The sequence below is a fragment of the Jannaschia helgolandensis genome, from assembly GCF_900109285.1.
Taxonomy (GTDB): domain Bacteria; phylum Pseudomonadota; class Alphaproteobacteria; order Rhodobacterales; family Rhodobacteraceae; genus Jannaschia; species Jannaschia helgolandensis.
The window spans coordinates 1-226748 of record NZ_FNZQ01000005.1 but is presented as its reverse complement, the minus strand read 5'-3'; the positions used below and the strand labels follow the sequence as shown (position 1 = coordinate 226748).

Below are 226748 nucleotides of genomic sequence, written 5' to 3'. Positions count from 1 at the left end.
GAATCCGCGATGGCGCGAGAGTTGATGCTTCAAAGTCGCCAAAGCTTTCTGAGTTTGATGTATTTGCATGTGGAATAGCGGAAATCGGGACCAACAGTGCTTCGGCAAAGCTTTACGCCCAGACGCTACCGCGCTCTGTCTGGGAGGATACTTCGGCAGGTATAGACCTATCATCCATCAAGGGCCTGGTCGCTGTACACCGCCTCCGTGAAGTATCATGTCTTTACGGCTTTACCCGGTTCGAAGCGGCACCTACGAGCGCAGATGGCGATATCGAAGATATTCAGCTGGCTGTGCGCGGTGCGCCGATATCACGGCATGCCGATTGGCTTCCCGCCATTGAACAATTTGGGGAGGGACTCTTTGTTCACTTCGATGAGAAAGCAGTAGCCCCTTGGCTGCAGGAAACCGACGTCGCGGCGCGGCAAGGAAAGTTGATCAACGGCTATGAACACTGGCAGAGGCGTTTTTCCGGCGGTGCGCCGACTTATCCGGGAACGGCCTACACCCTTCTTCACAGTCTGTCACATGCACTGATGGCAGAAATCGCCTTGGACTGCGGATACCCTGCGAGTTCATTGAAGGAGCGGATCTACGCACTTTCAGACTCCCGCACCGGAACTGTCCCAGAAAGGTGCGGAGTCCTCATATATACCGCAACACCTGGCGCGCAGGGTACTCTGGGCGGTCTTGTTGCAGCTGGGTCTAGGTTCACGCGAATTCTCAAAGGTGCGCTAGATCGCCTGAAAGTCTGCTCGAATGACCCTGTTTGCGCAGACCACGAGCCTGACGGTCGGAGTGGCGACCGAGCTACCCACGGCGCGGCTTGTCACGGCTGCCTACTGATCGCTGAAACCAGCTGCGAGATGCGAAATCTCTTTCTCGACCGCAGCCTGCTAGTTCCGACGATGGGTGGGCATGGGGCAAATTTCTTTGACTGAAGTGATTGATAAGCTGTCCAAAATCCAACTTTGACGCAATTGTCGCTCGATCATGGCTGGCATGCACGTGCCTGGCCCCGCATGACAGCATAGTCGCCCATCATTTCGACGACGGCCGATCCGTCAGCCAGCAACGCCAATTCCTCGGCCGCCTGCGCCTGAAGCTCCCTGCTGTATTCAACGACCGGCGGGCATGCCCCCACGCCGCCGGTCTCAAAACCCACCGCCGCGCAACCGGTCAACCAGTTCGTCGCGATTGCGAGGACGACGAGCCGCCGCCTCCAGCATTCGGCGCTGGATTTCATTGGACGTCTCCCAGGTTTCAAGGCGTTCTGCGAGGCGACCGGAGCGCTCGCCGGATCGGCGGATCGACAGCAGGAACAGAAGGATGGCCAGCGCGATTGCACCGTAGCGAAGCGCGGCCCTCGCCCATGGATTGGCGGCGATCCCGCCGAGAGTGCTGGCGATCATCTCTGCCCCCTGTGCCAGTCATCAAGGCGAGCGTAGATCGTGACCGCGATCCCCCCGAGCGCCACGGCGATGAACACCCAGCGGAGAGTGTCGAGATATGGCACCAGCGGCAGAACTGCGGACTGAGTTTCCGCGAGGACGCTTTGCGCGACCTCGACCCCTGCTGCGCCCAACGTCGCGACACCGGCCGCTCCGCCACCTTTCATGGTGCGACTTTGCGCTAAGACCTCGCGCGCAGGCGGTACCTCCTCGGCGAAAGCAGTCGTGCGGACCGGGAACCGCTCGCCCCACTGACGCGCCGGGCCGAGGTCGACGTGCATGAACCCCGAGCGCGGATAGAAGCCAAACCCGAGGAACCCGACCGCGCGTGCCGCTGCCTCGAATGCCACGGGATCGTGGTTCGACATTGCGATGTCAAAGGCCGCGCCGTTCATATGCTTGGACCGCGTCGCGCCACCAACGGCGCGGTTGTGTTCCGGGCTGCGATACGCCGAGCGGACGATCAGCGGCTTGCCCAGCCGATCCCGCAATGCCTGCAGCTTGTCGAGTGCGGGTTCGTTGACAAGCAGCTTGCCGGTGCCGCGGCAGGCGATCTCAGCGGGCGAGAAGTTGGTCCAGCGCCAAGCGCTTTCCGGCACGTCGCGCCAATGGTCGTAAAAGGTCGTGGTCATGGTATCCTCCAGCAACGAAAAAACCCGCCACGTGGGCGGGTTCAGGTTGGTTTGTGAATTGTTGCGATGGGCAGCTACGGGCCGCCGCCGAAGATCTTGAGCTTGATCGCGATCCCGGCCAGCAGCGCCAACATCACACCGGTGGTGATCATGCGGACAGCGGTCTGCATTGCAGTGCGGCGCACAAGACGGATGCAGTCGAGCAAGGATCGTAGGTCGCGGATATCGAGCGCAGCCTCTTCACCATCGAGGCCGACATCGGCGAGCGCGCGTTTGGCGCCTTTCTCGGCAGCGCGTGCCAGAATGGCCTCGAACTCAGCGTCGGGCATGCGCACAAAGCCTTGATCGGATCGGGGTGGTGTCATTGGTCAATCCTCGCGCCGCTCAGCCGACCTTGCAGCCCCAAAAGGACGTGTGGTCGGCCGCGAAATATCCATCCTGAGCGCGGAAATACCCCTGCAGCTCGACGGTATCGCCTGCGGTCAGCGGCACCATGGTTTGCAGCCAGATCGCGGTGGCGAGCGACACGTGGGTGGCGGAGATTTCGCCGAAGGAGCCCCGGATTTCGGTTGCCCCGTTCAGTACGAGCCGCCCGCGCATCCGCGCTGAGGTGCTGGAATTGACTTTGTAGAGCAGCGTTGCGCCGAACAAATATGTCCCGTCGACCGGCGCGGTGAAGAGGCTGGTCCCAGCATCGAAAGCCCCCTGATCGTTATAGTCGGTGGTGTTGAGGCCGATCTTCGTCCAGGTCCCAACGCCCACGTAGTTGTCGTAGTTGGTGTACGCCTTGAAGCGTGGCAGCCGGGGCTGGTCGACGATACCATTGGTATTATCGACGCTCAGCCCGTCGAAGAAGGTGCTGCCGTCGGCGGACACAGCGAGCCGGAACTTGTCAGAGCCGAACAGCCCGACCAGTGCCTTCGTTACGAAGTTGGTCTGCAGCGTCAGGCCGAGATCGTCGCCCGCCGCCTCCTTGTTCATGGTGTAGAACAGATCGCCGGTGCCACCCTCGGCCACGGTCTTCGCCGTCCAGAGCGCGGCGTTCAGCTTGGCCGAGAATGGGTTTGAGGTGTCGGCAGTGGTACCCACGCCGACCAGTGCCATGTTCTGGAGCGCTTCCGGGGTCGAGCCGACCCAGCCCGCGCCATCGAAGACCAGCAGCAGCCCTTCGTCCTCGACCCATGCGCGCCAACCGGTCCGGGGTGGCAGGCGCAGCCAGACCCCATCAGTAAACAGAGCCACGCTCAGGTCCCAGCCCGCCCAGTCGCCACTGCCCCCGCTGGCCACGATGTAGCGGTCACCTTCGGCGGGGCTGCCGGGCGGGGCTGTCAGATCACGGTCGAGCACGGAAAGCTGCATGAGCCCGTCGAGCAGCCGCAGTGCCTCGTTGTGCGTGACATGCTTCTGGGCCTGCGCCGCCAGGATGTAAGGGAGCAGAAGGTTGGTCGTCGTATCAGACATGGGATGGCCTTCAGAATGTGAGCGTGACGGTTTTGGCCGCCCCTCGCCCGATCAGCGCGGAGAGCTGAAAGATGCGGATGTCGAGCGTGTCGCCGTGCGTGAGCAGCCCACCCCAGTCGGCGGTCTGCTGGGTGGCCGTGTAGATCGCGCTTGTTGTGGTCGCGCTAAGCACTCGTTTCACTGTGCTGCCATCGAGAATTTCGACTTCATAGGCTTCGACCTCCTCGACGAGCGGCACCTCGACCGAACCCCAGTTGTCGGCCGCAAGGGCCCGGGACCGCCGTATCCAGCGGATCGTCAGATCGCCCGGCGTGCGCGGTCTGCGCCATGGCCGCTCGACATGGACGACTGAGAACGGCTGCAGACCCACTCCAACAGGCGTGAAGGCTCGCGCCACATAGGTCTCGTCGCTGACAGACCGGCTTGCGGGACCGATGCGCCAGTTCCACGGCAGCCCGAGATCGGCCTCCGCGATGGGTAGTGACGCAAGGGCCTCGTCGAGCACTACCACCCGCGCGCCCGCCACAGCTGGATTGGCCATGGCCACTTCTGTTCCGCGCTGGCCACGCAGCAGTCGCGTCAGGCTATAGCGGCCTGGTGCGATCAGGTCTGCTTTGCCCGCTTGGACGATTTCCCAGAAACCTGACGCTGACTCAACGGCCAGCGCGTTGGCCCCGCCGAACAGCGTCAGATCGGTTACGCTTTCCAGCGTGCCCGAGAGCAGATCGATCACCAGCGCATTGCCGAGATCGAAGCGTGAGGTCGGACCCGCGAAGAAATCCGACACCAGCGTCCCGATCCGGGCACGGCCGCCAAATGTCGTCAGTAGCTCAAACCCGTCCGTCGACGGACTGCGGAAGGCGGCCATCACGCCCGGCCAGGGAACCGCATGGGCCGCGACAAACGGCCGATGCGCAGGCTGATCCTCGGTCAGCTGTGGCAGGTCCATCAGCACCGCATCCGGCGCGCCAAACACGACCGCCCGCGTCAGCGACGCCGCGCGGGGATCGCCGGGAGGCAGGTCGTAAGTCGCGCGGTCCTGGCGGACCGCTTCGATCCCGCGTACCTCGGCGTCCGCAATGGAGACCAACCGCAGCGGAATTTGCCTCCCGTCATGTTCCAGCGTCACGACGTCCGCCGGATCCAGCGCCAACCGTGACGGCGGCAGGCGAAACGCGGCTGTTTCCCGTCCGGTCCAGGCTTCCATCAATGCGCGGCGGCAACGGCGCTCGGCCTCCTCAGGCGGAACCGCCATGGGGAAGCTCTCCGAAGCGATCCGCGTCGTGTCGACGGTGATACGGCGCGCCTCGACGAGGGCCGCGTCGTAATCTTCGTCGGCGCGCGCGACCTGCCATTTAAGCGCCTGCGGCAGCTCGGTCTCTTGCGCGCGGGTCAGTTCCAGCAAGTCCCCTTCGCGGGCCGCGACAAGATCGTCGTGCGTCACACTGGCCGCTGCTGCGCGCCCCCGCATGACAAACCGGATCAAGCCTTCGGTCTCGACGGCGTCGAAGCCGAAATGCCGCGACAGTGTGGTAATTGAGGCGCGCGGGCTTTCCAGTGCACCAATCGCATAGCCCTCGACCGCGCCCCAGATGCCGGTGACGTCGATCCGGGTCTCCGGCATCACGGCACGCAGGCAGAGATGCCGGACGAGCGCGGCCAATGAGACCGCTCCCAGCCGCCCCGTCAGCCAGTGACCGAGCCGCCAGTTCGCGCCATCGGTCCAGACGTCTGTAAGTGCCGGAAAGAACGGATACGGCCGCGCGTCCCAGGTCCAGGCGGCGCATTCCGGCATATGCACCATGCGGCCGCCGTAGACAGAGGACAGCGGGTTGTTCGCTGGCTTGCCCCACCAGAGATAAGTGGCCTCCAGATACGCTCGCTGGATGGCATCGTCGCGCCAGCCCCGCGAGAAATGCGGCGTGAAGCTCTCGGACGACTTCGGGTCGAAGAAGACGTTCGGCTGGTTCGTGCCACGGTCGATGGCGGGACAGCCGAGCTCGGTGAACCAGATCGGCTTGGATTGCGGCACCCATGCCGTCGGCGTGCCGCTCTCTACTCCGCCCGGGCGGTCGTAATGCGGGTTCAACCACCAGGCGCGCAGATCCTTGTAACGGAAGACCCACGGCTTGGCGGCCGCGCCATCGGTGATCGGGGTCCGCACCTGCGCCGTACGGTCGGCGGCGCTGGCGTAGAACCAGTCGAATCCTTCGCCGCCCGCGATGTTCCCCTGCAGGTAGGCCCGGTCGTAGATCGCGGGCCAGCCCTCGGCCGCGTCGGCATGCTCGAACCCGTCGCGCCAGTCGGAGAGCGGCATGTAGTTGTCGATGCCGATAAAATCGATCTCCGGATCGGCCCAGAGCGGATCGAGGTGGAAGAACACATCGCCGCTGCCATCGCCCGGCTGGTGCCCGAAGTACTCCGACCAGTCGGCGGCGTAGCCGATTTTCGTCCCGGAACCGAGGATCGAGCGGACATCAGCGAGCAGATCACGATAAGCCTGCACCGCCGGATAGGTGGCCGCGCCCGAGCGGATCTTCGTCAGCCCCGGCATCTCTGTGCCGATCAGGAAAGCATCAACACCGCCCGCCGCCACGCAGAGATGGGCGTAGTGCAGTACCATCCGCCGCAGGCCCCAGTCGCCAGATGGCCCCGTCCACGAGACAGACTGGCCCGAGACATTGAAACTTGAGGGCGTTGCCGCGCCAAACAGCGCCGCGACCTGACTTTCGGCTGTCGCGCTCTTGTCTGCCGTCCCAGTATACCCCGCTGCCGGAGAACAGCTGATCCGGCCCCGCCAAGGGAACGCAGGCTGGCCAACTTCGGCAGCGTTGTCGGAATAAGGGTTTAGCAGCGTATTCCCGGGCGGGACGTCCATCAGGATGAAGGGATAGAAAGTCACGCGCAGCCCGCGTGCCTTCATCTCGTGAATTGCTTGCACCACCGCGAAATCGGCTGGCGTGCCGCCATAGACAGGACGATCCTCATCGTCGCGGCTGACCAGAAAGGCACTGGCTCGGCTGACGCCATTCACGGACCAAGCCGACGGCGTGGTCGATTTGGCTGTTACCTCGACCCCGGGCCGCACCTTGCAATTGCCTGCCCGCAGATCGTCGCCGAACCAGGCGACCACCAGTGACACGCTCTCGACCTTCGGAGCCATGGCCCGCAGCCGGTCCAGCGCCACCACCATATCGGCGGTGTCGGTCAGTGCGTTGAGGTTCTCGGGCTCGGAAGACCCGCCGCTGCCTTTCCGGATGCCCTGCGTGGCATAGGCGAACTCGCCCGAGGCCGGGATCATGGTCACAGCTTGTGTCAGTCCCTCCGCCGTGTCCGGATCGGCCAGAGGACGGAACACCTCGAAACTCAGCTGCGGGATGCGGTTGCCGTAATTCCCGAGCGGCAGATCCTCGAAGACGACATAAGCGGTACCTCGATAGGCGGGCGTGTTCGCCACGCCCATCTTCGCCGAAATGAACGGATCAGCCGTCTGGCTCTCATCGCCCGGATACCAGCGCCAGGTGATCCCGGCGGTATCCAGCAGTTTCCCATCGGCCCAGATACGGCCAATGCCGCTGATCGGACCCTCGCAGAGCGCGACCGCAAAGCTCGCATAGTAGAAGTATTCGGTGGTCTTGACCTTGCCGCCACCCCCGCCGCCCTTGCCCCCGCCTTGCGTGGTGGTCTTTGTCTCCTCGCGGAAATCCGTCGCCCAGATGATGTTGCCGCCGGCCCGCATGCGGCCATAGAGCCGCGGGATCACCGCTCCCTCGGTGGCCGAGGTGATGCGCAGATTGTCCATCCGCGCGCCTTCGATCCGCTGGGTCGGCGCGAGCGACGAGATGATCCAGCTGTCGACGACCGAGCCAATGGTGGAGCCGACAAAGCCCCCAATGGTGGCGGCACTGACGCCGAGGATCGCGCCGCCAATGCTGCCGCCAATGGCGGCACCTGCGGCACCGAGAACGAGGGTGGCCATGTCTGGGTCTCAGCGTTGGGGGAACAGGAAGGCGAAGGCGATGCGCCGCCGCCAGGACGGGGTGAGCAGTTCCTCGATCACGCCGAGCCGCTCGTAGGCATGGAGGAAGCGGTCGGGCCCGGTGAGGATCCCGACATGCTTGGCGATGGCGCGCGGCGTCATGCGGAAAAGAACCAGCGCGCCGGGACCGACCTCGGTGGGCGACACCTCGATCATCATATCGCGCGCGCCCTCGGCCAGAACCTCGCGCGGGCCGGTCTCGCCCCAGTCTCGGCTGTAGGGCGGGATCGGGAATGGCTCGGGACCGACGACCTCGCGCCAAACGCCCCGTGCCAGTCCGAGGCAATCGCAGCCGACACCGCGCAGGCTGGCCTGGTCGTGGTACGGCGTGCCCAGCCATGACCGCGCGATGGCGATGACGCGCTTCGGATCGGCGTTCACAGCACGGACCCTTCGTGGCCGCCGTCCTTCGTGGCGTAGCGGAGCACGGCATCCTGGCCGGGGATATGCGGGAAACCGCGAAAGTTGGAGGTGTTGGCGAACTTCGCCCCGCAGGTCTCGATCCGTTTGTCGCAGCCAGCACGGATGGTGAAGGCGTCACCCTCGGCGATCGCACGCACCGGCGCTTCGAGCAGGGTCAGCACAGCGATGCCATCCGTGACGTCCTGGCCCAGCACCTCGGTGCGCCGCCCCGCATTCGCGCCGCTGGTCCATTCGATGGTGCCGAAGGTGAACCACCCGGCGTCGAAGGCGCCGAGGCCCGAGGCCGTGAAGGCACGGTCGCGCAGAAGGTCGATCACCGCACCGGTGCCAATGAAGGCGGGGGCCTCCAGGTCGACGCCGCAACGCCCATCGCCGAGCGCGGCGTCGCAGGTCGCCTGGAAGGTCCGCCCGACCGTCTGGCCAAGCACATGGGCGAGCGAACGGACCTCGGCGACGAAAGCGAGCCGCCCGCGCCGGATCTGGCCGATGGCGCCGCGCCGCATCAGCACGCGCTGCCCCGTGTCGGCCCAGTTCACCCGCCAGACCTCGACCGCCGCGTTGTCCCAGCGGCCGTCCAGGATGTCGGTCTCGGTGATCCGGTCGGAGGTCAGCACGCCCTCGGCGTCCTGCGCATCGACCGACAGGTCCGATCCCGACCGCACCTCGGACGCTGTCAGCCCGCTCTCCGCCTCGAAATCAGTGCCGTCGAAGCTGAGCGTCCGATCGTGGTCGGTGAAGCCGAAACTCGCGCCGTCAGCCCGCGAAATCCGCCAGCACCAGGCGAGCGTTGTTGTCCCGTCGTCCAGATGCGCTTGCAGATCGGGATTGATGTTTTTCATCGGCGGAGTTCCAGCAAGGGTATGGAGGTGATCGAGCCCAGCCGCTCGAGATCAAGCGTCACGTCGAGCACGTCGGTGTCGAAGCGGACGGGTACGTCGAACTGGAAGCCCGCTGTGACGGCGATGCCAGCGCCCGGCGCGGCGCTGAAGGTGACGACGCCGGTCGTGGTGTCGACCGACCAGCCCGAGGGCTGCTCGACCCCACCAAGCGCGATGCGCACGGTTCCGGTCACTGGTTTAGCGATGGCGCGCGTCCAGGATTGCGCCCCGGAGGTGTAGCGCTTGACCAGCTGGAAGGCGGTCGTCGCGCCCTCGCCGGTGCCAATCGCCTGATCGTGCGGTGCTGGCGTTCCCGAGGGAAGGCAGGACTTGTGGTCACCCCAGTCCTTGAACCTAAAGCCATGCAGCCGACCGTTGCGGGCCTCGAAGAAGGCCACGACCGCCGCCAGATCGTCCGCGCGGCGGATGCCATAGGCGACATCGTAGCGGCGGCGGCTGTTCGCCCAGCTGGCGTTGCGTTCCTCATCCCCCGAGGCGAGCTCGACGATCTGGGTGCGGCGTTCCGGTCCGCCGCGCGCGCCCCGGCTGATATTGTCGGGGAACCGGACTTCGTGGAACGCCATCACATTCCCCTCCGACCGAGGGACACAGCGCGGGCGATGTCTGCCGCGACCTGCGTGCGGGACTGCCGGAAGCTCTCGGCGTCACGCGCCATGATGGTGACGTTGACGCCACCTCCGCCGTAGGCCTGCGCCTCGCGCCTCGACAGCACCCGCTCACCGCGCTGCAGGATTGCGGGCACTTCGTCATGGCGGAGGCCCGCCATGCCGCCGCCATGCATCCGGGGCGCGGCGGCGAAAGCCATGGCCGGGACCAAGCGTGAGGGCCCGGCCGATCCGACCATCCCGCCCGAATGCAGGACGTTGGCGAAGATCCCGCCCGCCCCGGAGAACACGCCCGAGAGTGCATTGGCGATCGGCCCCAGGATGAACCGCCGCGCCGCTAGCTTGGCGAGATCGGCCAGCAGTGAGGTGACCAGATCGCGGAAATCCAGCTTGCCGGTCCGCACGAACTGGCCAACTGCGTTCTCGGCAGACTGGAAGGCGCCGACAAGGCTCTGGCCGATATCGCCGCCGATCTCGCGCGCCTTGCTGGCGTAGTCCGACAGCGCCGCCGTGACCGCCTGCCAACCGGTGACGGCAGCCTCTGACGCGGGCTCCGCCGCAGCGGCGGCAGCTCCGGCCGCCGCGCCTGCACCTGTCGCGGCGCGCCCAGCATCGCCAAGCGCCGTCTCCAGCCGCTCGGCCGCACCGGTAGCCTCGGTCAGCGCATCGGCACTGGCCTCGTCGGTGCGGCGCACGGCATCGCGAAGCGCCTGCCAGCTTTCTAGCGGCGCACGCGCCCCTTCGGCCAGATCGCGCGCGGCCCCGCGATAGAGGTTCGCGGATTCGAGCGCCCTGTTCGCCGCCTCGGTCAGTCCTAGATCGGGCGCGGTCAGCGGATTGTCCTCGAAGGCCCGGTCGAACGCCGCCTGCGCCGCCGTCGTGGCGGCACTGGCCGCACCCTCGAAGCGGTTCTCGATCTCGCCGAGGTCGAGGTCGGGCACCAGCGAGATGCGCCGCTCGGAGCCGAGCGCTTCCAGCCCCTGGTTGATGCCACCGATGAAGCCGTTGATGCGCGAGACCACGCCGTTCAGCATCGCCTCGACGCCGTCGACCAGGCTGTTCGCCGCCTGGAACGCCAGATCGCCGATGGCGGCGGGCAGCAGGCCCCAGATCGCCTTGATCGCCTCGTAGGCGCCCTTGAACGTGTTCGCCGCCGTATTGCCGAAGGCCACCACGCTCTCGATGGCGCTCTGCATGCCCGAGGCCGCATCCGCCTTCAGGTCGAAGAACATCGCCGTGGCAGCGGCGCCCGCCGCAGTAGCGCCCATCCTGATCCTCTCCCAGACCTCGACGGCAAGATCCTTCAGGAGCGACATCGCCTCGCCGAAGCCGCCCGCACCGGACACGAGGCGGGTGAACTGGTAGACGAGCTCGCCCGCGCCGACGATCAGCGCCCCGATGCCGGTGCGGATCAGCGCGCCGCGCAGGAGGACCAGCGCCGTGGCGAGTCCGCGGACGGAGAGCGCGGCGGCGGCCATGCCAGCCACCCATCGGCCCGCGAGGAAAGCCGCGAAGGTGGCGGCATAGGTGGTCAGGCGGCCGATGTTGTCGAAGAGACCGCGGATCGCGATGCCGAGCGGGCCGGTGCGGCTGGCGACCGCGGCCATCGCGTTGGCGACGGCTTCCAGCGCAGGCGCCGCGGCAACGGCCAGCTGGTTGGACAGCCCGCGCCAGATCAGCCCAAGACGCGAGATGGCGTCGTTCGTGCGCTCGATCTGGTCGGCATCCTGCTCGGAGACCACGACACCGAATGCGAGCACGTCCTCCGTCGCCTGGCGCAGCGTCGCCGTGTCGATCCGCGACATGGCGATGGAGCCTTCCTCGCCGAAGAGCTGGCCTGCCACGGCAGCGCGCTCGGCGGCAGGCACGAAGCTCTCGATGGCGGCGTTGATCGCGCCCACGCGCTGATCCAGCGGCAGAGAGATCAGCTCGGTGGCCGACAGCCCGAGCCGGTCCAGCGCATCGGCGGCGGGGCCGGTCCCGGCCGCCGCCTGGCTGAGACGGCGCGTCAGATCTTTCGTCGCCTGCTCGATGCCGGACATCGACACGCCCGCCAGTTCGCCCGCGCGCTCCAGCGTCTGGATCGAGGCGACCGTGGTACCGAGGGACTGGGCGAGCTTCGCCTGCGCATCCACCGTCTGCAGGCCGGAGCGCACCATGGCCACTCCAGCGGCCGCTGCGGCTGCAACGGCGGCGGCCGCCGCAACCCGGACCCGGCGCGAGAAAGCCGCCAGCCGCGCGTTGGCCGCCTCCATCTCCCGGCTGAGCCGTCCGAAGCCGCGCGCGCCAGCCTCGCCCACGCCTTCCAGTTCGGCGCGCACCTGCCGTCCGCCCACGGCGGCGAGGCGGACGCTAACCCGTTTTTCCGCCATGGGAGTGATCCATCTGTTCGTTGAGTTTGGTGACCATCACCGCTTCGATGACGGGCAGCAGTTCGGCCATGGCGAGCGGGGGCACGCCAAGCGCGTCACCGAGCGCCAGCGCCGCCGACATGTCCCAGCCGATCACCGCACTGGGCAACACGCGCAGCTGCCCACCAAGGCGGCCGACAAGGTCCCAGACCTGCCAACCCTCTGGCGTTTCCGGACGGTTCAGCCGCGCCGGGCAGTCCGGGCAGGCTTGCGCGCAGGCTTCGCAGTATCGCTCGCCCCCGCCGAAGGACCATTCGGCGAGAGCGCGGAGACGTTTTTTTCCTGTTCCAGCAGCAAGCCCTTGGAGACGTAGGTCAGCTGGAACGCCTCGAAGATTGGCCAGACATCTAGCAGCGCGTCGATGGCCTCGGGGCTCGGGTCGATGGGATTGCCGTCGGCATCGCCGATGCCCTCCCACGCGAGCACCGCGCGGCGCGCCAGTGCCTTGGCGAAGGCGACCGCGCGCTCCTCGTCGGAAGCCTCCTCGGGCACCGCCTCGACGGCCGGGTCGCTGCGCGCCGCCACCATCAGCGCCGTGGTCAGGGGGCGGAGCTGCACCCGGACGCCGGGCGCGAGGTCGTGCCAGCGCGGCGCGTTGGTCAGGTCGAGCGTCAGCATTCTCAATACACCTCGATGTCATTGATCAGGGTTGCCGTGCACATCCGGCCGACGACGCTGTCGCGCGCCGCCTGCCAGTCGAAGGTGGCCTGCACGCCCTGCGGCCCGGCGATCTCGATGCGCGGGCGCGGCAGGTAGACGGCGTGCACGGTGAAGGTGAAGCTCTCGCCCGAGGGCAGGACGTAGGCGAATTCCATCTCGCAGGCTTCGCCGTTGATCGCCTGCGTCACCAGCGTCTGGTCGGCGAAGCGCACCTCGATCCGCCCGGTGAGCGCCGCGATGGACGGGTCCGCCCCGTCGATGCGGCCGTCGCTGCGGATGGTCTCGATCCGGTCGAGGTTGTTGGCATAGGTGATCTCGGCCGAGACCACATTGCCGAGGGCGGTGCCGTTGCGCGTTATAGACCCGTTGAAATGGCCGAACCGCTTCAGTTCCAGTTCGGCGGGTGTTCCGGCGCTCGTGGTCGTGCCCACCGTCTCGCCCTGCGCGACCAGCCGCGCGGTGGCAGTCAGCAGGCCCGAGCGCTGCATCTGCCAGGTGATCTGGTCGAGCACGCAGCCGGAATACATGGCGTAGCGCGGCACCTCCGGCATGCCGGTCTCGATCGACATGCTGGGCAGCGTCCAGGACCCGGACTGGAACTCGTGGCTGTAGGGGGCCTCGACGCCCGTGGTCGTGGGCGCGCCGAAGGCCGCCTTCAGCCAGAAGCCGAAAGCCTCGGCGTCGAGCGGCAAGACGACATCGCCATCGGCGGTCACCGCGTCCTTGATCGGCGCCAGTGGATCGCGGCCGTAGCCGAGCAGCTCCGAGTTCAGCAGCGGCTGCTCCGCGCCGAGCGAGGTGCTGGCGAAGGGCATGCGGGTGAAGCCGCTGGCGGGCGGCGTTCCGTAGGTCGTCTCGAACGCAAGCGCCATCAGCGCCCGCGCCCCCTGGGCTCGTGCCATGTTCGTCTCCTCGGGTTGTCGGAATCAGCCGAGCGGGTCGGCCGTGGAATAGTGCAGCACCACCGGAATGACGGCAGCCTTCAGGCTCGCCGCGCCCTCGACCGGCAGGTCCACAGGGCGCGGCGCTTCCGCCTCGACCCAGTCGCAGAGGCCGCCCAGCGTTCGGTCGGCGGCAAGCGCTGCGCCGATGCTGGCGGTAAGAGTGTCGAAGGCGGCGTCACGGTCGGAACCCTGCACGACCGCCTCGATCTCGGCCCGGTGCTGGTAGTGGTAGCGCAGGGGCGAGAGCGTGACCTCCGGCTCGCCCGGCTCGCCATCGCGCAGGATCAGCAGTCCCTCGGCCGGAACGCGCTCGGGCAGCACCTCGCCCCGCAGCGCGGTGGCGGGAAGCGCCGAGAGCCGCGCGTGCAGCGCGGCGAGGATGGTTTCGCGGGGGGTGGGCATCGGGCTCCGTTACTCTTGCTCAAGAATTGTTTCGCACCCTATGGTGAGCTTGATGTCGAAAGCGACCTACCGAGCCCCATCAGCGTCGCCGAATTTAGAAGAGAAGCCGATGAAATCAGAAGAATACCCAAAATTGTCGCGGCTGATGGAGAACGACGAACTCTGGCATCATGTAAAGGATTTTGACACTCTTCTTGATCGGTCGAAGGCTCGGCTTCCACTTGACGAGGGCGGAAACGAAACGGTTAAGGTCGCACACCTCCTACACGAACTAGCATATGCTCATTTTTTTTCGACGCTGGTTTTCCGCTTCAAAACACGGGAGATTGCGCGCGGAATTTTCGATGCGGAAACTCAGTGCAACCTTGTTGTTCTGTTCAATCTAGCGCGCGCGTTTATGGAGCACACAGCGTCGTTGGCGTTCCAGAATCAAGCCCTCGAGAAAGCTGTTTCCGACATCGAGACAAAGCAGGTTTTTGACCAGGTTGATCGCACTATTCGCAAACATCGCAAGATCGTAGACCGGTTGTATTATGGAGGAGAAAGTGGACCAAAGGATGCCAAGCGGCTTCACACAAACGACTTGCTCGAAGCGCTGGCCAAGGTAGATGAACGTGCAGCCAGTGACTATGCAACCCTGTGCGAGTTTGTACATCCGAACTACGGAAGCAACCTTCTAGTCTCAAGTGGCGAACTCTCATCCGGGTCCATAGGGATCCCATCAGAATCATTGACCAAGGAGTTGTCCTTGGCACGCGAAGCAATCGAGCGTTGCGCCGCACTCGACTGGAATCTGGTGGTCAGCGGCACTCGCCATCTCTCGAAGATCGACAACTGGATAACGATAGCTAGCGAAAACGGAGCAAAGCTATCGCAATTGTTTTCTGTCCGGGTGGGTCACTCGGGTGATGGAAAATCCAAAGATACGGCGATCTTCTTCAAAAAGGCACGCACCCACAACGAGGCAATACAGGCATTCTATAGATACCTTGAGCAGCAAGGCATTGAGCTTCATGAACGTCGCCTTGCTGGTGTCGAGGAAGGCTACATTTTTGATATAGTGCTGACGGACAGAGGTCCATTGTGGGTAAAATACCGGATGGGAGTATAGGCCTCGAAAGTGTACTTCGAGTCTACGTGGATAGCTTCCGATCTACCCAATTCGCCACGATCAGCCCCGGCACGCTGTCCAGCGCCCGGTCTGCATCCCGCGCGAGGTCCAGCCGCTTCGGCAACTTGACCTGCGGCACCAGCAGGAAGATCGGCGCGGTGACCTTTCCGCGCCCGGTCTTCGAGCGCGACACCACCGCCTGACCCTTCGTGTTCAGCCGCCCCTCCGCCACCAGCAGGCTCGGGCCCATCCGGCGATAGACGAAGCGCAGGCGCAGCCCGCGTCGGCGCTCCCATTCGCCGGGAGTGATCCGGCCGCCCCGCAGGGATTTGCCAGCTGCGGGCAGCGGGATCGCCAGCCAGAACCCATCTTTCGAGCGGATCAGCGGGCCGGTATCGTGCGCGCCGACGATGACCGGAGCCTTCGACCAGACCAGCGCCGCCGCGTCCAGGCTCTCGCCCGACCTCGGGAAGTTCTGGCTCCGGATCGAATTGGCGAGCCGTGTGCCGAGCCCCGCGCCGGTGATCTGCAATCGCCAAGCCGACTTCAACCCGGTCCCGGCCTCGCGCATGGCTGCGGTCACGGCGCGTTCCCCCGCCGCCACCTCGGCCGCCATCATCGCGACGATGTCGGGATCGATGTCGAGCTTCAGTTTCACGCGGGCCTCAGATCCACGGTCCAGACCAGCCGCTCGCGGTCGCGGACGGGCTCTCCCTGGATGAGGAAGGCGTCGCCATCGATCTCGATCCGGTCGCCGGGACGCGGGTTCGGCACCTCGGCGACGCGCAGGTCGATCCGGGTGGTTTCCGACCAGAGCCGCGCATCGCCGAAGTCGGTGACCGCGTCGGCGCGCCGGGCGACGGCGCGCACCAGAACGGGCGCGCCGCCGTCGGCGATATAGACCGCGTCCCGGCCGATGTTTGGATCGGCGAAGAGCGCGCTCATGGCGGCGGCGAAGGCGCTCATCAGAACGCCGCGTTCAGGCGCACCCGGCCGATGGTGTCGCCCGCGCCGCTCGCCACGGCCTCGACGGCCACGCCGATGAGCGTGTTGTCGGTCGCGACCGTCGTGCAGCGCTTGTTGGTGTCGTCCCAATAGACCTTGGCGCCGACGGTCCAGGCCTGCGAGCCGACCTTGGTGATGTCGAAGACGCCGACGAGCGCGGTCTCGACGGGCTCGCCGAGGGCGGCCGCTCCGGCGGCGATGCCGAAGATCGAGCCGACGAGCAGGCCATCGCCGGAGGCGACGGCATAGGGCGCGGTCAGGGTGATGGTGTTGCCGGGCTGGACGAAGTTTTTCATGACGGGGATCCTCGTGGAAAGACGAAGGGCGGCCCGTCAGGACCGCCCGTGTGTCAGGGTTCAGCATGGGGTGCGGGTTATGCGCCCGGGTTCTTGTAGAGGCCGCGCCAGTCGATGGCCTTGGCGCCGAAGTCGAGGCGGCACTTGATCTCGACGCCGTCGACATCGAAGCCGTTGCGGGTCTCGATGTAGGCGCCCTGCTGGCCCTCGAGATAAGCGTACTCGATGGTGTCGATCTGGTTCGGACTGGCCGCCAGATACCAGGCGGTCTCGCTCGCGGCGTCGAGGCGGGGCTCGCTGATCGGCGCGAGGGTGCGGATCGACTGCGGCACGACGCTGGACGTCGCGGCGGGCACGAGGTTCTGGGCGACCAGCTGCTCGGCCTTCAGCTCCAGCGAGGCGGGCACGATCAGGAAGGCGGGACGGACGTTCAGCACCGTCTTCTTGTCGAGGCCCGTCTGCTTGGCCATGGCGGCGCGGGCCGCGCCGACACTGCCGACATCGAGCGCCGCGCCGGTGCCCGCGAGGTTCTTGTGGGTGGTGTGGAAGAGCGCGTTGCCGTCGGCCATGGCCGGGTTGGCGGTGATGATGCCCCAGACCACGTCGCTCTCCAGCTGCGCGATCGAGTTGCCGTACATCGCAGGGATCCGGGTGAAGGCGTCGAGATCGTCGTTGATCAGCGTCTGGCGGGTGATCGCGACGACCCGGCCGTAGGTCTTGACCTTGTAGCTCTCCTTGCTCTCGCCGAGCGTGCCGCGCTTGAACTCGCCGCTCTCGCCGACCTCCAGCAGCTGGGGCGCTTCGCCGAGCTGGACACGGTGCATCGCCTTGAAGTCGGTGGCCAGCACCTGACGGCAGAACAGCATGAAGGTGCGGGGATAGGTCTCGTAGGCTTGCCGCAGGGTCTTGTTGGTCACGGCTGACAGGATTTCCGGGAAGTCGGAGGTGGAATGCAGCGCGCGCGTCGCCACCTCGTCGCGCGACAGGCCCCGCGTGTTGACCCCGGCATTGCCGAGGCTTTCGCGGGCGAGTTCCAGCAGGGTCATGCCGCGATACTGGCGGGCGGCGTCTTCCAGCTGGAACAGCGTCGGGCTGTAGCGGTGCAGCAGCGCGTTCGCCACCGCGTCGCGGCGGGTGATGCGCTCGTCCCGGCCGCCGAGCGGGACGGAGACATGGGGGAAGGTCCGGGTCTCGTCCGACTTCGCGGCGACCTGGTCGAGGATCAGGCGGCGGGATTCGTCGACGCTGACGCCGCGCTTGACCAGGTCCTCGGCGAAGCCGCGCTCGAGGTTCAGCCGCCCGGCCAGATCGTAGATGGTCGAGACGCGGTCGCGCTCGGCCTCGCGGGCGCGGGTGGCGACCGCTTCGGTGTCGGGCGCAGCGGGGGCATCCGTGTTTTGAAGCCTCGGCTGGGTGCGGGTTTCCACTGCGGCGACCTTCGGTTCGGGCGCAGCCGCTTTCGGCTCGGTCATGGGGGTGTCCTCGGTTTCGACCGGCGCGGTCGGCTGGGTGGTGGCGGGGGTTGCGGCGTCGCTCGCCGGGGTCTGGGTCTTGTCCGTCATCGGGGATGCTCCTTGCGGTGTGGGGGCGTCCCGGCGGTGAAGGACGCAATCGTGAAGGGGATGCTGGGCGCGGAAGCCCGCGGCGGGATCGGCGCCGACCGCGACGGCGGAGACCTCGAACGGGGTCCAGTCCACCGCCCGCCAGAGTTCGCGCGCGGCCTCGGGTTTCGAGACCTCGAAGCGGTGGACCTGGTAGCCGATGGAGACCGCCCGGATGTGCCCGGCCTGGATGTCGCGCCAGATCGGTTCGACATCGGCGCGCTCGCTGATCCGCACCAGCGCGATGCCGCGTCCGTTCTCGATCCGCGCCGAGCCCGGCACGACCGAGCCGATCACCGCGTCGAGCGTGTCGAGCTCGTGCACCTTCAGGAACGGCGCGCCCGCATTCAGCCGGTCGAGCCGGACATGGGCTGGATCGAGGCTCAGTTCCTCGTCATAGGGCTCGCCGAAGAAAGTGGCGCGGCGGACCCGCGCGCCTGCCGACCAGACCACCTCGACGGTGCGCGTGTCGGCATCGGCCGTGTTCGGCGCAAGCTCCGCCGACCGGCGCATGGCCGGCAGTTCGATCATCGTGTCCATGAAGGTCAGTCCTGTTGGTCGGCCTGCGCCGGGTCATTGTCCGCTTCGGCGGCCGGGTCGTCGGTGTCCTGTTCGTCGGCGGCTGGATCGGTCACCGGATCGCTGGCCCCGTCTTTGGATTGTGCGCTGCCGGTCTTGGTGACGCGGCGCGGATCGCTGTCGAGCACCAGCCCCAGCGCGTCGAGCTTGGCGTTGGTCGCGGCGATCTCGGCCAGCACGGCGTCGGGGTTGCGGCCCTGCCGGGCGATCACTTCGGCCAGCGTCATGGTGCCGGAGCGGATCGACAGCAGGTTCGCCATCGCGTCCTTCTGCGGATCGACCGCCTCGAACTTCGGCGGCGACCATTCGACCGGCACGCTCGGCGACGGGATCTGCCCCGCCGCCCATGCCGCTTCCGTGAACCACCGCCAGACCGGGGCGCAAAACATCGGGATGAAGAGCTGCCACTGCACGGCGTCGATCTGGCGGCGGAACTCCACGAGACCCGCCCGGATCGAGGAATAGTTGACCTGGCTGAGATCGCCGGTGAGCAGCTCGTAGGGCACCCGGAACCCGGCCGAGATGGTGTGCAGGCTCGCGCGCTTGTATTCACCGTATCCGCCGGTTGCCGATGGCTGGTTGAAGCGGATGTCCTTGCCGCCACGGGCATAGGCGATCAGCCCCGGCTCGAACTGCTCCACCCGGTTGCCGTCAGCATCGACCACGGAGGGCGCGATGCCCTGTTGCGCCTCGTCGTCGCCGAAGACGATGGCGGTGACGCAAGCCTCGGTCTTCTTGCGGACCAGTTCGGCCACCTCGTAGTCGTCGAGATCGCGCAAGCTGCGGATCACCGGCGCGCCCCAGGGAACGCCGCGCGCCTGCGTGCGCTGCTTCTCGTAGACATGGGCGATCTCGGTCGCCGGGACCGGGCGGCTCTGCAACCCGTTCTGCAAGGCGCCATAGGCGTCACCCGGGTGCTCGGTATGCAGCCAGTAGGCCCGACGCTTGCCCACCGGGTCGAACTCGATCCCCTGCACCAGCCGCCCCGCGCCGATGGCGCCGGATTTCGTGGCGTCGAGGAAGTCGGCCTCCAGCACCTGCAATTGCAGCGGGACCGGCAGGCCATCGCTCGCGCGCCGCAGGCGGCGGCGCACCAGCACCTCGCCCGCCTCGACCATCTCGCGGCAGATCAGCGTTTGCAGCCCGTAGAAGTCGAGCTGGCCGTCGGCGTCGCACTCCGCCGTCCAGCGTTCGAACAGCGCGTCGACCTTCCGGTCCAGCTTGTCGTCGCCGCTGGCGGCGCGCGGCATGATGCCCGCGCCGATGATGTTGTTGACCAGCACCGCCACGGCCTTGGCCGCATGCGGGTTGTTGCGCACCAGATCGCGCATCCGGTCGCGCAAGAGCGCCCCTGCCACGCCGATCTCGGTATCGGCCGAGGATCCCGGCGCGCGCCATCCCTCAGTCCGCCGCCCGCGCGCCGCGCCGTCATAGCCCCGCGTCAGGGTCTCGAAGGCCTGACGCGCCATCACGCGACGTGCGGCGATACGCGGCGCCACCGATGCGATGGCGTGATCGAACCACGTCGCCGACATCAGCGATCTCCGCGCGAGAAGCCCGCCAGCCCCGCGACTGGCAACGGCCGCGTGGTCCCCACGATGGCGCGCTCGATGGTGCGGATTCGGGCCAGCAGATCCTCGGCCGAGCCGTAGTCGACGGACTTGCCGTCGTAGCTGACCCGGGTCGTGCCGCTGGCGTATGCGCGGCGCAGCGCCGAGAGCTCGGTTTCCGTCCAGTCGGTCATCAGAACCATCCTCCACGCCGCCCGAGCCAGTCGGAGCGGCGCTTGCCCTGCGGGGCCTGTCCCGGCCGGTTGATCTGTCCGGCGGGATCGGTGTCGGTGGGGGCCGCCCCGAGCTGATCCTCGAGGTCGCGCCATTTCTCGTCGGGCCAGCGATCCGCGCCGGCGATCCAGGCGGCGGCGCGGGCGTAGACCCGGCAGTCCAGCGCCTCGTTGCGTTCACGCAGCTTCTGCCATTCCAGCCGGGCGAAGCCGCGCTTCGTGCGCACCGTCACCAGCTGCTCGGCCACGAACTGCTTCAGCCATTCGTTCTCGACCCAGTGCGGCAGATGCACCGAGCCGGGCGGGAATGCCGCCCCGTCGGCCAGCTCCTCCTCGGTCGGGCGCGCCAGCCGCAGGAAGCGGTAGGTCTCGGCCTTGAAGGTCGACACCGCCACGGTCCAGAGCCGCGCACCGCGCCGCAGGCGTTTGCCGCCCTCGGTCGCGTCCACGAAGGTCGGCCCCGACACCGGGCTCGAGCGGTTGAACCCCTCGACGCCCTTGACCGGCGCCACCTGCGCGAAGCCCTGCGCCCGCGACCAGGAATAGACCGCCGGGGCCTCGTAGCCGGTGTCGATGGCGAGCCGCGCGATCCTGAGATGCGCACCGCGTTCGTGCGGCCAGGTTCTATCCAGCAGCGCGGTCAGCTCCGACCATGCGTCGTGCCGGTCGGGCCCGCCCTCGATGACGACATGATCGACGAGCCAGGACTCAAGTCCGCGGCCCCAGGCCCAGACGTCGACCTCGATCCGGTCCTTCTGCACATCGGCCCCGGCCGTCAGGAACAGCCCGCCCGCAGGCACCATGCCGGACGTCCAGCGCTCGCGCCGGTCGTAGAGCCGCTGCCAGTCGGGGGCCTCCCCGGTCTCGACCCATGTCTCGCCGAGAATGGTATTGCGGAACGCCTTGATCGCTTCGTCCGAACCCTGCGCCGCGTCCCATGCCCGCACGATCCGCTCCCAGCTCAGCCAGCCGATCGGCGAGCAAAGCGCCGAGAGGTGATAGCCGACTGTCGTCGGATCGGCGGAGGTCGCCGTCGCGCGCCATTCGCCGCCCTCCAGCATCGCCGTCTTGTGGTGTTCCGCGATTGCCGCGTCGCAGCCCTCGCAATGGTATTCCGCCGTCTCCGGACGGCCCTTCTGCCAGCGCAGCCGGTCGAACTTCAGCCACTGCATCGCGCCGCAATGCGGACACGGCACGAAGAACCGACGCTGGTCGCTGGCCTCGTACTCGCGCTCGATGCGCGACAGTCCCCGGATGGTGGGCGTCGAGACAAGCAGCACCTTGCGCCGGTGCGCAAAGGTCAACGAGCGCGCCTCCGCCAGCGTGACCGGGTCGCCTTCCTCATCGGCAGAGGCCGGATAGGCGTCGACCTCGTCGAGGAAGATGTAGCGCGCCGGGGTGGAGCGCAGCCCGACCGCCGAGTTCGCGCCGGTCATGATCAGGATGCCGCCCGCGAACTCCTTGGACAGCATCGTGTTGCCCGCGTCGCGCGAGCGCGCGGGCTTCACCCGCTCGCGCAGCTCCGGGCTCTCGTCGATCAGCGGGTCGATCCGCTGGCGCGAGTTGCGCTTGGCCAGTTCTACGGTCGGCTGGACCGCCAGCATCGGGCCCGGGGCCTGGTGGATGGCGAACCCGATCCAGTTGTTGCCGGCCTCGGTCGCGCCGACCTGTGCGGCCTTCATGAAGACCACCCGCTGCGTGGGATCGCCGGGGCTCAGCCGGTCCATGATCTCGCGCATGTAGGGCGTGCGCACCGTGCGGTATCGCCCGGGTTCGGCCGAGGCGCGGCCCGAGAGCATCCGGTGGCGGTCCGCCCATTCCGAGACGGTCAGGTCCGGGTCGGGCCGCAACCCGTTGCCCCAGGCGCGCAGGATCTCGCCCGCGCCGTCGAAGTCCGTCAGGTCATTGCCGCTCTCACCGGAAGTCGGGCCGGACCTCGGCGAGTTCGTCGAGGTGGGCGCGTACATGTCTCTCCAGCACCTTCTGCATCGCGGCTGGCTCCACGGTGATCTGCTGGCCCGTCGCGTCGCGGCACGAGGCCGAGAGTTCGGCCGCCATCAGCGCCGCTGCGCGCGCGGGCCAGTTCACCCATGCGTCCCGTTCCTCCCGCGCCAGCCGGAACACCAGCGCCAGCGCGCGGGCCCGCTCGATCAACTCCCCCTTCAGCTTCTGGAGCCGGATGCGCCGCTCCTGAGCCTTCAGCACCTCGTTCGCGGTCTTCGCCTGCAGAAAGGTGGTGCCGCCGCCGACGGCGGGCACGGCCAGACCCTGTTCGCGCAGCGTGTCGCCGACGGCTGTCACTGCCGCCTCGGGGACAGGCTTCAGCTTCGGCGCTGGTGCCTTCCTCGTCTTCGACGGGTCCGTCGTCTCGGCCCGTCTGGCGTCGCTGGCGGCCGCGTTGATGCTGCCGTCGGGATAGAGCACCAGACGCTCGGCGGTCTTCGCCTTCTGGATCGCACCCCGCGACAGCCCGACATGCGCGGCGTATTGGCGCTCGCTCATGCCCTGCATCGACGGCTCCGATTATCATTCAGAATCATGTGCTTATCGAGTTGATAAGCGCGCCGTAGAGAGCGAACGTCACTCCAACAAAGCGATGCAACTCACCAAGGAGCCACCACGATGACCACCCGCGCACAAGACAACACGAAAGCCCTCGACGCCTTCATCGCCGCCAAGTCCGAGATCGACGCGATGCTGGAACGGCTCGCCGCCCTCAGCGCGGACCATTTCGAGACCAGCCCCGACGAGATCAACTGGGGCCATGTCGGCACCCTGAACCACTACAGCGCCAAGCTGCGCGAGATCACCGACATGGCCTTCGGCGAAGGCGAACACGCCGAGTAAGACGACCCGCTCCCGGTCCCGCCCGCCGACTGGCGGGCTTGGCCTCGTAGAAGGGCCCGCATTCCGCGCGCCCCGATACGGGAGACGACGATGACCAAGCTTTCCGACACCCAAGCCCTGATCCTGAGCGCCGCCGCACAGCGGCCCGAGCGCATTGCCCTGCCGCTGCCCGAGAGCCTGCGCGGCGGCGCCGCCGCCAAGGTGGTCGGCGCGATGCTCGCCAAGGGCTTCCTCGAGGAGGTCGACGCCAACCTGCGCAAGGGCGAGCCCATGTGGCGCGAGAGCGGGGACGGCCACGGCGTCACGCTGGTCGCCACCGACGCGGGCCTCGCCGCCATCGGCATCGAGCCCGAGGACGCGAACCCCGCACCTGCGGGCGCGACCGACGCACCGACCGAGCAGTCTGCGCCGGAGGCCGCCACCGGCACCGAGACCGCGCCCAAGGCGCACACACCGCGCGAGGGCACGAAACAGGCCACGCTGATCACCATGCTGCGCGCGCCGGACGGCGCGACCATCGAGGAGATCATGGCCGCGACGGGCTGGCAGTCGCACACGGTGCGCGGCGCGATGGCCGGGGCGCTGAAGAAGAAGCTCGGGCTCGAGGTGACCTCGGAGAAGGTCGAGGATCGGGGGCGCGTGTATAAACTCCCCGCCGCCTGACGCACTGGACCCCGACAAGCTGATGGCCGCCGTCCCTCCGGGGCGGCGGTCGATCATTTGGCGCTCCGCATCCGGATCGCCTCGAATAGTCGTCGCAGAGCGAACGACCGCGCGATGCTCACCACAGTGAAGACCGCGCCCATCTTCAGGTTCTGCGCCAGCGTCGTGTGCAGGCCGAAGATCGGAAAGATCAGGATCTGGGTGACTACCGCGACGCCGTAGCCGACGATCACGTTGGCAACGGACTCGACCAGCGACATGAGGCGGGATTGCTTCATGCCACCACCTCATCCATCGGCCAGCAGTTCAGCCGCGAGAGTTCGCAGCGCATGCGCCGCAACCAGTGGGACCACGCCGTTGCCACAGAGCCGAAGCCGGTCCACCCGGTGGGCCAGCCCATCAGCGCCTCGACGAACAGCGGGTTCAAGGTCCGGGGCGTGTCGCAGGTACCGCTCCCAGCCCTCGGCGTCACCAGGACCTGGCGGCCAAGCAGCCCGTTCACAGGCGTGTTCGCCAAGCTCGTGGCCCCGTCCTTGTGATCCCGCGCCGTCGGTGTCATCCACATCCCCGCCGAATGTGTCAGGTCGGCCGACCGGCGGTTCCCGGCGCTCGGCTTGCACCCATCGTTCGCCATCGGCGTCGGCCAGAGCGCGGCCGTCGTCGCGAGGTTCATGCCGTGCTGGCCTGCTGCCTGCGAGGGCGTCGGCTTCGTCTGCCGGTTCTCGTTGGCGCTCGCCCTCGGCGTCGGCCACAGCCGCAGCAATTCCGTCCGGTTTCCGCCACTCGACCGGGTGCCAGAGCAGGCGCGCGGGGTCGGCCAGGTCGTCACCCTCGCGGATGGCAAGGATGAACAGCCGCTCGCGCCGATGGGGCGCACCGACTTCCGCCGCCGTGAAGAGGCCTGCCGCAAGCTTGTAGCCCATGCCGACCAGTCCGCTGGCGACTTTGGGGAAGCCGAGGCGGAGATGATGGGCGACATTCTCAAGGAAGACGAAGGACGGCTCGATCTCGCCGATGATCCGGGCGACGTGCGGCCAGAGGTGGCGCGGGTCGTCCGCGCCCCGGCGCTTGCCCGCGACGGAGAACGGTTGGCACGGATAGCCCGCAGTGACGATGTCCACCGCGCCGCGCCACGGTCGGCCGTCAAAGGTGGCAACATCGTCCCAGACAACAGCCTGATCCAGGGACGCGTCTTCCATCCGCGCCACGAGAGTGGCTGCGGCGAAGGTCTCCCGTTCGACATGGCCCACAGTACGATATCCGGGGATGGCGATGGTAAGCCCGAGATCGAGCCCGCCCGCGCCAGAGCAGAGGGAGAGGCCGAACAGACATGCGTCTCCGGCTCCGGAAGCGCGTCCGGAGGAAGGTAAAGCCAGGTCATGCATGTCACGCGGCGGTCTTGCGCTTTCGCGCGGGTTCGGGGGCAGCGTCCGGGTCCGGCGCGTCGGCCGGGGCTTCGGCATCGTCGCCCAGCCGCTCGGTTCTCACTTGCGCAAATGTCCGGCCATCGCCGTCGAGGATTGCGTCGCGGCCGGTCTCGGCCTGCCAGCGCTCCACGGCGACATCGACATAGGCCGGGCTGATCTCCATCGCGAAGACGCGGCGGCCGTTGGCTTCGCCCGCCATGATCTGCGAGCCGGAGCCGGAGAACGGCTCGTAGCAGAGGCCGCCCCGCGCCACATGCTGGCGCATCGGGATCCCGAAGGCGTCGAGCGGTTTCGGCGTCGGGTGGTCGGGCCGCTCGTCCTTCGCGAAGGACGGCATCTCCCACGTCGAGGGCAACGTTTGCTCGGCGACCTTCGGCGGGCGGTTCGGGCGGCGCCAGCCCATGAAGCAGGGCTCGTGCTTCCACAGGTAATGCGACCGCGTCAGGACGCCGCGATCCTTCACCCAGATGATCTGCTGATGGACGAAGGCCCCGGCCTTTTCCCAGCAGGCCTCCAGCATCGCCTGGCGGCGCGAAGCATGCCAGCAGTACCAGGCCGCATCCTCGGCAATGGCCTCGGCCACGGCCGCAGCGATGAACCCGTCGTAGAGCTCCGCACCCTGCGAACTGTCGTCCCAGGTCGTGCCGTAGGACGCGGACCAGTCCTTGTTCCGCGTCGGGTGGTTCGATCCGTCGTAGTCGACGAGATACGGCGGGTCGGTCGCGAACAGGATCGCCCGCTCGCCATTCATCAGCCGGCGCACATCGGTCGCGCTGGTGCTGTCGCCGCAGAGCAGCCGGTGGTCGCCGAGGACCCACAGGTCACCGGTGCGCGACGCCGGATTGCGCGGCGGTTCGGGGATGGTCACCGGCGGCACGGAGCCCCCGGCGCCACCTTCTTCACCGTCCCCCTCCGGCACGAAGGCCAGCAGCTTGTCGAGCTCGCCGTCGGAGAAGCCGACCAGCGACAGGTCGAAATCCTCGGCCAGCAGATCGTTCAGTTCGGCCGACAGCAGCGCCTCGTCCCATGTGCCGAGCTCGGTCAGCTTGTTGTCCGCGATGCGGTACGCCCGCCGCTGCGCCTCGGTCAGATGCCCGAGCACGATCACCGGCGCTTCTGTCAGCCCCAGCTGCGTCGCCGCCAGAACCCGACCATGGCCCGCGATCAGTTCGCCGTCCTCGCCGACGAGGCAGGGCACGGTCCAGCCGAACTCGGCCATGCTCGCGGCGATCTTCGCCACCTGGTCCGCACCATGCGCCTTCGCGTTCTTCGCGTAGGGCTGGAGGCGCGACAGCGGCCACATCTCGATCGTGTCCGGAGCGAAGCTGAGCGTCATGGTGGGCAAGGTTCCTCGGTCGGGTGGATACCGGTGGCTTCCGGACTCCCGATGCCGGGCCGGACTCCAAGCGGGGTCCAGCGGCTACCAGCGGTGTCCGGTCGGAAGGTCAGCGTTCATTGGTGTTTGCGCAGGGCGCGAGTGGCTCTGGCTTCCGGGTGGCTTCCCAAAAATCCAGCCCTGTCGCTGGCGATGTCCCGCGCTTCGCCCGCCAGCATACGAATGTCGCCAAGAAGGAACCGCGAACTCGGCCGAGGGGGCTTGGCAGGGACGGACAGCGGCCCGAAAGGAAAGGATCAGCGCCTTTCCTTTTCCAACGGACCTGCCAACGAAAGGATGGTTTCGTTCGGGATCGCGCCGTGCGCGCCTCTCCCGAGCTTATCCCGAACCTAGCCCGCGAACCGGTTTTCTGTCCCGTCGAAAACTGTCCGCCGCACACCTTACCCTGTGGTGCGCACGGTTACGCGCCACCGGCAAGCTCGATCACCTTCCGCTTCGACAGGCTGCGATTGAACCGACGCCGGTTGAGCCTCAGCGAGATGACGCAGAGCCCGTAGAGCCAGTGCTGGTGGGCGGCCGAGCGCTGCAGACCGACCGTCCAGCAGATGGTCTTCCACCGCTCGCCATGGGCGCGCATCCAGACGATCTTGCCGTCGACTGGGTCGAGGCAGGCGGTCCAGGTCAGCGTCTCCTCCATCCGGCTGATCGCCTGCGGCGAGGGCAGCACGCGCATGGGCTTCGGCTCCTGGCCTACCTTGTCGGCGAAGGAGTGGACGATCTCGGGCCATGTGCTGAAGTAGCCCTGCCGTCGCGGCTCGGGCAGGCGCTTCAGCACGAGGGCCGCTTCGGCAAGACGGGCCTCGACGAGGGACGGGGTCCACTTATCCATGGCGCGCCTCCCTGTCGGACGGGCGCGGGCCGTAGAGCTTCTCGCCCAGCTGGCGGACCAGTTCACGCTCGGGCCAGGTGAGGCGGTCGTCATCGGCGGAGACCGCGAGGACGCCCTGTTCGTGCCAGCCCTCGCGCTTGACCTGCTCGGGATCCCGGCGCCGACCGCCGTAGCCGTGGGGATGCCATCTCATGCGACACCTCCCTTCGTCTCGATCGCCCAGAGCAGGATGGCGATGGCGTCGGCCTCGTTGTCGTCGGCGGGGCTGAATCCGCAGGCGCGGACGGCGGCGACCATCGCGGCCTTGTCGGCGTTGCCCTTGCCAGCGGCATGACGCTTGATCGTGCCGACCGGGACGCCCTCGTAGGGCACGCCGCGCAGCTCGGCCCATGCGGTCAGCGTGGCCATGAGCCCGCCGTAGATGTGGCTCGCGTCGGTGCCCGCATGGCGGCGGACTTCCTCGAACCAGATGGCGGCGACAGGACCGGAGAGCCGGTCGATCTCGGTCAACCAGTTGGTGAAGCGCAGATAGCGCATGCCGCCGCCGTCGAAGCGGCCGGGGCGCAGCGAGATGGTGCCGCTGGTGATCAGGCCGTCATGGCCGCGGATCGCCCAGCCGGTCGAGGTGCCGAGGTCGAGCGCGAGGATGCAGCGGTTGCGGGGCGTGTCGAGCGGCAGCGATTCAAACCTTGCGCCGTCGCAATTCGGGATCAGAGTCGGCTGAGCCATGATGGGTCTCCTTTGCCGGTGGCCTGTGGTGGTGGAAGACGACGGCGGTCTGGTGCTTGGCGGTACGGGGCCGCCGTCGTCGGATCGGGAAGCACAACAGACCGTCACGGCGGCGCGCGCGGCTGACCCGGACGTATGGGAGGAGTGGCCAACCCTGTGGGGTGGCCCTCCCATACGTAGTATGGGGGTTTGACACCTAACTGTTCCGAGGCGTTCAAGTGGCTGAAATCATTGCGGAATAAGACTGCATGAAGTCTTCGGGCATGAGTTAGGGACCTGACTCTTATTTGCCCGCAACCCGTTGATTTCGTTGAGTGCACAGTTGGCGCTGTCATATGAGTCAGGCCTCACTCATATGAGTGAGGTCGTCCTCCAGCCCCTCCGGGTAGACCCAGACGGCGGGGTTTTCGACCTGCAGGCAGAGCCCGGACTGGGGGCATTTGAAGTGGCTGGGCAGGACCGGACGGGCGGTTGTGGTGACCTCGCCGGTGTCCGGATCGACATGCTCGACGGGCGCGCCGAACTGCATGCCCTCGACGCAGAGATAGCCGAACCGCGACCGGGTGATGGGGAAACCGAACCCCGAGGGGTCGCGCAGGAACTTCACGAAGCCCTTGGTCGCCAGCACGCTGAGCCGCTCGCGGATCGTGTGCTTGCTGCCCAGACCGCCCCGGTTCTCGAAGGTCTCCGCGAACTGCATCGCGGTATAGAGGCGCTCGCTCGCCGCCTCATCCAGCAGCATGCCGAGGATGACATCGTGCTTGCGCAGCCGCTCGGCATCGAGTTTGGCGCCGACCTCCTTGCGCACCAGACGCTCGTTCAGCGGGTTCAGCTCGACCCATTCGCCCTTCACCTTGTCGATGAGCTTGCCTGGCAGCGCGGGGCCGTTCCGCAGTTCGATCTCCAGCCTGCGGACGCTGCTGTCCTCAGCAGGCCGGTGCATGAGCAGCCCCGAGGTGTAGAAGCCGCGCAGCGCGCTGGCGCCGGAGAGCGCGAGGAAGGGATCGTCCTTGACCTGATGCTTGCTGGCCTTGCGGGTGTGGTGGGCGAGGATGACGCCCGCGTCCGGATTGACCGCCTCGCGGAGAAGCTCCACCCGGTCCTTCAGGAAGAACATCATGGCGGTGTTGTCGTTCTCGCCGCCCCCTTCGGGGCCGCCATCGAAGAGGTTGCGGATCGGGTCGATGACGATGATGTCGGGCGGCACGTCGGAAAACGCGGCCCGGATCGCCTCGGCCACGCGGGCGACGCCCTCCGCGTCGAGCAGCAGCTTCAGCTTCGGCGTGGCGATGAAGGTGTCGCGCGCGGCTGCGATGACGGCGGCGGGCAGCGCGATCTGCTGCATGCGCTCGCGCAGATAGTGATACTGGATCTCGGCCTGCAGGTAGAACACGCGCAGCGGCCGGGGCGGCGTGAAGCCGAGGAACGGCACGCCCGCCGCCATGTGCACGAGCCAGGAGATCAGGAAGTCACTCTTGCCGACCTTGGGCGCGCCGCCCAGCACGAGAAGCCCGCCAGGTGTCAGCACGCGGGGTCCGATGATGTCCTCCGGCATCGGACTGGTGTCGTCGAGGAGCGCGCCGAGGCTGAATGTCGGCAGCGGGCTGGCCGGGGCACCCGCGTTGGCCGCGCGCAGGAGCGGCGGACCGTTGCGCTTCACATGCAGCTCCCAGAGCCGTTCGGACTCGGCCTGCAGCCGATCGAGCGGCCAGGATGGGCGCAGCATGGCGGCGTTGTAGCCGCAGATCGCCTCCCAGCTCGCGAAGGGATCGAGGCGGCCCTCGTGGACGAGGCGTACGTAGTGGCCGATGGCGGCGCTGGCCCCCTGGAAGCGGGACCAGTCGTCCACCGCGCCTTCGCGCACCGGCGTGGTGAGCACCGCGTCGATGCCGGGCTTCGATGCTGGTGTGGCAACGTCGCTGGCGAAGCCTACGCCTGGCAGCGGCGGCATCTCGGCGACCTTTTCGGCGAAATCCGCAAGGTCGACCTCGACGTCGCGATGCTCGCGGATCTGCACGAGACGTTGATGGCCGTGCTTGTGATAGACCGTGCCAGGCACCCGGATCGGCTGGTGCGCCGAGCGGAAATGCGTGTCGCCGCCGACCTTCACCGCGATCTCGCCCCGCAGGCGACAGAGGGTGACCAGGTCGTCGCCCTCGGCGGGCTCGGTCAGTTTCCACCAGACATGGAGCTTCGCGGCGCCCTCTGGCGTGCGCCCGCCGCTTTCGATGATCAGCGTCGGCGTTCCGATGTGGCGGGTGACATGGTCCAGCTTGGCCGGGATGTCGCCCGCGTCGAGATCGACGACGATGGCCTGCATCTGCAGCACGTCAGCGGCGCGGGCTTGGCCCTGTTCCTCGACCGTGCCGGGGATGACATAGACCGCCGCCCCCTCGCGGTTCGCCCACGCGGCGAAGGTCGCGAGTTTCCCCGGCGCGGTGTCGTCGGCGGGGATCCAGATGTTGTGCGGCTTGCCGTCCCGGCCCTGACCCTTGTCGACGAAGCCGCGGAGCGGGATCAGCCCCTCGCACCAGCTGAACACGGTGTCTAGGAAGATGGCGATCTGCTCGGGGTCGGGGTCGCAGCCGAATGGGTTCTCGGACGGCGGCCCATCGTTGAAGTCCATCCACGGGTTGAAATGCAGGATGCCGTCGTCGCTCATGCCGACAGCCTCCAGCAGCGCTCGGACCACGGGCAGAAACGGCACTCGAAGAAATCGGGCGAGGTGGCGATGCGCGGCAGCAACTCGCCCGCGTCGGTCGCCTGCAGGATCCGCACGCCTCGGTCAGACATGCGCTGCGCGAGCTCGGCGTCGAAGGGCACCAGCTCATGGTGAAGCTCGGCCGTGTCCTTGTTGATCGCGGTGAACACGGCGGGCGCGGCCGAGATGCCGGGGACCGTCCCTTCCATGTAGGCCTGATAGAGCGCGATCTGGGCGGCGTAGACCGGCTTCGACTTCGTGACGCCGTCCTTCACGCAGGCGCGCCAGTTCTTCGCGTTCATCGTCTTGCATTCCCAGAGAGCGGGAACGGCCAGCTCGAAGCCTTCGGGCCCCGCGGCGATGATGCCGTCGACATGACCGCGGATGCGCCCACCCGCGACGGAGAACCCGAACTGGCCGCCATCTGGCCGGTTGCCCTTGCGCGTGTAGAGGTCGAAGCCCGCGCCGCGCAGCCAGGCGACGGCCAGATCCTCGAGCGCATGGCCGATGGCGAAGATGCGCAGCGACTGGCCGCTGAAGTCCTGGCCCTCGTCCTTCGGCGTCGCCGTGAACTCGAACTGCAGCGCCAGCTCGCAGGCATGGCCGAGACGCGAGCCGCCGAGGTAGTCGCGGGGCGGCCGCGTCGCCTGATCGGCGGTCAGCGCCCGATCGACCGCGGCATTGACCCGCTCTGCGAAACTCGGCCGGTGATTGTAATCGAGGATCAAAACGGCACCTCCGGCGTCTGCGCCCGGGCGATGTCGGACATGGCCTCGCGGAAGCCCTCGACGGCCTCCTCGATCAGTGCGCGCACCTGCGCCTCGGTCAGATCCGCGAGCGGTGTGGCCCAGCCGATCTCGTCCATCAGCAGCGCCACGCGCTTCATGGTGGCGGTGATCGCGGCGCGCTCTTCCTCGGTCAGGTCAACCATGGCGAAACGCTCCCGCGCCAAGCGCGTCCAGAAGGACTGGCAGGGCATCGAGCAGAACCAGACCGATGGCCGGGGCTGCTTCGACCGGTGCGGATCGAACCAGCCAAAACCACGGGTGGGTTGCCGGCAGACAGCACAGAGCGTTCCACGCGGATGCCAGAGCCGCCGCCGGTCCGCGGCCGTGATGGGGGTGGATGTGGACATGGGTCATGCCGCCCTCCGTTCGGGCCGGGCGGCCGTGTCGATCAGCTGTCGGATGGCGCGCTTGTTGAAGCCGAAGGTCATCAGCGCCGAGGCGCGGTAGCGCGTCAGGCCGAAGTCGTGGCGGCACTCGGGCGGCAGGTACTGCAGCTGCTTTTCGGTCGGCGGCTGGCGCAACCAGGAGCGGGTCTTGAAGGCGCTTTCGTCGGTCTCATGGGTGTTCAGCCAGTCGTCGGCCTGCGCGAGGCAGACGGTGCGCTCACCGACACCCAACAGGTGGGGGCGCTCGCCCTTCGCCCCGCCGATGGCGTACCAGACCCCGTCCAGCCAGAAGATGCCGCCCCAGGCCGCGAAGCCCGTGGCCATCAACGCGTCGTCCGTGCCGTAGAGGTCGACCCACGCGAAGCTGGACCGCTTCAGCAGGTCGATCTCGGTCATCATGAAGCCCGAGAGCGGCGCAGCACCGCCACCTTCACCGATCTCTTCGTCCTCCCGCGGGAACGCCTCGCCGCAGAGCGGGCATTCGGTGGCGGCCAGCGGGATCTCCGCCTTGCAGGCCGGACAGGTCTTGGTCGGCGCCTCGCCGGTTTCGGTCTTGCCGTCGAGATCGACGTCCTGCTCCAGCGTGCCGTGGATCAGGCTCGAGGTGCCGAAATCCAGCACGACGCAGTCGGTCTTCACGATGCCGGGGTGTTCCTCGGGGTCGACGGTGCGCAGGCCGCGGCCGACCATCTGGATCATGGTGGACTTGTAGGAACTGGGGCGCAGCAGCACGACGCAGGAGGTGGGCGGATGGTCCCAGCCCTCGGTCAGCACCGCCACGTTGACCACGACGCGGATGTCGCCCGCCGCGTAGTCGGCGAGGATCGCCTTGCGGGTCTCGGCCACCAGATCGCCGTGGATCAGCGCGGCGGAAACGTCCGCCGCCCTGAACGCCTCGGTGACGTGTTCGGCGTGGGCGACGGTGGAGCAGAACACCACGGTCTGCCGGTCGCCCGCCTTTTCCTTCCAGTGGCGGATCACCTCGTCGGTGACGGGGGCGCGGTCCATGATGCCCGCCACCTCCGCCATGTCGAAATCCGACATCGTCTTGCGGACCGAACGCAGCTCGTCCTGCACACCCACGTCGATGACGAAAGTGCGCGGCGGCACCAGGTGGCCCGAGGCGATCAACTCGCCCAGCCGGACCTGGTCGGCGACATTGTCGAAGACCTCGCGCAGACCCTTCCTGTCGCCCCGGTTCGGCGTCGCCGTGACCCCGAAGATGCGGGCGTCGGGATTGGCCTCGCGCACCCGGTCGATGATGCGGCGATAGCTGTCGGCGACCGCATGGTGCGCCTCGTCCACGACTAGCAGGTCGAGGCGCGGCATGTCGGCGAGGTTCGACGCCCGCGCCAGCGTCGGCACCATGGCGAAGGCGACCTGGCCGTCCCAGGATTTCTCCGTGGCGTCGATGACCGATGTGGCGACGCCCGGAACCACGCGCTGGAACTTGGCGCGGTTCTGCGCCGTCAGCTCGTCGCGATGCGCCAGCACGCAGGCCTTGGCCCCGTCGCCGATCATCTCGCCGGTGACCGCCGAGAGCATGATGGTCTTGCCCGCGCCGGTGGGCGCCACGCCCAGCGTGTTGCCGCGGGAAGCGAGCGCAGCCACACTGCGCTCGACGAAGGTCTTCTGGCGGGGGCGCAGGCGCATGGCCGGTCTCCCCTTACTGCGCCCAGCTCGGCCGACCGGCGGCGCCGGGGGCGGACGCAGGCTGGCCGGGCTGGGTGGCCGTGGGGGGCTGCTGCGGGGCATGGCCCTGCGCCGGGGCGGCGGCGAACTGCGGCGCGACCGTGCCCATCAGCGCGGCGTAGTCACGGTGATCGGGGGTGACGGCGGCGCGGATTTCGTTCTTGTCCTCGCCGTTGGTGTCGGTGCCGATGTCAATGCGGGCGACGAACTCGACCCCGTCGAGATCACCGAAGCCGTTGATGCGGCGGCGCGCCTGCGCTTCGGGCGAGTTGTCCTTGTCCGACACGCCGCGCGCCGAGTTGAGGATGCCGCGGATCAGGCCGCGCCCCATGTTGGCCCAGTCCGGGCCCTTGGGGCTGTAGAGGCCGATCAGCGACCAGACCTTGCGCCGGGCATAGGGTCCCTCGAGCACCGTGTATTCGGCGTCGAGATAGACGGCGCCGGTGGCGGCGCGGCGCGCCCAGCCGCCGGTCCAGCCTTGCGAGGGGTCGTCGAAGCCGCCAGGGCGGAGCGTCAGGCGCACCTTGGCGAGCGTGCCCTTCGGGATGACGTTGGTGTTGGATTGCGCAGAGTTGAAGTCGTTCCAGGAACCAGACATGACTGGGGTCTCCTATTTCAGTTGTTTTCAGAATGGGTGGGAGCACCGGTGGTCGGCGCGGTCGCGGCCGCAGGCGGGCTGCGATATGCCAGCCGCTCGGATGCGGGCTTCACGGGTCCGCGGATCTTCGCCATCAGTCGGCCGAGATGCGGCTCCTCGATCAGGTCAAGGCGGCCGGAGCGGTCCTTCGCGGGGAAGTTCCACGAATTGATCGTCTGGCAGACGAAGGCCCTGTACGGCGTGCCGGACTCGTCCTTGATCTCCGCCATCGTCAGGACTTCATCGACGATGCCCGGCAGTTCGAGGCCGGTCTTCGAGCCGTCGATCTGCGGCTGGAAAACGCGCCGATTGAAGTCGTCGAGCTTCTCGTCGAGGATCCCGACGAACCAGACGTTCTTCGCCCGCGTGTGTTGTAGATGGGTGAGCCACGCGACCATCTCGCGGCCGTGCAGGCCGTAGGCGCCGCGGACGTCGGGCTTGCCGGTCTTGTCCGAGAACGCCTCGGGCTGGCCGCGGCACCACTGGAAGCAGAGCCGCCCGGCCACGGTGATCGAGTCGATGAAAACGGTCTCGTATTTCCCGATCACCTCCGGATCGCCGTAGCGCCCGCAGACCTCGTCGAAATGCGCCTGGCTGTAAGGCTGGTCCTCGCGCAGCGCCGGGTTCGGTCCGCCGATGAACACCGCGAAGTCGCGGCACTCCTTCCATGTGCGGGGCCGGACGCTGTCGCCGGACCATCCCTCGATGGCAAGGTCGCCCGCTTCCAGATCGATGAACAACGTAGTGGCGGGGTCGAGCGTCCAGAGAAGACTGGTCTTGCCGATCCCGGACTTGCCGAAGATCGTACCCTTGATGCCGCGCGGCTCGGCGAGACGCTGATCGGCCGAAATGATCGGGAGAGCCATCACTTGCCTCCCTTCGCCGCGATCAGGGCATCGATCGCGATGTCCGCACCCAGCGCGCCGGCCTTGCGCCCCTCGTCGTGAAGGGTGCGCACGGCGTCGATTTCGCGGTAGAGCGCCGACGCCCGCTCGTTCAGCCCGATGAGGGCGAACGCCAGGTCGTCGATCGACGCCGTCCCGACCGGCTTGAGGGTATCGTCGCGACGTTCGCCAAGGGCTGGCACCCGGATCGTCTCGGGTAGCTTGTCCAGCCCGAAATGCTGCTCGCGGAGCACCGCGAGTTTCTTCGTGATGCTCATGACGTCACCTCGTTGGTCAGGGAAAGGCGGAAGCTGGGCCTGCCGGTGCGGACGGTGCGCGCGTCCTCGAAGGCGGAGCGGATGTGGCTCGGCCAGGCCGCGAACTTGCGTTCGGGCACCTTGATCGCGACGTCGACGTATTCGGCGGGGTCGTCGCCCTCGGCCCGGATGCGATCGACAAGGGCGGCGAGTTTGTCCTGGTCCCAGTCCACCCGCTTCGGCAGGTCGGCGATCACGGTGACCGTGCCATCGTCGAGGCGGATCGTGCCGGTGTCCTTGCCGGCGGCCTGGCGTGCCGCGTGGGCACGATCGCCGTACTTGAGCGCGACGGCACCATCGAGCCAGTCGCAGATCGTCTTGGCGCGACGCAGGGCATCGGCGGCCTCGTCCTGCAGGGGGGCGAGTTGCTCAGCGGGCATAGCGGCGATGTCGCCGACGGCCATGTGCCGGAGCTCATCGAGCGAGATGCGGTTGGAAATCGTCATCACCGCCCCCTCACGCCGCAGGCTTGGCAGGGGTGTCGGCGGTGCTCGCGCGGATCTGCTCGCGCTCGTACTCCTCGACGTCTTCGAGGCGGTACACGACCCGACCGCCGAGTTTGACGAAGCGCGGGCCTTCGCCCGTCCAGCGCCACCGCTCAAGCGTGCGGTGGCTGATGTTCCAGCGCGCAGCCAGGTCGATCTGGTTGAGATGTTTCGTAGCCATCTGTGTCTCCTTGGGTTCTTGTCGAAAACCTGCGGAGAGGATGGCTGCCGGGCGGGTAGGAGCCGGGGAGGAGCCAGGTAGGGCTCAAGGTAGGAGTCGGAAAAACCGGCTCAGAAATGAAAAAAGCCGCCCCATCGGGCGGCCATGCAATTGAGAGATTCAGCGCATCAGAGGAACAACCAACAGCGGCCATTCTCCTCTCTGATGAAATCACGCCATTCAGCTCTCCCGGAGAAAGCCTTCGCCAGCGTGTTGACGCTGGTGCTGTATCCGGCGCTCTCCAGAACCTCAGCGGTCAGAAGTTCCGGATGGCCGGATTTCCAAGCGTCATACAATTGCCGGATGATTGCGCGCTGTTTCGATCCAGAGAATGCATACCGTGTTCCGCGAACTGTGAGGGACGCGCCGTCGGCCGCCATGGTGATCAGGTCGTCGTTCAGCTGTGAGCCTGCCGCAACACGGGCAGCCAATAGGTCGGGAACGACAGCATGACCATTGTGATCGGCGACATCTCGAACGGCGATAAGCGTATGACCGAGGTGCACGTCAGTCGGCAGGCGATTCCCAGGCGTGAAGCTCAGGACGATTCGCAAGCCGGGCGCCGGACGCTTGCGAGCAGCATCGATGAAACTTTTCCATATTGCTGGTTCGCAGAGCCGACGGCCAATCCACACGGATGTACGTTTGCTGCGTCCTGGAAGTCGCGCGTCGCCGACCTCCCACAGAAGGTCGGGCACGAGTTCGACAGGGCCGGTTCGCGGCGACAGATCCAGCCGCTCCAGCAGCTGTTCGAGCAACGTGTTGAAGTTGACACGGTACGTTGCCAACTGATCACCGGGGACATTCACCCAACCCGCTGACGGGCTGAAATACCCATATGCCCGATGTTCAGGTGACCAAGTCAGATTTACGGGCTCGTCTTCATGGTCGACGAGTGAAACAGCCGCCCGCGAGTGATCTTTCGGCTGAAGGATCCCTGCCGCCTTCAGCGCTGGCGCGACGCGCCCATAGTAGCCGTCGAGGACTGAGCCGCTGATGACCGCATCCGGCGTCTCGATCACAGACAGCAGCAGGTCTGCCGCCTTTCGATCAATCGACGACGGCACTATCTGCCCCGGAAAGAATGCCCCAACGGCGCAGGTACTTTTCGCCGATCAGCTGCTCCTCCTCGGTCTGGTCCTTGAGATTGCAGCCATGCGGCATGGTGATCGTCAGCGGCAGCGTCCGGCCTCGCTTCGCGTCACCCTTGGGGTGGAATTTGATGGTCAGCTTCGCCTGCGTCGCGATCCATCCGCCGGCTAGTGGATCGTTGGCGCCGAACCGCTCTGCCGACATGCTCCAGATGGTGCGGTCGGCTTTCCGAAGGCATTCGAGGGTGGCGCGTTCGGCGTTATTGTCGATGGGCATCAAACGCAGCTGCTTGACCTCGACGGATTCGATCCCGTCCTCCGGCTCTGTCGGGAAGGCAAAGGGGTGCAGGAGAACATCCAGATCGTAATTCCGGAACGGCACCTTTTCACTCTGGAATTCAATCCCGAGCAGGTCCCGCGCCATGAAGCGCACCATCTCCTCGCGACTTTCGCGGTCATTGGCCACGACCTCGATGACGCCGGTTGCCGGCTCGTAGGTCATCGCTGCCTCGAACACTGGGCGGCGGGCGCGACGGACGAGCGCGCCGCCATCGTCGAACGCTAGGAAGTCGTCCAGCAGCCCCTCGCGGTAGATCGCGATCTGCACCAGCTCGCAATCCTCGCCGTCAAAGGTCGGCCGGTAGCGCCCGAAAATGTCGATGTGGATATTGTTGGAAGCGAACCGCTCGCGCAGCGCCGCCTTGAAGGAATCGAGGGATGCCTCGTCGCGGCGCAGGTCAAGGTGCGGCTCACCGATGAACCCGTCCCAACTCCGGCCGCGCCGCCGCTCGTCGGTGTAGCGGACCTCTTCGGCGTGACGGAACCGAATCGGCTCGTTCAGGAACATCCAGAGCGAGCGGGCGTGACCATTCGCGAGATCGTCGAGAACCGTGCGGTCATCGACAACACTATAGAGTGCAGTCTGCCCGGCATCGTCGGCGAGAGCTCCAACACGGTCGGCATCATTGACGATGCGCGCGCGGGCTTCGTCGTCCATCTCGTCGACGGCGCGGAGCGTGACGCGAACCACCTCCGGCTCAGGCGCCTCCCAATCGACCTCGGTCAGAAGCTCGATGCCGGTATGGTGGAAATAGGCCTGCAGCGACGAAGCAGGCATGTTGCGGATGAAACTCGTCACTGAGGCCATGATCGGTGCTCCTTAGCCCTTGATGGTGCGCGGGTCGTTCCCGTGCGAATCGGACTGGCCGATACGGCCATCCTGGTTGTGGATCTTGAACTCCGTCCCGGCGTTGCGGCTCATCTCCCGCCCGCGGTCGATCGCCTCCCGTTTCGTGTCGAAATGCCCGCTAGCGCGGTCGGCCCCGCCGCGGCGAACGTCCCAACCGCCGCCGGAATTGGGAACTACGTGATGGGTCCCTGACCCTTTGCCTTTTGCCATGACGGCCTCCTGTCTTGTAAAAGCGCTAACTGCAGTTCGTTCTTGCGAACTTCTGCGGAAGATAGGGATTGCGCGTATGGCGTGTCAAGCACTAGATGTATCGCGACAACGAACTCGTTGAAAAGCAGGAGGACACCGGTGCCAACACCATTGGGAGAGCGCGTTCGAGAGCTCAGACTGAAGCGAGGTCTGACCTTGGAAGCGCTGGCCGAGCGGGTCGGATCGAGCAAGAGCTACATGTGGGAGATCGAGAACAAGGAGGTTACGCGGCCATCTGCGGAGAAACTGCAGCAGATCGCCTTGGCTCTGGAAACGACCACTGACTATCTGCTCACCACTGAAGCCGTCACTGAGGCCGATGCCGACGACACGGCCTTTTTTCGCAAGTATCAGAGGATGAACCCCAAGGGGAAAGAGCGACTTCGAGAGATGCTGAGGATCCTGGACGACGAGGATGAATGACCGATAGAGCCCGAAAAACGCCCCGGCGGGCTGCCAACGATCTGACGGTTCTACTCCGCACCGTGTTGGGGGAGGACCGATTCCCGGTGGACGTCGAAGCGCTGGCGCTCGAGGTCTCGCGCAACCATGAAGATCCGATCACGGCCGTAAAGGGTGTCGAGATAGACGGCTTCGAGGGCATGCTGCGCGCGCGGCGCAAGAAGCCCGGTTGGCAGATTCTCTACAATACGCAGCCGCGTTACCGCGGGCGCGAGCGTTTTACGTTGGCTCACGAGTTCGGGCACTACCTGCTGCATCGGCGCCCGCTCACCGCCGAACACTACCGTGATGGCGAGCTGTCCGACGACTACGATTTCGAGTGCCTTCCGCTCCAATCCAACGACTGGAAGGACGCCGAGAGGGAGCGCGAGGAAGAGGCCGACACGTTCGCCTCCTTCCTGTTGATGCCCATCGACGACTACCGCAACCAGATTGGCGGCCAGGAAATGACGCGCGATCTCCTCGGCCACGTCACGGATCGATATGGGGTCTCGCTTCTCGCCGCCACACGCAAGTGGATCGAATTCACCGACGCCCGGGCTGCCATGGTGGTGGCACGCGACGGCTTCGCTCTTTGGGGACGGGCCAGCACGACGGCCTACAAGAGCGGCGTGTTCATCCGTTCCGGCATGCCGATCCCGGATGGTTCGGTGATGGCGATGGGCCCCACTTCGCAACAGGCCGGTGGACAGCGGCCCACATCACTCCCCGACGGGATCTGGGCATTCAGCCGGGGCTCGGAGCCCGTCCGGGAACTCGCCTTCTTTTCTGATCGCCTCGGCATTTCGGTTTCTCTTTTGCAGTTCGACGGTCGCGGTGGAGGAGCGGACATCGAAGAGGAAGAGCCGTGGGACAGCTATGACCAGTTCATTGCTGGCGTCAGAGAATAACGTTGGACGCAAATATGATTGACCTCAAGCATTCTGATATCCGAATTATCGATGACGCCTTCCAGGCCGACCCCGGCTATGTCCTCAATTTCTCCGACCGGACATTTCGAGAGTATTTCGAGGAAGAGTTCAAAATCGATATTGATGATCGAAAATACCAGTCCAACGGAACATCGAAGATGAACCGTCTGCGGGCATTCTGTCGTGTTGAACCCCCGGCTACCGTTTCGCGAGTGCTGCGTAGCCTGTGGCAGTACCGTGAAGCAACCCGGTCGCCGGGTCCGCGCGACGGTGAGATTGGAGTAAATTTTTTCGACCTTCTCTCACGTATAGAAGGCGGCGGTACAATCGCTCGAACGGATGCGATCGAACGATTCGCCGTCGACCAGACTCTCGACGAGCTGGTTGCCGCTATAGAACGCGACATCATTGCCGATCGCCCCGCAGTGGCTTTGGATCGCCTACATACCTACTGCGCAAAGAAGTTTGGGCACCTGCTCGACCGGAGAGGCGTCACCTGGGATCGGACCGAGCCCCTTCACAGCCGCGTCGGCAAGTATGTCAAGGCTTTGAAACAGGAGCGGGAGCTCCGGGAAATGACGGAGCAGATCATCAAGAATTCGATCGGTGTCTTCGACAAGTTCAATCACGTTCGGAATAATCAGAGCCTCGCTCATGACAATGAGCTGCTCGACAAGGCGGAGGCGCGGTTCATCTTTGACTCGGTGTGCGCGGTGCTCCGTTTCGTCAAGAGCATCGATACCGTTCGATTCGATGACTGATCGCCCCCTTCAGAAGGAAGCAGCCACCTACAAGGACCATACGATCTGCGTCACGCTTCGAATGATTGCGTGCAATCACGTTAAGTCATTGAAATAGATTGCATATGGCCGTTTCGCGACTACCGTTTGCTGATCATCTTTTGTTGCGAACGGTCTCATGCAAGAATCTCGATCCGGCCCGAATCCTCCGTTGCCCGCCCGTCTGTCGGCGGATGAACGCCTCAATGAACTCGCGTGCATTATTGCGGCGGGGCTGAGGCGTGTTCTGCCAGAGCAGTCCAGTTCTTTATCTGCAGTCGGCGAAGACAGTTCATTCGACATTCTCGCCCTCAAACGCCGTGTTGGTCGTCGCAAACCGAGCAACCGAGATGGAGGGCAATGATGCCAGGAACAAAGAGAAAGATGGATCCCCCGCAGGGGCGGCCGGGCGAATGCGCCTCGGCGGAAGAGAGCGTGGTCATGCAGCTTTCAGCGCTCAAGCGAATGACGGTCGTGGAGCTGAAGACGAAGTGGGAGAGCCTCTTCGGCTCGTCCGCTCCGAATAACAGCCGCAGTTACCTTGAGCTGAGGCTCGGCTACCGGATTCAGGAACTGACCCTCGGCGGGCTTTCGCGCGAGACGCGACGGACGTTGGACCTGCTGGCCGACGAGATCGAGGGCCAAGCCAGGCACAGGTCGATCATCGCCGATCCCCGCAACCCGGTTGTCGGCACGCGGCTGGTGCGCGAATGGGACGGGGTGGAGCACACCGTCACCGTGATGAAGAACGGGTTCGACTGGCAGGGGCGCAAATTCAAGTCGCTGTCGGCGGCGGCGCGGGCGATCACCGGCACGCAATGGAACGGCTACCGCTTCTTCGGCCTGCGCGAAGCCCGGAGGGACGACAGATGAGCCGTCATCAGGAAGCCGTCGCGGTCATGACTCGCCGTCTGCGCTGCGCCATCTATACCCGCAAGTCGAGCGAGGAAGGGCTCGACATGGAGTTCAACAGCCTCGACGCCCAGCGCGAGGCCTGCGAGGCCTATGTGGCGAGCCAGAAGGCGGAAGGCTGGACGGCCATCCGTGAGGGTTATGACGACGGCGGCTTCTCCGGCGGCACGCTGGAGCGGCCCGGCCTGAAGCGCCTCATCCAGGATGTCGAAGCGGGACTGATCGACGTGATCGTCGTCTACAAGATCGATCGGTTGTCGCGCTCGCTGATGGATTTCGCCAAGCTGGTTGAGATCTTTGACCGCAATCAGGTGACGTTCGTGTCGGTCACGCAGTCGTTCAACACAACGACGTCGATGGGCCGCCTGACGCTGAACATCCTGCTCAGCTTTGCGCAGTTCGAACGGGAGGTCATCGGCGAGCGCATCCGCGACAAGGTCGCGGCCTCGCGCAAGCGCGGCATGTGGATGGGCGGCTACGTCCCGCTCGGCTACGACGTGCGCGACCGCAAGCTGGTGATCAATGATGCCGAGGCCGCGACAGTCAGGATGATCTTCGAGCGGTTCGTTGCCATCGGCTCTGCCACGACGCTAGCCAAAGCGCTGGCAGCCGAAGGTGTGCTGAACAAACGCGACAAGCTGATCGACAAAGGCTTCCTCTACAAGCTGATCAACAACCGGGTCTACCTCGGGGAAGCCGTCCACAAGGGCACGGCCTATCCCGGCGAACATAAAGCCATCATCGACCGGGGCCTGTGGAACAAGGTTCACAGCATCCTGCAGGAAAGCCCGCGGCTGCGGGCAAAGAATACGAGGCGCCAGACGCCAGCCCTGCTGAAGGGGATCATCTTCACCGACACCGGCACGGCGATGACGCCGACAGCGACGAAGAGGGGCACGCGCCTCTACCGCTACTACGCCTCGATGGACCTGATCCGTAATCGCCCGACCGGCGAGACTTCAGGCCCGCTGCGCTTGCCCGCAGGTATGGTCGAGGATGCCGTCGTCGGCGAAATTCGCCGCATGATCCGCGCGCCCGAGATCGTGGCGCGAACGATCAAAGCCCTTCGCGAGGAGAGCCCGACCGTCGATGAGAAGGCAGTCGTGAAAGCGCTCGGCGAGTTCGATCAGCTTTGGGCGGCGCTCTATCCGGCGGAGCAGACCCGCATCGTCCATCTTCTGGTGGAGCGGGTGATCGTCGGCGAAGGCGGCATCGCCGTCGATTTGCGCAATGAGGGGCTGGGCTCGGTTCTCAGGGACATGATGGCACCCCGCCAGACGGAGGCCTGCGCATGACCGGTTCAACGGAGACCATCCGGGTCGTCATCCCGCTGACGATCCGCAAACGCAACGGGCGGCCGAAGATCTTGCCGCCCGACAATCTGACTTCTCGGGATGACCGTTCACAGGACCCCCATGTACTACACGCAATCGCCCGCGCCTGGAACTGGCGGCGGCAGCTGGAAACCGGTGCCGCCTCCACCATCCAGGACATCGCGGCGGCCGAGAAGGTCTCCGACCGGTTCGTGAGTCGAATGATGCGGCTCGCCTATCTGTCGCCGGGAGTGCTCGAACACCTCGTCATTCGGCGCGTGCCGCCAGCGCTTTCGCTGAACGACCTGGTCGCTGTCGCCGACCAGCCGTGGGCGGAGCAGATGGACTTTGTGTTTGAGGGAAGCGTCGAAGCCCGCTGACGGCAGCGCGATCCAAGCTACATTAGCCCCGCTTCTGCCTTGAGCCGCTGTAGGTCCTCGAATTCCTCTTTCGGCCATTGAAACCTAGAGTTTTCACCATCAATCTTCGCAATAGCGCGTTTCAATAGGTCATCCGCCTCTTTATACTTGGCCCTCGGATCATTCTCTTTGCGGCCCAGTTCCTTGAGAAGAATTGCAAGATTGTTCAAAAGCATTGGATGATCCTCAAATGGCTTTTGGCCGTCTCGACTTGTATACTCACAGGCCATCTTGATTGCGCTGCGATATTCTCTCTCTGCTCCAATCCAGTCTTCCCTAACTTCTTTCAGAAACGTCCCGAACCAAGTTCTAATAAACGGCTCTCGTGGCGCATTCGACAAAGCCGTCTCAAATTGCTTTTCGACACGATCTGCATCCAACTCCATTCCGCCATGGTACCACTGGAGATACTCCGCCCTTGCCACATTTGCCAACAGTAACGCCTTCGTGAACTTGTCCTTGGTGTATTTTGCAACCTCGGCTACCTCACGAATTTCATCTATATCCCCCATTGGGTCACGAATTAGCCCACCCAACTTACCCCTTAAGGCTTTATTCCATCGGGAAGTACCAACTCCTTTCCTTACGGTCCATATAAACCATGGCGCGCGCAACCTTTCTAGAATGTCTTCCTCAAGATCCGACCAGTTTTTCGTAATGTAAGTACGATACGCCTTAGCATCTTCATACCTGTCGAGTTTGTCACGGGCCTCGTCATTGTTTACGTCGATTTGCAGCGCTGTCTCGAAAAGCTCACCCGCAAAATCGAATCCAGCTTCACTGGTGTATTGAAGAACGGTGGCAGACTGAACCAACGTCTGCACATCTGACGGAAAAGCCCTCACGGCCTCTCTGGCCGCATCCTCGGCCGGACCTATTCGACCTGCATGAAGCAAATTCCAAGACCGCTCCCGATGAGCGAACTTATTCTGTGGATTTGCTGCAACCGCCCGCGAAAAGCAGACTTCCGCAGTGTCGTGATCAAAGAGAACAATCCTAGCTAACCTACCTAAGCAAGTCAGCCAGTCGGAACACCAGACTTCGGGAAGCTCACCCGTCGCCGCCTCCCGCCCCTCCTGAATAAGACTCCCTACTGCCGACTCGTCGCGAACTAGCAAGTTCGCAATGGGTTTGGTTTTTGCGAAGACCGACCTGGCGAAATCATCTTCGGTGGGACTCTCTTCCGACAAGTGAAGCAAAATGAACAAGAGATTGCGCGCGCGATCATGGCTACTTGGCACTGCGAAGGGCGCGATGTATCGAAAGAAAAGCTCATGCCTGATTCCGACGCATCCTTCCCTATTTGCAGTGACGCGCTCAAGGGTATTCCAGAAACCAGACTCTTGAATCTTTTTCTTTCTCAATATTCTATTGATTACGCTTACGGGAACATCGAGCTTTAGTCCGGAAAATGTAATAACAATTTCATAGATGATTTGAGCAAAACTTCCGCTTAGAGAATTGAACTCTTCAACAAGCAAATCAGATACAGCGCGTCCATACCGAAATATCAGTAGAGTTGCAGCCAGAAGCCTGTCTCTCTCCTCTTGGCAGAGTGCGATACGTGCAGCCTTGGATAGGTGACAGCGAATATGCCGAACTTTTCCTTCAGTTTCTAGGGAGACGACCTTATCGATTAGGGCGTTTAATTCATTGTCACTTAATCGTCCAACTGACCAGTGGTAGGCGCGTATTTTATCGCGGTTGAGGCTCGCAAGTTCGTTGGGTGACAGGATTCGCCAGACTTCGGTTGCGACCAGAACGACTGGAAACTTGATATCGTCCAAACTTCCGGATACATCCGAAAGGCTCACCTGACCTCTGGCGAGTCGAGCCGCCCCGTCAATTAAGAACAGAGATGGCTTGCAGTCTCTGGATACGACGTCACGGATCTGATGTGAAAGCGCCTTGGGCGAGGTCCAATCGGCATACAAGGAATGGACGCCATAGCCGGCTCTAAGGCAGTCCAGTGCCAATCTTTGTGAGATGACGCTTTTTCCCGAGCCGGATGGGCCGCTGATTGTGAAGATGTAGTTGGCGGGGTCACCCCCCAAGCAGGCCAATGCAGCAGATCGGATACCGCCCTCTTTTACGTATTCATACCGGTCAATATCGAACCCCGCAGCGATATCGTCCAAAGTCGGGGCCTTTACGTCTAAGAAGTCATCGGCATATTCCGACGGCGCGGTGGGGAGGGCGAGAGGACGAAATGAAGGAGCAGCGATGTCGTCGGAAGGTTGTGGTTCGAGCTGTTGATCTCCAAAAACCCGAGCTCGAATCTTCTGTTCTGTCTTTTCGCGCCCTTCATGGTGCGCTGACGGAAACATAGCCATCTGACGCTCGGCAAAGACCGCAATGATCGCCTGGAACGCATCGAACCACGGCCCCTCGCGTCGCCCGGCCAAAAGGAAGCGGAATGTGTCTGGCGTGTACTCCACCGTTTCTGGCAGAGCCTGCAACAGTTCCAACTGCGTGGCAAATCCCAGTTCCTTCATCATTTCCTTGACTTCATGGCCGAATGCGCGGTTACGTGCATCGATCCGCGGCGGAAGTACGCTCTCGTCGTGGTTCGTTTTTGGTCCGCTCATGGTCCGGATCGCCTCCCCTCATCCCGCTACAGTCCGAGTCGTCCGAGCAATCAAGCCCGGCACATCTCGAAACTAAGCGTAGGAGAGCAACATGAGCAACTATCGTCCACCTTATGGTACCCTTGACTTCCTTCTTTCGGGTTCGAGGGAAACCAAGCGCATGAGCCGCGCCAACGATGACTATCGGCGTGGCTACTATCAGGGCAAGGGCCGCCAGGACGGCTCCCGCCGCTAACCTCAACAGCAGAAAAGGAAGAACGACATGGGTATCTTCGGTGGAAAAGGTGGTTCCAGCGGTAGCAAAGGCGGCTCCGGTGGTGCTGGTCGCGGAAACGCGGGAAGCGGCGGTCAGCGTGGCGGCGGTCGTGGAAGCTCCGGTGGCGGCACCGGAACCCGCGGTAAGTAAGAGCTGATAGCAAGTAGCGCTATCCTTTCCCGGGCGGCAGACTGCCGCCCGGTTTTTTTCTTTTTTGCGTGCTCCGCCATCCGCGCGAGCACGATCCGGAATACGGCCCATCGCGGGCTACTACCCGTAAGTGCGCCATGAAACGCCTACGCTGCGTTCTCTGGACGGCGACGCTGGCCGGAAGAACGGCCACAGAAGGCGCGCCCGCGCAACGCGCGGAACTTGCTGAAAACGCTGACTTTTTCGAAGCCGAACCGAACTGGACGAGGTTCGCTCGGTTAGAGACGAAAGCCATTCAGAGACCGAAAATCGGCGCTGCGCCAGTCTCCGAGGTTCGGTCGGCTCTCGCAAACCCCTTTGAAACTTGGGAGAAATCCAGCGCTCAAGGCGCGTCGCTCAAAGTTCGCGACTGAGAAATGGCGGACAGACAGGGATTCGAACCCTGGAGACGGTCTCCCGCCTACACACTTTCCAGGCGTGCGCCTTCGACCACTCGGCCACCTGTCCGTGCGCGGGGTGATAGGACAGGCAGGCGGTGGGGTGCAAGTCGCAACTGGACTACTTCTGTCCGGATCGTGATCGTTCAGCCATTGTTTGAATCCGCGCGCTATGGTCCTGTTCGGGTGATGTAATCCCGGAGACGTTGTCATGCTGATCAGAACAGCACTCCTGTCACTGGCTTTGGCCTGGCCTTCGTTCGCCCAGACGGTCGCGGATATCGCCCCGCGCGATGGCTGGTCGGTGACCGCCACGGACAAGACATTCGACGAGCTGGTCGCAGCCACGCGTGCTGCCGCCAAGGCCGGAAAGATGGCCGTTGTGACGATGGCGGGACCGACCGATGCAGCGGCAAATCGCGGGATCACAATTCCCGGAAACCGTGTAATCGGCCTGTATAACAACGATTTCGCGGTGCGGGTGCTGCGCTTGTCGACCGCTGCGATGATTGAAGCGCCAATCCGCATGTATGTGACGGAAAACGCTGACGGGACGGCCAGTCTTAGCTATAAGCTGCCCTCCGATGTCCTGGCGCCCTACATGTCCGAAGCGCCCGGTCTGGATAGCATCGCCGCCGAAATCGACGCGGCCTTCGCCGCCGTCGCCCAGTCCGCGACCGAGTAGTCAGCCGGTCAGCAAATCGGCCAGTTGCGCGGCGTGGGCATCCAGCGGTGCACCGGCACGGATGACCAGAACCAGATCACGGCTGACAGGCAGCGCTTCGCAGATGGCGCTCAACCCGTGCAGATCCACTTCAGGCAGAATCGTCGCGCCGACGTTCTCGCGCAGGCACGCGCGGATGGTCTGGACATGATCCAGAACGATACGCGGGCGGGCCGACAGGTCGGGCCTTTCGGCAAGCGCCCGCGCGATCAGCTTGCCGATCCCGGTCGACGGGGCGAAATGCAGGAACGGAGCATCGGGTGACAATCCGCGGGGAACAGCCAGCACAAGGCGATCGGTCGCAAGCACGCGGTGACGCAATCCGCCAGGTGGCACGCCCGTCGCAGTCACCACCGCTGCATCCACTGCGCCACTTGCCACGTCCTGTTCAAGCACTTCGCTGAGTCCGGTTCGGAATGTGAACCGGGCGGCAGGCAGGGCGGTCGTGACGTGAACCAGAAAACCCGGAAGCAGGCGGGGACCCGCACTTGCGACCAGACCCAGACGGAAGTCGCCCGACAATCCAGCACCGGGTCGGGCAAGGCGGCGCAAACGGTCTTCGGCGGAAAGAACCTCGGCGGCGGCGGTAACGGCTGCACGGCCCAGCGGGGTGAGCGCCGGGGGGCGACTGCGGCGGTCGAACAGCGCGCCACCCAGTGTGGCTTCAAGCGATTTCATCTGCATCGACACGGCAGAGAGCGTCATGTTCAACCGCTCCGCCGTTTCGCGGAAACTGCCGGTCGCGGCAATCGTGGTCAGGGTCGTCAGGTCGCGATTCTGCATCTTCAGTTATCCTGAATATGAAATTCATCAGAACTCGTTCGACTTGAACATGTGCATGGGCGAGGCGTACCAGCAAGGAGAATGCCATGTCTGACCATCTGACCCGCGCCAAAGCTCTTGCACCAACTTTCGCCGAACGCGCCGCAATCTGGGATCGGGAGCGGCGCTATTGCCATGATAACGTCGCCGACCTGACGCGCGCCGGGCTGATGGGGATGTCCGTTCCAGAGCAATTCGGCGGGCCGGGCCTGACGCTGACCCAGATCGTGCCGATCATCGAAGTCGTCGCGGGCGCATGTACCCTGACCGCCCGCGTTCTGGTCGAAGGCAATATGGGCGCACTGACCGCCGTTATGTCCTATGGCACCGATGTGCAGAAAGCGCAGTGGGCGGAGGGTGTAATGTCGGGCGACAAGCCAGCGATCTGCATCTCCGAGCCGGGGGCAGGGTCCGACGCCCGCGCCATGACGACGACCGCTACGCCCGCACCGGGCGGATGGCGTCTGAACGGTGTGAAGCACTGGATCACTGGCGGTGGGATTTCGAACCTGCATCTGGTATTTGCGCAGGCGCCTGATGGCATCCGCGGTTTTCTGACGGAAGCGGGCCCCGGCCTTGCTGTCACGCGGCTGGAACGGACGATGGGCCTGTGTGGCATGCCCGAAGCGGAACTGACCTTTACGGATCACTTTGTCGCAACCGACAACATGCTGGACGCGTCGTTTGGCGATCTGATGGGCGCGTATAACGTGCAGCGGATCGGGGCCGGTACAATTGCATTGGGTGTCGCGTCCGGGGCAGCAATGCTGGCGCGCGATCATCTGCTGGACCGGTGCCAGTTCGATCGCCCTTTGGCTGAATTTCAGGGTCTGCAATGGATACTGGCAGACATGGACACGGAACTGGCCGCCGCGCGCCTTCTGCTGCTGGATGCCGCCGCGAGCGGCATACTGCCCGACCGCATCAAGGCCGCGCGCGCCAAGCTACTCTCGTCGGAAACCGCGATCCGCGTCGTCGACCGGGCACTGCAGATGTTCGGCGCGGCGGGATACGGCAGCGATACCCCGCTGGAGCGGATGTACCGCGATGTGCGCATGTTCACCATCGGCGGGGGCACTGCGCAGGTCTTGCGCAACCAGATCGCGGCTCACATTCTCGACAGAAAGCTGTCACAGCGGTCCGGGACGTTTGACGCAGGGCCGAGGGGTGATATCGCAGCGCAATGAGCACCATTCGCGCCGCCGACGTTCTTGCCCGACGCCTCTACCTTGCCGGTTGTCGCCGTGCTTTCGGCATGCCCGGAGGTGAGGTGCTGACCCTGATCGACGCGCTGGAGACGGCTGGGATCGAATTCACCCTGTGCCATCACGAGAATGCCGCCGGATTCATGGCCGAAGGTGTATATCATGTCGACAATGCGCCGGCCATTCTTGTGGCGACCGTCGGTCCGGGCGCGATGAATGGTGTCAACGTTGTCGCGAATGCCGAACAGGATCGTGTGCCGATGATCGTGCTGACCGGTTGTGTCGACCCGGACGAAGCGCAGACATATAATCATCAGGTCCTCGACCACCGTGCCGTTTTTGCTCCGATTACCAAGGCGACTTTCACCCTGACTGGGGGGGCCGCAGCGATACAGGCCGACAAGGCCGTGCGGATCGCCACCGGCGGAGCGGGCGGTCGCGCCGGTCCGGTGCATATCGACGTGCCGATTTCAGTCGCCGATGCAAAGGTGCCCGACATGGTGGTGCATCACGCCGATATTGCGCCGGGTGCCATTGGTGAAGATGCGCTGGCGACGGCACGCGGCTGGCTGGCCAACGCCAAACGACCGATCATGCTGGCCGGGTTGGATGCATTGCGCGATGGGGCAGGCGACGCGATCAGGGCGTTCTGCGAGGCACACTCGGTACCGCTGGTCACGACCTACAAAGGCAAGGGTCTGCTGGACGAAAGGCATCCTCTGGCCTTGGGCGGCGCTGGTTTGTCGCCTCTGGCGGACAGGACACTCCTGCCACTGTTCCGCGAGGCCGACCTGATCGTTCTGGCCGGTTACGACCCGATCGAAATGCGGCCTGGTTGGCGCGGCGTCTGGGATCCGGCGTCGCAGAACGTCCTCGACATCAGCCACGCGCCGAACCTGCATGGCATGCACAGCTCAACGTTGGAGGTTATTGCGCCGGTCGGCACAACGCTCGACGCGATCCGCAACGGGGTGACCGCTGGGCCAGTCTGGGATGTCGCTGCCAAGACACGGGACGCACTGGCGAAGTCCTTTCCGGTGGGGGATTGGGGGCCGGACGCCATCGTCGCCGTCTGCCGCGACGTCTGCCCGCAGGATACCATCGCCACGGTGGATTCCGGCGCGCACCGTATTCTTCTGTCACAAATGTGGAAGTGCCCCGCACCTCGCACCTTGTTGCAGTCGTCGGGCCTTTGCACGATGGGATGCGCCCTGCCGCTGGCCATCGGGACCAAACGCGCTGCTCCGGACCGCCCTGTCGTGGGGTTCATGGGGGACGCGGGCTTTCTGATGGTCGCGGGCGAGTTGGCCAGTGCCGCCACGCTGGGCCTGCCGGTCGTATTCGTGGTGTTCGTGGATCATTCGCTGGCGTTGATCGAACTGAAGCAGCGACAGCGGCAGATGAAGAACACAGGCGTAGACTTCGGCCCGACGGACCATGCCGCCGTGGCGCGCGCCTTCGGTGGAAATGGCGTGCAGGTGCGCGACCGAGTCGGGCTGCGCGAAGCGATGACGACGGCACTGGCGACTGACACATTCACCCTGATCGCCTGTGAAATTGATAGAAAGGCATACGATGGCCGGATCTGAAGGACCATTGCACGGCGTCCGCATCCTCGACCTGAGCCGGATTTTGGCCGGCCCGACCTGCACGCAACTTCTGGGCGATCTGGGGGCGACCGTCCTTAAGATCGAAAATCCCGGAACGGGCGGCGACGATACCCGGCAATGGGGTCCTCCTTACGTGAAGGACGGATCGGAAGATACTGATTTATCAGCATACTTCATGTCTGCGAATCGCAACAAGCTGTCGGTTTCCATTGATATTGCCGCGCCCGAGGGTCAGGCCGAGGTGCGGCGTCTTGCGGCCTTGGCCGATATCGTGCTGGAAAATTTCAAGCCCGGCGGTCTTGCGAAATACGGGTTGGATTATGCTGGCCTGAGCGCGGTGAATCCAAAGCTCGTCTATGGTTCGATCTCGGGCTACGGGCAGACCGGGCCGAATGCGTCCAAGCCCGGCTATGACCTGATGGCGCAAGGCTATGGCGGCATCATGTCCCTGACCGGCGACCCGAATGGCGCGCCGATGAAGGTCGGCGTCGGCATCGCGGACGTTATGTGCGGGATGTATGCCTGCGTCGGAATTCTTGCCGCGTTGCGTCATGCCGAGGCGACCGGCGAGGGGCAGCAGGTCGACGTCGCGCTTGTCGACAGCCAGATCGCATGGATGATCAACGAGGGCGTCAACACACGACTGAGCGGCCAGGCCCCGATCCGGCGCGGCAACGGTCACCCGAATATCGTACCCTATGATGTCTATGAGACGATGGACGGCCATGTCATCGTCGCTGTGGGAAATGACAGCCAGTTCAGACGGTTCTGCAGCGTTCTTGATCTGGCCAAGCTGCCGGACGACCCCATGTATGCGACGAATCCAATGCGGATGAAGAACCGGGATGCGCTGGCTGAATACCTTGTTCCGGCACTGCGATTGCGCTCCACTGCGGAGGTTATCGCGGCTATGGAGGGTGCCCGCGTCCCGGTCGGGCCGGTGCAGACCCTGCCGCAGGTCTTTGCCACCGATCAGGCGGCGGCTCGGGGCCTGACCCTCGACATGACGACACCGGGGCAGACGGGCGATCTGACGTTGCCGCTGATCGGCAATCCGCTGCATCTGTCGGTAACGCCGGTAACCTATCGCCACCCGCCGCCACGGTTCGGGGCCGATACCGACCGGCTGACGCGGGATGACCCGTTCCAGGGCGATTGATCGGCAGGGAACAGCCGGAATACGGGGTCTTGGCGCCTGGAAATCGCTCAACAGTCGATGACGGGGCGTCACGTGTCCGTTATGGTCGGGCCCCGGCTATAGGCTGAGGAACATGCGCCGGATAGGTGTCTGCCAAGCAGTAGCGAATTCCCGTCTTTCCCGGAGTAGCCATGACCCGTCACGACCTGTTCGATCAGCCCGTCTCCCTGACAGATGCAGCGGCGGTAAGGGAATGGAACGCCATGATTTCGGCTTTCCTGGCTCATGGTGCAATGACGCCGGTGCACCTGGGCAAACTGCTGGAAATCGCCCCCGATTTTGCTGCGGCACATGCGCTCAAGGGGCTGTTCTATGCCCTGCTGGGACGACGAGAGGTGATGCACGAAGCGCAGATAGCACTGGCCTGCGCAGAAGCCCTCGAATCCGGGGCCAACGCCCGCGAACGCAGCCTGATTGTCGCGCTGCGCCATTTCCTTGCGGGTAATCCAAGCGCGGCCATCACGGCGATCGAGGCCACTCTGGCGACCGCCCCGACTGATACTCTGGCCATGAAGCTGAGCCATGCGCTGCGCTTCGTGATCGGTGACGGACCCGGCATGCGCCAATCGGTAGAAAAAGTGCTGCCGACTTATGATGACGATCATCCCGGACGCGGTTACCTGCTGGGTTGCCATGCTTTCGCGCTGGAAGAAACCGGCGATTACGCCCGTGCCGCGCTGACGGGTCGCGCCGCGCTGACGCTGGCGCCCGACGACGCCTGGGGCCTGCACGCCGTGACCCATGTCTATGATATGACCGCCGACGCCAGAGGCGGACTGGACTGGTTGGAGGGACGCGAGGCGGCATGGATCCACTGCAACAACTTCGGCTTCCACGTCTGGTGGCATAAGGCGCTGATGCTGCTGGAGCTTGGTCGCATGGACGAGGCTCTGGACCTTTACGACACCCATATCCGGTCGGAAAAGACCGACGATTACCGCGATATCTCGAATGCCACGTCGCTGCTATCCCGGCTGAAGCTGGAGGGCGTCGATGTCGGGAGGCGTTGGGAGGAACTGGCCGATTTGTCCGAAAAACGGACCGAGGACGGCTGCCTGATCTTTGCCGACCTGCATTACCTTCTGGCGCTGACCAATGATTGCCGCGAGGGCGCGATCGCGCGGATGATGGCGCGACTGGCAGCCGATGCGGCCCGCTCCGGGACCGAGATCGAACGCCTTATGGCGGTCCCCGGTCTGAACGCCGCCCGTGGGCTGGAGGCGTTTGGCGACGGCGATTACGGCACCGCCTTCGCCGCGCTGGCCAGGGCGCGTCCGCACATGCAGGGGGCGGGCGGCAGCCACGCCCAGCGCGACGTATTCGAGCGGCTGACCATAGACGCGGGCCTGCGGGCCGGGCAACTGACAGATGCGAAAGCCATTCTTGCCGACCGAATGGCGCGGCGCGGAGGATACGAAGATGCCTATGCCGCAGCGCGGCGGGACTTGATCGCACGGGCAGAAAATGTGTCTTGCCCAAAGGGCGCGTCCGCGTAGGTCGCACACAGTAAGGAATAATGACCCGAATGACGACGACGACCCCGAACGAGGCTTTCGCGACGTCTAGCCCGACCATGGCAACGGCGGGGCTGGCGATCCGCGACCCGCGACTGGATTTCTTTCGCGGGATCGCGATGTTCATCATTTTGTTCGCCCATACGCCCGGCAACGCATGGACGTCATGGATACCGGCACGGTGGGGGTTTTCCGACGCGACAGAGATCTTTGTGTTCTGTTCCGGTATGGCGTCGGCCATCGCCTTCGGCCGGACGTTCGACCGGGCAGGGTGGCCGCTGGGCACCGCGCGCGTCGGCTATCGTGTCTGGCAGATATACTGGACGCATCTCGCGATGTTCCTGGTGATTGCCGCCATGCTGGCGGGGCTGGATGCGACGGGATGGCACCCGGACCGTGAGTATATCGGCACCCTGAACCTGTGGAAGTTCTTCGCCGATCCGGGGCCGCAACTGATCGGACTGGTGACACTGACCTATGTGCCGAACTATTTCGACATTCTGCCTATGTATATGATCGTTCTGCTGCTGATGCCCGTCTTCATGGCGCTAAGCCGGGTGTCCCTGCCATTGCTGGCTGTCGTTTCGATCACGATCTGGCTGTTTGCGCAGCAGGCACTGCTGGAGAGTCTTGGCCTGGGGGCCTGGTATCTGGCTTTCCCGGCCGAGCCGTGGTCCGACCGGACATGGTTCTTCAATCCATTTGGCTGGCAGCTGGTCTTCTTCACCGGCTTTGCCTTCATGCGTGGCTGGATTCCGGCACCGCCGGTACGGCCATGGTTGATCGGGCTGGCGCTGGCCATCGTCATCATGAATTTCTTCGTGTCCAACATCGGCTTCCGGTTCTTCCAGCTTGGTCTTCTGAAAGACATCTATATCAGCCTGACGGGTTGCACCGAGACGGGTTTCGGGGCCTGCAATCCGGCCTTCGACTGGCGGCAGGCGAATGGGGCATGGTTCGACAAGACCGACTTCGCGATCCTGCGCTACGTCCATTTTCTGGCGCTGGCCTATCTGGCATGGACTGCGGCAGGCACCCATGGGCACCGTCTGGCGGCGGTTGGGCAGGGGGCCGTCGCGCGCATCTGGGATGAAATGGTCGCCATCGTGATGAAGGTTGGTCAGCAAAGCCTTGCCGTTTTCGTGTTCTCGATGGTTCTGGCGCGGATCAACGGCTATCTTCTGGATGTCATCGGACGCAATGGTTTCACCTGGGCGCTGATCAATCTGACCGGTGCCGGATTGCTGATTGCCTGTGCCTACGGGGCCGGATGGTTCAAGTCCCAACCCTGGAGAGTCAGGCGATGAGGCGGCGCGGGTTCCTGACGGGGGTGTCCCTTCTGGCGCTGACGGTTGCGACGCCGTTGCGGGCCGCGATACCGCGGTTTCTGGAAAGCACTCCGTTTGACCGCGACACCGTGCGGATGCTGGCCCGCGATCTGGCCGCGCGGGACTTTGTGCCGCGCCCGGAGGTGCCCGAGGCCTGGCGTAACCTGTCCTATGACGATTATCGCAAGATCTGGTTCAACACGCGCAACGCCATCTGGGCCGACACCGACCTGCCGTTCGAGATGGACCTGTTTCATCCCGGTCTTTACTTCTCTCGCGCGGTCGAGGTGGATGTCGTGCGCGCCGGCATGGGCAACCGTCTGGCCTTCGATTTCGATCTGTTCGACCGAACCGATGATGCCCCGGACCTGCCCGTCGATGAAACAATGGGCTATTCCGGTCTGCGCCTGCGCCACCGCTATGAAGGGGAGATGAACCACCGCGAATTCGCCGTCTTCCAGGGGGCCAGCTATTTCCGGGCCATCGGGGCGCTTCAGTATTATGGCCTGTCGGCGCGCGGTCTGGCGCTTGGCACCGGCGACGCCGAGGGCGAGGAGTTTCCCGATTTCATCCGCTTCTGGGTCGAGGAGCCGTCGCCCGGCGATCCGGACATCGTGCTGCATGCCCTGATGGACAGCCCGTCTGTCGCCGGGGCCTATCGCATCCGCATCACACCGGGGGCGGCCTGCGAAATGCAGGTCGATTGCACCCTGTTCCCCCGTGTCGATCTGGACCATGTGGGAATCGCGCCGCTGACGTCGATGTTCCTTTACGATCAGACCAACCGTCCCAGGTTTCCCGACTTCCGCCCCGCGGTTCATGACAGTGACGGCCTGCTGGTCTGGAATGGAGCGGGCGAAATGCTGTGGCGTCCGCTGGCGAACCCGACATCCCTGCAGGTCAGCAGCTTCGTCGACGAGGCGCCGCGCGGCTTCGGTCTGATGCAGCGCGCTCGTCGCCTTTCGGATTTCGCGGACCTCGAGGCATATTATCATGAACGTCCCAGCCTCTGGATCGAACCCGCGGATGACTGGGGGCCGGGCATCGTCCGTCTGGTGGAAATCCCGTCGGATCAGGAAATCTACGACAACATTGTCGCCTATTGGCGTCCGCGCGAGCCATTGGCCGCCGGTCGGGAGTACCGGTTCGCCTATCGTATGCTGTGGACTGACGAGACCGGGCCGACACCGCCACCGCGCCGGGGCGATGTCGCGCGCGTTGTGGAAACTTACATGGGGCTGAATTTTTCGCGCGATGCGTGGCTTGCAGCGATAGATTTCGCCGATCACGCTGCGCTTGCGGTTGCCGGGGGCGCGGAAGATGACGCCGATCCGGGTCAGTTCGACGACATGGTGGTGCGGATCAGCGCCCGCGTCCCGACCTCTGACGGGGTGTTGCAGCGCAATCCAGAAACTGGCGGCGTTCGTCTGGCTTTCACCTTCGACCCGGGCAAGGCCGATACGGTGGAGTTGCGCGCGCAGGTGTTCCGCAACGGCGAACCGGCGACCGAAGTCTGGCTCTACCGCTGGACGCGCGCATGACGCAGTCGCGCCTGGTCCTCTCGATGCCGCCCTCCGCACCGCTGGCGCACCCGCAACAGGATCTGTCGCGCCGGTTCCGCGACCATGCGGCCCCGGTGTCTGCGCCCGATGCGGGTGCCGTGTTCTGGCGTCTGGGCACGTTCCTGCCGGCGGCCATCGGCACAGGCGTCCTGCTCTGGGGGTTTCTGTCGTGGTTCGCCGCCGATGGCACAAGCTGGGCCGAGGCCCTGCTGGCGATGCTGATCGGCGCGGGGTTCTTCTGGATCGCGCTGACTTTCGTCACCGTGCTGGCCGGGTCAGGCGCGCTGTTCAGCCGGACGCCGCCAGACGAAGGCCCGATCACGCCTCTGGATGTGGCCCTTCTGGTCCCGGTGCACGAGGAAGCGCCGTGGGACGTGTTCGGCAATGCCGCCGCCATGCTGGAACGTCTGGCCGCGGCCCCCGGCGCGCATCGCTGGTCGCTTTATATTCTGTCTGACACCCGCGATCCGCTCCGCGCCGCGCAGGAAGAGTCCACCTATGCCGCAATCCGCGCAGGACTGCCGGATGTTCGTGTCTGGTATCGACGCCGGGTGCAGAACACTGACAGGAAGGTCGGAAATCTGGCGCAATGGGTGGCGCAATGGGGCGGCGCGCATGACGCCATGTTGGTGCTGGACGCCGACAGCCTCATGTCCGCGCAGGCGATCCGGTCGCTGGCCGATGCAATGGGACGTGATACCTCCGCCGGACTGATCCAGTCGTTTCCGCAACTGATCGGGGCCCGCAGTCTTTTCGCCCGCAGCCAGCAATTCGCGAATGCCATCTATGGCGTCGCCCTGGCCGAGGGGTTGGCCCGCTGGACGGGACGCGAGGGCAATTACTGGGGCCACAACGCCATCATCCGCACCGCAGCCTTTGCCGCGTCCGCCGGTTTGCCGCATGTCCGGGGCCTGCGTGGACGCGATAGCCTGATCCTGTCCCATGATTTCGTCGAGGCTGGCCTTTTGCGCCGCGCCGGTTGGTCGGTCCGGTTCCTGCCGCGTCTGCGCGGCAGTTACGAAGAAACGCCGCCGACCCTGATCGACCACGTTCTGCGCGACCGGCGTTGGTGTCGCGGTAATCTGCAACACCTTGGTCTCTTGGGCACGCGCGGTCTGCATGCGCTGTCGCGGTTCCACATGTTCCATGGCGCGATGGGGTATCTGCTGTCGCCGTTGTGGTTCCTGCTGCTGGCGCTCTGGGCTGTGATCGGCGTGTCCGCAGACCGTTCCGTCATCAACTACTTTTCGCCCGAGAATCCGATGATGCCGAACTGGCCCGAGATGAGTCCCATCAACCACGTCTGGCTGATGGTCACGATGTATGCCCTGTTGCTTGCCCCGAAACTGGTCGGGGCATCTGCCTTGATCGCTTCGGGCACGCCGGTCTCGCGGATGGGGGGGACGTGGCAATTCACCGGCTCGCTCCTGCTGGAGATCGCGGTATCGATCGCCTATGCGCCGATCCTGATGGTGCAGCAGACCATGGCCGTTTTTTCGGCCCTGACCGGCAAGCGGTTCGAATGGACGCCGCAATCCCGCAACGGCGCTGCGCGGCCCTTCGCGGCCGTTCTTCGGTTTCACGCATTCGAGACGCTACTGGGGGCGGTGCTGCTTATCGGTATGGCTACCGGGTTCGTATCGCTCTGGTTGATCCCGATCATGGCCAGCCTGTTTCTTGCGGTTCCGCTGTCGTGGATGTCTGGCCTCGACCTTCCCGGCAGCCTGTCTACCCCGCAGGAGGTGCGTGCGCCTCTGGTCGCCAAGCGCGCTGCGCAATGGCGGGCCAAGCTGAAATCAAGCGTCGAGGGCAGCCCGGCGCAATGATCGGGCGCAGGGGTGCACGACTTATCGGATCGGCAATGCTCGGACCGGCAGAGCCTCGTACCAGTCCAGCATCATGTCGGCCCATCCGGCAGGCACACCATGGCCGCCGGGAAACAACGCCATTTCAAGCGCGCTGTCTTTGGTGCAGGTCCAATACCGGCGCTGAAAATCGCCGGTCGTGCGGGTTCCGGACGGGTTCGGCTGTTCGCAGCCGTTGGCCGCGCGGAACAGGGCCAGACCTTCGAAAATGTCGCCTTGCACAAATTGGCCGTTGCGCAGGACACGTCCCTCCAGCGGGACGGTGCTGTCTTTCCAGCCATGTGTCTGGAACAGCCGCACAGGCCCGGCGCAGCTTGCGGGATGCGGTCGCCAGAACCCGCCCGAGACCGGGGCGTATGCCGAAAAGGCATCGGGTGTATCGCAGGCCAGATAGCTGACCATGAAGGCCCCTGCGGAGAAACCCGCAAGGATCACAGCGTCGGGGTCTATGGCATGGGTCTGCGCCGCGTCGGCGACGATTTCGGCGAAGAACGCGGCTTCATCCCGGCCGGGACCATGCATGATGTCATTGCGGAACGACCAGATGCCGCCCTCCCGGTCGTCGCGCCACGGCAGTCCGTCCGGTGCCAGAACCGCATACCCGCGGTCGGTGAAGGCCTTGATCGTGCCGGTCATGCCCAGGGCGCCGCGTCCGGTGCCCCCTGCGCCGTGCAGGAAGATCACCGCCGGAAAGGGGCCGTCGCCGTCGGGCAGGGCCACGCGGTAGGTGCCCAGCGGCGTTTCGCAGGGCGGATCGTCGCGCCCGCAGGTCTGCGCGACAGACGGCGCAGCGGCCAGACCGATCACCGCCGCCGCCAGCAGGCCCGCCAGACGTGCGATCATCGCAGGGTCACCGGCAGGCCACGCTCCAGCCAGCCCGGACCGGCGCGCGAGCCGAGCATTCCTTCGGGGATGTCGATGATCTGAGTGAATCCGGCATCGGTCAGCCGCGTGCCGGTCCGGTCCGACCGCACACCCCGAGCACAGATCAGTGCGACGGGCCGGTTAAGGTCGCCGTCGGCCATCCGGGTCAACGCCTCGACGAAATCGTCGCGCCGCAGGTCCAGCGTCCGCGCACCCTCGGCCACGCCGGTCTTCATCCATTCGTCCGGACGGCGGATGTCAATCAGCATGATCTTCCCGGCGCGCAGGGCGTCCAGTGCTTCGGGTGGCGTCATCTCGGCCCCCCGGAAGGTGTCGCGTCGCGCCAGAATGAGCCCTGTGGCCGCTGTGGCGACAACGGCGACAGCACCGCCGCCGATCAGCAGAACACGACGGCGGGACAACAGAGTGGGTGTCTCGGCGGGTGCGGTCATGACAAGTCCTCCGCTTTCGGCAATACCGTCCCGTTCTCCGGGTCGGAAGTCACGAATGGGTGACGCTGTTAAGGCGATCTTCAGGAAGTTGTTCTAGCTGAAGCAGTCGGCAGCTTTCCGATTGCCGCAAGACACGGGGGGATTGGATGACACATCCGGGCCGCGCCATCCAGCGTCAGGCTGCAAGTCGATGTTCGCCGCAACGGCCTGCAAGCGATCTCTCCACCTGGCGGGAAGTGGGGCAGGGCGACTTCGTCGTCATCGATCGGCCAGGTATCTGGCTGACGGCGACACTTGGGTCCTGCGTCGGGATATTCCTGCACGATTCCGCAGGACGACAGGGTGGCATGACGCATATTTTCCACTGCGTCGATCCCGGTCCGATGGGGGGCGGGGCGATCGTGGCCGAAATCGAGAGGCTGGTGAATGTGCTGATGCGGCAGGGCGCGCGCCGCGCAGGGCTGGAGGCGCGGATCGCCGGGGGCGCGCATACACTGACGCGCGGCAAGGATGTGGGCGGCCAGATTGCCGAAGTCTGTCTGGACTACCTGAAGGCCGAGGCGATCCCGCTGGTGCAGGCGGATCTGCGCGGGGTGCGGGCACGCCGGGTTGTCTACGACCCTACGACAGGCGATTTGCAGATCAGCTATCCGGATTCGAAGCTGCCACCGCATCGTGACCATCCCTCCGGTCTGCACGATCAGACCGAGGAATTGTTCCGATAGCGGCTGAAACCGTCTTCAGCCCGCCTGATCCACGATTTCGGTGGTATGGAAGGTATTCGTGTTGAGCAGGTATTGCGCTACGATCGGTCCCGACGCCGCTCCAAGCGTTCGGGCGTTGCCGCCCACGCGCCCGGCTTCTATGCGCGGCACGATCAGACCGCGGGTGTCCTGCGTCGCCAGATACCGGCGTACCCGCTCGACCAATTGATGGCGGATCGTTTCGGGAAAGGCCCCGTCGATCAAGATTGCCTCGAAGTCGATGACGGAGCAGGTCGACAGGCTGGCCTTGGCCAGCTCCTGGGCCGTCTCTCCCAGCCATGGCTCCACGTGTCGCGCCAGCGCGGCCCATGTCTTCGGTCCCTCGGACAGGCGGGCAGGGTCCAGTCCGACATCGCGCAGGCGGGTCTGCAACAGATGCAGCGATGCCATGTCGACCAGTTGCCGACTTTCGCCGTTAGGACCGATTGTGCGCAGCGATCCGAGCGCGCCCGCATTGCCCCGATGCCCCTCATAGAGGGAGTGGTTCAAGACGATCCCACCACCCAGATAGGAGCCGACGAAGAAATAGGCGTAATCCCGGAATTCCTTGCCGCGGCCATAGATCTGTTCGGCCAGGCAGGCTGCCGTGGCGTCGTTCATCGCCAGAACGGGCAGGGCCGTGATGTCCGCAAGGGCGGCACGCAGATCGGTGCCGCTCCATTCCGGAAATTCAAGCGAGAGGGTGCTGGCATTCCAGATCTCGAACGGCGCGGCGATACCCAATCCGCACAGCCGCAGGGCCTCGGCCGGAGACAGGTCGCTGCACAGATCGCCCAGCCCTTCGGTCAGGAAGTCCAGTACCGGACCAGGGCGCAAGACATCGTAATCGAGCCGAAGCTGACGACGCATCCCGCCGGTGAACTCCATCAACAACAATTCTGCCGATCGACGACCGATTTTCAGGCCCAGCGAAAGAACTCCATCGGGGGCCAGTGCCATCGGAACGGATGGTTTGCCGACACGGCCCCGGACGGGCGCGCGGCGCGATAACAGCCCCTCGGTTTCCAGACGGCGCAGGATACCGGATACGGTGGGGGCGGACAGTCCAGACAGACGCGCAAGATCGCTGCCCGCCAGCTCGCCGTGGCGCAGCAGAAGCGACAGCAGAAGGCGTTCGTTGTGATCCCGAACACCCTTCTGGCTTAGTCCCGTACTTATCGATCTGACGATACCGTCGTCCATGACGCTCCCTACCGGGCGTATCGCTCAGAGGCGATGCCGCCATCGCCACGATAGCGTCGAATAATTAGTAAAGAAAGTTAATTAATAAATTGACTCAGGCCGAAGTATGGCATTTTCTATTTGCGGGAGACCGGTTGACTGGCGATTGCGAACGTCGCTCGGGACCGGCGCGACCGTTCATATCTGGGAGGATTACCATGAAGAAGCTGTTAGCCGGGTCGGCCATTGCCGCCCTTTCCATGACCGGTGTCGCATTCGCCGACGCCGATTCCACCACTGCCTGCCTGATCACCAAGACGGATACCAACCCGTTCTTCGTGAAGATGCGCGAAGGTGCCGCCGCCAAGGCGGAAGAGCTCGGCATCAACCTTCTGTCCTTCGCGGGTCGCGTCGATGGTGACCACGAGACACAGGTCGCGGCGATCGAGACATGCATCGCCGAAGGCGCCAAGGGAATTCTCCTGACCGCGTCCGACACCTCGTCGATCGTGCCTGCCGTCAAGCAGGCCCGCGACGCCGGACTTGTCGTGATTGCGTTGGACACGCCGCTGTCGCCAATCGACGCGGCCGATGCGACTTTCGCCACCGACAACTTTCTGGCCGGTGAGCTGATTGGCCAGTGGGCCGCCGCCGCCCTCGGGGACGAGGCCGCGAACGCGCGGATCGGCATGCTCGACCTGTCCGTCAGCCAGCCGACTGTGGGCGTATTGCGCGATCAGGGGTTCCTGACCGGCTTCGGCATCGACGTCAAAGACGCCTCCAAGTGGGGCGACGAGGAAGATCCACGTATCGTTGGCAATGAAGTCACCGCCGGTAACGAGGAAGGTGGCCGCACCGCGATGGAGAATCTGCTGGCGATCGATCCGACGATCAACGTCGTCTACACCATCAACGAGCCTGCCGCCGCAGGTGCCTATGAGGCGCTGAAGTCCATCGGCCGCGAAAACGACGTTCTGATCGTGTCCGTCGATGGCGGTTGTCCCGGCGTGCAGAACGTTGTTGACGGCGTGATCGGTGCCACATCGCAGCAGTACCCGCTGCTGATGGCGTCCAAGGGGATCGAAGCGATTGCCGCCTTTGCCAAGGACGGCACGCTGCCGCAGCCGACCGAGGGCAAGGACTTCTTCGATACCGGCGTGGCGCTTGTCACCGATCAACCCGTGGACGGGGTCGACAGCATCGACACCGCCGAGGGCGCGGATCTTTGCTGGGGCTGACGGGATAGCATGATACGATTGGACAGGGCGCGTGCTATGCGTCCTGTCCGGTGTCACGCGGCAAAGGGGCAGACATGACCGACAATCCAACCACCGCCACGGCGGATCGCGTTGCCGAATTCGACCAGGGCCGTAAAGGCTTCGTGCATCAGGTGCAGCACCGTTTGCATGTCACCCCGGCGCTGGTGCCGCTGATCGTCCTCGTGGGTTCGATTGCGGTGTTCGGGGCGCTTCTGGGGAACAAGTTCTTTTCACCCTTCGCGCTGACCCTGATTCTGCAACAGGTGCAGATCGTCGGCATCGTCGGCGCGGCGCAGGCGCTGGTTATCCTGACTGCGGGCATTGACCTGTCGGTAGGCGCGATCATGGTGCTGTCGTCGGTCATCATGGGACAATTCACCTTCCGCTATGGCCTGCCGGTCGAGGTCGCGGTCGTCAGTGGCCTGGCCATCGGCACAGCGATTGGCGCATTCAACGGCTGGCTGGTGTCGGCAATGAAACTGCCGCCCTTCATTGTCACGCTGGGCATGTGGCAGATCGTGCTGGCGGCCAACTTCCTCTATTCCGCCAACGAAACCATCCGCAGTCAGGAAATCGCGAGCGAGGCCCCGCTGCTTCAGATCTTCGGCACCACGTTCAAGATCGGCGGCGCGGTGTTCACGGTCGGTGCGATCTTCATGATCGTGCTGACGCTTATCCTGGCCTATGTGCTGCGGCACACCGCCTGGGGCCGTCACGTCTATGCTGTCGGCGACGACCCCGAGGCGGCGGAGTTGTCCGGCGTCAATGTCCGCGCGACGTTGATTTCGGTCTATGCGCTGTCGGGTCTGATCTGCGCGTTTGCCGGCTGGGCCCTGATCGGGCGGATCGGCTCGGTCTCACCGACATCTGGCCAGTTGGCCAACATCGACAGCATCACCGCCGTGGTGATCGGGGGCATTTCGCTGTTTGGCGGACGCGGGTCGATCATGGGTATGCTGTTCGGCGCGGTGATCGTCGGAGTATTCTCGCTGGGCCTGCGCCTGATGGGCGCGGACGCGCAGTGGACCTATCTGCTGATCGGTGTCCTGATCATTTTCGCGGTCGCCATCGACCAGTGGATCAGGAAGGTGTCGGCATGACCCGGATAACCGGCAGAACGACCGGGCGCCGCGGTGCGCACGTGGGGCAAGCCCACGGGGACCAGTGGATCAGGAAGGTATCGGCATGACGGAACCTCTTCTCAAGGCGCGCGGGCTGGTCAAACGGTATGGCCGTGTGACCGCCCTGGACCACTGCGATTTTGACCTGATGCCAGGCGAAATCCTCGCCGTGATCGGGGACAACGGTGCCGGGAAATCCTCGCTCATCAAGGCGCTGTCGGGCGCGGTCGTCCCCGATGCGGGGGAGGTGTGGCTGGACGGCAGGAAAGTCCGCTTCACCGCGCCGACCCAGGGCCGCGAAGCGGGGATCGAGACGGTCTACCAGACGCTCGCCATGTCGCCCGCACTGTCGATTGCGGACAATATCTTCATGGGCCGCGAAATTCGCCGTCCCGGCATAATGGGCAGCGTGTTTCGAATGCTGGACCGCCCCGCGATGGAGAAATTCGCCCGCGAAAAGCTGTCGGAACTGGGGCTGATGACGATCCAGAACATCAATCAGGCGGTCGAGACCCTGTCGGGCGGTCAGCGTCAGGGCGTTGCCGTCGCCCGTGCCGCCGCCTTCGGGTCGCGCGTCATCATTCTGGACGAACCGACGGCCGCGCTGGGTGTCAAGGAAAGCCGCCGGGTGCTGGATCTTATCCAGGACGTGCGCGCGCGCGGCATTCCGATCATCCTGATCAGCCACAACATGCCGCATGTCTTCGAAGTCGCCGACCGCGTCCACGTCCATCGGCTGGGCCGCCGTCACTGCGTCATCGACCCGAAGGACTATACGATGTCAGACGCAGTTGCCTTCATGACCGGCGCGAAAGAGCCGCCCGAAGCATTGCTGTCCGCCTGACGGCAGGTCTTGACGCCGACCCGGCATCCGATCACCCCGGTATCAGGGGACCGGACGCCGGTCTCTCGCGACCGTTCAGGCACGAGGTAATATGACCCAACACGCGACCAGATTGGGCGTCGACATCGGCGGCACCTTTACCGACGTGGTGCTGGAGACGGCCGGCGGTCGCCATTCGGCCAAGGTCCTGACGACCTATGCCGCGCCCGAAAATGCCATCGTCGACGGCATGCGACAGGTCTGCACCAAAGCCGGGATCGCACCTCAGGCCATCGGCCAGATCATCCATGGCACGACGCTGGCGACCAACGCTCTGATCGAACGGCGCGGCGCGCGCACGGCGCTGATTACGACGCAGGGCTTCCGTGATGTGATCGAAATGCGCACCGAGTCGCGGTTTGAACAATACGACCTGAACCTGGAGCTGCCCGACCCGTTGCTGCCGCGTCAGATGCGGCATGCCGTGGCCGAGCGTGTCGACGCGACCGGCGCGATCCTGATCCCGCTGGCGCGCGCGGACATCGAGACGGTCGTGGACGCCATCGCCGAACAGGGCGTCGAAAGCGTCGCCGTCGGCCTGATCCATTCTTATCTGAACGATGCGCACGAACGGTTGATTCGCGATGTGCTGACCAAGCGTCTGCCCGATGTGATGGTGTCGCTGTCGTCCGAAGTCTCGCCCCAGATGCGCGAATACGAACGCTTCAACACGGTCTGCGCCAACGCCTATATCAAGCCGCTCATGAAGTCGTATCTGGGGCGGCTCAAGGGCCGGTTGTCGGACGAAGGGGCCGACTGCCCGGTCTTCCTGATGCATTCCGGAGGCGGCATCATCTCGCTGGACAGCGCGGCGGAGTTTCCGGTCCGACTGGTCGAATCCGGCCCGGCGGGCGGTGCGGTCTTCGCCGCCGACATCGCCGCGCGGCACGGACTGGACCGGGTTCTGTCCTTCGACATGGGCGGCACAACGGCCAAGATCTGTCTGATCCGCGACTTCACCCCCAAGACGTCGCGGGTGTTCGAGGTCGCGCGGACTTATCGGTTCAAGAAAGGATCGGGGATGCCGATTTCGATCCCGGTGATCGACATGGTGGAAATCGGTGCGGGCGGCGGCTCGCTGGCGCATGTCGATGCGATGCACCAGATCCGCGTCGGCCCCGAAAGCGCCGGGTCCGAACCGGGCCCCGCCTGTTACGGACGCGGCGGCGACCGCCCTGCCGTGACCGACGCCGACCTGACACTGGGCAAGCTGGACCCCGATGGCTTTGCGGGCGGCTCGATCCGACTGGACACCGAAGCCTCGCACGCCGCACTTGCCTGCGTGCTGGGCGATCCGCTGGACATGGACGTGATGGAAGCGGCGTTCGGATTGGCCGAAGTCGTGGACGAGAACATGGCCAACGCGGCGCGTGTCCACGCCGTCGAGAATGGCGAGGATCTGGCAGGCTATACCATGATCGCCTTCGGTGGCGCGGCCCCGTTGCACGCCGGTCGCCTGTGCGAAAAGCTGGGCATTGATCGCCTTCTTGTGCCACCCGGCGCAGGCGTCGGCAGTGCCATCGGCTTCCTGCGCGCGCCGTTCAGCTTCGAGGCGAACCGCTCCGTCTACATGACATTGTCGGACTTCGATCCGGCCCGTATCACCGACCTGCTGGGCGACCTGCAATCCGAGGCGATTGGTTTCGTGCGCACCTGCGACGCCGACAGCCCGATCAACTGCGAGTTCAAGGTCTACATGCGCTATACGGGCCAGGGCTGGGAAATCCCCGTGACGCTGACCGAGGCGCAGGCGATGACCCCCGACGCCGCCACCTTCCTGTCGCTGTTCGAGACCGACTACACCCGACTGTTCGGGCGCACGGTTGCCGGTCTGGACGTGGAGATCACCGTCTGGTCGGTCAATGCCACGACCCCGCCTTCACCGGTCGAGCCGCTGGAGGCGGCCGGGCAGGGCGGGACGATCATCGGCACCGGCACGCGCGCCGTTTTCGACCCCGCGCTGGCGCAGGTCGTTGACGCCGCCGTGGTCGCTCGCACCGGTCTGATGGATGGCGCGACCATCGACGGCCCCGCCGTCATCACCGAGGACGAGACCACCATCATCGTCCCTGCCAGCCGCAGGGCGACGCATCTGCCCGACGGCTGCATCGACCTGACCAGAAAGGCCACGCCATGACCTCCACCGTCGCCTACCAGGTCATGTGGAACCGCCTGATTTCCGTGGTCGAGGAACAGGCGCAGGCGCTTGTCCGCACCGCCTTCAGCACGTCGGTCCGCGAGGCGGGCGATCTGTCGGCGGGCGTCTATGACGCCGATGGCCGGATGTTGGCACAGGCCGTTACCGGAACGCCGGGCCACGTCAACGCGATGGCCGATGCCGTTGCGCATTTCATCCGCCGCATCGGGCGCGACACGATGGCGGAAGGCGACGTCTATGTTACCAACGACCCGTGGGAAGGCACCGGCCACCTGCACGACATCACCATGGTCACACCGTCGTTTCACGGCGGCCAACTGGTCGGCTTCTTCGCCTGTACCGCCCATGTCGTCGATATCGGCGGGCGCGGGTTCGGTGCGGATGCCAACAGCGTCTACGAGGAAGGCCTCTACCTGCCGATCATGCGCTTCGCCGACCGCGGCAGGGTGGATGAGACGCTGCTGAAAATCGTGCGCGGCAACGTCCGTGAACCCGATCAGCTGGTCGGCGACATGTATGCGCTGGCGTCGTGCAACGAGATCGGCCACCGCCGCCTGACCGCCATGATGGAAGAGTTCGGACTGGACGATCTGACCGGCATCGCGACCTTCATCCTCGACAATTCACGCCGTGCCACGCTGGAGCGGATCGCCGCGCTGCCCCGCACCTCCGCCACCGGCGAGATGACGGTCGATGGCTTCGATACGCCGATCACCCTGAAGGTCCGCCTGACGATCGAGGCCGACCGCATCCTGTCGGATTTCGCGGGCACCAGCGGGCTGGACCCCAAGGGCATCAACTGTCCGCTGGTCTATGCCAAGGCCTATGCCTGCTATGCCCTGAAATGTGCAATCGCCCCGGAAATCCCGAACAACGCGGCATCGTTGGCTCCGTTCGAAATCGCCGCGCCCGTCGACTGCATCGTCAACGCGACGCATCCCGCGCCGGTCGCCCTGCGCCATATCGTCGGTCACTTCGTCCCGGACACAGTGTATGACGCGCTCGACAAGATCCTGCCCGGCGTGGTTCCAGCGGAAGGAGCGGGATGTCTGTGCAATTTTCAGCTTTCCCTGCGGCCCCGGTCGGGTGCGCAAGACGGTGCGACACGGTCCGAGGTTCTGATCTTCAACTCGGGCGGTGCGGGGGCACGGCCTGGCTTCGATGGGTTGAACGCGACGGCCTTTCCGTCCGGCGTGATGACCATGCCCATCGAAGCCACGGAGCACGCCGGCCCGGTGATGATCTGGCGCAAGGAGTTGCGACCGGATTCCGGCGGAGCGGGGCGACATCGCGGCGGTCTGGGGCAGATCATGGAAGTCGGCGCGCGCGATGGCTATGAGTTTGATTTTTCGGCCATGTTCGACCGCGTCGATCATCCGGCGCGGGGCCGTCGCGGCGGCGCATCCGGGGCGCCCACGACCATCGCACGCGACGACGGATCGGTGATGCGGGGCAAGGGCAGGCAGTTCGTCGGTTCCGGTCTCCGCGTGATGCTGGCGCTGCCCGGTGGCGCAGGCTACGGCGCGCCGGGCGAACGCGACACCGATCTGGTCAGGCGCGACCTTGCGCGCGGATATATCTCGGCGGAAGTCGCGGCCCGCGATTACGGCCTGACACCCGAGGAGATCGAAGCCGTGCAGGTCGAGGTGCGGCAGGGCAAGACGCCATAGGGAGGGCGTGACGGCTGTCTTCCGCCCCTACAATTCTCGACCAGTCACAGGGCGGAATAGGCCCTGGCGGGATGTGGACCGCATGGACATGAACATGACAAATCAAAAGATACGATACGTTGTTGATATAGTTAATAAATATCCGCATCTGCGATAAATCGCCGATTGGTCGCGTGGGTCAAAGCGTTAACCTTTTGTTAAGGGGTGGTTCTTTATCGTTAAGGAATGCTCGACTTAGAACCTGCCCAAGCCCCAACAGACGCTTATCTCGCTCTGGAAGCGGATCTTATGAGCTATGCCCGGCATTACACTCCAACGGATGAGGCTCGAATGTCCCCCAGTGAACTGCGGTGTGTTCATGACAGTTCCAACTGGGCGCACCGATGGGCAACATTGGACAGAATCTGTCTGGGACATTGATCTGCTGGCCTTCAAAATGGAATGAACCGCCGGGATGAACGGCGGCTCTTTTGGTCCGATGAAAATCGAGGGTCAGTCAGAGTGATCGAGGGGCAGTTCTTCGGTCACGCCATCTGTCGCCACCGTCTGAATCACACGGACGTTCCCGATTGCCTCGCGATAGACCCGATTGCCTCGCTATAGAATTGTCCACGCAGGCCCCGGAGGTTCCGCATAAGCGACCTGAACGTCTGCGGGGACACGCTTTGCAGGTAATGGTAGGTGCCGTTCGCATGCTTCGTCGACCGGTTACGGGCAAGGCCATGCATGCCACCTCCGTATATCACCGAGGAGGGTTTAATATCCTGACAAGTCGCATCTTTTTGAGAGCTTCAAGGAAAAATGGTGCTGTGAGAGAGGATTGAACTCTCGACCTCACCCTTACCAAGGGTGTGCTCTACCACTGAGCTACCACAGCATTCCGGGGGCGGATTAGACCGAACCGGATGATCCCGCAACCCCTGAATATGTTCCCCGACAGCATTGAGCGCCCCCTATGGCCGCCAATGAAGGCTGCATCTGGTCTGCCCGGCTGGACCCCCGTCGCACCTGTCGCTATGTCGGCGGAGAATAACAGGGGCAAGCATGGTGCAGGGCGGCAAACCTACCCGTGAAGATCGGCTGAAGGCCGCGCTGAAGGCCAATATGGGACGGCGCAAGGCGCAGAAGCGCAATCGCGCAGAAGACATGTCGCCAGACACCGTGGCCAAAGACGCACCGGACCATAAAAACGGGCCCGCAGATGGTCCAGACGAGCAGGAGACTCCCCATGGATAGCATCATCGTCACCGGCGGCGGCCCGCTGAGCGGCACGATTCCGATCGCCGGGGCCAAGAACGCCTGCCTTACGCTGATGCCCGCGACGCTTCTGTCTGACGAACCGTTGACCCTGACCAACGCTCCCCGCCTGTCGGACATCCGTACCATGTCCCAGCTTCTGGGGTCGCTCGGGGCGGAAGTCAGTTCTCTCTCGGACGGTCTGGTGCTGGCAATGTCCTCGCACGACCTGAACGGCGAACGGGCGGATTATGATATCGTGCGCAAGATGCGCGCCTCGATTCTCGTCCTCGGGCCGCTTCTGGCCCGGCAGGGTCGGGCCGTCGTGTCGCTGCCCGGCGGTTGCGCCATCGGCGCGCGACCCGTCGATCTGCACCTCAAGGCGCTGGAGGCGATGGGAGCCGAGCTGGAATTGCGCGACGGATATGTCCACGCCAAGGCCCCTTCGGGCGGATTGCACGGCGGTATCGTCGACTTCCCCTTCGTTTCGGTCGGCGCCACCGAAAATGCGCTGATGGCCGCAACACTGGCAAGGGGCACCACCGTCCTCAAGAATGCCGCGCAGGAGCCTGAAATCGTCGACCTCGTCCATTGCCTGCAAGCCATGGGCGCGCAGATTTCCGGCGAAGGCACCGACACGATCGAAATTCAGGGCGTCGACCGTCTGCACGGGGCAACCCACCGCGTGGTCACCGACCGGATTGAACTCGGCACCTATATGCTCGCACCGCTGGTGGCGGGGGGTGAAGTCACGCTGGGCGGCGGTCGTCGCAACCTGCTGGACGCCTTCTGCACCAAGATCGAGGAAGCGGGCGCCGAAGTGACCGAGTCCGATGCCGGTCTGACCGTCAAACGCGCCAACGGCCCGATGCAGGCCGTCGATGTCGAGACGCAGCCGTTTCCCGGCTTCCCGACCGACCTTCAGGCCCAGATGATGGCGCTGCTCTGCACCGCCCAGGGCACTTCGGTGCTGGAGGAAAAGATCTTCGAGAACCGCTTCATGCACGCGCCCGAACTGATCCGCATGGGCGCGGAAATCGATGTCCACGGCGGCCACGCGACGGTGACGGGCGTCGACAAGCTCAAGGGTGCGCCGGTGATGGCAACCGACCTGCGCGCGAGTGTCAGCCTGATCCTCGCCGGTCTGGCGGCCCAGGGCGAAACCCGCGTCGGACGCGTCTATCATCTGGATCGCGGATATGAACACGTTGTCGCCAAGCTGCGCGGCGTCGGGGCGAATATCGAAAGGGTCAAGGAAGATGGCTGACACTCACACTCCGCGCGATGCAAGGTTTCACGACGCAGATGAACGCCCGCTCAAGCTCTGGGCGACGGATTCGGAAGACCTGCAAATCCTGGCCGCACTGGCGCAGGACGCCGTGCTGCCCGCGTCGGAAATGCGCTGGCAAAAGGGTCCGCGCCGCTTTGCCATGCTGCTCAACCGCTACCGCTGGGAACACGGCACGCGACAGCCCGAACGGGTGCGCAGCCTGCTGACGGCGGGGGATGTGGTGTCTGTCCGGGGGCAGGGGGTGCTGCCCGGCGATGCCGATACCGTATTGTCGCTGCTGACGCTGGACTGGGAGCCGGGGGCCGACGCCGACGGCATCCTGCGCCTGACCTTCGCGGGTGACGGTGTGATCGAGGTCACCTGCGACTGTCTCGATGTAATGCTCGCGGATGTGACGCAGCCCTATGCCGCGCCGTCGGGCAAGGCGCCGGAACACCCGGAATGACGCGACACCTTGAGACCGGGGCTGCCGCACTCTAGGCAGACCCGGACCCTGCCCGGAGACCTCGGATGCCGCAATTTCTGTCCACCGCCGACGCCGATTTCGATACCCGCTTCGCCGCTCTGCTGTCCATGAAGCGCGAGGAGGCACCCGATGTCGACGATGCCGTCGCCGCGATCATCGCCGAGGTGCGCGCGCGGGGGGACGATGCGGTCTGCGACCTGACGATCCGATTCGACCGCTTCGCGCTGACGCCGGAAACGATGCGCATCACCGATGCCGAGATCGCCGCCGCTGCCGGTCAGGTCGCGCCCCTGGACCGGGCCGCGCTGGAGACCGCCGCCGCCCGCATCCGCGCCTATCACGAACGGCAACTGCCCCGTGACGAGCAATGGACGGACGAGACCGGCGCGACGCTGGGCTGGCGCTGGGGGCCGGTGGACGCGGCGGGGCTTTATGTGCCGGGCGGGCTGGCGACCTATCCTTCGTCGGTGCTGATGAATGCGATCCCGGCGCGGGTCGCCGGTGTCGGTCGGCTTGTGATGTGCGTGCCGACACCCGACGGTGTGCTCAACCCGATGGTCCTGCTGGCGGCACAGATGTCCGGCGTGACCGAAATTTACCGCATCGGCGGCGCGCAGGCGATTGCCGCCATGGCCTACGGCACCGACACCATCGCGCCCGTCGACAAGATCACCGGGCCGGGCAACGCTTTCGTCGCCGCCGCCAAACGCCGCGTCTTCGGGCGCGTCGGCATCGACATGATCGCGGGTCCCTCCGAAATTCTGGTGATCGCAGACTCCGACAACGACCCTGACTGGATCGCCATCGACCTGTTGTCCCAGGCCGAACACGACGAAAGCGCGCAGAGCATCCTGATCACCACCGACGCCGCCTTCGGTCAGGCCGTGGCCGACGCTGTGACGGCCCGTCTGGAAAGCCTGGAGCGCGCAAACATCGCCGGCCCGTCCTGGCGTGATTTCGGTGCCGTCATAACCGTTGGCGATCTGGACGAGGCATCGAAGCTGTCAAACCGCATCGCCCCCGAGCACCTCGAACTCGCCGTCGCCGATCCCGAAGCCCTGTCCGACAAAATCACTCACGCCGGGGCGATCTTCCTCGGTCAGTGGACGCCCGAGGCCATCGGCGATTACGTGGGCGGTCCGAACCATGTCCTGCCCACGGCCCGCTCGGCCCGCTTCTCGTCGGGCCTGTCGGTCCTCGATTTCATGAAGCGCACGACGCTGGCCCGCATGACACCCGAAAGCCTCCGTGCCATCGGCCCCGCCGCCGTCCGCCTTGCCACGTCGGAATCGTTGCAGGCGCATGGCCTGTCGGTGCAGGCGCGACTGGACCGGCTGAACCGATGACGCGCCAGACCATTGCCCCGCCCGCCACTATGCCGCATCAAGCGCCCATGACCGATCGTATCGCCCAGATTCATATCGACGACGCCAACCTGCCGATCCCTACGGCGGAAATCGAGCAGGAACGGGCCGTCGCCATATTCGATCTGCTGGAAGACAACAGCTTTTCCCTCGCCGCCGATGGGGCGCCCGCCGGGCCCTACGACCTGTCGCTGGCCATTCGCGAACGCCGTCTGGTCTTCGACATCAGCACCGGCACAGGCAAGGCCGGTGAATTCCATCTGTCGCTGGGGCCATTCAAACAGGTCGTGAAAGATTACTGGCAGATCTGCGCGGCCTATTTCGACGCGGTCAAGAAACTCCCACCCAGCCAGATCGAGGCGATCGACATGGCCCGGCGCGGCATCCACAACGAAGGCGCGCGCATCCTGCAGGAGCGGCTGGAGGGCAAGGCGACTGTCGATATCGACACGGCGCGGCGGCTTTTTACCCTGATCTGCGTGCTGCACTTCGGGGGCTGAGCATTGGCCGGAAACCCACAATCCGTCCTGTTCTGCTGCGATCACAACGCCGTCCGTTCGCCCATGGCAGAAGGGCTGATGAAGAAGATGCACGGTCAGTCGATCTATGTGCAATCGGCGGGCGTGAAGAACGACATCGAGATCGACGGCTTTGCCGTTGCCGTCTGCGCCGAGATCGGGGTGGAGCTGTCGCGTCACCGTTCCCGATCTTTCGAGGAAATGAAGCAATGGGGCGACGATCTGGAGCAGTTCGACCTGATCGTCGCCCTGTCGCCCGCATCGCAGCGCATGGCTCTGGAGCTGGCCCGTCACGCCCATATCGACGTTGAATACTGGCCCATCATGGACCCGACGGGGCTGGGCAAGGGGCGCGATCAGAAGCTGGCGAGCTATCGGCTCAGCCGCGATCAGATCAGGGAACGGTTGAAGGGTCGGTTTGGGTGAGGGGCCTTTAGGCGACGGTTCAGGGAACAAGCGTGACCGGAAAGAACGGCATATTCTTCGCCTTGATCTTTGCCGCCTTGATCGCCTGACGCAGACGATCCGAGACGAACAGAAGTTCCGGGCCGATCAACGGATCACGCCATAGGTCCGCACCATCCAGAACCGAAGACGACAGGGCAATTTTGCCGCCACCCTGTGCTTCCATTATCGAGTTATACATATAATCGTTGGTCGTCGGATGTAGCGTCAGGGTGTTGGGCAATAACCGCGCTGTGCCGTTTTCATAGACCACCGTCGGTCCGACCGCAGAGGCCTCGACATCCAGACCTGATTTCTTCTCCGCCACCGCCAACAACCAGAACCGTTCCGGCCTCGGCGTCACGCGGTCATGCGCAACGAAAGGCAGTTCGGTCAGCTGGTTGTCGCCCAAATCGAACTGCACCAGCACATCATGCATCTTTTGCGAAACGGTCAGAACGACGTGACGGGACATGAAGAAGTCGGGCATGAAGCGCTTGAAATCCGCGCCGTATCGGCCCGACATATCCCGAAAGCACAGCGGCATGTGTTCCGGCGGAAAGAGCGGACGCCTCTGTTCGACAGGGGCCGCGCCATACCTTCGCTGCCCTCGGGTTCGATGAAATCCATTTGGCCGTAGTTCGCGGGGTCAGCCGGAAACGGCGTGAACCAGACCGGGGTCTCAACTTGTCCGTCATTCTGCGTCATCAACTTCTCCGCTTTTGTCGACACGAACGTCGTCCGGTTGCCGTGGCATCCGATACGGACGTTTGTATGACCGACGTAATACCTCCGTATGCACCGTCGTAATATCCCCGATCACGCGCGGGTCCCCGTCGCACATATCCCCTTGAATATTTCCCGGTTTCCCCCCATCTAGCCACATCCCGCCGCAAGCCTCCGTTTTCCGGTCGCGCGGCCCCACATCAGGAGACACCATGGCCAAGGAAGAAATGCTCGAATTCCCCGGCGTCGTGCGCGAGCTTCTGCCGAACGCGACATTCCGGGTCGAACTCGAGAATGGCCATGAGATCATCGCGCACACGGCAGGCAAAATGCGCAAGAACCGCATCCGCGTTCTGGCCGGCGACAAGGTTCAGGTCGAGATGACGCCCTATGACCTGACCAAGGGTCGCATCAACTATCGCTTCAAGTAAGGTGCCGGGCAACGGCCCGCGCCTGATCCTCGGATCCGGCTCTCCGCGACGGTTGGAGTTGTTGGCGCAGTTGGGCGTAACGCCTTACGCCGTGCGCCCGCCCGATGTCGATGAAACACCTGAAAACGCAGAACTTCCGCGCGTTTACTGCGAACGGATAACGGCGCTGAAACTGGCCACGGTAGAGGCCGGTCCCGATGATATCATACTTTGTGCCGATACCACGGTGGCCGTCGGTCGGCGCATTCTGGGCAAGCCCGCCGACGCCGGTCAGGCCGCGCAATTCCTGCACCTGCTGTCGGGACGCCGGCACAAGGTCGTGACCTGCATCGGGGTGCGACGTGGCGACCGGATATGGACGCGAACCTGTGTGACGTCGGTCAAGCTGAAGCCGCTGTCGGACTTCGAAATCAACGGCTACCTTGCCACCGATGACTGGCAGGGCAAGGCAGGCGGCTATGCGATCCAGGGGCCAGCGGGTGCTTTCGTGTCGTGGATCGAAGGCAGTTTCACCGGCGTCGTCGGACTGCCCCTGCATGAAACCGCAAACCTGCTTCAAGCCGCAGGGCTGGAGATCTGGCGATGAACGGCACACAAATCATACTCGGTCACCACAAAGGCCGCCCCGCCGCCGCCCGCATGGTAAACGGACGGCTGGACGATTTGTTGATCGACGGCGACGATGATCGGCCCGGTCTGGGGACGGTGTTCCGTGCCATCTGCGACCGCCCCGTCAAGGGGCAGGGCGGCATGTTCGTGAAGCTTGGAAACGGTCTGACCGGCTGGCATCGCAATGCCAAGGGACTGGCCCCCGGACAGGCGTTGCTGGTGCAGGTCACGGGTCATGCCGAACCGGGCAAGGCCATCCCCGTCACCGACCGCGTGCTATTCAAATCGCGCTATTGCATCGTCACCCCCGGCGCGCCGGGCCTGAACGTTGCGCGCAGCCTGACCGATGACGAGGACCGCGACCGGCTTCTGGAAATCGCCAATGACGCGGTGCCTGACCGCGACGGTCACGGCATCATCCTGCGGACGGCCTGCGAAGGCATCGACGAATCGACGTTGACCGACGATCTGACGCAGACTTGGGGTGTGGCGATGCAGGTGCTGGATGATCCGGGGACGGACGCGGAGCGCCTGCTGGATGGTCCTGACGCGCATGCCCTGGCATGGCGCGATTGGGCCGGGACCGAGATTTCGGAGGACTGGGCGACGGTCGAGGATCAACTCGATGCCCTGTCGTCACCGCAGGTCAACGTCGGCCCGGCCACGTTCTACATCGAGCCGACGCGCGCCCTGACGGCTGTTGATGTGAATACCGCCGAGGGCGGGGCAGGCGGGTTCAAGGCCAATCTTTCGCTGGCGAAGGAACTGCCGCGACAACTGCGCTTGCGCGGGATCGGCGGTCAGATCGTGCTGGACCTGGCCCCGATGCCCAAGAAGGATCGCAAGGCGTTCGAAAGCGCCCTGCGCACGGCGTTGAAGTCCGATGCCATCGAAACCAGCCTGATCGGCTGGACCCCGCTGGGCCATTTCGAACTGACCCGCCGCCGCGAACGTCGTCCGTTGGAGGAGCTGCTGTGACCTGCCCGATCTGCGACAAGCCTACGGATGCGAAATACCGTCCGTTCTGTTCCAAACGCTGCGCTGACGTCGATCTGGGTAAGTGGCTGACCGGCAGCTATGCCATCCCTTCGACCGACCCGGATGACGCAGAAGAAGCCATTGACGCTGCCGAGCCGGAGAAGGACAGCCGTTCGCGCCAGAACTGACGCTTTTTCGTCTGGACACCGATTTTGCCGTGCCCTAGACGATGCAAACCCCGCGAGGTGCCAAACCTCGCAGACCTCAGGGAACCCCTTTCGGGAGACCCCGGTCGGACCCGGTGCCTGGGTAGCTCAGGGGTAGAGCAGTGGATTGAAAATCCTCGTGTCGGTGGTTCGATTCCGCCCCCGGGCACCATTTTAAAAAATTAAAAACAGTTGCTCAGCTGATATTGGCGGCAAGCGCCAGATCGCTCAAATGTCCTTGGGTATCATTCGGGTAGCGCTTTGAGTCTGCCTCGCTCCACGACACTTTTGACTTCTTCGTCTATGTCCGCGCGATGGGAAACACCTGCTCTACATCGGCATCGCACCTCCGAAAAATCGGCCAGTGCGCCGAAGTGGGCCGACGCTGGTCAAAAGCCGTCTCTGGCAAAACCACCTGCGCGGGACCGTGCGCTCCTCGACTTTGAGGCATTCCCTTGCGGCCCTTCTCGCACAGGAGCTTGAACTGATGTTCTGGCGCGACAAGCGGAACCGCGTTCGCATATGGCATTAACACAGGCACAGTCGCCAAGACGGCCGAGCCGGAAAATGCGGACCGGTGTCATCCGACCGTGAATTGCCCCATCATTTCCGCATCTTCGTGTTCGAGGATATGGCAGTGATACATGAATGGCGTGTCGATCGTTGCCGGTTTGTCGAACTGGAGCAAAATCTCGGTCGGTCCTTCGACATGCACCACGTCCTTCCATCCAATCTCTGCGGGGTTGACCGCCCGCCCGCCCATGGTGACGACCTGAAAGGACACGCCGTGAACGTGAAACGGATGCGTCATCATGTCGGCATTGATGCGCCAGAGCTCGGTTTCGCCCAACTGCACCTGCTGGTCGATGCGCGACATATCATAGGGCTCACCATTGATGCCCATTGTCTGCCTGTCCTGTCCGATCAGATTGTTCAGCATGCTGCTGATCATGTTTCCGGAACTGATGTTCAAGATGAACTCGCGGGTGCGAACGGGTTCGCCGAGATCGGAGACTGTCGCGGGCAAAGACCCGGGCAATTGCACGGGACCGGATGTTGACGCATCGCCGACATCGAAAGACATGACGTCGAGTGTTGCGGTATTATTCCCGCCACCCATCATCCCGCCACTACCGACATTCTGCGAGACCAGGCGAATGGCAGACTGATCCGAGAAGTCGACGATGATTTCGGCCCGTTCTGCCGGGGCAAGACGCAGATTGACCATGGCGGCAGGCGAGGGCAGCAGGCCGCCGTCGCTGGCGACCTGATGGAATTGCCGACCGTCGGTGAAGTTGAAATCATAGATCCGGGCGTTGGATGCGTTCAGCAACCGTAAGCGCACCAGCCCCGCGGGCACGGTCAGCTTGGGACGGATCGCACCGTTGACCAGCACGTCATCTCCGTGGAAACCCTGCATCCTTCCCATCATGCCCAGATCATAGGTCAGTCTTCCCGATCGGTCGAAGCTGCGATCCTGCACGATCAGCGGAAAATCATTCACGCCATAGTCGCGGGGCAGCGGATCGTCGATTTCGGGGTCGTCGATGATAATCATGCCCGCCAGACCACGGTAGACCTGTTCGGCGGTGCGGCCGTGAACGTGACTATGGTAGAACAGGGTTGCCGCGGGATGATCGACTGGGAGCTCCGGAGACCAGGTCTTGCCCGGACCGAAGGCGAGTTGCGGCCCACCGTCCAGGTATCCAGGCACATGCATCCCGTGCCAATGGGCGGTGATCGGATCGTCGGTGCGATTTTCCACATCGATACTGGCGGTGCGCCCACGTTGGAACCGAAGGAGCGGTCCGAGATAATCCTGCCCGTAGCCCAGTGTATCGGACTCAACTCCGGGAATGAGTTCAGCTCTGCCCTTGATTGCGGACAGGATATTGCCAGCACCGGGACCGACCTCCATCACGTCCGGGATCGGCAGCGGCGCGCCCGGTTCGGCGGCGACGGTCCGTCGGCTGATTATGGCAGGTGCGGCAAGGGTCGCGACACCGAGGCTCAGAAATTGGCGCCGTTTCAAATGGATACTCCGTCTCTGGAAGGGGAAGGGTAGGTCTGAGCCGTCTCGGCAAGACAACGGACCGCGCCATGCTGGGTCAGGAACACCTTGCCGGTCAGATCGTCGAGGAAGGAGCTGGTCTTCAGCCGATCCATCACCGGCCCCTTCACCTCGCTCAGATGAAAGGTGATACCACGGGCTTTCAGGCGGCTATTGATCGCCTCAAGACTTTCCAGCGCGCTCATGTCGATCTCATTGACGGCCGAGCACATCAGGATGACGTGCTTCAGGTCGCCCCGGTCGGCGGTCATGTCATAGATCCGGTCTTCGAGGTTGCGGGCATTGGCAAAATACAGGCTCTCGTCCACGCGGATCGACAGTATGCTGTCATCCGTGATCACGTCGTGGCGGTTCACGTTGCGGTAATGCTCGGTGTCCGGAACCTGTCCCACGATGGCCATATGCGGGCGGGACGATCTATAGACGTGGATCAAAACCGAAATCAGGACACCTGCTGAAACACCCGCCTCGACACCGAAAATCAGCGTCAGCAGGATCGTCGCCGAGACGGCCGCGAAATCGGCGCGTGAATACCGCCACGTGCGTTTCAGGACCGAAAAATCGACAAGGCTCAGAACCGCGACGATGATCGTTGCGGCCAGCGTGGCATTGGGCAGGAAATAGATCAGCGGCGTCAGGGCCAGGGCTGCAATCGCAAGCCCTGCGGCGGTGAAAACGCCTGCCGCAGGGGTCCGGGCACCCGCATCGAAGTTGACGACTGAGCGTGAAAATCCACCCGTGACAGGAAAGCCGCCGCTGAAGGCCGCGCCAAGGTTGGCTGCACCAAGACCGATCAGTTCCTGGTTCGGATCGATGCGTTGGCGGCGTCTGGCCGCGAGGGTTTGTGCGACCGAAATGGATTCCACAAAGCCGATGATCGACAGCAAAATGGCCGGGCCGATCATCGCCGTCAAAACCGAGGGCTGGAACGAGGGCAGCGTCAGCGGCGGAAGCGACTGCGGCACGGAGCCGACAATATCGACACCGCGCCCGGTCAGGTCGAAAGCCCAGACCGCCAGTGTGCTGGCCACAACGGCGAAGACCGGACCAGCCTTGGCCCCCATCTCAGACAGGGTGGGGCCAAGGCCGATGCGCCGTAAAAGCGGTTTCAGCCCGCTGCGGACCCAGTAAAGAAAGACAATGACCGACAGGCCGATCGCGGCAGTGATCCAGTTGATGGAGCCAATCGTCCTCCAAAGGTCTGGGACCAGTTCCAGCAATGTATCGCCAGAGGCTTCGATACCCAGGATATGTTTCAACTGACTTGTGGCGATCAGGATGCCGCTGGCGGTGATGAATCCCGCGATGACGGGATGGGACAGGAAATTGGCAATGAACCCCAGTCGAAACACCCCAAGAAGCAGCAGAAACGCACCGGACAGGAACGCCAGCGTCAGCGCAGCGGTGGCATAGTCGATCCCCTGGTCACCCAGACCGCCGATCGCCGCCGCCGTCATCAGTGAAATGACGGCGACCGGCCCGACGGCCAGGCTGCGCGAGGTGCCGAAGATCGCATAGAGTACGATCGGCAGGATCGAGGCATAGATTCCCGCCTCGGGCGGTAATCCGGCCAGCAGCGCATAGGCCAGCGATTGCGGGATCAACATGATCGTCACGATCAATGCCGCAACCAGGTCCGCACCCAGTTTGTCCGCATTGTAGCGCCGCCCCCAGTCGAGGACGGGCAGGTATCGCGACAGCCGATGCATGGCTGTCAGGAACGAAGCGGAAGACCCGCCTTCTTCCAGGCCGCAAGGCCGCCATCAATCACCGTGGCGTCATAGCCCATCTGCTTAAGGCTGTCGGCAGCAAGCGCGGCACGGGCCCCCGAGGCACACAGGACATGCACGCGGCCTCCGCCATCGCGCCTGGCGGTCAGAGCGGCATTGCCCTTGCCGGTTTCCGGGTCGGCCTGTGCTTCGACCAGCCCGCGGGGGATATGAACCGCGCCGTCGACCGCGCCGTCGTTATCCAACTCCGCCGGTTCGCGCACATCGAGGATCATGTCGCCACCTTGCATGGCCTCATGGGCTTCGGCGGGGCTGATCGTATCGATGTGTGATCTGGCATCGGCGACAAGGTCTTTCATGGATTTGCTCATGAGTTTCGCTCCTTATTTTTCAGAATTTTCCGACTGGGATTTTCAGGTAGTGGCCGCCGTCGTCTTCCGCTTCGGGCAAATTGCCCCCGCGCAGATTGATTTGCAGCGCCGCCAGCATCCGGTCAGGCAATGACAGGATCGCATCCCGCTCTTCCCGCGTCTTGATATAGTCCTGTTTGGCAGTTCCAGCTTTTACATGGATGTTTTTCGCTTTGTGCGTCTTGACGGTCGCTTCCCACTCAGGCTCGTCCCGTCCTTTCGAACCGTAATCGTGACCGACAAAAAGTCGTGTGTCGTCGGGAAGCTCGAAGATCGCCTGAAGTGAATTCCACAGATCCTCGGTCGTGCCACCGGGGAAATCGGCGCGTGCGGTTCCACTGTCGGGTTGCATGAACGTGTCGTGAACAAAGGCCGCGTCACCGCAGATATATGTGATGGATCCCAGCGTGTGTCCCGGCGACAGCATCACGCGCATGTCCATATCGCCCAGTCTGAACGTATCGCCATCGGCAAAAAGCCGGTCAAAGTCACGCTCCGGGTCAAAGGCATCCGGCGTGTGATAGATCCCGCGCCAGATCTCGGCGATCTCTTTGACTTTCTCACCGATGGCATTCGGTGCGCCGGTGCGCTCTTTCAGTTGCGACGATGCCATCAGGTGATCGGCGTGGGGATGGGTGTCGAGGACCCATTGGACCGTAAGCCCCTCCTGTTCCACCAGGTTCAGCACCTGATCCATGCTGCGCGTATCGACCGCGAAGCTGGCAGGGTCGAAATTCAGTACCACGTCAATCAGCGCGGCCTTCTTCGTCGAGGGATCGGCGCAGATATACTGAATCGATCCGGTATCGGGTTCGTAGATGCCCCAGACATCGGGGCTGTCTTGGCCAGATGACGCGGAATGGCGCACGACCGGGTCGTTCAGCTTGGACATGATTACGCTCCTTTTTTTGCGAAGAGGGGAGATGACTTTCCGAAATCGGCCAGCACGATACCAATCAGCATTGCTGGAAGAAAAACGAGGATTCCGGTCGATCCGATTGCCAGCGAGGCCCAGGCCGGCCCCGGGCAGAACCCGCCCAGACCCCAGCCCACGCCGAAGATCGCCGCACCAGTCAGCAACGGTGCGTCTATGGTGCCGCTGGCGGGCAGGTCGAACTGCGTTCCCATGACAGGAGTGCCGCGCCGCCACACCAGACGGTAGCCGATGAAGGCAGTGACCGACGCACCGCCCATCACGAAGGCCAGGCTGGGGTCCCACGGCCCGAGTATGTCAAGGAAGTTCAGGACTTTGGCCGGATTGGCCATGCCAGAAACGATAAGACCCAGACCGAAGATCAATCCGGCGGCGAACCCTATGATATTGCGCATCTTAAGGCTCCTCAGAGGACGTGGCGAACGATGGTGGTTGTCAGTACGGCTGCGGCCACGAAGACCGCGACGGCGGCAGCAGATCGCGGCGACAGGCGCGCCAGCCCGCACACGCCGTGGCCCGAGGTACAGCCCGATCCGAAGGCAGTGCCGAAACCGACAAGAAGTCCGGCCAGCGCCATGCCCGCAAGGCTGGTCGGAACGGTCTGTTGCGGAAACGATCCCGTCGCCAGCAGCACGGCCAATGGGGCGACCACCAGCCCCAGCAAAAATGACAACCGCCAGCTTCGGTCACCGGTTGTTGCCAGACCCGGAACCGCGGATGTCAGGCCTTTTGTGATCCCTGCAATCCCGGCAATCTTGCCGAACATTCCCATGACCATGACGGCGCTCAGGCCGATCAGCACACCTCCGAGCAGAGAAAGCCAGGGAGTAAATTCTGTCGCGACCACGGGTCCCATGCGGTATCCTTCGATTTATATATTGCAGATCGTCTGTAATGAGACCATATGTAAGCAATGTCTAAATTAGTCAATACTGATGCAATAAAACGTCGACCACCCCTCGATGTGCTTGAGGCGCGCGCGGAAGATGTCGCCGCTCAACTGGCACTTCTGTCCAATGCGAACCGTCTGATGGTTTTGTGCCATCTTTTAGAGGGCGAGCAATCAGTCGGCGCTTTGCAAGGGCAACTCAGGCTTAGTCAGTCTGCGCTCAGCCAGCATCTGGCGCGGCTGCGCGATGCCGGAATGGTCGCCACGCGGCGGGAGCGGCAGACGATATACTACCGCATCGCAGATGTGCGGGTGCATCGTATGATCGACGCACTCTATCATATTTATTGTATGCCTGAATGACAGAATATCGTGTCGGATCCTGCCGGGCGGTTACCTGAAATCCGGGTAAGAGTTTCGACAGCAGCACCCGCATATTCGGGGACGGGACTGAGCGGAAACGCACTGGTGCCGCAATGTGTGGCAAGCACCCTGAGGTCGATGTGACAGATGCCGCTGGCACGCACATGGGCCAGAACGTTGACCTTGCATGGACGTTGCCCTTGCAGGAAAGACAACGGCCCCCATGATCGCGTCATTGCCGGATGTATTGTTCCAGTGCGGCGTCGGTTCCGTCCTGCCAGATTATTCGCAGCCAGACCTCGAAGGCGTCGACGAAGCGCGGGGCGGCGGCCAGGTCGCCGTAGAGATGTTCTTGCTCCAGCCAGGCCAGCGGGCGGGTGCGTGCAGCCTTGGCCACGGTGTTGAGATCAGCCCACATCGGATCGTTCGGCTCGATCGTGGAGCCGTCCTCCCGCGTGCCCTCGCACATGCGCGCCCAGATCGCCTCCACCAGAGCGAGGCCCGCTATGGGGGCACCGCTGGCCAATCCGTCGCGGATGATGGGATGGAGAAAGCCGGTGTGCCGGGAGGAGCCATCGAAAGCCACTCGCCGCACTGTATCGACGATGCGCGGATTGGCGAAGCGTCGGGCGATCAGCTCCACGTAATCCGAAGGTTCCATGCCCGGAACGGGGGCGACATGCGGAACGATTTCTGTCTTCTCGACCTTGTCGAAAAGCGCGGCGATGAGCGGATGTTCCATGCACCCCGAGATCGTCTCGGTTCCCAGAAGCTCTCCTGGGTTCGCGATGACCTGATGGCCCGCGTTGAGGATTCGGATTTTCATCGCTTCATAAGCGTGAACGTCGTCCGCAAAGGTCGCACCGGCCTGGTCCCATGGCGGGCGACCGGCGCAGAACGCGTCCTCGATCACCCATTGGCGGAAATTCTCATGCGTGACGGGCGCGTCGTCCGCGATGCCCAGTTCACGGACAAGAGCCAACTCGGCGGGGCCCGTCGCTGGCGCGATGGAATCGACCATGGAGTTCGGAAAGGTTGCGTTCGCATTGATCCAGTCGGCCAGCGCGGGGTCGGACAGGCGGGCGAGCGAGACGATGGTCTGGCGAAGGATGTCACCGTTGCCCTGGAGGTTGTCGCAGGACTGGCATGTGAAAGGACCCTGGTCTGCCGCGCGACGCAGACGCAGCGCCTCGATCATCGCGCCGAAGGCGGTGAGGGGCGTGCCGGGGTTTTCCGCATCGTGCCGGATATCGGGGTGGTCGGCGTCGAAGCCCTTGGTGGCGGGATCGATGTAGTATCCGCCTTCGGTCACGGTCAGGGAGACGATGCGGATATCGGTCTCGGCCATGCGGCGGATGAGGGGACCGTTTCCTTCCTCGACGGGCAGGAAATCGATCATGGAACCGATCACCTCGGCCGAGACGCTTTCGGGCGCGAGTTCGATCAATGTCGTCAGACAGTCCTGAGCCAGGAGTTTATCGCGCATTTTCGCGTCGGCTGCCCGCACCCCGGCACCGACAATTGCCCAATCCTGTGCCTTGTCGTCCTGCATGAGCCGGTGGAGATACCAGCCCTGATGCGCACGGTGGAAGTTGCCAAGGCCGATGTGGACGATGCCCGCCGTGAGCCTTGCACGATTGTAGGTCGGGACGCTGATTCCGTCTGGAAGCAGACCGAGGGTTTCGTTCGACAGGCGCATCAGCTCATCCACTGACCGCCATCCACATTATAGCACTGCGAAACGACGTAGTCGCTGTCTGATGAGGCCAGGAAGACGGCCATTGGGGCCAGGTCCGCCGGTACCGCAAAGCGTCCGGCAGGAACGCCCGCCTCGACCTCGCGTTTCTTCTGTCCTGGTTCCTTGCCCTCGAGTGTGGCGAACATCGTATCCACGTGCTTCCAGTGTTCGCCGTCCACCACACCGGGGGCGATGGCGTTCACGTTGATCCCGTGGCGGATGAGGTCCAGCCCCGCCGATTGTGTTATCGAAATGATAGCGGCCTTGGTCGAACAATAGACAAGCACCAGCGCTTCGCCCCTGCGACCGGCCTGGCTGGCCATATTGATGATCTTGCCACCATGGCCCTGGGCGATCATCTGGCGTGCGGCGGCCTGCATCGTGAAGAGTGTGCCGGCCACATTCACCGCATAGAGTCTCTCATAGCTGGTCCGTGTGATGCCAACGGTCTCGGCCGCATCGAAAAGGGCGGCATTGTTGACAAGGATGTCGAGCTTGCCCGCGCGCTTAGTCACGGCGTCGATGGCCGCGTCGATGCTCCCCTGGTCGCTGACGTCGATCCGGACGGCGTAGGCCGCGTCACCGATCTCGGCCGCGGCGGCCGTGGCGGCATCCATGTCGATGTCCGCGATACCTACCGTCGCGCCCTCACGGACATAGGCTTCGGCAAAGCCCCGGCCAATGCCGCGCGCGGCTCCGGTGATAAGGGCGGATTTGCCGTTCAGCCTCATGCGATGCGAAGTCCCTGAGCGTCGAAACGGTGAATCTTGTCGGCCTCGGGGGTCAGATATACCGTGTCGTTGTGGTGCAGGTCGATATCGCCTCCGGCGCGGACAGTGATAGTCTCGGTAAGGCCCGTGTCGTGGATGTGCAGGAACGTGTCGGAACCCAGGTGCTCGGAAAGGCCCACACGCCCTTTCCACAGACCTTCGGTCTTGGACGGGACAAGGTGCTCGGGACGTACCCCGATCGTATGGGCTCCATGCTCGGCGGCGGTGGCGCCTTCGAACAGGTTCATCGTGGGTGAGCCGATAAAGCCTGCCACAAAGAGATTGCGGGGCTTATGATAAAGTTCAAGCGGCGACCCCACCTGCTCGATATATCCAGCGCGCAGAACGACGATCTTGTCGGCCATGGTCATGGCCTCAATCTGGTCGTGCGTCACGTAGATCATCGTCGTGGCAAGATCCTTGTGCAGTTCACCGATCTCGACGCGCATTCCGTGGCGCAGGGCTGCGTCAAGGTTCGACAGTGGCTCGTCGAACAGGAAGGCGGCCGGTTCGCGCACGATGGCGCGGCCGATGGCGACACGCTGACGCTGGCCGCCCGAGAGCTGCCCCGGTCGCCGCTCGAGATAGTCGGTGAGGTTCAGAATGCTGGCCGCATGCGCGATGCGTTTGTCCTGCTCGGCCTTGTCCATCTTGGACATCCGCAATGGGAAGGCGATGTTCTTGCGAACGGACATATGCGGATAGAGCGCGTAGGACTGGAACACCATGGCAAGCCCGCGCTTGGCGGGCGATACGGTGGACACATTGCGTTCGTCAATCTCGATGTCTCCGCTCGAGACGTCTTCCAGCCCCGCGATCAGGCGCAGCAGCGTGGACTTGCCGCAGCCCGAGGGTCCGACGAAGACGACGAATTCGCCATCCTCTATCTCCAAGTCCAGAGGTGGAATGACCTCCACGTCGCCGAAGGCTTTGCGGACGCCCTTTAGAACGATGCGACCCATGTCGGTCTCCTTTACTTTACGGCGCCGAAGGTGAGGCCGCGCACGAGTTGTTTCTGGCTGAACCAGCCCATGACAAGGATGGGGGCGATGGCCAGCATCGAAGCGGCAGACAGCTTGGCGTAGAACAATCCTTCCGGCGCGGAAAAGCTGGCGATGAAGGCCGTAAGCGGCGCGGCATTCACCGTGGTCAGCAGGATTGTCCAGAAAGCCTCGTTCCAGGCCAGGATGATGTTGAGAAGGATGGTCGAGGCGATTCCCGGCACGGCCATCGGCGTGAGCACGTAGAGGATTTCAGACGAAAGGCTGGCCCCGTCCATGCGCGCAGCCTCCAGGATTTCGCCGGGAATTTCGCGGAAATAGGTATATAGCATCCAGACGATGATCGGCAGGTTGATCAGCATCAGAACGACGACCAGAAGGATGCGGCTGTCCATCACGCCCAGCCACTTCGCCAGCAGGACCAGCGGATAGAGCACGCCGACGGCCGGCAGCATCTTGGTCGAGAGCATCCAGAGCAGGACATCCTTGGTGCGCCGACCCGGCACGAATGCCATGGCCCAGGCCGCAGGCACCGCGATGAGGATGCCTAGCAGGGTGGAGCCGACGGCAATGATGATCGAGTTCATCAGCGCCTTGGGATAGTTCGACCGTTCCTGCACGGCGGTGTAGTTTTCGGTCGTCCAGTCGAACAGGAACCATACAGGCGGATCGGCGATCGCCGTGGCCTCGGTCTTGAAAGAGGTCAGGAACGTCCAGAGGATCGGGAAGAATATCGCCAGGCCGAACGCCCAGGCGAGGGCGGTCCACATGACTTTTTTCTGGGTGGTGATGGCACGGGCCATGAAGTTTCCTCCGCCTCAGTTATCGAGGTTCTTGCCGACGATCCGCATCAGGAAGATTGCGATCACATTGGCAAGAATGACGGCAATGATCCCTCCGGCGGACCCCAGGCCGACGTTCTGGCTCTCCAGCACGCGCTGGTAGACGAGATAGGTCAATGTGCGCGTCCCGAAGGCCCCGTTCGTGGTCACGAAGATCTCTGCGAAAATCGATAACAGGAAGATCGTCTGGATCAGGATGACGACGGTGATGGCCCGGCTCAGGTGAGGCAGGATGATGAAGCGGAACCGCGACAAAGCCGGCGCACCGTCCATCTCGGCGGCTTCCAATTGCTCGCTGTCGAGCGACTGCACGGCCGTCAGCAGGATCAGCGTCGCAAACGGCAGCCACTGCCATGCCACGATGACGATGATAGACAGCAGGGGCGACTGGCTCAGGAAGTCGTAGGGCTGAAAGCCCAGACCTTTGAAGAGGTAGCTGAACAGACCGTTGTCGACATTGAAGAACATATTCTTCCAGACCAGCGCCGAAACGGTCGGCATCACGAAGAATGGCGCGATCACGAGGATACGCACGAAGCCTTGGCCATACATGGGCTGATCGAGCAGAAGGGCTAACAGGACCCCGCCGATGATGGTGATCGAAAGAATTCCGGCGACCATCCAAAGCGTCGTGATCAGGGCCGACATGAACGAGCTGGAGGTCAGGAAGCGCACGTAATTGTCGAATCCGATCCAGGCGTCGAACGTGCCGCGCAGAGGGCGGTAGTCGGCAAAAGAGAAGTAGAGCGTCATGAGGAGCGGGATCAGCATCCAGACCAGCAGGACGAAAACCGCAGGTGCGATCATGATCCGGGCGGCCGATTTTGAATGTGCTGTCGCCATGACAATAGTTCCCGGATGGCCTGAAGATATACAGGATCGCGTCTAGAGAGCTTCGAATGAAGCCTGCGAAAAGTCAAACAGTGGTATAAATCGGGTATCGGACGGCACAATGGAGTGCCGTCCGACTATGAAGCGCGGCTTAGTAGCCCGCGGCTTCCATTTCTTCTGTGGTCAGCTCTTGCGCGTTGGCAAGGGCCTGCTCGGCGGTCTGATTGCCAGCAAGGGCATCCGAGAACTGCTGACCGACTTCGGAGGCGATGCCTGCGAACTCCGGGATGGCGACGAACTGCACACCCGTGTACGGCACCGGATCGACTGTCGGATTGGTCGGATCAGCCGAGTTGATGCTGTCCAGAGTCATCTTCGCGAACGGCGCCGCATCCAGATACTCCTGGTTCTCATAAAGCGAGGTGCGCGTGCCCGGAGGAACGTTGGCCCAGCCTTCGTTCGAGGCAACCAGTTCGGCGTAGGCCGGTCCTGTGGCCCAGCTGATGAACGCCTTGGCGGCTTCCTGCTTCTCGGATGATGCCGGGATGGCCAGCGACCAGGCCCAGAGCCAGTTGCCGCGCTTGCCCAGCCCGGTATCGGGGGCCAGCGCGAAGCCAACCTGATCGGCGACGGTCGAGTCGTCACCCGTCACGAAGGAGGCCGCCACGGTGGCATCGATCCACATGCCGCACTTGCCCTGCTGGAACAGGGTCAGGTTCTCGTTGAACCCGTTGTTGGCGGCACCGTTCGGACCGGACTCGTTCATCATGTCGAGGTAGAAGTTGAGCGTGGTGGCCCATGCTTCACTGTCGAACTGTGCCTTCCACTCTTCGTCGAACCAACGCGCGCCGAAGGAGTTGGACATGGCGGTCAGGAACGCCATGTTCTCGCCCCAGCCTGCCTTGCCGCGGGCACAGATGCCATTGATCTCGTTTTCACGGTCAGTCATGGCAGCAGCAGCTTCGCGGATGAAGTCCCACGTCGGGGCGTCCGGCATTTCCAGACCGGCCTTCTCCATCAGATCCTTGCGGTACATGACCATCGAGGATTCACCGTAGAACGGTGCGGCATAGAGTTCACCATCGATGGTCAGACCACCGGCGATCGCGGGCAGCAGGTCATCCGCATTCCAATCGTCGGCCATACCTTCGTTCAGCGAAACGAGCCAACCATTTCTGCCCCAGATCGGAACTTCGTAAGTGCCGATGGTCATAACGTCATACGCGCCACCGCCGGTCGAAATGTCGGTGGTGACGTTCTGCCGAAGAACGTTCTCTTCCAGCGTGACCCATTCGACGTTTATGTCGGGGTTCTTGTCATTGAAGTCGTCGGTCAGACCCTGCATCCGGATCATGTCGCCATTGTTGACGGTAGCGATCGTGATGGTCGTGGCATGGGCGTCCGCAAAGGCAGAGCCGGCGACGAGCGTAAGGGCCGTCGCTCCATAGAGCGCGTGCTTGAGTGTCATTGGTGTCCTCCCTGGACGTCTGATGCGGGGCGGACAGATTAGCCCCCACCCATATCCAATACACGAGCACCCGATATCAGTCAATTGTAATTTTACCCGCGTAAATATTTCGGGAAAGGCCGAGTCATGCCGACGTACGCATGACCAGGGTTCCGGGAAACAGCGTTTCGGTGCGCTGACGGTCCTCTTCGCTCGCTTCGATCACTGCGAAAAGCGCTTCCACGCTGTGGTCCGAAATCGCCTCGTAGTCCTGCGCGACGGTCGTCAGGGACGGACAGGTGAACCGAGAAAAGGGGTGATCGTCGTGGCCTGCTATACGCATCGCGCAACCGTGTCCTCGACCTACGCGCAGACCTTTTTCATAGGCCGCCGCAAGCAGACCGATGGCAAGACGATCATTCGAGCACAGGACCGTATTGGTGGCGAACCTGCGCCCTTCGATTGCCCGGATGCCTTCGGCATGACCTATTTCCTCGAACGCCCAGCCGTCCCCATCCACATGGACGATATGAGGCTGGTGCCCCAGGCCCATCATCGCTTCGGTATAGGCGCGGCGACGCTTGTTGGCATTGGGGTTAACCGGAGCCATCTCGAAGAAACAGGGCGGTTCTCCCGTCCGGCACAGATACTCCACCATCAGGGGGATCGACTGAAAGTTATCCGAACCGACGAAGGCCTCACCGACGCCCTCGACATTCGCGTCGAAGAGCACCGTGGGCACATCTTCACAGAAGCTCTCGAGGAGGTCACGGTCCGAACTGCGCCCGAGCGGGGCAAGCAGCACACCGGCGGGCTTGAGCGAGCGCAGGCTGCGGAGGATGTCCGTTTCCAGTTCGGTCCGACCGTGCGAGCTGAAGAGAAGTGGAGAGAAACCCGCGTCTATGCAACGCTGCTCTATATTTCGGGCCATTTCGGCAAAGAACGGGTCTGCAAGATAGGGGACTACGATGCCGATTGTCTTGGTCAGGCGACGGTTCTGATTGATAGCATAGATATTCGGGCTGTAATCATAGGTCTTCAGCGCCTGTTCGATCTTTGCGCGCGTTGATTTTCGCACACTGTCCGGATCGTGAAAATATTTCGACACGGTAGGGCGGGAAATGCCGCTAACACGAGCAAAGCTTTCCATGTTTGGTATTTTCTGCAATGGAGATGCTTGCCTTCTGTGAAATTAGAGAGCTTATACTTGCAAGATCCCGTCGCGGGTGTCACCGCATCGTTACGCGAAGCAATTTATACTTTACCATAGACAAGTTTAGGCTGAGCGGTCAAGTAATCTGCCGCCTCCAGAATCCGCAACTCCATGTCTGTAACGCATGACAGAGACGTCAGTCTGATGCACAGCGACGGGGTGATGCAGTCCCCATGCGCCTGCGTGGAATGGGCGACTGTCGATCCGACCGCGTTCTTAACTGCCCTCAAGACACTCGCGCAGCAAGGTCGTGAGGTTTTCGCGCGTAAGTTCCACCGGATTGCCGCCGCAACTCGGGTCGCGCAGCGCCGCATCTACAAGCGCATCAACATCCGGGTCGACCACGCCCAGCAAGGCAAGCGAACCGGGGATGCCAAGTGCGGCGTTCATCTCTCCGACGAAAGCGTGGAACCCGTCGAAACCGTCCGCGATCCCGAGATAGTCGGCAGCCGAAGCAATCCGCTCGGCAATCGCCGGACGATTGAGACGCAGGACTGCCTGCATGAAGACGGCATTTGTCGTGCCGTGATGAGAGCCGTGAACCGCGCCGATGGGGTGCGACAACGCGTGGATCGCGCCAAGCCCCTTCTGAAACGCCGTGGCGCCCATTACGGCTGCGGACATCATGTGCGCGCGCGCCATGATATCGGTGCCGTCGGCATAGGCGCGCGGCAGATTTTCCTTCACCAGGCGCATCCCCTCAAGTGCCATGCCCTGCGACATTGGGTGGTAATGCGGCGAGCAGAAGGCTTCAAGACAATGTGCAAAGGCATCCATACCGGTCCCTGCGGTAATGGGACGAGGCATCCCGACCGTCAGTTCGGGGTCGCAGATGACCACGGTTGGCAGGATTTTGGGGTGGAAGATGATTTTCTTTTCGTGGCTGACGGAATTGGTGATGACAGACGCGCGACCGACTTCGGACCCGGTTCCTGCCGTCGTCGGTACGGCGACAATGGGGGCGATGCCGTCGGCGTCCGCGCGGGTCCACCAGTCGTCGATATCCTCGAAATCCCAGATCGGTCTGGATTGGCCTGCCATGAAGGCCACAAGCTTGCCAAGGTCGAGGCCTGAGCCACCGCCGAAGGCCACCACGCCGTCATGGTCGCCGTCACGGTAGGCGCGGATGCCGGCTTCGGCATTCAGTTCGGTCGGGTTGGGATCGACTTCGGCGAAGATCGCCCGGCCCAGTCCTGCCTGTTCAAGCAGATCAAGTGTGTTCTGCGTGATCGGAAGATTCGCAAGCCCCCGGTCGGTGATCAGCAGCGGGTGACGGATGCCCGCTGCGACGCAGGCCTCCCCGATCTCGGAGATGCGACCGGCGCCGAAGCGAATCGCCGTGGGATAGGACCAGTTTGCGCGCGGTGAAGCAGTGGCGGGCATGGGATCAACCCTTCTTGAGGTGGTAGGATTTCGGACGGGTCAGATTGTGAAACCCGATTTCGGACAGGCCTCCGCCACGCCCGGTGTCCTTGCAGCCCGTCCAGCATAGTGCCGGGTCCAGGTAATCGGCGCGGTTCATGAATACCGTTCCGGTTTCGATGCGGTCGCCGATGGACTCGGCCCGGTCGGCATCGTTGGTCCAGATCGAGGCGGTCAGCCCATAGGCGCTGTCGTTCATCAGAGCAATCGCCTCCTCGTCGCCGGAAACTGGCATGATGCCGACGACGGGACCGAAACTTTCCTCGCGCATGACCCGCATATCGTGGGTCACGTCGATCAGCACCTGCGGCATGAGATAGGCTCCGCCGTCGCGGGGGAACAGCGCGGGGTCAATCAGTGTCGTCGCCCCGGCGGCCACAGCTTCGGCTGTCTGCGCGCGTATGGCGTCGGCGAAACGGGTCTGCGCCATCGGACCGAGCGTCGTGTCCGGGTCGAGCGGATCGCCGAGCACAAAGCCTTCGACAATCTTCACGACTTTGGCTGTGAAAGCGTCGAAATGTTGCTCGGCCACGTAAATGCGCTCGATCCCGCAGCAGCATTGACCCGAGTTGAACATAGCACCGTCGATCAGCGTCTCGGCGGCGGCATCCAGATCGGCGTCGTCGCAGACATAGCCGGGGTCCTTGCCGCCCAACTCCAGTCCCAGGCCGGTGAAGGTTCCCGCCGCCGCCCGCTCGATCGCCTGACCCCCGGCGACGGAGCCGGTGAAATTGACGAAGCCGAACGACCGCGCGGCGATCAGGTTCGACGTGGTGTCGTGGTCGAGGAACACATTGGCGAAAACATCCTCCGGCACACCCGCTGCGTGGAAGGCCTGCTCCAACCGCTCACCCACAAGCGGCGTCTGTGAAGCATGTTTCAGGATGACCGCGTTCCCTGCGATCAACGCGGGTGCGATGGTATTGATCGCCGTCATGAAGGGATAGTTCCAAGGTGCCACGACCAGAACGACACCCTGCGGCACCCGCTTGATCATACGGTGGAAGGCGGCGCTGTCTTCGACCACCTTTGGGGCAAGGGCGTCGGCGGCGATTTTCGCCATATACGCGGCACGTTCCTCGAAGCCGCTGAATTCGCCGCCATAGCGGATCGGGCGGCCCATCTGGTGCGCCAGTTCGGGCACGATCTCGTCGTTCATCGCTCCGATGCGAGCGACCCCGGCCATGACCCGTTCGATCCGTTCGGCCAACGGGCGCGCGGCCCAGTCGTTCTGCGCGGCACGGGCGCGGGCCACCACGTCGCGCGCGGCGGCGGGGTCCAGTGTTTCGCGTTCGGCAAACACGGTGCCATCGATGGGAGAGATGCAGCGGATCATATGTCAGGCCCTTTCAAAGCCACGGGCGATTTCCCAGTCGGTGACCACGCGATCGAACTCCTCCTGCTCCCACTCGGCGCAGCGGGTATAATGGTCGATCACATCGTCGCCCATTGCCGCGCGCAGCATGGCGGACCCGCGGAGCGTCTCGGTGGCATCACGCAGCGTGCGGGGAATGTCGGCGGCCCCAGCGGCATCATAGACATCGCCGCCGGTTGGGGGGGCAAGATCCATCTTGTCCTCGATCCCCTTGATCCCGGCGGCAAGCATCGCAGCTTGCGCCAGATAGGGGTTCAGGTCCGATCCGCCGATACGGCATTCCACCCGGATTCCCTTGGTATTGGCGCCGCACAGACGAAACCCGGCGGTGCGGTTGTCGACCGACCAGACGGTCTTGGTGGGGGCGAAGGTGCCCTTGGCGAAGCGCTTGTAGCTGTTGACATAGGGCGCGAGCAGGGCCGTGTAATCCGGCGCATAGGCAATCAGACCGGCCATGTAGTGCCGCATCAGCCCGGACATGCCGTGTTCTCCATCCGGGTCGTGAAACGCAGGTTTACCATCCTGCACAAGCGATTGGTGCACATGACTTGAACTGCCGGTGCGGTCCTTGTGCCATTTGGGCAGGAAAGTCGCGGCACGGCCCTGAGCCCAGGCGATTTCCTTGACGGCGTGTTTGGCGATGGTGTGGTGATCGGCACATTCGAGGGCAGGGGCGTAGCGGATGTTCAGCTCCGCCTGTCCGGCCTCGGCTTCGCCCTTGGTGTTCTCGACCGGGATGCCGGCGGCATGAAGGTGATTGCGAAGGGGGCGCAGCACGCCCTCCTCCTTGGTGGTCTGGAGGATGTGGTAATCCTCGTTATAGCCCGAAATCGGCTCCAGATCGCGGAAGCCATCGCGACGGATGTGGTCGAGAGGGGCCGCGAACAGGAAGAATTCCAGCTCCGTCGCCATCATCGCTGTCAGACCCATCGCGTCGAGCCGCTCGATCTGGCGCTTCAGGATGGCACGGGGCGAATGCGGCACGGGTTTGTGGTCGTGGTGGTCAAGCACATCGCACAGGACCATTGCCGTTCCCGGCAGCCAAGGCATCATGCGGATCGTGTCGAGGTCGGGCTTCATCACGTAGTCGCCGTAGCCTGCCTTCCAGCTTGCCGACGCATAGCCGTCCGGCGTCGCCATCTCCAGGTCGGTGGCCAGCAGATAATTGCAGCAATGCGTTTCTTCGTGCGAGGACTCCATAAAGTTGGATGCGTGGAACCGCTTGCCCATCAGGCGGCCCTGCATGTCCACCAGACAGACCAGAACGGTGTCGACCGACCCGTCGGCGACATGCGACGCTAGGTCGTCGAAGCTGAGTGTGGACATGGGTATGCTCCCTCATTGTGGTCGGACCGGCGGCGAAGGACCCGCCGCCGGTCTGGTCTCGGTCAGCCGTTGGTGTAGGGCGGACCGGCCTGATTGACGACTTCGTTGTAGTCGCGGAAAATCGACACGATCTTGGCGTTGATCTCGCCTTCCCCTGCGACTTCATCCCAGAACTCCTTGGCGGCGTTCTCGACTTCGGCCCATTCGGCGGCGGGCACGGTGCGCAGTTCAAGCTTGTCGCCGCGCGCCCGCAGTCGCGCCTCGCCACCCCAGTACCACTGGTTGCGGTAGGTGTGCCCGGCTTCGATGCCCGCCATGACCAATTGTTTCAGGTTTTCGGGCAGTTCGTTCCAGCGTTCCTGGTTGACAAAGAACGACCCGATCCATGCACCAGAGATGTTATTGGTCAGGAAGTAATCCGTCACGTTGGCCCAACCGACGGTGTAATCCTCGGTGATGCCGGACCATGCCATGCCATCCAACTCGCCGGTCTGGACGGCGACTTCGGCGTCCTCGTAGGGGATGTTGACGGGCACGACGCCGAACTTCGTCAGGAAGCGACCCGCTGTCGGGAAGGTATAGAGCCGCAGTCCATCCAGGTCGGCGACCGACTTGATTTCCTTGGTCGTATTGAAGTTGCAGGGGTCTTGTCCTGCCGCCGACAGCCATTGAACACCGACCTTGGCATATTCCTCGCGCCAGATATCGGCCAGACCATACTGGTTAAACAAGACCGGCACGTCGAGGATGTGCTTGGTGGCGAACGGAAAATAACCACCGAACTGCCGCAGCGGTGTGGGCGAGGCCATCGAGTCGTCATCGGAATGTACCGCGTCGATGGTGCCACGCTGGAGGGCCTGAAACAGCTCTCCCGTGGGGACGATCTGGTCGGCGTAGAACAGTTCGATTTCCATCTCGCCGTTCGACGCCGCGTTGATGTAGTCGATGATCGGCTTGGTCACATGCTCGCCGAGGGCGGCCCCGGCATAGGTCTGGAAGCGCCAGCGGATCGGCTCCTGTGCGCGGGCGATGGTTGGGGCGGCGAGGGCGGCGGCACCGCCGACTCCCGCAGTGGTGAGGAACTTGCGTCTTGTAGTCATCGTCTCTCTCCTTGCTGGTTTCTTGGTCGTCTTGCAGGTTTCGGGACGCGTCACGGGCCGTAGATATATTCCGGCAGCCACAGCGCGATCTGAGGGAAGATCATGACGACGACGAGCGCCAGAACCATGACCAAAACGAATGGCAGTATGGATCGGTAGATATCCTGGATCGAAATCTCGGGCGGAGCCATCGCACGCATCAGGAACAGGTTATAACCGAAGGGCGGCGTCATGTATGCGATCTGGCAGGTGATCGTGTAAAGGATGCCATACCAGATCAGGTCGAACCCGAGCGCGCCCACCAGCGGCACATAAAGCGGCGCGACGATGACCAGCATCGCCGTATCGTCCAGAAACGTCCCCATCAAGATGAAGCTGAGCTGCATCAGGATCAGGATGACCCAGGGGTTCAGGCCCAGCCGTTCGGTGAACAGCCCCTCGATCGCCTTGACCGCGCCAAGCCCGTCGAAGACCGCGCCGAAGGCCAGCGCGGCAAGGATGATCCACATGAACATGCAGGTGATGCCCAGCGTGTTGCGCACCGAATTCTCGAAGACCTCGCGGGTCATGCGGCCTTTGAGAACGGCGGCGGAAAACGCGGCGAGCGCCCCGATGGCAGAAGATTCGACGAGCGAGGTCCAGCCGTTGACGAAGGGCACCATCATCACCGCGAAGATCACCAAGGGCAGCAGACCGGCGCGCAGAAGGCGCAGCTTTTCGGGCAGTGGAATGTCGCGGTCCTCGGCGGCCAGAACCGGACCCAATGCCGGGTTCAGGCGGCAGCGGATCGCGATATAGGCGATGAACAGCGTGGCCATCATCAGGCCGGGTACTACGCCCGCCAGCCAGAGTTGCCCCACCGGCTGTCGCGCGATCATCGCATACAGCACCAGCACGACCGACGGCGGCACGAGGATGCCCAGCGACGATCCGGCCTGTATCACGCCGGTCACCATCCGCTTGTCATAGCCGCGTTTGAGAAGTTCCGGCAACGCTATGGTCGCGCCGATGGCCATGCCCGCGACCGACAGACCGTTCATAGCCGAGATCAGCACCATCAGACCGATGGTCCCGACCGCCAGTCCGCCGCGCAGGCCGCCCATCCAGACATGGAACATACGATAAAGATCGTCGGCGATACGCGATTCCGACAGGACGTAGCCCATGAAGATGAACATCGGCAGCGTCAGCAGCGGATACCATTTCATCAGCTTCATCGCCGCTGCGAAGCCGATGTCGAACCCGCCCCGGTCGCCCCAAAGCAAGAGGGCCGCGACCACCGCGACGAAACCGATGGCGCCGAAGACCCGTTGGCCGGTCAGCAGCATCAGCATCATCGTGGCGAACATCAGCGTCGCGATCAACTCGTATGGCATCAGTCGACCTTGCCGCGCAGCAGCAGCACGTCCTTCAGGAACTCCGAAAGACATTGCAGCAGCATCAATAGGATACCGACTATCATGACCGTCTTGATGGGCCAGAGATAGGCGCGCCATGGGGTAGACGAGCGTTCCATGACACCGATGTCCTCGGAGCCGACGGCGAGTGCGCCGAAGAAACTGAACGGGGAGGAGCCGAAGTAGCCCAGCGAATAGGCCGTCGATGCCACCGCGCCATAGAGCAGGACGCCCAGGTAGAACATCAGAAGCAGGATGGTGAAAAGGTCGGTCCAGGCTTTCCGTCGCGGCGACCACGCCCCATAGAGAAGGTCCATACGCACGTTCGTCCCCATCTGGATCGAATACGGCCCACCCAGGACGTAATAGGCCACCATGGCGAATTGCGCCATTTCCAGTGTCCACAGGGACGGCAGAAGGAACGCCTTGCTGGCCGTAGACCAGAGCAGGATGCCCATCAGCACGAAGATCCCATACATGACCACGCGTCCGACCCTGCGATTTATTGCATCTACCGCGTGGATATAGCGGCGGATCATGCCGTCCATGCCCTGCGTCCCTGGGTATCGAGTGTGGTGATGGACCGGGTCAGCCAGTCGGCCAGAATCTCTGCCATTGTCTGTTGCTGCTCCGTTTGCGCGATCAGGTCATTGCGGACCTCGATCATGACATTCGGATGCCCGAAGGGCAGGGCATGTTCCCGCAGCGTATGGGTGACGCCGTCTGCCGGACCGTAAGGTTCGTTGCGGCGGATGTCACGGCCGGACGGTGCTGTGGCCAGCATCGCATCGGCAAGCCGTCGGTCGTCATCGTGAAGTATGCCGATTTCGACCTCCCGTCTGCGACCGTACCAGACGGGGGCGAAGCTGTGGACCGTCACGAGGATCGGGGTCGTCATCGTCGCCAGCGCGCCCGCGACCGCATCGTGAAACGGGGTGTAATATTCCGCCAGGCGTCGCGCCCGTTCGACTGTCGACAGTGCGGCATTGCCGGGGACGTCCACACGTTCGCTCAGTGCGGGCATCGCATCGACGGCACCGGGCGCTCGATTGCAGTCATAGACCAATCGCGACACCGCACCTGCGACAAGCCTGGCATCCAGAAGGTTCGCCATATGCGTTGCCACGGCCATCGCGCCGGGATCCCAGACGGCGTGGCTGTCAAGGTGCGCGGGCGACAGTCCAAGGTCATTCAAGCCAGGCGGGATATATCGGGAGGCATGTTCGCAGACCAGCAACACCCCAGCGGCGCCTTCCATGTTATGGCAGACGACGACGTCTTTGGCAGCGGCAGCAGTCTCGACACGCATTCGCGGGGCTCCTCGTGATCGCCAGCGTTTCGGTCTGACGGTAATCTGTCAATGACAATTTGAAACCCTGATTACAGATTGATAACCTCTGTAACAAATTGCATCAGGATTATGCGCATGACCGAGCCGCTTGCGACGATCTCCGACAGGATACATCAACACATCGACCGCCTTACGCGGGCCGAGCGGCAGTTGGCGCAGGCGATTCTTGAAAATTATCCCGTCTCCGGCCTGGGCCCCCTCGCGGCCCTGGCGAAGGATGCTGAGGTTTCTGCTCCGACGGTTGTGCGGATGATCCGAAAGCTGGGGTTCGAAGGCTATGCCGATTTCCAGCGCGCCCTTCGGGACGAAATGAAGTCTAAGGTCGAGGGACCTATCGCAAAGCACGATACCTGGACCGAAGGCGCGTCCTCCGGCCATGTTCTGAACCGGTTTACCGGCGCTGCGATCGACAACATTCGCCACACGCTTGCGCAGGTCGACCCGGATGAATTCGACCGGGCCTGCGCGCTCATCGCCGATACCGGGCACGCGCTTTACATCGTCGGCGGACGGGTCACGCATACGCTGGCGGAATATCTGTTCCTGCACCTTCAGATGATGCGTCCCGGCGTGACGCACATTCAGTCGACATCGAATGCCTGGCCGCATTATCTGCTGGATCTTGCCGAAGGCGACGTCTTCGTCATCTTCGACATACGGCGATACGAGAACAACACCCTGAAACTGGCTGAGATGGCGCATCGTCGCGGGGCCCGCATCGTGCTGTTCACCGACCAATGGCGGTCGCCGGTCAACGCCTATGCCGAGGTCTGCTTCGGCAGCAGGATCGTGGTGCCCTCGGCCTGGGACTCGGCGGTAACGACGCTTCTGCTGGTTGAATCGCTCATCGCCTCCGCCCAGGACGTCAACTGGTCGGACCGCAAGCAGCGTATGCAACAGCTTGAGGAGATGTTCGACCAGACCGGGCTGTTCCGGAAATTCACCTGACTCAGGCGAAAATCGGAACAGGCAGTGCGGGGCATGCGTCCCGATCCGATCAAATGCACGCAGGTCATTTTGCTGCGGCCGCTGCGCTTGGTCTGCACTCCGGTGCGCCGATCCGGCGGAAACAGATCAGGAACGCGCTGCTGACGCAGATTCACGCCGGAGCGGTGTCGCGAAGCCAATCCCGTTCATAGGTCACATCGCTTACGCCGGCCAGCCGTGCGCATCGGGCGAGCGCAGTATCGAGCTTTGCCAAACGACCGACACCGTAGCGGACGTTCCGTTCCGGCCAGAGCGCCCTGACGTGCAGGCGGTTGCTGCTACGCAGGGCCTTCATGTCTATCCGCCCCACCAGGCGGTCGCCTTCCAGGATCGGAAAAACGTAATAGCCGTAGCGGCGCTTCGGCTCGGGAACGAAAATCTTGATCCGGTAGGAAAAACCGAAGAGCCGGTCCGCACGTTTCCGGTCGCGCAGGGCCGGATCGAACGGGCTGAGAATGCGAAGGCGGGACGGGGGCCGAACCGGGATATCGTCAAGGGACGCAACCGGCAGAAAGCTGCTCCGCAGACGTCCGTCGGCTTGGGTGATCCTGCCCTCGACAATCTCTCCGCGCGCCTGCGCCCTGGCGCACCAGTGTCTGGCTTCGGACGGTTTGATCAAATCCCAGAATGCCGCCATTTCGCCGGGCGTCGCGAAGCCCAGCCGATCGAGCGCGGTGCGACACGCCCAGTCGACCGTCTCCTCTTCGGTGGGGGCTGCGGTCAGATGTTCTGCCGGAATGACGCGCTCGGTCAGGTCGTAGACCTTGCGAAACCCTTCGCGGTGCGTGACGGCAAGACGACCGATGCGCCAAAGATATTCGAGCGCCATTTTGGAGGGGTGCCAGTCCCACCAGCCACCTGATGATCGCGCTTCGTCCAATCCCACATCTGCGGAACAGCAAGGTCCTTCATCCGAGATGCGCCGCAGGACCGCATCCAGTTTGTCGTCGTATCCGTCACGACGCCAGCGATGTTCAAACTGCGCCTCGTATCGTCGGAAGCGGAGTTTCCAGTGAGGGAAATGCTGCATAGGGATCATGCTGGCGTCATGGGTCCAGTGTTCGAAGATACCCCTGTCGCGATCATGCAGGCTGTGAAGATTCGGTGGACGATACGCCGGTCTGCGCGCATGCAATATCATGTGATGGGCGCGAGCGACCGTATTGATCGAATCAATTTGCACGAAGCCAAGACGGTCAATGACCTGCTGTAGATCCTGGCCCTTGCCGGTGCCGGATGGTGTGTCGGCCAGTCCGTGTCGTTCGAGGAAAATCCTTCGGGCGGTCCTGTTGTCGAGTTCGGGCATGATTGTCATAGGGGCGGTCTAGCAGGCCAGATAGCAGGGGACACGCGTGTCGCGCAAATGGGGCGTTCGTCGATCTTCGGCGGTGACCAGTCCTGCGGCTGCGGCGATCTTAATGTATTGCGTTTCATCTCATGTCTCCTTGTCCGGGGCAGGACTATCCCGCCCGATGACATGAAGTTGGGAACCCATCCCGATATTCGCGTGGAGCCGGTATTACCATTATGCAATTTGCGGGTTGTCGCCCCCTTCGGGGTGCGGCGTCCCGGAGAGCAAAGCCGACTGGCGATCATTTGGGTCGGAAGCTGTCAACATTGCAACCGTCGAACCGGCCCCGGTCGCCTTGGCGCCGTCTCTCGTAGCCTGGGGCTGATCCGGATTACGGACCGCCCGATCTTCCGGGCGGCGATTGTCTGCATCGTCGTCTTGTGTCCGCGACCTGCGAAACGCAGGAAACGGCTCCTCTGGAACAATGTAGCGTTCCCGGACACGATCGGGAATTACCCTAGATCTGATTGTCGTTTAACCGTCGCGGGACCGCCCGCAGCGCGGCTTACCCATGGTTCACCTCACGATTAAGCATGGAAAACCGCCCCGAATTGTGCATTGAAGGACGCTACTCTGTCGACACCGGAGGCCCGAGCAGGATCGGCGGTTTGAGAACGGCCTTGCCATTCCTCGCGACAGTCCCGGTCAACGGCGTCACCAATCGCCCCAACGGCGCTTGTCCCTATCGAGGGCGCTTACAACAAGAAAAGCAGGCATATGGTCGATCATTCCGAATATACCCAGCAAAATCCAGACATTGCGAGCGCGCGGGATTGGGTCAAGGTTCTCTCGGGTTATCGCGAACCCAGTACGCTGCGCAGCCTGTTCGAGCTTGCGGTCACGTTAGGGCCTTTCGTAATCTTATGGGGTTTGGCGTGGCTGTCGTTGTCTGTCAGTCTCTGGCTGACGCTTGCCATATCGCTGTGCAACGCGGCTTTCCTGTTGCGCCTGTTCGCGATCCAGCATGACTGCGGGCATGGTGCCTTTTTCAAGAGCCGGACCATGGGGGACTGGCTCGGACGCGGAATCGGGGTCCTGACGCTGACGCCATACGACGTCTGGCGGCGCACACATTCCATTCACCACAGTTCCTCGGGCAACCTTGGACGGCGTGGGATTGGCGATGTTCATACACTGACAGTTGCGGAATATCAGGATCTGACTCCGGTCAAGCGGCTGGTCTACCGACTTTACCGCCATCCCATCGTCCTGTTCGGCCTTGGTCCAGGCTATCTGTTCTTCCTTCAGAACCGCCTGCCCCTTGGGCTGATGGCCAAAGCCAGATACTGGGCCAGCGCGATGTATACCAACGCCTTGATCCTGACCGCCTTGCTGGTGATTTTCTATTTTGGCGGCCTGATGCCGATCCTGCTGATCTTCGTCCCCTCGACCTTGCTGGCCGCGACGGCCGGTGTCTGGCTGTTCTACGTGCAGCACCAGTTCGAGACCACGCATTGGTGTAAGGAAGAGGACTGGAACCTGCATGACGCCGCCCTGCACGGAAGTTCGCACTATGTCCTCCCATCGCCCCTGCAATGGCTGAGCGCGAATATCGGCATTCATCACGTCCACCATCTCTACAGCCGCATTCCCTTCTATCGTCTGCCCGACGTGCTGCGTGACCACGCGGTTCTTTCCATCGGTAACCGAATGACGATCCGGGAAAGTCTTTCGAATGCGCGGCTGCATCTGTGGGACGAAAAGACCAGACGTCTGCTTTCCTTTTCCGATGCCAGAGCGTCTGGATAGCTATCCTTCCTCGTTCCATCGGCGAAGCATCGGGCTTTTCGATATGTTGCGGCAAATTCCGCGCTGATCGGCAGGAAGCGTCGACAGTTCGGGTTCGGTGCGGCGATGCTCATCGTGAGTGCCGACGGCAAATAGCCGCAGTGTAATCGAGACAATCGGCCTTGATGGACGGTTATGCTCTGGCTAGGTAGACTGGGATGAGGTTGATGCTCTCTCTTCTCCTGGCGTTTGCGCTGTTTGCTGCAGGCGGGTTCAGTTCAGGCAACGTGCGCTTCGACCAAGGGCATGATGCCGCTGAATCGATTCGTACGCACGATGTGAAACTCGCCGATGCGTCGACCTGTTGTGAATCTGTTCCGGAACGTGCGGCGGCGTCATGTCTGTGCTACCTGGCATATGTCCCTGCGCGCTTGACCGTCGATGATACGGTGCGCAGGCTGAACTATCGCATGGCCCAAGCGCGTGCTCCGGCGAGCGTTCTGCCGAACATCCTCCCCGATCCTCCGAAAGCCTGAGGCGTCACTTTCGATACTTCAGAAGCGTGCTCTTTGCATGCGCTTTCGATAAGAGGAGCGATCCATGCCTCACCGCCGTCATATCCTGACACTTCTGGCAGCCACCACACTGACAGGGACCATATGGGGTCGCCTGGTATGGGGAACGACCCTGCCACGCGTTTCGACGTGATCGCCTTCGGCGGCACGGCCAGTGCGGGTCAGATTTTCTATCGCGCTGGAACCGCCGATCCTTTTGCGGGCTGATGTCTGGTTTCTGCATCGCAGGGGGCTGATCCGGGTCTTTCTCGCCTTGGTGGCGGGTCTGAACCGGCTTTGATCCATAGAACGGGAGGAGGCCGTCGCCGGCCTCCTCCTGAACGTCACGGCGAGGATCGTTACGGAGATCACGCCGCAGGTAAACCTTTGATCACACAACACATCGAGTAATCTCATGATATCCTTGACCCGACGATCCCTTCTGGCAAGCGCGTCCGCCGCGTTGGTTATTCCCGCGCTGCCTCGCGTCGCCCGCGCCGCGACAATGCCTGTGCTTTTTGTCGGGCCTGCGACGGCGCAGATCGCGCCTGACGGCAATAACCTGACCGACGTCTGGGCCTATGGGTCCGAGAGCAGCGCCGGGACGATACCAGGTCCTGAAATCCGTGTTCGCGCGGGCGAGCGCGTTCAGCGCCGACTGTCGAACGGGCTGCCGCAACCGACGGCGGTTCACTGGCACGGCATCCGCATCGACAATGCGATGGACGGTGCGGCTGGTCTGACCCAGGACCCGGTGCAGCCCGGCGATACCTTCGACTACGATTTCATCGCCCCCGATCCGGGCACCTATTGGTATCACTCGCATGACCGCTCGTGGGAGCAGGTTGCCCGTGGCCTTGCCGGTCCGCTGATCGTAGAGGAAGCGGAGCCATGGACCGGGCAGGATGGGGCTGCGACCCGCGAGATGACCGTTATGCTGACCGATTGGCGGCTGGAGGCGAGCGGTGCCATTGAAGAGGCCAGCTTCGGCGATATTCGCGATTGGGCCCATGGCGGGCGGCTGGGCAATGTCGTGACAGTCAACGGTCGCAGCGACGCGGAGCTTGAGGTAAATGCGGGCGAGCGGCTACGCCTGCGTCTGATCAATGCGGCGACGGCGCGGATCATGCCGCTGAGGATCGAGGAGCACGACGCGACGCTGATCGCGCTGGACGGGCATCCCGTCGCGCCCCGCGCAACAGGACAGATCGTGCTTGCCCCGGCGCAACGGGCGGACATTGTCATCGACTGCACAGGCAAACCCGGCTCGAAGGCTGCGCTGATGGTAGATGCCGGTCGCAATCAGTGGGTGCAGGTTGCGGCGCTGGCCTATTCCGACACGGCCCCGGTGCCCGCGATCGAAGGACCTGTCCGTCCGCTTCCGATGACAATGGATCATGCGCTCGACCTGAAAAATGCTCAGCGCGAAGAGATCTTGATGGAAGGCGGCGCGATGGGAAGTATGCGCGGGGCGCGTCTGAACGGGGTTGAGAGTGACTTCCGCCAACTGGTCGCGGCGAAACGGGCCTGGGCTTTCAACGGCATCGCGGGCGACATGGAAAACCCTGCATTCCGCGCACCGAGGGGCCGTACGGTGCATGTGACGCTGCGCAACGATACCAGTTGGCCGCACGGAATTCATCTGCACGGGCATCACTTCGAGATCCTGACGCGCAACGGACAGCCCGATGCATATCGAGACCGACGGGACACCGTTTTCGTGGCCCCGGAAGAGGTGGTAGAGATCGCCTTCAATGCCGACAACCCCGGCAAGTGGCTGCTGCATTGCCACATGCTGGGGCATCAGGTGGCGGGAATGCGCACCTGGTTCGAGGTGGGCTGACCGGCGTTTCAGACGCCAGTGACGGGCGCGATAACAAAGGTCGCGCCCGCATGACCGAGGTGGACGCAATGTGTCGCGATGCGGCCAGCGGTCGATCTGACGGCGGGCATCGCGCGGGGGTGCGGCCGCATGTCCGGTGCAAAGCGCGTTGCGACCTCGGTCTCCAGCTTTTCGATGGGCAGGAATGATATGCCTGTGGTCCACCTGCATATTCAGGTTTCCACATGACAACCGGGTGCCGTATGCGGCATCACCTGCAGATCACCGCCTGAAGCCATAGAAATCCGGATTTCTTACGAATGCGTCTCGCACAACGCTCCTGTCTGCGCATCGCCTTGGATCTCGGTCCGGCGCCTTTTCCATCGTGAGCGTATTTCAGGACCTGCGCCGCCCCAACATCCCCGGATCTCGCCGGTCCGCACTGGTCCTTGTCGCGATCCTGGCTCTGACAGGCGGGTTTTATCTTCTGCTACATGCCGTCTTTCTGCGGGCCGAGGTCGACCGGGGTCCGAACCGGGCGCAATTCTTCGCGCAGACCATCGACGACTCCCTGGAACGTCTGCTGCATCTGCCCTTCGTGGTCAGCATCAACCCAATCGTACTCGACGCTATCCGGCGCGACGATCCTACCGTCCTCAACCGGGAGCTTGACCGGATCGCAGACCGTGCCGGCGCGGAGTTCGTGTTCCTGATGGATATCGACGGTCAGACGATCGCGGCGTCGAACTACGCTGAACCCGACAGCCTTGTCGGCAAATATTATACCTTCCGCCCATATTTTCGCGATGCCATCGCCGGTCGCACAGGCCGCTTCTATGCGGTGGGTGTGACCACCGGGCGACCCGGTTATTTCATCGCGGAACCCGTGCGTGATGCGACTGGTAAGGTTTTCGGGGCTGTGGTCGTGAAAGTAAGCCTCGACGGTCTGAACCGGACCCTGTCCGACAGTGGCGCGCTTGTTCTGGTGACCACGGAACAGGGTGTGGTCATCGCAAGTTCACGCTCCGACCTGATCTTCGGCCTGACATCGCCGCTGTCGGCCTTCGACAGGCAAACCCTGGAAGAACGCAGGCAGTTCGGCGACGTTCCGCTGCGCCTGCTGGACTGGCGGGCCCTGAGCGATAACCGGATCGAATTAGACGGCACCAGCTACCTTAGGACCACGGCGCAGGTGTCCAGTGAAAACTGGACCGTCTACCTGTTGTCGGACCTTCGGGGCATCCGAACGCGGGCGCTGCTGTTCGTGGCGCTGATCACGGCGGGGCTGCTGGCGCTGACGATCCTGGCCACGGTGTTCCGGTCGGCACAACTGCGCGCCGCGCTGTCCGTCTCCAATGCCGACCGCGAACGTCTGACGCAGGAGATCGAGGACCGTCGGACCGCCGAGGCGCGCCTTGGACTGGCGCAAAAGGAACTGGCCCGGCAAAACCGGCTGGCAGCCCTCGGGCAGATGTCGGCGTCGATCACACACGAGCTTGGCCAGCCGATTTCGGCGATGCGCAACTATATCGTGTCCGAGGAGATCGCGCAGGACGCCGTGCCGGGGCAGCTCGCACCTCAGCTTTCGGGACTGGTCGATCGGATGCAGCGCATCGTCGACCAGCTGCGCTTTTTCGGACGCAAGGATCGCGACGTCTCCGTGCCGTTCCAACTCCGGTCCGCGGTCGATGGCGCGCTTGACCTGTTGTGGCACGACGCGGCACGGATAGACGTCGAGATCGACATCACAGCCGACGGACCGGTCACGGCCATTGGCAACCAACCAACAGTCGAACAGGTGATCGTAAACCTGCTGCGCAATGCCATCGACGCTGTCGAGGGTGCGTCCGAACGACGGATCGAAATCATCCTGGATCGCTTCGGTTCCGACGCCCGGCTTCGGATCAAGGATACCGGCCCGGGCCTTGCGGGTCGTGATATCGGCGATCTGCAGGAGCCGTTTTTCACCACCAAGGCCTCCGGGCGGGGCATGGGGCTCGGTCTCGCTATTTCGGCACAGATCGTGAATGACATGGGCGGACGGATCGAAGCCTCGGACCGGCCCGATGGGGGGGCCTGCTTTACCGTCATGCTGCCGTCTGCCGGATCGGAGGTCCCCGCGTGACCGAAAGTTATAGCGTCATCGTCATCGACGACGATCAGGAAATGCGCAATTCGCTGACACATCTGTTGGGCCGTGTGGGCTGGACGGTGACGGGGTTCGCGGATGCCGAGGTCGCCCTGCGCAGGATCGAGACATTGCAGCCCGATGTCGTCCTGTCGGACGTGCGCATGCCGGGTCTGTCCGGTCTCGATCTTCTGGCCCGTCTGTCGGGGCCGGACGATCCGCCGCTGATCCTGATATCGGCACATGGCGACATTCCAATGGCGGTCGATGCGATCCAGAAAGGGGCCTATTCGTTTCTGGAAAAGCCGTTTGAACCCCGCCGTCTGCTGACCGTTCTGCGTCATGCCGCAGAAGCCCATCGCCTTGCCGGTCAGGCCCGCCGGATGCGCGACGAGCTGGTCAACCTTTCGGGGCTGGACCGCGTGCTTCTGGGTCAGGACCCGCAGATCGTGTCCCTTCGCGACCGGATCGTTGATCTGGGGGCGACGGATGGCACGGTGCTGATTTCCGGCGCGACCGGCACCGGCAAGGAGCTGGTGGCCCGCGCACTGCACCGGTTGGGACCTCGTCGCGATGGGCCGTTCGTGTCGCTGAACTGTGCGACGCTGGACCCTGCGCGGTTCGAGGAACAGGTCTTCGGGCGCGCCGGGGTCACACTGGGACATCTGCGACGGGCCGACGGCGGCACACTGTTCCTGGACGAGATCGCGGCCTGCCCCTTGCCGGCGCAGGCCCAGTTGCTGCGCGCGATCGAAACCGGTGAGGTGCTGCCGCTGGGCGCCGACGAGGAGTTGCGGACCGATGTGCGCATCGTCGCCGCCACGAACGAGGATCTGGCGGCGCAGGTCGAGGCGGAGAGTTTTCGCCCCGATCTTCTCTATCGCCTCAATACGTTTCAGTTGTCGCTTCCGGCGCTGCGCGACCGGGGGGGCGATGTCGTCCTTCTGTTCGAGCATTTCCTGAGGGCGATGGCAGAAACCTACGAGGTCGCGACACCCGACGTGACGCCCGAGGATATCGCCGCGCTGGCCTCGCACGCATGGCCCGGCAACATCCGGGAATTGCGCCATGTCGCCGAACGGCGCGTGCTGGCGGCGCGGCGCGGAGCCGGGACGGTGGCCGATGCCCTGCGCGTCGACGACGGCGGCGAGGAGGTGTCGGGAAATCTGCGCGGAGCCGTCGCCCGGTTCGAGGCGACGCTGATCGCGCAGGCAGTGCGCACGCATCAGGGGCGTATGGACGCCGTGGCCGAGGCGCTGGGCATCGGTCGGCGCACGCTGAACGAAAAGATCGTGAAGCTGGGACTGGACAAGGACGCCCTGCTGGACTGACCCCATCGGGCAAACCCTGCGGAAATCCGCAGAGCGCCCCGCAGGATCATGCGGATTGCCTCATGACGGGACGGCAGCGGATGTGCAAAGCTGCGCCCAAGGCCCCGCATGGGGCCGATCAAGGGAGGACTATCATGAAACATCTCATCGGGGCCGCGCTTGCGGCATCGGTCGCCTTTGCCGCGACCGCGCCTGTCCACGCACAGGAGGCCAGCTATATTCTGGCTACCGCATCGACGGGCGGCACCTATTATCCGGTCGGCGTCGCGCTGGCCACGCTGGTCAAGGTCAAGCTGGAGCCGTCCGAAGGCATAGGCATGGCGGCCATCAGTTCGGCCGGATCGGGCGAAAACGTGCGTCTTATCCGTGAAGGCGAGGCGCAGTTCGGCATTCTTCAGGGCCTCTATGGGTATTATGCCGCAACCGGCACCGGCCCGCTGGAAGAGGTCGGCAAGCAGGAGAATCTGCGGTCGGTCACCATGCTGTGGCAGAACGTCGAGCATTTTGTCGTCGCCTCCGATGCGGCCACCACCGGCACCGTCGAGGATCTTGTCGCGCTGAAAGGCGAGGCGATGGCGCTGGGCAGCCAGAACTCGGGCACCATCGGGTCGAACGGGGCACTGCTGGCCGGCCTCGGCATCGACATCGAGAGTGATTACGAGCTTGTCTATGGCGGCTATGGTCCCTCGGCCGAGGCATTGCAGAACGGTCAGGTCAAGGGCATCGGCACACCTGCCGGCGTTCCGGTCGGCGCGATCAGTCAGTTGATGGCAAGCGCAGGCGACAGCGTGACATTGCTGGGCTTCACCGAAGAACAGATGGCCAAGGCCGATGGCGGACGCGAACTCTGGACAGCCTATAATATACCTGCCGGGACTTATCCGGGTCAGGACGCGGATGTGATGACTATCGCACAGCCGAACTTCCTCGCCACGTCGGCCGATCTGCCCGAGGAGAACGTCTATCTGATCACCAAGGCGATCTATGAGAACCTGCCGTTCCTGCAGGCGATCCATCCGGCGACCAAGGCCATGGCGATCGAAAACGCCATTGCGGGTCTGCCGGTACCGCTGCATCCCGGTGCCGCGCGTTATTATACCGAGATCGGCATCGATATTCCGGACCGTCTGATCGCGAAATAATCCCAATCCAGACCGGCCCGGACCACAAGGTTCGGGCCGCTTCAACTTTGGGGGTATCGGTATGACACATGACGTCGAAATCGACGACGCGGGGCTGCGCGTCTTTACAGGCTGGCCGCATCGCGTCCTGTCCATACTTTGCTTCGCCATCGCGGTCGGCGCGATCTATGTGGCATTCGACCCCGTCCTGTCGGAGCTGGAACGGAATGCCCTGCACTTCGCAAGTTTCGCCGCGCTTGCTGCCATATATTATCCGTTGGTCCGGGGAAGTCGCGCGGCTCTGATTTTCGACGTCGTGTTCGGTGTGGCGGTCGCGGCTTCGGCCATCTATCTGAGCCTTGCCGAAAACGCGATCTATGACAGGGGCGTCAAGCTTTCGATGCTGGACTGGATCGCGGCGCTGATCTCCATTGCGGGCGCGATCGAACTGACGCGCCGCCTGACCGGATGGATCATCCCGCTGCTGATCGTCGCGTCCCTGACCTATGTGGCGTTCTGGGGCCAATTCGTCGGCGGCATTTTTGCTTTTCCCGGCCTCAAGGTCGAAACGGTGCTGTTCCGGTCGATTTACGGCGACGATGGCATGTTCGGGTCCATCGCCCGTATCTCCTCGACCTATGTATTTCTGTTCATCATCTTCGGTGCGTTCCTGCTGCGCTCGGGCGCGGGCGATTTCGTGATCAATCTTGCGCGTGCCGTGGCCGGTCGTCTGGTCGGCGGGCCGGGCATCGTCGCCGTCATCGCCAGCGGTCTGACCGGCACGATATCGGGGTCCGCGGTTGCGAACACCGCCTCGACAGGCGTCATCACCATTCCGCTGATGAAGAAGGCGGGCTTCTCACCCAGGTTCGCGGGCGGCGTGGAGGCGGCGGCCTCGACCGGCGGTCAGTTGATGCCGCCGATCATGGGGGCAGGAGCCTTCGTCATGGCCAGTTTCACGCAAATCCCTTATGAAAAGATCGTCGCCGTCGCGGCCCTTCCGGCATTGCTGTATTTCCTGTCGGTCGCCTTCTTCGTGCGGATCGAGGCGCGGCGGAACAATCTGCCGCCGATGTCATCCGACGGTCAGACACTGGCGTCGGCGTTCAAACAGGGCGGGGCCAGTTTCCTGATCCCCATCACCCTTCTGATCGGCCTTCTGGTTGCGGGATATACGCCGACCTATGCCGCCGTTTTCGGCATCAGCGCCGTGGTTGCTTCAAGTTGGCTTACCCAGACGCGCATGGGTCCGCGGGCCGTGTTCGAGGCACTGGTCATGGGCACCCGCGCCATGATCCTGACAGCGGTTCTGCTGGTGTCGGTCGGGTTGATCGTCAACGTTATTTCGACTGCCGGCATCGGCAATACATTCAGCCTGATGATCGCATCATGGTCGGGTGGCAACATCCTGATCGCGCTGGTTCTGGTGGCATTGGCCTCGCTGGTGCTGGGCATGGGCTTGCCGGTGACGGCGGCCTATATCGTGCTGGCGACCCTGTCGGCCCCGGCGCTGGCAGGCATGATCGCGGACCAGTTCGTCATCGCGCAGCTTGTTGCGGGAAATCTGCCCGACGGGGCGCGCGCGCTTTTGATGTTCGGCGTGCCCGAACAGGCCGAGATGCTTGCGCGCACCTTGACCCGACCCGAGGCGACGTCGCTGATCCGCGACTTGCCCCTGGAAGTCGCTGCGCCGCTGCGCGATCTGGTGGTGCCTGCCGATGTCGCGCTGACGGCGCTGTTGTCGGCGCACATGATTGTCTTCTGGCTTAGCCAGGACAGCAATGTGACGCCGCCTGTAGCCCTTGCGGCCTTTACAGCCGCGGCCATTGCCAAGGCACCTGCGATGGCGACAGGCGTGGCAAGCTGGAAGCTGGCCAAAGGTCTTTATATCATGCCGATCCTGTTTGCCTTTACGCCCTTCCTGTCAGGCAACTGGCCCGAAATGTTCCGCATCTTCGCTTTCGGGCTGCTGGGAATCTATGCGATTTCGGCCGCGTTACAGGGCTGCATGGAGCGGCCTTTCGGATGGGTGATGCGCGCATTGTCCCTGATGGCCGGAATCGCCAGCTTCTGGCCCGGTTCGCTGGTGCTGAATATCGGCGGCGCGGTTGCGGTCGTCGCGTTGCTTGTGATCAACCTGAAAGTCAGTCCAAAGCCCGAAGCCCACGCGATGTGACCGGTATATTTTAGCGTCAGGTCGCAATCGGTCTGTTCGTCACCCGCCCCAGCAACCGCAGCACTCGGGCGCGCAGGCCGTTCACGAGGCTGAAGAGCGACGGCACGAAGATCAGCGTCAGCAGTGTCGACAGCAAAAGCCCGCCGATCACCGCGATGGCCATGGGCGCGCGAAACTCGCCGCCTTCGCCCAGTGCCAATGCCGAGGGGACCATGCCCGCGGTCATCGCGATAGTCGTCATGATTATGGGCCGCGCCCGCTTGTGTCCGGCGTCCAGTATGGCGGCATCGCGGCTGGACCCGTTCGAGATAGCTTCCAATGCGAACTCCACCAGCATGATCGCGTTCTTTGTCACGATGCCCATCAGCATCAGGAAGCCGATCACCACGGACAGGCCGATGCCAGCACCGTAGAGATACAGCGCAAAGATCGCTCCTCCGATGGCCAGCGGCAGCGACGCCAGAATCGTGATCGGCGTCAGGAACGACGAAAACAGCAGAACCAGCACGACATAAACGAAGAGAATACCCGCCCCCATGGCGAGGCCGAACTGGGTAAAGACCTCGCCCATGATCTCTGCATCGCCGCCCGCCTGGACGCGGGTGCCTTCGGGCAAGGTGATTTCCTGGCTTACGCGGGTGACGGCGGCGGTCGCAGGGCCCAACAGGGCATCGCCCTCCAGGTCTGCTTCGACCGTGGTGCGATACTGGCGATCATAGCGTTCCACCAGCGTCGGTCCGGTGGCCAGTGCAACCTCTGCCACCACGCCCAAAGGCACAGGCGCACCGGTATTGCTGGGAATGCGGATACCGGACATGCGGAACAGGTCTTCGCGCACGTCGCGTTCCAGTCGCACCAGAATCGGAATTTGCCGATCGCCCGCGTTGAATTTTGCCGCATTGTCCTCGCTGTCTCCGATGGTCGCGATCCGGATTGTCGACGCCAGTGCTGCTGCGGTCACGCCCATCTGCGCCGCCAGTTCGGGGCGGGGAGTGATCTGGATTTCCGGACGGACCAGCGATGCCTCGGACGATGCGCCGCGCACTTCGGGAAGGTCGTTCATGGCTTCGGCCAAGCGGCGCGCGGCAGCTCCGGTCGTTGCGGCGTCATCGCCCAACACGCTGATCTGGATATCGCGCGTGCCGTTTTCCCCCAACACGAACAGCCGCACGTCAGGAAAGCCTGCGACCCGCGCTTCAATATCGTCGATGATATCGAAGCTCGACCGCTCGCGATCCGATTTTGACCCGAACCCGACGGTTACGGTCGCTTCACGCGTCTTGCCGTTGACGAACACGACTTCGATTTCGGGAATTCCCTTCAGCCGTTCGGTCACGGCTCGGGCGGTGGCGCGGGTGTCCTCCATCCGCGCACCGGGCGGCAGCTCCAGTGACAATTGCGCGCGTCCGGTGTCCGAGGGCGGGATGAATTCGGTCGGCAGCAGGGTCGCCGACCAGATCGAGATAGCGAAAATGCCCAGCCCGGCCAGCAGCGTGATGGCCCGGTTGTGCAACGTCCAGCGCAGCATGTGCATATAGCCGCGCATCAGGAGGCCGTCCTTTTCCTCGTCGGGTTCGGGCGCGTCGCGCAGGAAATATGCCGCCATCATCGGCGTCACCAGCCGCGCCACCAACAGCGAGAACAGCACAGCGACTGCGACCGTGAGGCCGAACTGACGGAAATACTGCCCGGCGATACCGGACATGAAACTGACAGGTGCGAATACGGCGACAATGGTGAAGCTGATGGCAATGACGGTCAGGCCGATCTCGCTCGCCGCTTCTTCGGTGGCCTCATATGCCGGTTTGCCCATGTTGATGTGTCTGACTATGTTTTCAATCTCGACGATGGCGTCGTCGACCAGAATCCCCGTCACCAGCGTGATCCCCAGAAGTGATACGGTGTTGAGCGAGAAGCCCAGCATCTGCATCACGATAAAGGTCGGTATGATCGACAACGGCAGCGCGACGGCGGTGATCAGCGTCGCGCGCCAGTTGCGCAGAAACAGGAACACCACGATGATTGCCAGCGCCGCGCCCTCGTACAGCGTCTCCATCGCCGAATTATAGTTGCCCGACGTATAGATCGTCGCATCGTCGATCAGGGTGAAGGTCGCATTCGGGTAATTGGACTTGATATCCTCAAGCGCGGCCTTGGCGTTGTCGCCCGCCGTCAGGTCGGATTTCCCAGTGGCCCGGAAGACCGCAAAGGCGACGACGGGTTGTCCGCCGACCATGGCGAAACTCTCCGGCTCGGCAGCGCCGTCAAGCACACGCCCCAGTTCATCCAGACGCACGGTGCGCCCACCTGGCAGTTGGATCGCAGTCGCAGCCAGATCCTCCACCGTCGCCGCCGACCCCAGTGTGCGGATCGCATATTCCTGCCCCGCCAGATCGCCCGATCCGCCGCCCAGGTCGATGTTGGTGGCCCGCAACTGATCGTTGACCTGCGCTGCCGTCAGGCCAAGTGCCAGCAGCCTGTCGGGGTCCAGCTCCACCTCGATGGCGCGTTCGCCGCCGCCGATGCGGGTGACCTTGCCGACACCATCGCGTGCGACAAGATCGCGCGCTATGACGTCATCGACCAGATACGACAATTCCTCGATGGTGCGCGTCGGATCGCTGATCGCATAGGTCAGGATCGGCGCGCCGGTCACGTCGACACGCTGGATCAGCGGTTCCTGAATGCTGTCGGGCAGTTCGCCACGGGCGTTGGCGACGGCGTCCTTGACGTCGTTCAGGGCGCGGTCCGTGTCGGTCTCCAGCTCGAACTCGACGGTCAGGACGGAGGAACTGTCGGATGCGACGGCAGTTACGTGACGCACCCCCACAACGTCCGAAATGGCAGTTTCGAGGGGTTTGACGATCTGGTTGGCGATTTCCAGCGGCGCGGCACCCGGTTGCGAGACGGTAACGGTGATGATCGGGATGTCGATGTTCGGAAACTGCGTTACCGGCAGACGGAAAAAGCCGACAAGGCCCAGCAGAAGCAGGACCATGAACAATGCGATCGTAGGAACGGGCCTGCGGATCGCCCAGGTGGACATGTTCATGTCATTCAACCTCTTGCGGGGTGATGCGGTCGCCGTTGGCAAAGAAGGCACCGGCGCGGGCGACTACGATATCGCCATCGGCGAGGCCGTCCAGCACTTCGCGGCGACCGTTCCAGATCAGTCCGGCGGTTACAGGCGTTCGGAGAAGCGTATCCCCGTCGAGCTTGAGGACATAGTCGCCTTCCGCATCCGTCAGCACGGCCGTCGTCGGCACGGTGGAGCTTTCACGCTGGGTTGTCACGATCCAGCCACTGGCGAACAGACCGGTACGCAGACCTTCGGCGTCGACGGAAATGCGGATAGTACCCAAGCGGTTCGCGGCATTCACCGTGGGCGAAATGCGCCTTACACTGCCCGGCACGATACCGATGCCGGCCACCGACATTTGTGCGGTATCACCCGCGCTGACCTGACCGAGGGCGGTTTCGATCACCTCGGCCTCGACCTCGATAACGCCATCCTCGATCAGGCGGAACAGCGGCTCGCCCGTACTGCCTGCAATGGCGCCGACCTGACCGGAGCGTGCGGAAACGATACCCGCCACGCTGGCGCGTATCGTCGCGTTCCCGAGGTTCAGCATCGCGATATCGCGGGCGGCCTGTGCCTGCTGCACCTGTGCCTGCGCCACCCGCAGCCCGTCGCGCGCCGTGCGCAGCGCGGCCTGTGCGGTCAGGTCGGCGGCGACCGCCTGATCCAGAAGCGCCTGGGTCGTCGTGCCGTTGTCGAGCAACGTCTGGCTGCGGGTCCGCGCGGCGGATGTCTGATCGGCGGTGGCGGCGGCGCTGTCGATCTGGCTTCGGGCCTGGTCCACTGCCGCATTGGCGCGGACCAGTTCCGCCTCGGCCTGCATGACCTGCGCCTGCAATGTGCGGCTGTCGAGCCGGGCCATCACGTCGCCCGCCGCGACCGTGTCGCCGATATCGACCAGTAAGGCTTCGATCGGGTATCCATTGACCTGCGGGACGACCAGAACCTCGTTGCGCGGAACAAGCGATCCGGCGACGGGAATCTGTTCCACGATCTCGGCCCGGATGACCGGGGCGACGGTCGCGACCGGCAGGATGGCGCCTTGCTGCGCCTGAGCGGGCAGGGCGAGCGACACCAGAAGAAGGGCCAGGCGCATCATTGGAACCTCTGACAAGAAGAGAAAATCTCTCATGCTGCTAGACTATTCGGTTCAGCTTTCCAAGTCACCATGAAGGCTGGCTTTGCCCAGAGGTCTGCACGTCCGGTTTCCGTTTTGCCCATGGCATTGCAGCGGCACGGGGGCGTGGGAATTCGGCAGGATGCTATGCGGCGGGGGATCACATATCTGACATGCATTGTCAGAATGCAGCCGTCTGTGCCTGCGCGCCGCGACGCGCTGTGCATCGGGTGACCTTTGCCCATCGACGCCTTATGCAGAGAGATCAGCGGCAGCGATCAGAATGCCATTTAGACGGAGAGTCGCGCGATGACACTCGAACAATTGAGGGCGTTCCTGTGGGTGGCGCGGCTGGGTGGCGTTCGCAAGGCGGGCGCGCGCCTGAACGTCTCGCAGCCCGCAGTCTCGGCCCGGATCGCCACGCTGGAGGCGGAATTGCAGCAGCAATTGTTCGATCGCGCACCGGGCGGCTTCGTCCTGACCCGACAGGGACAGTTGCTGATAACCTATGCCGAACAGATGCTGTTCGTGGAGGAGGAAATCCGCAAGCGCGTTTCCGACCCGGCCGAGACTCAGGGCCTGTTTCGCATCGGCGCGTCCGAGACCATCGCTCAAAGCTGGCTGCCCGCCTTCATCAAGGCGTTCAGCGCCGATTATCCCCAGGTCACACTGGATCTGACGGTCGATATCTCGATCAACCTGCGGACGGCGCTGTTGGAGCGTCGGCTGGACCTGGCTTTCCTGATGGGTCCGGTGTCCGAGTTCACGGTTGAGAATGTAGCCTTGCCGCAGTTCGATCTGCACTGGTTCAGGGCCAGAGGCGCGGACAAGGTCGATCTGGCACGGGTGCCGGTCATTTCCTATGCCACCAAGACGCGTCCCTTTCGGGAACTGTCGGAGATGCTGACACGGCGATATGGACCCTCGGTGCGGATCTATTCTTCTGCATCGCTCTCGGCCAGCCTGAAGATGATCGCGGCCGGGGTCGCGGTCGGTCCCTATCCCCGCGCCCTGGCCAGGGGCCTGCTCGACGCGGGTGAAATCGAGGAATTCGATCCGGGGTTTCAGCCGTCGCCGCTGGAATTCACGGCATCCTATCTTGCTGACCCCCGACGGCATCTGGCCGAGACAGGGGCTGCGATGGCCCGGACCGTGGCTGAAGCGTGGAGTGGGAATGATCCATAAAGCGGATCAGTATATATAAGAAATGAAAGTTGGAACGGATGGCGACTTCATGACACTCCTGTCAGGGAGCTTCAAACGAGGTCTTTGCCATGCCCTCACCCGCGCTTCGTCATGCGGATCTTGCCGGGTTGTCGGCGCAGGAACTGCGGGAGATCATCCGTGCGGGCCGCTATGATCGCCACACCGCCGGGCTGGCGGCGGGCAAGCTGCAATGCAATCTCGCGATTCTGCCTGAAGCCCATGCGCTGGATTTCCTGCGCTTCTGTCAGCGCAACCCCAAGCCCTGTCCCGTCGTCGGCGTGTCCGAGACCGGCGATCCGATGCTGCCGACGCTGGGGCGGGATATCGATATCCGCACCGATGTGCCGCGCTATCGCGTGTTTCGACATGGTGATCTGACCGAAGAGGTGACCGATATTACATCGGTCTGGCGCGATGATCTCGTGACCGTTGCACTGGGCTGCTCGTTCACCTTCGAGAACGCGCTGATGAAGGCCGGTATCCCGATGCGGCATATCGAACGCGATCAGACGGTGCCGATGTATCGATCGTCGCTGCAACTTGTGCCTGCCGGGCCATTCGGCGGCGAAATGGTCGTCACCATGCGCCCCGTCGCCCGCGACCGGGTCGAGGACGCACACCGGATCAGCGCCGCCTTTCCGCAGGCCCACGGCAGTCCAATCGGCATGGGCGATCCGGTCGGTGTTGGCATCAGCGATCTGAACCGTCCCGATTGGGGTGAACCGGTCGAAGTGCGCGCGGACGAAGTGCCGGTCTACTGGGCCTGCGGCGTTACGCCCCAGAACGTGTTGCAGGCGGCGAAGCTGGCAGTCTGCATAACGCACGCCCCCGGTCACATGCTGATCGCGGACGTGGCGGAGGACGCGGAAACCACCGTTCTTCCGCACTGAATAAAGACAAGAAACGTATATTCCACAACAAGGAGAGAGATCATGAAAAGCACACTGACCCTTCTGGCCCTCGGCACCGCTCTGGCCGGACCCGCCGCGGCCCAAACCCTTTCGGTCGTCGGCAGCTGGTCCAGCCTGCCGCTGAACCAGCAATACGAAACCCCGTTCTGGACCGAGATCCTGCCTGCCGCAGTGCCGGGCCTTGAGGTCGAGATGACGACGCACAATCAGATGAACCTGGGGCTGGGCGACATCTATCCGCTGCTGGGGCAGGGCGTGTATGACGTGGCGATGACCGTGGCCGATTACGCCGTTTCCGATGCGCCGGAACTGGAAGGTCTGGATGTGCCCCTGGTGGCACTGACGGCGGACGAGGCCCGTGCGATGGTCGAGGCCGCCAAGCCGATGGTCGCCGACATCTTCCGCGACCGTTTCAACGCCGAAATGCTGGCGATCGCGCCCTATCCGCCACAGGTCGTGTTCTGCAACGGAGAGATCGCCACGCTGGATGACCTGACCGGGCTGAAAGTCCGTGCCTCCGGCCGCATGACCGCCAAACTGCTGGAAGCCCTCGGTGCCGAGGGTGTCAACGTGTCCTTTGCCGAAGTACCGGGCGCGCTGCAGAACGGCGTCGTCGACTGCGCGGTCACCGGGGCAGGGTCGGGCTATTCCGCCGGATGGTGGGAAGTCTCGACCCATCTGCTGCCGCTGCCGCTGGGCGGTTGGGACTCGGTCGTGACGGCGATGAACCTCGACAAGTGGAACAGCCTCGATGCCGAAACGCAGGACGCGATCCGCACCTCGATCAAGGCCGATTTTGAGGATCCGGCCTGGGCCGCGGCGCAGGGCGCACTGGTCAATGACATCGCCTGCCTGACCGGTAACGGCGAGTGTGCCTCGGGCGAGGCTCGGTCGATGACGCTGGTCGAAGTGTCCGACGCCGATTTCCAGAAAGCGCGCGATATCCTGACGACCGAGGTTCTGCCGGAATGGGCGGACCGCGCGGGCGGCGACTGGGCGCAGCGCTGGAACGACAGCGTGGGTGCCGTCGTCGGTGTGACGATCGAGTGACGGGCCGGATGTGAATGGGGCCCGGATGATGGAACTGATCTGGATCGACAGGCTGCGGCGCATCAACCGCTGGGTCGCGCTGGCGACTGGCGCGATGCTGCTGGCCTGTGCCGCATTCGTGCTGGCCGATATCATCCTCCGCCGTCTGGGCTCGTCGCTTGGCGGCACCGATGAAATCGCGGGCTACGCGATGGCTATCGGAACCGCCTGGGGCATGTCCTATACTCTCTTGGAGTTGGGGCATGTCCGCATCGACCTGCTGCGGTCGCGCGGCGGAACCGGCCTGAAGGCCATGGCCGATATCTTTTCGATGATCGTGCTGACGGCGACGGTCACCTTCATCGCGATCCAGGCCTGGCCCGTGGTCGAGCGGTCGCTGACCAACAGCAGCCGCGCCAACACGCCGCTGGAAACGCCGCTGATCTGGGTGCAGGTCCCGTGGTTCGCCGGCTGGATCTGGTTCGCAACGGTTTCGGCCCTGGTCACCTGCCTTGCGCTGTCTATGGTTCTGCGGGGTCGCGCCGAGGAGACCGAGGCTATCATCGGTGCATTCGCCGAGCAGGAGACGCTGCAATGATCGGTGCCGTCGCCGGCGGGTTGCTGGGGCTTCTGGCCCTCTCGATTCCGGTCGGCATCGTGCTGTTCCTGCTGGGGTTCGGCGTCGATGCGTTCTTTTCGTCCTTTCCGCTGTCTCGCGGACTCGGCAACATGGTGTGGTCATCGTCCAATTCGGCCACGCTGATCGCGATACCTTTCTTCGTTCTGCTGGGCGAAATTCTGGTCCGCTCCGGCGTCGCGACCCGCACCTACGCTGCATTGGACCGCTGGGTCAGCTGGCTGCCCGGTGGCCTGATCCATGCCAATATCGCCACAGCCACGATGTTCTCCGCCACATCCGGGTCGTCAGTGGCCACTGCCGCCACTGTCGCCACGGTCGCCATGCCACAGGCCGAACGTCTGGGCTATGACCCAAAACTCTTCTCCGGCGCGATCGCAGCGGGCGGCACGCTGGGCATCATGATCCCGCCGTCGATAAACCTGATTGTCTATGGCTTTCTGACGCAGACCTCGATTCCTCGGCTGTTTCTGGCTGGTCTGGTCCCCGGACTGGCCCTGGCACTGGCGTTCATGGGAATCACAGTTCTGATATGTGTTATCCGTCCGTCGCTGGGCGGCGTGCGGAGAACATTTCCGATCCAGCAGATGCTGCGCGCACTGCTTGATCTCGGCCCGATCATTCTGCTGTTCGGGCTGATCGTCGGCTCGATCTATCGCGGCTGGGCCACGCCGACTGAAGCCGCCGCCGTGGGGGTCGCAGGTGCGTTCCTGATCGCCGCCCTGTTCGGCGGTATCAACGGCGCGATGCTGCGCGACAGTCTGCTGGGCACGGTCAAGATCACGTCTATGATCATGCTGATCGTGATCGGGGCATCGTTCCTGAACTTCACGCTGGCCTCTGCCGGTCTGGGCCGAGAGATCACGACCTTCATGGACGGCATGGGTCTGGGGCCGCTGGGCACGATCCTTGTCGTAGTTGTGCTCTATATCGTGCTGGGTTTCTTCATCGAGACGCTGTCGCTGATGGTCGTGACCATCCCGATCATCGTGCCGCTGGTGCTGGAACAGGGCTACGACCCGATCTGGTTCGGTATCCTGATGATCGTCCTGATCGAGATGGCGCTGATTACCCCGCCTGTCGGCCTGAACCTCTATGTCGTGCAGGGTGCCCGGAAATCCGGGTCGCTGAACGAGGTGATGCTGGGCACGATCCCTTATGTCGTGATGATGCTGGTGATGGTGGCGGCCCTGATCGCGCTGCCCGATATCGCGCTTTGGCTGCCTGCGGCATTGGAATAAACGCACCGCCCGATTGTCTGACGATTGCCGCCCTGCATGACGCGTTCTAGAAGGCGCGCCATGCGGTATGATGCAATTGTTCTGGGCGCGGGCGGCGCCGGGCTTCTGGCGGCGGCCACGGCAGGGCAGGCGGGCGCGCGCGTTCTGGTGCTGGATCATGCCGACAAGGCCGGCAAGAAGATCCTGATCTCTGGCGGCGGGCGCTGCAATTTCACCAACACCGGCACCGAACCCGAATGCTTCCTGTCCGACAATCCGCATTTCGCGAAATCCGCGCTCAGCCGATATACGCAGTGGGACTTTCTGGCACTGGTCGAACGCCATGGCATCGACTGGCATGAAAAGACGCTGGGGCAACTGTTCTGCGACGGATCGGCCCGCCAGATCGTGGCGATGCTGCTGGATGAATGCGCTCGCGGCGGAGTGGATGTTCGGCTGTCGACGCAACTGGGTGCCGTCATCCATGCGGACGGGCAGTTCCGGGTCGCCGGGGCCAGCGCGCCGCAACTGGTCATCGCAACCGGCGGGCCATCCATCCCCAAGATGGGTGCGACCGGCGTGGCCTACGACATCGCGCGGCAGTTCGGGCTGGGGCTCGTGGCGCCGCGTCCGGCGCTGGTGCCGTTCACGCTGGGCGGTGATGACATGCCCTTTCGTGAGATTTCGGGCGTGTCCTGCCCGGCCACGGCACGGGTACGCGGCCGATCTTTTCAGGAGGCGGCGTTGTTCACCCACAAGGGCCTGTCCGGTCCCGCCATTCTTCAGGTGTCGTCCTATTGGTCGCCCGGTGACACAGTGTCGCTGAACGTGCTGCCGGACGCGGCAGGCAAGCTGCGCGCCGCGCGCAAGCGCATGCCGCGCGCGCACATGAAGGCTGCATTGACAGAACATCTGCCTGTCCGTCTGGCCGATGTTCTGTCCACGCGGATCGGGGTGACGACCGAACTGGGTAACGTCTCCGACGCCGATCTGGACCGGGCCGCCGACATCCTGACCGACCTGACGTTCCGACCGTCGGGCACTGAAGGGTATGCCAAGGCCGAAGTCACGGCGGGCGGCATCGACACCGCCGCGCTGTCGTCGAAAACGATGGAGGCGCGGACGGTTCCGGGCCTTTACGCCATCGGCGAAGCGGTGGACGTAACCGGCTGGCTGGGCGGTTACAACTTCCAGTGGGCATGGTCTTCGGGGGCCGCGGCCGGGCAGGCCATCGCGATGCGGCGGTGACGAGGATGCTGTTGTCAATCCTCTTCCCCTCGGTCAACGTGGCGGCATGAAAGGTCGAAAAGACCTCAACTCAGGGAGACGATGATGATCCACACATTCAAGACTGCTGCGCTGTCGGCGGTACTGGCCCTCGGGCTGACGGGGGCTGCCAGCGCGCAGGACCTCAAGTTCTTCACCATCGGGACTGGAGGCACGTCTTTCACCTATTATCCGGTCGGTGGCGTCATCGCCAACGCGATCTCAAGACCACCTGGATCGCGCGAATGCGGCGAGGGTGGTAGCTGCGGGGTCGAGGGGCTGATCGCCTCCGCCGTGTCGTCGCGCGGATCGGTCGATAACATCAACGCAATCGTCTCGGGCTTGCGCGACAGCGGATTTGCCCAGTCGGACGTGGCCTATTGGGCCTATACCGGCACCGGCACCATGGAGGGCGAGCCGCCCGCGGAAGACCTGCGGACCATCGCCGCCCTGTTCGAAGAGCATATCCATCTGGTCGCCTTGGCTGACAGCGGCATCGACTCGGTCGCGGATCTCAAGGGTAAGCGCGTTTCGCTGGATGAGCCGGGATCCGGCACCTATGTCGATGCGAACCTGATCCTGGAGGCCGGTGGCCTGAGCCAGGCTGATATCACGGTCGAGGCGCTCAAAGGTTCAGACGCGGCCAACGCGCTACGTAACGGTCAGATCGACGCTTTCTTCGCTGTTGCCGGGTACCCGACGGGAGCGGTGGTCGAACTGGCCTCAGCCACCGACATCAAGATCGTTCCGATCGACGGTGACGTAAGCGCCAAGCTGACCGACGCATACGGCTTCTTCGCCGCAAGCGAGATCCCGGAGGGGACGTATGAAGGCGTCGCAGGCGCGGGCACGATTTCGGTCGGAGCGCAGTGGTTCACATCGGCCAAAGCCGACGACGACCTGATCTACGAGATCACCAAGGCACTGTGGAACGAACAGTCGCGCGTTTTGCTGGACGTAGGCCACGCCAAGGGCAGCTCCATCACGTTGGAGACCGCGTTGAACGGTGTTGGCGTTCCGCTGCATGCCGGGGCTGAACGATTCTACAGGGAAGTCGGCATCCTGAAGTAATCGACGCTTCGTCAGATCCGAACGGGCGGGCCTGCGCTGCGGGCCTGCCCACCCTCATTCGACGTGTCCGCTGGCCGCTGGCCCGCGCCTCACCCTGACATCAGAGGCCCGCCATGACGTCTACCGACATTGCATCCGATACGACATCTGACGACAGGCCGGAACTGACCCCGGAACAACTGGCCGAGATCGAACGCAAGTATGACCCGGAAACCGCGTTTCGCCCCACCGGTCCTATACTTGGTGCCATCATTTCAGCGCTCCTCGTGGCGATGTCGGTGTATCACATCTACGCCGGGGGCTTCGGCCTGATCCGCGAGTTGCTGCACCGGGGCATTCACATCTCGTTCGTACTGGGCCTTGTGTTCCTGCTGTTCGGATGGCGGCGCGCGCCATCGACGGATCTGCCCGCGCGGGCCTGGTGGCGGATCGGAGGCATTCCGATCCTGGACATGGTGTTCGCGGTGCTGGCCGTGGCTTCGGCAATGTATCTGCCCCTTTTGCCACCCGAGGCGCTGGCCGTGCGCGTCGGCAATCCGTCGCAACTGGATGTGTTCATGGGCACGGCGTTGCTGATACTGACGCTGGAGGCGACGCGCCGCTCGGTCGGTCCGACCCTGCCGCTGATCGCTCTGGTCTTCGTGCTGTTCGCACTGTTCGGCCCATGGGCACCGGGTCTGCTCAAGCATGGCGGGACGTCATGGCTGGGCCTGATCAACCACCTCTATATGACCAATCAGGGCATCTACGGCATCGCCATCGGGGTGATGGCAAAATACGTGTTCCTGTTCATCGTCTTCGGCGTGCTGGCCACGCGCATCGGGCTGGGGCAGTTGTTCATCGACATCGCCATGGTCATTGCCGGGCGCTATTCCGGCGGTCCGGCCAAGGTGGCGATCTTCTCGTCGGCCTTCATGGGTACGATTTCGGGGTCCAGCATCGCCAATACGGTGACGACCGGTGCGCTGACCATTCCGGCGATGAAGAAGGTCGGTTATCCGCCGCACTTCGCCGGCGCGGTCGAGGCGACGGCATCCACCGGCGGACAGATCACGCCGCCCATCCTGGGGGCTGCGGCCTTCATCATGGTCGAATACCTCGAAATCCCTTTGCGCGATGTGCTGGCCGCCGCATTATTCCCCGCGATGCTGCATTACTTCGGCATCTTTATCATGGTCCATCTGGAGGCGAAGCGGCTGGGCCTGCGTGGATTGAAGGCCAGCGAGCTGCCCAAGATGGGGGTCGTGCTGCGCCAGCACTGGCTGTCGATCATCCCGCTGGTCCTGCTGGTCTACATGATCCTGAACGGCTGGACGCCGGATTACGCCGCCGTTTACGGCATCTTCGCCTGTATCGTCGTGGGCGTTCTGAACCCGGTGAACCGTCTGACGTTTGTGGACCTGTGGAAGGCTCTGGCGGCAGGGGCCAAGAATACGCTGGCCGTGGGTGCCGCTGCGGCGACGGTGGGCGTCATCGTGGGTGTCGTGACCCTGACGGGCGTCGGCTTCCGGTTGGGATATGTCGTGGTCCAGACGGCCAACGATATCGGCGGCGTGCTGGGTGGGCTCTGGCCCTTTAACTTCTTCGGGGTGGCGCAATGGTCGCTGTTCATATCGCTGATCCTGATCGCCATCGCCTGCATCATCATGGGCGCGGGCATTCCGACGACAGCGACATATATCATCCTCGTCGCCGTCGCCGCGCCCGCGCTGGCCGTGCAGGAGGTGCAGCCGCTGGTCGCGCACTTCTTCGTCTTCTACTACGGCGTGCTGGCTGACATCACGCCACCCGTCGCACTTGCGGCCTATGCCGCCGCGGGTATTGCCGGGGCCAATCCGTTCAAGACCGGCAATACCGCGTTCCGGCTGGGCATCGCCAAGGCGCTGGTGCCTTTCGTCTTCGTCTATTCGCCGTCGCTTCTGCTGGTGGCCGACGGGTTCACCTGGTCCGCCTTCGCGATCACCCTGACTGGCGCGGCGCTGGGCATCGCGTCGCTGGGCGTGGCGTTCTCAGGTTTCCTGCTGACGCCGTTGCCGAAGATTCAGCGATGGTGGGTCGGTCTGGTGGCGTTCCTGTTCATCGCGCCGGGGTTGCTGACGATGGCGGTGGGCATGGCGCTGCTGGCGCCGGTGGTGGCGTTGCAGATACGCGCGTGGTCATCCGATCCGGCTGCAACCGCATAGATCCCGGACGGGAGGGGCGGTCGCATCGCACGTGGGTTCTTCAGGGCGACGGGAACCCTCCCGCATCCTCGTGCGTCTGTTCCCCGCAGGAGAACACGCCCATGACGCCCCACACGCAGGCCCGCATCGACCGTCTTGACCGGCTGGCGAACAACCTCGACAGTCGCTACCGCCTGCCGCTGACGAATATTCGGTTCGGCTGGGATGCGATACTGGGGCTTGTTCCGGGCATCGGGGACATCGCTGCACTGGCTCCCGCCGCCTATATCTGGCTGGAAGCGCACCGCATGGGCGCGTCGAAAGGTGTCAAATTGCGGATGGCCGGAAATACGGGACTGGACTGGCTGATCGGGTCCGTGCCGATCGTCGGCGATATCCTGGATGTCGGGCTGCGGGCCAACCGTCGCAACGTAGACCTGCTGCGCAGCCATCTGGAGAAGCAGGGAAGTCTGAACCACGCCTCGGATACGACCGACAGATTTCAATCGTCCGACTTGCCGAAACACAGAAAGAACGCTGCATGACCGATTTGAACCAACCTCTTACTACTGCCGAGGCAGACGCAGAGCAGCCGGGACGTGGTCGGGACGCCGGAAAGCCTATGGCCATTCCCGCGAAGGGCTGGAAAGATATCGCATGGCGTCTGAAAAGTGAGATTACCAATGACAACGTAGGCCTGATTGCCGCAGGCATAGCGTTTTACGGTCTTCTTGCGATTTTTCCGGCGATTACTGCGCTGATGGCTCTGGCAGGGTTACTCTATCAACCGGAAGAGCTTGTTGCCGCATTGGAAGGGGTCGGGAAAGTCGTGCCCCCGGACGTCAGCGAAATTCTTTTGACGCAGGCCCAGTCGGTCGCCGGCGGTCAGGGCGCGGGCCTGACCTTTGGTTTGATCCTTGGTCTGGCTTTGGCGCTCTGGTCGGCCTCAGCGGGGGTCGGAAGTCTTATCCAGGGGCTTAATGTCGCCTATGACGAGCAGGAAACGCGCGGGTTTATCCGGCTGAAGCTCATGACTCTGGCGATGACGATCTCGATGATATTGGGCGTCCTGATCGCCGCTATGCTGATTGTCGTCGTTCCTATCGTTCTGGCCTTTGTCACCATAGCTCCGGGGATGGAGACGCTGGTTCAGATTCTGGCCTACGTCCCGATGGCCCTGATCTTCGTGTCGGGTGTCGTTGTCCTTTATCGCTGGGGACCGGACAGATCGCCCGCCAAGCTGCGCTGGCTGACGCCGGGTGCTATTGCGGCCAGTCTGCTCTGGGTCGTCGCGTCAATCGGGTTTTCCATCTATGTTCAGAATTTCGGCAGCTATAACGAGACATTCGGCTCAATCGCGGGCGTCATCGTTCTGCTGATGTGGATGTGGTTGTCCGCCTATGTCGTGCTTCTGGGGGCCGAACTGAATTCCGAGATCGAGGCACAGACGGCGCGGGACACAACAACCGGCGCGCGTGAACCCATGGGTCACCGCGGCGCGAAAAAGGCGGATGAACTTGGCGCTGCAAGCTGACCCTTCTGGCGAGATGCCAGACCTTTCGGGCAAGAAATCGGAAACTGAAATTCCGGCCCCTCCTACCTCCTCACGACATCCCTTGGCCGTTCCCGTCACAGGTATCTTCATTCTTCTCCTGATACAGGGGCTGATTTTTGCGTCGCAATTCCTGATCCCCGTGACGACCGCAATTCTTGGCTACTTCATCCTCAATGCGCCGCGCCGTGCACTGGAGCGGATCGGTATTCCTGCACCGGTTTCAGCAGCACTTTTCACAGTCTCGATCGGTGCCGCGCTTTTCCTGGGCATCCTGGCGCTGAGCGAGCCGGTCTATGAATTCGTCACCGACATTCCGGGTCTGTTTGAAGATCTGATGACCACACTGATGGGTCCAGGCGGACTGCTGGAGCCATTGACACAGGCGGCCGATGCCTCGGGGCGGGTACTCGAAGCGACGGGGGAACAGCCCCCTATGCAGGTTGAGGTCGTCGATAATGTCGGTCTGGCAACCTCGGTCGTATCGGTCGCACCTGGTCTGCTGGGTCAGATTGTCTTCGCGATTTCCCTGCTGTTCTTCCTGGTGGCATCCGGGGATATGTTTATCCAGAAAGCGGTGAAGGTCTCGGACCGGTTTCAGGAAAAGAAAAATACTGTCACGATGATTCGCACGATCGAGGCACGTCTGGGAAATTATCTGGGCGCGATCACGTTGATCAATGCGGTTCTGGGCCTCGTGATAGGGGCCGGAATGTGGTGGTGGGATATGCCGTCGCCCTGGTTGATCGGAATCATGGCCGCGCTTCTGAATTTCGTGCCATTCGTGGGTGCGGTTGTCGGCGCGCTTATCTCGGCGCTGATCGCGTATGTGTCGTTTCTCGATCCCTGGATGGCACTTGGCGTTTTCGGCACATATTATGCCCTGACGGCGTTGGAGGGGCAGTTCATCACCCCGGCGCTTGTTGGCCAGCGCCTGCGCCTGAATGTCACGATGGTGTTCCTGTCGGTCGCGTTCTTCGCATGGATCTGGTCGGTGATGGGAATGGTCGTGGCTGTCCCGGCGCTGATCGTGGTCAAGGTCATCTGCGACAGCGTGCCGAAACTCCGCAAGGTCGGACTGTTTCTCGGGGATGCAGAAGGCTTCCTGCCCGCAAGGGAGCACACGATAAAACCCACCGCCCCGGACAGGTCCTGACTGCAAACGCGGAGTTTTTGCAGTCGCGGGCTGGCAAAAACACCCACAAACAGGGATTGAACCTCGTGGCGTAGGTGTTACCGTTCGCAGCCGAAGGCCGGATGAACAGACCGGCCCAATGTCTGGGAGGACACCATGACCAACAAACTCCGCGCCCTGCTGACGGGTGCAGCCATTTTCGTGGGCGGTTCCGCATCCGCGGCTGAATGCATCGCGCCTGCCAACCCTGGCGGTGGCTGGGATTTCACCTGCCGCCAGATCGGCAAAATCATGTATGATATCGGCGAAGTCGATCAGCCGATTCAGGTCACCAACATGGCCGGTGGCGGCGGCGGCGTGGCCTTCACGACCGTGGTGAACGAACGCAACGATGACTCCGATCTGATCGTGGCCGCATCGCAGGCAACCGCCACCCGTCTGGCGCAGGATGCCTACGGCGGCGCGACCGCCGATCAGGTCCGCTTCGTCGGTGCCATCGGGGCCGATCCCGGTGTGATCGTCGTGGCTGCCGATAGCCCCTATCAGAACCTGACCGATCTACTGGATGCGATGAAAGCCGATCCCGGCTCGGTCGCCTTTGCCGGTGGCTCCGCAGCAGGGGGCTTCGACCACCTGAAAGTCCTGCAGCTGGCCAAGGCCTATGGCGTCGAGGACGTGCGTTCGATCCGTTACATAGGTGTCGACGGCGGCGCGGATGCGATTACCCAGACCATCGGCGGGTTCACCCAGGGCATGACAGGCGACATGTCGGAAATCGTGGGCTTCCTCGAATCCGGTGACGTACGTGCCATCGCCGTTCTCGCCGACGAGCGTGTGCCCGGCTTCGACATCCCGACCGCCAAGGAACAGGGCGTCGATGTGGTCGCCGTGAACTGGCGTGGTCTCTATGTGCCCAAGGGCGTGTCGGACGAGACGTTCAACGACTGGGCCGCCAAGTTGCAGGCCGTGGCCGACAGCGAGGAGTGGCAGCAGGCGATGGCCGACAACGGTCTTGCCCCGTTCACCGTCGTAGGCGACGATTTCCAGGCGTTCATCGACAAGAACATCGCGGACGTTCAGGCGCTGTCGCGCGAAATCGGCATCATCCAGTGATGTGCCGCGAAGCATCGGGTCACACGCCCGCGAAACCGTGCAATGTGCCAATGCTTCGCACTGCGAATGATCATGGCGGGACTTTTTCGGGGGTCCCGGCATGAACCTTTCGAACGGCAAGGGCGACCGCATTTTCGGTGTGGTCGTCGTCTTGGTGGCGGTGGCCTACGGGGTCGCCGCCCTGCAATTCAAACAAGGGTTCATCGTTGATCCGGTTGGCCCCAAGACGTTTCCGCTGATCGTGGCGGGTGTGTCTGTCGTCTGTGGTCTGATGTTGATCGTGAAACCCGATCCGGACCCCGAATTTCCGCCCCTGCGCACTGTCGGAACGCTGCTTATGGCGATGCTGACGCTCGTGGCCTATGCCTATGCGATCAAGCCGCTGGGCTTTCTGATCCCGACCGCCATCGCCGCCGCGATCCTCAGCTATCAGATCGACCCGCGCGCGAAGTTCGCTGTGGCAGCGGGTCTCGGCCTTTCCGGCGGTCTCTATGTTCTTTTCAAGTTCGTGCTTGGGCTGGGCCTTCTGGGCGTCCCGAAAGGCTGGTTCTGATATGGATATCCTGTCGAACCTCGCCCTCGGCTTTTCCATCGCGCTGACACCCTGGACGCTGATGCTTGCCATCATCGGCTGTTTCATCGGCACCATCGTCGGTGCGCTTCCGGGGCTTGGCCCATCGAACGGCGTAGCCCTTCTGATCCCCATCACTTTCTCCATGGGTCTTGATGCGACGGCCGCGCTGGTCCTGCTGACCTCTGTCTACTATGGCGCAATGTACGGCGGCCGGATCAGTTCGATCCTGCTGAACATTCCGGGTGACGAGCCTGCGATGATGACCACCCTCGACGGCTATCCGATGGCCAAACAGGGCCGCGCGGGCGATGCACTGGTCATTTCGGGCGTGGCGTCCTTCGTTGGCGCACTCTTCGCCACGATCATGCTGGCGCTGGTAGCCCCGATCCTGGCGCGCGTAGCCTATCTGTTCGGTCCGGCGGAGTATTTCGCGCTCTACCTGCTGGCGTTTTCGACGCTGGGCGGCATTGCCTCCAAGAACCAGGCCAAGGCGGCCCTGGCCTCGGCCATCGGTCTTGGGATCGCGATGATCGGAATCGATAACAACAACGTCACGCGCTTCACCGGCGGCAACCTGCATCTGAACGATGGTATCGACTTCCTTGTCGCCATCGTTGGTTTATTCGCGGTGTCCGAGGTGTTTGTCTTTATCGAAAGCCATGGCCGCGGGTCCGCCCTGGGCGTGAAGCTTGACAAGGTGACCGTGCCGTGGCGCGAGATCTGGTCGACGCGCTGGACAATGCTTCGATCCTCGATCCTGGGGTTCATCGCCGGTGTCCTGCCGGGGGCAGGTGCTTCGCTGGGCAGTTTCCTGACCTACATGATGGAAAAATCCATCGGCGGGTCCAAGGCAGGTTTCGGCACCGGGGTCGCAAAGGGGATCGCCGCGCCCGAGGCCGGAAACAATGCCGCTGCGGGTGGCGCACTGGTCCCCATGCTGACCCTGGGCGTACCGGGGTCCGGGACGACTGCCGTTCTTCTGGCCGTCCTGATGACGCTGAACATCACGCCAGGGCCAACGCTTTTCGCCAACCGGCCCGAAGTGGTCTGGGGTCTGATTGCATCGCTGCTGATCGCGAACTTCGTACTGCTGTTCATGAACGTACCGCTGGTGAAGATCTTCGTGAAGGTCCTGACTGTGCCGCCTGCGCTGCTTCTGCCGGGCGTGATGATGGTCAGCTTCGTCGGCATCTATTCCTTGACCGGCAGCTATTACGACATGCTGCTGATGATCGCCTTCGGGGTCATGGGCTGGATATTCCGCAAGCTCGATATTCCGACCGTGCCGATCATCCTTGGCATTCTGCTGGGAAATGCTATGGAAAACTCGCTGCGGCAGGCGATGACCCTGTCGGCGGGGGATGCATCGTTCCTTTTCTCCTCGGGCATATCCATCGGGCTTTGGGTGGCTGCTGTCACCGGATTTGTTGCGCCGCTGTTCCTGCGTCGCATCATAAAGAAGCCTACCCTACCAGAAATGGAAGTGCCGGATCATGCCAAACCCATCGACTAGAGTGCTGGTGCCAGCCGGGGCGCTTGGCCTTGGCTGGGATGCGGAAGCGCTGGAAGCGGGACTGGCGCGCAAGCCCGACCTGATCGCCATCGACGGCGGATCGACGGACAGCGGTCCCGCCTATCTGGGCCGCGGCGTCAGCAAGTATTCCCGCGCGCAGACCAAGGCCGAATGGGGCGCGCTGATCGATGCGGCATACCGCGCCGGTTGCCCGCTGATGATCGGCACGGCGGGCACCTGCGGAGCGGGGTCTGCGGTCGACTGGCTGCTGGATATCACGCGCGAGGTATTGGCCGAGGCAGGGCGTTCCGCCAAAATCGCGGTGCTCTATTGCGACCGGGACCCGGCCATGCTGGCCAGGGAATGGGCGAAGGTAACGCCGCTGTCCGGCGCGCCGGATGTCGATCCGGCCACGCTTGCCGATTGCAGCAACATCGTCGCCCTGGCCGGGGTCGAACAGGTTCAGGCCGCGCTGGAGACGGGGGCCGAAATCGTGATCTGCGGACGCACCACCGACACGGCGATCCTTGCGGCCTTGCCGATTTCAAATGGCTGCCATTTGGGCGCGGCATGGCACGGGGCCAAGGTGGGCGAATGTGGCGCGCTCTGCTGCACGCACCCTGATACCGGCGTGATCGAGCTGTTGTTCGACGCGAACGGATTCACAGTAACGCCTATGGCCGAAGCCTCTGTCGCCACGCCCCGAACGGTGGCGGCGCATCTGTTATACGAGAATTCTGACCCGATCGTACTGCACGAACCGGGTGGTCATCTGGACGTATCGGCGGCGACATACGAAGCGCAGGGCAAGTCCGTGCGGGTCGAGGGCAGCGAATGGCACGCCGCGCCCTATACCGTGAAGCTGGAGGGCGCGCGTGTTGCGGGGCAGGGGGTCATGTCACTCGTCCTGATCCGTGACCCGCGTTATGTCGCGGAGATCGACGACTGGTGCGCTTCACTCCTGGCCCGTGCCCGCAGCAAGGTCTCTGAGCGGATGGGTGACGTCGAATATGATCTGGAGCTGCGCCGCATCGGAAAGGACGCCACCTTGGGTGCGTCGGAGCCGGGAGTTGCCTTACCAAACGAGATCGGCATTCTGGCGCAGGTTATCGCTCCCGACCCCGCAACAGCGCGCGAGGTGGCCAAGACGGTGAACCCCCTGCTGCTGCACCATCCGCTGACGCCAGAGGAACCGATGCCAACCTTTGCCTTCCCGTATTCCCCGCCCGAAATGGACCTTGGACCGCAATACGAATTCGTGCTGCATCATGTTTTGGCGCTGGACGATCCTATGGATGGTTTCCGACTGGAGGTCGTGGATGTCTGAACTGGGCCAGATCGTTGAGCGCATCCGGTCCAAGAACGCGGGGCCGTTCTGGATCACGATCGACATCTTTTGCAACGCGGATGGTTATGAGCGTGTAGTGGTCATCCCGACCGAGGTTTTTGCCGAACGTTTGCGCGCTAGCGGGCTGAAACGCTTTGATCTACCTGAACTGAACGTCGTGAAGATCAGTCTGCCGCGCCCGCAGATTCAGGGTAGCGCGCGCGATCGGGACATGCACGGCGCGGCGCTGGCGAATGTGCTGACGGGGATGCCGGTTCTCTGAGCGGCAGCCTCAGGGCTCCCAGAGCATTTCAACTCCGGGATAGGCAGTGAGGCTTTGGCAGTTACGCAAAGCCCTGAGACCATCGCACAAGCGGATATAAAACTCGTAAACATTGGGCCCCTCCCTTTTTTCAAAGGGCATAGGGTAAAATAGGAGTGCAGTCTGCGCATCCCTTCCCCACCGCAGCCTTGGCGGATTCGGGAATTTTCGTTGTTTTGAAATTGGTGGGCGACCCTGGAATCGAACCAGGCGTGAGTCGCCTCGAGGGAGTTACAGTCCCCTGCCACACCTTGCGGCCTGTCGCCCACTGGCGGCGGGGATAGCGGGGCCGCCCAGTGGGGTCAAGCGGTGTTGTGGCCCTTGGGCACACGCGCGATAAGGCCTGCAACACAAGACTGGTCGGATCGGGGAAACATCATGGTGCAAAAGCCGAAATGGGTGGTCGAAAAGGAGCAGGCGCGTCGTGCCGCCGCCCAGTCGACGGTCTGGCTGTTCGGGCTGCATGCGGTGCGCGATGCGCTGGCGAACCCGATGCGGGACCGTTTGCGATTGGTGTTGACCAAGAATGCCGCCGACCGGCTGGAAGACGTTGTGCCGCAGTCAGGCATGACGCCCGAAATTGCCGATCCGCGCAAGTTTCCTGTCCCGCTCGACCCTGGATCGGTGCATCAGGGGGCCGCGCTGGAGGTCAAGGCGCTGGACTGGGGACGTCTCGAAGACCTGGCCAGGCCCGGCAGCGGCAACGCGCCCCTGCTGGTCCTGCTGGACCGGGTGACCGATCCGCACAATGCGGGTGCGATCCTGCGGTCTGCCGAGGTGTTTGGTGCACGGGCCGTCATCGCGCCGTCCCGTCATTCCGCGCCTGAAACCGGGGCGCTGGCCAAGACGGCGTCGGGCGCGTTGGAACGGCAACCGTATTTACGCGTCGGCAATCTGGGCGACGCGATGGAACGGTTGAAAGACATGGGCTACACCCTTGTCGGGCTGGATGGCGAAGCGCCGGAAACCCTGACCGAAGCCGCAGTGGCCCTGACAACAACCCCCACGGCCATCGTTCTTGGAGCCGAGGGGCCGGGCCTGCGCGACCGGACGCGAACCTTGTGCGACCGGATAGTGCGGATCGATCCGGCAGGAGGCTTCGGATCTCTGAATGTCTCGAACGCTGCTGCCGTTGGGTTATTCGCGTTGAGCCAGGGACGAATTCGGGCAGGGGGGGATGATGCCTGAACGGCTGGCGACATGCTGCTATTGTGGACGTCGCACGGCGTTGCGCCACCGTGATCACGCATTGGCTTGCGGATCATGCGGAGCGCCCTTGACGCAGATGAAACGCCTGCGACCGGCGCAGGCCGGTGCCGTGGCGCGCCATGCCCCTACAAAGGTTGCCAGACCCATCAAAAAGCGGCGCAAACCAAAAAGCTTCATGTCGAAATTGCTTGAGGAAATCATCGACGAGATCGAAGATATTTTCGATTGATCGCCATCGCTTCATCGTTACAGAAAAAAACATTGACGTGAGCGGAACTTCTTTCGAGCACAATCGTTACCTACATGTCTGAGGAAGACGAGTTTGGAACCCTCGTTTTTCATTCACTGTCCCTCGTTCCACACCTTCAGGCCCGCGCTTCATTGTCGCGGGCCTTTTTTTGTCGTTTCATACAGCCATGTTGACAAACCCCTCCGATACAGACTTGCGGCATGTCCTGACGACGGCGCGCACCTTCGCCTGCGTTGGCGTGTCACCGAATCCTGTTCGACCCAGCCATTTTGTTGCGCGCTATCTATCGCTGCGCGGGTTCCGGGTGATTCCGGTTAACCCAGTCCATGCCGGCACGAGACTGTTTGGCGAGACGGTTCTGGCCGGACTGTCCGACATCGGGGCGCCGGTCGATGTTCTCGATATCTTCCGCAGACCCGAGGCCGTGCCGGCACTTGTGGAGGAAGGTGTGCGTGTATTGCCGGGCCTGTCCTGTGTGTGGTTGCAGGTGGGCATAACCAGCCCCGAAGCCGCCACGATTTGCGGGGGGGCAGGGATCACGCTCATTCAGGACCGATGCCCCAAGATCGAATATCAACGCCTGTTCGGTGAGTTGCGACAGGGCGGTATCAACACAGGAATCGTCAGTTCGCGCCTTCCGTGAAGACTGTCTCGACCACAACGGAATAGGCCCGCCGCAATATGCGACGGGCCACTGATCTATACGAGGGAATGTATCGGGATCAGTATTCGTAGTCCGGCATGCTTTCCAGCTGCTCTTCGGTGGCGTCGATATAAACGCGCGTATCACCATCGGCCCGCAGGATTGTCAGGCTGTCCATCGACACGGCGACAGGCTTTTCGCCAAGGCCCAGGAAGCCGCCAACGTCGATGATTGCCTTGTCCAGCTTGCCATCGTCGGTCATCAGAAGTTCGCCGACTTCTCCGATCCGCTCATCGTTAGTGCCGTAGACCGAGGTGCCGGTCAGCTCTTCGGTGGTCAGCGCGGAATTGTCGACCAGCTGGTAGCCGTCACGCTCCATCATCGGAGCAGACATCATTCCGGCGGCGCCATCAGCCATGTTGTCCACGGCGTTTTCCGCTTCCTCAACGGTCCGGGCAGTCGTCGTTACGACTGCATCGCCTGCTTCTTCTACTTCGACTTCGGCGTTTTCCAGAGTGCGCTCGGCATTTTCCTCAGTGCGCTCGGCATCTCCCATAGTGCGTTCGGCATCGCGCTCTGCATTAACTTCGGCACGTGTGCGACCTTCGACGAAATCGTTGTCGAATTCGGGCGCCGCTTCCAACTGAGCTTGCGTGCCGATCAGCACGACAAAATAGTCATCGGCATCAGGTCCATCCGACACAAATTTGAGATCATCCATGTTCACTGCGATGGTGCGCTCGCCCATGCCGAGAAAGCCACCGATATCGGCCAAAACGGCGTCTATACCGCCTTGGTTGCCGATTATGATGTCAGAAATTTCGCCAACGTCGTCCCATTCGTCGGACAAGCCGGCATCCATTTCGACGTCAGTTTCGGTGACGTACAGACGGGCACCCATCAGATCGGATGCACGCAGGGCTTCCGTGTCGATTGACGGGACGAAGGCCGACGCCATGTGCGCGTCGGCGAATGCGGGTGCGGCCATGGCGATTACAATGGCTGTAGACGCGAAAAGGGTTTTCATCCTAGTCTCCTTGATGTTGAGCGGTTGACCTGTTTGCAGGTTGGTCATCCGGGCAACACGCAAGGCGGCGCAAAGGTTCCGCATCCGGCGCGTCGTCTTGCAACTTTTTAAGATCCGGGCCGTCCGGCGGAAACTGGCACTGTTGAGTGCTGAAGTTCTGTTTTTCTGAAATTTCAAACGGCCGGAAAGATCCGACATATCAGTGCTTGCGCGCAGCTTTTTCCGCAACACCGGACGTTCCGTGGCGACGGTCCAGTTCAGACAGCACGTCTTTCAACGTGACGCCGCGCGATGCCAGCATGATGCAGAAATGATAAAGAACGTCGGCCCCTTCGCGCGTGAGGGCGTCCGTGTCGCCCTTAACGGCTTCGATCAGCGCTTCGATTGCTTCTTCCCCGAACTTTTCCGCACATTTTTCCGGACCCTTCGAGAGAAGCCGCGCCGTCCAGCTTTGGTCGGGGTCGGCGCCGCGCCGGTCTTCGATGGTCGACCACAATCGGTCCAGGGTGTGGGGTCTGTCGGACATGGTCATCCTTTCAGTCGCACCGGGATACCGGCGGCTGCCATATGTGTCTTGGCTTCGCCGATGGTATAGGTTCCGAAGTGAAAGATCGACGCGGCCAGAACGGCGGAGGCGTGGCCCTCGGTCACGCCTTCGACCAGGTGGTCCAGGTCGCCGACGCCGCCAGACGCGATTACCGGAATCGTTACCGCATCCGACACGGCACGGGTCAGGGGAATATTGAACCCGGCCTTGGTGCCGTCCCGATCCATCGATGTCAGAAGTATCTCGCCTGCACCCCGCTCGGCGGCCAGACGGGCGAATTCGACAGCGTCGATGCCCGTCGGCTTGCGTCCGCCGTGGGTGAAAATTTCCCATTTGCCGGGGGCGACGGTCCTGGCGTCGATGGCGCAGACGATGCACTGGCTGCCGAACTTGTCGGCAGCGCGGGACAGCACGTCAGGGTCTGCCACGGCGGCGGAATTGAAGCTGACCTTATCGGCCCCCGCCAGCAGCAGGTTGCGCACATCCTCTACAGTGCGGACGCCGCCACCAATGGTCAGCGGCATGAAACAGGCCTCGGCCGTGCGCGTTGCCAGATCATACATCGTGCCGCGATTTTCATGTGTGGCGTGAATATCCAGAAAGCACAGCTCGTCCGCGCCCGCAGCGTCATAGGCGCGGGCGGATTCGACCGGATCGCCGGCATCAATCAGGTCGACGAAGTTAACACCTTTGACCACGCGGCCATCGGCCACGTCCAGACAGGGGATGATGCGCGTTTTCAACATGGTTGCGGTGTGGCCGGGTTTCGCGGTCCTGACAAGGGCAGGGATGGCAGGCGGTGGCAGGCGACGTTAGCGGGCCCCCGCCGATGACCTTTGCGTGAAGCGGGAACAGACGTCAGATGGCCGGGGTTTACCTGTATCATGATTGGGAGAAAAATATGATCCGTACCATCCTCGGGGCCGTTACGGCAATTACCCTTGCCATGCCCGCCGTAGCACTTGAGACGCTGGCATCACCTTATTCCGTATCCGAGACGATGGACAAACTGGTCGCCGCCGTCGAAGGCGCGGGCGCGTCGGTCATCGCACGCGTTGATCATTCGGACGCCGCCGGATCGGTCGATATGGAGTTGCCGGAAAGCCAGCTTCTGATTTTCGGTAATCCGAAAGTAGGAACCCCTGTCATGCAGCAGGATCTGCGCGCCGGTCTGATCCTGCCCCTGCGGGTTTTGGTGTCCGAAGGCGACAACGGCACAGTCATTACATGGCAATCCCCGAATGAGATGTTTTCCGGGCTGGACGTCGACCTGGAGAGCGAGTCTGTGAAAATGTCGGCGGGTGCGTTGCAGAAGCTGACCGCAAAGGCTGTGGAATGACTCGGCGAATGTCCGCGCCTTCGTCCGGAAGGCGCGGGGTCAGGCAGGTCAATCCGACTGTGAAACGATGCCTGTCAACAGCATCGGTTCAATCCTTGCGAATCTGACCACGATGGTGTGCGCATTCTTATGCTCCGCTGACCCGTCGCCAACAGACGACGCGAGTGAGAACAGATCAGCACCTGCCACATGGCCAGGCAGGAGGGGGCGGTCAGTCGTTCAATGTCGACAGCGCCTCGGCCAGATCAATCGCTCCGTCATACAACGCCCGACCAGAGATCGCGCCCGCAATCGTCCCGGTCGCCTTCAGGGCACGCAGATCGGACAGCGACGATACGCCACCCGATGCAATAACCGGGATGTCGACGGCACGGGCCAGCGCATCGGTCGCAGCGACGTTCGGGCCACCCATCGCGCCATCGCGGTCGATATCGGTATAGATGATCGCGGCAACGCCTGCGTCTTCGAACTGTTTCGCCAGACCGGTGGCCATTACGTCGGTTTCCTCGGCCCATCCGCGTGTCGCGACCCGTCCTTTACGTGCGTCAATGCCGACCGCCACCTGACCCGGAAAGGCGCGAGCTGCGGCGCGCACCAGATCGGGGTCCTCGACCGCGACTGTACCCAGGATCACGCGGCGCAGACCCTTGGCAAGCCAGGCTTCGATCGTTGCCATGTCGCGGATGCCGCCGCCCAGCTGGCAGGGCACGGTGACCCGCGCCAGGATCGCCTCGACCGCCGCCGCATTTACCGGCGTACCCGCGAAAGCCCCGTTCAGATCGACCAGATGTACCCATTCGCAGCCCGCGTCCTGAAATGCCCGCGCCTGCGCCGCCGGGTCGTCGCTGAAAACGGTGGCCGAGTCCATTTCTCCATGGATCAGGCGTACGGCCTGTCCGTCCTTCAGGTCGATTGCGGGATATAGGATCATGCGCGACGCTCCGGCGTTGGGTTTTGCGGGCTTTCTGGAGCAATCGACGCGCCGGGGAAAGCCCGTGCCGAAACGTCACGCTTGCCTTCGCAGGCCCTCCCGCGTCAGCCTGCGCGCAGTCTTTGGGAGGACATCTGACATGAAGCACTTTTTCTTCACCCTTATCGCAGCACTCGGGCTTGCCGGCATTGCCGCTGCAGACCCGATCGAAGGTGTCTGGCAGACCGAGGTTGACGAAGGCAGTTATGCTCTCGTCACCATCGCACCCTGTGGCGGTGCATATTGCGGTACCATCAGCAAGACCTTCAATGCGTCGGGCGAGTATCAGTCGCCGAATCTTGGCAAGCAGATCGTTCGCAACATGGTTCCGCAGGACGGAGCCGAGTATCGTGGTCAGGTCTGGCGGCCGTCGAACGATAAGGTTTACCTTGGCAAAATCGCGCTGAGCGGCAATCAGATGGCACTACGGGGCTGTGTTGCGGGTGGACTGATCTGTGCGCGTCAGAACTGGGTCAAGATCCGCTGATCAGTATAACGCATTCTCAGATTTTTCGGGGGGCCATCAAAAATGCATTTGCGGCGCGGCAGGGCCATCCTGTCGCGCCGTTTCCATTTTCCTGACATTGGCGAGTTACCGTTTCCGCGAAACTCAGAATGATCCTTAAATCTTCACAGTTCTGGCAAAAGAAAAGCGTCTTCCGGTGGGAATGTGGTTTCCAAGGGGCCGTTTTTGTTGACCGGCCTATCGTACGCAGTTTGCCGGAGTATCATGATGACCTGTTATTGCCTGATCAATCAGACGTTCAACCTTCGCGATCGTGTGAAAAGATTCGCCACTTGCGAAACCGGCGCGGTGACCGTGGACATGATGCCGCTCATGATGATTGCCGTCAGCATGGGCGTGGCCGTCACCGGCGAGGTTGCAAACGGCGTCAAAGGGATGACTGTCGGGATCGAAACCAGTCTGATCATGGGGGTCGATCCGACCGCCGATGGCAACCGCCAGATTTTTGGCGCACTTGAAGGATGGGGCGGCGGAGCGATTGTGGTGGCTTCAAATGACACCGGTTCCGAAGACACGACCCCTGATACGGAAACGACTTCCTCCGATGAACCGACTTCCTCCGATACGGGGACGTCTTCTTCTGATGAAACGACGTCGTCCGATACAGACGACACCTCTTCGGGTCCGGGCAACCCCGGTAATGACAAGGCGGTCGGCAAGGCCGGTGAGACGCCGAATGGCGACGATGACTGGGGCAGCGGCTCCAATGGTCGCAGCGACTCGGATGACACAAGCGATAACAGTAATGGCAACAGTAACGGCAAGCGCAAGGGCAAGAACAAGTAGACGATGTTCGCCCTGGAATCGCCGGGTCAGGGTGCCCATTCGAGGAAGTTGGCGATCAGTCTCAGACCGGTCGCCTGACTTTTTTCCGGATGAAACTGTGTGCCGACGACATTGTTGCGGGCAACGACCGCTGTGACCGCGCCGCCGTAGTCGACATGCGCCAAGCGGTCTGCCGGGTCGTCCATCACCATCTGATAGGAATGGACGAAGTAGGCATGGTCGCCGGTCGACAGTCCAGCCATAACCGGGTGCGGTCCCGTCGCGGGCGGCGTCAGCACCAGATCGTTCCAACCCATGTGCGGCACTTTCAATGTCGGGTCCGACGGAACAATCCGCTCGATCGCGCCGGGGATCAGACCGAAGCCCGGCACATCCTCGTATTCGCGACCGACGGTGGCCAGCATCTGCATTCCGACGCAGATTCCCAGAAACGGTCGCGCGCGTGCACCGACCGCATCCAGCAAGGCCTCCTCCAGTCCGTCGAAAGTCCGAAGACCGCGGCGGCACGCCGGGAAAGCCCCGTCGCCGGGTAATACGATACGGTCTGCCCGCGCCACATCTTCGGGACGGGAGGAGACCAGCACTTCGCCCGCGTCACCTTCGCGTGCCATCCTCTCGAACGCCTTTTGCGCCGAATGCAAATTGCCGCTGTCGTAATCGACCAGAACCGTCAGCACGACTTACAATGACCCCTTGGTTGACGGGATCGCATCGGCCTTGCGCGGGTCAACTTCCAGAGCGTCGCGCAGGGCGCGGGCGAAAGCCTTGAACGCAGCCTCGGTGATATGGTGCGAATTGACACCTCGCAGCCCATCCATGTGCAGTGTAATTCCGCCGTGGGTTGCAATGGCCTGAAAGAACTCGCGCACCAGTTCGGTGTCGAACGACTTGATGGCGGGGGCGGTCATAGTAACATTCCATGCCAGCCATGGTCGCCCCGACAGATCCAGTGCGGCGCGAACCAGCGCATCATCCATCGGCAGCAGGCAGGACCCATATCGGCGGATGCCCCGCTTGTCGCCCATCGCCTGCGCCAGCGCCTGGCCCAGTGCGATGCCGACGTCTTCGACGGTATGGTGATCGTCGATGTGCAGATCGCCGTCGCAGCGAACAGTCATGTCGATCAATGCGTGCCGGGCAAGCTGATCCAGCATGTGATCGAAGAACCCGACCCCCGTACGATTGTCGTAGGTGCCCGTCCCATCAAGGTCGAGCGTGACCGTAATGTCGGTCTCTGCGGTTTTCCGGGTGAGTGTGGCCGTGCGCATGGATACGGTTCCCAAGTCTTGGATGTGCGTCCAGCCCATAGCCCGGTCCGGCGTGTCGGGAAAGGGCATCCCGGAACGTAACGTAAATGCAGAACACGACTGTGTAAAACGCTGAGTCGTTGCTCAAATCCCTCTCGTTGTCACAATTCGACCCAAATTCAGCACGATAAACCAGCGTAGACCGTGGGCGGCCAAAAGATCCACGGAAGTTTGGCGGGCAAGGCAATGGCAACTTTCAATTTTCGGCTCTATGACGCTGATGCATATGGTATTCTCAGTCGCTCCGTTGGCGGCAGCGCCACATGGAACGGGCCGGGGTCTGCCGATGTCACCGCGATCATCACCGACAATGCGGCGGGGGCTTCCGGCGACTCGTTAACCCGGTTCAACGATGGTGAAACGGCAACTGCATCCATCAACGATAGCGGAACGACGACCAACACAACGATTCAGTCCAGTGAAAGCTGGGTCATCCGCGATACGATCAGTGGTGAATTGATCCGCGTCAGCACGTTGCAGGCCGGTCCCGGAGGCACTTATTACACTTTGACAAGCCAGCCGCTGGTGGCCGGCCGCACCTATGAAACCGTGTCCTACGATGCCCAGACGGACGAGGCGTCGGGCACACAGTTCAATTATGCCGATTATAATGACGGCACCGTTATGGGAACTGGCGGCAACGACGTTATCGACCGCAATTACACGGGCGATCCGAACGGCGACAAGGTCGACAACAATGACCTGATGACCAGTCAGACCAGTCAGCAGACCTTCGACTGGTCGATCTATGCCGATAACCAGAACATGGCGGCGGGGGCCACACAGACCGCGGGCGGCGTGCAGGTCACGGTCAGTTCAAGCCTTCCGGCCGGGTCGACATTCACGGCGGACACCAACGGCAACTTCTATGCGCCGCCGGGAAGCGGCATCGATCAGACGGCGGCCGGTCGGTTCTTTGCCAACGGCAATGCAACCGACACGACGCTGACGATCGACTTCGATTCCGCATCGCCCACAGCCTCGACCGAAGTTCACAACGTTCGCTTCGTGCTCAACGACATCGACGGTGTCATCAACGCCGGGAACAATTTCCAGGATATCATCACCGTCCGGGCCTATGATGTCGACGGCAACGAGATCGCGGTCGACCTGAACGCCCTTGGCAACGACTCGGTCTCGGGCAACACGATCACGGGCGCGATCACCAACGACCAGCCCAGTCAACAGAACGGCGCGGTTCTGGTGACGATTGCCGGGCCGGTCGAACGGATTGTGATTAACTACGACAACGGTGGCGATACGCAGCAGGCGGTGTTCATCTCGGACATCAACTACGACGCGATCACAACCCAGGGGAATGCCGACAGCATCGACGCCGGGGCAGGCGACGACAGCGTGTTCGCCGGGTCCGACAACGACACTGTGTTGGGCGGAACCGGAAATGATACGCTCGACGGCGGCAGCGGCGACGACAGCCTGCTGGGCGGCGACGGCAACGATGTGTTGCTGGGCGGTACCGGCAACGATACGCTGGACGGCGGCAACAACAACGACAGCCTGGACGGTGGCATCGGGAATGACTCGCTGATCGGCGGGGATGGCAACGATACGCTGAGCGGTGGCGACGGGAGCGACACGCTTCTGGGTGGCGCAGGGCAAGACGTGCTGGACGGCGGTCTCGGGAACGACAGCCTGGACGGCGGGGCCGGCAACGATACGCTGACCGGATCGGCGGGCAACGACACGATTCGCGGCGGAACCGGCAACGACCAGATCAGCTTTACCGGCGCGACCGGCCTGCTGTTCGGCGACGCGGGCAACGATCTGATCAGCGGCGGTTCCGGGGTCGAGACGGTCGATGGCGGCACGGGTAACGACACCATCGTCAGCAGCGGCGGTGCCGACAGCCTTGTGGGCGGAGCGGACCGCGATGTCTTTGACGTTGCCAGTGGGTTCGGTGCCGATACCATTCAGGGCGGTGAAACAGCCGACGACTTCGATATCATCGACGCCTCGGACGTAACCAATCCGGTGATCGTGACCTATGCGGGGAACGAGGCAGGAACGCTGGACGACGGCACCGATGCCGCCACCTTCTCTGAAATCGAGAGCCTGATCCTGACCTCAGGCAACGACACGCTGGACGCCTCTGCGGACAGTGTGGGCGTGAATGTCATCGCGGGTGCAGGCAACGACACACTTCTGGGCGGGTCTGGCGACGATTCAATTCTGGGTGGAACGGGACAGGACACTCTGGCGGGTGGGGCAGGCAACGATACTCTGTCTGGCGGCGACGATCAGGACACCTTCCTGATTTCCGACGGCTTCGGCAGCGACGTCATCATCGGCGGTGAGGGCGGAACCGACAGCGACCTTATCGACCTGTCCGGCCTGAGCGGCCCGGTCACCGTGACCTATACCGGCAACGAGGCCGGTACGATCACCGACGGCACCAATACGCTGACCTTCTCGGGGATCGAACGCCTGATCCTGACCGAATTCGATGACGTCGTGGATGCCAGGCTGGATGGCGCGGGCGTCGATATCGATGCGCGTGGCGGCGCCGACAGCATCCATGGTGGCAGTGGCAGCGATACCATCGACGGCGGCCTTGGGGCCGATACCATCGACGGCTCGGCCGGTGGTGACATCCTGACCGGTTCGGCGGGCGACGACAGCCTCGTCGGCGGTGGCGGGGCAGATGTCCTGTCGGGCGGCGCTGGCGGCGACACCCTGTCGGTCGGGTCCGGTGACACCGCGACCGGCGGCGATGGCGACGACCTTTTCGCCCTCGATCCGGCACAGGGCGGTGGGCCAGTTTCGCTCATCGGTGGCGAGGGTGCCGAGACGGCAGGCGACACGCTCGATTTCGGCGCTACATCCGGTTCGACCACGTTCAGTAATCCGAACGACAACGCCGGTGGCCTGAGCGGCACGTCAAGCCGCAGTGACGGCACCACGGTCACATTCGCGGAGATGGAAAACGTCGTCTGCTTTACGCGTGGTACGCGCATCGCGACACCGCATGGCCCGCGCGCGGTCGAGACCCTGTCGGAAGGCGATCTGATCCTGACCCGTGACTCGGGTCCGCAGCCCCTGCAATGGATCGGCATGCGCGAGGGACTTGTAGGTATCGATCAGGCCCCGATCCGGTTCGAGCCGGGAACTGTCGGAAATGACGCCCCGCTGCTTGTTTCGCCACAGCACCGGATGCTGGTGCGTGGCTGGCGCGCCCAGCTGCTGTTTGGCGAGGACGAGATTTTCGTGCCCGCAAAGTCGTTGATCGACGGGTCGGGCGTTCGCGCGATGGCGCCCGGAAAAGTGTGTTACTACCACCTGCTGACGCCAGAACATCACGTCACGTTTGCCGAAGGTGCCGAGACCGAGACGTTCCAGCCCGCGGCTTTGGGTCTGGAGGGCATCGACGATTTCGATCGCGCCTGCCTGTTCCGCGCGCGACCCGATCTGCGCGCCGATCTGTCCGCCTATGGCCGGGCCGCACGTCCAATGGCCAAGACCCGTCTGGCATATCTTCTTACGGCGTGACGGCGAGCAGCGCCGCGCAAACCTGTCCTGATAACGACTGAAAAGATTGCCTGCTGCGTTGCAGCGCTAGCCGATGGCCCCTGACATGAAGTCGCCCGCTCATCACACTGATGCGAGAGGCGGCTTCGAGGTGATCTTAAATGACATTTACAGCATGACTTCGACCTGAGCCTGTTATGATCTGCCGGTGGTGCCGGTCTCTCCTGCATGAAGCGTCAGACAGTTTCCTGCGGAAGGTTTACTTGACGTAAACTTTAATTACTACTAACCAGTAGCATCATACTACTGGTTGGTAGTATTCAAGGGGAGGAATGTATGATAAAAGTTTCAATGACACTGGCCAGTCTCGGTGTGGCCGCTCTGATTCCGTTGACTGCATTGGCCGAAGGCCACGCGTCATGGCAGCCGGATCGCCCGATCAACATCATCGTACCCTGGTCGGCAGGGGGGTCCACCGACCAGGTAACACGCGTCGTCGCGCCAATTCTGGCAGAGGCACTGGGCACAGACGTGGTTATCGTGAACCAGCCGGGTGCGTCTGGGTCTATCGGGACGAAAGCCGCACTTGATGCGCCACGGGACGGATACACGTGGACAGCCAATGCCGTGGCAAACAACGCCACATATGCTGTGACGGGCCTGATCGAAGGCACATCGATCGAAGATTATGAAATCTATCTCAGCGTTGCGAACGTGCCCGTCGTCAGCGTCAATGCCGACAGCCCGTATATGGACTTTGCGCAGCTTCTCGAGGCGATGAAAACCGAAGGCGTGACTGTCGGCACCGCCGGCGTAAACTCCTCCGGTGGGATGGCGCTGGCGGCGATTGGCGAAGCAGCGGGCGGCGAACTGGCAGCACGCATGGTCACCTATGATGGCGGCGCGCCCGCCGTGATGGCCGCCGCCAGTGGCGAGGTGGCTATCACCACGCAGCTGGCAGTGGAACAGACCGAAATGATCCGGGCAGGCCGCCTGCGAGGTCTTGCTGTGTTGTCGGACCAGCCCCTGAATGTGGAAGGTATTGATCCTATTCCGCCGATTACGGACTTCATACCGGATTTCAAGGTCGCCGCAGACTATTTCGGCATCCTTATTCCGACAGGTGCGCCGGACGAGGTCTATGCGACCGTTGAGGCGATCTGGACTGAGAAAGTCGCGACATCGCCGGAACTGATGACCTATGCCACGGACCGCGGTGCCGTTTTTGCGCCATCGGCTGGTCAAGACGCGCTCGACCGCGCGATGCCGGTCATTACCGCCGAAGCCTGTGCCCGCGTGACACGCGGCGAGGCGGTGGTCGATCCATCGGAAATCGGCATCACCTGCGCAGCCGAGTAACACAGCGGCTTGCGCCGTCCGTGGCAACCCGGACGGCGCATCTCGCCATTTTCTGACAATCCAGCACTCAATGGGACGAATGATGCGCCTTGATTCCGCACGCGCCGACCGTATCACCGCCATAGTCCTCATCGCCCTTGGACTGACGATGCTCTGGGCAGGTTTCACGATGGACAGGCTGGAAATCCGGCGCATTCATCCGTCATCAATTCCGGGTCTTTTGCCGATGATCCTGGGCGCGGGCATGAGCATCTGCGCGGTGTTTCTGTATATCGGTGCGAAGGATCCAGAGGACGCGACGCATGCCGCCTCGTGGCGGACAATGATCCTCGCGGCTCTCTGGAGCAGCGCCTATGCACTTCTGATGGTCGGCACACTGCCATTCTACGTGGCAACGGCGGTCTATGTCGCGGGCTTCGTGATTATCTTCGATACCGACATGGCACCGATGAAGCGGGTCGTCGCGGGTGTTGTCTTTGGCATATTGGCCGCCGGGATCATCGGCGCGCTTTTCCGCTATGCATTTCTGGTGCGCCTGCCATGACGGGTCTGGGAAATTTCGGCGCAGCCTTGTGGGAATTGTCGACGTTCACGACGCTGTTTCATGTCACATGGGCAACCTTGCTGGGGATTTTCGTGGGCTCGCTGCCCGGGCTGACCGCGACAATGGGCGTCGCACTGCTGACCACGCTGACTTATACGATGGATCGGGACGCAGCCATCTTAGTGCTGCTTTGCATGTACGTCGGCGCAATTTACGGCGGATCGCGCAGCGCAATTCTGCTGAACATTCCGGGCACCCCGGCCAGTGCCGCGACTGCGCTGGATGGCTATCCCTTGGCCCAACAGGGCAGGGCTGGTTATGCAATGGGTCTGGCGACGGCGGGGTCCGCGCTCGGCACACTTATAGGGATTTTGCTGCTGGTCATGCTGGCCCCGCCACTGGCAGAGGCGGCACTGAAATTCGGCTCTTACGAATTCTTCTGGCTGGCGCTGTTCGGTATCGTGATTTCAGGCCAGCTGACAGGCGGGGCCTCGCCGCTGAAAGGTTATATTGCCGGTATTCTGGGTCTGATGGTTGCCATGGTGGGGTCAGATGGCATCCACAGCTACATCCGACTGACCGGGGGGTTCGATCAACTCAACGGCGGTATCGGCCTGATCCCTGCAATGGTCGGGGCTTTCGGTTTTGCGGAAGTGCTCAGCGTCATGTGGCAAAAGGTGCCGGAACTGGCCACCAATGCCGCAAAAGGGTCCAGCCTGCCACGCTTGCTGGATATCTGGCGCTACCGGATCACGATCGTAAGATCGGGCATCATCGGAACGATGGTCGGCATCATTCCCGGCGTAGGTGAAGATATCGGAGCCTGGGCCAGTTATGCAGCCGCCCGCCGAAAGTCGCCCGAACGCGATCAGTTCGGCAAGGGCAGCACCGAGGGGCTGACGGCCGCGGAAACCGGCAACTCCGCTGTTGTCCCAGGCGCGTTGATCCCGGCACTGACACTGGCGATCCCCGGGTCTGCCCCTGCTGCCGTTTTGATTGCGGCGCTGTTCATTCATGGTATCCGGCCGGGTCCGATGATCATGATAGAACAACCGACGTTCATCTATTCCGTAGCGGCGATGCTGGTCTTTGCGACCCTGGCGATTGGCATCTTCGGGGTCGCGCTGACGCCGCTGTTCATACAGGTGCTGAAAATTCCGCGCGCCTGGCTGATGCCAGTGGTTTTCACCCTGTGCGTGATCGGGCCTTATGCCCTCAGCCAGCGACTGTTCGATGTCTGGGTGATGGTGGCGTTCGGCTTCATCGGCTTCCTGATGCGGCAGATGAAATATCCTGTCGCTCCCTTGGTGCTGGGCATCATTCTGGGGGACTTGTTGGATAAGTCGCTGCGCCGGGGGCTGATCCTTTCGGACGGCGACATTTCTGCCTTTTTCACACGCCCGATCTCGGCGGGTTTTGCCGTTATCATTGCTGTTTCGGTCCTTTTATCCATTGCACCCGTGCGCCGCTCCCTCGCGGCACGCAATCCTTTTGCCAATGGAAAACAGCCATGACCTCTCGTCCCAGCCCACGCCGCCGTCATGATGCTGAAGCAGCCCGCGCCGATATTCTGGCAGCGGCCTTGAGTGAATTTGCCGACTATGGATATGGAGGCGCGCGCATCGACCGGATTGCTGCTGCAAGCGGCATGAGCAAGCCGATGATCTATAGCTATTTCGGCGACAAGGACGATCTCTATGCGGCGGCGCTGCGCGAGGCCTATGTCCAGATCCGTGAAGGCGAGCGCACACTGAATCTGTCCAACCTCGCCCCGTCTGACGCGATCCGGGCACTGGTGGAATTCACGCTCGACCACTTTATCGAAAAGCCGTGGTTCGTGTCGATGCTCAACACTGAAAACCTGCGCGGCGGCAGCACCATCCGGGTGATCGCCGATCTGACCGAAATTCAGTCTCATCTGGTTACTGAAATCGGCGTTATCCTGGACAGGGGTGCGTCCGAGGGTGCGTTTCGACAAGCTGTCGATCCGGTGGAACTCTATATCACGATTGCGTCGCTATGTTACTTCCCGGTCGCCAACCGCCATACTCTGAAATCCGTCTTCGGACGCGACCTGAACGATGCGGCACAGCTTGATCTGCGCCGTGGCCTGATCACCGATATGGTGCTCGCCTGGCTGGAATGGCGCGAATGACGTTTCAACTTACATTTTGCAATGAACTGCTGGCCGCTGAATACCCGAGGCTGGCCGACCAGAGCCGTCTTGCCCGGAAGCTCGGGGCCATGGGCCTTGAAGTTGATCCGGCTTCGCTGGGTCCCGAGGCACATAGGTTATCGTCAGAAAAAGTCAGGGCATTGCGGGACGAGGTCGAAGGCGAAGGCATCCGGATCACCGGCCTGCATTGGCTCCTTTCAGGATACCCCGAAGCCTCGATCACCGATCCGGCCCGTCAGGCGGCAACGCAGAGTATCCTTTTCGGTCTGATCGACCTGGCGCATGGTCTTGGCGCGGACGTCATGGTGCATGGCTCGCCCAAGCAGCGGGTGCCGGTGCCGGGCGCTGATCTGCAGGACACTTTGACAGCATTCTTCGCCCCGGTTGCCAAACACGCACAGCAGGCAGGCCTGATCTATTGCATCGAGCCACTCTCGCGGACCGAAACTACGGCGATCAACACCGTGGCCGAAGGCGCCGCGCTTTGTGGGGCTATCGGCAACCCGGCGTTCCAGACGATGATCGACACATCCGCGGCCGGCCAGACCGAACCTCCCGTTGCCGATCTGATCAGACAATGGGTCGGGCGGGGACCGATCGGGCACATTCACCTCAACGATACGAACCGGGGTGCACCCGGCGCTGGAAGTGACCCGTTCGATGCCATCCTGCCTGCCTTGCGCAAGGCGGGTTGGTCCGCTCCGATGGGCGTAGAACCCTTTATCCTGTCCGGCAACGTGCACGACACGTTTGCGCTGGCCGCGGCCACTGTGCGCCGCAACTGGGATCATTTGCCATCCTGACATTTTATCATGCCGCCCCCCGATGAGTGGTCGGGCACCAAATTATCAAAGACGAAGGAATACGACGATGGCGACACAGAGAATTGGCATCATCATGCACGGCGTGACGGGGCGCATGGGCATGAACCAGCACCTGATCCGATCTGTTCTGGCGATCCGGGACCAGGGTGGCGTACGTCTGAAATCCGGCGATCTGTTGCTTCCCGACCCGATCATCGTGGGTCGGAACGGGGGAAAGATCGCCGAACTGGCCAAGAAGCACGGTGTTGAACGCTATTCCACTGATCTCGATGCCGCCCTTGCCAATCCCGACGATACCGTCTTCTTCGATGCGGCCAGCACCCAGATGCGGCCGGGCCTTCTGCGCAAGGCGATTGACGCGGGCAAACACGTCTATTCCGAAAAGCCGGTCTCCGAGGGGCTGCAGGAAGCGGTGGAGATCGCCCGCCATGCCAAGGTCAAAGGGGTGAAAAACGGTATCGTTCACGATAAACTCGACCTGCCGGGTCTGCTCAAGCTGAAGCGTTTGCGCGACTCCGGATTTTTTGGCGAGATCCTGAGTGTTCGCGGCGAATTCGGCTATTGGGTGTTCGAGGGCGACTGGATGGAAGCCCAACGCCCCTCATGGAACTATCGCAAGACTGACGGCGGCGGCATCGTTTCGGACATGCTGTGCCACTGGCGCTATGTGCTGGATAATGTCGTCGCGCCGGTCAAGGCCGTTTCCTGCCTTGCGGTGACTCATATCCCTGAGCGTTGGGATGAAGATGGCAAGAAATACAAAGCAGACGCCGACGATGCGGCTTATGCGACCTTCGAGCTGGAAGGCGGGATCGTCGCGCAACTCAACAGCAGCTGGGCCACCCGCGTGCGACGGGATGATCTGGTTACCTTCCACATCGATGGAACGCTCGGCAGTGCGGTTGCGGGTCTGCACACGTGCTATTCACAGGCGCGGGTAAACACGCCGAAACCGATCTGGAATCCGGACCAGAAGCAAACCATGGATTTCTTCGACACCTGGGTCGAAGTGCCTGACAACACCACGTTCGACAACGGCTTCAAAGTTCAGTGGGAGCAATTCCTGCGCCACGTCGCCGAAGACGGACCATGGTCCTACACGCTGGAGGAAGGGGCCAAAGGCGTGCAACTGGCCGAGCTGGGCTACCGGTCTTCGGCGGAACGACGCTGGCTCGATGTGCCTGCGCTGGACATCTGAGGGGACCGCACATGTCGAACCTGATTTTACCCATAGCCGGGGGCGCTACGGCATCGCTGACCCTGACGGCGGGTCCGGTGCCTGAACCCGGCGGCGACTGGACACGCATCGCTTATGCTGCCGCCCACGTGGTGGCCGATCCGCTGGCCGATGTTGACCCCGGCACCGGGGTGGCCGTGGATTGGGAGCGGACACTGGCCTTCCGTCACCACCTCTGGTCGCTTGGTCTTGGCGTGGCCGAGGCGATGGATACGGCGCAACGTGGCATGGGCCTCGACTGGCCGACCTCGCTCGACCTGATCCGGCGCAGTATGAAAGACGCGCCAGCCGGAGCCCTGATCGCAAGCGGGGCCGGAACCGATCACCTGATACCAGGCCCGGACGTGACAATCGACGATGTCATCGCGGCCTATGAAATGCAGTGTGAAGCGATCGAGGCCACCGGCTCGCGGGTTATCTTGATGGCCAGCCGCGCCTTGGTCGCGGCTGCAAGGTCGCCGGATGATTATGCCCGCGTCTATGGCCGGGTGCTGTCCGGACTGAAACAGCCTGCCATCCTGCACTGGCTGGGCGAAATGTTTGACCCGGCCCTCGAAGGTTATTGGGGCGATCCCGATCACATGGGCGCCATGGATACCTGTCTGTCCGTGATCGCAGACAACGCGGCCAAAGTGGACGGGATAAAGATTTCGCTTCTGTCCGCCGAGAAAGAAATCTCCATGCGGCGGCGTTTGCCGGATGGCGTCGCCATGTATACGGGGGACGATTTCAACTACCCCGACCTCATTGCAGGTGACGAGGAAGGCTTTTCGCACGCCTTGCTTGGCATCTTTGACCCGATCGCCGGGTCGGCGTGCCGGGCGCTTACGTCGCTGGCAAAGGGCGATCATGCCGCTTATAGCGCGGCGTTTGATCCGACCGTTCCACTCTCGCGTCATATCTTCAGGGCCCCGACACGGTTCTACAAAACCGGTGTGGTGTTCATGGCATATCTGATGGGCCATCAGGACCACTTTACTATGGTCAGCGGGCAGGAAAGTGCACGATCCACCCTGCATCTGGCGGAAATCCTGCGGCTGGCCAATGACGCGCAACTGTTCATCGACCCCGATGAAGTGGCCCGCCGGGCCCGTCCCGTATTTCAGGCGCGCGGGGTGTCCGTATGAGAACGCTCACCTCTGCCGATCTGTCGCTCAACACTGCAACGGTCAGCAAACAATGGACTCTTGCGGAATGTATCGACGGATGTGCACGGCATGGTATCGGGGGAATTTCCCCCTGGCGGGACAAGTTGCAGGACTGCGGGGTCGACCGTGCGGCAAAGCTGATCCGTGATGCCGGTCTTGGCGTATCGGGCTTGTGCCGGGGCGGCTGGTACACCGCCGAAGGCGCGCTGACGCAAACCGTCCTTGACGACAACAAACGCGCTGTCGACGAGGCGGCGGCAATCGAGGCCGCGTGTCTGGTCATGGTCGTCGGAGGCCTGCCCGATGGCTCCAGGGATATCGACGGCGCGCGCGCAATCGTGACAGACGGGCTCTCCGCCACACTCGACTATGCTCGGACAGTAGGCGTGAAGATCGCTATCGAGCCCTTGCATCCCATGTACGCGGCCGACCGGGCCTGCGTGAATACAACAGGTCAGGCGCTGGATATCTGTGATCGACTGGGCAATGGCATCGGCGTCGCGCTTGATGTCTATCACGTGTGGTGGGATCCGGACCTTGCCGCGCAAATCGCCCGTGCCGGGAAGGACCGTTTGCTGGCCTTCCATGTCTGCGACTGGCTGAACCCGACCAGGGACATGCTCACGGATCGGGGCATGATGGGCGAGGGCGTCATCGACATTCCTGCGATCCGAAGCGTCGTCGAAGCGCAGGGTTTTGACGGGCTGGTCGAAGTGGAGATTTTCTCGGCAGAAGATTGGTGGACGCGTCCAGCCGACGAGGTGCTGGCCGCCATGACCGGAGCCCTGCCGTCGATCTGATCCACGGCGCGGATTCTCGAAAACTCAGGCTTTGTTGATTGCAGTAGCCGTACACTTTGATTTTGCGGACTTACGGTCGCTGAACGCCCGAACGGTTCAGCGTTACGCGGTACAGGCTGGTCGTCGCGGTGATATACAGCTCATGCTTGGCGCGTCCGCCGAAACAGATATTCGACACCAATTCCGGCACCAGAACCTTGCCCATCAGGTGACCGTCCGGCGCGATGCAGTGCACCCCGTCGCCCGCCGACGACCACAGGTTGCCATCGGTGTCGACGCGGATGCCATCGGCCAGTCCCGGCTCGATCTTGTGAAACAGACGACCGTTCGAGGTCGCGCCGCCGCTTGCGCAGTCGTAGACCCGGATATGCTGATCGTCTTCGGTGAACATGCGCCCGGTGTCGGCCACATACAGACGGCTCTCGTCAGGTGAAAACGCCAGCCCGTTGGGGCATTTCATGTCGTCGACCATGACATCCATCGTCCCGGTCGCGGGGTCGATGCGGTAGACGCGACAAGGAAGCTCCTGCTCGGACGCGAAACCTTCATAATTGGTCATGATGCCGTAATGGGGGTCGGTGAACCAGATCGTGCCGTCCGATTTTACCACCACGTCGTTGGGTGAATTTAGCCGCTTACCGTCGAAGGTGTCGGCGATCAACGTGAGAGTGCCGTCCAGTTCCGTGCGGGTGACGCGCCGGGTTCCATGTTCGCAGGACACCAGCCGTCCCTCGCGGTCACGGGTATGACCGTTCGCGTAGTTCGACGGCGCGCGATAGACCGAGATGCCGACGTCCGGCGTCCAGCGCAGCATCCTGTCATTGGGAATGTCCGAGAACAGCAGACAACCGGCATCACCGAACCAGACCGGCCCCTCGACCCAGTCGAAGCCGGTCGCCAACTGCTTGACCGGCGCGTTGCTCAGCACGAACCGCGCAAAAGCGGGATCGATAATCTCGTGGTGGGACATGGGTCGGACTCTGTCACTTTGGATAAACGGATATCGCTGACATATCCATGTTCGTCAAATGGCCGAAGGACAGCGGGTGCAGCCAGCAGGTTCGTTCCGGCATATCGCTGGTCCATTGCTTTGTTGCAGCGATACCGGCCATCGACCCTGTCTTGCGATCCGTCACGCCGTTGGTGCGGCGATGGAGCCGCGACCAGCAACATACCGATCATCATCGTCTCCAATCGCTGTCGCATTGTGGCCGGGCGGTGACCATTATATTGGGTCACCCGCCGCAGAGACTGTCCGCTTCACAAACCGGAGGTCGAAAGAACAGTCCGTCCCGAAGCAGTCTCAGAACGGGATTTCGTCGTCCATGTCCGACGGGCCGCCATAGCCGCCCCCGGAAGTGCCGCCGCCGCTCCGGTCATCGCCGCCGCCGCCGTAGGACCCGCCACCGCCGCCACTGCCGCCGCCTTCACCGCGACCGTCAAGCATTGTCAGTGTGCCATTGAAACCCTGCAATACGACTTCGGTGGAATAGCGGTCGGCCCCGGACTGATCCTGCCATTTGCGGGTCTGTAGCTGGCCTTCCAGATAAACCTTCGATCCCTTCTTGAGATACTGCTCGGCAATGCGGACCAGACCTTCGTTGAAGATCGCGACCGAATGCCATTCGGTCTTTTCCTTGCGCTCGCCGCTGGTCTTGTCTCGCCAGGTTTCAGACGTTGCGATGCGCAGGTTGCACACCTTGCCGCCGTTCCCGAAGGTCCGGATTTCAGGGTCCCGGCCAAGATTGCCGATCAGAATTACCTTGTTCACGCTGCCGGCCATCGTCGCTCTCCCGTCTCTGTCCGAATCTGTTCCGCCTTTTGAACATCGAAGTGGTTAAAGGTCCATGACCGCAACGCGCACAGGGTTGACGGCGCAGGGTTCCACACAGGACGGATTTACGTTAACACATCCGTCAGCACGGACATCCCGACACAAGGGGCGGCGCGCGTCAAAATGGGACAGCCGGAGATTTTCACGTGATCCGATTTGCCATGTTTTCCGCGATCTGCGTGGCCATGCTCGGAGCCACAGGCGCCAAGGCTCAAACCTTTTCCAGCCGGTCCCGCGCCGATATTTTTTCCAGTCAGACCGCCCTTATGGACCGGCGCCTGTCTACACAGTATTCGAATTCCAGCCGTCTCGCTCCGCGGAGGTTCGAGACCGCAAACGGGTCGTCCCGCGAATCGATTCCGCGTTACAGTGGCAGTCAGCGGTCGGCCTGGATCGAGACCGCGCGCATTTCCGCGCGCCGCCATGGCATCCCCGAAGATCTTTTTCTGCGGCTGGTCCGTCAGGAATCGGGCTGGAATCCGAATGCGCGGTCGAACAAGGGCGCGATCGGTCTGGCTCAGTTGATGCCCCAGACGGCCCGTGCCCTGGGCGTGAATCCCGCCGACCCGCAGCAGAACCTGGACGGCGGGGCACGGTATCTGGCGATCCAGTATCGGGCCTTCGGCAGTTGGCGTCTGGCCCTGGCGGCCTATAATGCCGGTCCCGGCGCGGTTCTGAAGTATAACGGCATTCCCCCCTATCGCGAGACGCGGAATTACGTCAGCGTCATTATGGGGCGCGGCTAGCAATACCAATGCTTTGCCTGGCTATCTTAATGTAGGAATCCCGTTCCCTGAAGGACGCCATGTTCCATCGCATAGCGTGTCAGGCCCGCCGTGGACGAAATGCCGAGTTTGCGCTTGAGATTCTTGCGATGCGTCTCGACCGTGCGGACTGAAATATCCAGATCCGCTGCCACCTGCTTGTTTGACCGTCCTTGCGCCAGCAGCAGCAGAATCGTCTGTTCGCGTGAGGTCAGCGGCTCTGACCCGTCGCCCGATGGCTCCAGCGCGGTTTCCGCGCCGGGGCAGAGGTATCGTTCGCCCGCAACTACCGTATCTATGGCGCGGCGGATTTCTTCGGTCGGCTGATCCTTGAGGCAATATCCGGCGGCCCCGTGGCGCAGGGCGGTGGCGACATATTCGGGCGCATCGTGCATCGAAAGGATCAGCACAGCCACATCGGGGTGGCGTTCGCGCAGAATTTCCGTTGCCGCCAACCCGTTCATTTCCGGCATATTGAGGTCAAGAAGGATGACATCAGGCCTCAGGTCCGCCGTACGGGCGATGGCCTCGCGCCCGTTTGACAGGGTACCGACGACGGTCAGGTCATCATAAGTTTCCAAAAGCGCGCGGATGCCATCCGCGACCATCGGATGATCGTCCACGATCAGGATGCGAAGGGGAAGTGTAGCGTCGGTCATGTGATGCCGACTACGCCAGTGCAGAACGTGGAACAAGGCAAATGGGATTGGTGGCGTTCTCCGGGCCGGGACGCGGCGCGGGATAGTGACAGGCGGAACCGGGGCGATCGGCGTCCGTGCGACAACCGTGTCGCGGGCACACGTCAACCGGCCAGGCCCGCCATTCCAAGGAACGGCAGCAATGCCAGAAGCCAACCCATACCGTCTAACGGTCCGCTGCCTGCATCTGCCGCTTCGTCCGCAGCGACCGGCTCGTTTCCCGGCGCGTCATCGTCTTGGGACGGCTCTGCGATCGCGGGGGGCGCACTGTGATATCCATCATCGGGGAAATTCAGTACGTCGTCGGTACCGCCGGACAACGCGCCCGAGGCATCGGGCGCAAACGGGCCTGCTTCAGGCTCGCTGCCGTCGATCGCGATCATCGTCTGCTCGAATTCGTCGGTCGGAATAAATTTGACGAGACGGACTTCCATGATTTCGCCGGGTGCCAGGGTCGCGACGATCTGGCCATCATCATAAAAGTCGTCTTCCGCGAGCCTTTCGATCGTGGCCCGCGCATCGGAAGCACCGGGCCGGGTTGCGTCCTCGACTCCGATCGTCCGGGCGGTCGGTGTGCCGCCCCCTTCGACCATCATGTCCAGATCGAAGGTCACCGTTTCAATCGTGTCCGAAGTCGAGGCGACGTAGAACACCAGCTCGCCATCTCCATAGAAACCATGAAGATCGGCGGTCTTGCCCTGAAACTCCGTCACGCTGTCGTCATCGACGGCAAAATCCAGCATCTGCTTGCCCGGCAACCCTTCCGACATCATCGCGAACAGGGCGCCTGATGGAGTGACGCCGCCATCCGCGCTGTCGGGGCTGAGTGCGTTTCGCGTGTTCTGGATCAGCGGCCAGATATGGGCCTGATCGACGCCGGATTCGACCATAGTCTCAAAAATGTTGAGGACTTCCTGCGCCTGTTTCAGACCATAATCCGTCTCGCGGTCAAAGCGGGGGTCAGATGCAGACTGGTTCCATTCGGTGACGTGAATGTCGATGCCCTCGAAGGCCGCCTCCCAGCTTTTTTCGATTTGATTCAGACCGAAATCCCGCTGACCGGGCTGCACCGCCTCGCGCGAATACAGGTGAGTGACTACGCCGTCGACGGCCTGCGCCTCGTCTTCATCGAACTGCTTGATGATCAGCTCGTCGTTGATCGCGCGCCAGTTGATGCCGCCGTTGGGAAAGACGACTTCGGATCCGAAATCGGTGCCGTACGTAGCGTTCAGGTCGGCAAGGATGTCAGCTGCGGACTGCCCGGCATAATTTGCGCTGAGGTTGGACGACCCGCTGTTGGTGCCCGATTGCACTATCACGTCGATGCCGGGGTTTGTGCCTGTTTCCGTTGTGACAAGGGTCAGTTCGTCGTCGATTACCTCGGCCATACGGGACGACAGGCGACCGTATTCAACGGCATTCATTTCGCCGCTGCCCCAGTATTCATTCCCGATCTCGAAGGCGACGATATCGGTGTCGCCGTATTCGCCCGTCGCCACACCGCGCACAAAGACGCGCAGCTCTGTCTCGTCGAAGGCGGGAAAGCGGTCGCCGTTGCCATCCATGCGGACCGACAGATTGTCCCTGGTAGGCAGGACGATGGTTGCGGTCAGATCGTTGGCGGTCGCATAGGCGAGGAAATCCGACAGCGGCACAAAACCCTGCGCCTTGCCATCATCGTCATAGACGACAGGACTGTCTGGGTTGCCGATGTCGAACAGTTTCTCGGTCAGCGAGCCGCCGGGATATCGCAGACCGGTCAGTCCAAGGTATTCGACAATTTGAATCAGGTTGCCGCCCGGCTCCAACGTATAGCGGTTCGCAAGGAAGTTGCCGTTGAATAGCCCCCCGGAAATCGGGTCGCCTTCGATTTGAGGAGCATTCACCACCGACATCTTCGACCTCCAGGACAGAGCCGTGGAGATACGATGCAAGTGTTTACGATATTGTTTCGAAAAAGGCGACGATGCGACCTAATACCGCTTATATCACTGGCATTTTAGTCAATTGAACGGACCATTCTATCCGTCTGTCGATCACTCCGCCGCTTGCGCGGAGGGCGCTTCGCCTTCGTTTCTTGTATCGGGTTTCAGCAAGTGGGTCAGCGGTACAGTTGCCTCGACCACCATGCCGTGCCCGCCCGGACCCGAGGTCAGTGTCAGGCTGCCGTGCAGTTGTTCGATCCGCTCGGCCATGTTGCGCAGGCCCATTCCGGAGCCGGTCGCATTGTCGCGACGGGGCAGGCCGCATCCGTCATCCTCGATCCTCATGGTTGCGCCGCGTCGGTGCCCCAGAAGGCTGACCCTTACGCGGGTCGCCCCGGCATGGCGTTCGACATTGGTCAGCGCTTCCTGAGCGATCCGGTACAGCGCTGTCTTGGCCTCGATATCCAACCGGTTGCGAAAAACGGCAGTGTGAAACTCGACCTGCAGACCAGTACGAGCTTCGAAGGTTTCGCAAAGCGATTTCAACGCCGGACCGAGTCCCAGATCGTCCAGCACACCGGGGCGCAGATCGTGGCTGATGCGGCGCACCTCGGTCAACGCGCCCTGCAATCCGGTGATCGCCCCGTCGACCGCCGCTTCGGCCGAGGCATCGCCCCTGGCGGTCAAACGCCGTGCCAGTTCCAGTTTGTAGCGTATGCCGACCAGAAGCTGGCTGATGCTATCGTGCAGTTCGCGCGCGACGCGACCCCGCTCTTCTTCCTGGGTGTCCAGAATCCGCTGCGTCAATTGTTTCAGCTTTGCATCGGCCAGACGACGTTCGCGCACGGTGATCATCAACCCGGACGCGAACACCAGCAATAACGCGGCCAGAGCGATCGCCCCGATCCAGCGGAACTGCTGCGCAACATTGGTCCGCACCTCGGCCCGCGCGGCGGCCCCCTGTGCCAGAACATCATCCATGAAAACGCCGGTACCGATGGCCCACTGCCAATCCTGCAGCCCAATAACATAGGTCAGGATCGTGGCATTCTGTCCGGTGGACGGCTTGGGCCATTCGTAGGTGTGATAGCCCGATCCGGCCCGCGCCAGTTCGATCAGCGTATCGGTCACCGGCACGCCCCGATCATCCTGCAGGCCGGACCAGTTGCGCCCGATCAGCCATGTCTGACGCGGTGCCACGAGGTTCTGACCTTCATAATCGTAGACGAAGAAGAACCCGTCCGTGCCATAGATCATCGCCGACAGGATCTGCGTCACCCGCAGTTTTGCCACCTCGTCGTCAGGGGGAGCATTGCCATAGATGGTGATGAAGGCGGTGCGCGCCAACTGAACATAATTCCGCAATTCGCGCCGCTTGGCGTCGATCATCGTCTGTTCCAGCGACGCGATCTCTCGTGCGGCGGTGCGTTCGGACTGCACGGCGATCAGCACCGCAATACCGCTGATCGCAAGGATCAGCGGTAGCGTAGCCAGCAGAAACAGCGATTGGCCATAGGAAAGACGGAGTAGGCGCATGGTCCGATTAGACCGCAGACCGTGCGCCGTGACAACGCCGCGCACGGTCTGGCATGCATCACGGTTGGGGGATCAGTTTTTCCAATGACTGACGACGGTGTAAGTCTCACCGCTGGGCTGATCTTCCAGATACTCGGAGAACGCTGACCAGAGCCCCTTGATTTTTTCGGCTGTCTCAGGCGTCGGTTCGGCGATGTCAGTCGTCGAAATGACATAGCCTTTGCCGGTTTTGTCATCCATCACGTTGAGGAATGTCTGCTGACCGGGCAGGGCCATGACCTTCTCTTTCAGGCCGTTGAGGATTTTTGTTCCGGCGGCCATGCTGCCGGGCTTCATCTTGTAGGGTGTGACACGCGCATACATAAAAACAATCTCCCTAAGGGCGCAAAAACAAAGCGCACGATCCTACGTCAAAGTGCGCAGGTTCGAAGAATATAGCATAGTTTGCACTCAATCGCCGATCTTTCAGCCGACGTGAAATCCATCCATTAACCAATTTTTCACATTTTTCAGCGTTTGACTGGGGCCAGATGGGGCACCGCATTCCTACGGAAAGATCTCAATATGGTTCTCGACACTGCGCCCCTTCCTGACGACGCGCTGGATACGATTTATGGCCGATTTTCGCGTGCGTCGCGCAAGCGTCTGAACTTGACCTACGACTACGAACACGGAGCGATTTCTGCGTTCGCGGCACTGGTCAGGCTTATCGGCGCAACTCGGGTGTTCGATATCGGGGCAAACATCGGCGTCTATTCGGTGCGGGTTTGCCAGATTCCGTCCGTCAAATCGATTCATGCCTATGAGCCTGGCGAGGGCGCTTTCGACGTTCTGTCCCGCAACGCCGAACTTCAGGCTGACCCTGCGATAATCGACCTTCAGAACACCGCCGTATCGGACGTTGCGGAACGCAGCGAATATGCCGTGTTCGGCAAGATGGCGGGGAACAATGCCCTGCTGTCCACGATGCCCGCAGCCTGGAAAGCCGCCAATACAGTTGAGGTCGAGACGGCCCGGATAGACGACGGCTACGACATGCGTGGTGAGACGTTTGCGCTCAAGCTTGATGTCGAAGGGCACGAGTTGAAGGCGTTGCTCGGGGCGAGGGAGTATCTTAGCGGGAATAAAGGGTTTCTCCAGGTCGAGAGCTTTCCGGGGCAGATCGACGAAGTACGGGAAGTCGTGAAAAGCATGGGCTACCGCCGCATCTTCCGGATGAAGCAGGACCATTATTTCACGAATATCGAGGATACCGCTTTGGTAGACCAGATGATGGATATTCTGTTCGATCAGACTGCCGAGAGCCTGGCCGAAGCCCAGAAGCTCAAGGAATTGCGGCGCAAGACAATCCGCGATGTGCGGACGGCTCTGGATACCGTGCGTTTCGAACGCGATCCGGTCATCCCACCCGGCTGATGCCTTGGGGCGCCGTCAGTTGTCAGGGGCGGGCGCGTCTACGCATTTTCGGGTATTTGACACGCCGATGGCTTTCCTTAGTGTCCCGAAACGCCCCGCAAAGGGGGCCGTCAGCCTGCCGGGAGGGTGGCTGACATAAAAAATCCCAAGGGAGGGTATTGATGGACCGTCGTTCATTCCTTAGAAATTCCACGCTCGGTGGTGCCGCCACCGTCGGTGCAGCCGCACTCGCAGCACCCGCTTACGCGCAGGGCAAACGCACCCTGACCATGGTCACGACCTGGGGACGCGGCCTTGCCGGTGTCCACGACAGCGCTCAGCGTGTCGCCGACAGCATCACCGCCATGTCCGATGGCCAGCTTACCGTCGATCTGAAGGCCGCTGGCGAACTGGTCGGCGCGTTCGAGGTTTTCGACGCAGTGACCTCCGGTCAGGCCGACATGTATCACGGTGCCGACTATTACTTCGTCGGTCAGCACCCGGGCTATGCCTATTTCACCGCCGTGCCATTCGGCATGACGGCGCAGGAACTGGCCAACTGGTATTACCATGCCGGCGGCATGGAACTGCACGACGAGCTGGGCCAGATCTTCGGTCTGAAATCCTTCCTCGGTGGCAATACCGGCGCTCAGGCCGGTGGCTGGTTCCGCAAGGAAATCAACAGCCCCGAAGACTTTCAGGGTCTCAAGTTCCGCATGCCCGGCCTCGGCGGTCAGGCTCTTGGCAAGATGGGCGCCTCCGTCCAGAACCTGCCCGGATCGGAAGTCTATCAGGCGCTGGCCTCGGGAGCGATCGACGGCACCGAGTGGATCGGTCCCTGGGCCGACGAAAAGGCCGGTTTCCAGGAGATCACCAAGATCTATTACACCGCAGGGTTCCATGAACCGGGTGCCGGCCTGACTGTCGCCACCAATCGCGATGTCTTCGATGAGCTGTCTCCTGCCCACCAGAAAATCATCGAGATCGCGTCCGGCGAAGGGCACCAGTGGAACCTGGCGCAATTCATGGCCAACAACGGCTCCGCTCTGGCCCGGCTTCAGTCCGGTGGTGTGACGGTCCGCGAATTCCCCGATGCCGTCTGGGATGCGATGGGCGTGGCCAGCCAGGAAGTCACCGACGAAAACATGGGCGACGAACTGTTCGCCAGAATCCACAACTCGGCGATGGAGAGCATGAAGTCCTCGTCGAACTGGATCACCCGTTCGGAAGGCAAGTATCGGACCGAGCGCGACCGCGTTCGCGGCTGATTTGTCCTTTGGGGTCGCCACTGAGCGGCCTGTAGTGATAGCGGCCCATCCCTTCGGGGGCGGGCCAACACGACGGGGGGGACACCCCATGCGCCATGTCGGGGGACATAATGATTGATGCCATCCTGTGGTTCTTCACGAACCTGGGCCTCGCGTTTTATAATCTGGTATACGCCGTCATCAACCCAGCTACATGGCTGGACTGGTCCAACAGTGAATCCGTGCTGCGCTTCGTATACTACGGAGCCAGTCAGGAGCTGTTTTTCGTTCTGCTTGCCTTGTTCCTGATCCTGACCATAGCGACCGGCCTGTCGCGTCGATTTGGCTGGGGCTTGGTCCGCGGGTCGGAATTCGTGCTGAACTGGACCGGGCGTATCGCCGCATGGGCAGGCTTCCTGATGGTGATGCAGCAGATCATGATCGTCTTCCTGCAACGCATCTTCCGCGTCTCGGAAATCAGCATCGGGCCATTCGGTACGGTCTTTACCAAGGACCTCTCGTGGTACTCCGAGGAACTGAAGCTTTATAACGCGATCATCGTCAGCCTCTGCGTCGCATGGACGTTCATTCAGGGCGGGCACGTGCGTGTCGATCTGGTCTATTCCGCGGTCGGGCATCGCACCAAGCGTATCATCGACATGGTCGGCAGCGTGGTGTTCATGATGCCCGCGCTGATCCTGATCTGGCTGTATTCGTGGTTCTTCCTCTGGCGCAGCCTGATTACCCCGGCCACATCCGCCTCGGATCAGTTGGACCGGCTGATGCTGAAAGCGCGGGCGATGCGCTGGAACGTCGAGACCATCGGGTTCAGTCCGAACGGGTTCAATGCCTATTTCCTGTTCAAGATCCTTATCCTGCTGTTCGTCGCCACCGCATTTTTCCAGGCCTGCGTCTTCTTCTGGCGCAGTTGGCTGGAATTGCGTGAAGGCGAGATGAGTGCGGGTCGGTACATGGACTACGACATCACAGGCGACGAAGACATCGCTCTGGCATCCAGAATCAACTGAAGACAAGGGCGGTTCACGCCCAAACCAAACAGCGGGCGGTTCACGCCCGATAGAATTCACGGGCAAACCACGCCCGAAGGGGACACGAGATGCTTTTCGGTTTGGACGGGGTCGAAGTCGGCCTGATCATCGTCTTCCTTTGCCTGTTCGGGGGGATCATGTCGGGCTTCCCGGTGGCCTTCGCCATTGCGGGTGCCGGCACGATCAGCTTCGCGATCATCGCCGCTCTCGATAGCGCGGGCATCCTGATCCATCAGGCCATCGCGACCAACTCTGCCGAATATGCCGCCCTGATCGCCGAAGGCGTCGCCCGCGACAGCATCTCGGTTTTCCGATACCCTGACCTTCCGCGCGAGGCGGTGTCCCTTTTCCCGCAGGGCTGGGAAACCGCGCTGGACCGCAACATTGGCTTCATCGTCAATCGCATGAACGAGCGTGTGATCGCAGGTGCGTCGATTGAAACGCTGCTGGCGGTGCTGATGTTCGTGATGATGGGCATTACGCTGGAACGCTCGAAAATCGCCAACGACCTGCTGACCACGATGGCGCGCGTTTTCGGCCCCTTGCCGGGCGGCCTGGCCGTCTCCATCGTGATCGTCGGGGCCTTTCTTGCCGCCTCGACCGGCATCGTGGGCGCGACCGTCGTAACCATGGGGCTGCTGGCCCTGCCGACGATGCTGCGCAATAATTACTCGCCCGAACTGGCGACCGGCGTGATCGCTGCAAGCGGAACCCTGGGTCAGATCATTCCGCCGTCCATCGTGATTGTCCTGTTGGGCACACTGGCAGGTGACATCTATTCTACCGCGCAGGAACAGCGGGCCGCACTGGCCGGCTGCTCAGATGCGCTGACCTATCTGGGGCAGCCCGCCGTCGTCTCGGTCGGCACTCTGTTTCAGGCGGCTCTCCTGCCGGGCATCTTCCTGGCGTTCCTGTATGGGGCCTATGCCTTCGGCTACGCCCTCTTGAATCCATCCAAAGCTCCGGCTGTCCAGTTCGAGGAGGGCCGCCCCTCGACCACGACCAAACAGGACGCCTTGCTCTGGCTTGTCGGTGTGCCGATCCTTTTGATCGTAGGGGCTATCGCCCTTGGCTTCGCAGGACTGATCGGACCGCAGGATGTTGCCGTCAGCAGTTTCAGCGAGGCGGGTGAAACCTCCTCACTGCGCACCAACGTCTCCGCCTCGTGTCAGGCCGCGATGATCGAGTTGCATGGTCAGGAAGCCTGGGACATCGCCGTTGCCGAACAGGCCGCAATCAACGATGCGGGCGGAGTGCAGCTGTCTCGTCAGCTTTCGGCAGAAGAACTGATCGCCGCGCGCACTGCGGCAATCGGAAATGCCGCCCCCATCGGTTCCGGAATTGCGATCCTGTTCATCGGCATGGGCATCGTTCTGGCCGCCGCGCGGGGCATCAATCCACTGGCCGATGCGCGGCCTCTGCTGATCGGGGCGGGCGGCGTCTTGCTGGCCTTCATCCTTGATGCCGTGCTGATCGGACCTATGACGTCACCGGGCACCACATTTGTCCTGATGGCGGTACCGATGGCGATCACGCTCTACGGCGTCTGGCCCGCCTTCGAACGTCTGGCGCAGAACGAACTAATCCGGGTCGTGTTCCCGCCGCTGGTCCTGATCATTGCCGTCCTGGGGTCCATCCTCGGGGGCATCACCAACCCGACGCCCGCCGCGGCTTTGGGTGCCGGTGGCGCGATCATGCTGGCTGCCTATCGCAAGTTGCAGGAAGAAGGCCGCTCCGGCGTGTCGATCCTGCTGGCGTCGCTGGCCATCGTGGTCATGCTGCTGTTCGGCGTGAATTTCGACCTGCGCACAGGGCTGGCAACCACGACCGCCGCCGACTGGATCGCGCTGATCATCGCGCAACTGGCCTATCACGGGGCGTTTCTGGGCCTGCTCTATGCCTCCTGGGTATTGCTGCGCACCGGCGTTCTGGGCCCTGTCGTGCGCGAGACGGCCAAGGTTACGTCGATGGTCTTCACCATCCTGATCGGGTCGCAGCTGCTGAACCTGGTGCTGATTTCCTTTGGCGGAGAATATTACATCCAGGACTTCCTCAAAAGCTTCGACAGCGAATTGAAAGTCTTCCTGATCGTGATGCTGGTACTGTTCGTGCTGGGCTTCGTCCTCGATTTCCTGGAGATCATCTACATCGTCATTCCCATCGTCGGGCCTGTCATTTATGGCGGCACCTTCGATCCGAAGTGGGTCACGATCATGATCGCGGTGAACCTTCAGACGTCTTTCCTGACGCCGCCTTTCGGGTTCGCATTGTTCTATCTGCGGGGCGTCGCGCCCAAGCAGGTGACGACGGGGCATATCTATCGCGGGGTGATCCCCTTCGTGCTGATCCAGGTTCTGGGTCTGGCAATCCTGTGGATTTTCCCGTCAATCGTCACGATCGTGCCGAACCTGCTGCCTTCGAACTGAACCTGTGGCCCCAGCTGCGACCCGTGCTAGATCTCCCGGCATCTGAACCAGCCGGGAGATTTCCGATGTCGCTCAAGAAAACTGCCATGAGAATGGCTTTGGCTTTTGCAGCCGCCAAGGGCTATCAGGCGTTCCGCAAAGGCGGCGGCATGGCCGGACTCAAGGACAGGCTGGCCGGGGCAGGCGGATCGTCCACAACCACCGCCGGGTCGTCGTCATCCGGGGGTCTTGGCGGTTTGCTCGGGTCATTGGGCGGCGGCACGACGGGCGCCGGTTCATCGGGCGGTCTGGGCGGCATACTAAGCTCGCTTGGTGGGGCCACCGGCACGGCTCGCTCTGGTGGTATGGGGGGACTGTTGGGCGGATTGGCCGCGATGGCGGGCGGGTCTGCCATGGCGCAGGGCAGTGACGCTGATGTGATGCGCCGCGCCGAACAGGGCCCGCAGGACGAAGCAACGGCCGCCGCAATGATCCGGGCGATCGGTCAGGCTGTGCGCGCTGACGGTGAAATCGACGCCGGGGAACGGCAGGCTCTGGACGACATCATGGGCGATGCCGACACGCCCGAAGATCAACAGGCCATCCGCGACGCCCTGTCCGAGCCGCTGAACCCGGAAGCGCTGGCCCGCGACGTTCCCCGCGGTCACGAGGCCGAGGTCTATGCCGCCGCCCTGACTGCCATCGACCCCGATGCGTCGTCGGAACGGGCCTATCTGCAACGGTTCGCCACGGCGCTGGCACTGGACCCGCAAGAGATTGAGCGCCTACATGTCGCCGCTGGCAAACAGGCATAATGCAACCGTTACGCGTGTCGCGAGCGGACGATGGGTTTCCCTTGCCCGCCCGATGCCCTAGCTAATCGCCGGACACCACATCAGGAGGCCCCGATGGCCGACATCAAAGACCCCGAGAACACCATCATCATCGAGTTGAAGGACGGCCCCGTCCATATCGAACTGTTGCCCGACGTAGCGCCCGGTCACTGCGAACGGATGAAGGAACTGGTCCGTGAAGGCGCCTACGACGGGGTGGTTTTTCACCGCGTGATCGATGGCTTCATGGCGCAGACCGGCGACGTCGAGCATGGCAAGGAGGGCGGCAACACCGCGCGCGCCGGAACCGGCGGCAGCGAAAAGCCCGATCTCAAGGCTGAATTTTCCGGCGTGCCGCATGACCGTGGCACCCTTGGCGCGGCCCGTTCTGCCAGCCCGGATTCTGCCAACAGCCAGTTTTTCATCAACTTCGGCGACAATCATTTCCTGAACCGGCAGTATACCGTCTATGGCCGCGTCACCCAGGGCATGGACCATGTCGACAAGATCGCCCGTGGCGAGCCGCCCGCGAACCCCGACAAGATGATCTCCGTCAAGGTGGCTGCCGATGCGTAAGATATTTTGTGCTCTGGCGATCAGCCTCTCGTCGGCATCTGCCGCATTCGCCGTCGGCCTCGAAATCGACGTGACGGGCGAAGCGAATGGCACGATCACCATCGACCTGCTGGAAGACGTGGCTCCGGCTCACGTTGCTCAGATCAAGGCGCTGGCCGAAGCAGGGGCCTATGACGGCGTCGTTTTCCATCGCGTGATCGATGGCTTCATGGCCCAGACCGGCGACGTGCAGTATGGTCGCGCCGGCACCAACCTCGATCTGGCCGGAACAGGTGGCAGTGACCGTCCCGACCTGGACGCGGAATTTTCGGACATTCCCTACGAGGAGGGCGTGGTCGGCATGGCACGGTCGTCCAATCCGAATTCCGCCAACAGCCAGTTTTTCATCATGTTCGCCCCTGCGGCGAACCTGAATGGTCAATACACCGTAGTCGGGCGCGTGACCGGCGGCATGGACGTCGTCGAGAAGATCAAGCGCGGGCAGGGGCCGAACGGCAGCGTTCAGGACAATCCGGACGTAATGACCGAGGTTCGCGTCATCGATTGAAATCGAAGCCGATCATTAGAATGGATTGCAAAGGCCGCCCCATAAAGGCGGCCCTAGCAAATTTAAGCAATAGATCAGTTGCTTGACGGGTTCTGATCCGTCGCCGCATCGCTCGGTTGGATGGTGGCATTGCCATCGGTCTGGACCGCATCTCCGGTCGGCGTATTGTCCGGCGAGTTGTCTTCGGGTGAAACGATAAAGAACAGATAGACGACCAGAATGATAGCGGCGAAGACCAAACCCGCAGTAATTCCGATGATCGGACCTGCGTGCTTCTGCTTCTGCTTCTCAATATTTGTGTCGGGGGGGCTCATGGCGGTCCTCCTGTAATTGCGATTGGTCGACGACAACCAAACTTTCGACCGATATGCATGGTTCCCGCGTCAATCTGTCATACGGATCAGCGCATGCCGCTTGCGTCCAGCGGACAGTTTGACCTGGCAGGCCAAGTCAGTCGCATCCAGAACCAGTCCGGGGTCGGTCACGGCCGCATCGTTGATTTTCGCTCCGCCTTCGGCGATCAGGCGTTTCGCTTCCTTGCCGGACCTGGCCAATCCTGCGCGGACAAACAACTGGACAATGGAAATGCCCTCGGCAGCCTCGGACGATGAAACGATGGCAGTCGGCAGGTCGTCCCCCGCGCCGCCTTTCTCGAAGACTTCGCGGGCCGTGGCTTCCGCAGCTGCCGCCGCGTCAGCGCCATACAAAAGGGTTGTGACCTCGTTGGCAAGCCGCACCTTTGCCGCGTTGATGTCCGACCCCTCCAGCGCGCCAAGACGGTCGCATTCCTCGACCGGAATCTCCGTATAGAGCTTGAGGAACCGCCCCACGTCGGCGTCTGTCGTGTTGCGCCAGAATTGCCAGAACTCATAGGCCGACAGCAGGTCGCCGTTCAGCCAGATCGCCCCCGACTGCGACTTGCCCATCTTCTTGCCGTCCGATGTGGTCAGCAGGGGCGAAGTCAGGCCGAACACGGCATCGTCCAGAATGCGCCGCGTCAGGTCGATGCCGTTGACGATGTTGCCCCATTGATCCGATCCGCCCATCTGCAAAAGGCAACCGTGACGGCGATGCAGTTCCATGAAGTCGTAGGCCTGAAGGATCATGTAGTTGAACTCGAGGAACGACAGCGATTGTTCCCTGTCCAGCCGGGACTTCACGCTCTCGAACGACAGCATCCGGTTGATACTGAAATGGCGCCCGACATCGCGCAGGAACGTCAGATAATTCAGCCCGTCGAGCCATTCCGCATTGTTCAGCAACAGGGCGTCGGACGCTCCGTCGCCGAACGATATGTAACTATCGAATACCGCGCGAATGCCCGCGATGTTCGCATCGATCTGTTCTTCTGTCAGCAGCGGGCGTTCGTCGGCGCGAAAGCTGGGGTCGCCCACCTTGGTCGTGCCCCCACCCATCAGAACAATCGGCTTGCCACCGCATTTCTGCAACCAGCGCAGCATCATGATCTGGATCAATGATCCGACGTGCAGCGACGACGCAGTTGCGTCGAAGCCGATATATCCCGGCACGATGCCTGCGATCAAAGCTTCGTCCAGCCCCTGATAATCGGTGCAGTCGGCCAGAAAGCCGCGCTCCGTCATCACGCGCATGAAGTCTGATTTGGGGTGGTAGGTCATGGGTCTTCCGGTACATCTGTGACTGGACCCGCCTTAACGCGGGCAACAGGTGAGGGAAAGTCGCATGGAGCCCATTCGCGCCCTTGGGGCGATGTCCGGCACGTCAATGGATGGCGTCGATGCGGCGGAGCTGCTGACCGATGGCGAAACGATCGCCGGGTTCGGGGCCAGCGACTACCAGGAATATACCGCCACCGACCGCGCGGTGATCGCTGCCGCCATGGGCCGCTGGCCGGGCGAGGCGGGTGTGGCACAGGCTGCGGAAGTCGTGGAAACCGCGCATGCCCGCCTGTTGTCGCGTTTTAAAGGCGTGCAGGTCGTCGGTTTCCACGGTCAGACGTTGGCCCATGACCCCGCAGGCCGCCGCACGCATCAGGTCGGCGACGGCGCGCTTCTGGCCGAGGTGTTGCAAACCCCCGTCGTCTGGGATTTCCGCACTTCCGATGTCACGCTGGGCGGCGAGGGCGCGCCGCTGGCCCCGGCCTTCCACCATGCCTGCGCGCGCCATATCGGTGCTGTGCAGCCAATTGCGATCCTCAATCTGGGTGGCGTCGGCAATCTGACGTGGATCGACCCGGCCCGCGCGATGGAGGACGATGGCGCGCTTCTGGCCTTCGACACCGGCCCCGCGAATGCGCCGATCAATGATCTCTGCATGGATTGGCTGGGTCAGCCATTCGACCGGGACGGTGCCTTGGCGCGGGAAGGCTGCGCCGCCCCGGACCTTGTCGCGCAACTGATGCACCACACCTATTTCTACCGGATGCCGCCGAAATCGCTCGACCGGGACGCCTTCCGACAGGCCGGGGCTGCTATCGACGCCCTGCCGCCCAGCCATGCCGCCGCGACCTGGGTTGCCGTGATCGCGGCCAGTGTCGGTCACGCGCTGACGCAATGCCCGACAATGCCGACGCGCCTTCTGGTGACGGGCGGCGGACGCCTGAACCCGGCTATCATGGACGCGCTGACGGCCCTTACGGTCGACGTCGCCCCCATCGAAGATGTGGGCCTGAACGGTGACATGCTGGAGGCGCAGGCCTTTGCCTTCCTTGCAGTGCGCGTCTTGCGCGGCCTGCCCACCAGCTTCCCCGAAACGACCGGCGTAAAGGCGCGCGTCGGCGGCGGTCAGGTCAGCCGCCCAGACGGTGTATTGGACAGCCTGCCCACAACGGCTAGACACACATCAAGCCGCCGGGTAACGAAGGCCCGTTAGCGGTAACAGAAAAACAGGAGCCGTCTCATGGTCTCTCGCACGATTCCCGTCGATACGTTCGATCTGGTTCTTTTCGGGGCCACAGGCGACCTTGCCACACGCAAGATCCTGCCTTCGCTATATCGTCGGTTCCTGGCCGGTCAGATGCCACAGGATGCGCGCGTGATAGGTGCCGCGCGGTCCAAGCTGGACGACGCCGGTTTTCGGAAACTGGTTGCAGAAGCTTTGGATGAATTCGTCTCCAAATCCAAGCGCGACAAGGCGACCATCGAAGCGTTTCTGAATCAGTGCAGCTATATCGCTATCGATGCCAAAGGCGACAGTGGCTGGGCCGAACTGAAGAAATCGGTTCGCGACGAGGCGATCAAGGCATTCTACTTTTCGGTCGCACCTTCAATCTTCGGAACGCTGGCGGAAAAGCTGCGGTCCCATGGCATCGCCTGCGAAAATTCGCGGCTTGTGGTGGAGAAACCTTTCGGTACGGACCTCGAGACTGCCAAAAAGCTGAACGCCGATCTGGCCGCCAGTTTCGACGAGACGCAAATCTACCGTATCGACCATTTTCTGGGCAAGGAAACGGTGCAGAACCTGATGGCTGTGCGCTTTGCCAACGTATTGTTCGAACCGCTCTGGAACGAACGCTATATCGATCACGTACAGATCACTGTGGCCGAGACCGTCGGTGTCGGCGGGCGCGGCAGTTATTACGACAAGTCTGGCGCGATGCGGGACATGGTGCAGAACCATCTGATGCAATTGCTTTGCCTGACCGCGATGGAACCGCCCAGTCAGTTCGATCCGGATCGCCTGCGCGACGAAAAACTGAAGGTAATCCGTGCTTTGGACCCGGTTGGCCAAAAGGACGTCGTGCGCGGCCAGTATAAGGCGGGCAAGGAGCCATCCTATGTGGAGGACGCTGAAAACCCGGATTCGCGCACCGAATCCTATGTCGCGCTGAAAATCGGCATCTCGAACTGGCGGTGGAAGCACGTACCCTTCTACCTGCGGACCGGAAAGCGCATGACCAAGCGGATGTCCGAGATCGTCATCCAGTTCAAGGAGACCTCGCATTCCATCTTCGATCGTGACGAAGGGTCGATGGCCAACGCGCTGACGATCCGCCTGCAACCGGACGAAGGCATGGACCTGTCGGTCACGATCAAGGAACCGGGGCCGGGCGGTATGCGTCTGGTCAATGTGCCGCTGGACATGTCGTTCGCGGAGGCACTTGGACCCGATGGCGAGGAAATACCCGATGCTTACGAGCGGCTCATCATGGATGTGATCCGCGGCAACCAGACCCTGTTCATGCGCGGTGACGAGGTCGAGGCGGCCTGGGCCTGGACCGACCCGATCATCGAGGGCTGGGAAGAACGCGGCGACAGGCCGCAAGCCTATGCGCAAGGCTCTTCGGGGCCGGAGGACGCGCTTATGCTGATGCATCGCGATGGACGTCGGTGGCGCGATCTGGAGGATTGATCTATGGATTTGCAGGAATATGCCGACCGTGAAATGCTGGCCATGGGGCTGGCGGACAGACTGGCTTCGGCACTCAAGAACAGTCTGATGGTCCACGATCACGCCAGTTTTTGCGTGTCCGGCGGGTCGTCCCCCGGTCCGATCTTCGAGATATTGTCCGGCGTCGACCTTGACTGGTCGCGCGTCCATGTCTTCCTGAATGACGAACGCTGGGTCCCGGAAGGACATCCGCGGTCAAATACGACACTTTTGAAAACGACCCTGCTAACGGGCCAGGCGGCAAAGGCGACGCTGGTCCCGATGGTGAATGACGCGGCAACTCCGGAAGACGGCATCCCTGCGCTGGAGCCCGGTTTCGAAGGCGAATTTCCGATCTCGCTTCTGCTTCTGGGGATGGGGCCGGACATGCACACTGCCAGCCTTTTTCCCGGTGCCGATAAACTGGCGCTTGCGATGTCGAACGCGGCCCCGATCCTTGTGCCGATGCGCGCCGAGGGGGCGGAGGAACCGCGTGTCACCCTATCGCGCCGGGTGTTGTCGGAAGCGATGGAAACCCACATTCTGATCATGGGGGACGAGAAGCGTGCGGTCCTGGAACGCGCCCGCAAACTTGACCCGATGACCGCGCCGATAGCTGCCTTCCTGAAGGACGCCACCGTCCACTGGGCCCCTTGAGGAGACGACGATGAACTTCTGGACAGGGATTGAAACTCTGCGTGGGCAACCCAAGCAGCGCATTGCTGATTTGTTGAAGGATGACAATCGAAACTGCAGAATGCAGGTCAGTGCCGGGGCATTCATGTTCGATATGTCCAAGACCACTCTGGCCGTCGATGCGCTGGACACTCTGCTTGGAATGGCATCCGACCTGCCCGCACGCCGCGATGCGATGTTCGCGGGCGAGCGCATCAACCAGACCGAGGATCGCGCCGTCTTGCACACCGCATTGCGCGGACAGGACGCGGTGATGGTCGATGGGTCCGATGTGATGCCGGGCGTTCAGGCGACGCTAAAACGGATGCGAGCCTTCGCGGGCGACGTGCGCGACGGCACCTTTCAGGGGCAGGGCGGGCGCATCACTGATGTAGTAAATATCGGCATCGGCGGATCGGACCTTGGTCCGGCGATGGCGACGCTGGCCCTGGCGCCGTTCCACGACGGCCCGCGCTGCCATTTCGTATCGAATGTTGACGGGGCCGATTGGGCCGACACGGCGCGACATCTGGACCCGGCGACGACGCTGGTGATCGTCGCATCCAAGACGTTTACAACGATCGAGACGCTGACCAACGCACGTACCGCCCGCGACTGGATGGCGGAAACGATAAGCGACCCGGCGGCGCAGTTTGCGGCGCTATCGACGGCGGAAGACAAGACCACCGCCTTCGGTATCGACCCGTCCCGCGTCTTCGGGTTTGAGGATTGGGTGGGTGGACGCTATTCTGTCTGGGGTCCGATCGGCCTGTCGCTGATGATTGCCATCGGACCGGGCAATTTCGATGCCTTCCTGAAAGGCGCGCGCGAAATGGACGCCCATTTCCGCACCGCGCCCCTGGCGGAAAACATGCCTGTTCTGCTGGCCTTGCAGGGCATATGGCACCATCAGGTCTGCGGCTATCCGACCCGCGCCGTGCTGCCCTATGACAACCGTTTGTCGCGCCTGCCCGCCTACCTTCAGCAACTTGAGATGGAGAGCAACGGCAAGGGCGTCACCATGGCGGGCGATCCGTTGCCTGGCCCCGCCGGTCCCGTCGTCTGGGGGGAGCCGGGGACCAACGGACAGCACGCGTTCTACCAGTTGATCCATCAGGGCATCACGCCGGTTCCCTGCGAATTCATGATCGCGGCAATGGGGTCGGAACCGGCGCTGGATCATCACCACAGATTGCTGATCGCCAACTGCCTGGCCCAGTCAGAAGCTTTGCTGAAAGGACGCGGCCTTGACGAAGCACGCGCCACCATCGCCGACCGCTTCGAGGGCGCGGAACTGGAACGTCAGGCAGCCCACCGCGTGTTCCCAGGCAATCGCCCGTCTACGACGCTGATCTATCCGCGCCTCACGCCCGAGGTTCTGGGCGGTATCGTCGCGCTCTATGAACACCGGGTTTTCGTCGAAGGTATGATGCTCGATATCAACAGTTTCGACCAATGGGGGGTGGAACTCGGCAAGGAACTGGCCACTTCGCTGGGTCCGCTGGTCGAAGGGGGCGACGCGTCGGCCAAGGACGCGTCAACCCGTACGCTTCTTGCGAAACTGCAGGCTTGGCGCGGCTGACATTTCATCCTTGGTCAACATACAATGCTGGGGGGACCGACTTTACCCGCTCACCCCTCGTAAACCGCACCGTCGCGTCCGGTGAACGCTTTGACATAACTGTCAGGCAGCTTTTTACGTGTGACAATATCCGCTTCCATCAGCACAATAACTGCCGTGCTTGTCGCGCAGAGACGTCCTTCGGACCAGACGCCGTATTCCATCGTCCAGGATGTATTGCGAAACGCGCGTGTGCGTCCGGCGACGATGTAGATATCCTCAAGGTGCAGCGGGGCCTTGTAGTCGACGGCGACGGATTTCAGCACCAGCACCGGGCGGCTTGCTATATCGGAGTATGTGCTGATGCCGTAGTCGCGAAGATAGGCGATGCGAAATGTCTCGAACCAGGACAGGTAGCGGGCGTTGTTGACGTGGTTGAGCACATCCAATTCGTGAAAGCGCACGCGGTCGGCCTGTCCGAAGGTAAAGGGGGCCGGGATGCCGATGTCCCGCAGGGCGGCACTGGCGAGGGATGTCAGAAGCGGGATTGTCATGCGGAGGTTTTAGCGCCGGGTGACACGGGCGCAACCACATTAATGTAGCTGTGTAAAGCATTGAAAATATTAAAAATAATTGAAGGGATATGCCTCGGGTTGAGATTGCAAACGCAGGCGACATTTCTGTTTCCCGCCTGTGATGAACTGCGGAGCTGGCCCATTCCCTGCAGGAGGTTAGAGGGCGAGAACGCGAGGTCGGCAGGATTGGAGCGGGTGAAGGGAATCGAACCCTCGTCACTTGCTTGGGAAGCAAATGCTCTACCATTGAGCTACACCCGCATACATTACGGGGTAGCCAAATCCTGCGCTGTCTTCAAGGCAATATCGGTCGCGGGCAAACGTCCTGCGCCCTAAATCCAACCCGATTTGTATAGAGTCCGTTCGTCAAAGAATGACGTGCCCCTTGGGCGAGCGGATGCTGCGGGCAGATGGTTCAGGCGGCGACCATCGGAATGATGCCGAGCATCGGGCTGCAAGCTATTGCGGAAAAGGAGGCTTTGGCGCGCTGGGGAGGATTCGAACCCCCGACCCCTTGATTCGTAGTCAAGTACTCTATCCAACTGAGCTACCAGCGCACTACGAGGGGCGAGATAGCCCCCGTTGCGACAGGGTGCAAGACCCGATTTTGACCGGGTCGATCCAAGGGTGATCCACGTCGGATATAGGGGTGATCCAAGTCGGACGTTGCCCGGACATCTGATTTACCCCTGAAACACCAGTTCGCTGATGCGCAGGGCGGCGCGGCGCGGCCGGGTCCGGTGACGCCATATTAATGCAGGGAGCTTGCCTCGCATACCGACGCGCCGGGGCCGCAAGAACCCGATCCTCATCACCCGGACCGATGCGAACGCGTATTCGGAGCGGTTGGCGAGAGAGGTTGATTTCGATCAACCGGCAATGGCTGCAATTCAGGACCTTAGCCTGCGACGTCATCCTGCCAGCGGTGCACCTGGATTTCGCATGGCCGGCCTTCGCACCGAAACCGGGGCATCGCAGATGCGACGTTCGAAGATGAAGCGGCGCACAAACCGATCTGGAAGGAATACACGGATGGCGGCATTCTTATCGACACGCCGGGATCTGGCACTTCTGGTCATCGGGCTTCTGGGCCTGCTGACAGGGCTTGCGCTTCTTGCCATGGGCCGTGGCGGGTCAGCGGATCTTGTGTGGTCGGTCGGTGTCGTGCCGATCCTTGCCGCGCTCCTGGTCGAGATCGTGCGCAGTCTTCGAAACGGAGATGTCGGTCTCGATATCGTCGCGGCCCTGTCGATGTCGGCCGCGCTCGTGTTCGGCGAAACGCTGGCCGCAGCCGTCGTGGCGGTGATGTATTCGGGCGGAACCTATCTGGAAAGCTTCGCCGCAGGCCGCGCGCGACGCGAGATGAGCGCCTTGTTGTCGCGGGTCCCCAGAAGCGCCACGCGATATGCGGACGGCACATTGGAGGATGTTTCCCTTGATTGTATCGAACCAGGCGATCTGCTGTTGGTCCGCCGGGGCGAAGTGGCACCCGTCGACGGCACGGTGGCAAGTGACGCGGCGCTGGTCGATCAGTCTGCACTGACGGGCGAGGCGATGCCCATTCGTCTGGCGCAGGGACACGACGTGATGAGCGGCGCGATGAATGCGGGCGAAGCGTTCGATCTGCGCGCAGGCCGCCGCGCGGCGGACAGCACCTATGCCGGCATTGTCAGGCTGGTCGAGGCGGCACAGAAGTCCAAGGCACCGATGGCGCGTATGGCTGATCGCTATTCGCTGCTTTTCCTGGCCGTGACCGTAGCGCTGGCGACGGCGGCCTGGTGGTTCACGGGCGATCCGGTCAGGGCGGTCGCCGTGCTGGTCGTGGCGACTCCGTGTCCGCTGATCCTGGCGGTGCCGGTAGCGCTTGTGGCCGGGCTGTCGCGGGCCACGCATTTCGGCGTGCTGGTCAAAGGGGCTGCGCCGCTTGAGGCGCTGGCAGGCATCCGCACGCTGATCCTGGACAAAACCGGCACGCTGACCGACGGGCAACCCCGGATCGTGTCCACACAGTCGCATGGCAACCTGTCCGGCGATGACATGCTGTTTCTTGCCGCGGCCATGGATCAGGCGTCGAAACATCCCATTGCACAGGCCATCGTCGCCGTAGCTCGGGACCGCGGCCTTGTTCTGCCGGTCCCTGCGGATGTCGTGGAAACCGCAGGCGAGGGCGTTGCGGGCACTATCAACGGTCAGGCCGTTCTGGTCGGGAGCCCCGGCTTCGTCGCTGCCCGCACCTCGGGCAATGTCGTCAACGACGTCAGCCGGGTTTCCGGTGATCCGGGTTCCGTGGTTGTCGCCCTGGGAGTCGATGGGGTGCTGGCCGGTCATTTCGTTCTGGCAGATTCATTGCGATCCGGCACCGCCACGCTTCTTGCGGGCCTGAGGAAAGCCGGAATCCAGCGGATCATACTGGCGACAGGCGATCGTCGCGTCGTCGCGGATGCGGTTTCCGGCACTCTGGGGCTGGACGGGGTTCACGCCGACCTGACACCCGATCAGAAGGTAAGCCTGGTTCTTTCCGAGCGGAGCCACGGGACGGTGATGATGGTGGGCGACGGCGTGAACGATGCGCCTGCGCTGGCGTCGGCAGACGTCGGCGTGGCCATGGGGGCCCGCGGCGCGGCCGCATCGGTCGTTGCAGCGCTGGGGTATATCACCCCGGTCCAGGGCGCACTGTTGCAGGAGGTTATCGACATTGCGGTCATCCTCAACGCGCTCCGCGCCCTGAGGATAAATCCGCAGGTGGCCGGACAGACGGACCTGCGACAAACCGCGGATCAGGGCCTGCGGGATGGAATTTCAGGAACACCCTGAATTTGCGCCCCGGCACGTCTGGCCGGAGTGTCGGGATAATTTTCCTCCGGTCGGCCGCGCCACGTCGCCATCTGCATGTTATCCTTGGCAAGAAGGCCGAAATCGTTGGCAGGATGGCCAAGTCGGTAGACCGAAGAAAATGGCGCGTCCCGGGCAGATCAATGCGCGAGCATGACAGGCCTGTCCGTCTGCTCGACCATCGACTTTGTGGTCCCTCCGAAGACGGCCTGTCGCATGCGGGAGTGGCCATAGGCTCCCATCACGATCAGATCGGCCCCCGTCTCGGTAGCGCGCTTCTGGATGCAGGTTCCGATCTCTTCTCCGCCACTCGGATATTGCTGAAGGTCGACATGACATCCGTGATGGCTCAGCCAGCGTGCGACATCCGAACCGGGGTTTTCTCCGTAGCGGTCCTGTGACGTGACGGGATCGAAGACCGCGATCGTCACATGAGACGCTTCCTTCAGCAGGGGCAGGGCGGCATGGACGGCGCGCGCTGCCGGAAGGCCGGTGTCCCATGCGATGAAGATGCGGGTGGGATGGAGGGCGGAAGCGGCGCGGGTCGCATTGAGGATGACACCGGACGGGGATTGAAAGAGGACGCCCTGGACGGCGTTGCGAAACAGGGAGTCGTTGCCCCGCAGGTCGTTCGATATCACGACGGCATCGCAGGTTGCCGCCCGCTGGCCGACGATGGCCGGCAGGGCGGCAATATCGCAGGCGAGAGTGTCGACGTCGCCGGTCGCTCCGGAAGCGTCGAGACGCGCTTCGATCATCTTGGCGGTCTCGGTCAGCCCAGCGGTCGCCGTTTCGATTTCCTCCTGCCAGATGTCCGGGATCATGGGAATGCCATAGGCTTCCGTTCCGTAGGCATAGATCGGAGTGCGGGGCAGGCCCCCAAGGACCAGAAACGACAGGTGCATCCGCTCCGCGTCGGCGGATTGCAGCATCGGATCGAGATCTTCGGCCTTTGCAGAACCGGAGACCAGGATGAGAAGGCTTGCGTTTTTCATGATGACCTTTCGTGCGGGCGGTTTCCGTACCCTCTTGGCGAACGTCGCGGCTGTCGTCTGGGACAGTCCTGCCATGAGATGGCGGGCGGCGGGTTGATCGGGATCAACGTATCTGAAGCGCAGAACGGGCAGACGCAGAAGCCGCTGCGGTGAGGATGGGAAGGTGATGCTGTGCATCTTATTTCCCATACCGGCGTCGGCGCGGCTGTGACCTAGACTGAACGTGGCAGCCGTTGATATCAATCAATCCACGGGCGCAGGTTCCGTGTTGGTCTGGCACGTGTCGGCCCGCACGAGACCCCCGTGCCGAAGAATTGCATCAGAAAATTGCATCAGGAGAGCATCACATGGCGAATGGTATTTGCGACATTTGCAACACCCGTCCTGCAAGCCTGCGCGCTCAGATAGTGGAAAACGGTCTGCGGCGCACCGTAGAGCTTTGCGATGTGGATTACCGACGTCTAGCGGCACGGCAGCAGCAGTCCAGTTCGCCGCTTGAATCGCTGTTTGGGCGGCGCGGCAGCCTTTTCGACGATTTCATCGGTGACGGGTTGTTCCAGACATACAGAGGGGCCGGGACCGAACGGTCAGCCGGTGAGGCCGATACGATGCAGGCTGGCCAGCGGCATGGCGGCGCCCTGACGGAACGACTGAGTTCCCAGGCCGAGAAGCTGTTGCAGGATGCCGCCCGCACCGCGACAGAATTCGGGCGCAGGGAGGTCGATACCGAACACCTGTTGCTGGCGCTGACCGGAAGCGAGGTTGTCGCGACGATACTTGACCAGTTCAAGGTTTCCTCGACCGATCTGCGGCAGCAACTTGAAGACGCGGCCCCGCGCGGCAAGGCAGAGGATGTCTCGGAGACGACGCAGATCGGCGTCGCACCCCGCGTGAAGGACGCCATGGCGCGCGCCTTACAGGCGTCTTCGGATCTGGGTCATTCCTATGTCGGTCCCGAACACCTGCTGATCGGATTGGCCGAAGAAGGGGAGGGCATGGCCGCCGATATCCTGCGCCGCTATGGCCTGTCGTCCCAGGCAATCCGCCAAAAAGTCACGAAGGTCGTCGGCCGGGGTGCCGAGGGGGGACGCGTCGATGCGCCGAGCAATACGCCCAACCTCGATAAATATTCGCGCGATCTGACGAAACTGGCGGCCGAGAACAAACTGGACCCCGTCTTCGGGCGCGCGCGTGAGATCGAGACCACCATCGAGGTTCTGGCGCGGCGCAAGAAGAATAACCCTGTGCTGATCGGCGATCCGGGTGTCGGCAAGACTGCGATCGTCGAAGGGCTGGCGCAGCGTATCCTGGCCGGCGAGGTGCCCGAAGCGCTGGCCGATAAGCGGCTGGTCGAACTGAATGTCAACGCGCTGGTGGCGGGGGCCAAGTACCGGGGGGAATTCGAGGAACGGCTCCAGGAGATCCTGAAGGAAATCCTTGATCAGAAGGAAAGCCTGGTTCTTTTCATCGACGAGATCCACAGCATCGTGGGTGCGGGGCAGGGCGGCGGTGAGGGGGGCCTCGATATTGCCAACGTGTTCAAACCCGCGCTGGCACGCGGCGAGTTGAACCTGATCGGGGCAACGACGCTCAACGAGTATCAGAAATACATCGAAAAGGACGCGGCGCTGGAGCGCCGTTTCCAGCCGGTCTATGTCGAGGAGCCGACCATAGCCCAGACCATCATGATCCTGCGTGGCCTGCGCGACATGTTCGAGGCGCATCACAAGGTCACGATCTCGGACGAAGCGATCATCGCGGCCACCGAGTTATCGGACCGCTATGTCACAGCGCGGTTCCTGCCCGACAAGGCAATTGACCTGATCGACCAGGCCTCGGCGCGCGTGAAGCTTGCCAAGAGTGCACGTCCCGTCGAGGCGCAGGAAATGGACGCCGAGGTCAGGCAGCTGAAACGTGAGCAGGATTATGCCGCCGCACGCAAGCATTTCGACGAAGCCGCCGAAATCGGCGCGCGTCTGACCGAAAAGGAGGCAGATCTGAAGAAGGCGACCGAGGAGTGGAAACGCGCGCAGGCGTCAGGCTCTTCCGAGGTGCGCGCCGCCGATGTCGCTCAGGTCGTCTCGAAGCTGACCGGCATTCCGGTGACGGAACTGACTGTCGAGGAGAAGGAGAAGCTTCTGCATATGGAGGACCGGCTGCACAGGCGCGTCATCGGACAGAACGAGGCCATCGCCGCGGTCTCGGACGCCATCCGGCTTGCCCGCGCGGGCCTGCGCGAAGGGGATCGACCGATCGCCAATTTTCTGTTCCTCGGTCCGACGGGCGTCGGCAAGACGGAACTGGCCAAGGCACTCGCGGAAGTGGTTTTCGGAGATGAAGATGCGATGATCCGCATCGACATGTCCGAATACGGCCAGCGGCACACTGTCGCTCGTCTGATCGGAGCGCCGCCGGGCTATGTCGGTTATGACGAAGGCGGCCAACTGACCGAGAAGGTGCGCCGCAGACCCCATAGCGTAATTCTGCTGGACGAAATCGAGAAGGCGCATGGCGACGTCTACAACATTCTGTTGCAGGTGTTCGATGACGGTCGCCTGACGGATGGCAAGGGGCGCGTTGTCGATTTCAAGAATACGGTCATCATCGCCACATCGAACCTTGGCTCGGACGTGATTCAGCGCGATCTGGCAATCCGCGGCACCGAGAAGGCGGATGCACAGAAACTCAAGGCCGATCTGATGGGCGTTCTGCGGAGCCATTTCAGGCCCGAGTTCATCAACCGGATCGACGAGGTGATCGTGTTTCACGCGCTCGACCGTTCCGAGATCCGCCAGATCGTCGAGATGCAACTGGCCCGCGTGGCTGCGACAGCCGCAGGGCAGGGTGTGACGCTTATCCCGGATGCCAGTCTGATCGATCACCTGTCCGACGAAGGCTATGCGCCCGAGTTCGGCGCCCGCGAGTTGCGGCGTCTGATCCGGTCCGAGCTTGAGACGGTGCTGGCGCGCGAAATGCTCAGTGGAGCGGTCGAGGACGGCGACGAGGTGCGCGCTCTTTGGGATGACGATGCGGACAAGGTGCGGCTCGAGAAAAGCGGCGCGGCACCGCACCCCGCCCCACCCGAGGAAGAGGCGGATGCAGAAGTGGAGGCGGATTCAGAGGCGATGGCAAAATAGGTATACCAAGGGCCGCACCGCGGGCGCATCCCCCGCGGTGCACCGACAGACGTTGCTCCAAGGAACTTCGGATCTTCGGTGGCAGATGCGATAGGCCCGGTATGCCCGGTCGATCGCCCAGTCATCCATTCGGACGGCCACCGGACCTAGTCGAACACGTAACGGCCCGGTGCATTTGTCGCATTGTCGGGGGACCGCCGGACTGCTGGCCGAGACGTCGCCGGAACAGCCGGACCCGATGCCGCCAGAAGCCAGTCTGACAATTCTTCCCACCACGACCCCTCGATGCTGTCGTGGTTTTCAAACCATGTGTCGGGGTCCTGGTAGAGATCGCCATGCGCGCGCCGTCCGATCCGGTAGTGCCGGCCGATATGGCCCGGCTCGCTCAGAATGCCGCCGTTGTGACCGCTGCTGGTCAGGGCGAAGGTCAAATCACAATCGCTAAACAGGCGCATCTTGTAGACCGACCGCCAGGGCGCGATGTGGTCTGTCTCGGTTCCGACCACGAACATGGGCGTTGTGATGTCCTTGAGCGCGATAACGCGACCGTTCACTGCAAACCGGCCTGCCGTCAGCCGGTTCTCGAGAAACAGTCCGCGCAGGTATTCGGAATGCATCCTTGCCGGCATCCGTGTCGTATCGCCGTTCCAGACGCCCAGATCCGTCGGCAAGTCCGGTTTGCCCAGAAAGTAGCGGTTGACCGCACGCGTATAGATCAGATCCTCGGCCCGGATGGAGGCGAAGGTGCGGGTCATCTGCGGGCGGTCGAGATAGCCCTGATCCCACATGAAGTCCTCTACGAAGGCGACCTGGTTCTCGTCGACGAACAGCAGCAGTTCGCCGGCCTCGGCGAAATCTACCTGTGCTGCCATCAGGGTAATCGTTGCCAGGCGATCATCGCCGTCTCGTGCCATCGTCGCGGCGGCGATCGCGAGGAGGGTGCCACCCAGGCAATAACCGTTGGCGTGAATCTTCACGTCAGGCACGACGGCCCCGATCACATCGAGCGCGGCCATGATGCCGTTCGTGCGATAATCCTCCAGCGACCAATCAGCGTGTTCGGGCCCCGGATTGCGCCATGAAATCATGAAGACCGTGAATCCTTGCCGCACGAAATAGCGGACCATGGAGTTTTGCTGCGACAGGTCGAGTATGTAATACTTCATGATCCAGGCCGGAACGAAAAGGATCGGTTCGGGGCGCACCGTTTTGGTCTGGGGCGCGTATTGGATCAGCTCGAACATCTCGTTGCGAAAAATGACCTCGACCGGCGTGCAGGCGAGATCGATGCCGATACGAAAACCCTCCGGGGCGGGGCGCTTTGTCTGCAGAAGGGTCTGGATGAGATCCTGTGTCATGAGCGCCGTCCCTTCCATGAGGTTTCGCCCGCCCGTTCTTGCCGTCTCCTCCATGATCTCGGGATTCAACCAGGGAAAGTTCGACGGAGAGACGAGATCGAGGGCCTGACGAACCTGGAACTGGACCCGGTCGGCGTCCTGCGGGCGCAGTCCGGGCATGTTGTCCGTCGCGGCTTCCCACCAGTCCTGCGTTGCAAGAAACGCCTGCTTCCAGAGTGCGAACAGCGGCATGTCCCAGGAGGCATGCGCGAAGCGGTGGTCGTACGACCGGGGCCTGAACGGTGCTTCGGCCTCCCGACCCAGGGCATGCGACAGCGCAAGAACCCCCACCTTTCCGGCGTTCACCTGCGCCCGCTCCACAAGCTCCAGTTGGCGACCGGGCGACCGGGCGAGATTCAGCGCCCAGCCCTGCCAGACCGACTGGATCGAGAAAGGAGATACGCCGCCGGTCAACCTTGCCAGCACAGCCCGTGATGCACGATCGAGAACCGCATGGGGGTGAGCGGCCTTGGCCGGTGCAGTGCTGGGAAGGGGCAGGGGAACGGGCAAACGAGCCGGAGCGGTCGCGGACTTGTGGGGAATTACGGCAGAGGTCATTGGACGCTGCACCCCTTCATGGCTGGGTCTCGGCTCAGGATAGCGGTTCACTCAGAGCTGCAATTGACAGCGATCAAGTCGGCTGGCGGCCCGGAGCGGGGGGCAGAGACCATATGCAGAATCGCAGACCGATCCGGCGGGCCCGGCCAGCAGGCGACGTCATTCGAAACAGGAAACTGCCCCGGAAAGGTGACGCAGAAACCCCGTGCACGCAATACCCTTCCTGATCGGGGTGGTGGCTCCGACAGCTGTGTATCGATCGCCGTGAGCGTTTCCAGAGCAGACAGAACGAGTTCTCGATGCCATGCATTCCCGGAGGAGCACCGACAGTCAGTCAGTCAGGCTCGATAGTTTCGGGATGCACCATCCATTCACGGCCCTTCAGCATTCCTTGCCAATAGAGCGGCGGCAGGATTTTCTCCTTCAGAAACCATGCTGCGCGGCTTGGCCGGGTTCCGTCGATGAGCGCCTTCGGCAGGGTCGGCAGAAGCATCCCGCCATAACCGAACTCGGCCAGCACGATCTTGCCCCGTTCCACGGTCAGCGGGCAGGCGCCGTAGCCATTGTATTGTGCTGTGGGCGCGTGGTCATCCATGTCGGCGGAAACATTTGCCGCGACCACCGGGGCCTGAACCCGCGCAGCGGCGGCAGTCTTCGCGTTCGGCGCGTTCATGACGTCACCCAGCGACCAGATGTTGTAGAAGGTCTTGTGCCGCAACGTCGCCTGGTCGACGTCCACCCATCCGTCGGCATCGGCTAGGGGTGAAACCCTGATGAAGTCGGGTGCGGTCTGTGGTGGGCAGACGTGCAGCATGTCGAAGGGCATTTCGACCGTTTTCAACGCTGCATCGGGGCGTTTTACCTCAAAGGTGGCGACTTTCGCCGGACCGTCGACAGCAACGAGATTATGATGGAAGTCAAGCGACACGCCATAGCGGTCGACGTACTCCATCAGTGCGGGGATATAATCCTTCACCCCAAAGAGGACGGGACCGGCAGTGGCGAAATGGATGTCGATACGACCCAGGACGCACCGCCGCTGCCACGCTTCGCCTGACAGGTACATTGCCTTATGCGGCGCACCCGCACATTTGATCGGCATGGGGGGTTGGGTAAAAACGGCCCTTCCACGATCAGCCCGCACACCAGCTCCCATGTATAGGGTGCCAGGTCATAGCGATAATTCGACGTCACCCCGTTTCGGCCTAACGTGTCGACCAGACAGACAGGCGGGGCGTCAGGATCCTGATATCCATGCAACCTGCCTTAGATCGCGTTGACCGGGACCTTGAAGACGGGATGGCCGTCGTCGTCGCAGGGCACTTCGCCCGCGCGCATGTTCACCTGAAGGGACGGCAGGATCAGCTTGGGCATGTCCAGGGTGGCGTCACGTGCCTGCCGCATCTTCACGAAGGCCGCGCGTGTGGTGCCGCCGCCGACATGAATGTTATGAGCCTTCTCCTCGGCCACGCTTGTTTCCCAGGCGATGTCCCGTCCGTTCGGGCCATAATCGTGGCACATGAAAAGGCGCATCGTGTCGGGCAGGCGCAGCACCTTCTGAATGCTGTCATAGAGGGTGCCCGCATCCCCACCGGGAAAGTCCGCCCGCGCGCTTCCGCCATCCGGCATGAAGAGCGTGTCACCGACGAATGCGGCATCGCCCATCACATGTGTCATGCAGGCAGGCATATGGCCCGGCGTATGAAGGGCGAAGGCGGTCATTTCGCCGATCTGATAGGTATCGCCATCCTCGAGCAGGGCGTCGAACTGGCTGCCATCGCGCTGAAACCTGGTGCCCTCGTTGAAGATCTTGCCGAACGTTTCCTGCACGGTGACGATCTGGGCCCCGATGCCGATCTTGCCGCCGAGTTTCTGCTGGATGTAGGGGGCGGCGGACAGGTGATCGGCGTGAACATGGGTCTCGATGATCCAGTCCAGCGTCAGGCCGCGCCGTTCAATTTCGGCGATCAGGGCATCGGCATGGTCGTAGGTGATACGTCCAGCGGCGTAGTCGATGTCCATGACGCTGTCTACGATGGCACAGTGGTCGCTGGCACTGTCCCTTACGATATAACTTATGGTGTTCGTTGCGGGATCGAAATGGCCCGAGACGTCGGGCCGAACTGTCATGTCGACGGGATAGGGCATGATAGCTCCTTTTCAGGCTGTTGTCGGCCGGGCCTGATCGGATTTTGCACAAAGCGCTTGAGACGGATGCCGATTGCGGCGCTGGCGACGGGAATTGAAAACACCGGGAACGAAGTTACCGGCGCGGATCGGTGGTGCCCGGACAAGAGACCGCCAGTCTGCAGGGACTGAAGAAGTGTGCGTAAGGTTTCCATAGCCTGGCACCTACTTCGTCGGGGGCGGTTCGGCTTTGACTGAGATCAACGGGGCACGGTTTCCGAGCAAACGTCCGGCGCATATTGGTGGTCCGGGGCGGACACCGCTGCAAATGTCGCGCCGGGTTCACCGCGGGATCGAAGATGTCCCCGGAAACCCTGACGCGCATCAGGTGGCAAACGGGTCTTCGTGACAGCCTTCACGGCCGACAGGTGGCAATTCTCGCATGTAAAAGCCCGGTCGGGACAGCGAGGGATCTGACGATCGGAGGACTTATTCATGGACAGGCCCGGCACGGGACGACAGTGACAGACGGATTTGTTTTTCCGCTTCCAGAATTGCGAAGAACGCGACCCCGATCGCTATGATCACCGATCCGTCCACAACGGACACCGCCCTTGTGCCGAAAACCTGTTGTGCCGCCGACCAGTAGGTGACGATGAATTGGGCGGGAACAATCAGGGCCAGACATGTCCAGATCACCCTCGTTCCTTTCGCGCTGGCCCAGGTCAGCGATGTGCCGAAAATATTGCGGATGAAGAAGAGATGAAAAATCTCCAACACCACGAGGAGGTTCATCGCCAGAGTTTGCGACAGCGCGTGCGGATAGCCCTTGGCCGTGGCATAGGCACCGATACCGAACACGGCCAGGACGAACAGGACGGAGACAAGAACGATATGCCAGCCCAGCGTGGCATCCAGCAACGGCGTCTCGCGCGCACGCGGCGGGCGCTGCATCGTGCCGGGCTCGGTCGGTTCGAATGCCAGGGCCAGACCCAGCGTGATACCTGTGATGAGATTGATCCAGAGAACCTGCAAGGGCGAGACCGGCAAGGCGAGGCCGAGTATCAGCGCGATGGTGATCGCGCCCGCCTCTCCAAAGCTGGTCGGCAACTCGAAACCTATGGTCTTTCGCAGATTGTCGTAGACCGTGCGCCCCTCGGAGACGGCGGCGGCGATGGAAGCGAAGTTGTCGTCCGCCAGCACCAGAACAGCCGTCTCCTTGGCGGCATCCGAACCCTTGACCCCCATCGCAATGCCGACGTCGGCACGCTTCAGGGCCGGCGCATCGTTCACGCCATCTCCGGTCATCGCGACGGTCAGACCATGGGCCTGCAATACGGTGACGAGGCGCAGCTTGTTCTCGGGCGAGGTGCGCGCGAAAATGTTTGTATCCAGAACTGCCTGCGCCAGATCTGCGTCGCTCCGTGCATCGAGATCTGCACCGGTCAGCACCGATGTGGGATTTCGCAACCCGATCTGCTGACCGATGGCCGAAGCGGTCCCGGCATGGTCTCCGGTGATCATCTTGACGGTAATGCCTGCGGCATGACACTCCTCGATTGCACCAATCGCCTCGGGGCGTGGCGGATCGATCATGCCGACGAGGCCGATCAAGGTGAATTCGCCGTCGGGCTGGTCTGATCCGAAGCCGTCAACGGTCGCGTCCCGCATTGCAAAAGCCAGTACACGCTGTCCCTTCGAGGCGATGAGATGCGCCTCGCCTTGCCAGTAGTCCTGGTCGAGCGGGACGTCGGCACCGTCGCCACGTTGGGTTTTGCACATCGCAAGCACGCGTTCCGGCGCCCCTTTGACCATTATGGAATGCCGACCGTCCGGGGCTTCGACCAGCACCGCCATGTAGCGGTGAACGGCGTCGAAGGGTATTTCGTCGCGTCGGGACCAACCTGAGATATCGACCTCTGTCTTCGCCGAAAAAGCGAGGAGGGCACCCTCCATCGGATCGCCGATTGACTGCCAGGTCGAACCGGACAGACGCAATGCGGCGTCGTTGCAAAGCGCTGCCGCGCGGCCAAGCTCGGCCAGGGTATTGGATGCGGGGCTTGGGTGAATGGCACCGGTCGGATCGTAGCCATGGCCCTCGATCGCAAAAAGCCCTGCCTGCGTCAGTGCCGTCACCACCATCATTTCATTGCGCGTCAGGGTGCCGGTCTTGTCGGTGCAGATTACCGAAACGGATCCCAGCGTCTCGATCGCGGGCAAATGACGAATGATGGCATTGCGGCGCGCCATGGCCCTGACACCGACCGAAAGGGCGATGGTCATCACGGCCGGAAGTCCTTCCGGAATCGCGGCGACGGACAGGCCGACGACATTCATGAAAATTTCATCGAAGGGCAGCTGGCCGACAAAGTAGCCATAGGCCAACAGGACCGAAGCAATCAGCAGGATCAGAATGGTGAGCCATCGGGCGAGGACGTCCATCTGCGCGACCAAAGGGGTGGTCAGCGTCTGCACCCGCGAAATCAGTCCGCCGATCCTGCCGATTTCGGTATTTTCTGCCGTGGCGACAACAACGCCGCGGCCCGTCCCGTTGGTCACCAGCGTGCCGCTGTAGGCCATGCAGGTCCGGTCGCCGATCGGAGTCGCGCGGGCTAGGGCATCGACCGATTTCTCGACCGGGACGGATTCACCGGTAAGTATCGCTTCGTCAATGAAAAGACCCGTGGCCTCGATCAGGCGCAGGTCGGCGGGTGCCCTTTCCCCCGGCTCAAGGAGGACAAGATCACCGGGAACCACATCGGCCGTGTCGATTGCGCGGCGCTCGCCGTCGCGCAGCACGGTGGTTTGCGGTGCCAGCATGTCCCGGATGGCGTCCATTGCCTTCTCGGCGCGATCCTCCTGAATATAGCCGATAATCGCATTCGCAATCACAACCGCGAGGATGACTGAGGTATCGATGTAATGCTGCAGGCTGGCCGTCGTGATCGCGGCGGCAAGCAAGACGTAGATCAGGACGTTATTGAAATGCGCGAGGAAACGGAGAAATGGATTGCGCCGCGCCGACGAGGGCAGGCGGTTCGGGCCATGTCGCTGGAGCCTGTCGATGGCTTCCGATTCACTCAGACCCGTGCGACTGGCGCCGAGCGATATCAGCACGTCGTCGACCGTCAGGGTGAACGGTTCAGTCAGCGGTGAACCCGCCGGTGCATCGGCACCGTTCGTTGCAATGCGGATCGGTTCGGCCGGGGTCTGCTTTGTCATGTACAAACTTTGCTAATATTGGCGGAGCCGGGTTGATCCACCGGTCTGTGCGATCTCATGACATCCTCGGCATCAGCACCGTTTCAGTGTACCGGCGATTGCCGCCTTGCAGGCAGATCGACATGGGTCGCATCCGGCGCAGGGCGGATGCCGCCACTGCGACCACACGGACAGGACTGTGCCGATACCCGGGATCAGCGCGAGAACAGGACCGGCAGATCGGATCTGCCGAGCAGGTCCCGCGTTGCCGTGCCGATAATGAAGTCATAGGCGCGGGAGTGGCCAAAGGCCCCGATGGCGATCATGTCTGCGCCTCTCTCGAAAGCCTCCTTGTTCAAGGCAGTAGCGACACCAGGGTGCGTCCATGTCTTCTGAACGAGGGTCGTCTCGACCCCGTGGCGGGCGAAGGCGGCCGCAAGTTCGCGCGAGGTCGCGTCCTGGTCAGCACCATGGCTGCTGTCGTTCACGTGCACGATATGGGCGATGTCCCCTTCCTGAAGCAGGGAAAGAACATCGTGGGCCGCCCGGACAGCCTCGCGCGTGCCGTTCCAGCCGATCAGAACGGAACGACCGAGTGTATCGGGGCGAGCGGTCGGGGGAACGACGAGCACCGGACGACCGGAATCGTGGATCACCGTCTCCAGGAGTTTCATATCCGCCGACTGGTGGATGTCCGTTCCGCCCCCCGCAATGACGACGATATCGGCGCAACCCGCGCTTTCTGCGATCCGGTCGGCAGCCATTGCCATCCCGGTCCTCACCGGCCGCCATTCGGACACGAACTGTTCTGCATGGGTGTACTTCTCGAAAACCGCCTTCAAGGTTTCGGTTTGTTCGAGCTGTGAGGACCCGTAATCGTCATGAGCGGCGTCCGGAATGTGCAGGGCAATACCGGGATAGACCATCAGAGCCTCGATTGTGCGCAGTCCGATCAGGTGTGCGTCGTGACGGCGGGCCAGGGCGCAGGCGGCTGTCATGACGGCGTCGGCGCTGGATTCAGAGGTGAGACAGGCAAGTATGGTCTTGATGGACATGATGTCCTCCTTTGCTGGATGGGCTGCGCGACGTCAGACACGAAACGCGTCCGTGCGTGACCTGTGCCCGATGTCTGGGAGTGATGGTGTCGATCCGATACGCGGACCCTGAACCCTGCGGGCAGACCTGCGAGGATTGGCACCGCCGGATTTGAAATTATTGCAATCAAGGTTGCGATCCTCGCGCATGTCACTCCTCCGGCCTATCTCGATCAGCGTCTCGCCCGAGGTCGATGCCTCCGGATTTCCATGCCTCACGTCAGGTTGTCTGCCCTTGTGTGACATGACTGGTCCTAACATCGCCTTCCCCATCTCCGGTTGATCGCGATCAACCGGCTTGCGTGTTTCGGTGCGCATCCTTCCCTGGACAAATCGGTCCGAGGAGAGATGTGATGATCGGGATAAAGGGTGCAATGCTCGCCGCTGTGCTGGCTGTTCTGTCCAGCCCAGGAGCGGCGGAGACCCCGGATCGCCAGATCGGCGGCGACATTCTGAGAAGCGGAGACTCGGCTGCGCAGTTGCAGGCGGACCGGGACGTTCTGGCGACCGGCTTTACCGTGACCCTGGACGGTATGATCGCGCAGGACGGTCACGCGGCCGGTTTTGCGGTCGGGGTGGATGCGACGACCGGCGGCGATCTCTATGGGGCCGGTTTTTCCGTCGGTCTGAGAGGCACGGTAGGCGGTGATCTGACGGCAACGGGGTTCAGCGTCGTGACCGGTCCGGGCGCGGAGGTTGCGGGCAACGCACGTCTGGCGGGTGCAAGGATCACGATCAATGGTCCGATACGGGGCGCGCTGGCAGCGGTCGGCGGCAAGATCACCCTCAATTCCGAAGTCGCCGGGGATGTCCTGCTCGGGGCGGAGACGCTCACGTTCGGTCCGGATGCCCGCATCGGCGGCAAACTGACATATTCGACACCAGAGCGCATCGATATCCCCGACTTCGTTCTATCGGCAGACCGGATTGTATATGAGCCTTTCCAGCGCAGCGAGATTTTCAACAATGCCTACGAGATGTGGGAAGGCTGGGAGATGCCGCGCGGTCCAACGTTCCTGACGGTATTCGGCGGATTTCTGGTCACGCTCGGTTTCTTCGTCGTGATCGGTGCGCTGTTTCTCACCCTCGCTCCGGTGCAGGTCCGGCGGCTGCGCCGAAGCATCGATGCACGACCCGGCATGGCCTTGCTGACCGGAGTGATCGGCCTGTCGATGCTCTTCGGGTTGGTGCCTGTCAGTGCGATGACCATACTAGGTGTCCCGCTCGTGCCGATCGTCCTGCTGGCAATCCTGCTTGTCTGGATCCTGGGATATATCCTCGGTGCCTACGTCCTTGCCATGCGCGTTCTTCGAGCCTTTGGAACCGCCGAGAATCCGGTGATCTGGATGCGACTGCTGGCTCTCGTGATCGGCGTAAGCTTCATAGCGCTGCTGAATTACATCCCGGTGCTCGGCTGGATGGCGAATTTCGCCTTGGTCCTGCTGGGGATCGGCGGAATAGCGACGGCACTGTTCGAACGGATGGTCGGCAATATTGACCCTGCGCTCGATGTCGACATGCAGCCAATTCAACGCAACCCGGAACAGGAGTAAAGCCATGTCTGCGCAGGGACTGGAAGTGATCGATCATACCGTGCAACTGACCCACGAATGGATCAACGAGGTGCGGGACAGGCTGGGCTGGAGCAGCAGCCGGGATGCGATGCGCCTGCTGCGCGTGACACTGGTCCAGCTCCGCGATCACCTGGGGCACGAGGAGACCGCGCAACTGTCTGCGCAGATGCCCCTTTTGATCCGCGGAATGTTCTTTGAAGGTTGGCAACCGGCGCATACGCCAGTGCGTGACCGGAAGGCGGAGCACTTCGTGACCGCCATCGAGAAACAGGTTGAGGCTGTCCTCGACTGGCGCGGCCCACGTGACATCGAAGCTGTGTTCCGCACCTTGGACAACAGGATTTCGGAAGGCGAGATCCGGGACGTCAAAGCGGGGTTGCCGCAAGCGATCCGCGACATGTGGCCAGATTGAAAGGATGCGACGATGGAACCGGAAAATATCAATATCCTGACAATTGAGCCGGGATATCTGCGGCGACTGTTGTTCAAATTGCGGGCGGCAAGCCTTGGGGATGCGGACACGCCGCGAGATGCCCGCGACAATGCTTTGTACGGTGAACACCACATTACGCTCAAGGAAGAGGTGGATACCTGCGCTGTCCGGGAGGAACTGGTCGCAGAGATCGATGGGCTGGACCCCGATCATCAACAGGAGCTTGTTGCGTTGATGTGGGTCGGGCGCGGTGACTTCGACAGCGACGAGTGGCCGGAGGCCCTGGCGCTGGCTATGCAACGCGCGGACGCGCCGGCGTCCCGCTATCTGCTTTCTCACCCTATGGCCGCCGACGAAATCGCCAGCGGCCTTGAGGAACTTGGTCACGATCATCTTCTGGAAGACGGTAGCTACTAGCGCGACCTCGTCAGGTGTCGGCCTGAGATGCGTCGATGAGGGCATCCAGGTCGAGGACAAGAACCGTCTGCGGCGTGCCGAGGGCGATCGTCTTCGACTTGCGCAATATGGTAAACGTACGGCTGACGGTTTCGATCGTCAGGCCAAGGAAATCCGCGATGTCTGCACGGCTCATCGGCAGGGAGAACGTCGCATAGTTGCCGATGGGAGCGCCCGTCCGCTGCGACAGGACAAGAAGGAACGATGCGATCTTCTCCATCGCCGATTTGCGTGCGAGCATCATGACGTGGTCCTGCATCGCGCTGATCTCGCGGAGCGCGGCGCGCAGAAGGCGCTGATGCGTTTCCGGATCGCTTTCGCCCGCTTCGAAAACGCGGCGCTTGTAGATGACGATCTCGGCGGAGGAGAGCACATCGCAATCGGTGTGGTGTCGTGTCCCGTTCGGGAAGCCGACGATATCGCCAGGCAGTCCGAACGCGATGACTTGCCGTTTGCCGTTTTCAAGGACACGGGTCAGGCGAAGGACACCCGACACGACCTCGTAAAGATTGGTGGCGTCATCGCCTTCGTGATAAAGATATGCACCGGACTTGAATTGCCGTTGCACAAGCGGCTTCGATTGCGTGCAAGGCGGTTGAATAACCGATGGCGTGTGGAAAGACATCGGTTCGGCTGAAAGTGTTACGTACATGCTGCGCTCTCCGGTTTGGTTCGCAGGCACCATCCCAATGATGTGTCGCAGTCAGACACGCGCGGCAGTATCGGTTTGTATCGGTTTGTATCTTTCCGCCGATTAGCGTGTTGCGGCTGGCCACACCTGTATTTATCGTTATTTCATGGGTCGTTCCGCCGGATCATTGCCATGGCCGACAAGACCATTCTCGTCGTTGAAGACGATCAGAAAATTCGCACACTCCTTAGACGCTGTCTGGAAGGGGCCGGATACGTCGTGGAAGAAGCATCAGACGGCAACGGTGTGCGGGAGGCATTTTCGGATGCCCCCCCCGATCTTGTGACCCTGGATCTGAATTTGGGAACCGAAGACGGACTGGATATCGCGCGGGACATTCGCCGCACCCATGATGTGCCGATCATCATGGTGACCGGAAAGGACGATGTGATCGATCGCGTGGTTGGTCTTGAACTCGGCGCCGACGATTATCTGACGAAACCCTTTCACGTACGCGAGGTTCTTGCCCGTGTGCACGCCGTATTGCGTCGGAGTAAGATGCGGGGTGCAAGCCGCGCGGAACCCGTTGACGCAAGTCCGCCAACAGACCTGCTGCACGATCTTGATGGGTTAAAGCTTGATATTAATCGAATGCAGCTGACCGACCGAGATGGTAAAGACTGCAATCTGACGACAGCCGACTTCAAACTTCTGGCGGCCTTCGTGGCCAATGCCAAGCGCCCCCTGTCGCGCGATCGCCTGATGGATCTTATCGATGGGACGGAATGGGCGCCTCTGGACCGCACGATCGACAATCAGGTGGCTCGCCTTCGCAAGAAGATCGAGCGTGATCCCTCTCGTCCGACGCTGATAAAGACAGTCCGGGGCATTGGATACATGTTGACCGAAATAGCAGTCGAACAGGATTACCGGTCTTCGAGCACGGTCTGAAGGGCGAGCGCCAGATCGGCTTGCCGGTAAGGTTTGCGCAAAATCGCGAATTCAGCCTCTATCCTGCCGCCGCGCAGGACGCTTTCGGAGAAGCCGGAGGTCATAAGAACGCGCACTCCGGGCTTGTCTTCGGCGATCTTCCGGGCAAGATCGTGACCCGACATCCTGCCGGGCATGACCAGGTCTGTGAACACGACGGAGATATCGTCTCGGTCTTTCAGGATGCTCCATGCAGCATCGCCGGTCGTTGCGGTAATGCACCGAAATCCGAAGGCCATCAGACGGGTCTGCGACAGTCGCATCACGCGGGGATCGTCCTCGACCACGAGAACAAGCCTCTCCGCGCCAAAGCGCGATAGCCCATCCTGGTTTTCCTCGACGGCGTTCCCGGTCTCTGTTTCATCCACCATCGCAGGGAAATAGAGGCTGATTGTCGTTCCTTCTCCGATCTCGCTGTAGATGGCGATGTGACCTTCCGACTGTTTGATGAAGCCATAGACCATTGAAAGTCCAAGCCCAGTGCCCTGGCCAACCGGCTTTGTCGTATAGAATGGCTCCATCGCCCGGTTGCGCGTTTCGGCCGACATTCCTTCACCCGTATCGCTGACTGAAAGCCGGACGTATTTTCCGGGTTCGACCCCGATCTCCTGCGCGATGTAGCGATCGTCCAGTTCGACATTGCGCGTCTCGACAAGGATTTTCCCACCGCCGGGCATGGCGTCCTGTGCATTGAGCGCAAGATTAAGGACGGCCGTCTGAAGTTGGGTCGCATCCGCACGCGTAGGCCAGGCGTTTTCGGCAAAAACAGCGTCGATCGAAATGTGTGCGCCGATGGTTCGATTCAACATGGCCAGGGATTGTTCGACCAGATCGTTCAGGACGATGACCTCGGACTTCAGGCTGCTTTTGCGGGCGAAAGCCATAAGCCGGGAGGTGAGGTCTGCCCCCAGTTCCGCGGCCTCCAGCGCGTCGGAAATCAACGCACGGCTTTGTGCGGCAGGCCCGGACATCTCCAAGAGTTCCAGATTGCCGACAACCACCGTAAGCAAATTGTTGAAGTCGTGGGCGATGCCTCCGGTCATCTGTCCGATCGCATCCATTCGTTGAGATCGGGCCGCAGCCTCTTCGGCGGCTTGCCGATGTGATCGGTCATGTAAAATCGCTACAAACAGGACTTCGCCGTCGATGTCCGCGCGGCCGACCGATAGATGCAGTGGAAAGACGGTTCCGTTTGCGCGCAGACCCTCGACGTCTCGCCCGATCCCTATGATGCGCTTCTCGCCCGTCTCGAGATGATGGTGCAGGAATCCGTCGTGACGTACTGCCATGTCGTCAGGCATCAGAATGCGGACGTTTTGTCCCATGAGATCGTCTACGGACCTGCCGAAGAGCAGGGCGGTTGCCTTGTTGACGCGCAATATGGTGCCGTCATGGTCCGACACGAGGATCGCATCGACCGCGGCATCGAAAATCGCGAAAAGGACGGCGCGATCATCGGCAATATCCATAGTCAACACTCTGAATCAATTAGATGAAAAGCGCCTGAGCTCATTCCGGGGCAGTTCGACTATACGATTGGTGGGGCGCAGGCCCAACCTCTCGCGATACGTTAATGACCGCTAAAACATCTGTGAGAGTGATCACACCGGCCAGCCTTTCTGCATCGACAACAAGGAATTTTCTCCGACCTGTTTTCATGATCCGCGCCATAAGGTCGAGGCCAGTCATGTCACAGAAAACAGAATTATCGTTATTCACGTTCTCGATCACATCTTCAACCATCACTGTCGTCCAGTGTTCGCGGTCGATCTTGCGGACAATCTGGGTATCGACATACCCCAGCAGGGTCCCGTTCTCCAAAACGGGTGCGAATGTGATGGCGTGTTCCAGGAACACATTATTCACCAGGTCCGACAGCGATTGATCCACGCGTGCCGTCCATGGATCGCGCGTCATGAAGGTCGCGACAGTCCGCCCGTCGAACGCAACCTCCGTCTCCAGCCGGGCAAGGGACGCGCGCGATGTCGCCAACAGGAACAGTCCGATCAGGATCGGCCAGAGCCCTGCAGCCAATGCACCGGAGAAAACGGCGTAAAGACCCAGCGCTATCACCCCATAGGCGATCACGTTCGAAACGGTAACTGCATGTCTGGTGGACATCACCAGATCGCCCGATCGCGTCCAGAGCCAGGCGCGCAGCACCCGACCCCCATCCATCGGAAACGCAGGCAGAAGATTGAACAGGGCAAGGACAAGGTTGATTACGGCCAGGTAGCCGAAGATCGAGAGCGCAGCGGCCGGCAGCCCGATGATGTCTGAGACCAGAGCGCTGAACCAGAATCCGAGTGCGAGGCAGAAACTGGCAAACGGCCCGGCGATGGCGATCCAGAATTCGGTCGCTCCGCTCACCGGCTCCGACTGGAGTTCTGCGACACCTCCGAAAAGAAACAGGGTGATGCCTGAAATGCGAAGGCCAAAGCGTCGCGCGACGATGGCATGCGCCAATTCGTGCACGATCAATGACCCGAAAAGTCCCAGCATCGCCGCCACGGCCATGACAAGAAGCGCCGGAGTCCGGGCATCCGGGAATTCGACCGGAAAGTAGGCGGTAGCAAGACTCCAGACGATCAGCGCGGCGATCAGAAGCCAACTTGCATCGACCTTGATCTCGAAACCATGGATCCGTGCAATCCTTATGGCATTACCCCACATCAGATTCACCAAGGGTTTGTTTATCAGTTATCTTATGCGGATTCAGGGTCATTGAAACGGCTGACAGGGCTTCCTCCAGGGATCGATCTGTGTCGATGCGATGCCATTGCATCGCGCCCGGATCCGCCCCGGCCTGTCGTATCACAACGGTTGAATCCGCGTCGGACGCGTCCGGTCCGCGCGTTGAGATTCGCGCCAGCCGTGTAGCCGTTTTCGATTCCAGCCAGATTCCGACGAAATCGCATCCGGCATCTGTCGCGATATCTTCGGCGGCCCGGCGCGCATCAGCATTTCCATGAACGGCGTCAAGGATCACCGAATGACCTTGTTCAAGAACAATACGGGCCTGATGGCGTATGGCGTCATAAGTTCGGGCCGTCACTTCGGGCGTATAGCCTTCCGCGCCGAGGTGGGTGAGTGGATCATGATGCAGAAGCGTCTTGCGAGCGACATCGCTGCGAATGTGCATCGCGCCCGGTGCTGCACCGATCTTGTGCGCGATGGCACGCGCGACCGTAGATTTGCCGGTGCCGGAATAACCGCCGATCGCCAGGAGGACAGTCGGCTTCGGATCGAGATAATCCATGGCCTGCATCAGATAGGCGCGTGCCTCGCCCATCATTTCGATTCCGTCTGCCGCGACGGCAGCGGTCTGAACATCTACCATCGTGCGTATTGCAGCCCGGATCGAGAGGTATAACGGCAGAAGCGAGAGACCGGCATCGGTCAAATCCGAGCACGCTTCGGAGAAATAGGCATTCAGCACCAGATTTGCCGGGTGACCCATTCCGCGGTGGTCGAGATCCATCAGCAGAAACGCAAGATCGTAAAGGGTATCGCATGTGCCTAGGCGTTCATCGAATTCGAGGGCATCGAAAGGCGTTGGGACGCCGCCGATCACAACGATATTGCGCAGATGGAGATCGCCGTGACATCGCCGAATGTGCCCGTTTCTGGACCTTTGGTGTAAAATCACGGACAGGTCAGACCAAACCTTTCGGCTTCGCGCAATGAAATCGGAGGCTTCAACATTGATTGCTTCGCCCATGGAGCGGAATACACGTTCGAGTTCGTCGATTATTTCCTCAATCAGGGCTGCGCCGTCCAGATTGCGGACCGGTGATGCCGTGTGATATCGGGCAATCGAAGCCCCTATTTTCAGGGCCAGAGCATCGTCAATTCCGCAATCGTCGGCAATGTGTGCCAGTTCTGCCTTTGCAGGGAAACAGTTCATCACCAGTACCCATTCAAGCACGTCTCCGGGGCCGTCCAACGCGAGCGTCCCGTCTTTCCGACGGACAATCGGCATGACGCTCCTGTAGATTGACGGCGCAGTGCTCTTGTTGAGTTCGAGTTCGCGATCAAGCAGGGTATGACGCTTTGCGACGGTCGACAGATCCATGTAGTCGTACTTCACGGCGCGTTTGATTTTTAGAGCCCGATCTCCGGTCAGGAAGATGATAGCACCATGCGTGTCGATCCTTTGCGTGCTGCCTCCGAAACCCGCTCCGCTCTCGAGAAAGCGAATGACCTCTGCCTGAGCCGCGGACCCGCTCGTCTTGACATGACTTTTTTGCCTGTTCTTACCCATTTGCCTGCCGACCAGGAGAGATGCATGCCAATACTAAGCGTTTTTTCCGGACCATGGCTTGAGCGAGATCAATCCCCGCACTGCAACATGTCCTATCGTTTTCGGCATGTAGGCAGAATCAAGGAGACCGAGATGGACAGCAACAGCGACACTCCCCCTGCGGCTCAGGATATTGGCGACCCGGATGCCTGCTTCCGGCCGATTTCACATACACCCTGGGACGGGATGACATGGCTGGAGAACCTTGCGAATTTTGGCGCTGAGCTGACGACATTCGCAGCCGCACGGATGAAGGAAGACGTCCAGACCCAGCAAAAGCTTTTTCATTGTAAATCGGTCCCGGAGATGCAGCAGGTGCAGGCGGAGTTCGTCCAGAAGGCGATCAATCAATATTATGCCGAGACTGCGAAGCTAACTGAAATCGTCGGAAAGTCGGCGCCTGAATGAAGCTTGCACTTTATCGGCTAAACAACCTGACGGGCCAGACAGTAAATGCTCTTTGGACAGCAATATAACGCAACATGAAGAAAAGAAAAATCATGACGATCAATATCGGAGCGGCTGACCGCGTTATCAGATATATTATTGGACTGTTTCTCATACTGGCACCGCTTTGGAACCAGTATATTCTATCGTTCGCCCCTTTGATTGTTGCTGCTTCCGTGGTCGTTGGCATCGTTCTCGTAGTTACCGCATATGTTCGGTCCTGTCCTATCTATACGGCATTGGGGGCATCTACCCGACAGAAATAGTGAGCAATAACACGGGGTGTGACAGGTAGGCACGGCAGAGTTCGCAGGCTGCAGGACAAGGTGATTCATTTTCAACGGTACCGTCATTTTTGACATTCGGCAGTCTGCAAGCCGATAGTAGGTGAATCTACCCGTGCTCAGGTATTGAGCAGCTGAAAATGAAACGTTGAAATAGATTCCGGACTTTCAAACGACTTGGCGATTATTATGACTCAGTGTAATCTATTCTAACCGGAGAGGAGCGATGAAGAAAATTCTGGTTGCCACAGATCTTTCTGATCGATCCGATATTGCACTGCGACGGGCGTCTTTGATCGCCCGTAGCCAAGCTGCATGTCATTCATGTCGTCGACGGGGACTGGCCATTGATCATCGGTGATATGCAGAAACAAGTCGCCGAGAAGTTTATCACGTCACAGCTAGCGAAGATCGAAGACACCAAGGCGCTCGATGTCGAGGTCTCTTTCATATTCGGTGATCCCAGTATTGATATCGCCTCTACCGCCGTCGATCTTGGTGCGGATCTTATTGTCATAGGTCGCCACCGAGATCGCGGAATTGCTGAGTTTTTCCGTGGAACAACCATCGAACGCATGGCGCGCACCTCGGAGGTTCCGATTCTGGTGGCAAGGCGGGAGCCCGTCGCCCACTATGTTCGCGCCGTCGTCGGCTTGGATTTTTCGACCTGTTCATCGAACGCGGTATCTCTCGCGACCGAGCTTGTTGGAGCAAATAACGTGGCTTTGATGCACGCCTATCATGTACCGTTCAAAAACCTCACAATGTCCACCGACCGAACAGGGAGCATATCGGCCACTGACAAGAGAGGAATCGAAGACGATATCAGGCGAGAAGTCGACATATGGCTCAATAGCATGCCGATCAAAATCGAAAAGCGCGAAGTAATTCTACACGAAGGCAGCGCAATAGATATATTACCTCGCGTTGCAGCAGAATTGGGTTCGGACCTGATTTGTGTTGGGGCACATAGCCGTTCCTGGCTGTCTTCCGCGATCTTGGGCAGCACAGCGCACGAACTTTTGTCATATTCGAATTTTGACATTCTTATTGTACCGCTATGCGGTAAGCGCGTTCAGGATCAGATCGGCAAAAATGAGGATGCTGACTAAAACGCCGATGGAAACAGCTATTCCTATCCCCACGAAAACGCCATCTCGCTGAACCAGGCCCCAAGACATGCAGGCTATCGCAATGGCCGGCGGTGCGTTCATAAGCGGAATTGGCATCACCAGAAGTAAAGACATGAGCAGGCAGACGACACCGACAAGCCTTTCGCGTTTCGCGAATATCGGCAGTCGCTCGTAGCTCCTGCTTTCCGCCCATCGTAACGGAACGGCGAGAAACCGTATCATGGTCTCGATCATCCGCAGCGGCAGGCGTATGCGTCTGGCGCGTCGCGGCAGACTGCCCCGTTCTCCGTACAGAGCCAGATGAGCCGAGATTATCATAAGCGGAACACCAAGAATTGCCCCTGCACTCGGGATGGGGAGAGGGATAGAGTCGGGCAGGGCGAACAGCAGGATCGCGACACCGTGCATCCGCGCCCCTGCCTGATCGAGCGCACTGCCAAGTGTTACTTCCGTGCCAGCGCGGGCTTGATTGCTCAGACTTTCGAGAAGGGCGGCAAAGCTGATCTCGTTCGTGTCAGATTTTGGGTCAAGCTGCTCATGAAGCAATGTTACGACCTCAGTTTAGATCTCCAGAACAACCCGGCCCTCAATCCGGCCCTCGCGCATCCAATCAAAAATTTCATTGATGTCGTCGAGTTTTGCCCAGTTGAATGTCGTCTTCACTTGCCCTTCCGCCGCAAGGGCCAAGGCTTCGGACAGATCGAGGCGCGTGCCGACGATGGAGCCGCGGATCGTCAGACGCTTCAGTACGACGTCAAAGATCGGCAGGGAAAAGTCGCCGGGGGGCAGGCCGACGAGTGACATCGTGCCATGACGGCGCAGCATGCCCGTCGCCTGGGCAAATGCCTTGGTGTTCACGGCAGTGACGAGCGCGCCATGCACGCCGCCGATCTGCGAAATGACCTCCTTGACCGGATCGACGTCCGCGGCATTGATTATCTCGTCGGCGCCCAAGGATTTCGCGAGCTTCAACTTGCTGTCGGCGATGTCGATTGCCACGACATGCATCCCCATGGCCTTGGCGTATTGTACCGCCATATGACCGAGTCCGCCAATCCCCAGAATGGCGACCCATTGACCGGGCCGAACTTCGGTTTCTTTCAATCCCTTGTAGACGGTCACGCCCGCACAAAGCACAGGCGAGGCAGGACCAAAATCGAACCCGTCGGGCAATTGGCCGACATAATCGGCATCTGCCGCAACGTATTCGGCATAAGCTCCATCGACGGAATAGCCGGTGTTCTGTTGACTTTCGCAAAGGGTTTCCCAGCCTCCGGTGCAATGTTCGCACCGGCCACAGGCTGAGTGCAACCAGGGCACGCCGACCCGGTCGCCTTCCTTCAGATGGGTAACACCGGTACCAAGGGCTACGATCTCGCCTACACCTTCGTGCCCCGGAATGAAGGGTGCCGTTGGTTTTACGGGCCAGTCACCCATAGCTGCATGCAGATCAGTGTGGCACACACCGGACGCCCGTACCCGGACCAGCACCTGACCGGCTCCGATCTGTGGCACGGGATGTTCGCGGATATCCAGCGGTTTGCCGAGTTCGGTAACCACGGCAGCTTTCATCGTCTGGGGGATCGTCATTGGAAAATCTCCTCATCGCGTAAGGTCATGCAAGCTAGTGCATGGAAAATGCGGTTCCGGACTTGATCGGCATCAATCGAAGCACCGGTGATTCCGGCATTCCTGAGCCAAAGGTCCCGCAACGGGTCGGACGCGACAGAAGAAAGCCATGTCATGAAAGGCCGCGAAAAGTGGATGATCCCGATCCTGATGGCTCTGTTTGCCGCGGGAGGCATGACGTATGGCATGGCAGAAGAGACGCTGGCGTTCTATGCAATCCTGATACCGGTGATGATCGCCGCAGGCTACGACGCGCTGACCGGCGTGGCGGTGATCCTGCTCGGTGCAGGGATCGGAGTGTTGGGATCGACGATCAATCCCTTCGCAACCGCCATCGCCTCCGATGCCGCAAATATTCCGTTTACCGACGGGTTGCTCCTGAGACTGGCGATCCTTGGAATCGGCTGGCTGATCTGCGTGGTTTTCGTGATGCGCTATGCGGCGAAAGTGAAGGCCGACCCCTCGCGCTCTATCGTCGCGGACCGGCGCGAGGACAATTTGCGCCATTTCATGGGCAAAACTGTCGGTCTGGCCGCCGATCTGTCAGGACGGCAGAAACTCGTCCTCATTCTATTCGGCATAACCTTTGCGGTCATGATCTGGGGCGTGGCCGTTCAGGGCTGGTGGATGGCCGAGATGTCGATGCTTTTCCTTGGCGCGGCGCTGGTTATCGGCACCGTCGCGTTGATCGGCGAAAAGCCTTTCGTCGAAGCGTTCGTAGACGGCGCGCGACCTCCTTGGTGTGGCGCTCATTATGGATCTCGCGCGCGGTATCGTGGTCATCATGGATGCAGGCCGGATAACGGACACGATCCTCAACGCCTCGGAACAGGCGATCGCAGGCCAGTCTGAGGTCGTGTTCATCAATGGAATGTATTGGAACGAAGTGGCGATGAGCTTCTCGTCCCTTCAACGTCTGGCCTTGCCGTCCTGTCGATGCCCATCCTGGCACCGGTTTCGGATTTCGCGGGCGTGGACCGGTCGCTGGCCGTTACCGCTTATCAGTCGGCATCCGGTATCGTGAATCTCATCACACCGACCTCAGCGGTAGTTGTCGGCGCGCTGGCCATAGGACGGGTGCCCTACGACCGCTGGTTGCGCTTCGTGGCGCCACTGCTGCTGATCCTCACGGTCCTCATCATGGCTGCGCTGAGCCTGGCGGTGATGCTATGACCGCGCTTGGCGTCCATTCCGAAACCGGCAAGCTCCGGCGCGTGATCGTCTGCGCACCGGGTTTGGCTCACGAGCGGTTGACGCCCGCGAATGTCGTCGGCGTGGGGGTGCTTGACGAACTTCTCGGCTGGCTCGAGGAGATGCCCGCACAAGAACTTGCGCGCTTCCTGATCGGCGGCATCGCGGTCCACGATCTGCACTTCGCTCCACAGGGATGATGGCCGCAGTTCTTGGCCGCGAAGGTTTTTTGCTGCAGCCACTGCCGAACATGCTGTTCACACGCGACACTTCGGCTTGGATCTATGGCGGAGTGACCCTGAACCCAATGCATTGGCGCGTACGTCAGCAGGAAACGCTGCTGATGGATGCGATCTATCGCTTTCACCCAATGTTCGCAAATAAGGAGAAGGTCTGGTGGGGTGGTGCGGATGAAGACATGCAACCCGCCAGCCTCGAAGGTGGCGACGTCATGCCCAACGGGCGCGGCATTGTCCTGATCGGAATGGGCGAGCGCACAACACCGCAGGCTGTGGGGCAGGTCGCGCGCGCATTGTTCGCCGCCGGTGCCGTCGAGCGCGTCATCGGCTGCGCCATGCCACCAGCACGCGCCGCGACGCATCTCGATACGGTGTTTTCTCTTTGCGACCGTGACATTGCCACAAGCTACACCGACGAGGCGGAAGCGTTGACGTGCTGGTAGTTACGCCCAGGCACAGGCACGCGAACAGTGGGATGATGGCAACAACGTTTTCGCGATCGAGCCCGGCGTCGTCATGGCGTATGACCGCAACACCCATACCAGCACATTGCTGCGCAAGGCAGGGCTAGAGGTCATTACCCTGCGCGGCTCGGAACTGGGGCGGGGCAGGGCGGCGGACACTGCATGACCTGCCCGATCGAGCGAGATCCCCACGACGACTGATGCGTATCCCGCCCGAGGACTATCACGCACTCCGTACGACAGCGGTTCATGCATACCGCACGGGTTCTGGGCCGGGTCTATGACGCGATCGAGTATCGCGGTTTCGGCCAGAAGATTGTCGAAGAACTGGCCGAATGGGCAGGCGTGCCAGTCTACAACGGCCTGACGGACGAGTTTCATCCGACCCAGATTCTTGCTGATCTGATGACGATGGGCGAGCACTGCGACCGGCCGTTGTCCCAGATCGCATTCTGCTTTCTCGGGGATACCGGCAACAACATGGGCGACAGCCTCATGATCGGCGGCGTGAAGATGGGCATGGATGTGCGGCTTTGCGGGCCCAAGCCGCTCTGGCCGGATAAGACGCTGATTGAGGAGGCCAAGGTCATAGCCGAGCAGACCGGCGCTCGCCTGACGCTTACCGAAGATGTGGACTCAGGGGTGCGGAAGTGTGATTTCCTGTACACGGACTTCTGGGTGTCAATGGGGGAACCTGAAGTCGTCTGGGCCCGCCGGATTGAAGCGCTGATACCATATCAGGTGAACGCGGCGATGCTGGAAAAAACCGGATACCCGGATACGAAATTCATGCATTGTCTGCCGGCGTTTCACAACGTCGACACCGAGGTCGGCGCAAGGATCGCACGTGAGCATGGATTGGACGCACTGGAGGTGACGGACGAAGTCTTTGAAAGCGCCGTTTCCATCGTATTCGATCAGGCCGAGAACCGCATGCATACGATCAAGGCAGTGCTCGTCGCGACGCTGGGAGCCTGAGGTGCTAGTTGTCGCAGCCTTGGGTGGGAATGCCCTGCTTCGCCGTGGTGAGGAGATGACGGCCGCAGCACAGGAGCGTAATGTAACGCTTGCGGCTGAATATCTGGCCCAAATCGTGCGCGCGGGTCAGTCTCGTCGTCACCCATGGCAACGGCCCGCAAGTGGGTATGTTGGCGATGCAGGCCGATTCCTGGCCGCTCGACATTCTGGGGGCGGAGACAGACGGAATGATCGGTTATGTGATCGAACGCGCTCTCGAGAATGCGCTGGCGCACGACCGGCCCGTCGTGACACTTCTGACGCAGGTCGTGGTCGATGGCGACGATCCGGCGTTTGCCGCTCCGACCAAGTTCATCGGTCCGGTCTGGAGTCGCGCCGAAGCCGAGGCCATCGCGCGCACCGCGCGGCTGGACCATCGCGCAGGATGGGGATCACTGGCGCCGCACCGTACCTTCGCCCCTGCCGCTCGATCTGCCTGATCTCAAGGCCATCCAAATACTGTTGAAACATGGTGCCGTTGTAATCTGTGGCGGCGGTGGCGGAATCCCTGTCGTGCGCCGTGCCGACGGCACTCATCATGGGGTTGAGGCAGTCGTGGACAAGGACCGGGCAAGCGCGCTTCTTGCTGCACGTCTAGGGGCGGAGGCCCTGCTGTTTCTGACGGATGTCGAAGCGGTATTTGTGGATTTCGATACACCCACAGCGCAGCCTCTCATGACCCTGAGCGAGGCCGAAGCCGGTGCGATGGACCTGCCCGCCGGGTCGATGCGGCCCAAAGTGGAAGCTGCATTGTCGTTCCTGAGGGAAGGCGGCACCACGGCTGCTATCGGTCGCCTTGAAGATGCTCCGAAGCTATTGTCGGGGCAGGCCGGTACTCTGGTCCACCTTGAGGGTGGCGGGGGGTGAGCGAAGGCCGGAAAACACCGAAAGACATATTTGATCTTGTGATCGACGGGCCGCGTCTGGTGCTGTCGGGCCGATTGCATATCGATGCTTTGCAAGGCCTTGACCGCGCGCGTGCACGCAATATGGCGCGCGGCGTGAAGGTCATCGACATGGCCCGTTTGACCCGGATCGATACGGCCGGGGCTTGGTTCCTTGTCGATCTGCAACGGTCAGGTGCAACAGGCGACCGGACTATCGCTCTTGAAGGAGCGAGCGAACCGCAGACCCAGCTGCTCGAGACCGTACGCCGCAACCTGCCACCCGAAAATATCGCGACCATAAAACCAAGCCTGTTGGCTGACCGACTTGAACGCTTTGGCCGCAAGGTCGTGCGTGGGGCAAGGATCGGTTTTGAAATGATATCGTTTCTCGGTCAGACAGTCGGCGCCATGGCGGCGATCCTGGTCAATCCGCGCCGGTTGCGGCTGACATCGCTGGTCCACCACTGTCAGGAAGTGGGGCTGAATGCGGTGCCGATCGTGGCGTTGATGGCGTTCCTTATCGGTGTGGTCCTGGCCTTTCAGGGATCAGCGCAGTTGCGCCAATTCGGTGCCGAGGTTTTCGTCGTCGATCTGATTGCCATCTCGGTGCTGCGCGAACTTGGCATCCTACTGACCGCGATCATCGTGGCAGGCCGTTCGGGGTCGGCTTTCACTGCCGCCATCGGGTCGATGAAGATGCGTGAAGAGATTGACGCAATGCGCACCCTTGGTCTCGATCCAGTGACAATCCTGGTGGTGCCGCGCGTACTTGCCCTGATGCTGATGCTGCCCGCGCTCGGCTTCATCGCCGATATTTCTGGACTGGTTGGCGGTGCCATCATGTCGTGGATCGAACTTGGGGTTTCGCCAGCTGTGTTTCAGTCGCGGCTCGTATCGAACACCGATGTCTGGCATTTCGGTATCGGCATGATCAAGGCACCATTCTTCGCACTGATTATCGGAATCATCGGTTGTTACGAAGGGATGATGGTTGGCAGCGATGCAGAATCGCTCGGCCGGTTGACCTCGGCTTCCGTTGTCTTGTCGATCTTCATGGTCATCGTGATGGACGCGCTGTTTTCAGTCTTTTTTGCCGTGGTGGGTGTCTGATGTCTGATACGCCCAATGACCATATTATTCGCGTCCGGGGCCTGGTGACGCGGTTCGGCACACATATCGTACATGAAGATCTCGACGTCGACGTGCGTCGGGGCGAGATTATCGGCATCGTAGGCGGATCGGAGACCGGCAAGTCGGTTCTCCTGCCTGCTATCGTCGGTCGGATGAAACCGCAGCGGGACCAGATCGAGGTATTCGGTCAGAGTGTTCGCGATACGCCAGAGGCCGAATACCGCCGTCGGCGCCGCCGCTGGGGCGTAATGTTTCAGGACGGCGCGCTGTTTTCCTCACTGATCGTACGTCAGAACGTAGAGGCGCCGATGCGAGAGCAATTGCATCTGGATAATGACCTGCGCGAAACGCTGGTGGGCATAAAGGTGCGCATGGTCGGTTTGCCTGAAAACGCCCAGACCAAGTATCCATCGGAAATGTCGGGCGGCATGCGCAAACGTGCGGGCTTTGCGCGCGCCATCGCGCTCGATCCCGTGATTGTCTTTCTCGATGAACCTACGGCCGGTTTCGACCCCACCGTCGCGGCAGCATTCAACATTCTCATCAAGCAGTTACAGAATGTTCTTGGTTAACGGTGTTCCTCGTCACACATGATCTGGACAGCTTGAATGCGATTTGCGACCGGGTTGCGGTTCTGGCCGACCGCAAGGTTTTTTCCGAGATTACCGGAACCTTCAGCGATGCCACGCTTCAGATAACCCGATTCACCGACCGGCTCGACAGCATCGGGGCAGCGGTCGAGACGACGCTGGAGCGGGCAGATACCGCGCTGGCGTCAGCACAGCTAGCTTTCGGTGCAGCCGAGTTGACGCTGAGCAGGTCAGGCGATGCAATCGAGAAAGTCGGCGATACATTCACCCGGGCCGAAGCTATCCTGAGCGACCAGGTACCTCTAATTCTGGAACAGGTTTCCGAGGCGGTTATTCTAATGAGTGAAACCATCCTGGATCTCAGAAACCGGACTGGCGAAACGCTTGAAGGATATGCAGCAACAGCAACCCTGCTGAACGCCCGTTTGGCGGAATTGGAAACGACCTTGCGAGGGGCCGAAATTGCCTTTGCCGCTGTAACTGATGCCTCCCATAGTTTCGACGAGCTTGTGGATGGGGATGGCACGCTGCTCGTCGTCGAGGCGCGGGACATATTGACCCGTGCAGGATCTGCCATCGCTGCCCTCGAGATCGTCATAAATGAAGATGTGCCATCCGTGGTCGCAAATATACGCGCGGGCGTCGCGACCGCAGCGGCGGCCGTCGATCAGGTGGCCGCCGATCTGACCGGATTGACGGGCCGGTTTGCCCCCTTGGCGACTGAGACCGAACAGACGATCGCATCCGCAAACGTGCTCTTTCAGCGAGCGCAGCGCTCTCTGGATGTTCTGGATGGCGCAATGACCGGGGCGGAGAGTGCACTGGCTTCTGCGGAGGCTGCCTTCGATGCGGCGAGCGGCCTTATGGAAATTGATATCGCTCCGGTTCTCGCCGATATCCGCCTGGCGTCTGAAAGGATCGGTGTAACTGTGGAAGCCGTAGCCCGCGACGTTCCGATGATCGCCACCGATCTGAAGGCCTTGATCGCACGTGCCGATGCCGTCGTGGCCCAAGTCCAGCAAGAGGTCGCGGTCAGTGCGCCGGGCGTCGGCGATTTCGCCAACACCGGTCTTCGTGAACTGACACGGCTCGCCCAAGAAGCCCGCACCTTGGTATGAACCCTTGAGACACTCGTCCGCCGGATCGACCAGAACCCCGCACGCTTTCTTCTCAATGATCGCGTCCCGACCTACGAGAGGTAAGTCATGACAACCAGCCTGATGAACCGGGCCCGTGGTTATCGTCGCCACGTTCCAAGAATTGCTGGACGACCTTCTTCCCGACATGGCCAACGGGGCGGTACAGAACGCTTGATACTGTCCAATGATTTGCGGCGCTTTTCATGACCTCCGTGCGTGGCTGTTGTGGTCAGGCCTCACATATCGAGTTTGGCCTTGCGGCGCTCGAACTCATCTTCGTCGATCTCGCCCCGCGCATAGCGGTCGCGCAGAATATCCTGTGCGGTCGGCGTATTTCCGGTTGAACTGCGCCCGGATAAGCCGCGCACAGCCAGAACGATGATCCCGATGATCACGCCCCAGAACAGCACCATCATCAGCCCGCCTGTCATGCCATAACCGGCACCCCACATATGGCTGAACCCATTGCCGGTATCGGCCAATCCGGGAGTGGCAGCCGTTGCAAAAGCCGCCATCGTGGTTGGTATCATGTATTTACTCATGTCAGTCACCTTCGTTTGGTTGGGGTCGCGGATGAAGCGGAAGTGTCACTTCCGCCAAAAGGCCGCCTTCGGGGTGGTTCGACAGGCGGACATCACCGCCATGCGCACGCAACAATGTCCGCGCAATGGATAGGCCCAGACCGGAGCCTCCGGTTTCCCGCGAGCGGGATTTTTCCAGCCGGAAGAACGGCTCGAACACCTGATCCAGCTCGGGTTCAGGGATTCCGGGGCCTTCGTCGCGTATGCGGATGACCGCGTGATCGTCCTCCTGACCATAGCTGACACGCGCGCCTCCGCCATAGCGCACGGCGTTATCGAGGATGTTGCGCAGGGCGCGGCGCAAGGCTTGCGGGCGCAGACGCACTTGCACAGGCGCAGATGGCACCAGTTCAAAGCCGTCCAGCATGTCGGTGCGCAATCTCTCCAGAAACTGTTGCAGATCGACCGGCTCATAGGGTTCGGACGTCGCGACGCCGCGCGCGAAGGCCAGCGTCGCGTCCACCATTTCCCGCATCTCCTCGATTGACGAGACAAGGGCTTCGCGCGTTTCCTGTTCGTCGACCATTTCGGCGCGGACACGCAGCGCGGTCAACGGCGAGCGCAGGTCGTGCCCGAGCGCAGCCAGCAGCCGGGTCCGGTCGCTGACAAATCGTGTCAGCCTGTCCTGCATCCGGTTGAAGGTCTGGGTCAGATCCCGCACTTCGGCAGGCCCATGTGCCGGAAGGGGTGATACATCCTCACCCCGGCCCAGTTTTTCGGCGGCACGCGAAACACGCAGCAAAGGACCTGTCAGGCGAGTCAGCAAAAACCAGCAGACGGTAACCAGGATGATGGCCGCGGTGGTAACGAAACTCAAGATCGACGCGACCGGCCATTGCAGCGGCGGTCGTTCGTACCGGGTGACGACATTCAACCAGGGGCCATCCGCCAGCGCGATGGCCAACTGCATCTCGATTGCCGACAGTTGACCCTGCATCATCGCCATGTGCATCTGCACCATTTCCGGTCCGGCACCCGCCATCGGCGGAGGAATACTCTGATCGACTACATTCAGTTTCACCCGGACCTCGCGACCCGGTATGCCGCCCATAAGGCCGCGCACCCGAGCCTCGACCGCGCCGCCAACAGCACGGTCGTCCTGAGCAACGACAGGTGTTTCCGACAACGCGAACCGCACCAGCGGCGAGTCGGCTGCTGTCAGGATCGCCGAATGCAGGTCTTCGGGCGCTTCTTCCAGAAGCAGAGCGACATTTGCGGCCCGGCCCGCCACTTCGAACCAAAGCGCGGTGCGGACGGCTTGACTGCGCTCGTCGACGAACAACCACAGACTTACCGCCTGCGCCACGACCAGTGCCAAGACGATCAGCAGGACGAGTTGACCGCGCAGACTGTCGAAAAGGACGCGCATCATTCCTCTTCCTGCACGTCGGCAGCGAAGCAATAGCCGCCCCCGCGCACCGTTGCGATAAGCTGGGGGCGGGATGGGTCACTTTCTATCTTGCGGCGCAGACGGCTGATCTGGTTATCGATGGTCCGGTCGAGAGCCGAGCCCGAGCGACCGGCAGTCAGGTCCAGCAATTCGTCGCGGTTAAGCACCAGCCGAGGACGCTCCAGCAGCACGGTCAGCAGCTTGAGCTCTGCGCCTGTCAGGTCGACCTTGCGGCCGTTTTCGCCTGTCAGGCTTCTCTGATCGGTATCCAGTGTCCATTGCGAGAAACGGATACGGCGGCCCGAAAGCGCGCCGGCATAGGGTTCGGGCCGGGACGCGCGGCGCAGGATTGCCTTTATCCGCGCCAGCAACTCACGCGGGTTGAAAGGTTTGGCCAGGTAGTCGTCGGCACCGATTTCCAGCCCGACGATGCGATCCGTCTCCTCGCCCAATGCAGTCAGCATCAAAATTGGCGATGTCCCATTGGCCGACAGGCGGCGACAGACTGACAGCCCGTCCTCGCCCGGCATCATAACGTCCAGAACGATCAGATCGAACTGGCCCTTGGCCAGTTTGGCATCCATGTCGACTGCGTCGCACGCCGCAGTCGCCCGCATCCCGTTGCGTTCAAGATAACGCGTAACGGCATCACGGATTTCGCGGTGATCGTCTACGACAAGAATATGCGGCAAATCGGTCATGGGATGTCCTTTACCGGGTTCGGCGGGACCTATCTCCAAAAGATTTGTCGCGAAGTGTAACCACGCGCCCCGTTACGACAAAGCGTTACAAATCCTTCATTCACCTGCGTTTCAAGACGGCTTATCGCTCTCCATGTTCAATACGTCACAAACCCGAAAGGAGAACATATCATGGTTCGCAAAACACTTCTTACAGCAGGTATTCTGGTCGGCGTCGCATTCGGCGGAGCCGCCTTCGCCGATGCCGATCAAAAGCACGGGGGGCAGACTGGCGCCAGACAGGGCGGTGGTGTGATGCAGCAAGGTGCGGCTTCTGGCATGATGGGCGGCCAAGGTGGCATGTCCGGCATGATGGGCGGCCAAGGCGGTATGTCAGGGATGATGGCCCATATGCAAAAAATGGGTGGCGGCATGATGGGCGGTATGGGCCCCATGTCCATGATGCTGGCCTTCGACACAGATGGCGACGGCACCGTTTCGCCCGAGGAACTGCGCACCGGCCTGCTGGCCAAGCTCGGAGAATTCGACGCCGATGGCGACGGGTCTCTTTCCATCAGTGAATTCGAGACACTGCACAGCGCGATGATCCGCGAAACGATGGTGGATCGGTTCCAGTATCTCGACGCAGACGGTGACGGGATCGTGACCGCCGGGGAAATGACTGCCCCCGCAGATGTTATGACGCGGATGCAGAGCATGCGAGGCGGCGTCGACCAGGACACGAGCAACGATTCAATGATGAACGATAACTGATCGCGAACCGTCATGGCCCCCGACGCGGGGCCATGACCCTTTTCTGCGATCTTCGGAAACCGCCCCGGTTTGCTCGGCCTTGGCAGATTCAATCACGTTGCGATGCTGCTGAATACGGTCTTCGGGGGCGGCCATGCCGGACACCAGGACAAGCGCATCGATGCCCTGCAACGACGCCCGAAGCTCTTCCGGTTTGTCATAGTCACCGGGGCGAACTTTGATACCGAGGTCCTTAACATGATGCGGCGTGCGGGCCAGGCCCACGACATCTTTGACCCCAAGCTTGTCAATTGATTTCAGGGCGATTTCCCGGCCGAGTTGGCCCGAAACGGCGGTGATTGCATAGGTCATTGCACGCGCGCCTTCCTTGGTTGGTGATTGCATGGCCGGGCGTCGGCACCGGCCATGCCACTGGGTCTGGGTCAGCCGTGATAAGCTTGGCTGACGGCAAAGCTGTCCTCGAACCAGTGCCACAGCACCACCTGACCATCGCGGACCTTGGCGCGTAGCGCGAAGGAGAAGTCTCCCGTCTCCTTGCCTGACCGGGTGGTGATGGCGTTCATCACACCGAACACGGCCACCGTGTCACCCGAGGCGAAGGCGTCTGTGTTTTCCCATTTGGTCGTTTGCAGGTTTTCGGAGAATATGCCGAGGAATTCGAAGATATTCTCCTTGCCACGGGTCTCGCCGATCCAGGGCAGGCTTTCGTCGCCTTCGTTGTGCCAGACCATGTCATCGGCCATCAGGCTGCTCATCGTTTCCATGTCGCCCGATCCCATCGCGCCCATGAAGGCCATTACGGTGTCGAAGGATGCTTGTGTCTGTTCGTCCATTTCCTGTGCTCCTGCATGTGTTCCCAGGATGATCGCCAGCGATGCGCCAAGCGATGTCGTGATAAGGGTTCTGCGGTTCATTGTTTGCTCCTGTTTGGGGCTCCGGGGCGGAATGCGGAGCCGGGTTCGATCAGATTTTGCCCTGCTTCGTTACGCGCTGCATCCGGGCCTGGCATCGGCGCGATGACGTCCCAATGCCTGGCGAACTTGCGGTTCTCGATGCGGAAGACGTCGAAGCCGGTGGCCGGTGTGGTGCCGACGTCTTCATACCGGGCGTGGACAGCGACGAGGTCGTCATCTGCGATGACGCAGATGCCATAAGTGTTTTCAGTGTCATGTAGCGCTCCATTGACAGGAGATGGGTGCTGCGGAGGGGCGTGTGAGGTTGCTCAATGCCATTCGATTTGCGGGTTCTCGCGGAAGGCAAAGCGTTCAAGATGGTTGGCAATGACCCGCGCTGCCTTGTCGAGGTTACCCTTCGTTTCGGCCGACACCTCGATCTGCAGTGCGTCGTCACTTGCGGCTAGCTCACACTGGCCAAACGGCAACTCGATCCGGCCACGGTCGCCATCCATTTGCACAGGAACCTTATGACCGAAATGCTTGCAGAGCGTGCCGAGATACCGTTGCGCCTTGCTTGTCTTGAATGTCGCCTGTGTGTTCATCGGGTCGCTCCGTGATTGTTGAAGCGACATCTATCCACTTGGAGCGATTTCGAATATCTGATGAATGCTGATTTTATAATTCTGAAATGCAGAACAATGATCGACCACCTTAAACACATGGCCGTCTTCGCCCGCGTGGTCGACAAAGGGTCATTCCGGGCTGCGGCACAGGATATCGGTGTGGCCCCCTCTCGCGTCAGTCAGACGATCACCGATCTGGAGAACCATTTGGGCACGACGCTGCTCTATCGGACAACTCGCAAGCTCGCGCTGACCGGCGAAGGCAGGGCGCTCTATATGCACGTCACCCAGATGTTGCGAAGTGCGGAGGCGGGATTGAACGAAATCAACGCGACCATGCAGGATCCTGTAGGCGCGCTTCGTGTGTCCATCCCGGCGTTCCTGTCTACATCGGATCTTTCGACTGCCATGGCAGCGTTCATCAAGCGGTATCCAAACGTGGCACTGTCTCTGTTCTATAGTGATCGCAGGGTCGAGATCATCGAGAACGGGCTCGATCTTGCGATAAAAGCGGGGTCGCTTTCGGACAGTGCGATGATGTCCCGCAAGCTGGGCATCATCCCTCGCGCGCTGGTTGCGGGTGCAGAATACGCCAGCGCCCGCCCGGTGCCCTCACGACCCGCTGATATGGAGGATTGGGACTGGATCAGATACCAGCAACGGTCCGACACGATAGAACTGACATCCGACAAGGGTGAGACCGAAAGCGTCACGGGGAGATCGCAGATCGAGGTCGACAGCGCCAACGCCCTTTACCACTTCGCCATGCAAGACGTGGGAGCATCTGTCCTGCCGGAAAACCTGGCGGCGCGGGGCGTAGCATCCGGTTCGCTTGTCCGGCTTCTGCCGAAGTGGCGATTGGGCGACATCGACCTGCATGCCGTCTGGCCTGATTCCTCACGGCGTGAAACGCTGACCTTGCTTTTCGTCCGGTTTCTCGCTGATGCGCTTGGTCGCTAACGACGAAGCAAAGCTGCCTGCACGGCTTCAAGCAACTCCTACCGGAAGTTGGTTGCCCTCGCTCCATTGTCGCGGCGACTGCCCATACATGCGTTTAAACTCTCGGCTGAACTGAGACGGGCTGACGTATCCGACGTCAATTGCCGCTTCGTTCACAGTCATGCCACTGGCAATCTTCATCGCGGCGTTGTTGAGGCGCATCGACTTTACGAACTGAATAGGGGCCATCGTCGTTACCTGTTTGAACCTGCGATGAAACACAGCGCGGCTCATGCCTGCGCGGGTCGCCATGTCATCAATCGAGATCGGTTCATCCAGATGGGACGACACATGCGCGATGGAACGTGCGATGGCGTTGCCTGCACCGAAGGCCTGTCGCGCAGATTTACCTGCCTCGCCCTTGAGGATTGCATAGTACAACTCTCGCAACCGTGCCTCGCCAAGGACCGCGGTATCGGTGTGGCTGGCCCCGAGATGTAGTAATCGCAGCAGCGCTTCAGTGAAGCCATCATCCCACTTTGACAGTCTAATCCCCTGTGCGCGCAATTCTCCCACGGCGGTAGGCAAAACTCCCCCGGCGTTTTCCATCTCCAGCGCCAGTTGGGACATCGCGTGCGGATCGAGTGAGACGAAGACGCCATAAAGTGGATTTTCGGATGACGCATTAGGTGTACCGGCCTTGACCGGCATCGACATTGGGCAGCACAGGTATTGGCTGTCGTCATAAACATATCTGTGTCCATCCAGAACGGCTTCTTTTGCGCCACTGACAATGGCCACAACGCAAGGGTCATAGACAGCCGGGACGCATGGAATTGCCTGGGTGGCCCGAAACGTACGCACGCCTGCGATGCCAGTGTCTGTCAGGCCGTCTTTCTCAGTCCGGCGCGCGATGAGTTGCTTGATTTCGTTTTTGCTCATGGGGGCAGTCTCATGGCTTCAGATCAGCTTTCGCAACCACCTTGATACAATCAGGCAAGTAATCAAGACGATATCATCTATTTCACTGCGCGGATGAGACTTATCTGCAGTCCCAAGAAGGAAGGTTGCGCGGCGTCTTTGCCGCATCCAAATGGAGAAAGACAATGACGGACACGAAATTCGGCCCCAATGGCTGGACCCCGGAGCGCCTCGGCGACCTAAAGGGCAAGACCTACCTTATAACGGGGGCCAACGCGGGCGCTGGATTTCAAGCGGCACGAATTCTGCTGAGCAAGGGAGCCAGGGTTGTCATGCTGAACCGCTCGGCCGAGAAGTCGCAAGCGGCAGTCGCGGACCTGAAGACCGAGTTCGGGACAGACGCCGATGTCAGCTTCATTCGCATGGACCTTGCGTCGCTCGCCAGCGTACGCGCAGCTGCGGCAGAGACTTTAATATCTGTGTCCCGAATCGACGCTCTCATTTGCAACGCCGCCATCGCGCAGGTGCCGACCCAGAAGCTCACCGAGGACGGTTTTGAAAGCCAGCTTGGCACCAACCATTACGGTCATTTCCTGCTATGCGGTATGCTGTTTGACCGTATTGAGAAGTCAACGGGCCGGATCGTCGTTGTCGCCAGCCTCGGCTATAACATGGGGATCAAAACAATCCAGTTCGATGATATGAACTGGGACAAAAATTACAGCGCCAATCCTGTCTACAGCCAAAGCAAGCTCGCGCAGATGATGTTTGCTTATGAGTTGCAGGATCACATCGCTTCAACCGGCAAAGGCGTCGAGGTCTACGTCTGCCATCCGGGATCCTCGGCAACGTCGCTGATCGCCACCAGCGGCAATTGGCTGACCAAACTGCTCTTCAGGCTCATGACCCTCACTCCTATGGTGCAATCCGCTGAAAAGGGTGCCTATCCCGAGGTGATGTGCGCCACTGAGGACGGGCTGGAACAGCGCGCTCTTTATGGTCCCACGGGCAGGATGGAATTCGTGGGACCTGTCGGCCGTGGCACACTCAACCCCCATGCCTATGACAAGCCAGTCATGGAAAGGCTGTGGACAGCATCTGAAGAGGCGACCGGCTTCAATTGGGCGTTCTGACTGACGCCGGGTGAGACGTGTTCAATTGAGCCTCGCCGCTGCGAACATTTGCGCGCTCCGATGCTTCGGTGATTTTGGGATCGAAATCAGTTTCGCCACTCATTGCCATAGCTCTGGATCAAATCGGTGAACAGCAGGTGCCGCTCGCCGACATGGTTCTTAAACCGATCTCTTAAGGTCAGGACCCATTGATTTCCGAGGTGTGGCGTGATTCACGGTTCGAAAAACGAGCGGTTTCATGTCTTATCTCTTCTGGCTAAGCGACGCGCAGATGGCGCGCCTTGAGCCCTATTTCCCGAAGTCCCACGGTAAGCCGCGCGTCGATGACCGGCGTGTGCTGAGCGGGATTATCTTCATCAATCGCAATGGGTTGCGGTGGCGCGATGCACCTGCGGAATACGGTCCGCACAAGACTCTGTATAACCGCTGGAAGCGATGGAGCGACAAGGGCGTCTTTGCACGCATCATGGTTGGCCTGACCGTGAAGGCCATCAGCTGGTCGAGCGTCATCTCCTCCTCGGCATAGGCGTCGAGCAGCGAGGGCGCCACGGCGGCGAGCTTCAGACGCTGTTTGACCACGCTGGCCGAGACGAAGAAGGCCGCGGCGATCTCCTCCTCGGTCCGGCCCTTCTCGCGCATCGCCTGAAAGGCGCGGAATTGGTCGAGCGGGTGCAGCGGCGCGCGCTGGATGTCCTCGGCCAGTTCCTCGATCGACACGCCCGCCTTGACGTGGCGCACGTTCGACTGGCTCAGCATCAGCTTGTTGAAGGGAATGTCGCGCGAGGCGCTGAGGGTGATTTTCTGTTGCTTGGTCATCGGGATATCTCCGCGACAGGCCAGCCGGGAGCCTCTCTCCCGACCTCCAAACCCGTCACGGAAAATCCGGAACCCCTCTGACTCTTGAGGCACCGCAAAGCTCATATGGACTTGCAAAGCAATCCATATGATCTTATATCATCAGTCAAACTAGGAAGGAGCGCCAACACATGGAAAACGTTGTTCTGGAACGTCCTGCGCCGGATCGGCAGGGGGTCGCGCTCAAGGCCTTCACGCGGATCGCGGACGCCTGGTCACTCACTTTGCGGGAGGCCGCGGCGCTGGCGGATATGTCGGAATCCACCTGGAAACGGGCCAAGAAGCCTGATTTTGCCGGAGATCTGACGCGCGACCAGATGCTGCGCCTGTCCGCGCTCATCGGCCTCTACAAGTCGCTCGAGCTCTATTTCAATGAGCCGATCTCGCGCGACTGGGTGAAGCTGCCCAACCGGGGTCCGGAGTTCGACGGCGTGCGTCCCGTGGACGCGATGATCGAGGGAGGATTGCCCAAGATCCTGCGCGTGCGGGGATATGTCGATGCGCTGCGGGGCGGGCTTTGAGGATCACGTCGGTCAATGACCGCGCCCTTGTCAGGCTGATTTCCGAGACCCATCACAAGCCCCCAGTGCTGCGTGGGCTGGTCGACAGCGACGAGGAGGCCGCGGTTCTCGCCGAGATCGAAGGCGAGACCAGTGCCCGCCTGATCGCGGAGCGCGAGGGCAGCCCCGCGCTCGATCGCCGCGAACTCGCCTTCGCGCGGCGGTCCCATGACCTGACCCTTTACGGTCAGAGCCATATCAACGCGGCCTTCACCTACACGAGGCCCAAGGGCAACCGGTTCAACACTGGCGACCGCGGTGCGTGGTACTGCGCCTGGAACATGCTGACGAGCGCGCAGGAAGTTGGGTTTCACCGGACCCGTGAATTGGGCTTCATCGGCCGCTACGAGGACGAGGCACGCTACGTCGAGTTGCTGGCGGATTTCATCGGGGATTTCCCGGATCTGCACGGAGAGGGGCACACCGCACTCGATCCGGCCCCCGAGCGGGGCTACCCGGCCGGGCAGCGCCTTGCCGCGGATCTGAGGGCAGAGGGGCATCGCGGGCTGATCTACCCATCCGTGCGTCACCCGGGCGGGCGGTGCTTCGTCGCCTTCGATCCCGGGATCATCCAGAATGTCCGCCCGGGCGCGAGCTGGAAGCTGGTCTGGCAAGGCGCGCCCGAGTTCACGATCGAGGGGTTCTGACGCCCCTCGATATCTTCATGCGACACTTTAGCTCTTGGCATTAAGGCTCTGAGAAAAAATCACCTCTCTCAGATATTCTCCACCAACACCTTCGCCTTGGCCTCCATCACCAGCCGCGCATCCTGCTGCGGCTTGGACCGGGCTACCGCCGTGATCCCCTGCACGAAGTCGAAGACGCTTTCGGGCGGGCGGCCTTCTTCGGCCAGCACCGTCTCGACGATCCGCCCCGTCTCCGCCTTCGAGAACCCGCGCTTGCGCAGGAAGTCCTGCCGGTCGTCGTCCGACCGCGCGACGATCTTCTCGCGCGCCGCGCGGATTCCGTCGATGAAGGACGCGGGCGAGGACTCGGCAAAGCGGCTGAGCGCCGGGGCGGCCTCATGCGCGAAACGGGAGGCGGCGTATTTAGAATGCCGGATGGTGATCTCCTGGAAGTCCTCGACGCCCCAGAGGTTGCGGTTCTGGCAGACCGCGCGCAGGTAGAAGCTCGCGATGCCGAGCGTCTTGGCCCCCACTTCGGAATTCCAGCAGTAGAACCCCCGGAAATAGAGGTCGGGCGAGCCGTCGGGCAGCAGCCCCGCCTCGATCGGGTTGAGGTCATCGACGAGGAACAGGAAGACGTCGCGGTCCGAGGCGTAGAGCGTCGTCGTCTCCTTCGTCACGTCCACGCGCGGGTTGTAGATGCCGGTGGACCAGTCGAGCACGCCCGGCACTTTCCAGCGCGTGTCGCCTGTCCCGTTGCCCGCGATGCGCTGCACGGCGGAGACCAGTTCGTGGTCGTAGATGCGGCCATAGTCGGGGCCGGTGACAGCGCGCAGTTCCGTGCGGCTATTCGCGACCTCCATGGTTTTGATCTGCTCGGCCCGGTGATTGGTCAGCCTGTATTGCAGGTTGATGCCCGCGAGCGGCGCGGGCAGTTGTCGCAGATAGGCCGCGGGCGCGCCAACGAGGCTCGAGAGCTGGCCGAAACTCCAATGCGTCGGCGCGATGGGTTCATCCGCGCCAGGCAAGACCAGCCCGAGCTTCTCCGGGTCGTCGCGATGCGCCTCGACCCGGATCGCCGCGCTCTCCACCGTGCGCGTCCGGCTGCGCTCCGCCCGGCCCTTGACGGATGCAAAGAGATCGTCGAGCGACAGGTACCGCTCGTCATCCGGCCGCGAGAACCACTCGGACGACACGCGATCCACGTTCGTGCCGCGCGACACATCCACCTTGTAGCCGCCGCTGATATCACGCCCGGTATCGATGATTTCGGTGTTCATTGGAAAACCTCCGCGACGGGCAGCCGGGAGCCTCTCTCTCGACCTCCAAACCCGTCACGGGCCGGAACGGCACCCCTCTGACTCTCGCATCACTCGGCCGCGAGACTCCTGGATGGGAAGGGCGCCCGCGAGGCAGCCAGCTGATGCAGGGCTTTCCCTTCCCATTTGAAGCTAGCCGTTGCACTATAGCGACTGAATATTGAGGGAACCTAATGTCGAACGACTATCTGCGATTGGGCGATCCGAAATATTCGGGGCCGGAACCGTTCGTGTACCGCTGGCATGCACTAAGCTACTTGAATTGCGCTCGACACGCGATTGAAGGACATCGGCTTGAACACGGCAGTGATCCAACCATGCAGCAGAATGTTCCCATAATTCACTTGATTTGTCATGCTATCGAAATGTTTCTGAAATTGGCGCTGTACAAGACCGGCAGCGATGACAAGGCGCTCAAAGCATTCAATCTAAGGTACAGCCTGAGAGGGCTTGCTGATGAGTGTAAGTGTCGGGGAGTCACCTTCTCAAGCGACGTCGTGCAGTTGATCGACGCACTCTCGCCACTGCATGAAAAGCATGCACTCCGATACACAGCGTTTACTGATGAACCTGTCTGGCTACCCTTCAATCCGTCTGAAATGATTGAGATTTCCATGAAGTTGATAACGGCTTCGCACCCATCAAAGTCAGCGTAGGCCAATCATCGAAGCATCGGAAGAGGCGGTTCAACTCATCCGTCGTGGGGGCGACGATCCCGCTCTGTGCCTTTGCCGATCAGCCCGAGACGCTTGAGCGCGACGCGCGCCAGATCGACGGGTTCCGGAGAGATATCGAGCCCGTGCACGGCTGCCGCGTGGGTGATGATCATCTTGATCACTCCGATATCGATCCCGAGCGTCACCGGGCCCGCGCCTTGCTCCGCCCGCATCTTGCCGTAGTCGATCAGCTTCTGCCGGTCGAGGTGCCCGATCTTCTCTTTGCCAACGGCGTTTTGGGAAAGGTTGAGCCGACCTTCGCTGCCTCTCGGCTTTGCCTCGAACGCGAAGACCGGCGCTCTTTTTTGCTGATCCCAAAACGCCGGAGATCGCGCTTGAGCGTCGTGAGCGTGGCGGCCTTGCTGCGACGCGGCGGTTTACCCGGCCCCGGCCTCCCGTCGTACCAGCAGATCGAGCGGGCTGGTCACGTCCCGGATCGTCTTGGTCGCCACCTTCGTATAGATCGTCGTGGTCTCCAGCTTTGCGTGGCCAAGCAGCACCTGGATCACCCGGATGTCGGTCCCGCCCTCGAGCAGATGGGTGGCAAAGCTGTGCCGCAACGTGTGGGGTGACCCTTGATACGCATATCCTCGAGAAACCGCCGGCGCAGAGCGGGAACGTGTTGATCGGACATGGAAGCCTCCTGTCATCTGATTGAGAAGGTCCCAATCGTCCGACAGACATGCCCATCCACCAAATCGCACCGCCCCGATTAGCGCGCATCAGCCGCCACAAGCGCCCCTACCGCGAGAGCGGTTTCGTCCTCGTCCCGCGATGTGTAAATTGGGCTTCTGATTTATGCTGCATGTTTCACAAATGGCTGCATCGCCCGCTGCAAGGCGGCATCGAGTTTTTCGCTCCCGGGCGCGCCATTCCGCCGGAAGGCGGATTCGGTGTTTGTTCTGGCTTCTCCCCTATCTACGCAGCGGCATTCAGAACATCAGAGTCATGTCCATCCGACCAACGGAAGTCGGTGCCATCACACCACATCCGATGCATAACAACAGCCAGCTTGCGGGCAAGCGCAACCTTTGCCAACTTCACGCTGCGGCGTTTTGCGATCCGCATTGCCCAAGACCGCAAGGAAGACCAACGACCGTGATGCATCAGGACATGCGCGGCCTGATAGAGCGCCGTGCGGACCATCTCATCACCGCATCGACTGATCCGACCATCGTAGTCGATCTGGCCTGAGCTATACCGCTTGGGTGTCAGTCCAAAATGTGCCCCAACATCGCGTGATCGCCTGAAGCGTTCCGGGGCATCCACTCCGGTCACATAAGTTAACGCGACAATGACGCCGACGCCGGGAACTGTCATCAACCGCCGACAGATGGGATCACGCCTGGCAAGTTGTATGCAAAGTCGGTCGAGGCGCTCAAATGCTTCCACTATGGTGCGTCTGGCGCGCAAGAGCGGCTCCACAATCGCTATCAGACTTGGGTCACTCGCAACGAGTTCGAGGACACGGCCTTCAAATCCGCGCTTCGTTATGACGCCAATCCTGAGCCCGAACACTTTCAGTGATCCACGAATGCAGTTTTCGATATCTTGAGACTTGCCCAAAAGGTGGCTGCGACTGACCAGCAGCATCCGGGTACGTTGTGCCTCATCGCTTTTGACAAAGACCCGGCGGAACCAGCCGAGACGAACGAGTTGGGCAATGCCGCGCGCATCGTTGCGATCCGTCTTGTTACGCAAGCGCCTTCAACGGCACCGGTTGCTGGACTTGCTGGAAGGTTTGGATCCCTGCATTGTTGCGATGGAGGCTTGCGGCGGCGCGCATCACATTGGTCGTTTTTGCCTTCAAAACGGACATGAGCCTCGACTGATGTCGCCGCTTTATGTCCGGCCCTACGTCAAGGTTCACAAAAATGATGACCGTGATGCGGAGGCGATCGCCGAGGCCGCGACGCGCCCGACAATGCCATTCGTCGCGATCAAATCGGAAGAGCAGCTTGATCTTCAGGCTCTGCATCGGGCCCGCGAGCGGCTGGTGACCGAAAGGACACGCCTTATCAATCAGGGCCGGGGCTTTCTGATGGAGCGCGGCATTCGGGTCGGAACGGGTCGCCACGTCTTCCAGAAAGAGCTGGTGAGATTGGTTGCGACAGGCACCGCTGATCTGTCGCACCGTATCCTGTCGATGTTGTCGGACATGATGGCGGAGCTGGCCACGATCAACGACCGGGTCGAAGCGATCGACACCGAGATCAAGGCTCTGGCCAAGGCAGATGCCGACATGCAGCGCTTGATGGAAATCCCTGGCGTCGGCCCAACGATTGCCAGCGCCCTTGTGGCCGCCGTTGGCACCGGCAGCAGCTTTGCCAAAGGCCGCGATCTTGCCGCATGGCTTGGTCTCGTGCCACGGCAGATCACCACAGGTGGAAAAGCCAAGCTGATCGGCATCTCAAAGCACGGCAACCGATACCTCCGCAAATTGTTCATCCATGGGGCGCGGACCGTTCTGCATCTCGTGCGGGATCGAACATCGCCTATAACGCAATGGGCAGATGGGCTGAAAGAGCGGGCGCACGTGAATGTCGCTGCCGTTGCCATGGCCAACAAGATGGCGCGGATCGCCTGGGCCGTATTGACGAAAGGCGAGCGATATCGTCCCGCGGCGCTTGTGGGCGCATAGACACGCAACCGCACAACGAGAAACATAGGAATCTGCGAGCGAGGAGGAGATGGACCAACGACCAATCGGCGTCTTGTCAGTCTGACGGGGAGCATGGCCCCCAGAGTGCCGATGAGCTAACGAGACACAGGACGCGCGACTTCCCATCTTGGTCAGGGGCAAATCGAATGGCTCCATCGAAAGACCGAATACATAGAAGCAGGGTCAAAGGGACATCAACAAAACGCTTGCAGGGGAAGGCAGTTCATACATACTCCCCATTTGTTGGACAGTTTCTGGCGTGATTTAAGCTACTCTCTGCTCCTGCTGATCGGGTTGATTAGCCGCACCATTCCTGCCACCGAGCTGCGACCGCCATTCTCACATAAAGTGGTTTGAGCCCGATGTTTGCAGCCCGGTCGCACAAAGCGTGGTTTCGTTCGCAAATAATGTGGTCCGGACACCCGCGATAGTCGCAATCAATCTGGTCGAGAAACGACCGATGTTTGCAGTTCAAAGCGTGGATGTTTGCAGTTCATTACACCTATGCTTCGCTTCGCAAGGCAACCGAGAGAGGCCTCCAGATGACATCGAGACCTCTGTCGAACGCGATCCTCGAATGGGCGGCGCTGATCCTGCCAGCGCTCCTCGCGGCGGCGGCCAGCGCCGACATGCCCGACGATCTGGCCCCGCTGGATATGTTCCAAGAATGCCCCGATTGCCCCGAGATGATCGTCCTGCCGCTGGGCGAGTTCGTGATGGGGGCGCCGATGGAGCAATCGGCAGAGATCGATTTTAATCCTCGAGCGGAAGGCGAACCGCGGGGCCGCCGAACCGAGCAACCGATTCATACTGTCACCATCGACCTGCCGTACGCGCTGGCGCGATACGAGGTCACCACGGGCGAATTCATGCGATGCGTCGAGGCCGGGGCGTGCAGCTACACGCCGACCCAATTGTTCGATGAGGAAGACTACAGCGATGCCGAAAAGCTCAGGCTTCCGGTTCGGGACGTGAACGCCTACGACATCGGGGAATATCTCGGCTGGCTCAACGGACTCGTGGGGGCCGAGGTCTACAGGCTTCCGACGGAAGCGGAGTGGGAATACGCCGCCCGCGCGGGCACGACGACCCGCTACGCCACCGGGGAGAACCTTCCGTTGGATCGGTTCAATGCCCTGAAGCCTGACGCCGATCCCTTGTCTCTGAGGCCGGTGCCCGTCGATGCGATGGATGCCAGCAACGCCTGGGGATTTCAGCATATCGCGGGAAACGTGGTGGAAGCTACGATGAGCTGCTGGACTGAATTTCATTTGGGGCTTGAGACGTCTGGTGAGTATTTAGCTGCCGCGCAGCATGAAGGGAAATGTGAAAGAATAGTTGTTAAAGGTGGGTCGTATAATTCAGGCCAACTTTATTCTCGACCGGCCACAAGAGGTGGTCCCAGAGTTACCGCTCGATCTTACTTTCTTGGCTTTCGTATCGCTAGGGACTTAGAATTTGAAAGGAAATGAAAACATGTTCAGCAACCCGGATAGAGATGGTGCAAACGGAAGATGGAAAGCCATCAAAGATACTGATATAAATCCAGGAATCTTTGACTTGACGGGGCTTTGTTGCACAAATCCGGTTGGGGATTCATCTCGTGAATCCAGCATGGTAGCTGGGGTGCATGAGCAGACCGGCACCCCCAACCTACAAGACAAGAAACTGGCCAGCCTATAACGAAGCGCTCAAGCGCCGAGGTTCGCTGATGATCTGGTTCGCCCCCGAGATGAGCTGGGAGGCTACACCTACGGGCAGGCGTGGCCGCCAGCAGACTTATAGCAACGCCGCCATTCAGACATGCCTTTCCATGAAAGTGCTGTTCGGCATGGCGTTGAGGCAGACGACCGGATTCGTCGAAAGCCTGTGCGTCTGGTCGGCCTGAACTGGTCAGTTCCCGACTTCAGCACCCTAAG

General features: G+C 62.2%; 218 protein-coding genes, 6 tRNA genes and 8 pseudogenes (1 of these 232 running past the window's edge). 119 read left to right on the top strand and 113 right to left on the bottom strand.

Annotated features, from left to right (window positions below; genetic code table 11):
• On the top strand, positions 1–941 hold the 3' portion of the coding sequence (gene drmB / locus BMY38_RS13775; protein WP_092763759.1) for an MrfA Zn-binding domain-containing protein. 925 nt of this gene lie to the left of the window's left edge; only the last 941 of its 1866 coding nucleotides appear in the window; its start codon lies off the left edge, out of view; it ends in the stop codon at positions 939–941.
• Positions 942–1154: 213 nt separating this feature from the next.
• Here drmB and BMY38_RS13765 read toward each other — a convergent pair whose 3' ends face one another.
• From BMY38_RS13765 to BMY38_RS13710, 13 genes are all read right to left on the bottom strand, one after another.
• Complete coding sequence (locus BMY38_RS13765; protein WP_092763755.1) at positions 1155–1412, bottom strand: hypothetical protein; 258 nt, start codon at positions 1410–1412, stop codon at positions 1155–1157.
• Positions 1409–2083 carry a YcbK family protein gene (locus tag BMY38_RS13760; protein ID WP_092763753.1) on the bottom strand — a complete coding sequence of 225 codons (675 nt, stop codon included), beginning with the start codon at positions 2081–2083 and terminating at the stop codon, positions 1409–1411. Before BMY38_RS13760 ends, BMY38_RS13765 begins: the two co-directional genes overlap by 4 nt.
• Before the next feature lie 74 nt (positions 2084–2157).
• A complete protein-coding gene (locus BMY38_RS13755) occupies positions 2158–2448 on the bottom strand; it encodes a DUF6127 family protein (RefSeq protein ID WP_092647813.1) in 291 nt (96 codons plus the stop codon).
• Positions 2449–2467: 19 nt separating this feature from the next.
• Positions 2468–3544, bottom strand: coding sequence for a DUF2793 domain-containing protein (locus tag BMY38_RS13750; RefSeq protein WP_092763751.1), 1077 nt, complete (start codon positions 3542–3544; stop codon positions 2468–2470).
• A 10-nt stretch (positions 3545–3554) separates the two neighbouring features.
• Positions 3555–7523 (bottom strand): baseplate multidomain protein megatron, encoded by a 3969-nt coding sequence (locus BMY38_RS13745; RefSeq protein ID WP_092763749.1) that lies wholly within the window; start codon positions 7521–7523, stop codon positions 3555–3557.
• Between the two features lie 9 nt (positions 7524–7532).
• On the bottom strand, positions 7533–7964 hold the full coding sequence (locus BMY38_RS13740) for an NlpC/P60 family protein (protein ID WP_092763747.1): 432 nt from the start codon (positions 7962–7964) through the stop codon (positions 7533–7535).
• The gene (locus BMY38_RS13735) at positions 7961–8845 is read right to left on the bottom strand and encodes a phage/gene transfer agent baseplate hub protein (RefSeq protein ID WP_092763744.1); all 885 of its coding nucleotides are present in this window, start codon (positions 8843–8845) and stop codon (positions 7961–7963) included. The genes BMY38_RS13740 and BMY38_RS13735 overlap by 4 nt, the downstream gene beginning before the upstream one ends.
• The gene (locus BMY38_RS13730; RefSeq protein ID WP_092763742.1) at positions 8842–9468 is read right to left on the bottom strand and encodes a DUF2460 domain-containing protein; all 627 of its coding nucleotides are present in this window, start codon (positions 9466–9468) and stop codon (positions 8842–8844) included. The genes BMY38_RS13735 and BMY38_RS13730 overlap by 4 nt, the downstream gene beginning before the upstream one ends.
• A complete protein-coding gene (locus BMY38_RS13725) occupies positions 9468–11882 on the bottom strand; it encodes a phage tail tape measure C-terminal domain-containing protein (RefSeq protein WP_092763740.1) in 2415 nt (804 codons plus the stop codon). The genes BMY38_RS13730 and BMY38_RS13725 overlap by 1 nt, the downstream gene beginning before the upstream one ends.
• A complete protein-coding gene (locus tag BMY38_RS18200) occupies positions 11863–12033 on the bottom strand; it encodes a DUF7697 family protein (RefSeq protein WP_175495874.1) in 171 nt (56 codons plus the stop codon). Before BMY38_RS18200 ends, BMY38_RS13725 begins: the two co-directional genes overlap by 20 nt.
• Positions 12034–12101: 68 nt before the next feature.
• On the bottom strand, positions 12102–12539 hold the full coding sequence (locus BMY38_RS13720; protein ID WP_092763738.1) for a phage-derived protein YdaY family protein: 438 nt from the start codon (positions 12537–12539) through the stop codon (positions 12102–12104).
• 2 nt (positions 12540–12541) lie between these two features.
• A complete protein-coding gene (locus BMY38_RS13715) occupies positions 12542–13483 on the bottom strand; it encodes a phage tail tube protein (RefSeq protein WP_092763736.1) in 942 nt (313 codons plus the stop codon).
• A 24-nt stretch (positions 13484–13507) separates the two neighbouring features.
• Positions 13508–13927 carry an acyl-CoA transferase gene (locus tag BMY38_RS13710; protein ID WP_092763734.1) on the bottom strand — a complete coding sequence of 140 codons (420 nt, stop codon included), beginning with the start codon at positions 13925–13927 and terminating at the stop codon, positions 13508–13510.
• Positions 13928–14036: 109 nt separating this feature from the next.
• On the opposite strand from BMY38_RS13710, the gene BMY38_RS13705 reads away from it, so the two are divergent.
• On the top strand, positions 14037–15038 hold the full coding sequence (locus BMY38_RS13705) for a hypothetical protein (protein WP_092763732.1): 1002 nt from the start codon (positions 14037–14039) through the stop codon (positions 15036–15038).
• Positions 15039–15060: 22 nt separating this feature from the next.
• On the opposite strand, the gene BMY38_RS13700 is transcribed toward BMY38_RS13705, so the two are convergent.
• The 8 genes from BMY38_RS13700 to BMY38_RS13665 all read right to left on the bottom strand — a co-directional run bounded on the left by BMY38_RS13700 (position 15061) and on the right by BMY38_RS13665 (position 22813).
• Complete coding sequence (locus tag BMY38_RS13700; RefSeq protein ID WP_092763730.1) at positions 15061–15696, bottom strand: DUF6441 family protein; 636 nt, start codon at positions 15694–15696, stop codon at positions 15061–15063.
• On the bottom strand, positions 15693–16004 hold the full coding sequence (locus BMY38_RS13695; protein WP_092763728.1) for a head-tail joining protein: 312 nt from the start codon (positions 16002–16004) through the stop codon (positions 15693–15695). Before BMY38_RS13695 ends, BMY38_RS13700 begins: the two co-directional genes overlap by 4 nt.
• On the bottom strand, positions 16004–16339 hold the full coding sequence (locus BMY38_RS13690) for a DUF2190 family protein (RefSeq protein ID WP_092763726.1): 336 nt from the start codon (positions 16337–16339) through the stop codon (positions 16004–16006). The genes BMY38_RS13695 and BMY38_RS13690 overlap by 1 nt, the downstream gene beginning before the upstream one ends.
• Positions 16340–16416: 77 nt before the next feature.
• The gene (locus tag BMY38_RS13685; protein WP_092763724.1) at positions 16417–18480 is read right to left on the bottom strand and encodes a prohead protease/major capsid protein fusion protein; all 2064 of its coding nucleotides are present in this window, start codon (positions 18478–18480) and stop codon (positions 16417–16419) included.
• A 5-nt stretch (positions 18481–18485) separates the two neighbouring features.
• The gene (locus BMY38_RS13680) at positions 18486–20054 is read right to left on the bottom strand and encodes a phage portal protein (RefSeq protein ID WP_092763722.1); all 1569 of its coding nucleotides are present in this window, start codon (positions 20052–20054) and stop codon (positions 18486–18488) included.
• Positions 20054–20263, bottom strand: coding sequence for a phage head-tail joining protein (locus BMY38_RS13675; RefSeq protein WP_092763720.1), 210 nt, complete (start codon positions 20261–20263; stop codon positions 20054–20056). Before BMY38_RS13675 ends, BMY38_RS13680 begins: the two co-directional genes overlap by 1 nt.
• Complete coding sequence (locus tag BMY38_RS13670; protein WP_092763718.1) at positions 20263–22269, bottom strand: phage terminase large subunit family protein; 2007 nt, start codon at positions 22267–22269, stop codon at positions 20263–20265. The genes BMY38_RS13675 and BMY38_RS13670 overlap by 1 nt, the downstream gene beginning before the upstream one ends.
• Positions 22217–22813 (bottom strand): hypothetical protein, encoded by a 597-nt coding sequence (locus BMY38_RS13665; protein WP_092763716.1) that lies wholly within the window; start codon positions 22811–22813, stop codon positions 22217–22219. Before BMY38_RS13665 ends, BMY38_RS13670 begins: the two co-directional genes overlap by 53 nt.
• Before the next feature lie 111 nt (positions 22814–22924).
• Here BMY38_RS13665 and BMY38_RS13660 point away from each other — a divergent pair, with 111 nt between their 5' ends.
• A complete protein-coding gene (locus tag BMY38_RS13660; protein WP_092763713.1) occupies positions 22925–23149 on the top strand; it encodes a hypothetical protein in 225 nt (74 codons plus the stop codon).
• A 90-nt stretch (positions 23150–23239) separates the two neighbouring features.
• A complete protein-coding gene (locus tag BMY38_RS13655) occupies positions 23240–23812 on the top strand; it encodes a DUF3489 domain-containing protein (protein ID WP_092763711.1) in 573 nt (190 codons plus the stop codon).
• Positions 23813–23865: 53 nt separating this feature from the next.
• Here the strand turns inward: BMY38_RS13655 and BMY38_RS13650 are convergent, their stop codons facing one another.
• The 19 genes from BMY38_RS13650 to BMY38_RS13560 form a co-directional block, all read right to left on the bottom strand.
• Positions 23866–24090 carry a DUF7220 family protein gene (locus BMY38_RS13650; protein ID WP_092763709.1) on the bottom strand — a complete coding sequence of 75 codons (225 nt, stop codon included), beginning with the start codon at positions 24088–24090 and terminating at the stop codon, positions 23866–23868.
• A gap of 9 nt (positions 24091–24099) precedes the next feature.
• The gene (locus tag BMY38_RS13645; RefSeq protein ID WP_092763707.1) at positions 24100–25197 is read right to left on the bottom strand and encodes a DNA cytosine methyltransferase; all 1098 of its coding nucleotides are present in this window, start codon (positions 25195–25197) and stop codon (positions 24100–24102) included.
• Position 25198: 1 nt separating this feature from the next.
• On the bottom strand, positions 25199–26575 hold the full coding sequence (locus BMY38_RS13640) for a site-specific DNA-methyltransferase (RefSeq protein ID WP_092763705.1): 1377 nt from the start codon (positions 26573–26575) through the stop codon (positions 25199–25201).
• Positions 26576–27035: 460 nt separating this feature from the next.
• Entirely contained in the window at positions 27036–27464 is a 429-nt protein-coding gene (locus BMY38_RS13635) for a DUF6362 family protein (protein WP_092763703.1), read from the bottom strand.
• Positions 27457–27657, bottom strand: a complete 201-nt coding sequence (locus BMY38_RS13630) for a hypothetical protein (protein WP_018303645.1) — start codon at positions 27655–27657, stop codon at positions 27457–27459. Before BMY38_RS13630 ends, BMY38_RS13635 begins: the two co-directional genes overlap by 8 nt.
• Complete coding sequence (locus BMY38_RS13625; protein ID WP_245737616.1) at positions 27654–28193, bottom strand: crossover junction endodeoxyribonuclease RuvC; 540 nt, start codon at positions 28191–28193, stop codon at positions 27654–27656. The genes BMY38_RS13630 and BMY38_RS13625 overlap by 4 nt, the downstream gene beginning before the upstream one ends.
• Before the next feature lie 340 nt (positions 28194–28533).
• Positions 28534–30855: an AAA family ATPase gene (locus tag BMY38_RS13620; RefSeq protein ID WP_245737615.1), complete on the bottom strand. Its 2322-nt coding sequence runs from the start codon at positions 30853–30855 to the stop codon at positions 28534–28536.
• Entirely contained in the window at positions 30852–31622 is a 771-nt protein-coding gene (locus tag BMY38_RS13615) for a hypothetical protein (RefSeq protein ID WP_092763699.1), read from the bottom strand. The genes BMY38_RS13620 and BMY38_RS13615 overlap by 4 nt, the downstream gene beginning before the upstream one ends.
• Positions 31619–31825 (bottom strand): DUF6511 domain-containing protein, encoded by a 207-nt coding sequence (locus BMY38_RS13610; protein WP_045683641.1) that lies wholly within the window; start codon positions 31823–31825, stop codon positions 31619–31621. The genes BMY38_RS13615 and BMY38_RS13610 overlap by 4 nt, the downstream gene beginning before the upstream one ends.
• Positions 31818–32036 (bottom strand): hypothetical protein, encoded by a 219-nt coding sequence (locus BMY38_RS13605; protein ID WP_092763697.1) that lies wholly within the window; start codon positions 32034–32036, stop codon positions 31818–31820. Before BMY38_RS13605 ends, BMY38_RS13610 begins: the two co-directional genes overlap by 8 nt.
• Entirely contained in the window at positions 32033–33721 is a 1689-nt protein-coding gene (locus tag BMY38_RS13600) for a DEAD/DEAH box helicase (RefSeq protein ID WP_092763694.1), read from the bottom strand. The genes BMY38_RS13605 and BMY38_RS13600 overlap by 4 nt, the downstream gene beginning before the upstream one ends.
• A gap of 13 nt (positions 33722–33734) precedes the next feature.
• Positions 33735–34358 carry a hypothetical protein gene (locus tag BMY38_RS13595; protein ID WP_092763692.1) on the bottom strand — a complete coding sequence of 208 codons (624 nt, stop codon included), beginning with the start codon at positions 34356–34358 and terminating at the stop codon, positions 33735–33737.
• A 17-nt stretch (positions 34359–34375) separates the two neighbouring features.
• The gene (locus tag BMY38_RS13590) at positions 34376–35263 is read right to left on the bottom strand and encodes an ATP-binding protein (RefSeq protein WP_092763690.1); all 888 of its coding nucleotides are present in this window, start codon (positions 35261–35263) and stop codon (positions 34376–34378) included.
• Positions 35263–35559, bottom strand: coding sequence for a hypothetical protein (locus tag BMY38_RS13585; protein WP_092763688.1), 297 nt, complete (start codon positions 35557–35559; stop codon positions 35263–35265). The genes BMY38_RS13590 and BMY38_RS13585 overlap by 1 nt, the downstream gene beginning before the upstream one ends.
• Entirely contained in the window at positions 35556–36044 is a 489-nt protein-coding gene (locus tag BMY38_RS13580) for a hypothetical protein (RefSeq protein ID WP_092763686.1), read from the bottom strand. Before BMY38_RS13580 ends, BMY38_RS13585 begins: the two co-directional genes overlap by 4 nt.
• 10 nt (positions 36045–36054) lie before the next feature.
• Entirely contained in the window at positions 36055–36264 is a 210-nt protein-coding gene (locus tag BMY38_RS13575) for a helix-turn-helix transcriptional regulator (protein ID WP_092763684.1), read from the bottom strand.
• A 167-nt stretch (positions 36265–36431) separates the two neighbouring features.
• Positions 36432–37370, bottom strand: a complete 939-nt coding sequence (locus BMY38_RS13570; protein WP_092763682.1) for a hypothetical protein — start codon at positions 37368–37370, stop codon at positions 36432–36434.
• Positions 37354–38541, bottom strand: coding sequence for a hypothetical protein (locus BMY38_RS13565; RefSeq protein ID WP_092763680.1), 1188 nt, complete (start codon positions 38539–38541; stop codon positions 37354–37356). Before BMY38_RS13565 ends, BMY38_RS13570 begins: the two co-directional genes overlap by 17 nt.
• 12 nt (positions 38542–38553) lie before the next feature.
• Positions 38554–38793: a DUF2188 domain-containing protein gene (locus tag BMY38_RS13560; protein ID WP_092763678.1), complete on the bottom strand. Its 240-nt coding sequence runs from the start codon at positions 38791–38793 to the stop codon at positions 38554–38556.
• A gap of 138 nt (positions 38794–38931) precedes the next feature.
• Between BMY38_RS13560 and BMY38_RS13555 the strand changes: the two genes are divergently transcribed.
• The 6 genes from BMY38_RS13555 (at position 38932) to BMY38_RS13530 (ending at position 43589) form a co-directional block, all read left to right on the top strand.
• Positions 38932–39255, top strand: a complete 324-nt coding sequence (locus BMY38_RS13555) for a helix-turn-helix domain-containing protein (RefSeq protein WP_092763676.1) — start codon at positions 38932–38934, stop codon at positions 39253–39255.
• Entirely contained in the window at positions 39252–40184 is a 933-nt protein-coding gene (locus BMY38_RS13550) for an ImmA/IrrE family metallo-endopeptidase (RefSeq protein ID WP_092763674.1), read from the top strand. Before BMY38_RS13555 ends, BMY38_RS13550 begins: the two co-directional genes overlap by 4 nt.
• 14 nt (positions 40185–40198) lie before the next feature.
• Positions 40199–40966 carry an abortive infection family protein gene (locus tag BMY38_RS13545; protein WP_139204719.1) on the top strand — a complete coding sequence of 256 codons (768 nt, stop codon included), beginning with the start codon at positions 40199–40201 and terminating at the stop codon, positions 40964–40966.
• A 459-nt stretch (positions 40967–41425) separates the two neighbouring features.
• Positions 41426–41857, top strand: coding sequence for a DUF2924 domain-containing protein (locus tag BMY38_RS13540; RefSeq protein WP_092763865.1), 432 nt, complete (start codon positions 41426–41428; stop codon positions 41855–41857).
• A complete protein-coding gene (locus BMY38_RS13535; protein ID WP_092763670.1) occupies positions 41854–43191 on the top strand; it encodes a recombinase family protein in 1338 nt (445 codons plus the stop codon). Before BMY38_RS13540 ends, BMY38_RS13535 begins: the two co-directional genes overlap by 4 nt.
• Positions 43188–43589: a ParB/RepB/Spo0J family partition protein gene (locus tag BMY38_RS13530; protein ID WP_092763668.1), complete on the top strand. Its 402-nt coding sequence runs from the start codon at positions 43188–43190 to the stop codon at positions 43587–43589. The genes BMY38_RS13535 and BMY38_RS13530 overlap by 4 nt, the downstream gene beginning before the upstream one ends.
• 17 nt (positions 43590–43606) lie before the next feature.
• On the opposite strand, the gene BMY38_RS13525 is transcribed toward BMY38_RS13530, so the two are convergent.
• On the bottom strand, positions 43607–46216 hold the full coding sequence (locus tag BMY38_RS13525; RefSeq protein WP_139204718.1) for a P-loop NTPase family protein: 2610 nt from the start codon (positions 46214–46216) through the stop codon (positions 43607–43609).
• Between the two features lie 91 nt (positions 46217–46307).
• Between BMY38_RS13525 and BMY38_RS18195 the strand changes: the two genes are divergently transcribed.
• Positions 46308–46451 carry a hypothetical protein gene (locus BMY38_RS18195; RefSeq protein ID WP_175495889.1) on the top strand — a complete coding sequence of 48 codons (144 nt, stop codon included), beginning with the start codon at positions 46308–46310 and terminating at the stop codon, positions 46449–46451.
• Between the two features lie 588 nt (positions 46452–47039).
• Here the strand turns inward: BMY38_RS18195 and BMY38_RS13520 are convergent.
• Positions 47040–47129: transfer RNA gene (locus tag BMY38_RS13520), tRNA-Ser, on the bottom strand.
• A gap of 141 nt (positions 47130–47270) precedes the next feature.
• Between BMY38_RS13520 and BMY38_RS13515 the strand changes: the two genes are divergently transcribed.
• On the top strand, positions 47271–47744 hold the full coding sequence (locus BMY38_RS13515) for a DUF302 domain-containing protein (protein WP_092763663.1): 474 nt from the start codon (positions 47271–47273) through the stop codon (positions 47742–47744).
• Here the strand turns inward: BMY38_RS13515 and BMY38_RS13510 are convergent, their stop codons facing one another.
• Positions 47745–48566, bottom strand: coding sequence for a LysR family transcriptional regulator (locus BMY38_RS13510; protein WP_092763661.1), 822 nt, complete (start codon positions 48564–48566; stop codon positions 47745–47747).
• 86 nt (positions 48567–48652) lie between these two features.
• Here BMY38_RS13510 and BMY38_RS13505 point away from each other — a divergent pair, with 86 nt between their 5' ends.
• The 7 genes from BMY38_RS13505 (at position 48653) to mdoH (ending at position 58848) form a co-directional block, all read left to right on the top strand.
• On the top strand, positions 48653–49792 hold the full coding sequence (locus tag BMY38_RS13505) for an acyl-CoA dehydrogenase family protein (protein WP_092763659.1): 1140 nt from the start codon (positions 48653–48655) through the stop codon (positions 49790–49792).
• Entirely contained in the window at positions 49789–51399 is a 1611-nt protein-coding gene (locus BMY38_RS13500; protein ID WP_092763657.1) for a thiamine pyrophosphate-binding protein, read from the top strand. The genes BMY38_RS13505 and BMY38_RS13500 overlap by 4 nt, the downstream gene beginning before the upstream one ends.
• A complete protein-coding gene (locus BMY38_RS13495) occupies positions 51386–52579 on the top strand; it encodes a CaiB/BaiF CoA transferase family protein (RefSeq protein WP_092763655.1) in 1194 nt (397 codons plus the stop codon). The genes BMY38_RS13500 and BMY38_RS13495 overlap by 14 nt, the downstream gene beginning before the upstream one ends.
• A 170-nt stretch (positions 52580–52749) precedes the next feature.
• Entirely contained in the window at positions 52750–54114 is a 1365-nt protein-coding gene (locus BMY38_RS13490; protein ID WP_092763653.1) for a tetratricopeptide repeat protein, read from the top strand.
• Positions 54115–54143: 29 nt separating this feature from the next.
• Positions 54144–55439: an OpgC family protein gene (locus BMY38_RS13485; protein ID WP_092763651.1), complete on the top strand. Its 1296-nt coding sequence runs from the start codon at positions 54144–54146 to the stop codon at positions 55437–55439.
• Positions 55436–57001: an OpgD/OpgG family glucan biosynthesis protein gene (locus BMY38_RS13480; protein WP_092763649.1), complete on the top strand. Its 1566-nt coding sequence runs from the start codon at positions 55436–55438 to the stop codon at positions 56999–57001. The genes BMY38_RS13485 and BMY38_RS13480 overlap by 4 nt, the downstream gene beginning before the upstream one ends.
• Entirely contained in the window at positions 56998–58848 is a 1851-nt protein-coding gene (mdoH, locus tag BMY38_RS13475; RefSeq protein ID WP_092763646.1) for a glucans biosynthesis glucosyltransferase MdoH, read from the top strand. Before BMY38_RS13480 ends, mdoH begins: the two co-directional genes overlap by 4 nt.
• A gap of 21 nt (positions 58849–58869) precedes the next feature.
• Here mdoH and BMY38_RS13470 read toward each other — a convergent pair whose 3' ends face one another.
• Complete coding sequence (locus BMY38_RS13470) at positions 58870–59730, bottom strand: CE1 family esterase (protein WP_092763644.1); 861 nt, start codon at positions 59728–59730, stop codon at positions 58870–58872.
• Positions 59727–60203, bottom strand: a complete 477-nt coding sequence (locus BMY38_RS13465) for a rhodanese-like domain-containing protein (protein ID WP_092763642.1) — start codon at positions 60201–60203, stop codon at positions 59727–59729. The genes BMY38_RS13470 and BMY38_RS13465 overlap by 4 nt, the downstream gene beginning before the upstream one ends.
• 146 nt (positions 60204–60349) lie before the next feature.
• Here BMY38_RS13465 and BMY38_RS13460 point away from each other — a divergent pair, with 146 nt between their 5' ends.
• Complete coding sequence (locus tag BMY38_RS13460) at positions 60350–60928, top strand: chemotaxis protein CheD (protein ID WP_092763640.1); 579 nt, start codon at positions 60350–60352, stop codon at positions 60926–60928.
• A gap of 15 nt (positions 60929–60943) precedes the next feature.
• Here the strand turns inward: BMY38_RS13460 and BMY38_RS13455 are convergent, their stop codons facing one another.
• Complete coding sequence (locus tag BMY38_RS13455) at positions 60944–62149, bottom strand: ROK family protein (RefSeq protein WP_092763638.1); 1206 nt, start codon at positions 62147–62149, stop codon at positions 60944–60946.
• 197 nt (positions 62150–62346) lie between these two features.
• On the opposite strand from BMY38_RS13455, the gene BMY38_RS13450 reads away from it, so the two are divergent.
• From BMY38_RS13450 to BMY38_RS13430, 5 genes are all read left to right on the top strand, one after another.
• A complete protein-coding gene (locus BMY38_RS13450; RefSeq protein ID WP_092763636.1) occupies positions 62347–63366 on the top strand; it encodes a sugar ABC transporter substrate-binding protein in 1020 nt (339 codons plus the stop codon).
• A 74-nt stretch (positions 63367–63440) separates the two neighbouring features.
• Complete coding sequence (locus BMY38_RS13445) at positions 63441–64487, top strand: ABC transporter permease (RefSeq protein WP_092763634.1); 1047 nt, start codon at positions 63441–63443, stop codon at positions 64485–64487.
• Positions 64488–64572: 85 nt separating this feature from the next.
• Positions 64573–65352, top strand: a complete 780-nt coding sequence (locus BMY38_RS13440) for an ATP-binding cassette domain-containing protein (protein ID WP_092763632.1) — start codon at positions 64573–64575, stop codon at positions 65350–65352.
• A 91-nt stretch (positions 65353–65443) separates the two neighbouring features.
• The gene (locus BMY38_RS13435) at positions 65444–67528 is read left to right on the top strand and encodes a hydantoinase/oxoprolinase family protein (protein ID WP_092763630.1); all 2085 of its coding nucleotides are present in this window, start codon (positions 65444–65446) and stop codon (positions 67526–67528) included.
• Positions 67525–69219, top strand: coding sequence for a hydantoinase B/oxoprolinase family protein (locus BMY38_RS13430; protein WP_092763628.1), 1695 nt, complete (start codon positions 67525–67527; stop codon positions 69217–69219). The genes BMY38_RS13435 and BMY38_RS13430 overlap by 4 nt, the downstream gene beginning before the upstream one ends.
• Positions 69220–70021: 802 nt before the next feature.
• Here BMY38_RS13430 and BMY38_RS13425 read toward each other — a convergent pair.
• Positions 70022–70096: transfer RNA gene (locus BMY38_RS13425), tRNA-Thr, on the bottom strand.
• 167 nt (positions 70097–70263) lie between these two features.
• Between BMY38_RS13425 and BMY38_RS13420 the strand changes: the two genes are divergently transcribed.
• The 6 genes from BMY38_RS13420 (at position 70264) to BMY38_RS13395 (ending at position 74520) form a co-directional block, all read left to right on the top strand.
• Entirely contained in the window at positions 70264–70455 is a 192-nt protein-coding gene (locus tag BMY38_RS13420) for a hypothetical protein (RefSeq protein WP_092763626.1), read from the top strand.
• Entirely contained in the window at positions 70448–71722 is a 1275-nt protein-coding gene (murA, locus tag BMY38_RS13415; protein WP_092763624.1) for a UDP-N-acetylglucosamine 1-carboxyvinyltransferase, read from the top strand. Before BMY38_RS13420 ends, murA begins: the two co-directional genes overlap by 8 nt.
• The gene (locus BMY38_RS13410; protein WP_092763622.1) at positions 71715–72191 is read left to right on the top strand and encodes a DUF2948 family protein; all 477 of its coding nucleotides are present in this window, start codon (positions 71715–71717) and stop codon (positions 72189–72191) included. Before murA ends, BMY38_RS13410 begins: the two co-directional genes overlap by 8 nt.
• A 65-nt stretch (positions 72192–72256) precedes the next feature.
• Positions 72257–73558 (top strand): histidinol dehydrogenase, encoded by a 1302-nt coding sequence (gene hisD, locus BMY38_RS13405; RefSeq protein WP_092763620.1) that lies wholly within the window; start codon positions 72257–72259, stop codon positions 73556–73558.
• A gap of 47 nt (positions 73559–73605) precedes the next feature.
• Complete coding sequence (locus tag BMY38_RS13400) at positions 73606–74076, top strand: UPF0262 family protein (RefSeq protein WP_092763863.1); 471 nt, start codon at positions 73606–73608, stop codon at positions 74074–74076.
• Between the two features lie 63 nt (positions 74077–74139).
• Complete coding sequence (locus tag BMY38_RS13395; protein ID WP_245737625.1) at positions 74140–74520, top strand: arsenate-mycothiol transferase ArsC; 381 nt, start codon at positions 74140–74142, stop codon at positions 74518–74520.
• Positions 74521–74539: 19 nt separating this feature from the next.
• On the opposite strand, the gene BMY38_RS13390 is transcribed toward BMY38_RS13395, so the two are convergent.
• A complete protein-coding gene (locus BMY38_RS13390; protein ID WP_092763616.1) occupies positions 74540–75085 on the bottom strand; it encodes an imm11 family protein in 546 nt (181 codons plus the stop codon).
• 391 nt (positions 75086–75476) lie between these two features.
• Between BMY38_RS13390 and infA the strand changes: the two genes are divergently transcribed.
• The 6 genes and pseudogenes from infA to BMY38_RS18745 form a co-directional block, all read left to right on the top strand.
• Entirely contained in the window at positions 75477–75695 is a 219-nt protein-coding gene (gene infA / locus BMY38_RS13385) for a translation initiation factor IF-1 (protein ID WP_055087116.1), read from the top strand.
• 1 nt (position 75696) lies between these two features.
• A complete protein-coding gene (locus BMY38_RS13380; RefSeq protein ID WP_092763614.1) occupies positions 75697–76281 on the top strand; it encodes a Maf family protein in 585 nt (194 codons plus the stop codon).
• Positions 76278–77282: a ribonuclease E/G gene (locus BMY38_RS13375; protein WP_092763613.1), complete on the top strand. Its 1005-nt coding sequence runs from the start codon at positions 76278–76280 to the stop codon at positions 77280–77282. The genes BMY38_RS13380 and BMY38_RS13375 overlap by 4 nt, the downstream gene beginning before the upstream one ends.
• Positions 77279–77470, top strand: a complete 192-nt coding sequence (locus tag BMY38_RS13370) for a DNA gyrase inhibitor YacG (RefSeq protein ID WP_092763612.1) — start codon at positions 77279–77281, stop codon at positions 77468–77470. The genes BMY38_RS13375 and BMY38_RS13370 overlap by 4 nt, the downstream gene beginning before the upstream one ends.
• Before the next feature lie 115 nt (positions 77471–77585).
• A tRNA-Phe gene (locus tag BMY38_RS13365) sits at positions 77586–77660 on the top strand.
• Between the two features lie 150 nt (positions 77661–77810).
• A pseudogene (locus tag BMY38_RS18745) lies at positions 77811–78020 on the top strand (GIY-YIG nuclease family protein); the annotation flags it as partial.
• 48 nt (positions 78021–78068) lie between these two features.
• Here the strand turns inward: BMY38_RS18745 and BMY38_RS13360 are convergent.
• From BMY38_RS13360 to BMY38_RS13335, 6 genes are read right to left on the bottom strand one after another with little or no spacing between them, the layout of a single operon-like run.
• Positions 78069–79520, bottom strand: a complete 1452-nt coding sequence (locus BMY38_RS13360; protein ID WP_139204717.1) for a multicopper oxidase family protein — start codon at positions 79518–79520, stop codon at positions 78069–78071.
• Positions 79517–81268 (bottom strand): SulP family inorganic anion transporter, encoded by a 1752-nt coding sequence (locus tag BMY38_RS13355; protein WP_092763610.1) that lies wholly within the window; start codon positions 81266–81268, stop codon positions 79517–79519. Before BMY38_RS13355 ends, BMY38_RS13360 begins: the two co-directional genes overlap by 4 nt.
• Positions 81269–81273: 5 nt before the next feature.
• Positions 81274–81660, bottom strand: a complete 387-nt coding sequence (locus tag BMY38_RS13350; RefSeq protein WP_092763608.1) for a rhodanese-like domain-containing protein — start codon at positions 81658–81660, stop codon at positions 81274–81276.
• A gap of 19 nt (positions 81661–81679) precedes the next feature.
• The gene (locus BMY38_RS13345; RefSeq protein WP_175495888.1) at positions 81680–82591 is read right to left on the bottom strand and encodes an MBL fold metallo-hydrolase; all 912 of its coding nucleotides are present in this window, start codon (positions 82589–82591) and stop codon (positions 81680–81682) included.
• Between the two features lie 2 nt (positions 82592–82593).
• Positions 82594–83028 carry a DUF6691 family protein gene (locus BMY38_RS13340; protein WP_092763860.1) on the bottom strand — a complete coding sequence of 145 codons (435 nt, stop codon included), beginning with the start codon at positions 83026–83028 and terminating at the stop codon, positions 82594–82596.
• An 11-nt stretch (positions 83029–83039) separates the two neighbouring features.
• On the bottom strand, positions 83040–83489 hold the full coding sequence (locus BMY38_RS13335) for a YeeE/YedE family protein (protein ID WP_092763606.1): 450 nt from the start codon (positions 83487–83489) through the stop codon (positions 83040–83042).
• A gap of 57 nt (positions 83490–83546) precedes the next feature.
• Here BMY38_RS13335 and BMY38_RS13330 point away from each other — a divergent pair, with 57 nt between their 5' ends.
• Positions 83547–83885 carry an ArsR/SmtB family transcription factor gene (locus BMY38_RS13330; RefSeq protein ID WP_092763604.1) on the top strand — a complete coding sequence of 113 codons (339 nt, stop codon included), beginning with the start codon at positions 83547–83549 and terminating at the stop codon, positions 83883–83885.
• A gap of 232 nt (positions 83886–84117) precedes the next feature.
• Here BMY38_RS13330 and BMY38_RS13325 read toward each other — a convergent pair whose 3' ends face one another.
• From BMY38_RS13325 to BMY38_RS13260, 14 genes are all read right to left on the bottom strand, one after another.
• The gene (locus BMY38_RS13325) at positions 84118–85584 is read right to left on the bottom strand and encodes a mannitol dehydrogenase family protein (RefSeq protein WP_092763602.1); all 1467 of its coding nucleotides are present in this window, start codon (positions 85582–85584) and stop codon (positions 84118–84120) included.
• Complete coding sequence (locus BMY38_RS13320) at positions 85584–86354, bottom strand: L-iditol 2-dehydrogenase (RefSeq protein ID WP_092763600.1); 771 nt, start codon at positions 86352–86354, stop codon at positions 85584–85586. Before BMY38_RS13320 ends, BMY38_RS13325 begins: the two co-directional genes overlap by 1 nt.
• Positions 86351–87355 carry an ABC transporter ATP-binding protein gene (locus BMY38_RS13315; RefSeq protein WP_092763598.1) on the bottom strand — a complete coding sequence of 335 codons (1005 nt, stop codon included), beginning with the start codon at positions 87353–87355 and terminating at the stop codon, positions 86351–86353. Before BMY38_RS13315 ends, BMY38_RS13320 begins: the two co-directional genes overlap by 4 nt.
• An 11-nt stretch (positions 87356–87366) precedes the next feature.
• The gene (locus BMY38_RS13310; protein WP_092763595.1) at positions 87367–88197 is read right to left on the bottom strand and encodes a carbohydrate ABC transporter permease; all 831 of its coding nucleotides are present in this window, start codon (positions 88195–88197) and stop codon (positions 87367–87369) included.
• 15 nt (positions 88198–88212) lie between these two features.
• The gene (locus BMY38_RS13305; RefSeq protein ID WP_092763593.1) at positions 88213–89079 is read right to left on the bottom strand and encodes a carbohydrate ABC transporter permease; all 867 of its coding nucleotides are present in this window, start codon (positions 89077–89079) and stop codon (positions 88213–88215) included.
• Positions 89080–89218: 139 nt separating this feature from the next.
• Positions 89219–90535 (bottom strand): ABC transporter substrate-binding protein, encoded by a 1317-nt coding sequence (locus tag BMY38_RS13300; protein WP_092763591.1) that lies wholly within the window; start codon positions 90533–90535, stop codon positions 89219–89221.
• 124 nt (positions 90536–90659) lie between these two features.
• A complete protein-coding gene (locus BMY38_RS13295; RefSeq protein ID WP_175495887.1) occupies positions 90660–91664 on the bottom strand; it encodes a LacI family DNA-binding transcriptional regulator in 1005 nt (334 codons plus the stop codon).
• 279 nt (positions 91665–91943) lie between these two features.
• Positions 91944–93110 (bottom strand): iron-containing alcohol dehydrogenase, encoded by a 1167-nt coding sequence (locus tag BMY38_RS13290; RefSeq protein ID WP_092763587.1) that lies wholly within the window; start codon positions 93108–93110, stop codon positions 91944–91946.
• A gap of 4 nt (positions 93111–93114) precedes the next feature.
• Entirely contained in the window at positions 93115–94485 is a 1371-nt protein-coding gene (locus BMY38_RS13285; RefSeq protein WP_092763584.1) for an aldehyde dehydrogenase family protein, read from the bottom strand.
• Positions 94486–94488: 3 nt separating this feature from the next.
• Positions 94489–95850: a glutamine synthetase family protein gene (locus tag BMY38_RS13280; RefSeq protein ID WP_217638816.1), complete on the bottom strand. Its 1362-nt coding sequence runs from the start codon at positions 95848–95850 to the stop codon at positions 94489–94491.
• 62 nt (positions 95851–95912) lie between these two features.
• Positions 95913–96950: a TRAP transporter substrate-binding protein gene (locus tag BMY38_RS13275; protein WP_092763580.1), complete on the bottom strand. Its 1038-nt coding sequence runs from the start codon at positions 96948–96950 to the stop codon at positions 95913–95915.
• Positions 96951–97000: 50 nt separating this feature from the next.
• Positions 97001–98326: a TRAP transporter large permease gene (locus BMY38_RS13270; RefSeq protein ID WP_092763578.1), complete on the bottom strand. Its 1326-nt coding sequence runs from the start codon at positions 98324–98326 to the stop codon at positions 97001–97003.
• Positions 98326–98895 (bottom strand): TRAP transporter small permease subunit, encoded by a 570-nt coding sequence (locus BMY38_RS13265; protein WP_092763576.1) that lies wholly within the window; start codon positions 98893–98895, stop codon positions 98326–98328. The genes BMY38_RS13270 and BMY38_RS13265 overlap by 1 nt, the downstream gene beginning before the upstream one ends.
• Entirely contained in the window at positions 98883–99656 is a 774-nt protein-coding gene (locus BMY38_RS13260; protein WP_092763574.1) for an N-formylglutamate amidohydrolase, read from the bottom strand. The genes BMY38_RS13265 and BMY38_RS13260 overlap by 13 nt, the downstream gene beginning before the upstream one ends.
• 117 nt (positions 99657–99773) lie before the next feature.
• Here BMY38_RS13260 and BMY38_RS13255 point away from each other — a divergent pair, with 117 nt between their 5' ends.
• Complete coding sequence (locus BMY38_RS13255) at positions 99774–100646, top strand: MurR/RpiR family transcriptional regulator (RefSeq protein WP_092763572.1); 873 nt, start codon at positions 99774–99776, stop codon at positions 100644–100646.
• 151 nt (positions 100647–100797) lie between these two features.
• Here BMY38_RS13255 and BMY38_RS13250 read toward each other — a convergent pair whose 3' ends face one another.
• Entirely contained in the window at positions 100798–101991 is a 1194-nt protein-coding gene (locus tag BMY38_RS13250) for a winged helix-turn-helix domain-containing protein (RefSeq protein WP_217638815.1), read from the bottom strand.
• Between the two features lie 762 nt (positions 101992–102753).
• Between BMY38_RS13250 and BMY38_RS13245 the strand changes: the two genes are divergently transcribed.
• The 7 genes from BMY38_RS13245 (at position 102754) to BMY38_RS13215 (ending at position 112896) form a co-directional block, all read left to right on the top strand.
• Positions 102754–103785, top strand: coding sequence for a fatty acid desaturase (locus BMY38_RS13245; RefSeq protein WP_092763568.1), 1032 nt, complete (start codon positions 102754–102756; stop codon positions 103783–103785).
• A gap of 206 nt (positions 103786–103991) precedes the next feature.
• Positions 103992–104300, top strand: a complete 309-nt coding sequence (locus BMY38_RS13240; protein ID WP_092763566.1) for a hypothetical protein — start codon at positions 103992–103994, stop codon at positions 104298–104300.
• 433 nt (positions 104301–104733) lie between these two features.
• Entirely contained in the window at positions 104734–106161 is a 1428-nt protein-coding gene (locus tag BMY38_RS13235) for a multicopper oxidase family protein (RefSeq protein ID WP_092763564.1), read from the top strand.
• Between the two features lie 364 nt (positions 106162–106525).
• Complete coding sequence (locus tag BMY38_RS13230) at positions 106526–108265, top strand: sensor histidine kinase (RefSeq protein ID WP_092763562.1); 1740 nt, start codon at positions 106526–106528, stop codon at positions 108263–108265.
• Positions 108262–109599, top strand: a complete 1338-nt coding sequence (locus BMY38_RS13225; protein ID WP_092763560.1) for a sigma-54-dependent transcriptional regulator — start codon at positions 108262–108264, stop codon at positions 109597–109599. Before BMY38_RS13230 ends, BMY38_RS13225 begins: the two co-directional genes overlap by 4 nt.
• Before the next feature lie 134 nt (positions 109600–109733).
• The gene (locus tag BMY38_RS13220; RefSeq protein ID WP_092763558.1) at positions 109734–110741 is read left to right on the top strand and encodes a TAXI family TRAP transporter solute-binding subunit; all 1008 of its coding nucleotides are present in this window, start codon (positions 109734–109736) and stop codon (positions 110739–110741) included.
• 61 nt (positions 110742–110802) lie between these two features.
• Positions 110803–112896: a TRAP transporter permease gene (locus BMY38_RS13215; protein WP_092763556.1), complete on the top strand. Its 2094-nt coding sequence runs from the start codon at positions 110803–110805 to the stop codon at positions 112894–112896.
• A 16-nt stretch (positions 112897–112912) separates the two neighbouring features.
• Here BMY38_RS13215 and BMY38_RS13210 read toward each other — a convergent pair whose 3' ends face one another.
• Together BMY38_RS13210 and BMY38_RS13205 are read right to left on the bottom strand one after the other, a co-directional pair.
• A complete protein-coding gene (locus tag BMY38_RS13210; protein WP_092763554.1) occupies positions 112913–115948 on the bottom strand; it encodes an efflux RND transporter permease subunit in 3036 nt (1011 codons plus the stop codon).
• 1 nt (position 115949) lies between these two features.
• Entirely contained in the window at positions 115950–117074 is a 1125-nt protein-coding gene (locus BMY38_RS13205; RefSeq protein WP_245737614.1) for an efflux RND transporter periplasmic adaptor subunit, read from the bottom strand.
• Positions 117075–117401: 327 nt separating this feature from the next.
• On the opposite strand from BMY38_RS13205, the gene BMY38_RS13200 reads away from it, so the two are divergent.
• The 16 genes from BMY38_RS13200 (at position 117402) to BMY38_RS13125 (ending at position 134091) form a co-directional block, all read left to right on the top strand.
• A complete protein-coding gene (locus BMY38_RS13200) occupies positions 117402–118277 on the top strand; it encodes a LysR family transcriptional regulator (RefSeq protein ID WP_092763550.1) in 876 nt (291 codons plus the stop codon).
• An 89-nt stretch (positions 118278–118366) separates the two neighbouring features.
• A complete protein-coding gene (locus BMY38_RS13195; RefSeq protein WP_092763548.1) occupies positions 118367–119188 on the top strand; it encodes a putative hydro-lyase in 822 nt (273 codons plus the stop codon).
• A gap of 42 nt (positions 119189–119230) precedes the next feature.
• Complete coding sequence (locus BMY38_RS13190; protein ID WP_092763546.1) at positions 119231–120259, top strand: TRAP transporter substrate-binding protein; 1029 nt, start codon at positions 119231–119233, stop codon at positions 120257–120259.
• Between the two features lie 25 nt (positions 120260–120284).
• Positions 120285–120836, top strand: coding sequence for a TRAP transporter small permease subunit (locus tag BMY38_RS13185; protein WP_175495886.1), 552 nt, complete (start codon positions 120285–120287; stop codon positions 120834–120836).
• Entirely contained in the window at positions 120833–122116 is a 1284-nt protein-coding gene (locus tag BMY38_RS13180; RefSeq protein WP_092763544.1) for a TRAP transporter large permease, read from the top strand. Before BMY38_RS13185 ends, BMY38_RS13180 begins: the two co-directional genes overlap by 4 nt.
• 60 nt (positions 122117–122176) lie before the next feature.
• A complete protein-coding gene (locus BMY38_RS13175) occupies positions 122177–123343 on the top strand; it encodes a BaiN/RdsA family NAD(P)/FAD-dependent oxidoreductase (RefSeq protein ID WP_092763542.1) in 1167 nt (388 codons plus the stop codon).
• A gap of 84 nt (positions 123344–123427) precedes the next feature.
• Positions 123428–124432: a TAXI family TRAP transporter solute-binding subunit gene (locus BMY38_RS13170; RefSeq protein ID WP_092763858.1), complete on the top strand. Its 1005-nt coding sequence runs from the start codon at positions 123428–123430 to the stop codon at positions 124430–124432.
• Positions 124433–124545: 113 nt separating this feature from the next.
• Positions 124546–126615: a TRAP transporter permease gene (locus BMY38_RS13165; protein WP_092763540.1), complete on the top strand. Its 2070-nt coding sequence runs from the start codon at positions 124546–124548 to the stop codon at positions 126613–126615.
• 101 nt (positions 126616–126716) lie between these two features.
• A complete protein-coding gene (locus tag BMY38_RS13160; protein ID WP_092763538.1) occupies positions 126717–127139 on the top strand; it encodes a DUF4112 domain-containing protein in 423 nt (140 codons plus the stop codon).
• Positions 127140–127216: 77 nt separating this feature from the next.
• The gene (locus tag BMY38_RS13155; RefSeq protein ID WP_245737613.1) at positions 127217–128128 is read left to right on the top strand and encodes a YihY/virulence factor BrkB family protein; all 912 of its coding nucleotides are present in this window, start codon (positions 127217–127219) and stop codon (positions 128126–128128) included.
• Between the two features lie 82 nt (positions 128129–128210).
• Positions 128211–129302 (top strand): AI-2E family transporter, encoded by a 1092-nt coding sequence (locus BMY38_RS13150; RefSeq protein ID WP_175495885.1) that lies wholly within the window; start codon positions 128211–128213, stop codon positions 129300–129302.
• 135 nt (positions 129303–129437) lie between these two features.
• Positions 129438–130394, top strand: coding sequence for a Bug family tripartite tricarboxylate transporter substrate binding protein (locus BMY38_RS13145; RefSeq protein WP_092763532.1), 957 nt, complete (start codon positions 129438–129440; stop codon positions 130392–130394).
• Positions 130395–130494: 100 nt separating this feature from the next.
• Positions 130495–130947, top strand: a complete 453-nt coding sequence (locus BMY38_RS13140) for a tripartite tricarboxylate transporter TctB family protein (protein ID WP_092763530.1) — start codon at positions 130495–130497, stop codon at positions 130945–130947.
• A 1-nt stretch (position 130948) separates the two neighbouring features.
• Entirely contained in the window at positions 130949–132481 is a 1533-nt protein-coding gene (locus BMY38_RS13135; protein ID WP_092763528.1) for a tripartite tricarboxylate transporter permease, read from the top strand.
• On the top strand, positions 132462–133808 hold the full coding sequence (locus BMY38_RS13130; RefSeq protein ID WP_092763526.1) for an acyclic terpene utilization AtuA family protein: 1347 nt from the start codon (positions 132462–132464) through the stop codon (positions 133806–133808). Before BMY38_RS13135 ends, BMY38_RS13130 begins: the two co-directional genes overlap by 20 nt.
• Entirely contained in the window at positions 133801–134091 is a 291-nt protein-coding gene (locus tag BMY38_RS13125) for a DUF4387 family protein (protein ID WP_092763524.1), read from the top strand. Before BMY38_RS13130 ends, BMY38_RS13125 begins: the two co-directional genes overlap by 8 nt.
• Before the next feature lie 222 nt (positions 134092–134313).
• Here BMY38_RS13125 and BMY38_RS18190 read toward each other — a convergent pair.
• Positions 134314–134397, bottom strand: a tRNA-Tyr gene (locus tag BMY38_RS18190).
• 111 nt (positions 134398–134508) lie between these two features.
• On the opposite strand from BMY38_RS18190, the gene rlmB reads away from it, so the two are divergent.
• The 3 genes from rlmB to BMY38_RS13110 all read left to right on the top strand — a co-directional run bounded on the left by rlmB (position 134509) and on the right by BMY38_RS13110 (position 136232).
• On the top strand, positions 134509–135318 hold the full coding sequence (rlmB, locus tag BMY38_RS13120) for a 23S rRNA (guanosine(2251)-2'-O)-methyltransferase RlmB (protein WP_092763522.1): 810 nt from the start codon (positions 134509–134511) through the stop codon (positions 135316–135318).
• 88 nt (positions 135319–135406) lie between these two features.
• A complete protein-coding gene (locus tag BMY38_RS18630; protein WP_342707772.1) occupies positions 135407–135568 on the top strand; it encodes a hypothetical protein in 162 nt (53 codons plus the stop codon).
• Between the two features lie 187 nt (positions 135569–135755).
• Complete coding sequence (locus BMY38_RS13110; protein ID WP_092763518.1) at positions 135756–136232, top strand: CoA-binding protein; 477 nt, start codon at positions 135756–135758, stop codon at positions 136230–136232.
• 79 nt (positions 136233–136311) lie between these two features.
• Here BMY38_RS13110 and BMY38_RS13105 read toward each other — a convergent pair whose 3' ends face one another.
• The 3 genes from BMY38_RS13105 to hisF all read right to left on the bottom strand — a co-directional run bounded on the left by BMY38_RS13105 (position 136312) and on the right by hisF (position 138552).
• Positions 136312–137259 carry a PRC-barrel domain-containing protein gene (locus BMY38_RS13105; RefSeq protein ID WP_175495884.1) on the bottom strand — a complete coding sequence of 316 codons (948 nt, stop codon included), beginning with the start codon at positions 137257–137259 and terminating at the stop codon, positions 136312–136314.
• A 199-nt stretch (positions 137260–137458) separates the two neighbouring features.
• Positions 137459–137785 carry a phosphoribosyl-ATP diphosphatase gene (locus BMY38_RS13100; RefSeq protein WP_092763514.1) on the bottom strand — a complete coding sequence of 109 codons (327 nt, stop codon included), beginning with the start codon at positions 137783–137785 and terminating at the stop codon, positions 137459–137461.
• A gap of 2 nt (positions 137786–137787) precedes the next feature.
• Positions 137788–138552, bottom strand: a complete 765-nt coding sequence (gene hisF, locus BMY38_RS13095) for an imidazole glycerol phosphate synthase subunit HisF (protein ID WP_092763512.1) — start codon at positions 138550–138552, stop codon at positions 137788–137790.
• Between the two features lie 155 nt (positions 138553–138707).
• Here hisF and BMY38_RS13090 point away from each other — a divergent pair, with 155 nt between their 5' ends.
• Positions 138708–139145: a DUF302 domain-containing protein gene (locus tag BMY38_RS13090; protein ID WP_092763857.1), complete on the top strand. Its 438-nt coding sequence runs from the start codon at positions 138708–138710 to the stop codon at positions 139143–139145.
• A 211-nt stretch (positions 139146–139356) separates the two neighbouring features.
• Here BMY38_RS13090 and hisA read toward each other — a convergent pair whose 3' ends face one another.
• On the bottom strand, positions 139357–140076 hold the full coding sequence (gene hisA / locus BMY38_RS13085) for a 1-(5-phosphoribosyl)-5-[(5-phosphoribosylamino)methylideneamino]imidazole-4-carboxamide isomerase (protein WP_092763510.1): 720 nt from the start codon (positions 140074–140076) through the stop codon (positions 139357–139359).
• A gap of 139 nt (positions 140077–140215) precedes the next feature.
• On the opposite strand from hisA, the gene BMY38_RS13080 reads away from it, so the two are divergent.
• Positions 140216–140602, top strand: a complete 387-nt coding sequence (locus BMY38_RS13080) for a DUF2147 domain-containing protein (protein WP_092763508.1) — start codon at positions 140216–140218, stop codon at positions 140600–140602.
• A 243-nt stretch (positions 140603–140845) separates the two neighbouring features.
• Positions 140846–141427 (top strand): hypothetical protein, encoded by a 582-nt coding sequence (locus tag BMY38_RS13075; RefSeq protein ID WP_092763505.1) that lies wholly within the window; start codon positions 140846–140848, stop codon positions 141425–141427.
• Positions 141428–141453: 26 nt separating this feature from the next.
• On the opposite strand, the gene hisH is transcribed toward BMY38_RS13075, so the two are convergent.
• Together hisH and hisB are read right to left on the bottom strand one after the other, a co-directional pair.
• Complete coding sequence (gene hisH, locus BMY38_RS13070) at positions 141454–142104, bottom strand: imidazole glycerol phosphate synthase subunit HisH (RefSeq protein ID WP_092763503.1); 651 nt, start codon at positions 142102–142104, stop codon at positions 141454–141456.
• Between the two features lie 3 nt (positions 142105–142107).
• Positions 142108–142695 (bottom strand): imidazoleglycerol-phosphate dehydratase HisB, encoded by a 588-nt coding sequence (gene hisB, locus BMY38_RS13065; RefSeq protein WP_092763856.1) that lies wholly within the window; start codon positions 142693–142695, stop codon positions 142108–142110.
• A 225-nt stretch (positions 142696–142920) separates the two neighbouring features.
• Between hisB and BMY38_RS13060 the strand changes: the two genes are divergently transcribed.
• The 9 genes from BMY38_RS13060 (at position 142921) to BMY38_RS13020 (ending at position 154308) form a co-directional block, all read left to right on the top strand.
• Complete coding sequence (locus BMY38_RS13060; protein ID WP_092763501.1) at positions 142921–146241, top strand: Hint domain-containing protein; 3321 nt, start codon at positions 142921–142923, stop codon at positions 146239–146241.
• 315 nt (positions 146242–146556) lie between these two features.
• The gene (locus BMY38_RS13055; protein ID WP_175495883.1) at positions 146557–147579 is read left to right on the top strand and encodes a Bug family tripartite tricarboxylate transporter substrate binding protein; all 1023 of its coding nucleotides are present in this window, start codon (positions 146557–146559) and stop codon (positions 147577–147579) included.
• An 82-nt stretch (positions 147580–147661) separates the two neighbouring features.
• Positions 147662–148123, top strand: a complete 462-nt coding sequence (locus tag BMY38_RS13050) for a tripartite tricarboxylate transporter TctB family protein (RefSeq protein ID WP_175495882.1) — start codon at positions 147662–147664, stop codon at positions 148121–148123.
• Positions 148120–149637, top strand: a complete 1518-nt coding sequence (locus BMY38_RS13045; RefSeq protein ID WP_092763495.1) for a tripartite tricarboxylate transporter permease — start codon at positions 148120–148122, stop codon at positions 149635–149637. The genes BMY38_RS13050 and BMY38_RS13045 overlap by 4 nt, the downstream gene beginning before the upstream one ends.
• Entirely contained in the window at positions 149634–150278 is a 645-nt protein-coding gene (locus BMY38_RS13040) for a TetR/AcrR family transcriptional regulator (protein WP_092763493.1), read from the top strand. Before BMY38_RS13045 ends, BMY38_RS13040 begins: the two co-directional genes overlap by 4 nt.
• Positions 150275–151102, top strand: a complete 828-nt coding sequence (locus tag BMY38_RS13035; RefSeq protein ID WP_175495881.1) for a sugar phosphate isomerase/epimerase family protein — start codon at positions 150275–150277, stop codon at positions 151100–151102. The genes BMY38_RS13040 and BMY38_RS13035 overlap by 4 nt, the downstream gene beginning before the upstream one ends.
• Positions 151103–151169: 67 nt before the next feature.
• The gene (locus BMY38_RS13030) at positions 151170–152321 is read left to right on the top strand and encodes a Gfo/Idh/MocA family protein (RefSeq protein WP_092763489.1); all 1152 of its coding nucleotides are present in this window, start codon (positions 151170–151172) and stop codon (positions 152319–152321) included.
• 11 nt (positions 152322–152332) lie between these two features.
• Entirely contained in the window at positions 152333–153487 is a 1155-nt protein-coding gene (locus BMY38_RS13025; RefSeq protein ID WP_092763487.1) for a dihydrodipicolinate synthase family protein, read from the top strand.
• Positions 153484–154308, top strand: coding sequence for a sugar phosphate isomerase/epimerase family protein (locus tag BMY38_RS13020; RefSeq protein ID WP_092763485.1), 825 nt, complete (start codon positions 153484–153486; stop codon positions 154306–154308). Before BMY38_RS13025 ends, BMY38_RS13020 begins: the two co-directional genes overlap by 4 nt.
• A 70-nt stretch (positions 154309–154378) precedes the next feature.
• On the opposite strand, the gene BMY38_RS13015 is transcribed toward BMY38_RS13020, so the two are convergent.
• Both BMY38_RS13015 and BMY38_RS13010 read right to left on the bottom strand, forming a co-directional pair.
• Entirely contained in the window at positions 154379–155278 is a 900-nt protein-coding gene (locus BMY38_RS13015) for an SMP-30/gluconolactonase/LRE family protein (protein ID WP_092763483.1), read from the bottom strand.
• A gap of 333 nt (positions 155279–155611) precedes the next feature.
• Entirely contained in the window at positions 155612–156091 is a 480-nt protein-coding gene (locus BMY38_RS13010; protein WP_092763481.1) for a single-stranded DNA-binding protein, read from the bottom strand.
• A gap of 212 nt (positions 156092–156303) precedes the next feature.
• Between BMY38_RS13010 and BMY38_RS13005 the strand changes: the two genes are divergently transcribed.
• Complete coding sequence (locus BMY38_RS13005) at positions 156304–156888, top strand: lytic transglycosylase domain-containing protein (RefSeq protein ID WP_175495894.1); 585 nt, start codon at positions 156304–156306, stop codon at positions 156886–156888.
• Positions 156889–156914: 26 nt separating this feature from the next.
• Here BMY38_RS13005 and BMY38_RS13000 read toward each other — a convergent pair whose 3' ends face one another.
• From BMY38_RS13000 to BMY38_RS12985, 4 genes are all read right to left on the bottom strand, one after another.
• Positions 156915–157565: a response regulator gene (locus BMY38_RS13000; RefSeq protein ID WP_092763479.1), complete on the bottom strand. Its 651-nt coding sequence runs from the start codon at positions 157563–157565 to the stop codon at positions 156915–156917.
• 143 nt (positions 157566–157708) lie between these two features.
• Positions 157709–159499: a hypothetical protein gene (locus BMY38_RS12995; RefSeq protein WP_092763477.1), complete on the bottom strand. Its 1791-nt coding sequence runs from the start codon at positions 159497–159499 to the stop codon at positions 157709–157711.
• Positions 159500–159640: 141 nt separating this feature from the next.
• Positions 159641–161065 carry a cache domain-containing protein gene (locus tag BMY38_RS12990; RefSeq protein WP_092763475.1) on the bottom strand — a complete coding sequence of 475 codons (1425 nt, stop codon included), beginning with the start codon at positions 161063–161065 and terminating at the stop codon, positions 159641–159643.
• A 72-nt stretch (positions 161066–161137) separates the two neighbouring features.
• Positions 161138–161386: a hypothetical protein gene (locus BMY38_RS12985; protein ID WP_139204716.1), complete on the bottom strand. Its 249-nt coding sequence runs from the start codon at positions 161384–161386 to the stop codon at positions 161138–161140.
• A 243-nt stretch (positions 161387–161629) separates the two neighbouring features.
• Between BMY38_RS12985 and BMY38_RS12980 the strand changes: the two genes are divergently transcribed.
• The 7 genes from BMY38_RS12980 to BMY38_RS12950 all read left to right on the top strand — a co-directional run bounded on the left by BMY38_RS12980 (position 161630) and on the right by BMY38_RS12950 (position 169117).
• The gene (locus BMY38_RS12980) at positions 161630–162481 is read left to right on the top strand and encodes an FkbM family methyltransferase (RefSeq protein ID WP_092763471.1); all 852 of its coding nucleotides are present in this window, start codon (positions 161630–161632) and stop codon (positions 162479–162481) included.
• Between the two features lie 161 nt (positions 162482–162642).
• Positions 162643–163728 (top strand): TRAP transporter substrate-binding protein, encoded by a 1086-nt coding sequence (locus BMY38_RS12975; protein ID WP_092763469.1) that lies wholly within the window; start codon positions 162643–162645, stop codon positions 163726–163728.
• Between the two features lie 110 nt (positions 163729–163838).
• Positions 163839–164735: a TRAP transporter small permease subunit gene (locus BMY38_RS12970; protein WP_092763854.1), complete on the top strand. Its 897-nt coding sequence runs from the start codon at positions 163839–163841 to the stop codon at positions 164733–164735.
• Positions 164736–164824: 89 nt separating this feature from the next.
• Positions 164825–167182, top strand: a complete 2358-nt coding sequence (locus tag BMY38_RS12965) for a TRAP transporter large permease (RefSeq protein WP_092763467.1) — start codon at positions 164825–164827, stop codon at positions 167180–167182.
• Positions 167183–167247: 65 nt separating this feature from the next.
• Positions 167248–167976 (top strand): DUF533 domain-containing protein, encoded by a 729-nt coding sequence (locus BMY38_RS12960; protein WP_092763465.1) that lies wholly within the window; start codon positions 167248–167250, stop codon positions 167974–167976.
• A 93-nt stretch (positions 167977–168069) separates the two neighbouring features.
• Positions 168070–168570 carry a peptidylprolyl isomerase gene (locus tag BMY38_RS12955; protein ID WP_092763463.1) on the top strand — a complete coding sequence of 167 codons (501 nt, stop codon included), beginning with the start codon at positions 168070–168072 and terminating at the stop codon, positions 168568–168570.
• Positions 168563–169117 carry a peptidylprolyl isomerase gene (locus tag BMY38_RS12950; protein WP_092763461.1) on the top strand — a complete coding sequence of 185 codons (555 nt, stop codon included), beginning with the start codon at positions 168563–168565 and terminating at the stop codon, positions 169115–169117. The genes BMY38_RS12955 and BMY38_RS12950 overlap by 8 nt, the downstream gene beginning before the upstream one ends.
• A gap of 74 nt (positions 169118–169191) precedes the next feature.
• On the opposite strand, the gene BMY38_RS12945 is transcribed toward BMY38_RS12950, so the two are convergent.
• Both BMY38_RS12945 and tyrS read right to left on the bottom strand, forming a co-directional pair.
• Positions 169192–169431 carry a DUF2273 domain-containing protein gene (locus BMY38_RS12945; protein WP_092763459.1) on the bottom strand — a complete coding sequence of 80 codons (240 nt, stop codon included), beginning with the start codon at positions 169429–169431 and terminating at the stop codon, positions 169192–169194.
• 69 nt (positions 169432–169500) lie between these two features.
• Complete coding sequence (tyrS, locus tag BMY38_RS12940; protein WP_092763457.1) at positions 169501–170754, bottom strand: tyrosine--tRNA ligase; 1254 nt, start codon at positions 170752–170754, stop codon at positions 169501–169503.
• 64 nt (positions 170755–170818) lie between these two features.
• On the opposite strand from tyrS, the gene BMY38_RS12935 reads away from it, so the two are divergent.
• The 4 genes from BMY38_RS12935 to pgi are packed head-to-tail and all read left to right on the top strand — an operon-like array spanning position 170819 to position 175721.
• The gene (locus tag BMY38_RS12935) at positions 170819–171967 is read left to right on the top strand and encodes an anhydro-N-acetylmuramic acid kinase (protein WP_092763455.1); all 1149 of its coding nucleotides are present in this window, start codon (positions 170819–170821) and stop codon (positions 171965–171967) included.
• 27 nt (positions 171968–171994) lie between these two features.
• Positions 171995–173446, top strand: coding sequence for a glucose-6-phosphate dehydrogenase (zwf, locus tag BMY38_RS12930; protein WP_092763453.1), 1452 nt, complete (start codon positions 171995–171997; stop codon positions 173444–173446).
• Between the two features lie 3 nt (positions 173447–173449).
• Positions 173450–174121 carry a 6-phosphogluconolactonase gene (gene pgl / locus BMY38_RS12925; protein WP_092763451.1) on the top strand — a complete coding sequence of 224 codons (672 nt, stop codon included), beginning with the start codon at positions 173450–173452 and terminating at the stop codon, positions 174119–174121.
• Between the two features lie 10 nt (positions 174122–174131).
• The gene (gene pgi / locus BMY38_RS12920) at positions 174132–175721 is read left to right on the top strand and encodes a glucose-6-phosphate isomerase (RefSeq protein WP_092763449.1); all 1590 of its coding nucleotides are present in this window, start codon (positions 174132–174134) and stop codon (positions 175719–175721) included.
• Positions 175722–175771: 50 nt separating this feature from the next.
• Here the strand turns inward: pgi and BMY38_RS12915 are convergent, their stop codons facing one another.
• The 3 genes from BMY38_RS12915 to BMY38_RS12905 form a co-directional block, all read right to left on the bottom strand.
• The gene (locus tag BMY38_RS12915; RefSeq protein WP_092763447.1) at positions 175772–176254 is read right to left on the bottom strand and encodes an acyl-CoA thioesterase; all 483 of its coding nucleotides are present in this window, start codon (positions 176252–176254) and stop codon (positions 175772–175774) included.
• A 208-nt stretch (positions 176255–176462) separates the two neighbouring features.
• A tRNA-Gly gene (locus BMY38_RS12910) sits at positions 176463–176536 on the bottom strand.
• A gap of 219 nt (positions 176537–176755) precedes the next feature.
• Positions 176756–176832 (bottom strand) — tRNA-Arg (locus BMY38_RS12905).
• A gap of 475 nt (positions 176833–177307) precedes the next feature.
• Between BMY38_RS12905 and BMY38_RS12900 the strand changes: the two genes are divergently transcribed.
• Entirely contained in the window at positions 177308–179089 is a 1782-nt protein-coding gene (locus BMY38_RS12900) for a heavy metal translocating P-type ATPase (RefSeq protein WP_092763445.1), read from the top strand.
• A 158-nt stretch (positions 179090–179247) separates the two neighbouring features.
• On the opposite strand, the gene BMY38_RS12895 is transcribed toward BMY38_RS12900, so the two are convergent.
• Positions 179248–180102, bottom strand: a complete 855-nt coding sequence (locus tag BMY38_RS12895) for a universal stress protein (RefSeq protein WP_175495880.1) — start codon at positions 180100–180102, stop codon at positions 179248–179250.
• A 347-nt stretch (positions 180103–180449) separates the two neighbouring features.
• On the opposite strand from BMY38_RS12895, the gene BMY38_RS12890 reads away from it, so the two are divergent.
• Positions 180450–183239, top strand: a complete 2790-nt coding sequence (locus tag BMY38_RS12890) for an ATP-dependent Clp protease ATP-binding subunit (protein WP_092763441.1) — start codon at positions 180450–180452, stop codon at positions 183237–183239.
• Between the two features lie 146 nt (positions 183240–183385).
• On the opposite strand, the gene BMY38_RS12885 is transcribed toward BMY38_RS12890, so the two are convergent.
• The 5 genes and pseudogenes from BMY38_RS12885 to BMY38_RS12865 form a co-directional block, all read right to left on the bottom strand.
• Positions 183386–185194: a PHA/PHB synthase family protein gene (locus BMY38_RS12885; protein ID WP_092763439.1), complete on the bottom strand. Its 1809-nt coding sequence runs from the start codon at positions 185192–185194 to the stop codon at positions 183386–183388.
• Positions 185195–185528: 334 nt separating this feature from the next.
• Positions 185529–186415, bottom strand: a pseudogene (locus BMY38_RS12880) (NAD(P)/FAD-dependent oxidoreductase); the annotation flags it as partial.
• Positions 186416–186460: 45 nt separating this feature from the next.
• Entirely contained in the window at positions 186461–187342 is an 882-nt protein-coding gene (locus BMY38_RS12875) for an MBL fold metallo-hydrolase (protein WP_092763437.1), read from the bottom strand.
• A gap of 468 nt (positions 187343–187810) precedes the next feature.
• On the bottom strand, positions 187811–190543 hold the full coding sequence (locus BMY38_RS12870) for an HAD-IC family P-type ATPase (protein WP_092763434.1): 2733 nt from the start codon (positions 190541–190543) through the stop codon (positions 187811–187813).
• Positions 190544–190737: 194 nt separating this feature from the next.
• A complete protein-coding gene (locus BMY38_RS12865; protein ID WP_092763432.1) occupies positions 190738–191577 on the bottom strand; it encodes a universal stress protein in 840 nt (279 codons plus the stop codon).
• 392 nt (positions 191578–191969) lie between these two features.
• On the opposite strand from BMY38_RS12865, the gene BMY38_RS12860 reads away from it, so the two are divergent.
• The 3 genes from BMY38_RS12860 to BMY38_RS12850 are packed head-to-tail and all read left to right on the top strand — an operon-like array spanning position 191970 to position 194040.
• Positions 191970–193169, top strand: a complete 1200-nt coding sequence (locus tag BMY38_RS12860) for a DUF8173 domain-containing protein (protein ID WP_092763430.1) — start codon at positions 191970–191972, stop codon at positions 193167–193169.
• Between the two features lie 4 nt (positions 193170–193173).
• A complete protein-coding gene (locus BMY38_RS12855) occupies positions 193174–193602 on the top strand; it encodes a DUF2267 domain-containing protein (protein ID WP_092763428.1) in 429 nt (142 codons plus the stop codon).
• A 12-nt stretch (positions 193603–193614) separates the two neighbouring features.
• Positions 193615–194040, top strand: a complete 426-nt coding sequence (locus tag BMY38_RS12850) for a DUF3775 domain-containing protein (RefSeq protein WP_092763426.1) — start codon at positions 193615–193617, stop codon at positions 194038–194040.
• Positions 194041–194050: 10 nt separating this feature from the next.
• Here the strand turns inward: BMY38_RS12850 and BMY38_RS12845 are convergent, their stop codons facing one another.
• Complete coding sequence (locus tag BMY38_RS12845) at positions 194051–194731, bottom strand: helix-turn-helix domain-containing protein (protein ID WP_245737612.1); 681 nt, start codon at positions 194729–194731, stop codon at positions 194051–194053.
• A 171-nt stretch (positions 194732–194902) separates the two neighbouring features.
• Here BMY38_RS12845 and BMY38_RS12840 point away from each other — a divergent pair, with 171 nt between their 5' ends.
• Complete coding sequence (locus BMY38_RS12840; protein ID WP_092763424.1) at positions 194903–195661, top strand: response regulator; 759 nt, start codon at positions 194903–194905, stop codon at positions 195659–195661.
• Here the strand turns inward: BMY38_RS12840 and BMY38_RS12835 are convergent.
• From BMY38_RS12835 to BMY38_RS12825, 3 genes are read right to left on the bottom strand one after another with little or no spacing between them, the layout of a single operon-like run.
• Entirely contained in the window at positions 195637–197169 is a 1533-nt protein-coding gene (locus tag BMY38_RS12835) for a PAS domain S-box protein (protein ID WP_092763422.1), read from the bottom strand. The two genes, BMY38_RS12840 and BMY38_RS12835, sit on opposite strands and share 25 nt — an antisense overlap.
• Before the next feature lie 40 nt (positions 197170–197209).
• The gene (locus BMY38_RS12830) at positions 197210–198373 is read right to left on the bottom strand and encodes a site-2 protease family protein (protein ID WP_092763420.1); all 1164 of its coding nucleotides are present in this window, start codon (positions 198371–198373) and stop codon (positions 197210–197212) included.
• Entirely contained in the window at positions 198363–199790 is a 1428-nt protein-coding gene (locus BMY38_RS12825) for a bifunctional aminoglycoside phosphotransferase/ATP-binding protein (protein WP_217638814.1), read from the bottom strand. The genes BMY38_RS12830 and BMY38_RS12825 overlap by 11 nt, the downstream gene beginning before the upstream one ends.
• Positions 199791–200096: 306 nt before the next feature.
• On the opposite strand from BMY38_RS12825, the gene BMY38_RS12820 reads away from it, so the two are divergent.
• The 3 genes from BMY38_RS12820 to BMY38_RS12810 all read left to right on the top strand — a co-directional run bounded on the left by BMY38_RS12820 (position 200097) and on the right by BMY38_RS12810 (position 201846).
• Positions 200097–200411, top strand: coding sequence for a phasin family protein (locus BMY38_RS12820; RefSeq protein WP_245737611.1), 315 nt, complete (start codon positions 200097–200099; stop codon positions 200409–200411).
• A gap of 74 nt (positions 200412–200485) precedes the next feature.
• Entirely contained in the window at positions 200486–200716 is a 231-nt protein-coding gene (locus BMY38_RS18740; RefSeq protein ID WP_092763415.1) for a YgaP family membrane protein, read from the top strand.
• A gap of 329 nt (positions 200717–201045) precedes the next feature.
• Complete coding sequence (locus tag BMY38_RS12810; RefSeq protein WP_281243231.1) at positions 201046–201846, top strand: universal stress protein; 801 nt, start codon at positions 201046–201048, stop codon at positions 201844–201846.
• On the opposite strand, the gene BMY38_RS12805 is transcribed toward BMY38_RS12810, so the two are convergent.
• Positions 201793–202413: an exopolysaccharide biosynthesis protein gene (locus BMY38_RS12805; RefSeq protein WP_092763411.1), complete on the bottom strand. Its 621-nt coding sequence runs from the start codon at positions 202411–202413 to the stop codon at positions 201793–201795. The genes BMY38_RS12810 and BMY38_RS12805 overlap by 54 nt on opposite strands.
• A 15-nt stretch (positions 202414–202428) precedes the next feature.
• A complete protein-coding gene (adhP, locus tag BMY38_RS12800) occupies positions 202429–203457 on the bottom strand; it encodes an alcohol dehydrogenase AdhP (RefSeq protein ID WP_245737610.1) in 1029 nt (342 codons plus the stop codon).
• A gap of 153 nt (positions 203458–203610) precedes the next feature.
• Between adhP and BMY38_RS12795 the strand changes: the two are divergent.
• The 9 genes and pseudogenes from BMY38_RS12795 to BMY38_RS18440 all read left to right on the top strand — a co-directional run.
• Positions 203611–204669, top strand: a pseudogene (locus tag BMY38_RS12795) (YfcC family protein).
• Positions 204666–204887, top strand: coding sequence for a hypothetical protein (locus tag BMY38_RS18455; protein ID WP_245737606.1), 222 nt, complete (start codon positions 204666–204668; stop codon positions 204885–204887). The pseudogene BMY38_RS12795 and the gene BMY38_RS18455 overlap by 4 nt, the downstream one beginning before the upstream one ends.
• The gene (locus BMY38_RS18450) at positions 204887–205369 is read left to right on the top strand and encodes an arginine deiminase family protein (RefSeq protein ID WP_245737605.1); all 483 of its coding nucleotides are present in this window, start codon (positions 204887–204889) and stop codon (positions 205367–205369) included. Before BMY38_RS18455 ends, BMY38_RS18450 begins: the two co-directional genes overlap by 1 nt.
• A gap of 55 nt (positions 205370–205424) precedes the next feature.
• Positions 205425–205556, top strand: coding sequence for an arginine deiminase family protein (locus BMY38_RS18445; RefSeq protein WP_245737624.1), 132 nt, complete (start codon positions 205425–205427; stop codon positions 205554–205556).
• A gap of 56 nt (positions 205557–205612) precedes the next feature.
• Entirely contained in the window at positions 205613–206368 is a 756-nt protein-coding gene (argF, locus tag BMY38_RS12785; RefSeq protein ID WP_281243230.1) for an ornithine carbamoyltransferase, read from the top strand.
• A gap of 89 nt (positions 206369–206457) precedes the next feature.
• Positions 206458–206847: an amino acid kinase family protein gene (locus tag BMY38_RS18735; protein ID WP_425431635.1), complete on the top strand. Its 390-nt coding sequence runs from the start codon at positions 206458–206460 to the stop codon at positions 206845–206847.
• 22 nt (positions 206848–206869) lie between these two features.
• Positions 206870–207274, top strand: coding sequence for an amino acid kinase family protein (locus BMY38_RS18730; RefSeq protein ID WP_425431634.1), 405 nt, complete (start codon positions 206870–206872; stop codon positions 207272–207274).
• Entirely contained in the window at positions 207271–208404 is a 1134-nt protein-coding gene (locus BMY38_RS12775) for an ABC transporter permease (protein ID WP_245737604.1), read from the top strand. The genes BMY38_RS18730 and BMY38_RS12775 overlap by 4 nt, the downstream gene beginning before the upstream one ends.
• Positions 208404–209107: pseudogene (locus tag BMY38_RS18440) on the top strand (ABC transporter ATP-binding protein); the annotation flags it as partial. The gene BMY38_RS12775 and the pseudogene BMY38_RS18440, both read left to right, overlap by 1 nt.
• 1283 nt (positions 209108–210390) lie before the next feature.
• On the opposite strand, the gene BMY38_RS12765 reads toward BMY38_RS18440, so the two are convergent.
• The 3 genes from BMY38_RS12765 to BMY38_RS12755 are packed head-to-tail and all read right to left on the bottom strand — an operon-like array spanning position 210391 to position 212826.
• Positions 210391–210696 carry an SHOCT domain-containing protein gene (locus BMY38_RS12765; protein WP_245737603.1) on the bottom strand — a complete coding sequence of 102 codons (306 nt, stop codon included), beginning with the start codon at positions 210694–210696 and terminating at the stop codon, positions 210391–210393.
• Position 210697: 1 nt separating this feature from the next.
• Positions 210698–212104, bottom strand: coding sequence for an ATP-binding protein (locus BMY38_RS12760; protein WP_092763844.1), 1407 nt, complete (start codon positions 212102–212104; stop codon positions 210698–210700).
• Positions 212104–212826: a response regulator gene (locus BMY38_RS12755; protein WP_092763407.1), complete on the bottom strand. Its 723-nt coding sequence runs from the start codon at positions 212824–212826 to the stop codon at positions 212104–212106. Before BMY38_RS12755 ends, BMY38_RS12760 begins: the two co-directional genes overlap by 1 nt.
• Before the next feature lie 171 nt (positions 212827–212997).
• Between BMY38_RS12755 and BMY38_RS12750 the strand changes: the two genes are divergently transcribed.
• On the top strand, positions 212998–213579 hold the full coding sequence (locus tag BMY38_RS12750; protein WP_175495877.1) for an EF-hand domain-containing protein: 582 nt from the start codon (positions 212998–213000) through the stop codon (positions 213577–213579).
• Here BMY38_RS12750 and BMY38_RS12745 read toward each other — a convergent pair.
• Both BMY38_RS12745 and BMY38_RS12740 read right to left on the bottom strand, forming a co-directional pair.
• Entirely contained in the window at positions 213559–213963 is a 405-nt protein-coding gene (locus BMY38_RS12745; protein ID WP_245737602.1) for an NAD(P)H-binding protein, read from the bottom strand. The genes BMY38_RS12750 and BMY38_RS12745 overlap by 21 nt on opposite strands.
• 38 nt (positions 213964–214001) lie before the next feature.
• Positions 214002–214493, bottom strand: a complete 492-nt coding sequence (locus tag BMY38_RS12740) for a nuclear transport factor 2 family protein (protein ID WP_245737601.1) — start codon at positions 214491–214493, stop codon at positions 214002–214004.
• Between the two features lie 113 nt (positions 214494–214606).
• Here BMY38_RS12740 and BMY38_RS18185 point away from each other — a divergent pair, with 113 nt between their 5' ends.
• A complete protein-coding gene (locus BMY38_RS18185) occupies positions 214607–214753 on the top strand; it encodes a hypothetical protein (RefSeq protein WP_175495876.1) in 147 nt (48 codons plus the stop codon).
• Positions 214754–214801: 48 nt separating this feature from the next.
• On the opposite strand, the gene BMY38_RS12735 is transcribed toward BMY38_RS18185, so the two are convergent.
• Complete coding sequence (locus tag BMY38_RS12735; protein ID WP_092763403.1) at positions 214802–215077, bottom strand: DUF2218 domain-containing protein; 276 nt, start codon at positions 215075–215077, stop codon at positions 214802–214804.
• Between the two features lie 96 nt (positions 215078–215173).
• On the opposite strand from BMY38_RS12735, the gene BMY38_RS12730 reads away from it, so the two are divergent.
• The gene (locus tag BMY38_RS12730) at positions 215174–216058 is read left to right on the top strand and encodes a LysR family transcriptional regulator (protein WP_092763401.1); all 885 of its coding nucleotides are present in this window, start codon (positions 215174–215176) and stop codon (positions 216056–216058) included.
• A gap of 27 nt (positions 216059–216085) precedes the next feature.
• On the opposite strand, the gene BMY38_RS12725 is transcribed toward BMY38_RS12730, so the two are convergent.
• Positions 216086–216979: an AraC family transcriptional regulator gene (locus BMY38_RS12725; protein WP_092763399.1), complete on the bottom strand. Its 894-nt coding sequence runs from the start codon at positions 216977–216979 to the stop codon at positions 216086–216088.
• Positions 216980–217143: 164 nt separating this feature from the next.
• Between BMY38_RS12725 and BMY38_RS12720 the strand changes: the two genes are divergently transcribed.
• Both BMY38_RS12720 and BMY38_RS12715 read left to right on the top strand, forming a co-directional pair.
• Positions 217144–218091 (top strand): SDR family oxidoreductase, encoded by a 948-nt coding sequence (locus BMY38_RS12720; RefSeq protein WP_092763397.1) that lies wholly within the window; start codon positions 217144–217146, stop codon positions 218089–218091.
• A 238-nt stretch (positions 218092–218329) separates the two neighbouring features.
• Positions 218330–218578 (top strand): annotated as a pseudogene (locus BMY38_RS12715) (transposase); the annotation flags it as partial.
• Here BMY38_RS12715 and BMY38_RS12710 read toward each other — a convergent pair.
• Positions 218563–218907, bottom strand: a pseudogene (locus BMY38_RS12710) (ParB/RepB/Spo0J family partition protein); the annotation flags it as partial. The pseudogenes BMY38_RS12715 and BMY38_RS12710 sit on opposite strands and share 16 nt — an antisense overlap.
• Positions 218908–219077: 170 nt before the next feature.
• Between BMY38_RS12710 and BMY38_RS12705 the strand changes: the two are divergent.
• Positions 219078–219467, top strand: coding sequence for an antitoxin Xre-like helix-turn-helix domain-containing protein (locus tag BMY38_RS12705; RefSeq protein ID WP_092763394.1), 390 nt, complete (start codon positions 219078–219080; stop codon positions 219465–219467).
• On the top strand, positions 219464–220153 hold the full coding sequence (locus tag BMY38_RS12700; protein WP_092763393.1) for an RES family NAD+ phosphorylase: 690 nt from the start codon (positions 219464–219466) through the stop codon (positions 220151–220153). Before BMY38_RS12705 ends, BMY38_RS12700 begins: the two co-directional genes overlap by 4 nt.
• Positions 220154–220221: 68 nt before the next feature.
• Here the strand turns inward: BMY38_RS12700 and BMY38_RS12695 are convergent, their stop codons facing one another.
• Positions 220222–221412 carry a DUF932 domain-containing protein gene (locus BMY38_RS12695; protein WP_092763390.1) on the bottom strand — a complete coding sequence of 397 codons (1191 nt, stop codon included), beginning with the start codon at positions 221410–221412 and terminating at the stop codon, positions 220222–220224.
• Between the two features lie 212 nt (positions 221413–221624).
• On the opposite strand from BMY38_RS12695, the gene BMY38_RS18180 reads away from it, so the two are divergent.
• Positions 221625–222107: a hypothetical protein gene (locus tag BMY38_RS18180; RefSeq protein ID WP_175495873.1), complete on the top strand. Its 483-nt coding sequence runs from the start codon at positions 221625–221627 to the stop codon at positions 222105–222107.
• Between the two features lie 35 nt (positions 222108–222142).
• Here BMY38_RS18180 and BMY38_RS17950 read toward each other — a convergent pair whose 3' ends face one another.
• From BMY38_RS17950 to BMY38_RS12680, 3 genes and pseudogenes are all read right to left on the bottom strand, one after another.
• The gene (locus BMY38_RS17950; RefSeq protein ID WP_245737600.1) at positions 222143–222280 is read right to left on the bottom strand and encodes a hypothetical protein; all 138 of its coding nucleotides are present in this window, start codon (positions 222278–222280) and stop codon (positions 222143–222145) included.
• 264 nt (positions 222281–222544) lie between these two features.
• A pseudogene (locus tag BMY38_RS12685) lies at positions 222545–222739 on the bottom strand (tyrosine-type recombinase/integrase); the annotation flags it as partial.
• Positions 222740–223085: 346 nt separating this feature from the next.
• Complete coding sequence (locus tag BMY38_RS12680; RefSeq protein ID WP_139204715.1) at positions 223086–223868, bottom strand: IS110 family RNA-guided transposase; 783 nt, start codon at positions 223866–223868, stop codon at positions 223086–223088.
• Between BMY38_RS12680 and BMY38_RS12675 the strand changes: the two genes are divergently transcribed.
• The 4 genes and pseudogenes from BMY38_RS12675 to BMY38_RS12665 all read left to right on the top strand — a co-directional run.
• Positions 223831–224808: an IS110 family RNA-guided transposase gene (locus BMY38_RS12675; protein WP_092763386.1), complete on the top strand. Its 978-nt coding sequence runs from the start codon at positions 223831–223833 to the stop codon at positions 224806–224808. The two genes, BMY38_RS12680 and BMY38_RS12675, sit on opposite strands and share 38 nt — an antisense overlap.
• A gap of 485 nt (positions 224809–225293) precedes the next feature.
• A complete protein-coding gene (locus tag BMY38_RS12670; RefSeq protein ID WP_092763384.1) occupies positions 225294–226301 on the top strand; it encodes a formylglycine-generating enzyme family protein in 1008 nt (335 codons plus the stop codon).
• Positions 226302–226305: 4 nt separating this feature from the next.
• On the top strand, positions 226306–226512 hold the full coding sequence (locus BMY38_RS18175; RefSeq protein WP_175495872.1) for a hypothetical protein: 207 nt from the start codon (positions 226306–226308) through the stop codon (positions 226510–226512).
• A pseudogene (locus BMY38_RS12665) lies at positions 226460–226748 on the top strand (transposase); the annotation flags it as partial. The gene BMY38_RS18175 and the pseudogene BMY38_RS12665, both read left to right, overlap by 53 nt.

Bases quoted from the DNA above. Each gene is read 5' to 3' on its own strand.
- BMY38_RS13765 (WP_092763755.1), bottom strand. From the start codon at position 1,412: ATGATCGCCAGCACTCTCGGCGGGATCGCCGCCAATCCATGGGCGAGG.
- BMY38_RS13760 (WP_092763753.1), bottom strand. From the start codon at position 2,083: ATGACCACGACCTTTTACGACCATTGGCGCGACGTGCCGGAAAGCGCT.
- BMY38_RS13755 (WP_092647813.1), bottom strand. From the start codon at position 2,448: ATGACACCACCCCGATCCGATCAAGGCTTTGTGCGCATGCCCGACGCT.
- BMY38_RS13750 (WP_092763751.1), bottom strand. From the start codon at position 3,544: ATGTCTGATACGACGACCAACCTTCTGCTCCCTTACATCCTGGCGGCG.
- BMY38_RS13745 (WP_092763749.1), bottom strand. From the start codon at position 7,523: ATGGCCACCCTCGTTCTCGGTGCCGCAGGTGCCGCCATTGGCGGCAGC.
- BMY38_RS13735 (WP_092763744.1), bottom strand. From the start codon at position 8,845: ATGAAAAACATCAATCCCGATCTGCAAGCGCATCTGGACGACGGGACA.
- BMY38_RS13730 (WP_092763742.1), bottom strand. From the start codon at position 9,468: ATGGCGTTCCACGAAGTCCGGTTCCCCGACAATATCAGCCGGGGCGCG.
- BMY38_RS13725 (WP_092763740.1), bottom strand. From the start codon at position 11,882: ATGGCGGAAAAACGGGTTAGCGTCCGCCTCGCCGCCGTGGGCGGACGG.
- BMY38_RS13720 (WP_092763738.1), bottom strand. From the start codon at position 12,539: ATGCTGACGCTCGACCTGACCAACGCGCCGCGCTGGCACGACCTCGCG.
- BMY38_RS13715 (WP_092763736.1), bottom strand. From the start codon at position 13,483: ATGGCACGAGCCCAGGGGGCGCGGGCGCTGATGGCGCTTGCGTTCGAG.
- BMY38_RS13710 (WP_092763734.1), bottom strand. From the start codon at position 13,927: ATGCCCACCCCCCGCGAAACCATCCTCGCCGCGCTGCACGCGCGGCTC.
- BMY38_RS13705 (WP_092763732.1), top strand. From the start codon at position 14,037: ATGAAATCAGAAGAATACCCAAAATTGTCGCGGCTGATGGAGAACGAC.
- BMY38_RS13695 (WP_092763728.1), bottom strand. From the start codon at position 16,004: ATGAGCGCCTTCGCCGCCGCCATGAGCGCGCTCTTCGCCGATCCAAAC.
- BMY38_RS13690 (WP_092763726.1), bottom strand. From the start codon at position 16,339: ATGAAAAACTTCGTCCAGCCCGGCAACACCATCACCCTGACCGCGCCC.
- BMY38_RS13685 (WP_092763724.1), bottom strand. From the start codon at position 18,480: ATGGACACGATGATCGAACTGCCGGCCATGCGCCGGTCGGCGGAGCTT.
- BMY38_RS13680 (WP_092763722.1), bottom strand. From the start codon at position 20,054: ATGTCGGCGACGTGGTTCGATCACGCCATCGCATCGGTGGCGCCGCGT.
- BMY38_RS13675 (WP_092763720.1), bottom strand. From the start codon at position 20,263: ATGACCGACTGGACGGAAACCGAGCTCTCGGCGCTGCGCCGCGCATAC.
- BMY38_RS13670 (WP_092763718.1), bottom strand. From the start codon at position 22,269: ATGTACGCGCCCACCTCGACGAACTCGCCGAGGTCCGGCCCGACTTCC.
- BMY38_RS13665 (WP_092763716.1), bottom strand. From the start codon at position 22,813: ATGCAGGGCATGAGCGAGCGCCAATACGCCGCGCATGTCGGGCTGTCG.
- BMY38_RS13660 (WP_092763713.1), top strand. From the start codon at position 22,925: ATGACCACCCGCGCACAAGACAACACGAAAGCCCTCGACGCCTTCATC.
- BMY38_RS13655 (WP_092763711.1), top strand. From the start codon at position 23,240: ATGACCAAGCTTTCCGACACCCAAGCCCTGATCCTGAGCGCCGCCGCA.
- BMY38_RS13650 (WP_092763709.1), bottom strand. From the start codon at position 24,090: ATGAAGCAATCCCGCCTCATGTCGCTGGTCGAGTCCGTTGCCAACGTG.
- BMY38_RS13645 (WP_092763707.1), bottom strand. From the start codon at position 25,197: ATGCATGACCTGGCTTTACCTTCCTCCGGACGCGCTTCCGGAGCCGGA.
- BMY38_RS13640 (WP_092763705.1), bottom strand. From the start codon at position 26,575: ATGACGCTCAGCTTCGCTCCGGACACGATCGAGATGTGGCCGCTGTCG.
- BMY38_RS13635 (WP_092763703.1), bottom strand. From the start codon at position 27,464: ATGGATAAGTGGACCCCGTCCCTCGTCGAGGCCCGTCTTGCCGAAGCG.
- BMY38_RS13630 (WP_018303645.1), bottom strand. From the start codon at position 27,657: ATGAGATGGCATCCCCACGGCTACGGCGGTCGGCGCCGGGATCCCGAG.
- BMY38_RS13625 (WP_245737616.1), bottom strand. From the start codon at position 28,193: ATGGCTCAGCCGACTCTGATCCCGAATTGCGACGGCGCAAGGTTTGAA.
- BMY38_RS13620 (WP_245737615.1), bottom strand. From the start codon at position 30,855: ATGAGCGACGACGGCATCCTGCATTTCAACCCGTGGATGGACTTCAAC.
- BMY38_RS13610 (WP_045683641.1), bottom strand. From the start codon at position 31,825: ATGGTTGACCTGACCGAGGAAGAGCGCGCCGCGATCACCGCCACCATG.
- BMY38_RS13605 (WP_092763697.1), bottom strand. From the start codon at position 32,036: ATGACCCATGTCCACATCCACCCCCATCACGGCCGCGGACCGGCGGCG.
- BMY38_RS13600 (WP_092763694.1), bottom strand. From the start codon at position 33,721: ATGCGCCTGCGCCCCCGCCAGAAGACCTTCGTCGAGCGCAGTGTGGCT.
- BMY38_RS13595 (WP_092763692.1), bottom strand. From the start codon at position 34,358: ATGTCTGGTTCCTGGAACGACTTCAACTCTGCGCAATCCAACACCAAC.
- BMY38_RS13590 (WP_092763690.1), bottom strand. From the start codon at position 35,263: ATGGCTCTCCCGATCATTTCGGCCGATCAGCGTCTCGCCGAGCCGCGC.
- BMY38_RS13585 (WP_092763688.1), bottom strand. From the start codon at position 35,559: ATGAGCATCACGAAGAAACTCGCGGTGCTCCGCGAGCAGCATTTCGGG.
- BMY38_RS13580 (WP_092763686.1), bottom strand. From the start codon at position 36,044: ATGACGATTTCCAACCGCATCTCGCTCGATGAGCTCCGGCACATGGCC.
- BMY38_RS13575 (WP_092763684.1), bottom strand. From the start codon at position 36,264: ATGGCTACGAAACATCTCAACCAGATCGACCTGGCTGCGCGCTGGAAC.
- BMY38_RS13565 (WP_092763680.1), bottom strand. From the start codon at position 38,541: ATGGCCTCAGTGACGAGTTTCATCCGCAACATGCCTGCTTCGTCGCTG.
- BMY38_RS13560 (WP_092763678.1), bottom strand. From the start codon at position 38,793: ATGGCAAAAGGCAAAGGGTCAGGGACCCATCACGTAGTTCCCAATTCC.
- BMY38_RS13550 (WP_092763674.1), top strand. From the start codon at position 39,252: ATGACCGATAGAGCCCGAAAAACGCCCCGGCGGGCTGCCAACGATCTG.
- BMY38_RS13545 (WP_139204719.1), top strand. From the start codon at position 40,199: ATGATTGACCTCAAGCATTCTGATATCCGAATTATCGATGACGCCTTC.
- BMY38_RS13540 (WP_092763865.1), top strand. From the start codon at position 41,426: ATGCAGCTTTCAGCGCTCAAGCGAATGACGGTCGTGGAGCTGAAGACG.
- BMY38_RS13535 (WP_092763670.1), top strand. From the start codon at position 41,854: ATGAGCCGTCATCAGGAAGCCGTCGCGGTCATGACTCGCCGTCTGCGC.
- BMY38_RS13530 (WP_092763668.1), top strand. From the start codon at position 43,188: ATGACCGGTTCAACGGAGACCATCCGGGTCGTCATCCCGCTGACGATC.
- BMY38_RS13525 (WP_139204718.1), bottom strand. From the start codon at position 46,216: ATGAGCGGACCAAAAACGAACCACGACGAGAGCGTACTTCCGCCGCGG.
- BMY38_RS18195 (WP_175495889.1), top strand. From the start codon at position 46,308: ATGAGCAACTATCGTCCACCTTATGGTACCCTTGACTTCCTTCTTTCG.
- BMY38_RS13515 (WP_092763663.1), top strand. From the start codon at position 47,271: ATGCTGATCAGAACAGCACTCCTGTCACTGGCTTTGGCCTGGCCTTCG.
- BMY38_RS13510 (WP_092763661.1), bottom strand. From the start codon at position 48,566: ATGCAGAATCGCGACCTGACGACCCTGACCACGATTGCCGCGACCGGC.
- BMY38_RS13505 (WP_092763659.1), top strand. From the start codon at position 48,653: ATGTCTGACCATCTGACCCGCGCCAAAGCTCTTGCACCAACTTTCGCC.
- BMY38_RS13500 (WP_092763657.1), top strand. From the start codon at position 49,789: ATGAGCACCATTCGCGCCGCCGACGTTCTTGCCCGACGCCTCTACCTT.
- BMY38_RS13495 (WP_092763655.1), top strand. From the start codon at position 51,386: ATGGCCGGATCTGAAGGACCATTGCACGGCGTCCGCATCCTCGACCTG.
- BMY38_RS13490 (WP_092763653.1), top strand. From the start codon at position 52,750: ATGACCCGTCACGACCTGTTCGATCAGCCCGTCTCCCTGACAGATGCA.
- BMY38_RS13485 (WP_092763651.1), top strand. From the start codon at position 54,144: ATGACGACGACGACCCCGAACGAGGCTTTCGCGACGTCTAGCCCGACC.
- BMY38_RS13480 (WP_092763649.1), top strand. From the start codon at position 55,436: ATGAGGCGGCGCGGGTTCCTGACGGGGGTGTCCCTTCTGGCGCTGACG.
- mdoH (WP_092763646.1), top strand. From the start codon at position 56,998: ATGACGCAGTCGCGCCTGGTCCTCTCGATGCCGCCCTCCGCACCGCTG.
- BMY38_RS13470 (WP_092763644.1), bottom strand. From the start codon at position 59,730: ATGATCGCACGTCTGGCGGGCCTGCTGGCGGCGGCGGTGATCGGTCTG.
- BMY38_RS13465 (WP_092763642.1), bottom strand. From the start codon at position 60,203: ATGACCGCACCCGCCGAGACACCCACTCTGTTGTCCCGCCGTCGTGTT.
- BMY38_RS13460 (WP_092763640.1), top strand. From the start codon at position 60,350: ATGACACATCCGGGCCGCGCCATCCAGCGTCAGGCTGCAAGTCGATGT.
- BMY38_RS13455 (WP_092763638.1), bottom strand. From the start codon at position 62,149: ATGGACGACGGTATCGTCAGATCGATAAGTACGGGACTAAGCCAGAAG.
- BMY38_RS13450 (WP_092763636.1), top strand. From the start codon at position 62,347: ATGAAGAAGCTGTTAGCCGGGTCGGCCATTGCCGCCCTTTCCATGACC.
- BMY38_RS13445 (WP_092763634.1), top strand. From the start codon at position 63,441: ATGACCGACAATCCAACCACCGCCACGGCGGATCGCGTTGCCGAATTC.
- BMY38_RS13440 (WP_092763632.1), top strand. From the start codon at position 64,573: ATGACGGAACCTCTTCTCAAGGCGCGCGGGCTGGTCAAACGGTATGGC.
- BMY38_RS13435 (WP_092763630.1), top strand. From the start codon at position 65,444: ATGACCCAACACGCGACCAGATTGGGCGTCGACATCGGCGGCACCTTT.
- BMY38_RS13430 (WP_092763628.1), top strand. From the start codon at position 67,525: ATGACCTCCACCGTCGCCTACCAGGTCATGTGGAACCGCCTGATTTCC.
- BMY38_RS13420 (WP_092763626.1), top strand. From the start codon at position 70,264: ATGGTGCAGGGCGGCAAACCTACCCGTGAAGATCGGCTGAAGGCCGCG.
- murA (WP_092763624.1), top strand. From the start codon at position 70,448: ATGGATAGCATCATCGTCACCGGCGGCGGCCCGCTGAGCGGCACGATT.
- BMY38_RS13410 (WP_092763622.1), top strand. From the start codon at position 71,715: ATGGCTGACACTCACACTCCGCGCGATGCAAGGTTTCACGACGCAGAT.
- hisD (WP_092763620.1), top strand. From the start codon at position 72,257: ATGCCGCAATTTCTGTCCACCGCCGACGCCGATTTCGATACCCGCTTC.
- BMY38_RS13400 (WP_092763863.1), top strand. From the start codon at position 73,606: ATGACCGATCGTATCGCCCAGATTCATATCGACGACGCCAACCTGCCG.
- BMY38_RS13395 (WP_245737625.1), top strand. From the start codon at position 74,140: ATGGCAGAAGGGCTGATGAAGAAGATGCACGGTCAGTCGATCTATGTG.
- BMY38_RS13390 (WP_092763616.1), bottom strand. From the start codon at position 75,085: ATGCCGCTGTGCTTTCGGGATATGTCGGGCCGATACGGCGCGGATTTC.
- infA (WP_055087116.1), top strand. From the start codon at position 75,477: ATGGCCAAGGAAGAAATGCTCGAATTCCCCGGCGTCGTGCGCGAGCTT.
- BMY38_RS13375 (WP_092763613.1), top strand. From the start codon at position 76,278: ATGAACGGCACACAAATCATACTCGGTCACCACAAAGGCCGCCCCGCC.
- BMY38_RS13355 (WP_092763610.1), bottom strand. From the start codon at position 81,268: ATGCATCGGCTGTCGCGATACCTGCCCGTCCTCGACTGGGGGCGGCGC.
- BMY38_RS13350 (WP_092763608.1), bottom strand. From the start codon at position 81,660: ATGAGCAAATCCATGAAAGACCTTGTCGCCGATGCCAGATCACACATC.
- BMY38_RS13345 (WP_175495888.1), bottom strand. From the start codon at position 82,591: ATGTCCAAGCTGAACGACCCGGTCGTGCGCCATTCCGCGTCATCTGGC.
- BMY38_RS13340 (WP_092763860.1), bottom strand. From the start codon at position 83,028: ATGCGCAATATCATAGGGTTCGCCGCCGGATTGATCTTCGGTCTGGGT.
- BMY38_RS13335 (WP_092763606.1), bottom strand. From the start codon at position 83,489: ATGGGACCCGTGGTCGCGACAGAATTTACTCCCTGGCTTTCTCTGCTC.
- BMY38_RS13330 (WP_092763604.1), top strand. From the start codon at position 83,547: ATGTCTAAATTAGTCAATACTGATGCAATAAAACGTCGACCACCCCTC.
- BMY38_RS13325 (WP_092763602.1), bottom strand. From the start codon at position 85,584: ATGCGCCTGTCGAACGAAACCCTCGGTCTGCTTCCAGACGGAATCAGC.
- BMY38_RS13320 (WP_092763600.1), bottom strand. From the start codon at position 86,354: ATGAGGCTGAACGGCAAATCCGCCCTTATCACCGGAGCCGCGCGCGGC.
- BMY38_RS13315 (WP_092763598.1), bottom strand. From the start codon at position 87,355: ATGGGTCGCATCGTTCTAAAGGGCGTCCGCAAAGCCTTCGGCGACGTG.
- BMY38_RS13310 (WP_092763595.1), bottom strand. From the start codon at position 88,197: ATGGCCCGTGCCATCACCACCCAGAAAAAAGTCATGTGGACCGCCCTC.
- BMY38_RS13305 (WP_092763593.1), bottom strand. From the start codon at position 89,079: ATGGCGACAGCACATTCAAAATCGGCCGCCCGGATCATGATCGCACCT.
- BMY38_RS13300 (WP_092763591.1), bottom strand. From the start codon at position 90,535: ATGACACTCAAGCACGCGCTCTATGGAGCGACGGCCCTTACGCTCGTC.
- BMY38_RS13295 (WP_175495887.1), bottom strand. From the start codon at position 91,664: ATGGAAAGCTTTGCTCGTGTTAGCGGCATTTCCCGCCCTACCGTGTCG.
- BMY38_RS13290 (WP_092763587.1), bottom strand. From the start codon at position 93,110: ATGCCCGCCACTGCTTCACCGCGCGCAAACTGGTCCTATCCCACGGCG.
- BMY38_RS13285 (WP_092763584.1), bottom strand. From the start codon at position 94,485: ATGATCCGCTGCATCTCTCCCATCGATGGCACCGTGTTTGCCGAACGC.
- BMY38_RS13280 (WP_217638816.1), bottom strand. From the start codon at position 95,850: ATGTCCACACTCAGCTTCGACGACCTAGCGTCGCATGTCGCCGACGGG.
- BMY38_RS13275 (WP_092763580.1), bottom strand. From the start codon at position 96,950: ATGACTACAAGACGCAAGTTCCTCACCACTGCGGGAGTCGGCGGTGCC.
- BMY38_RS13270 (WP_092763578.1), bottom strand. From the start codon at position 98,326: ATGCCATACGAGTTGATCGCGACGCTGATGTTCGCCACGATGATGCTG.
- BMY38_RS13265 (WP_092763576.1), bottom strand. From the start codon at position 98,895: ATGGACGGCATGATCCGCCGCTATATCCACGCGGTAGATGCAATAAAT.
- BMY38_RS13260 (WP_092763574.1), bottom strand. From the start codon at position 99,656: ATGCGTGTCGAGACTGCTGCCGCTGCCAAAGACGTCGTCGTCTGCCAT.
- BMY38_RS13255 (WP_092763572.1), top strand. From the start codon at position 99,774: ATGACCGAGCCGCTTGCGACGATCTCCGACAGGATACATCAACACATC.
- BMY38_RS13250 (WP_217638815.1), bottom strand. From the start codon at position 101,991: ATGCCCGAACTCGACAACAGGACCGCCCGAAGGATTTTCCTCGAACGA.
- BMY38_RS13245 (WP_092763568.1), top strand. From the start codon at position 102,754: ATGGTCGATCATTCCGAATATACCCAGCAAAATCCAGACATTGCGAGC.
- BMY38_RS13240 (WP_092763566.1), top strand. From the start codon at position 103,992: ATGCTCTCTCTTCTCCTGGCGTTTGCGCTGTTTGCTGCAGGCGGGTTC.
- BMY38_RS13235 (WP_092763564.1), top strand. From the start codon at position 104,734: ATGATATCCTTGACCCGACGATCCCTTCTGGCAAGCGCGTCCGCCGCG.
- BMY38_RS13220 (WP_092763558.1), top strand. From the start codon at position 109,734: ATGAAACATCTCATCGGGGCCGCGCTTGCGGCATCGGTCGCCTTTGCC.
- BMY38_RS13215 (WP_092763556.1), top strand. From the start codon at position 110,803: ATGACACATGACGTCGAAATCGACGACGCGGGGCTGCGCGTCTTTACA.
- BMY38_RS13210 (WP_092763554.1), bottom strand. From the start codon at position 115,948: ATGAACATGTCCACCTGGGCGATCCGCAGGCCCGTTCCTACGATCGCA.
- BMY38_RS13205 (WP_245737614.1), bottom strand. From the start codon at position 117,074: ATGATGCGCCTGGCCCTTCTTCTGGTGTCGCTCGCCCTGCCCGCTCAG.
- BMY38_RS13200 (WP_092763550.1), top strand. From the start codon at position 117,402: ATGACACTCGAACAATTGAGGGCGTTCCTGTGGGTGGCGCGGCTGGGT.
- BMY38_RS13195 (WP_092763548.1), top strand. From the start codon at position 118,367: ATGCCCTCACCCGCGCTTCGTCATGCGGATCTTGCCGGGTTGTCGGCG.
- BMY38_RS13190 (WP_092763546.1), top strand. From the start codon at position 119,231: ATGAAAAGCACACTGACCCTTCTGGCCCTCGGCACCGCTCTGGCCGGA.
- BMY38_RS13185 (WP_175495886.1), top strand. From the start codon at position 120,285: ATGATGGAACTGATCTGGATCGACAGGCTGCGGCGCATCAACCGCTGG.
- BMY38_RS13180 (WP_092763544.1), top strand. From the start codon at position 120,833: ATGATCGGTGCCGTCGCCGGCGGGTTGCTGGGGCTTCTGGCCCTCTCG.
- BMY38_RS13175 (WP_092763542.1), top strand. From the start codon at position 122,177: ATGCGGTATGATGCAATTGTTCTGGGCGCGGGCGGCGCCGGGCTTCTG.
- BMY38_RS13170 (WP_092763858.1), top strand. From the start codon at position 123,428: ATGATCCACACATTCAAGACTGCTGCGCTGTCGGCGGTACTGGCCCTC.
- BMY38_RS13165 (WP_092763540.1), top strand. From the start codon at position 124,546: ATGACGTCTACCGACATTGCATCCGATACGACATCTGACGACAGGCCG.
- BMY38_RS13160 (WP_092763538.1), top strand. From the start codon at position 126,717: ATGACGCCCCACACGCAGGCCCGCATCGACCGTCTTGACCGGCTGGCG.
- BMY38_RS13155 (WP_245737613.1), top strand. From the start codon at position 127,217: ATGGCCATTCCCGCGAAGGGCTGGAAAGATATCGCATGGCGTCTGAAA.
- BMY38_RS13145 (WP_092763532.1), top strand. From the start codon at position 129,438: ATGACCAACAAACTCCGCGCCCTGCTGACGGGTGCAGCCATTTTCGTG.
- BMY38_RS13140 (WP_092763530.1), top strand. From the start codon at position 130,495: ATGAACCTTTCGAACGGCAAGGGCGACCGCATTTTCGGTGTGGTCGTC.
- BMY38_RS13135 (WP_092763528.1), top strand. From the start codon at position 130,949: ATGGATATCCTGTCGAACCTCGCCCTCGGCTTTTCCATCGCGCTGACA.
- BMY38_RS13130 (WP_092763526.1), top strand. From the start codon at position 132,462: ATGCCAAACCCATCGACTAGAGTGCTGGTGCCAGCCGGGGCGCTTGGC.
- BMY38_RS13125 (WP_092763524.1), top strand. From the start codon at position 133,801: ATGTCTGAACTGGGCCAGATCGTTGAGCGCATCCGGTCCAAGAACGCG.
- rlmB (WP_092763522.1), top strand. From the start codon at position 134,509: ATGGTGCAAAAGCCGAAATGGGTGGTCGAAAAGGAGCAGGCGCGTCGT.
- BMY38_RS13110 (WP_092763518.1), top strand. From the start codon at position 135,756: ATGTTGACAAACCCCTCCGATACAGACTTGCGGCATGTCCTGACGACG.
- BMY38_RS13105 (WP_175495884.1), bottom strand. From the start codon at position 137,259: ATGAAAACCCTTTTCGCGTCTACAGCCATTGTAATCGCCATGGCCGCA.
- BMY38_RS13100 (WP_092763514.1), bottom strand. From the start codon at position 137,785: ATGTCCGACAGACCCCACACCCTGGACCGATTGTGGTCGACCATCGAA.
- hisF (WP_092763512.1), bottom strand. From the start codon at position 138,552: ATGTTGAAAACGCGCATCATCCCCTGTCTGGACGTGGCCGATGGCCGC.
- BMY38_RS13090 (WP_092763857.1), top strand. From the start codon at position 138,708: ATGATCCGTACCATCCTCGGGGCCGTTACGGCAATTACCCTTGCCATG.
- hisA (WP_092763510.1), bottom strand. From the start codon at position 140,076: ATGATCCTATATCCCGCAATCGACCTGAAGGACGGACAGGCCGTACGC.
- BMY38_RS13080 (WP_092763508.1), top strand. From the start codon at position 140,216: ATGAAGCACTTTTTCTTCACCCTTATCGCAGCACTCGGGCTTGCCGGC.
- BMY38_RS13075 (WP_092763505.1), top strand. From the start codon at position 140,846: ATGATGACCTGTTATTGCCTGATCAATCAGACGTTCAACCTTCGCGAT.
- hisB (WP_092763856.1), bottom strand. From the start codon at position 142,695: ATGCGCACGGCCACACTCACCCGGAAAACCGCAGAGACCGACATTACG.
- BMY38_RS13060 (WP_092763501.1), top strand. From the start codon at position 142,921: ATGGCAACTTTCAATTTTCGGCTCTATGACGCTGATGCATATGGTATT.
- BMY38_RS13055 (WP_175495883.1), top strand. From the start codon at position 146,557: ATGATAAAAGTTTCAATGACACTGGCCAGTCTCGGTGTGGCCGCTCTG.
- BMY38_RS13050 (WP_175495882.1), top strand. From the start codon at position 147,662: ATGCGCCTTGATTCCGCACGCGCCGACCGTATCACCGCCATAGTCCTC.
- BMY38_RS13045 (WP_092763495.1), top strand. From the start codon at position 148,120: ATGACGGGTCTGGGAAATTTCGGCGCAGCCTTGTGGGAATTGTCGACG.
- BMY38_RS13040 (WP_092763493.1), top strand. From the start codon at position 149,634: ATGACCTCTCGTCCCAGCCCACGCCGCCGTCATGATGCTGAAGCAGCC.
- BMY38_RS13035 (WP_175495881.1), top strand. From the start codon at position 150,275: ATGACGTTTCAACTTACATTTTGCAATGAACTGCTGGCCGCTGAATAC.
- BMY38_RS13030 (WP_092763489.1), top strand. From the start codon at position 151,170: ATGGCGACACAGAGAATTGGCATCATCATGCACGGCGTGACGGGGCGC.
- BMY38_RS13025 (WP_092763487.1), top strand. From the start codon at position 152,333: ATGTCGAACCTGATTTTACCCATAGCCGGGGGCGCTACGGCATCGCTG.
- BMY38_RS13020 (WP_092763485.1), top strand. From the start codon at position 153,484: ATGAGAACGCTCACCTCTGCCGATCTGTCGCTCAACACTGCAACGGTC.
- BMY38_RS13015 (WP_092763483.1), bottom strand. From the start codon at position 155,278: ATGTCCCACCACGAGATTATCGATCCCGCTTTTGCGCGGTTCGTGCTG.
- BMY38_RS13010 (WP_092763481.1), bottom strand. From the start codon at position 156,091: ATGGCCGGCAGCGTGAACAAGGTAATTCTGATCGGCAATCTTGGCCGG.
- BMY38_RS13005 (WP_175495894.1), top strand. From the start codon at position 156,304: ATGTTTTCCGCGATCTGCGTGGCCATGCTCGGAGCCACAGGCGCCAAG.
- BMY38_RS13000 (WP_092763479.1), bottom strand. From the start codon at position 157,565: ATGACCGACGCTACACTTCCCCTTCGCATCCTGATCGTGGACGATCAT.
- BMY38_RS12995 (WP_092763477.1), bottom strand. From the start codon at position 159,499: ATGTCGGTGGTGAATGCTCCTCAAATCGAAGGCGACCCGATTTCCGGG.
- BMY38_RS12990 (WP_092763475.1), bottom strand. From the start codon at position 161,065: ATGCGCCTACTCCGTCTTTCCTATGGCCAATCGCTGTTTCTGCTGGCT.
- BMY38_RS12985 (WP_139204716.1), bottom strand. From the start codon at position 161,386: ATGGCCGCCGGAACAAAAATCCTCAACGGCCTGAAAGAGAAGGTCATG.
- BMY38_RS12980 (WP_092763471.1), top strand. From the start codon at position 161,630: ATGGTTCTCGACACTGCGCCCCTTCCTGACGACGCGCTGGATACGATT.
- BMY38_RS12975 (WP_092763469.1), top strand. From the start codon at position 162,643: ATGGACCGTCGTTCATTCCTTAGAAATTCCACGCTCGGTGGTGCCGCC.
- BMY38_RS12970 (WP_092763854.1), top strand. From the start codon at position 163,839: ATGATTGATGCCATCCTGTGGTTCTTCACGAACCTGGGCCTCGCGTTT.
- BMY38_RS12965 (WP_092763467.1), top strand. From the start codon at position 164,825: ATGCTTTTCGGTTTGGACGGGGTCGAAGTCGGCCTGATCATCGTCTTC.
- BMY38_RS12960 (WP_092763465.1), top strand. From the start codon at position 167,248: ATGTCGCTCAAGAAAACTGCCATGAGAATGGCTTTGGCTTTTGCAGCC.
- BMY38_RS12955 (WP_092763463.1), top strand. From the start codon at position 168,070: ATGGCCGACATCAAAGACCCCGAGAACACCATCATCATCGAGTTGAAG.
- BMY38_RS12950 (WP_092763461.1), top strand. From the start codon at position 168,563: ATGCGTAAGATATTTTGTGCTCTGGCGATCAGCCTCTCGTCGGCATCT.
- BMY38_RS12945 (WP_092763459.1), bottom strand. From the start codon at position 169,431: ATGAGCCCCCCCGACACAAATATTGAGAAGCAGAAGCAGAAGCACGCA.
- tyrS (WP_092763457.1), bottom strand. From the start codon at position 170,754: ATGACCTACCACCCCAAATCAGACTTCATGCGCGTGATGACGGAGCGC.
- BMY38_RS12935 (WP_092763455.1), top strand. From the start codon at position 170,819: ATGGAGCCCATTCGCGCCCTTGGGGCGATGTCCGGCACGTCAATGGAT.
- zwf (WP_092763453.1), top strand. From the start codon at position 171,995: ATGGTCTCTCGCACGATTCCCGTCGATACGTTCGATCTGGTTCTTTTC.
- pgl (WP_092763451.1), top strand. From the start codon at position 173,450: ATGGATTTGCAGGAATATGCCGACCGTGAAATGCTGGCCATGGGGCTG.
- pgi (WP_092763449.1), top strand. From the start codon at position 174,132: ATGAACTTCTGGACAGGGATTGAAACTCTGCGTGGGCAACCCAAGCAG.
- BMY38_RS12915 (WP_092763447.1), bottom strand. From the start codon at position 176,254: ATGACAATCCCGCTTCTGACATCCCTCGCCAGTGCCGCCCTGCGGGAC.
- BMY38_RS12900 (WP_092763445.1), top strand. From the start codon at position 177,308: ATGGCGGCATTCTTATCGACACGCCGGGATCTGGCACTTCTGGTCATC.
- BMY38_RS12895 (WP_175495880.1), bottom strand. From the start codon at position 180,102: ATGAAAAACGCAAGCCTTCTCATCCTGGTCTCCGGTTCTGCAAAGGCC.
- BMY38_RS12890 (WP_092763441.1), top strand. From the start codon at position 180,450: ATGGCGAATGGTATTTGCGACATTTGCAACACCCGTCCTGCAAGCCTG.
- BMY38_RS12885 (WP_092763439.1), bottom strand. From the start codon at position 185,194: ATGACCTCTGCCGTAATTCCCCACAAGTCCGCGACCGCTCCGGCTCGT.
- BMY38_RS12875 (WP_092763437.1), bottom strand. From the start codon at position 187,342: ATGCCCTATCCCGTCGACATGACAGTTCGGCCCGACGTCTCGGGCCAT.
- BMY38_RS12870 (WP_092763434.1), bottom strand. From the start codon at position 190,543: ATGACAAAGCAGACCCCGGCCGAACCGATCCGCATTGCAACGAACGGT.
- BMY38_RS12865 (WP_092763432.1), bottom strand. From the start codon at position 191,577: ATGTCCATCAAGACCATACTTGCCTGTCTCACCTCTGAATCCAGCGCC.
- BMY38_RS12860 (WP_092763430.1), top strand. From the start codon at position 191,970: ATGATCGGGATAAAGGGTGCAATGCTCGCCGCTGTGCTGGCTGTTCTG.
- BMY38_RS12855 (WP_092763428.1), top strand. From the start codon at position 193,174: ATGTCTGCGCAGGGACTGGAAGTGATCGATCATACCGTGCAACTGACC.
- BMY38_RS12850 (WP_092763426.1), top strand. From the start codon at position 193,615: ATGGAACCGGAAAATATCAATATCCTGACAATTGAGCCGGGATATCTG.
- BMY38_RS12845 (WP_245737612.1), bottom strand. From the start codon at position 194,731: ATGTACGTAACACTTTCAGCCGAACCGATGTCTTTCCACACGCCATCG.
- BMY38_RS12840 (WP_092763424.1), top strand. From the start codon at position 194,903: ATGGCCGACAAGACCATTCTCGTCGTTGAAGACGATCAGAAAATTCGC.
- BMY38_RS12835 (WP_092763422.1), bottom strand. From the start codon at position 197,169: ATGGATATTGCCGATGATCGCGCCGTCCTTTTCGCGATTTTCGATGCC.
- BMY38_RS12830 (WP_092763420.1), bottom strand. From the start codon at position 198,373: ATGTGGGGTAATGCCATAAGGATTGCACGGATCCATGGTTTCGAGATC.
- BMY38_RS12820 (WP_245737611.1), top strand. From the start codon at position 200,097: ATGGACAGCAACAGCGACACTCCCCCTGCGGCTCAGGATATTGGCGAC.
- BMY38_RS18740 (WP_092763415.1), top strand. From the start codon at position 200,486: ATGAAGAAAAGAAAAATCATGACGATCAATATCGGAGCGGCTGACCGC.
- adhP (WP_245737610.1), bottom strand. From the start codon at position 203,457: ATGACGATCCCCCAGACGATGAAAGCTGCCGTGGTTACCGAACTCGGC.
- BMY38_RS18455 (WP_245737606.1), top strand. From the start codon at position 204,666: ATGACCGCGCTTGGCGTCCATTCCGAAACCGGCAAGCTCCGGCGCGTG.
- BMY38_RS18450 (WP_245737605.1), top strand. From the start codon at position 204,887: ATGGCCGCAGTTCTTGGCCGCGAAGGTTTTTTGCTGCAGCCACTGCCG.
- BMY38_RS12765 (WP_245737603.1), bottom strand. From the start codon at position 210,696: ATGAGTAAATACATGATACCAACCACGATGGCGGCTTTTGCAACGGCT.
- BMY38_RS12760 (WP_092763844.1), bottom strand. From the start codon at position 212,104: ATGCGCGTCCTTTTCGACAGTCTGCGCGGTCAACTCGTCCTGCTGATC.
- BMY38_RS12755 (WP_092763407.1), bottom strand. From the start codon at position 212,826: ATGACCGATTTGCCGCATATTCTTGTCGTAGACGATCACCGCGAAATC.
- BMY38_RS12750 (WP_175495877.1), top strand. From the start codon at position 212,998: ATGGTTCGCAAAACACTTCTTACAGCAGGTATTCTGGTCGGCGTCGCA.
- BMY38_RS12745 (WP_245737602.1), bottom strand. From the start codon at position 213,963: ATGCAATCACCAACCAAGGAAGGCGCGCGTGCAATGACCTATGCAATC.
- BMY38_RS12740 (WP_245737601.1), bottom strand. From the start codon at position 214,493: ATGAACCGCAGAACCCTTATCACGACATCGCTTGGCGCATCGCTGGCG.
- BMY38_RS18185 (WP_175495876.1), top strand. From the start codon at position 214,607: ATGCCTGGCGAACTTGCGGTTCTCGATGCGGAAGACGTCGAAGCCGGT.
- BMY38_RS12735 (WP_092763403.1), bottom strand. From the start codon at position 215,077: ATGAACACACAGGCGACATTCAAGACAAGCAAGGCGCAACGGTATCTC.
- BMY38_RS12730 (WP_092763401.1), top strand. From the start codon at position 215,174: ATGATCGACCACCTTAAACACATGGCCGTCTTCGCCCGCGTGGTCGAC.
- BMY38_RS12725 (WP_092763399.1), bottom strand. From the start codon at position 216,979: ATGAGCAAAAACGAAATCAAGCAACTCATCGCGCGCCGGACTGAGAAA.
- BMY38_RS12720 (WP_092763397.1), top strand. From the start codon at position 217,144: ATGACGGACACGAAATTCGGCCCCAATGGCTGGACCCCGGAGCGCCTC.
- BMY38_RS12705 (WP_092763394.1), top strand. From the start codon at position 219,078: ATGGAAAACGTTGTTCTGGAACGTCCTGCGCCGGATCGGCAGGGGGTC.
- BMY38_RS12695 (WP_092763390.1), bottom strand. From the start codon at position 221,412: ATGAACACCGAAATCATCGATACCGGGCGTGATATCAGCGGCGGCTAC.
- BMY38_RS18180 (WP_175495873.1), top strand. From the start codon at position 221,625: ATGTCGAACGACTATCTGCGATTGGGCGATCCGAAATATTCGGGGCCG.
- BMY38_RS17950 (WP_245737600.1), bottom strand. From the start codon at position 222,280: ATGATCATCACCCACGCGGCAGCCGTGCACGGGCTCGATATCTCTCCG.
- BMY38_RS12675 (WP_092763386.1), top strand. From the start codon at position 223,831: ATGCCGCGCGCATCGTTGCGATCCGTCTTGTTACGCAAGCGCCTTCAA.
- BMY38_RS18175 (WP_175495872.1), top strand. From the start codon at position 226,306: ATGTTCAGCAACCCGGATAGAGATGGTGCAAACGGAAGATGGAAAGCC.